Origin of the sequence: Desulfobacter hydrogenophilus, from assembly GCF_004319545.1 — a bacterium.
Taxonomy (GTDB): domain Bacteria; phylum Desulfobacterota; class Desulfobacteria; order Desulfobacterales; family Desulfobacteraceae; genus Desulfobacter; species Desulfobacter hydrogenophilus.
On the sequence record NZ_CP036313.1, the window covers coordinates 507501 to 738186 of the forward strand.

Annotated in this window: 202 protein-coding genes, 1 rRNA gene and 3 pseudogenes (2 of these 206 only partly in view); 95 read left to right on the top strand and 111 right to left on the bottom strand. The window is 47.8% G+C overall.

What is annotated here, in order from left to right:
- A 16S ribosomal RNA gene (locus EYB58_RS02205) occupies positions 1-321 on the bottom strand (it extends 1239 nt beyond the left edge of the window).
- A gap of 415 nt (positions 322-736) precedes the next feature.
- Between EYB58_RS02205 and EYB58_RS02210 the strand changes: the two genes are divergently transcribed.
- Together EYB58_RS02210 and EYB58_RS24360 are read left to right on the top strand one after the other, a co-directional pair.
- Complete coding sequence (locus EYB58_RS02210) at positions 737-952, top strand: beta-eliminating lyase-related protein (protein ID WP_111960240.1); 216 nt, start codon at positions 737-739, stop codon at positions 950-952.
- Positions 927-1055, top strand: coding sequence for a hypothetical protein (locus EYB58_RS24360; protein ID WP_278186345.1), 129 nt, complete (start codon positions 927-929; stop codon positions 1053-1055). Before EYB58_RS02210 ends, EYB58_RS24360 begins: the two co-directional genes overlap by 26 nt.
- Here the strand turns inward: EYB58_RS24360 and EYB58_RS02215 are convergent.
- Genes EYB58_RS02215 through EYB58_RS02235 form a run of 5 tightly spaced genes read right to left on the bottom strand, consistent with a single transcriptional unit; the run spans position 1048 to position 5041 of the window.
- A complete protein-coding gene (locus EYB58_RS02215; RefSeq protein ID WP_111960242.1) occupies positions 1048-1896 on the bottom strand; it encodes a glycerophosphodiester phosphodiesterase in 849 nt (282 codons plus the stop codon). The genes EYB58_RS24360 and EYB58_RS02215 overlap by 8 nt on opposite strands.
- Positions 1897-1911: 15 nt before the next feature.
- A complete protein-coding gene (locus tag EYB58_RS02220) occupies positions 1912-2154 on the bottom strand; it encodes an FmdB family zinc ribbon protein (RefSeq protein ID WP_111960244.1) in 243 nt (80 codons plus the stop codon).
- A gap of 56 nt (positions 2155-2210) precedes the next feature.
- Positions 2211-3920, bottom strand: a complete 1710-nt coding sequence (gene recN, locus EYB58_RS02225) for a DNA repair protein RecN (RefSeq protein WP_111960246.1) — start codon at positions 3918-3920, stop codon at positions 2211-2213.
- Positions 3880-4881: an iron transporter gene (locus EYB58_RS02230; RefSeq protein WP_111960248.1), complete on the bottom strand. Its 1002-nt coding sequence runs from the start codon at positions 4879-4881 to the stop codon at positions 3880-3882. The genes recN and EYB58_RS02230 overlap by 41 nt, the downstream gene beginning before the upstream one ends.
- Complete coding sequence (locus EYB58_RS02235; protein WP_111960268.1) at positions 4853-5041, bottom strand: conjugal transfer protein TraB; 189 nt, start codon at positions 5039-5041, stop codon at positions 4853-4855. Before EYB58_RS02235 ends, EYB58_RS02230 begins: the two co-directional genes overlap by 29 nt.
- Before the next feature lie 208 nt (positions 5042-5249).
- Between EYB58_RS02235 and EYB58_RS02240 the strand changes: the two genes are divergently transcribed.
- Together EYB58_RS02240 and EYB58_RS02245 are read left to right on the top strand one after the other, a co-directional pair.
- Positions 5250-6431 carry a TraB/GumN family protein gene (locus tag EYB58_RS02240; protein ID WP_111960250.1) on the top strand — a complete coding sequence of 394 codons (1182 nt, stop codon included), beginning with the start codon at positions 5250-5252 and terminating at the stop codon, positions 6429-6431.
- Positions 6432-6678: 247 nt separating this feature from the next.
- On the top strand, positions 6679-7899 hold the full coding sequence (locus tag EYB58_RS02245) for an EAL and HDOD domain-containing protein (protein ID WP_111960252.1): 1221 nt from the start codon (positions 6679-6681) through the stop codon (positions 7897-7899).
- Positions 7900-7915: 16 nt separating this feature from the next.
- Here the strand turns inward: EYB58_RS02245 and purN are convergent, their stop codons facing one another.
- Together purN and EYB58_RS02255 are read right to left on the bottom strand one after the other, a co-directional pair.
- Entirely contained in the window at positions 7916-8638 is a 723-nt protein-coding gene (gene purN / locus EYB58_RS02250; RefSeq protein WP_111960254.1) for a phosphoribosylglycinamide formyltransferase, read from the bottom strand.
- A gap of 22 nt (positions 8639-8660) precedes the next feature.
- Positions 8661-8891, bottom strand: coding sequence for a hypothetical protein (locus EYB58_RS02255; protein WP_111960256.1), 231 nt, complete (start codon positions 8889-8891; stop codon positions 8661-8663).
- Between the two features lie 83 nt (positions 8892-8974).
- On the opposite strand from EYB58_RS02255, the gene polA reads away from it, so the two are divergent.
- From polA to EYB58_RS02280, 5 genes are all read left to right on the top strand, one after another.
- Complete coding sequence (gene polA / locus EYB58_RS02260; protein ID WP_111960258.1) at positions 8975-11659, top strand: DNA polymerase I; 2685 nt, start codon at positions 8975-8977, stop codon at positions 11657-11659.
- Between the two features lie 26 nt (positions 11660-11685).
- Positions 11686-12516, top strand: a complete 831-nt coding sequence (locus EYB58_RS02265; RefSeq protein WP_111960260.1) for an NAD(+)/NADH kinase — start codon at positions 11686-11688, stop codon at positions 12514-12516.
- Positions 12517-12690: 174 nt separating this feature from the next.
- On the top strand, positions 12691-13617 hold the full coding sequence (locus EYB58_RS02270; protein ID WP_111960270.1) for a phosphate/phosphite/phosphonate ABC transporter substrate-binding protein: 927 nt from the start codon (positions 12691-12693) through the stop codon (positions 13615-13617).
- Positions 13614-15629, top strand: coding sequence for an ATP-binding protein (locus tag EYB58_RS02275; RefSeq protein ID WP_111960262.1), 2016 nt, complete (start codon positions 13614-13616; stop codon positions 15627-15629). Before EYB58_RS02270 ends, EYB58_RS02275 begins: the two co-directional genes overlap by 4 nt.
- Positions 15622-15981, top strand: a complete 360-nt coding sequence (locus tag EYB58_RS02280) for a response regulator (protein ID WP_111960264.1) — start codon at positions 15622-15624, stop codon at positions 15979-15981. The genes EYB58_RS02275 and EYB58_RS02280 overlap by 8 nt, the downstream gene beginning before the upstream one ends.
- A gap of 92 nt (positions 15982-16073) precedes the next feature.
- On the opposite strand, the gene EYB58_RS02285 is transcribed toward EYB58_RS02280, so the two are convergent.
- The 5 genes from EYB58_RS02285 to EYB58_RS02300 all read right to left on the bottom strand — a co-directional run bounded on the left by EYB58_RS02285 (position 16074) and on the right by EYB58_RS02300 (position 21074).
- Positions 16074-16313, bottom strand: a complete 240-nt coding sequence (locus EYB58_RS02285; protein WP_111960266.1) for a hypothetical protein — start codon at positions 16311-16313, stop codon at positions 16074-16076.
- A 90-nt stretch (positions 16314-16403) separates the two neighbouring features.
- Complete coding sequence (locus EYB58_RS23755; protein WP_242637634.1) at positions 16404-17009, bottom strand: IS630 family transposase; 606 nt, start codon at positions 17007-17009, stop codon at positions 16404-16406.
- The gene (locus EYB58_RS23760) at positions 16922-17416 is read right to left on the bottom strand and encodes a helix-turn-helix domain-containing protein (protein WP_242637426.1); all 495 of its coding nucleotides are present in this window, start codon (positions 17414-17416) and stop codon (positions 16922-16924) included. The genes EYB58_RS23755 and EYB58_RS23760 overlap by 88 nt, the downstream gene beginning before the upstream one ends.
- 82 nt (positions 17417-17498) lie before the next feature.
- The gene (locus EYB58_RS02295; RefSeq protein WP_111960454.1) at positions 17499-18488 is read right to left on the bottom strand and encodes a protein-tyrosine phosphatase family protein; all 990 of its coding nucleotides are present in this window, start codon (positions 18486-18488) and stop codon (positions 17499-17501) included.
- Positions 18489-21074, bottom strand: coding sequence for a PEP/pyruvate-binding domain-containing protein (locus tag EYB58_RS02300; protein WP_111960452.1), 2586 nt, complete (start codon positions 21072-21074; stop codon positions 18489-18491).
- Positions 21075-22382: 1308 nt separating this feature from the next.
- Here EYB58_RS02300 and EYB58_RS02305 point away from each other — a divergent pair.
- Together EYB58_RS02305 and EYB58_RS02310 are read left to right on the top strand one after the other, a co-directional pair.
- Entirely contained in the window at positions 22383-24083 is a 1701-nt protein-coding gene (locus tag EYB58_RS02305; protein ID WP_111960446.1) for a sulfite exporter TauE/SafE family protein, read from the top strand.
- Between the two features lie 102 nt (positions 24084-24185).
- Complete coding sequence (locus EYB58_RS02310) at positions 24186-24821, top strand: hypothetical protein (RefSeq protein WP_111960444.1); 636 nt, start codon at positions 24186-24188, stop codon at positions 24819-24821.
- 106 nt (positions 24822-24927) lie between these two features.
- Here EYB58_RS02310 and EYB58_RS02315 read toward each other — a convergent pair whose 3' ends face one another.
- The 5 genes from EYB58_RS02315 to EYB58_RS02335 all read right to left on the bottom strand — a co-directional run bounded on the left by EYB58_RS02315 (position 24928) and on the right by EYB58_RS02335 (position 28808).
- The gene (locus EYB58_RS02315) at positions 24928-25413 is read right to left on the bottom strand and encodes a DUF2059 domain-containing protein (protein ID WP_111960442.1); all 486 of its coding nucleotides are present in this window, start codon (positions 25411-25413) and stop codon (positions 24928-24930) included.
- Between the two features lie 202 nt (positions 25414-25615).
- Positions 25616-26143, bottom strand: coding sequence for a 3-isopropylmalate dehydratase small subunit (gene leuD, locus EYB58_RS02320; protein ID WP_111960440.1), 528 nt, complete (start codon positions 26141-26143; stop codon positions 25616-25618).
- 9 nt (positions 26144-26152) lie between these two features.
- Entirely contained in the window at positions 26153-27439 is a 1287-nt protein-coding gene (locus EYB58_RS02325) for a 3-isopropylmalate dehydratase large subunit (RefSeq protein WP_111960456.1), read from the bottom strand.
- 11 nt (positions 27440-27450) lie between these two features.
- The gene (locus EYB58_RS02330; protein WP_111960438.1) at positions 27451-28038 is read right to left on the bottom strand and encodes a helix-turn-helix domain-containing protein; all 588 of its coding nucleotides are present in this window, start codon (positions 28036-28038) and stop codon (positions 27451-27453) included.
- A gap of 131 nt (positions 28039-28169) precedes the next feature.
- Positions 28170-28808, bottom strand: a complete 639-nt coding sequence (locus EYB58_RS02335) for an IMPACT family protein (protein WP_242637519.1) — start codon at positions 28806-28808, stop codon at positions 28170-28172.
- A 565-nt stretch (positions 28809-29373) separates the two neighbouring features.
- Between EYB58_RS02335 and EYB58_RS02340 the strand changes: the two genes are divergently transcribed.
- Together EYB58_RS02340 and EYB58_RS02345 are read left to right on the top strand one after the other, a co-directional pair.
- Positions 29374-30255 (top strand): hypothetical protein, encoded by an 882-nt coding sequence (locus EYB58_RS02340; protein ID WP_111960434.1) that lies wholly within the window; start codon positions 29374-29376, stop codon positions 30253-30255.
- Positions 30228-30740, top strand: a complete 513-nt coding sequence (locus EYB58_RS02345; RefSeq protein ID WP_111960432.1) for a hypothetical protein — start codon at positions 30228-30230, stop codon at positions 30738-30740. Before EYB58_RS02340 ends, EYB58_RS02345 begins: the two co-directional genes overlap by 28 nt.
- A gap of 246 nt (positions 30741-30986) precedes the next feature.
- On the opposite strand, the gene EYB58_RS23040 is transcribed toward EYB58_RS02345, so the two are convergent.
- Positions 30987-31142 carry a hypothetical protein gene (locus tag EYB58_RS23040; RefSeq protein WP_163354647.1) on the bottom strand — a complete coding sequence of 52 codons (156 nt, stop codon included), beginning with the start codon at positions 31140-31142 and terminating at the stop codon, positions 30987-30989.
- 371 nt (positions 31143-31513) lie between these two features.
- Between EYB58_RS23040 and EYB58_RS02350 the strand changes: the two genes are divergently transcribed.
- On the top strand, positions 31514-32944 hold the full coding sequence (locus tag EYB58_RS02350; protein WP_170299865.1) for a transposase: 1431 nt from the start codon (positions 31514-31516) through the stop codon (positions 32942-32944).
- A 256-nt stretch (positions 32945-33200) separates the two neighbouring features.
- Here the strand turns inward: EYB58_RS02350 and EYB58_RS02355 are convergent, their stop codons facing one another.
- Positions 33201-34298, bottom strand: a complete 1098-nt coding sequence (locus tag EYB58_RS02355; RefSeq protein WP_111955330.1) for an MBL fold metallo-hydrolase — start codon at positions 34296-34298, stop codon at positions 33201-33203.
- A gap of 19 nt (positions 34299-34317) precedes the next feature.
- Entirely contained in the window at positions 34318-35859 is a 1542-nt protein-coding gene (locus tag EYB58_RS02360; RefSeq protein ID WP_111955332.1) for an SDR family oxidoreductase, read from the bottom strand.
- A gap of 232 nt (positions 35860-36091) precedes the next feature.
- Between EYB58_RS02360 and EYB58_RS02365 the strand changes: the two genes are divergently transcribed.
- A complete protein-coding gene (locus EYB58_RS02365; RefSeq protein ID WP_111955334.1) occupies positions 36092-37105 on the top strand; it encodes a YbgA family protein in 1014 nt (337 codons plus the stop codon).
- A 126-nt stretch (positions 37106-37231) separates the two neighbouring features.
- Here the strand turns inward: EYB58_RS02365 and EYB58_RS02370 are convergent, their stop codons facing one another.
- The 3 genes from EYB58_RS02370 to EYB58_RS02380 form a co-directional block, all read right to left on the bottom strand.
- Positions 37232-37771 (bottom strand): hydrolase, encoded by a 540-nt coding sequence (locus tag EYB58_RS02370; RefSeq protein WP_111955336.1) that lies wholly within the window; start codon positions 37769-37771, stop codon positions 37232-37234.
- A gap of 224 nt (positions 37772-37995) precedes the next feature.
- The gene (locus EYB58_RS02375) at positions 37996-39255 is read right to left on the bottom strand and encodes a type II toxin-antitoxin system HipA family toxin (RefSeq protein ID WP_111955338.1); all 1260 of its coding nucleotides are present in this window, start codon (positions 39253-39255) and stop codon (positions 37996-37998) included.
- Positions 39245-39643 carry a helix-turn-helix domain-containing protein gene (locus tag EYB58_RS02380; protein WP_242637520.1) on the bottom strand — a complete coding sequence of 133 codons (399 nt, stop codon included), beginning with the start codon at positions 39641-39643 and terminating at the stop codon, positions 39245-39247. Before EYB58_RS02380 ends, EYB58_RS02375 begins: the two co-directional genes overlap by 11 nt.
- Before the next feature lie 351 nt (positions 39644-39994).
- Between EYB58_RS02380 and EYB58_RS02385 the strand changes: the two genes are divergently transcribed.
- Entirely contained in the window at positions 39995-41875 is a 1881-nt protein-coding gene (locus EYB58_RS02385; RefSeq protein WP_111955340.1) for a DUF294 nucleotidyltransferase-like domain-containing protein, read from the top strand.
- A gap of 338 nt (positions 41876-42213) precedes the next feature.
- Here EYB58_RS02385 and EYB58_RS24655 read toward each other — a convergent pair whose 3' ends face one another.
- Positions 42214-42372 carry a methyltransferase domain-containing protein gene (locus EYB58_RS24655; RefSeq protein WP_368733850.1) on the bottom strand — a complete coding sequence of 53 codons (159 nt, stop codon included), beginning with the start codon at positions 42370-42372 and terminating at the stop codon, positions 42214-42216.
- Positions 42373-42563: 191 nt separating this feature from the next.
- Here EYB58_RS24655 and EYB58_RS02390 point away from each other — a divergent pair, with 191 nt between their 5' ends.
- Complete coding sequence (locus tag EYB58_RS02390) at positions 42564-43637, top strand: patatin-like phospholipase family protein (RefSeq protein WP_111955342.1); 1074 nt, start codon at positions 42564-42566, stop codon at positions 43635-43637.
- Positions 43638-43784: 147 nt separating this feature from the next.
- On the opposite strand, the gene EYB58_RS02395 is transcribed toward EYB58_RS02390, so the two are convergent.
- From EYB58_RS02395 to fbaA, 10 genes are all read right to left on the bottom strand, one after another.
- Complete coding sequence (locus EYB58_RS02395; RefSeq protein WP_111955344.1) at positions 43785-44684, bottom strand: exopolyphosphatase; 900 nt, start codon at positions 44682-44684, stop codon at positions 43785-43787.
- Positions 44685-44713: 29 nt separating this feature from the next.
- A complete protein-coding gene (locus EYB58_RS02400; protein ID WP_111955346.1) occupies positions 44714-45541 on the bottom strand; it encodes a purine-nucleoside phosphorylase in 828 nt (275 codons plus the stop codon).
- A gap of 110 nt (positions 45542-45651) precedes the next feature.
- Entirely contained in the window at positions 45652-46344 is a 693-nt protein-coding gene (locus tag EYB58_RS02405) for an SH3 domain-containing protein (protein ID WP_111955348.1), read from the bottom strand.
- Between the two features lie 259 nt (positions 46345-46603).
- Positions 46604-46735: a hypothetical protein gene (locus EYB58_RS24365; RefSeq protein ID WP_278186346.1), complete on the bottom strand. Its 132-nt coding sequence runs from the start codon at positions 46733-46735 to the stop codon at positions 46604-46606.
- The gene (locus EYB58_RS02415) at positions 46732-47508 is read right to left on the bottom strand and encodes an ABC transporter ATP-binding protein (protein WP_111955350.1); all 777 of its coding nucleotides are present in this window, start codon (positions 47506-47508) and stop codon (positions 46732-46734) included. Before EYB58_RS02415 ends, EYB58_RS24365 begins: the two co-directional genes overlap by 4 nt.
- Complete coding sequence (locus EYB58_RS02420; protein ID WP_111955352.1) at positions 47505-48383, bottom strand: ABC transporter ATP-binding protein; 879 nt, start codon at positions 48381-48383, stop codon at positions 47505-47507. The genes EYB58_RS02415 and EYB58_RS02420 overlap by 4 nt, the downstream gene beginning before the upstream one ends.
- Complete coding sequence (gene nikC, locus EYB58_RS02425) at positions 48383-49306, bottom strand: nickel transporter permease (RefSeq protein ID WP_111955354.1); 924 nt, start codon at positions 49304-49306, stop codon at positions 48383-48385. Before nikC ends, EYB58_RS02420 begins: the two co-directional genes overlap by 1 nt.
- A gap of 31 nt (positions 49307-49337) precedes the next feature.
- On the bottom strand, positions 49338-50378 hold the full coding sequence (locus EYB58_RS02430) for an ABC transporter permease (RefSeq protein ID WP_165477746.1): 1041 nt from the start codon (positions 50376-50378) through the stop codon (positions 49338-49340).
- 123 nt (positions 50379-50501) lie between these two features.
- Positions 50502-52082: an ABC transporter substrate-binding protein gene (locus EYB58_RS02435; RefSeq protein ID WP_111955491.1), complete on the bottom strand. Its 1581-nt coding sequence runs from the start codon at positions 52080-52082 to the stop codon at positions 50502-50504.
- A gap of 10 nt (positions 52083-52092) precedes the next feature.
- Complete coding sequence (fbaA, locus tag EYB58_RS02440; protein ID WP_111955356.1) at positions 52093-53124, bottom strand: class II fructose-bisphosphate aldolase; 1032 nt, start codon at positions 53122-53124, stop codon at positions 52093-52095.
- A 363-nt stretch (positions 53125-53487) separates the two neighbouring features.
- On the opposite strand from fbaA, the gene EYB58_RS02445 reads away from it, so the two are divergent.
- The 3 genes from EYB58_RS02445 (at position 53488) to nadE (ending at position 55356) form a co-directional block, all read left to right on the top strand.
- Entirely contained in the window at positions 53488-53919 is a 432-nt protein-coding gene (locus EYB58_RS02445; protein WP_111955358.1) for a hotdog fold thioesterase, read from the top strand.
- A gap of 67 nt (positions 53920-53986) precedes the next feature.
- The gene (locus tag EYB58_RS02450) at positions 53987-54580 is read left to right on the top strand and encodes a TrmH family RNA methyltransferase (RefSeq protein ID WP_111955360.1); all 594 of its coding nucleotides are present in this window, start codon (positions 53987-53989) and stop codon (positions 54578-54580) included.
- Entirely contained in the window at positions 54577-55356 is a 780-nt protein-coding gene (nadE, locus tag EYB58_RS02455; RefSeq protein ID WP_111955362.1) for an NAD(+) synthase, read from the top strand. Before EYB58_RS02450 ends, nadE begins: the two co-directional genes overlap by 4 nt.
- 227 nt (positions 55357-55583) lie before the next feature.
- Here nadE and EYB58_RS02460 read toward each other — a convergent pair whose 3' ends face one another.
- The gene (locus EYB58_RS02460; RefSeq protein WP_111955364.1) at positions 55584-56363 is read right to left on the bottom strand and encodes a PEP-CTERM sorting domain-containing protein; all 780 of its coding nucleotides are present in this window, start codon (positions 56361-56363) and stop codon (positions 55584-55586) included.
- 724 nt (positions 56364-57087) lie between these two features.
- Positions 57088-58011: an AEC family transporter gene (locus tag EYB58_RS02465; protein WP_111955366.1), complete on the bottom strand. Its 924-nt coding sequence runs from the start codon at positions 58009-58011 to the stop codon at positions 57088-57090.
- 110 nt (positions 58012-58121) lie between these two features.
- On the opposite strand from EYB58_RS02465, the gene EYB58_RS02470 reads away from it, so the two are divergent.
- The gene (locus tag EYB58_RS02470; RefSeq protein WP_111955375.1) at positions 58122-58883 is read left to right on the top strand and encodes a TSUP family transporter; all 762 of its coding nucleotides are present in this window, start codon (positions 58122-58124) and stop codon (positions 58881-58883) included.
- Positions 58884-58986: 103 nt separating this feature from the next.
- On the opposite strand, the gene hcp is transcribed toward EYB58_RS02470, so the two are convergent.
- From hcp to EYB58_RS02495, 5 genes are all read right to left on the bottom strand, one after another.
- Positions 58987-60630, bottom strand: coding sequence for a hydroxylamine reductase (gene hcp, locus EYB58_RS02475; protein ID WP_111955377.1), 1644 nt, complete (start codon positions 60628-60630; stop codon positions 58987-58989).
- Positions 60631-60889: 259 nt separating this feature from the next.
- Entirely contained in the window at positions 60890-62164 is a 1275-nt protein-coding gene (locus tag EYB58_RS02480; RefSeq protein WP_111955379.1) for a (Fe-S)-binding protein, read from the bottom strand.
- A 1-nt stretch (position 62165) separates the two neighbouring features.
- On the bottom strand, positions 62166-63539 hold the full coding sequence (locus EYB58_RS02485; protein ID WP_111955381.1) for an FAD-binding oxidoreductase: 1374 nt from the start codon (positions 63537-63539) through the stop codon (positions 62166-62168).
- 334 nt (positions 63540-63873) lie between these two features.
- The gene (locus tag EYB58_RS02490; protein ID WP_111955383.1) at positions 63874-64800 is read right to left on the bottom strand and encodes a hypothetical protein; all 927 of its coding nucleotides are present in this window, start codon (positions 64798-64800) and stop codon (positions 63874-63876) included.
- A gap of 35 nt (positions 64801-64835) precedes the next feature.
- Entirely contained in the window at positions 64836-66290 is a 1455-nt protein-coding gene (locus EYB58_RS02495; protein WP_111955385.1) for an MBOAT family O-acyltransferase, read from the bottom strand.
- Between the two features lie 371 nt (positions 66291-66661).
- Here EYB58_RS02495 and EYB58_RS02500 point away from each other — a divergent pair, with 371 nt between their 5' ends.
- The gene (locus EYB58_RS02500; protein WP_111955387.1) at positions 66662-68470 is read left to right on the top strand and encodes a right-handed parallel beta-helix repeat-containing protein; all 1809 of its coding nucleotides are present in this window, start codon (positions 66662-66664) and stop codon (positions 68468-68470) included.
- Between the two features lie 217 nt (positions 68471-68687).
- Here the strand turns inward: EYB58_RS02500 and EYB58_RS02505 are convergent, their stop codons facing one another.
- From EYB58_RS02505 to EYB58_RS24370, 3 genes are all read right to left on the bottom strand, one after another.
- Entirely contained in the window at positions 68688-69839 is a 1152-nt protein-coding gene (locus tag EYB58_RS02505; RefSeq protein ID WP_163354358.1) for a M20 family metallopeptidase, read from the bottom strand.
- A gap of 158 nt (positions 69840-69997) precedes the next feature.
- Complete coding sequence (locus tag EYB58_RS02510; RefSeq protein WP_111955391.1) at positions 69998-70657, bottom strand: DUF2959 family protein; 660 nt, start codon at positions 70655-70657, stop codon at positions 69998-70000.
- 154 nt (positions 70658-70811) lie between these two features.
- Positions 70812-70940, bottom strand: a complete 129-nt coding sequence (locus tag EYB58_RS24370) for a hypothetical protein (protein ID WP_278186348.1) — start codon at positions 70938-70940, stop codon at positions 70812-70814.
- Positions 70941-70981: 41 nt separating this feature from the next.
- On the opposite strand from EYB58_RS24370, the gene EYB58_RS02515 reads away from it, so the two are divergent.
- Complete coding sequence (locus EYB58_RS02515) at positions 70982-71668, top strand: RluA family pseudouridine synthase (protein WP_111955393.1); 687 nt, start codon at positions 70982-70984, stop codon at positions 71666-71668.
- Between the two features lie 45 nt (positions 71669-71713).
- Here the strand turns inward: EYB58_RS02515 and EYB58_RS02520 are convergent, their stop codons facing one another.
- Together EYB58_RS02520 and EYB58_RS02525 are read right to left on the bottom strand one after the other, a co-directional pair.
- Entirely contained in the window at positions 71714-72022 is a 309-nt protein-coding gene (locus EYB58_RS02520) for a HigA family addiction module antitoxin (RefSeq protein ID WP_111955395.1), read from the bottom strand.
- Positions 72023-72031: 9 nt separating this feature from the next.
- A complete protein-coding gene (locus EYB58_RS02525) occupies positions 72032-72313 on the bottom strand; it encodes a type II toxin-antitoxin system RelE/ParE family toxin (RefSeq protein WP_111955397.1) in 282 nt (93 codons plus the stop codon).
- 646 nt (positions 72314-72959) lie between these two features.
- On the opposite strand from EYB58_RS02525, the gene EYB58_RS02530 reads away from it, so the two are divergent.
- Genes EYB58_RS02530 through EYB58_RS23770 form a run of 4 tightly spaced genes read left to right on the top strand, consistent with a single transcriptional unit; the run spans position 72960 to position 75957 of the window.
- On the top strand, positions 72960-73751 hold the full coding sequence (locus EYB58_RS02530; protein WP_278186427.1) for a substrate-binding domain-containing protein: 792 nt from the start codon (positions 72960-72962) through the stop codon (positions 73749-73751).
- Positions 73752-73761: 10 nt separating this feature from the next.
- A complete protein-coding gene (locus EYB58_RS24375; protein ID WP_278186349.1) occupies positions 73762-75027 on the top strand; it encodes a diguanylate cyclase domain-containing protein in 1266 nt (421 codons plus the stop codon).
- A 34-nt stretch (positions 75028-75061) separates the two neighbouring features.
- Positions 75062-75400, top strand: coding sequence for a hypothetical protein (locus tag EYB58_RS24380; protein WP_278186350.1), 339 nt, complete (start codon positions 75062-75064; stop codon positions 75398-75400).
- Positions 75400-75957 carry an EAL domain-containing protein gene (locus tag EYB58_RS23770; protein WP_242637522.1) on the top strand — a complete coding sequence of 186 codons (558 nt, stop codon included), beginning with the start codon at positions 75400-75402 and terminating at the stop codon, positions 75955-75957. The genes EYB58_RS24380 and EYB58_RS23770 overlap by 1 nt, the downstream gene beginning before the upstream one ends.
- A 376-nt stretch (positions 75958-76333) precedes the next feature.
- Here EYB58_RS23770 and EYB58_RS02545 read toward each other — a convergent pair whose 3' ends face one another.
- Positions 76334-76774: a hypothetical protein gene (locus tag EYB58_RS02545; protein ID WP_131071987.1), complete on the bottom strand. Its 441-nt coding sequence runs from the start codon at positions 76772-76774 to the stop codon at positions 76334-76336.
- Positions 76775-77125: 351 nt separating this feature from the next.
- On the opposite strand from EYB58_RS02545, the gene EYB58_RS02550 reads away from it, so the two are divergent.
- From EYB58_RS02550 to EYB58_RS02590, 9 genes are all read left to right on the top strand, one after another.
- On the top strand, positions 77126-79006 hold the full coding sequence (locus tag EYB58_RS02550; RefSeq protein WP_242637523.1) for an SNF2-related protein: 1881 nt from the start codon (positions 77126-77128) through the stop codon (positions 79004-79006).
- 477 nt (positions 79007-79483) lie between these two features.
- Positions 79484-80482 carry an HlyD family secretion protein gene (locus EYB58_RS02555; RefSeq protein WP_111955403.1) on the top strand — a complete coding sequence of 333 codons (999 nt, stop codon included), beginning with the start codon at positions 79484-79486 and terminating at the stop codon, positions 80480-80482.
- On the top strand, positions 80479-83214 hold the full coding sequence (rbbA, locus tag EYB58_RS02560) for a ribosome-associated ATPase/putative transporter RbbA (RefSeq protein ID WP_111955405.1): 2736 nt from the start codon (positions 80479-80481) through the stop codon (positions 83212-83214). The genes EYB58_RS02555 and rbbA overlap by 4 nt, the downstream gene beginning before the upstream one ends.
- A gap of 2 nt (positions 83215-83216) precedes the next feature.
- On the top strand, positions 83217-84341 hold the full coding sequence (locus EYB58_RS02565) for an ABC transporter permease (RefSeq protein ID WP_111955407.1): 1125 nt from the start codon (positions 83217-83219) through the stop codon (positions 84339-84341).
- 72 nt (positions 84342-84413) lie between these two features.
- Entirely contained in the window at positions 84414-85913 is a 1500-nt protein-coding gene (locus EYB58_RS02570) for an efflux transporter outer membrane subunit (RefSeq protein WP_111955493.1), read from the top strand.
- A 207-nt stretch (positions 85914-86120) separates the two neighbouring features.
- A complete protein-coding gene (locus EYB58_RS02575; protein WP_111955409.1) occupies positions 86121-88820 on the top strand; it encodes a DEAD/DEAH box helicase in 2700 nt (899 codons plus the stop codon).
- 40 nt (positions 88821-88860) lie between these two features.
- Complete coding sequence (locus EYB58_RS02580; protein ID WP_111955411.1) at positions 88861-89955, top strand: SWIM zinc finger family protein; 1095 nt, start codon at positions 88861-88863, stop codon at positions 89953-89955.
- A gap of 236 nt (positions 89956-90191) precedes the next feature.
- The gene (locus EYB58_RS02585; protein ID WP_111955413.1) at positions 90192-91151 is read left to right on the top strand and encodes a YitT family protein; all 960 of its coding nucleotides are present in this window, start codon (positions 90192-90194) and stop codon (positions 91149-91151) included.
- Positions 91152-91327: 176 nt separating this feature from the next.
- Positions 91328-92662 carry an L-lactate MFS transporter gene (locus EYB58_RS02590; RefSeq protein ID WP_111955415.1) on the top strand — a complete coding sequence of 445 codons (1335 nt, stop codon included), beginning with the start codon at positions 91328-91330 and terminating at the stop codon, positions 92660-92662.
- A gap of 77 nt (positions 92663-92739) precedes the next feature.
- Here the strand turns inward: EYB58_RS02590 and EYB58_RS02595 are convergent, their stop codons facing one another.
- The 3 genes from EYB58_RS02595 to EYB58_RS02605 are packed head-to-tail and all read right to left on the bottom strand — an operon-like array spanning position 92740 to position 97399.
- Positions 92740-93867: an osmoprotectant NAGGN system M42 family peptidase gene (locus EYB58_RS02595; protein ID WP_111955417.1), complete on the bottom strand. Its 1128-nt coding sequence runs from the start codon at positions 93865-93867 to the stop codon at positions 92740-92742.
- A 4-nt stretch (positions 93868-93871) separates the two neighbouring features.
- Positions 93872-95608: an N-acetylglutaminylglutamine synthetase gene (ngg, locus tag EYB58_RS02600; protein ID WP_111955419.1), complete on the bottom strand. Its 1737-nt coding sequence runs from the start codon at positions 95606-95608 to the stop codon at positions 93872-93874.
- A gap of 18 nt (positions 95609-95626) precedes the next feature.
- Entirely contained in the window at positions 95627-97399 is a 1773-nt protein-coding gene (locus tag EYB58_RS02605) for an N-acetylglutaminylglutamine amidotransferase (RefSeq protein ID WP_111955421.1), read from the bottom strand.
- A gap of 437 nt (positions 97400-97836) precedes the next feature.
- On the opposite strand from EYB58_RS02605, the gene EYB58_RS02610 reads away from it, so the two are divergent.
- Positions 97837-98175 carry a hypothetical protein gene (locus EYB58_RS02610; protein ID WP_111955423.1) on the top strand — a complete coding sequence of 113 codons (339 nt, stop codon included), beginning with the start codon at positions 97837-97839 and terminating at the stop codon, positions 98173-98175.
- Positions 98176-98245: 70 nt separating this feature from the next.
- Here EYB58_RS02610 and EYB58_RS02615 read toward each other — a convergent pair whose 3' ends face one another.
- The 5 genes from EYB58_RS02615 to EYB58_RS02635 all read right to left on the bottom strand — a co-directional run bounded on the left by EYB58_RS02615 (position 98246) and on the right by EYB58_RS02635 (position 108890).
- Positions 98246-100840, bottom strand: coding sequence for a helix-turn-helix domain-containing protein (locus EYB58_RS02615; RefSeq protein WP_111955425.1), 2595 nt, complete (start codon positions 100838-100840; stop codon positions 98246-98248).
- 51 nt (positions 100841-100891) lie between these two features.
- Complete coding sequence (locus tag EYB58_RS02620; RefSeq protein ID WP_111955427.1) at positions 100892-102310, bottom strand: efflux transporter outer membrane subunit; 1419 nt, start codon at positions 102308-102310, stop codon at positions 100892-100894.
- Between the two features lie 5 nt (positions 102311-102315).
- A complete protein-coding gene (locus tag EYB58_RS02625; RefSeq protein ID WP_111955429.1) occupies positions 102316-105456 on the bottom strand; it encodes an efflux RND transporter permease subunit in 3141 nt (1046 codons plus the stop codon).
- Positions 105456-106625: an efflux RND transporter periplasmic adaptor subunit gene (locus EYB58_RS02630; RefSeq protein WP_111955431.1), complete on the bottom strand. Its 1170-nt coding sequence runs from the start codon at positions 106623-106625 to the stop codon at positions 105456-105458. Before EYB58_RS02630 ends, EYB58_RS02625 begins: the two co-directional genes overlap by 1 nt.
- Positions 106626-106796: 171 nt before the next feature.
- Positions 106797-108890, bottom strand: coding sequence for an ATP-binding protein (locus tag EYB58_RS02635; RefSeq protein WP_111955495.1), 2094 nt, complete (start codon positions 108888-108890; stop codon positions 106797-106799).
- A 400-nt stretch (positions 108891-109290) separates the two neighbouring features.
- Here EYB58_RS02635 and EYB58_RS02640 point away from each other — a divergent pair, with 400 nt between their 5' ends.
- The 5 genes from EYB58_RS02640 (at position 109291) to EYB58_RS02660 (ending at position 115367) form a co-directional block, all read left to right on the top strand.
- Complete coding sequence (locus tag EYB58_RS02640; protein WP_111955497.1) at positions 109291-109860, top strand: cupin domain-containing protein; 570 nt, start codon at positions 109291-109293, stop codon at positions 109858-109860.
- Positions 109861-110044: 184 nt separating this feature from the next.
- A complete protein-coding gene (locus EYB58_RS02645) occupies positions 110045-111697 on the top strand; it encodes an AMP-binding protein (RefSeq protein ID WP_111955433.1) in 1653 nt (550 codons plus the stop codon).
- A gap of 252 nt (positions 111698-111949) precedes the next feature.
- Positions 111950-112996, top strand: coding sequence for a thiamine ABC transporter substrate-binding protein (locus EYB58_RS02650; RefSeq protein WP_111955499.1), 1047 nt, complete (start codon positions 111950-111952; stop codon positions 112994-112996).
- Positions 112960-114654 carry an ABC transporter permease gene (locus EYB58_RS02655; protein WP_242637524.1) on the top strand — a complete coding sequence of 565 codons (1695 nt, stop codon included), beginning with the start codon at positions 112960-112962 and terminating at the stop codon, positions 114652-114654. Before EYB58_RS02650 ends, EYB58_RS02655 begins: the two co-directional genes overlap by 37 nt.
- Positions 114654-115367 carry an ABC transporter ATP-binding protein gene (locus tag EYB58_RS02660; protein ID WP_111955437.1) on the top strand — a complete coding sequence of 238 codons (714 nt, stop codon included), beginning with the start codon at positions 114654-114656 and terminating at the stop codon, positions 115365-115367. Before EYB58_RS02655 ends, EYB58_RS02660 begins: the two co-directional genes overlap by 1 nt.
- 36 nt (positions 115368-115403) lie before the next feature.
- Here the strand turns inward: EYB58_RS02660 and EYB58_RS02665 are convergent, their stop codons facing one another.
- From EYB58_RS02665 to EYB58_RS02695, 7 genes are all read right to left on the bottom strand, one after another.
- Complete coding sequence (locus EYB58_RS02665) at positions 115404-116327, bottom strand: hypothetical protein (RefSeq protein WP_242637525.1); 924 nt, start codon at positions 116325-116327, stop codon at positions 115404-115406.
- Positions 116328-116515: 188 nt separating this feature from the next.
- On the bottom strand, positions 116516-117799 hold the full coding sequence (locus EYB58_RS02670) for an Hsp70 family protein (RefSeq protein WP_111955441.1): 1284 nt from the start codon (positions 117797-117799) through the stop codon (positions 116516-116518).
- A 111-nt stretch (positions 117800-117910) separates the two neighbouring features.
- The gene (locus EYB58_RS02675) at positions 117911-118414 is read right to left on the bottom strand and encodes a hypothetical protein (RefSeq protein ID WP_111955443.1); all 504 of its coding nucleotides are present in this window, start codon (positions 118412-118414) and stop codon (positions 117911-117913) included.
- Positions 118411-120711 carry a penicillin-binding protein 1B gene (mrcB, locus tag EYB58_RS02680; protein ID WP_111955445.1) on the bottom strand — a complete coding sequence of 767 codons (2301 nt, stop codon included), beginning with the start codon at positions 120709-120711 and terminating at the stop codon, positions 118411-118413. The genes EYB58_RS02675 and mrcB overlap by 4 nt, the downstream gene beginning before the upstream one ends.
- A gap of 11 nt (positions 120712-120722) precedes the next feature.
- On the bottom strand, positions 120723-122018 hold the full coding sequence (hemA, locus tag EYB58_RS02685) for a glutamyl-tRNA reductase (RefSeq protein ID WP_111955447.1): 1296 nt from the start codon (positions 122016-122018) through the stop codon (positions 120723-120725).
- A gap of 24 nt (positions 122019-122042) precedes the next feature.
- Positions 122043-122870, bottom strand: a complete 828-nt coding sequence (locus tag EYB58_RS02690; protein WP_242637526.1) for a cytochrome C assembly family protein — start codon at positions 122868-122870, stop codon at positions 122043-122045.
- Between the two features lie 5 nt (positions 122871-122875).
- Entirely contained in the window at positions 122876-123619 is a 744-nt protein-coding gene (locus EYB58_RS02695; RefSeq protein ID WP_242637527.1) for a precorrin-2 dehydrogenase/sirohydrochlorin ferrochelatase family protein, read from the bottom strand.
- A 24-nt stretch (positions 123620-123643) separates the two neighbouring features.
- Here EYB58_RS02695 and EYB58_RS02700 point away from each other — a divergent pair, with 24 nt between their 5' ends.
- Positions 123644-124489, top strand: a complete 846-nt coding sequence (locus tag EYB58_RS02700; protein ID WP_111955453.1) for an amidohydrolase family protein — start codon at positions 123644-123646, stop codon at positions 124487-124489.
- On the opposite strand, the gene EYB58_RS02705 is transcribed toward EYB58_RS02700, so the two are convergent.
- From EYB58_RS02705 to EYB58_RS02735, 7 genes are all read right to left on the bottom strand, one after another.
- The gene (locus EYB58_RS02705; RefSeq protein WP_111955455.1) at positions 124484-126298 is read right to left on the bottom strand and encodes a sensor histidine kinase; all 1815 of its coding nucleotides are present in this window, start codon (positions 126296-126298) and stop codon (positions 124484-124486) included. The two genes, EYB58_RS02700 and EYB58_RS02705, sit on opposite strands and share 6 nt — an antisense overlap.
- A gap of 60 nt (positions 126299-126358) precedes the next feature.
- Positions 126359-127048, bottom strand: a complete 690-nt coding sequence (locus EYB58_RS02710; RefSeq protein ID WP_111955457.1) for a response regulator — start codon at positions 127046-127048, stop codon at positions 126359-126361.
- Positions 127049-127080: 32 nt separating this feature from the next.
- Positions 127081-127728 (bottom strand): phosphate signaling complex protein PhoU, encoded by a 648-nt coding sequence (gene phoU / locus EYB58_RS02715; protein ID WP_111955459.1) that lies wholly within the window; start codon positions 127726-127728, stop codon positions 127081-127083.
- A gap of 106 nt (positions 127729-127834) precedes the next feature.
- On the bottom strand, positions 127835-128278 hold the full coding sequence (locus EYB58_RS02720; RefSeq protein WP_111955461.1) for an ATP-binding protein: 444 nt from the start codon (positions 128276-128278) through the stop codon (positions 127835-127837).
- Positions 128278-129393, bottom strand: coding sequence for a PP2C family protein-serine/threonine phosphatase (locus EYB58_RS02725; RefSeq protein WP_111955463.1), 1116 nt, complete (start codon positions 129391-129393; stop codon positions 128278-128280). Before EYB58_RS02725 ends, EYB58_RS02720 begins: the two co-directional genes overlap by 1 nt.
- A 1-nt stretch (position 129394) precedes the next feature.
- Positions 129395-129715 carry an Hpt domain-containing protein gene (locus EYB58_RS02730; RefSeq protein WP_111955465.1) on the bottom strand — a complete coding sequence of 107 codons (321 nt, stop codon included), beginning with the start codon at positions 129713-129715 and terminating at the stop codon, positions 129395-129397.
- A 223-nt stretch (positions 129716-129938) separates the two neighbouring features.
- Positions 129939-131927 (bottom strand): methyl-accepting chemotaxis protein, encoded by a 1989-nt coding sequence (locus EYB58_RS02735; RefSeq protein ID WP_111955467.1) that lies wholly within the window; start codon positions 131925-131927, stop codon positions 129939-129941.
- Between the two features lie 411 nt (positions 131928-132338).
- On the opposite strand from EYB58_RS02735, the gene EYB58_RS02740 reads away from it, so the two are divergent.
- Positions 132339-132587: a cytoplasmic protein gene (locus EYB58_RS02740; protein WP_111955469.1), complete on the top strand. Its 249-nt coding sequence runs from the start codon at positions 132339-132341 to the stop codon at positions 132585-132587.
- On the opposite strand, the gene mltA is transcribed toward EYB58_RS02740, so the two are convergent.
- The 5 genes from mltA to mobA all read right to left on the bottom strand — a co-directional run bounded on the left by mltA (position 132584) and on the right by mobA (position 136692).
- On the bottom strand, positions 132584-133804 hold the full coding sequence (gene mltA / locus EYB58_RS02745; protein ID WP_242637528.1) for a murein transglycosylase A: 1221 nt from the start codon (positions 133802-133804) through the stop codon (positions 132584-132586). The two genes, EYB58_RS02740 and mltA, sit on opposite strands and share 4 nt — an antisense overlap.
- Positions 133797-135002 carry a DNA recombination protein RmuC gene (locus EYB58_RS02750; protein WP_242637529.1) on the bottom strand — a complete coding sequence of 402 codons (1206 nt, stop codon included), beginning with the start codon at positions 135000-135002 and terminating at the stop codon, positions 133797-133799. The genes mltA and EYB58_RS02750 overlap by 8 nt, the downstream gene beginning before the upstream one ends.
- Positions 134999-135487 (bottom strand): cyclic pyranopterin monophosphate synthase MoaC, encoded by a 489-nt coding sequence (gene moaC, locus EYB58_RS02755; protein WP_111955471.1) that lies wholly within the window; start codon positions 135485-135487, stop codon positions 134999-135001. The genes EYB58_RS02750 and moaC overlap by 4 nt, the downstream gene beginning before the upstream one ends.
- Positions 135488-135514: 27 nt before the next feature.
- Positions 135515-135874 (bottom strand): molybdenum cofactor biosynthesis protein MoaE, encoded by a 360-nt coding sequence (locus EYB58_RS02760; RefSeq protein ID WP_111955473.1) that lies wholly within the window; start codon positions 135872-135874, stop codon positions 135515-135517.
- A 176-nt stretch (positions 135875-136050) separates the two neighbouring features.
- Complete coding sequence (gene mobA, locus EYB58_RS02765) at positions 136051-136692, bottom strand: molybdenum cofactor guanylyltransferase (protein ID WP_111955475.1); 642 nt, start codon at positions 136690-136692, stop codon at positions 136051-136053.
- Positions 136693-136878: 186 nt separating this feature from the next.
- Here mobA and pyrR point away from each other — a divergent pair, with 186 nt between their 5' ends.
- The 3 genes from pyrR to EYB58_RS02780 are packed head-to-tail and all read left to right on the top strand — an operon-like array spanning position 136879 to position 138329.
- Positions 136879-137421: a bifunctional pyr operon transcriptional regulator/uracil phosphoribosyltransferase PyrR gene (gene pyrR, locus EYB58_RS02770; RefSeq protein ID WP_111955477.1), complete on the top strand. Its 543-nt coding sequence runs from the start codon at positions 136879-136881 to the stop codon at positions 137419-137421.
- A complete protein-coding gene (locus EYB58_RS02775; protein ID WP_111955479.1) occupies positions 137418-137921 on the top strand; it encodes a MogA/MoaB family molybdenum cofactor biosynthesis protein in 504 nt (167 codons plus the stop codon). Before pyrR ends, EYB58_RS02775 begins: the two co-directional genes overlap by 4 nt.
- A 3-nt stretch (positions 137922-137924) precedes the next feature.
- Positions 137925-138329, top strand: a complete 405-nt coding sequence (locus EYB58_RS02780) for a hypothetical protein (protein ID WP_111955481.1) — start codon at positions 137925-137927, stop codon at positions 138327-138329.
- Between the two features lie 56 nt (positions 138330-138385).
- Here the strand turns inward: EYB58_RS02780 and ychF are convergent, their stop codons facing one another.
- The 3 genes from ychF to EYB58_RS02795 are packed head-to-tail and all read right to left on the bottom strand — an operon-like array spanning position 138386 to position 140692.
- Positions 138386-139456 carry a redox-regulated ATPase YchF gene (ychF, locus tag EYB58_RS02785; protein ID WP_111955483.1) on the bottom strand — a complete coding sequence of 357 codons (1071 nt, stop codon included), beginning with the start codon at positions 139454-139456 and terminating at the stop codon, positions 138386-138388.
- Between the two features lie 25 nt (positions 139457-139481).
- Positions 139482-140357 carry an MBL fold metallo-hydrolase gene (locus tag EYB58_RS02790; protein ID WP_207309118.1) on the bottom strand — a complete coding sequence of 292 codons (876 nt, stop codon included), beginning with the start codon at positions 140355-140357 and terminating at the stop codon, positions 139482-139484.
- Positions 140358-140386: 29 nt separating this feature from the next.
- On the bottom strand, positions 140387-140692 hold the full coding sequence (locus EYB58_RS02795; protein WP_111955485.1) for a YhbY family RNA-binding protein: 306 nt from the start codon (positions 140690-140692) through the stop codon (positions 140387-140389).
- Positions 140693-141004: 312 nt separating this feature from the next.
- Between EYB58_RS02795 and EYB58_RS02800 the strand changes: the two genes are divergently transcribed.
- The 3 genes from EYB58_RS02800 to EYB58_RS02810 all read left to right on the top strand — a co-directional run bounded on the left by EYB58_RS02800 (position 141005) and on the right by EYB58_RS02810 (position 145464).
- Complete coding sequence (locus EYB58_RS02800; protein WP_111960815.1) at positions 141005-141646, top strand: hypothetical protein; 642 nt, start codon at positions 141005-141007, stop codon at positions 141644-141646.
- Positions 141647-141756: 110 nt separating this feature from the next.
- A complete protein-coding gene (locus EYB58_RS02805) occupies positions 141757-143421 on the top strand; it encodes a transposase (RefSeq protein WP_111960817.1) in 1665 nt (554 codons plus the stop codon).
- Positions 143422-143925: 504 nt separating this feature from the next.
- Positions 143926-145464, top strand: coding sequence for a methyl-accepting chemotaxis protein (locus EYB58_RS02810; protein ID WP_131071988.1), 1539 nt, complete (start codon positions 143926-143928; stop codon positions 145462-145464).
- 59 nt (positions 145465-145523) lie between these two features.
- On the opposite strand, the gene EYB58_RS24385 is transcribed toward EYB58_RS02810, so the two are convergent.
- Positions 145524-145658, bottom strand: coding sequence for a hypothetical protein (locus EYB58_RS24385; protein ID WP_278186352.1), 135 nt, complete (start codon positions 145656-145658; stop codon positions 145524-145526).
- A 719-nt stretch (positions 145659-146377) separates the two neighbouring features.
- Here EYB58_RS24385 and EYB58_RS23775 point away from each other — a divergent pair.
- The 13 genes from EYB58_RS23775 to EYB58_RS02875 all read left to right on the top strand — a co-directional run bounded on the left by EYB58_RS23775 (position 146378) and on the right by EYB58_RS02875 (position 156923).
- Positions 146378-146872, top strand: coding sequence for a helix-turn-helix domain-containing protein (locus tag EYB58_RS23775; protein WP_242637426.1), 495 nt, complete (start codon positions 146378-146380; stop codon positions 146870-146872).
- A complete protein-coding gene (locus EYB58_RS23780) occupies positions 146785-147390 on the top strand; it encodes an IS630 family transposase (RefSeq protein WP_242637634.1) in 606 nt (201 codons plus the stop codon). Before EYB58_RS23775 ends, EYB58_RS23780 begins: the two co-directional genes overlap by 88 nt.
- Positions 147391-147504: 114 nt before the next feature.
- The gene (locus EYB58_RS02825; RefSeq protein WP_163354379.1) at positions 147505-148023 is read left to right on the top strand and encodes an ATP-dependent zinc protease family protein; all 519 of its coding nucleotides are present in this window, start codon (positions 147505-147507) and stop codon (positions 148021-148023) included.
- Entirely contained in the window at positions 148020-149555 is a 1536-nt protein-coding gene (locus tag EYB58_RS02830; RefSeq protein ID WP_111955314.1) for an inactive transglutaminase family protein, read from the top strand. Before EYB58_RS02825 ends, EYB58_RS02830 begins: the two co-directional genes overlap by 4 nt.
- Positions 149548-150489: an alpha-L-glutamate ligase-like protein gene (locus tag EYB58_RS02835; protein ID WP_111955312.1), complete on the top strand. Its 942-nt coding sequence runs from the start codon at positions 149548-149550 to the stop codon at positions 150487-150489. The genes EYB58_RS02830 and EYB58_RS02835 overlap by 8 nt, the downstream gene beginning before the upstream one ends.
- 259 nt (positions 150490-150748) lie before the next feature.
- Positions 150749-151798 (top strand): 3-deoxy-7-phosphoheptulonate synthase, encoded by a 1050-nt coding sequence (locus EYB58_RS02840; protein ID WP_111955308.1) that lies wholly within the window; start codon positions 150749-150751, stop codon positions 151796-151798.
- Between the two features lie 489 nt (positions 151799-152287).
- Positions 152288-152671: a response regulator gene (locus EYB58_RS02845; RefSeq protein ID WP_111955306.1), complete on the top strand. Its 384-nt coding sequence runs from the start codon at positions 152288-152290 to the stop codon at positions 152669-152671.
- 34 nt (positions 152672-152705) lie between these two features.
- Positions 152706-153566 carry a P-loop NTPase gene (locus tag EYB58_RS02850; protein ID WP_111955304.1) on the top strand — a complete coding sequence of 287 codons (861 nt, stop codon included), beginning with the start codon at positions 152706-152708 and terminating at the stop codon, positions 153564-153566.
- Complete coding sequence (locus tag EYB58_RS02855; RefSeq protein WP_111955302.1) at positions 153566-154465, top strand: ATP-binding protein; 900 nt, start codon at positions 153566-153568, stop codon at positions 154463-154465. The genes EYB58_RS02850 and EYB58_RS02855 overlap by 1 nt, the downstream gene beginning before the upstream one ends.
- A gap of 67 nt (positions 154466-154532) precedes the next feature.
- On the top strand, positions 154533-154913 hold the full coding sequence (locus EYB58_RS02860) for a NifB/NifX family molybdenum-iron cluster-binding protein (RefSeq protein ID WP_111955300.1): 381 nt from the start codon (positions 154533-154535) through the stop codon (positions 154911-154913).
- A gap of 18 nt (positions 154914-154931) precedes the next feature.
- Entirely contained in the window at positions 154932-155291 is a 360-nt protein-coding gene (locus EYB58_RS02865) for a NifB/NifX family molybdenum-iron cluster-binding protein (RefSeq protein WP_111955298.1), read from the top strand.
- Positions 155292-155419: 128 nt separating this feature from the next.
- Positions 155420-155674 (top strand): FmdB family zinc ribbon protein, encoded by a 255-nt coding sequence (locus tag EYB58_RS02870; protein ID WP_111955296.1) that lies wholly within the window; start codon positions 155420-155422, stop codon positions 155672-155674.
- Between the two features lie 7 nt (positions 155675-155681).
- A complete protein-coding gene (locus tag EYB58_RS02875) occupies positions 155682-156923 on the top strand; it encodes a THUMP domain-containing class I SAM-dependent RNA methyltransferase (protein ID WP_242637530.1) in 1242 nt (413 codons plus the stop codon).
- A gap of 96 nt (positions 156924-157019) precedes the next feature.
- Here the strand turns inward: EYB58_RS02875 and EYB58_RS02880 are convergent, their stop codons facing one another.
- The gene (locus EYB58_RS02880) at positions 157020-157772 is read right to left on the bottom strand and encodes an alpha/beta hydrolase (RefSeq protein WP_111955294.1); all 753 of its coding nucleotides are present in this window, start codon (positions 157770-157772) and stop codon (positions 157020-157022) included.
- A gap of 355 nt (positions 157773-158127) precedes the next feature.
- Between EYB58_RS02880 and EYB58_RS02885 the strand changes: the two genes are divergently transcribed.
- From EYB58_RS02885 to EYB58_RS02905, 5 genes are all read left to right on the top strand, one after another.
- Positions 158128-158871 (top strand): metal-dependent hydrolase, encoded by a 744-nt coding sequence (locus EYB58_RS02885; protein WP_111955292.1) that lies wholly within the window; start codon positions 158128-158130, stop codon positions 158869-158871.
- Between the two features lie 182 nt (positions 158872-159053).
- Positions 159054-160892, top strand: a complete 1839-nt coding sequence (locus EYB58_RS02890; RefSeq protein ID WP_163354377.1) for an HDOD domain-containing protein — start codon at positions 159054-159056, stop codon at positions 160890-160892.
- 44 nt (positions 160893-160936) lie between these two features.
- Entirely contained in the window at positions 160937-162208 is a 1272-nt protein-coding gene (locus tag EYB58_RS02895; protein ID WP_111955288.1) for an adenylate/guanylate cyclase domain-containing protein, read from the top strand.
- Positions 162209-162233: 25 nt separating this feature from the next.
- Positions 162234-163349, top strand: coding sequence for an alanine dehydrogenase (ald, locus tag EYB58_RS02900; protein WP_111955286.1), 1116 nt, complete (start codon positions 162234-162236; stop codon positions 163347-163349).
- 70 nt (positions 163350-163419) lie between these two features.
- The gene (locus EYB58_RS02905; protein ID WP_111955284.1) at positions 163420-164400 is read left to right on the top strand and encodes a class I SAM-dependent methyltransferase; all 981 of its coding nucleotides are present in this window, start codon (positions 163420-163422) and stop codon (positions 164398-164400) included.
- 121 nt (positions 164401-164521) lie between these two features.
- On the opposite strand, the gene EYB58_RS02910 is transcribed toward EYB58_RS02905, so the two are convergent.
- The 3 genes from EYB58_RS02910 to EYB58_RS02920 all read right to left on the bottom strand — a co-directional run bounded on the left by EYB58_RS02910 (position 164522) and on the right by EYB58_RS02920 (position 170085).
- Positions 164522-166216, bottom strand: a complete 1695-nt coding sequence (locus EYB58_RS02910; RefSeq protein WP_111955282.1) for a bifunctional sulfate adenylyltransferase/adenylylsulfate kinase — start codon at positions 166214-166216, stop codon at positions 164522-164524.
- A gap of 240 nt (positions 166217-166456) precedes the next feature.
- Positions 166457-168421, bottom strand: a complete 1965-nt coding sequence (gene acs, locus EYB58_RS02915; protein ID WP_111955280.1) for an acetate--CoA ligase — start codon at positions 168419-168421, stop codon at positions 166457-166459.
- Positions 168422-168699: 278 nt separating this feature from the next.
- Positions 168700-170085, bottom strand: a complete 1386-nt coding sequence (locus EYB58_RS02920) for a sigma-54-dependent transcriptional regulator (RefSeq protein WP_111955326.1) — start codon at positions 170083-170085, stop codon at positions 168700-168702.
- Between the two features lie 463 nt (positions 170086-170548).
- Here EYB58_RS02920 and EYB58_RS02925 point away from each other — a divergent pair, with 463 nt between their 5' ends.
- Both EYB58_RS02925 and crcB read left to right on the top strand, forming a co-directional pair.
- Positions 170549-170749: a hypothetical protein gene (locus EYB58_RS02925; RefSeq protein ID WP_111955278.1), complete on the top strand. Its 201-nt coding sequence runs from the start codon at positions 170549-170551 to the stop codon at positions 170747-170749.
- A gap of 358 nt (positions 170750-171107) precedes the next feature.
- Positions 171108-171485: a fluoride efflux transporter CrcB gene (gene crcB, locus EYB58_RS02930; protein WP_111955276.1), complete on the top strand. Its 378-nt coding sequence runs from the start codon at positions 171108-171110 to the stop codon at positions 171483-171485.
- 25 nt (positions 171486-171510) lie between these two features.
- Here crcB and EYB58_RS02935 read toward each other — a convergent pair whose 3' ends face one another.
- The 3 genes from EYB58_RS02935 to EYB58_RS02945 all read right to left on the bottom strand — a co-directional run bounded on the left by EYB58_RS02935 (position 171511) and on the right by EYB58_RS02945 (position 174051).
- On the bottom strand, positions 171511-172716 hold the full coding sequence (locus tag EYB58_RS02935; protein WP_111955274.1) for an acetate/propionate family kinase: 1206 nt from the start codon (positions 172714-172716) through the stop codon (positions 171511-171513).
- 109 nt (positions 172717-172825) lie between these two features.
- A complete protein-coding gene (locus tag EYB58_RS02940) occupies positions 172826-173296 on the bottom strand; it encodes an HAD family hydrolase (RefSeq protein ID WP_111955272.1) in 471 nt (156 codons plus the stop codon).
- Between the two features lie 77 nt (positions 173297-173373).
- On the bottom strand, positions 173374-174051 hold the full coding sequence (locus EYB58_RS02945; protein WP_111955270.1) for a nitroreductase: 678 nt from the start codon (positions 174049-174051) through the stop codon (positions 173374-173376).
- A gap of 187 nt (positions 174052-174238) precedes the next feature.
- Between EYB58_RS02945 and EYB58_RS02950 the strand changes: the two genes are divergently transcribed.
- From EYB58_RS02950 to EYB58_RS02965, 4 genes are all read left to right on the top strand, one after another.
- Positions 174239-174673: a YbgC/FadM family acyl-CoA thioesterase gene (locus tag EYB58_RS02950; protein ID WP_111955268.1), complete on the top strand. Its 435-nt coding sequence runs from the start codon at positions 174239-174241 to the stop codon at positions 174671-174673.
- A gap of 167 nt (positions 174674-174840) precedes the next feature.
- Positions 174841-176202: a vWA domain-containing protein gene (locus EYB58_RS02955; RefSeq protein WP_111955266.1), complete on the top strand. Its 1362-nt coding sequence runs from the start codon at positions 174841-174843 to the stop codon at positions 176200-176202.
- Between the two features lie 6 nt (positions 176203-176208).
- The gene (locus EYB58_RS02960; protein ID WP_111955264.1) at positions 176209-177903 is read left to right on the top strand and encodes a sensor histidine kinase; all 1695 of its coding nucleotides are present in this window, start codon (positions 176209-176211) and stop codon (positions 177901-177903) included.
- Positions 177896-178606: a response regulator transcription factor gene (locus EYB58_RS02965; protein ID WP_111955262.1), complete on the top strand. Its 711-nt coding sequence runs from the start codon at positions 177896-177898 to the stop codon at positions 178604-178606. The genes EYB58_RS02960 and EYB58_RS02965 overlap by 8 nt, the downstream gene beginning before the upstream one ends.
- Here the strand turns inward: EYB58_RS02965 and EYB58_RS02970 are convergent, their stop codons facing one another.
- A complete protein-coding gene (locus EYB58_RS02970) occupies positions 178607-178957 on the bottom strand; it encodes a hypothetical protein (RefSeq protein ID WP_111955260.1) in 351 nt (116 codons plus the stop codon).
- A 322-nt stretch (positions 178958-179279) separates the two neighbouring features.
- On the opposite strand from EYB58_RS02970, the gene hysB reads away from it, so the two are divergent.
- The 5 genes from hysB to EYB58_RS02995 all read left to right on the top strand — a co-directional run bounded on the left by hysB (position 179280) and on the right by EYB58_RS02995 (position 185876).
- Complete coding sequence (gene hysB, locus EYB58_RS02975) at positions 179280-180236, top strand: NiFeSe hydrogenase small subunit (protein WP_111955258.1); 957 nt, start codon at positions 179280-179282, stop codon at positions 180234-180236.
- Between the two features lie 35 nt (positions 180237-180271).
- Complete coding sequence (gene hysA / locus EYB58_RS02980) at positions 180272-181714, top strand: NiFeSe hydrogenase large subunit HysA (protein ID WP_165477747.1); 1443 nt, start codon at positions 180272-180274, stop codon at positions 181712-181714.
- 163 nt (positions 181715-181877) lie between these two features.
- Entirely contained in the window at positions 181878-182360 is a 483-nt protein-coding gene (gene hysD, locus EYB58_RS02985) for a NiFeSe hydrogenase maturation protease (protein ID WP_111955254.1), read from the top strand.
- Positions 182361-182555: 195 nt separating this feature from the next.
- On the top strand, positions 182556-184544 hold the full coding sequence (locus EYB58_RS02990) for an HDOD domain-containing protein (protein ID WP_111955252.1): 1989 nt from the start codon (positions 182556-182558) through the stop codon (positions 184542-184544).
- A gap of 339 nt (positions 184545-184883) precedes the next feature.
- Positions 184884-185876, top strand: coding sequence for a HAMP domain-containing protein (locus tag EYB58_RS02995; RefSeq protein ID WP_111955250.1), 993 nt, complete (start codon positions 184884-184886; stop codon positions 185874-185876).
- A 106-nt stretch (positions 185877-185982) separates the two neighbouring features.
- On the opposite strand, the gene bioB is transcribed toward EYB58_RS02995, so the two are convergent.
- Positions 185983-186975, bottom strand: coding sequence for a biotin synthase BioB (gene bioB / locus EYB58_RS03000; RefSeq protein WP_111955248.1), 993 nt, complete (start codon positions 186973-186975; stop codon positions 185983-185985).
- Positions 186976-186983: 8 nt separating this feature from the next.
- Complete coding sequence (locus EYB58_RS03005) at positions 186984-187466, bottom strand: hypothetical protein (protein ID WP_131071989.1); 483 nt, start codon at positions 187464-187466, stop codon at positions 186984-186986.
- A gap of 538 nt (positions 187467-188004) precedes the next feature.
- Between EYB58_RS03005 and EYB58_RS03010 the strand changes: the two genes are divergently transcribed.
- Positions 188005-188787 carry a substrate-binding periplasmic protein gene (locus EYB58_RS03010; RefSeq protein WP_163354375.1) on the top strand — a complete coding sequence of 261 codons (783 nt, stop codon included), beginning with the start codon at positions 188005-188007 and terminating at the stop codon, positions 188785-188787.
- Between the two features lie 244 nt (positions 188788-189031).
- On the opposite strand, the gene hpf is transcribed toward EYB58_RS03010, so the two are convergent.
- Both hpf and EYB58_RS03020 read right to left on the bottom strand, forming a co-directional pair.
- Positions 189032-189382 (bottom strand): ribosome hibernation-promoting factor, HPF/YfiA family, encoded by a 351-nt coding sequence (gene hpf / locus EYB58_RS03015; protein WP_111955242.1) that lies wholly within the window; start codon positions 189380-189382, stop codon positions 189032-189034.
- Positions 189383-189500: 118 nt separating this feature from the next.
- Positions 189501-189797, bottom strand: a complete 297-nt coding sequence (locus EYB58_RS03020; RefSeq protein ID WP_111955240.1) for a hypothetical protein — start codon at positions 189795-189797, stop codon at positions 189501-189503.
- A gap of 168 nt (positions 189798-189965) precedes the next feature.
- Here EYB58_RS03020 and panP point away from each other — a divergent pair, with 168 nt between their 5' ends.
- Entirely contained in the window at positions 189966-191642 is a 1677-nt protein-coding gene (gene panP, locus EYB58_RS03025; protein ID WP_111955236.1) for a pyridoxal-dependent aspartate 1-decarboxylase PanP, read from the top strand.
- 364 nt (positions 191643-192006) lie between these two features.
- On the opposite strand, the gene EYB58_RS03030 is transcribed toward panP, so the two are convergent.
- From EYB58_RS03030 to EYB58_RS03055, 6 genes are all read right to left on the bottom strand, one after another.
- Positions 192007-192570 carry a hypothetical protein gene (locus tag EYB58_RS03030; protein ID WP_111955234.1) on the bottom strand — a complete coding sequence of 188 codons (564 nt, stop codon included), beginning with the start codon at positions 192568-192570 and terminating at the stop codon, positions 192007-192009.
- 475 nt (positions 192571-193045) lie between these two features.
- Positions 193046-195241, bottom strand: coding sequence for a polyphosphate kinase 1 (ppk1, locus tag EYB58_RS03035; RefSeq protein WP_111955232.1), 2196 nt, complete (start codon positions 195239-195241; stop codon positions 193046-193048).
- Positions 195242-195518: 277 nt separating this feature from the next.
- On the bottom strand, positions 195519-195980 hold the full coding sequence (locus EYB58_RS03040; protein ID WP_111955230.1) for a CYTH domain-containing protein: 462 nt from the start codon (positions 195978-195980) through the stop codon (positions 195519-195521).
- Complete coding sequence (locus tag EYB58_RS03045) at positions 195980-196729, bottom strand: ParA family protein (protein ID WP_111955228.1); 750 nt, start codon at positions 196727-196729, stop codon at positions 195980-195982. Before EYB58_RS03045 ends, EYB58_RS03040 begins: the two co-directional genes overlap by 1 nt.
- Positions 196730-196743: 14 nt before the next feature.
- Positions 196744-198288, bottom strand: a complete 1545-nt coding sequence (locus EYB58_RS03050) for a CHAD domain-containing protein (RefSeq protein WP_111955226.1) — start codon at positions 198286-198288, stop codon at positions 196744-196746.
- Positions 198285-198446 (bottom strand): ribbon-helix-helix domain-containing protein, encoded by a 162-nt coding sequence (locus EYB58_RS03055; protein WP_111955224.1) that lies wholly within the window; start codon positions 198444-198446, stop codon positions 198285-198287. The genes EYB58_RS03050 and EYB58_RS03055 overlap by 4 nt, the downstream gene beginning before the upstream one ends.
- 79 nt (positions 198447-198525) lie before the next feature.
- Here EYB58_RS03055 and EYB58_RS03060 point away from each other — a divergent pair, with 79 nt between their 5' ends.
- Positions 198526-199488, top strand: a complete 963-nt coding sequence (locus EYB58_RS03060) for a Ppx/GppA phosphatase family protein (protein ID WP_242637531.1) — start codon at positions 198526-198528, stop codon at positions 199486-199488.
- Positions 199489-199813: 325 nt separating this feature from the next.
- A pseudogene (locus EYB58_RS23785) lies at positions 199814-199999 on the top strand (hypothetical protein); the annotation flags it as partial.
- Here EYB58_RS23785 and EYB58_RS03075 read toward each other — a convergent pair.
- Positions 199999-200511, bottom strand: a complete 513-nt coding sequence (locus tag EYB58_RS03075; protein WP_111955220.1) for a tyrosine-type recombinase/integrase — start codon at positions 200509-200511, stop codon at positions 199999-200001. The pseudogene EYB58_RS23785 and the gene EYB58_RS03075 overlap by 1 nt on opposite strands.
- 320 nt (positions 200512-200831) lie before the next feature.
- Between EYB58_RS03075 and EYB58_RS03080 the strand changes: the two genes are divergently transcribed.
- The 6 genes and pseudogenes from EYB58_RS03080 to EYB58_RS03105 all read left to right on the top strand — a co-directional run bounded on the left by EYB58_RS03080 (position 200832) and on the right by EYB58_RS03105 (position 205329).
- Positions 200832-201104: a helix-turn-helix domain-containing protein gene (locus EYB58_RS03080; protein WP_111955218.1), complete on the top strand. Its 273-nt coding sequence runs from the start codon at positions 200832-200834 to the stop codon at positions 201102-201104.
- Positions 201104-202459, top strand: a complete 1356-nt coding sequence (locus EYB58_RS03085) for a type II toxin-antitoxin system HipA family toxin (RefSeq protein ID WP_111955216.1) — start codon at positions 201104-201106, stop codon at positions 202457-202459. The genes EYB58_RS03080 and EYB58_RS03085 overlap by 1 nt, the downstream gene beginning before the upstream one ends.
- Before the next feature lie 98 nt (positions 202460-202557).
- Positions 202558-202822 (top strand): annotated as a pseudogene (locus tag EYB58_RS03090) (Tn3 family transposase); the annotation flags it as partial.
- 25 nt (positions 202823-202847) lie between these two features.
- On the top strand, positions 202848-203669 hold the full coding sequence (locus tag EYB58_RS03095) for an RHS repeat protein (RefSeq protein ID WP_111955212.1): 822 nt from the start codon (positions 202848-202850) through the stop codon (positions 203667-203669).
- On the top strand, positions 203666-204724 hold the full coding sequence (locus tag EYB58_RS03100; RefSeq protein WP_131071990.1) for an RHS repeat protein: 1059 nt from the start codon (positions 203666-203668) through the stop codon (positions 204722-204724). Before EYB58_RS03095 ends, EYB58_RS03100 begins: the two co-directional genes overlap by 4 nt.
- Entirely contained in the window at positions 204661-205329 is a 669-nt protein-coding gene (locus EYB58_RS03105) for an RHS repeat-associated core domain-containing protein (RefSeq protein ID WP_131071991.1), read from the top strand. The genes EYB58_RS03100 and EYB58_RS03105 overlap by 64 nt, the downstream gene beginning before the upstream one ends.
- A gap of 468 nt (positions 205330-205797) precedes the next feature.
- On the opposite strand, the gene EYB58_RS03110 is transcribed toward EYB58_RS03105, so the two are convergent.
- The 4 genes from EYB58_RS03110 to EYB58_RS03120 are packed head-to-tail and all read right to left on the bottom strand — an operon-like array spanning position 205798 to position 208633.
- Positions 205798-206586 carry a tyrosine-type recombinase/integrase gene (locus EYB58_RS03110; protein ID WP_207309119.1) on the bottom strand — a complete coding sequence of 263 codons (789 nt, stop codon included), beginning with the start codon at positions 206584-206586 and terminating at the stop codon, positions 205798-205800.
- Between the two features lie 51 nt (positions 206587-206637).
- Positions 206638-206799: a site-specific integrase gene (locus EYB58_RS23430; protein ID WP_207309120.1), complete on the bottom strand. Its 162-nt coding sequence runs from the start codon at positions 206797-206799 to the stop codon at positions 206638-206640.
- Positions 206796-207740, bottom strand: coding sequence for a tyrosine-type recombinase/integrase (locus tag EYB58_RS03115; RefSeq protein WP_111955210.1), 945 nt, complete (start codon positions 207738-207740; stop codon positions 206796-206798). The genes EYB58_RS23430 and EYB58_RS03115 overlap by 4 nt, the downstream gene beginning before the upstream one ends.
- Positions 207737-208633 (bottom strand): tyrosine-type recombinase/integrase, encoded by an 897-nt coding sequence (locus EYB58_RS03120; protein WP_111955208.1) that lies wholly within the window; start codon positions 208631-208633, stop codon positions 207737-207739. Before EYB58_RS03120 ends, EYB58_RS03115 begins: the two co-directional genes overlap by 4 nt.
- A gap of 1260 nt (positions 208634-209893) precedes the next feature.
- On the opposite strand from EYB58_RS03120, the pseudogene EYB58_RS03130 reads away from it, so the two are divergent.
- Positions 209894-210196: pseudogene (locus EYB58_RS03130) on the top strand (transposase domain-containing protein); the annotation flags it as partial.
- Positions 210197-210218: 22 nt separating this feature from the next.
- On the opposite strand, the gene EYB58_RS03135 reads toward EYB58_RS03130, so the two are convergent.
- The 6 genes from EYB58_RS03135 to EYB58_RS03160 form a co-directional block, all read right to left on the bottom strand.
- The gene (locus tag EYB58_RS03135; RefSeq protein WP_111955206.1) at positions 210219-210704 is read right to left on the bottom strand and encodes a hypothetical protein; all 486 of its coding nucleotides are present in this window, start codon (positions 210702-210704) and stop codon (positions 210219-210221) included.
- On the bottom strand, positions 210704-213544 hold the full coding sequence (locus tag EYB58_RS03140) for a hypothetical protein (protein WP_131071993.1): 2841 nt from the start codon (positions 213542-213544) through the stop codon (positions 210704-210706). Before EYB58_RS03140 ends, EYB58_RS03135 begins: the two co-directional genes overlap by 1 nt.
- A gap of 1012 nt (positions 213545-214556) precedes the next feature.
- Positions 214557-215369: a hypothetical protein gene (locus tag EYB58_RS03145; RefSeq protein ID WP_242637533.1), complete on the bottom strand. Its 813-nt coding sequence runs from the start codon at positions 215367-215369 to the stop codon at positions 214557-214559.
- A gap of 539 nt (positions 215370-215908) precedes the next feature.
- A complete protein-coding gene (locus tag EYB58_RS03150) occupies positions 215909-218383 on the bottom strand; it encodes a glycogen/starch/alpha-glucan phosphorylase (RefSeq protein ID WP_170299773.1) in 2475 nt (824 codons plus the stop codon).
- A gap of 40 nt (positions 218384-218423) precedes the next feature.
- Entirely contained in the window at positions 218424-219293 is an 870-nt protein-coding gene (locus EYB58_RS03155; RefSeq protein ID WP_111955202.1) for a thioredoxin domain-containing protein, read from the bottom strand.
- A gap of 118 nt (positions 219294-219411) precedes the next feature.
- Positions 219412-221553, bottom strand: a complete 2142-nt coding sequence (locus EYB58_RS03160) for an LOG family protein (RefSeq protein ID WP_111955200.1) — start codon at positions 221551-221553, stop codon at positions 219412-219414.
- Positions 221554-221906: 353 nt separating this feature from the next.
- On the opposite strand from EYB58_RS03160, the gene EYB58_RS03165 reads away from it, so the two are divergent.
- On the top strand, positions 221907-222701 hold the full coding sequence (locus tag EYB58_RS03165; protein ID WP_111955198.1) for a 4Fe-4S binding protein: 795 nt from the start codon (positions 221907-221909) through the stop codon (positions 222699-222701).
- A gap of 49 nt (positions 222702-222750) precedes the next feature.
- Here the strand turns inward: EYB58_RS03165 and EYB58_RS03170 are convergent, their stop codons facing one another.
- Positions 222751-223071 (bottom strand): cupin domain-containing protein, encoded by a 321-nt coding sequence (locus tag EYB58_RS03170; RefSeq protein ID WP_111955196.1) that lies wholly within the window; start codon positions 223069-223071, stop codon positions 222751-222753.
- Positions 223072-223346: 275 nt separating this feature from the next.
- Here EYB58_RS03170 and EYB58_RS23790 point away from each other — a divergent pair, with 275 nt between their 5' ends.
- From EYB58_RS23790 to rnk, 4 genes are all read left to right on the top strand, one after another.
- On the top strand, positions 223347-223442 hold the full coding sequence (locus tag EYB58_RS23790; protein ID WP_242637534.1) for a sigma 54-interacting transcriptional regulator: 96 nt from the start codon (positions 223347-223349) through the stop codon (positions 223440-223442).
- Positions 223443-223475: 33 nt separating this feature from the next.
- Positions 223476-223625, top strand: coding sequence for an AAA-type ATPase lid domain-containing protein (locus tag EYB58_RS24990; RefSeq protein ID WP_479723403.1), 150 nt, complete (start codon positions 223476-223478; stop codon positions 223623-223625).
- 223 nt (positions 223626-223848) lie between these two features.
- Positions 223849-224298, top strand: a complete 450-nt coding sequence (locus EYB58_RS03180) for a HEAT repeat domain-containing protein (protein ID WP_111955194.1) — start codon at positions 223849-223851, stop codon at positions 224296-224298.
- Between the two features lie 770 nt (positions 224299-225068).
- Positions 225069-225482 (top strand): nucleoside diphosphate kinase regulator, encoded by a 414-nt coding sequence (gene rnk / locus EYB58_RS03190; protein ID WP_111955188.1) that lies wholly within the window; start codon positions 225069-225071, stop codon positions 225480-225482.
- Between the two features lie 142 nt (positions 225483-225624).
- Here rnk and EYB58_RS03195 read toward each other — a convergent pair whose 3' ends face one another.
- Both EYB58_RS03195 and EYB58_RS03200 read right to left on the bottom strand, forming a co-directional pair.
- On the bottom strand, positions 225625-229620 hold the full coding sequence (locus tag EYB58_RS03195; RefSeq protein ID WP_111955186.1) for an acyl-CoA dehydratase activase: 3996 nt from the start codon (positions 229618-229620) through the stop codon (positions 225625-225627).
- A 12-nt stretch (positions 229621-229632) separates the two neighbouring features.
- Positions 229633-230686, bottom strand: the 3' portion of a protein-coding gene (locus EYB58_RS03200; protein ID WP_111955184.1) for a TonB-dependent receptor plug domain-containing protein. The gene runs 1052 nt beyond the window's last position; only the last 1054 of its 2106 coding nucleotides appear in the window; its start codon lies off the right edge, out of view; it ends in the stop codon at positions 229633-229635.

The following is a 230686-nucleotide window of genomic DNA, read 5'->3' on the forward strand; positions in this document are numbered from 1 at the left end:
ATCATCCTCTCAGACCAGCTAACCATCGCTGCCTTGGTAGGCCTTTACCCCACCAACAAGCTAATGGTCCGCAGACTCATCCCCAAACAATTGCTTTCAAGAAGAGGCAATCTTTCATCAATCCACTTGTGTAAATCGACTTTATCCGGTATTAGCTACCCTTTCGAATAGTTATTCCAGGTTTGAAGGCAGATTATCTACGTGTTACTCACCCGTGCGCCACTCTACTCAGGATTGCAAGCAATCCTTTTCTCGTTCGACTTGCATGTGTTAAGCACGCCGCCAGCGTTCATTCTGAGCCAGGATCAAACTCTCCAGTTATAATCCTTTACTAAAACTTTTTAAGGTCTACACTCAAAGCTGTTAAGCTAAAGCGTATTGTCATTGACCCGCTCTTTTCTTCTTCACTGACCAATTTTCAAAGATCAAACTTACGCTTCAAAAAAAAACTCTGTCGGAAACCGTTGAGCCGTTCCCGTGAAGCCAGAGCAATATCCTTTATTTTCTAATCAATGTCAAACCTTTTTTTAATCAAATCTCAATTTTTCTTTGAACTACCCCAAAGCACAACTCGCAACTTTGGACACAACCCTTCGTAAAATCATAAGAATCTGTTAAATCACCCGCCTATTCAACACATACAAAAAAAGTTTAAGATATAACTGCAAGCAGGTTTTGATTAAAACTCCTGACAAAATACGCCGGTACAATTTAAATTTTAAAGAATATTATTGATATGAACTTGATTGATTTAAGAAGTGATACGGTAACCCGCCCCACAGATAAAATGCGACAGGCCATGATGGATGCCTCTGTGGGTGATGATGTATCCAAGGAGGACCCGACAGTTAATCTGCTTGAAGAAAAGCTTGCTACCATCGCAGACAAGGAAGCAGCAAAATGGCGGAAAATGCTTGGCGACCCACATGGAAATCCAGGCTATCCTCATTGACCGTGCCGAAAATCTGCGGATGGTCACGCATCTGGATATTACCAAAAATGATATTTACAAAACCGTGGAGGCCTTTCACTCATTTTACGACGCCATCAAATAAAACGCTGGGGGAAATCCGTAAACAGGCCATCAACACCGGCCTCGACAAAACGCATGTAATCGTGGAGCTCATTTACCGTGAACAGATTAATACGCTTGCCTGCACTTTTCAGCTGTCTGATGTCTGAAGGCGTAACCAGCAAAGCATTTATATTGAGCACTTCAAATTCAGCACTGATAAATAAAGGATCATTAAAATTTAAGGATTCGTCATCCCGAGCCCCCACCAGGGCCTGAAGCTCATATTCAGGGGCATGCTGCCGCAAAAATCTAAGCCAATCATAATTGAATGAGGAAAGGGTCACCTGATCAGGGGAGATACCGGACCGTGCCAGTTCAGTCAGTAACCGGGCCGGATGAAAGTTAAGTTCCGGTTCATTGCCATGGTCTTTAAGCTCAACATTGATACACCAGTTAAGATCTTTGGTTAACACAAGGCCGTCGTACAAAGAAGGAATGCATTCCCCTTTAAAACCTTCCAGGGTCTGTGCGTCAATGCCAAAAACAGTTGAATAAGCGTCATCCCGCTCAAACCAGCTGCCTGCATCTAATAATTTCAAGTCAACAAGAGTATGCCTGTCCAGCCGGTCTATGGTGCTCGGTCCGGGCCAGAATGTTTTTTCAGGTGCTTGGGGGTCATATCCAAACGCCTGGACAGCATTGGTGCACCGGGTCAGGGTTTCATCGTGAAAGAGCACCAATTCCCCGTCCCGGGTCAGGACGGCATCAGTTTCCCACCGATGAGCACCCAGTCTGTGTGCCAGACGGGCAGCCGCCAAGGTATTTTCCGGGGCCAGACTTCTGGCCCCGCGGTGAGCGATGATTTCAACAAACCTGGGCATGATTACGTCGAAGGATCACCCCCCAGGAACCGTATAAGTCTTACACGTTCCGCTTGAACAAGTCCGTTCCTGGGTATGGACGCCTTGGGCCGCAGCATTTCCTGACGAACCCATGGCATAGTTGGTAGCCGAAACCACCCGCTGGAACTCCTTGGAGTTACATTTGGGGCAGACCACCTCCTTGTCATCTTGTGCCCCCATAACAATCACTTCAAAAAATTCTTCGCATTTGCTGCATTTAAATTCATATATCGGCATGTTTACTCCTTATAATTAAATAGTAGTTCTTCAAATATAAGCAGTTATAGAGTTTGTCAAGACTCGCCTGCCGTATCAAGAAGTTCCCTGGCATGGGCAAGGGTAGCATCGGTGATCCGGCTGCCGCCAATCATTCGGGCCAGCTCCTTTACCCGGTCTTCCTGACAGGTCAAGGAGGTGATGCGGGTAGCTGTTCTGCCGCCGGACACCTGTTTGGTTATCCTGAACTGATGGTTGCCGTACCTGGCAATCTGGGCCAGATGGGTAATGCAGATCACCTGTTGAACCCTGCCCAGTTCTTTAAGTTTGAGCCCCACCTTATCAGATGTCGCACCGCCAATACCGGCATCCACTTCATCAAAGATCAGGGTCTCAAAGGACTGACCCCGACAGAGCACGGCTTTAAGCGCCAGGACAATACGGGACAGTTCCCCGCCCGAGGCTATTTTTGCCAAAGGCTTTGGGGCTTCTCCAGGATTTGGGGTTAGCAAAAACCGCACCCGATCCATGCCTGTGGCAAATATTTTTTCATTATCCGCAGTTACAAGCTCGTCAGGGTCAACGCCTGGATCCGTGGAAAAATCCACCTCAAAACTGGCTCGGCCCATGTCAAGGGCACCAAGCTCTGCTTTTGCCAGCCCGGCCAGGGCCAGGCCTTCGTTCTGCCGCCGCATGGACAGAGCCTTTGATTTTTGACGAATCCGGTCCACCAGCCCCTTTTGTTCCTGTTCCAGCTGTTCTATACGCCCCTCAAGACCCTGGATATCTGCCAAATGCTCTGACATGTTCCGATATTGCTCAAATATGGTATCAATACTGCCTCCATATTTCCGCTTAAGTTTTACGATCTGATCCAGACGCCGGTCCACCTGGTCCAGGGATTGGGGGTCCAGATCGATACCTGCGGCAAAGGATCTTAACTCTGACACCAGGTCCTGGAGTTCATAGGATATTTCATCCAGGCGCCGGGCCAGGGCACCCAGATTTTCATCGGTATCGCAGAACCGCCCAAACCGGGCAGACATGCCTGAAATCTGATCCAGCACCGAGCCTTCCCGGTCATATAAATTATGCACTGCACTGTTTACTGATTCAAAAATCTGCGCGGCATTCTGCAGCTGGCCACGTTTTTGAATCAGTTCGTCATCCTCTCCGGGCTGGATACTGGCTGTTTCAATCTCATCCACCTGAAATTGGAGCAATTCCAGTTCTTTTTCAGCCTTTTCCTTTCCGGCCTTTAGGTTGGCGATCTCTTTTTTCAAAGGAACAATCTGCCGATACAACCCTGCCACATCTCTTCTCAGGTCAAGGGTCTGGGCAAATTCGTCCAGGATATCCAGATGCTGATCTTCTTTAAGCAGCCCCTGATGGGCATGCTGACTGGATACACCGGCGATATTCTCCGTCACCTGTTTTAAAAAATCCAGGGTGGTCTGGCGGGCGTTGATATAAATTTTACTTTTTCCTTCAGCAGACACCACCCGCCTGATGATCAGGCCGTCGTCAATATCCATATCCTGGTCTGCCATGAGCCGGGCAGCATGGGAATCAGGGGCAATGTCAAACACTGCTTCCAGTTCGGCATGATCCTTTCCGGTGCGCACCAGATCCGCCGAAGCCCGAGATCCCAAAAGCAGGTTTACGGCCTGGATGATAATTGATTTTCCTGCCCCGGTTTCCCCTGTCAGTACGGAAAGGCCGGGACCGAATTCAATACGCAAATCCTCAATAATCGCAAAATTTTTTATGGCCAGGGCGTGCAGCATAAAATCTCCTTGCCGAAGAAAAACCCATGTGAAGCCAGGCCGCGGCCATGGCAGCCACAAGCCTGGGGATCCACAGCCAGAGAGCTGGCAGCCCCAAAGAAAGAAATAAGGCTGGATCCTCAATCATGGCATGATTGACTCCGATGGACAGGTGAAGCCGGGTTAGGGCTTTCGGGTCATGGGCATTATTTTTTGTCTCTTCAACGATGACGGCAGCTCCATAAGCCAGGCCAAAGACCGCTGCGGTCATCCAGAGCAATGCACAGGATTTGTCCAACCCCAGAAGTCTTAACACAGGGGCTGTCATCCGTGTCACAGCTTCAATAATATGAAAGGTTCTTGCCAGTTCCATGACCACCATCAACGGCATAATAATACACAAAATCTTTAAGCATAGCCAGGCCGTGCCTGCGGTCCAGTCAATCAGCATAACGGAGAGCGGACCTGGCGCCGCCTGCACAACCGACACACCAGTCGGCCCGGCATTGCCGGCGTCCACCCCCATAATCCACCCGCAGATCATGGTGACAATAAAGGACATGACCAGACGGAAAACAACTGCCGTTGAAAACCGCAACCCTGAGTTGGCCTGGACCAGACTTTCCTGAATCAGGTTGTGGGAAATCAAGGTAAACACGGCAATCAGGGTCATGTGCGCCATGGAAAAGGGTATCACAGACAGGGCAGCCACAGTGCCGTAAATCCCTGTAAAAATACCGAGAACCAGCACAACGGCCGCAGAGGCCGGCAGATGGATCATGGTCATCATGGGTTGTAAAAGAAAATCAAGGTGGTGCAAAAGCTGATAATGCACAATTAAAGCTGTCGCAAAGGAGACAGGCACAAGAATCTTAACCAGCCAGATCAGACCGGACCACCCTTTATTTAAACCGGTTTTAACTGAGGCCAGCACTTGCTCGAGCATGCGGGATTCAGAATTTCGGGGAACCGGATGAGGCATCTTGGGGCGAATCCAGATTCTTCCTCACGGTGTCATTGACGGTCTTGTAAACATCCTTAAAAGATTCATGGACGTTGGAAGGCGACAATCGACCCATCTCAATGAACTTGACTATAATTTCCTTGGTGGCTCTGAGTATGTGTTCGTCAACGGATTTCATAGATTGCTGAATACCAGAACCATTTGATAAGGTCAATATTTGACCTGAATTTGTGTTGCCATGTGTTTCTAAATGTTTATAATACAGTTTTCTTTTTAACAGCCATAGGCTGACCTGGTCTATCAACACTAGGCACAACCTACAACAAAACATGAAAGTAATTTAATAACTTAATTTAAACTTTTCAACGTAAAGGCAGCGTTGCATAATGAGTGAAAACCCCATTGACCATAACGACATCCATATTCTTGAGCGGGACGGCAAACAAATCATTCTCATCGGAACAGCCCATGTGTCCCGGCACAGTGCCCAGCTAGTTTCAGACACCATAGCATCCGAACAGCCTGATACCGTATGTGTGGAACTTTGCAGCAACCGTCTTTCGGCCATCCGGGATAAAGACAGATGGCAAAACATGGATATTGTAAAAATCATCAAGGAAAAAAAAGCCCTGATGCTGTTTATGAATCTTTTGCTGGCCGCTTTCCAAAAAAAAATAGCCGATAAATTTGGCATAAAACCGGGTCAGGAGATGATCAATGCCATTACTGCCGCAGAAAAAACAGGTGCCGCCATTATTCCTGCCGACAGAGAAATTCAGACCACCCTTTCCCGGATATGGCGGGGTATGGGATTCTGGGAAAAAACCAAACTGATATTCTCCATGGTGCTTTCATTTGGCCAGTCCAATGAGATTGAAGAGACAGACATTGAAAAAATGAAGCACCAGGACATCCTGCAGTCCCTGCTTTCGGAAATCAAAGAGGATCACCCTATTATTGGAGAAGTGCTGATCAACGAACGGGACCAGTTCCTGGCCCAAAGCATTCGAAGTGCGCCGGGAGACAAAATCGTGGCGGTGGTGGGTGCGGCCCATGTACCAGGAATTTTAGAATATATTGAACAAAACACTCCCATAGACATTGCCGCACTCAACACACTCCCCCCTCCCGGCAAAGTGGGAAAGGTATTAAAATGGCTTATCCCGGGCCTTATCGTCATGCTTTTCATCGCCGGATTTCTCATGGGGGGCAAAGGCGCCGGGACTGACATGATCTGGATCTGGGTACTGGCCAATGGCATTTTTGCCGGCATCGGCGCACTCATCGCCCTGGCCCATCCCTACACCATTTTTTCATCCGTGATAGCCGCACCGCTGACCTCTCTGAACCCCATGATTGCAGCAGGCTGGGTGGCAGGTCTTGTGGAGGCGTTTGCACGCAAACCCAAAGTGCGTGACCTTGAGGCGATCCCCGAGGATATCACGTCTGTAAAAGGATTCTGGCGGAATAATGTCACAAGGATTCTGTTGGTGGTGGTGTTCACCAATCTTGGTTCCTCCATCGGCACCATGACAGCCCTGCCGTTCATGATCAAGCTGCTATCCTGATACGGTTAAGATCACTGATGGCAAAGGCATAGGATGCACCCTTTGGACATAGGCCACTACTTACTTTTTCTTGATTTCATATTCAAAGCAAGATATGTTTGCGTATTAAAGATCATTAAATTATGATCGAACTCTAAAAACACCCACAGAGTTAATGCGGTGTTTCTCTATTAAGCGTAACGGCATATAAAAAATAATACAAAGGCACGGGTTCATTCACATAAGGCGAGATGGAGTTGGAGATCTAATGGATATTTTTGTAGCACGCCAGCCTGTATTCACTTCAGATAAAAAACTTTTTGGTTATGAACTTCTATTCAGACTCAGCCTGGACAATGTGTTCCCAGATATCGACGGATCTGTAGCCACATCCAGTGTACTGTCCAATACGTTTTTTTCCTTTGGACTCAATGACATCCTTTCCGGCAAACCCGGACTGATCAATTTTACCCAGGATCTTCTGCTCAAACAGACACCGCTTCTTTTCCCGAAAGACCATATTATCATTGAGGTTTTAGAAGATATTGAGCCTGAACCTGAAATCATTGACGCATTAAAGTCTTTTAAATCCCAAGGATTCAGGATCGCCCTGGATGATTTTGTTTATGATCAAAAATTTAGTGAAATGATTCAGCTGTGCGACATGATAAAATTTGACATCATGGCCACACCTCTGGACACCCTGGGCCCGATTTTTAACTCCATAGGAAATGAACTCAAGCATATTACACTGTTGTGTGAAAAGGTGGAAACCCACGAAGAGTTTGAACAGGCCAAAGCCATGGGGTTCCATCTGTTCCAGGGATATTTCTTTTCAAAACCCGAAGTCATATCCAATAAAGGCCTATCAGCCAACCAGGTCACCAACCTGAAACTGTTAAATGAGGTTTCAAAGCAGGAGCCGGCTGTAGACGTTATAGAGGCCATGATAAAAAATGATGTGGCCATCTCTTTCAAGCTTTTGACCTTTATCAATTCAGCCTATTTTAAGCGCCCCACGGCCGTAGATACGATCAAGGATGCTATCACATTTTTGGGCCTGCAGGAGTTAAAAAAATTTATCAATGTAGTGGTAGTCTCGGGTATAAACCCGGACAAACCCAACGAGCTTATCCGGTTTTCGGTGATCAAGGCCCGGATGTGCGAACAATGCGCTCATGTGATTAAAACCCGGTTTACGCCGGAAGAATTGTTCACTGTGGGCCTGTTTTCAACCATGGATGCCATTTTGGATATGCCCATGGCAGACATTCTTGAAAAAATTGCCCTATCTGAAAAAATCAAGGATGCGCTTTTAGGCAAAGACCGCATGTTCAGACAGCTCAATGACCTGATCACAAGCTTCGAACAGGGACAGTGGGACCATACCAGATTTCAGGCAGACAAAGATTCTAAACTGATTCAAAAACTGCCCGCCTTTTACATGGACGCCTTAAAAATGGCGGATTCTTTTCTTGACTCTGACTAATTTTGTCTTAGGGCCATCAGCGGGATTGGGCAAATTTCTGGATGCAGGCCGGGTACAGTTCCCACTCCTTCTTTAATCCTTTTACCTTGACATCTTCCAGGGTATCACCATCGACTATTTCAAATGCCTTCTGGCCGATGATGGGTCCTGTGTCTTCCCCGTAATCAACATAGTGAACCGTGCATCCACCAATTTTGCACCCATACCGGAAGGTGTCCCCGTATCCGTCGGTTCCGGGGAACGCAGGCAGCAACGCTGGATGGATGTTCATAATCCGATGACCCGAGGCGTTGGTATTAATCCGGTCAATGAAATAAGGGGTAAACACACGCATGAACCCGGCCAGAACCAGCAAATCCATATCATAGGATTCAATATTATCTAATAGCTGCCGTTCGGCAATCACCCTGGATTTTATGAAAAACAGGGCTTTTTCATAATCCTTTTCAACATCCACCAACCGCTGCTTTTTTAAAATTTCTTCGGGGTCAAAATCTTTGGGAAGCAGGCTGTCAACATCCCGGACGTTGCGACAATCGGCAATGATCCGGGCATAATCCACCACAAACGTTTGAATACCTGCTTTTTTTGCCCGATCCAAACCTTTCACCCCACCAACGTCTGATCCGGTAAAAACAATCTCAGCATCAATGCGCCCCTGGTTGCAGGCATCAATAATGGCCTGCAAGTTAGTGCCACCGCCGGATATCAATGTGCCGACTTTTAATTTTTCAACCATCTTCCTGTTTCTGTTCCTTTCACTATTGGTTGCCATACCCATTTTGGGCCCCGCAGTCGGGGCATTCCCATGTAATTCCGTTGCAGGTCATCCCCCACTGGTTTTCATACATACAGGACTGACACATGGAAAATCCGCACCGACACTGCCAGCAGAACATGACTTGAGCACCGCAGCAATGACAGATTTTTGACCGGCTTTGCCGCCGCCGGGACTTCCCGGCTTTAGCCCGTGCCCGGGATTGTTGGGACATAAGACTTCTCCTTTCCTTTAAAAGATAGTATATATGCCGCTAATTAAATAATAATTCAACAGACAATTTTCAGGAAAGTTATAATGGCTGTACCAAGCACTATTTACCTGATCGACGGCAGCGCATTTGTATACCGGGCCTTTCATGCCATCCGCAGCCTGGCCACGTCAAAGGGGCATCCCACCAATGCTACATTCGGATTCACCCGAATCCTGCTGAAACTGCTTAAGGACAAACAACCCCGATACGCGGGCGTCTTCTTTGATGTCAAAGGCCCGACCTTTCGCCATAAAATATTTGATGAATATAAAGCCAACCGCCCGCCCATGCCCGAAGAACTAGCCATTCAAATCCCGGACATTAAAGCGGTTACCAAGGCGTTGAACATCCCTATTATCGAGAAAACCGGATATGAAGCGGATGATCTTGTGGGTACCTATGCCCGCATTGCCCAAAAGCAAGGATTCAAGGTGGTCATGGTCACAGGGGACAAGGACTTTATCCAGTTGATCACCGATGACTGTTCCCTGTGGGATCCCATGAAGGACACCGTCACTGACCGGTCCGGTGTAAAAGAGCAAATGGGTATCGAACCCGAGCAGTTCATTGACGTGTTAGGCCTTGCCGGAGACACTTCAGACAACATCCCCGGTGTAAAAGGCGTGGGCGTCAAAACCGCCGTTAAACTGATTGTCGAATACGGATCCATCAGCAGTATTTATAAGAATCTGGGCCAGCTGAAAAAAAAGAAAAAACTGCATGAAAACCTGACGGCTTCCAAAAAGATAGTCGATTTAAGCCGGGAACTTGCCACCATTGACCGGCATGTGGATGTCGGGCAGTCCTTGAACGATTTTCAACTGCAGGAATTTGACACCCGCAAAGCCTTTGAACTGTTCCAGTCATTTGAATTTAAAGCCCTTGCCTCAGAATTTTCTGAAAAAGCAGATAAATCCACAAAAACATATAAAATGGTCCACACCGTTGACGACATGGAACATCTGGTGGCAGCGCTTGAAAAAAAAGGGATTTTTGCCATTGACACAGAGACCACCGGCATTGAGCCCATGCGGGCGGATCTTGTGGGCCTGTCCTTTTCATATGAAGACAATACTGGGTTTTACATCCCGGTGGGACACACCAATACAGGCGGAATACAAATGCCGGAAAAAGAAGAGATCCTTCGTATTTTCAAGCCGTTGCTTGAAAATTCCGACATCGCCAAGGTGGGTCAGAACATCAAATATGACTTCATTATTCTGGCCCGATACGGCATTGAGATCAAAGGCATTGTGTTTGACACCATGATTGCCTCCCACCTGCTCAATCCCGGCACCCGGGGACATGGTCTGGACCGTATTGCCATGAATCTTTTCGGACACAAAATGATTTCCTACGAAGAAGTGACCGGCAAGGGAAAAGACCAGATCGGATTCCAGGAAGTCCCCCTTGACCTTGCCGCAGACTATGCGGCAGAGGACGCAGATCTGACCTTTATGGCATATGGGCTATTGAAAAAACAGATTGAGGACAAAGGGCTCACCCCTTTGATGGAAACCATTGAAGTGCCGTTAATCTGCGTTCTGGCAAAAATGGAGATGGCAGGAATTCGTGTGGATACGGATGTGCTTGGGCAAATGTCCCTGGAGTTTGCCGAAGAACTGAAAACCCTTGAACAAAAAATTTACGAACTTGCCGGAGAAGAGTTCAACATCAATTCACCCCAGCAACTCGGGGTGATTCTGTTTGAAAAGTTAGGACTTAAAACCGTTAAAAAAACCCGGAAAAAAACCGGGTATTCCACGGATGTCGACGTGCTCACCCAACTTGCCAACACCCATGAAATGCCTGAAAAACTGTTACGGTACAGGACCCTTGGCAAACTGAAATCCACCTATGTGGACGCCCTGTCTTCACTGGTTCACCCGGATACCGGACGCATCCATACCTCCTTTAACCAGACCATAACCGTTACCGGCCGCCTGTCATCGTCCAACCCAAATCTGCAGAACATTCCCATTCGCAAACCCGAAGGGAAAAAAATCAGGCAGGCCTTTATCCCTGCGGACGGCTGCACCCTGATTTCCGCCGATTATTCCCAAATTGAACTGCGGCTTTTAGCCCATTGCGCTAAGGACCCCATTCTCATTGAATCTTTCCAAAACGACGAGGATATTCATACCCGTACGGCGTTGGAAGTTTTCCAGGTGCTGCCCGGTCTTGTCACCGATGAAATGCGCAGCCAGGCCAAATCCATCAACTTCGGCATCATCTATGGCATGAGCGCATTCCGCCTGTCAAATGAGTTGGGCATCAGCCGAAAAATGGCAAGCATCTATATTGACAATTATTTCAAGCGTTATGCAGGGGTCAAAGCATTCATCGACAAGACCATCGAACAGACCCGGGAAACCTGTGAGGTATCCACTTTATTCGGCAGAAAACGCAGGCTGGATGATATCCGTTCATCCAACGCCAATTTGCGAAACTTTGCCCAGAGGGCTGCGGTGAACACGCCTATTCAGGGCAGTGCGGCGGATTTGATCAAGCTTGCCATGATCAAAATGCAGACCGCCCTTGCAACGGAAAAAATGGAATCAAAGATGCTTTTATCCGTACACGATGAAATTATCTTTGAATCCCCGGAACAGGAAAAAGATAAACTCATGGCCATGGCAAAGCAGGTTATGGAAAACGTTACGCCCCTGAAAGTACCCTTAAAAGTGAACTTTGGTGCCGGAGCGAACTGGGCCGAGGCTGAACATTAAAAAACAAAACAGACAAGAGGAAACACGTGAGTAATCAGCGCATCGGACTTGTGATAAAAAATGAAGACCACGCCCAGAACAAAGCCCGGGAATTGATCCGGCATATAGGGGACAGATGCCTGATCATTGACACCCAGGCCCCGACGCCGCCACCCATCCCCGACGATCTGATCTGCATTGTTGTGCTTGGCGGAGACGGCACCTTTTTAAGTGTGGCCCGATATATTGGTGACTCGAACATTCCCCTGATGGGTATCAAATTCGGTGAGGTTGGGTTTCTTGCCGAAACCACGGAGGATCTTCTTTGCAAGAGGGTTGATACGGTGTTTAAAGGGGATTATTTTATCCAGGAGCGTAGCCGCCTCAATATCCGTGTGGTTCGGGACGGTCAGTGCATCGTGGACGAAGATGTGCTAAATGATGCGGTCATCAATAAGGCGGCTCTGTCAAGGCTTGCCTCATGCGCCGTCTATCTGGATGAGACCTATTTGACCACATATCGCGCTGATGGGCTGATTGTGGCCACGCCCACGGGCTCCACAGCCTATTCCCTGGCCGCAGGCGGCCCCGTGGTTTATCCCGAAGTGCCCTCCATTATCCTTACCCCAATCTGTCCCTTTACCTTGACCAACCGACCGTTGCTCATCCCGGACCATACCCGGGTTGAAATCAGCCTGAAAGGCAGCCCCGAGGATATGATTCTAACTCTGGACGGTCAGGAGGGGTTTGATATGGCGACCTGTGACAAAATCTACATTCAAAAAAGCCGCCACAGCGTAAAAATGCTCTCCTTTGAACCCCACTCCTATTTCAAGGTACTGAAAACGCGGCTACACTGGAGCGGCGGCAGATCCTGACAGTCTATTTCCAATAGCGCAGGCGGATTGCATTTTTGATAAGAAGCGTCTTTTTATCCTAAAATAAGTAGCAGAAGAGCTGAACCACAGTCCCAGTCTTCTTGCCCCATCTGTCAGGAGATCCAAAACAAATAAGCCATTGAAAAATTGAATGTTTTCTGGTTTAACCTTTTTATGGGAACCTTTAGAATATTCTTTGCTGCCACCCTCCTTGTCCTGCTTGTCGGATGCGGCGATGATGAACCCGTGGTCAAGGTGGATTTAAGCCGGACCGAACAGGTGACTTTCACACAAGAGCCTGATCAGATCACCTACGCCTACCTGCCCCAGTATTCCCATACGGTCTCCTATACCCGTCACCACGGCCTGATCAATTACCTAAGAAAAACAACCGGGCTGAATATCAGACAGATCTTTCCAGACACCTTTGATCAGCATATGAAAATGGTGGGGAACAGACAGATCGACATCTCCTTTTCCAATCCCTTGATCTATGTCAAAATCGCCCAAAGATACGGAGCCAGGGCCTTTGCCCAGATCGTCGAAACCACGGGCAAGGACAGCTTCAGGGGGCAGATCATCACCCGCAAAAACAACTTGGCCATCCAGCGTCTTGAAGACTGCCGGGGCAAAAGGTGGATCGCCGTGGACCCGGCATCGGCAGGCGGCTACCTTTTTCCCCTGGGTCACTTTTTCAACCAGGGTATTTTCACCAGCGATTTTAAAGCCATTGATTTTGCCCCCGGCCCGGGGGGTAAGCAGGAGAAGGTCATCCTTGCCGTATTTGCCGGCCGGTACGATATCGGCACCATACGGGAGGGGGCCCTGGATGTGGTGGCCGGCAGAATTGATGTGTCAAAAATCCGAATATTGTCCCGGACCCGCACGTATCCAGGATGGGTATATGCAGCCAGGAAAGATCTGGATCCCAACAACCTGGATAAAATAAAAAAGGCCTTGACAGCGCTGGATTTTAACCGGCAGGACCACCGGGAGATACTGGAGGCGGCTAATTTTTTTAAGGTGATTCCGACCCAAGACGAAGATTTCCAACCGGTCAGAGCGCTGATGGACAAACTCGGCATGGAGCTGACCCCATGAAGCTGGGATTCAAAGGGAAATTGCTCATGGGCTTTTTTATCCTGCTCATGGTCCAGGGCCTGGTTATTTTTTTCTGGTTCAGCCAGGCCATGAAAGCCTCGGTGCTGGATGAGATCAAAAACCAGGGACTTTCCACCGCCACCAGCCTGGCCGTAGGGTTGGTCGAACCGTTGCTGGCCATGGATTACCTGCGCATGAAACTCCTGGTGGATGAAACCAAAAGATTGAGCAACGATATTTTTTACATCTTTGTTCTGGATCCCGAGGGCCGTATCCTGGCCCACACCTTTAAAGACGGATTTCCAGTGGAATTAAAAACCGTCAACCTGTTTTCCCGGACCAAAGGGTTTTCACTCAAGCTTCTGAACACCGGCGACGAAAAAATTTATGACTACGCCGTTCCCATTACCGTCAACCAGGATCTTCTGGGTGTCCTTCGATTAGGGCTTTCCCATACCCGGGCGGAAGAGGTGGTCGACCAGGTCCTGATCACCACCATTATTATCATGGTTTTGGCCATCTTTCTGGCGGGACTTGTGGGCACCCTGCTGGCCAACCCGGTCATCCGGAGCATCAAAAAACTCCATGACTCATCGGAACAGGCCTTGCGTGGAAATCTTAATATTCACACCGCCCCGGCCCTTGCAAGAAATTGCTGGGACATCATGAACTGTAGCCGGACCGAATGCCCAGCCTATAAAAATTATCATCACAGGTGCTGGTACCTGGCCGGCACCTTGTGTCCCACCTGTGTGGGAGGCGAATATGCCAAAAAAATCGAATCCTGCCGGAAATGCCGGGTATACCGGCAATGCTCAGGGGACGAAATCCAGAGTCTGGCCGAAAGTTTTGACGCCATGACCCTGTCCTTAAAGGGCAACCTGTCTGACCTGAAGAACGCGGAAAAAATTCTCAATGATCAGAAAGGCAGGCTTCAGACTATTTTGGATGCAGTTCCCGATTTTATCTCCCTGCAGGATGCCCAGGGACGGTATATATCGGTGAACAAAGCCTTCTGCGAGATGCTGGGCAGATCCCAGGACCAAATCGTAGGCCGGTTCAACAAGGACCTGTTTCCTCCCATCATTGCCGAACGTTACGATGAGGAGGACCGCTCCGTCCTCTCCTCCAGCACGCCCTTGGTCAAGGAAAATCGAATCAAAGATCACCGGGGTACAAGATGGCTCCACGTGGTTAAAATTCCTGTCCCGGGAAAAGACCTGGCGTCCATAGGCCTGGTCTGCAGTGGCAGGGACATCTCCATACTTAAGGAAGTCCAGGACCAGCTCACCCATGCCCAGAAGATGGATTCCGTGGGCCGCCTGGCCGCAGGCGTCGCCCATGAGATCAATACGCCTCTGGGCATTATTCTGGGATACGGCCAGCTGCTGTTGGAAGACGTGGAAAAAGAGGGCCAGATCTACCAGGATGTGTCAGCCATTGTCAAACAAACCAAAATCTGCGCCAAAATCGTCAAGGACCTGCTCAATTTTTCCAGGTCCAGTGAAAGCGTAACATCACACTTTGATATTCATACCGCCCTTGAAGAAGTCATCGACGTGGTGGAGCACACCTTTCGCCTGAACCATATCACCATACGCCGCAATTTTCACCCAAGCCCTTTGTATCTGAAAGGAGACAAAGAAAAAATCAGACAGGTCTTTGTTAACCTGCTCAACAACGCCTTTGATGCCATTGGCAGCAACGGGGAAATCTTTGTCGGCACCGGAGAAGCGGAACCGGGCAGCCAAATGAAAATCTCTGTGACAGATACAGGATGCGGTATTGATAAAAAAAATCTGCAAAAAATATTTGACCCCTTTTACACTACCAAGGGGCCGGGCAAGGGAACAGGGCTGGGCCTGTCAGTCACCTTTGGCATCATTAAAGAACACAAAGGAAAAATCGAGGCATACTCTCCCCCGTTAGACAAATCCCTGCTCCAGGGGACAGAATTTGTCGTACTCCTGCCCCTGGACAACGAACCTGCAAAAGGAGAACAAGATGGCTGAAATTCTGGTCCTGGACGATGTTCAGGATGCCGGTGCCCTGATCAAGAGAATATTGGAACGTAAAGGCCACAAGGTCACCCCCTTTACCGAAGAGGAAGAGGCCATTGCCCATGTGGCCAAAGGCGGTACAGATCTTGCCGTTCTGGATATCAAACTTAAGAAGATGAACGGCGTAGAGGTACTCGAAGAGATGAAAAAAAAAGATCCCGATATACGTGTGATCATGCTCACAGGCTACCCCACCATAGAAACGGCCAGGGAAAGCCTGTCCCTGGGGGCCGCAGCTTACTGCGTCAAGCCCATTGACAAGGACGAACTGGAATTAAAGGTGGAAGAGGTCCTCAAAACCTGACCTTAGTCAAAAATCTTTAAACATTCGTTGTGGGCTGAACCTGGGTGCTGACAGACTAGGTTGGCCCATGGCTGTTATACCAATCGATTGTGTCATTCAAACAACCAGCTGTATTCCAATCCCGGCCCAATACATTTCCAACCGTCATCAAGCAATGAGAGACCTGTCGAGCTGAAATTAATATCAGTTTGACGATTAACGATATTCACATTTCCATTCTGATCTGATTGAAAGGCGACCGCTTTTCCATTTTTATGCAATAGTACAAAATGATTGGCACCTTTTTGAAAGAGCCGTTGTAAGCCGGCTTTTGAATAATCATCCTCATTCATCGTTAACTTGTACTCCCATTCAAGCCAGGTATGGTGGACAAAAACAAGGTGTTACCCACCATTAAGTACATGGACAAAAATAAATCTATGTTAAGAAAACGAAATTGTAAATTCCTTACCGACACTTGCCAATATATTATCCAACTCAGCTTTCAAAAATTTAAATCCTTTATAAGCAGATGTTGATAACCAAAAGTATTTGATATGTTTCCATAAAATTTCAATCAGATTCAACTCCGGTGAATATTTGGGGATAAAGTATAGAAAAAGTCCTCTTTCTTCCCATGTCCCAACTTGAGCTTTAAAAATGGCGCTGTGATGTATTGGAGCATTGTCCAGAACAACGATGGTTCTTTTTGTTATGGAACGTGAAAAAACATCAAAGCAGGCCACGACAATATCTGAAGTAACCGAGCAATTAAAAACGCAAGGGAAAAAGTCATTTTGCTTATTCAAAAAACCCAACACATTGATTCTTGAGGTTTTTCCGCTCGGAAGTAAAAGCTGCTCATCCGCCTCTTGCCAGGCATATGGAATCTCAGGCACGCCGGTAAAGCCAGATTCATCAAAATAATACAAGTCAATGATATTTGCCTTATCTTCATCTTTCAAGATTTCAATTTCCTTTTGCGCGTCCCTGAACTCGTTCTCATTGCGTTTGCTTTTGAGAGATTTCCGTCCTCGACACCAACGCAGTTTTTTTTTATAATTCGTTTCAGGGTTTTTACGCTGATTTTTTTACCAAACGTTCCCTCTATTTCAGTAATGGCACTTTTAAGTTGTCTTGGATTTTTCTTTACAATATCAATGACTTCATCATGTTTATCACCAGGGATCAGTGGTGTCCTTCCAGGACGTGGTTTATCAATTAAAGAGTCAAATTGATATTTTCCCCATCCATCGATCCACTTCGAAACTGTTTCCTGAGTAGTCAAACATATTTGTGAAATCTGATTGATACTATACCCAGAGTTGCTCAATCGAATTGCTTGAGCCCTAAGTTTAGTACGGTTTGACTCTTCATCCGAAAATTCAATAAGTGACAGCCATTTTAATGCCAATGGCTCAATTGGAGAAACAAATTTTCTACCCGTACGTTTCATCTGATATCCTTGCTATGCAAATTAAAATAACAACAATGATTTATTGCAAAGCAATAATAAAACAAGAATTATTTTTGTCCACCTACTTACATGTCAATGCAGCCATGAAGTTAAAATAGGCTTGGACAAATTTGCCGGATACTGTTTCTGCCATGGAAAAGGAGAATTGCCCGTTTTCCAGGAACTTTCCGGATAGGGCCAGGAAAACCGTTCTGGACAACTCTTGAAGTTGATTTGAAATCTGGACATCGTCCTGGTGAAACCCATCAATCATGAAGGTCCGGCACCGGACCGGCCTGAAGTCAAAAATCTGGCACCCATTTCCCCAATTAAAGGGACAGGCCGCATCCTTTGCCTGCACTGCGGTCATGGCCCGCTGAACGGCAGCGGTCCTCTGGTCTGATTTCATCTGCCGGCCCATACGGGTGTGGATGTATATCACCTCAATAAAGGGCATGGTAAAGGATTGATCACAACAGAGATGGGCGCCGGTGCCGCAAAAAAGCTCATCTTCTGCCCGATGCCCGGCCGTCTCCTTATCGATTCTCTCCACCAGGACTTCATAGTCAGAAAAAAAATGGCTCAGATCCACCTTGTTTTTCATTTCCAGGGAGGGTTCTCGTATCTTGAGCATGCCCGATTTTTTGTTGTACTTTTTTACCAGTTTCCACTGGCTGTAAGTGGAAGGGTTGGCCTGGCACCGCTTGAGCTTTTTGGATGCCGCTTTGAGCCCTAAGCCTTTGCGGATCATATAGGCGGTAACAAAGGTACCCGTTCTTCCGATGCCGTGGCGGCAGTGGACCAGCACCTTCTTGCCCAGGTATATGGCCTCGTCCATCCAGGCCAGGGCATCTTCCATCCGGGCCATCTCGGGTACATCCTCATCCCAGATGGGCAGGTGGAAGACATCAAATCCGGCCTTTTCTTCAATTTCATGCAGATCGCTGAATTCAGCGCAGAGGTTGACAATAGCGTGGACGCCGTTCTCTCGGATTACATCCAGCTGGGCATAGGACATGGGGGCACGACCCACGGCCAGGCTCTGGGTGATCCATATCAGTTGGTAGCTCATCTATTCCCCTGTGAAAGGCCTGAAGTCATATTGGCCGTTCATGAAGGCACTTACGTATTCTTCCATATTTTCTCCGTCCTTAAGATACATATCCATGAGTTTGGTGGCCCCAAGCAGCCGTCCGGTCTGGTCCAGAATCTCTTGAATCCGGGCATCATCCACCCCCATGATCCGACCATCGATCAAATCAGAGGTGACTTGGGTGACAAATCCTATTTTTTCCAGCACCCCTGCGATAAAACGGGCCCTACGCCATCTGCCCCCGGAATTGCCGCCGCCCCCTGAAAACCGGAACAAAATATAATTGTCCTCCTTGGACGGGGCGCAAATGCAGTCCAGTATCACAAAATGATACCCAAATCTCAAGTTAAGATTCATATAGGTTCTCGACACCACGGCATAACTGCCAAACTGTGGAGAATCCGGGGAGATGATGCCACCGGCCATGACAATTTTGTCATAGGATTCCCAGTCAAAATGGTTGGCCTCGTCCCAGCAGATATCAGGATGGGATAACCCCTTAAATAGAGCCTTCAAGGGTACACAGGCCAAATCCGCCATACCCAGGACAGATCTTTTCCCAGGCAAAGAGAAAAGTCCTGCGTCCTTACCCGCCCCCACGTCCAAAATATAAAACAGCATGGGAAGACCGGACATCAGCTGCTTTGCTCCTTTTTTCCGGGTCCCTCTTCTCTGCCCTAGAAAAAACATCTCCCTGACGGCGGTTTCATGGACAAACCGAATGATATCATGCATGGAACGGCAGGCCTCCGGGCTGAAGTCCCAGGCATCCGGATCGGTGAGCTTCAAATCTGCACAAAAACGAATTATAAACCCAAGCTTGTCCATGAGCGTACTATTGGCGAATCCGTCCTGATCAGACCGGCCGGATGAAGGGGAAAGCAAAGACTTAATCTCTCCCGGATAAACCCTGCCGGCATCTGCATCCAGAGTTACCATACTGCCGGATTCAAGGGTATCGAACCCCTCGGGACAAATTATGGCCGGTAGGCCGAACTCCCGGGCAATGGAGGCAAAGTGCCCTGCCGCGCTCCCGGTCTCAAGGATGATGCCAGCCATCCTGTGAATTGCTGCCGTATACTGGGGCAGGCCAAAGGGGGCTGCCACAACGGCATGTTCAGGGATATCTTTGAGCTGTTCCAGGCGGTTAAGTTTAAACAAGGGGCCTGCCGCCTTGCCGGCACATATGATCTGCCCTCCCCGGCAAAACGGCGATAGGTCCGGGGCAGACACAGATTGGGTCTTTTCCACCGGATCCCGGGCTTTCAGAGAACGCGATTGAAGAAAAAACAACTCTCGTCCCGTGCTGAGACACCACTCCATATCCTGAGGGGTTTTAAAATATTGTTCAACCGTTCTTGCCCATTTATTCAGGGTAATGATCTCCCTTGTCCCGATGGACAAGGCCCGGCGCTTTCCCCTATTCGTATTTGCCATACAGGTGCCTTGTCCCCCATCGGGAACCAGGCGTCTATCCTTGGCGCCTGTCCTGGCACTGGTAATGCCACCATTTTGATCCACGCGGATCATGTCAGGGGTCACCCGGCCGTCCACTACAGAGCCACCAAGTCCCCAGGCAGAATAGATTGTCAGACTGCCCGGGTCCCGGCCATTGACATCTCGTGTATAGATAACCCCGGCGGCACGGGCCTCAATCATTTCAAGGACCAATACCGCCATGGGGGTATCATGGTCCGGGATTCCGGAACGGATTCGGTAAGACAGAGCTGCCGGGCTGTATTTGCTGGCAATGACCCGCTTGTATGCCAGGTCCACATCGGCCATATTCACATTCATCAGACTCAGATACTGACCTGCAAAACTGACATCGCCGTCCTCCCTGACAGCGCTGCTGCGCATGGCAAACCTGAAAGGCGAATTATCCTTTTTAAAACCTGCAGCCACAGCTTCTAACCGGACCAGACCCGCTTCAATCTCCTTTGCCAGCTCTTCAGGCAAAGACGCCGCGAGCACGGCTTTCTCAATGGTTAGGGCCGTAGCTGCCAGATTGGCTGGCTCATCAATATCCAGGGCGGCCAGCTGCTGACGGACAAAGGGATAGAGGTTGCCGGCCTCCATAAAAAGATGAAAGGCCCGGGTGGTGATGACAAATCCTTGGGGAACCGGCAAGCCAAGTGCCTGTTTCAGCCGGGACAGCACCGCAGCTTTCCCCCCGACGTTATCTTCGTTCAGACAGAGATCCTGCTCCAGTGTCAGGATAAAGGGGGGCGAGAAGTCAAACTTGGGCGGTGCCAGAATGAATCGGACATAGAAGTCAAATTTTTTGTGATAGTCTTTCAGGCTCCAATATCCATTGGGGCACATGGCCAGCAGTTCCTGGACCATGTCCGCCACTGCGCCTGAAAAGGCCTCATAGGTTCTGACCACAAATTCCAGGTCCACCTGCCGCTGATTGTAGTACAGGTCCTCAAGAACCGCCAGATGTTCATGGGCAGCCCTATCGTGCCCGAGAAGGCGTTTAAAGGCCTCATACTTTTCCCTGAGCACTGTGCCCGGGGCAAAGACCTGATAGGTCCAGTGTCTAAATAGATTTTTTATCAGCATGACCCCTTCCTTTATGAATGCAGGATCCGATTCTGCAACCCGGCCCCGGTGGCATCCGGTTCAACAGGGTCAGGCCATGGGGAAAGACGATAAGATACCAATATTTAAATATATATCCCCAGGTGTCTTTCCATGCAAGCACAAATCGGGCAAGGTTAGATTTATGAAATCCAACCGTTAGGCGCTAAACGACACTATGCGATTTAATTTCAAGCTGTTAAATAAAAAAATCGTAGGATTTAACGAAGGAATTGAATTTTTTAATTATTCATTTGATACCACCCGCACAGGTCGGAAAAATTCAGTTTGTTCGTTCTTCTGACGCCCGAATAGCTGCAATATATTTATTGCAGCGCAATAAATATATTGCAGCGACCAGGCCATATCCTTACTCAGGCTTTTTCCCACTCCTTTTCACTTAAATATTGCAAACCCCTTGCAGAATGGACTTCTGCTGCCAGATTCAGAACTGCGTGGAAACGGCTTGGGCGTCAAGGTAAGCCGCGCTTACCTTTCAAGTTTTAACAAATAATAATTTTAAAATTCAGACCCTTACATACAAAAAAATTAAACCACATCATTATTTTAATCATCCTGGTATGGTTATAGCTTAAACTCAGGTGCCAGGTAGCAGGTCAGCATTAAAAAGCGGCCATTCCGTATGTTTTACCGGGATGACCCGACTTAGATAGCCTGAAACGCCGACACTCAATGGGTGGGGTATTGTGTCCTGCACTGCCGGAGTTAATAAAATATAATAGTTTGCTTTTACTATCTATTTTACAATCGACAAAAGCATCATGCAAATGGGGAAACCTGGCCATTGACTGATGCTTTTCATGGGAGAATGAGCTGGAAGATTTTAAAAACAATGTCGACGACAAGGTATCCGGCACAGCCGTTAGATTTTTTGCCTATGTGGCTGCAAGCCGGCAAAGAGGCTATATCCTGCTGGGCACTGAAAAGAAGGTGGGATGCGGCAACGCGAAATATGTAATGAAAATGATTATGACCATGAATTCTTCCATCTGCAATGGTTGTGTTCAATGTTATGTCACGGACAAATTCAACGTCACCAGATGTGCGGCAGCAGCTACACGGACGGAAAGACGGAACAGGGCGAGGTCAACTGGATCAGTTTATTGTAAACCTGAAATTACCCGCAATGTTCAGCCTGATTTTCATAACAGAGGCAAGGCTTAGGTTGCGCCTTTGCAATAAAAATAGGAGTGCAATGTTTTTATTGCGCCATTCCAGGTGCGGCAAGCGTTGCAATTTAAATTACCAAGGCATTTTTAGGAGAAAAGAATGAAAAAAACCTGTTCGTATCTGGCTGTCATGATGCTGGGTCTGTTTTTGGCAGCCCAGATGTGTCTGGCCGCAAACAGTGCAAGTGTATCGTCCTCATCTTACAAGGCAGGTGATGTAGTCGAGATAAAGGGGCAGATTGAGCCCGGTGCTGATCTTTACCTGACCCTGTCCCAGGAAAATATGTTCGCCCCCCAGGACACGAACGGCGTCCATGAGACCAAAAAGTTCAAAAGCATCACGGCCAATGGTGATTTTGATATGGACACCACCATCCCACCCATCTACTACCTGGTGACCAACGTACCGGAAAAATTCGGCAAGGTGGAAAAAAAGAAATTCGGCGGCCCCTCTGTTCTCCTGGGCAAGGATAACGGCATTTACTCTACCACTATGTTCTATCTGAAAAAAAACTTTGACGATGTGGATCCGGCTGCCCGGGCCATGATGGGCCCCATCGCCTCGGCCAAGCAGTGGAACTTTCTGCGCTGGGCCAATGAAAACGATTTCGGCATCAACACCATTGTCAAAGAGGGCAACCGCAGGGGCAAGGTGGTGATCTTCTCCAAAACCGTGGTCACGGATGAATCCAGCGGAAACTACTGGGACAAGGGAACCAAAATCGACCTGGACAAGAGCACGGGGCAATTTACCGTCAGCTTTAAATCCTTCAGGCACACCCCTCCCGGAACCCAGTTTGACGTATATGTCAACGGCGATAAAACAACCGCCTACACCATTGAGAAAAACGGATACTGGCTGTCCAAGGGCTACCGATACATGAACCCTATCTGGATTATTCTCGGCGCCATCCTGGTGGGCACCTACTTTTCTATGATCGGTGCGGCCGGCGGCCTGCTCATGGCGGCCTTCCAGGCCTTGGTGGTCAACACCATGGGGCCTGTGGGCATCAACGCAGCCAACGTGCTCAAGCCATCCAACATGGCCTTGACCCTGTTCTCCCCCTTAGGCTCTTTCTGGCGATATGCCGTGGTTGAAAAACGGGTGGCCTGGCCCGTAGGCCTCTCCTTCAGCGTAGGTATTTTTATCGGCTCCATCTGGCTGGGCAAATACGTTTCAGCTGTTCTGCCCATGAAGGCCTATCAAGAGTGGCTGGCCGTTCTGGTGGTGCTCATGGGGATCAAGACCCTTATGGAGATGACGCCGAAGGCCATGAGAAAACGAAAAAATATCAAGGCCATGACCCAGAAGTTCAATGCGGAAATCGCCAAGGCCAAGGCTGAAGGGCGTGCCGCTGAAATGGGCTCCATCGAACCTGTTAAAACCGGGTTAACCGACTACCGTTTCAAGTTCTGGGGTGAAGAGTTCAGAATCAATCCTTTGCTCTTTGGTATTATCGGCGTGATCATCGGCATCGTCTCCCGTTCTTTTGGCGTGGGCGGCGGCTTTTTGTTGGTACCTGCCATGACATCCATCGGTGCACTACCCATGTATGTAGCCGTGCCCATATCCCTGATCGGCACCTGTTTTTCCAGTATCGGCTCTTTTATCGGGTACCTGATTACCGGGTATTTACCGGATATGACCCTGGCCATTTCCATTATTATCGGCGGATTTGCCGGCGGTATGCTCGGCTCCAGAGCCCAGAAAATGTTTTCTGAGATGACCCTGAAAGTGGTGCTGGCCTGTACCTTGTTCTTCCTGTTCTTCAGATTTTTCAAAATCGAAATCTGGATATAAATCTAAATTAAAGACAAATCGTCTTTAAACCCCTGTGTCCAGGACCTATAACCGGGTTCTGGACACAGGGGGTTAATTGTAAATTTTATCAAAAAGGCCGTTATGGATGAATTTTTAGACATGCTCTGGATGCAAGTCGAGTACGGGCTTGAAAGTATCGTTACTGCGCTGGACACGCTTCTTAATCCCGTTGAGGTCCTGGGTCCGGCCGGGGTGGTGCTCATTCTTGCCCTTGCCACCGCCGGTACCACAAAAATTTTATCCAAAGTCTACCGCACCCAGCGACACACGCACCTGAAAGAGGAATTTCTCCACTGGCAATCGGTGCGGCAGGCCGCCATGGCCGTTGAAGACAAGGAAAAGGGAAAGGCCATGGCCAAAAACATTGACCAGGCCAAACTGAACCAGGTCTATTACGATTATTTTTTTGAAGGCCTGATGAAAAACCTGGTCACCACGGTCCTGCCGGCCCTGCTTGTTGTGGCCTATCTGTCCAGAACCTACACCCGGGAAAGTCTGGAGGCCCGGTTTGGCAGCCAATGGATTTTCACCCTTGGGAGTGGTCCAGACGCATTTCATATCGGCACCCTGCTCTGGTTTCTCATCTGTCTGCCGGTAAGTTTTGCTCTCTTTGGCCTTGTGGCTTTCTTGATAAAAAAAGGGAGAAAAAATCAAGGCCCTGAGATAAATCAGCCAGGCAAAGGTCAACCTGATCATCAACACCTGCCATGCGGTTGAAGACAGTCCGACGACCGGATTCCGATTCCGGTTTCTCCTCCTTGGGATCTCCGATCATAGAGGGAGGGAGGAATAGTTTGCCACTATACGTCAAAGGCAATACAAATTATTCAGAAGTTTGTTGCAACTTTTGGATTCTTTTGGCTTCTTCTTGAATCATCATTTTTAACTCAGAGATATTTTCTTGAATTCTCTGCTGACCAATTCTCCCACCCTTAGTCATCATAGCAGGGGATTCTTTTAGGGATTTTTGTCCTGTTGGAGTGCTGTAAAACGCATTAAGTTCATTAATCTCTTTTTCCGTAAAAGTTTCAACATAAATATTAATAAAAGCTTCTCTTAAACTTTCTCCACTCATATATTTGTTGAAAAATTGCCTCATGGTATTTTTATATGGCTGTAAAGCAGAATTTTGCGATAACTCTAACTGCAACATACTTTCAATTGTGCCGGCCAAAAGAGTATCGAGATCCATTGTATAAAGCAATTGATCCGCAGCATTACGATGACTTTCCGAAGCTGCAAATACATTTAAATTAAACGATATAGTTATTGCCAGTACTAAAAAAACAACATAGGTTTTAGACTTCATAGTTACATCCTTTCATTAATAATACAGAATGATGGAATTCAAGAGCCGCCGACCGTAAGATTACCATAAAAACATAAAACCCCTCACAACTGCAAGGTTGTGAGGGGTTTTATGCTTTTATACGCCTTGCAGCCGGACAACGTTGTGAGCATACGCGCCCCTAACAAGCCGTGCCAACATGCGGTTTTCGTTCAGACGCTAATTAATAGTTTTTATCTGCGAACTCTACCCACCCCCCGGTTTTCACCAGGGCTTTATCAAACTCTGAAATAGAAAATTCAAGTGTCAGCGCTTTACCACTGCCATCTGTTACAATAAGAGTGTCGTTTTCCACATCTACGCAAAGCTGAGTCTTTTTGTCGGCGCCCAGTTCAAACAGGGTCTGAACTTTTTCGTCGGGCAGTTCAATGGCCATCATGCCACAATTGAACATATTCTGCCTGAAGATACGGGCAAAGCTTGGGGCAATCACGACGTTGATGCCGTTGACTTCCAGGGCCCATGGGGCATGCTCCCTGGAAGAGCCGCAACCAAAATTGCCACGGGATACAATCACACGGACATCTTTGAGATCAGTTTCAGGATTAAAGCCCTCCAGAACCAGATCTTCAAGCAGATGGGGTTTTAAAGCGGATTTTGAAATTTCGGTCAAATATTTGGCCGGTATAATTTCGTCGGTATTGATATCTGCCCGGTCCAGGCAGAGCATTTTTCCTTTAAAGTCTTTCATTGTCCCTCCCTAATTTTTAAACCGGTCAGAGTGCGTGAGCACGCCATGGAGTGCTGTGGCTGCGGCTGTTGCCGGGCTCACGAGGTGAACCATACCGCCTTTGCCCATTCGTCCGTTAAAATTCCTGTTGGTGGTGGACGCCGCGACCTCGCCTTCGGCCAGAACCCCGTTGCTCATCCCAAGACAGGCGCCGCAGGTGGGATTGGTGACGCAGAATCCTGCATCCATAAAAATTTTAATCAGCCCTTCATCCAGTGCCGCACTGAAAATATCCGGTGTGGCAGGAGATACAATGGCCCGGACGCCGGGGTTAATTTTTTTGCCTGCCACCTCGGCGGCTGCCTCACGAAGATCCTCTATACGCCCGTTGGTACAGGAGCCGATGTAAACCTGATCCACGTGCGTATCGGGCATCTGTGACACCGGCTTAACATTGTCCGGTTTGAATCCAAAGGTTGCCAGGGGTTCAAGGTTGCTGACATCAATAGTCTTTGTCTTTGCATAAACGGCATCCGGATCGGAACAGAACTGGGAGTATTGTGCCAGGGCATCCTCGGGGGTCTTGAACTCATCCTTAATAAAAGGCCACAGATAATCCACCGTTGTCATATCCGGCAGGCAGAGCCCTGAGGTTGCACCAGCCTCCACGGCCATATTGGCAAGGGTCATGCGCTGGTCCATGCCCATGGCATCCACCACAGGTCCTGTGAACTCAATGACCATGTTGGTCGCCCCGTTCACGGAAATCTGACGAATCACTTCAAGAATAATATCCTTGGCATATACGCCCGGCCTAAGGTTTCCGGTAATTTCAATTTTAAATGTTTCCGGCTGCTTAAAGGTACACACCCCCTTTAAAATCCCCACTTCCAGATCCGTGGTGCCCACGCCCGCGGCAAAGGCACCAAATGCCCCGTGGGTACAGGTGTGAGAGTCGCCCATAATGATGGTGAATCCGGGACGGACAAACCCTTTTTCAGGAAACAGGGCATGGCAAACCCCGTTCTCGCCGATATCAAAAAAATCTTTTATGTTGTGACGAATGGCCCAGTCCCTCATAATCTTTCCCTGCAGGGCGGTTTTGGAATCTTTGGCCGGTGAAACATGATCAATCACCGCCTTAATTTTATCCGGATCAAACACCCGGTCTTTTCCCCTTGCAACCAGGTCCTGGATCGCAGTCGGAGTGGTAATTTCATGACAGAACACCCGATCCAGGCGCAGCACGCTGACATCCCCGAAGGGTTTGTCCACCAGATGGGCGTCAAAAATTTTTTCAGCAATTGTTTTTCCCATGGCACTCTCCATTATTTATTATTTCCTTCACCAAAATAATCTTCACCGTCCGCCGGTGTGACAATCCAATAGGCCTGAAACAGATCGTCACCCGAATTTTTAATCACATGGGGTATCTGAGATGAAAAAGACAGGGCATCTCCGTCACTGATATCGTAGACATCCCCGCCGTAAATTAACTGGCCGGAACCGTTAACCACAATCCCAAGCTCCCGGCCAAGATGGCCGTCATCCTCATCCCCCCGCTGCTGTCCCGGTGCAATCTCAAGAAAAAAAGCCGTAAATGAGTGGTTCCCTTTGGATTGGCTGAGTCCGCACAGGGTTTCATATTTAAACCCCTTGCGCTGGTAAACCCGACGCTGGTCCTTTTTTATAATCTCCACCCGGTTCATGGTCTCATAATCTTTAAAAAACTTTTCCGGAGAGACCCCGTAGACTTCCAGCAATTCCAGCAAGGTATCCAAGGACGGGGATATGCGGTTGCGTTCAATCTGGGACAACAGACTTGAACTGACCCCGGCTTTTGTTGCCACATCTTTTATGGTCAGATGCCGTGCATTTCGAATGGCCCGCAGCAACGGGCCCAGCTTGATTTTCATTTATTCACCAAATTCAGTATTCCTTATTTTTATTAAAGAATACTGAAATTTTTCCTGGTGTCAATACTTTTTAACTGAATGAAAAACAGATACGGGGAAAATCATTTGGAGAAAAACAGACGCCTTAAATCTCAGGCGGGTATCTTAATATAATCTAAAAGCCCTTGGCGCTGATATTGAATGAGTATTGATTCCAGGGCCGAAAGGTCGGACAATTCCACAACCAGTTCATGAGTGACCTTTTCTTTATAATCCGTTCCTGGAATTGTAGTCTTCAAGGCACTGATGCGGTTTAAAAAAGAATCATTCAGGCTGTAATCCAGGCAGATTTGGAAAGACTGCGTCTTCACCAGCCGGACAAGAGGAGCCTGGGCAATGGCTTCGCCCACAGCCAGAGCGTAGGCATCAATCAAACCGCGAACCCCGAGTTTCACCCCGCCGAAATACCGGGTAACAACCGCCGAAACACAGGACATGTTATGGGATAAAAGTGCATTGAGCATGGGCTTGCCAGCCGTGCCCGGCGGTTCACCCGCATCTGAGCAATGACTGATCTGCCCGCAATCACCCACCACATAAGCCCAGCAGTTATGGGTGGCGGTTTTGTATTCTTTGGTAATCTTGGAAATAAATTGCTTTGCCCCGTCAATGGTATCAACGTAGCTCAGCCTGCAGACAAATACAGAACGCTTAATTTTTATTTCCGCCCGGCGCACGGGATCGGACTCAGACCGCCCCACGGAATAAAAAACCGGTTTTTCGCAATCCATCTTCATGGACCATGATATAGTACAAATCAAACTCAAATAAAAGGCCGAATCTATCCGTTTGTGCTGTCAATCGCAACTAATTTTTTAGTTTCTGCAGCGCCACTTAAAGCTCACAAACAGACAATTTGAAATGGACGGCGAGGACCTTGAGAAGAGGACCTGCCACCGCTGGATCTGCCCGTCCATTTTTCACTGCTCACACACTTTCTTCCTGCTTTTTGTCTTAACTTGAACTGCGGCCCTTTGATAAATTTGATGTATTAAGTTTTTATCAAAAAAGCGGCTGTGTTTTCAGCTCATATAACACTCAGGAGCAGCCTTGAATACTATTTGCACTCGGCTCACATCATAGTTTTTAATATTAAACATCAGTTGAGCATGCCATACCAATTTTTTTTATAGCGAACATGTCGTAAATCTGATCTGTCGGTCAGAAATATGCCTTTATTGTAAACAAAATAAAAAGGTGTTTATGAAAATTTTTGCAAAATGGTTATTGCTGTCCTTTATTTCGATCTTTTTATCTGCTTCTGGGTCGCAGGCCTAGCAGGGGCCGATCGTTCCCATGAAAACCATTGAGGCCCGGAGGATACTCCAGGTGCCGGTGAAAAGAAAGGACGTCACACTGATCACCCGGGTCCCGCTCCAGACCACGGAGAAAGCACAAATTAACAAGGCAACCAGGCAATTGATCAGCCAAAATTTTAATAATAAAGTGACGCAAAGCTCTAAGGTACGAACCAATGTGGAAGTGCTTCAAAAAGTAGGCAACCGGGTTTTGGCTGACGCGGTTGTCGTATTTCTTGATAAAAACACATACACGGCAACCGCCTTAAAAATGCAATACGAAATGGTAGGAGAACAGGTTACCCTGAAACGAAAAATTGAACGGTATGCCCCTCCTATGACCGCAATGACGCGGGTATCAAAAATTGATCCCGCCACTTTGCAGATCAAGGCGTCACTGCTTAAGGATCTAAAAATTGCGCTTCCCCAGGGAGTGGGCCCCAAAGCACTGGCAAACACGCCATGCGATGATATTTCCACCGCGGTTGCAGGAACCAATGATGTTTACAATATCTTTAGAAGTGCTTTTGCTTCCGCCTCCAAAAAAATCGGGGCCGCAAGCACTAAATCAGCCCTTTTAGATGTGTTAAAAACAAGCACAAGGTTGGTGGCCTGGAACAATATCGGTCATGGAAACACAAACCTTCTGGTGCAGTGGGATGGCACAATCTGGAATACGGACTTCAATTCCGCCGTTCCTTTCAAGGGGATTTATAATTCTGTAATCCTGCTGAATTCCTGCCTCGTCTGTGCCTCTCCCTACCAGATCAAAAATGCCATTGAGGCCCATCATCCACGAACCTATATCGGCGGTGCCGTAAGTTTACCCATCGGCCCCTCGGAAGGGTGGATGTGGGGTTCTGGGACCGGACCCTCCTGAAGAATAAAACCATGGGTCAGTCCCTGGCCGAGGCGGCCAGTTCCCAGGGACTGTCCGGCCAGTTCTGCCTTAGCGGTTACAATGGGAAATTTGCCACGGTGGAAGCCGACAAATTCACAGAAGACTGCATTTCCTTTAACCCCGGCAGCGTCCAGGCAAAACAGGTCGGCGGCAGATGGAAAGTGGTCCATGGTTCCATGCTGATGCTGGATTTTGGTTCCAATCGGTCCCATGCCCAACGGGCTGTTCAGATCATTCAACACTACAAGATGGACCGCCAGTGTTTCGTGGGCCGACCCAATGCGCCCATGAAATATTTCACAGTGAAAGGATCTGCGCCCCGTGGTGCCATTGCCGGGGAGGACTGTATCGGCTTTAACCCTGCAAAAATCCAGGCCAAACAAGTTAACGGACGATGGAAAGTGGTTGAAGGCTCACACTGGATTATGGACTTCGCCTATTGGGCCTTTGATACAACGAAGTAGATGGGCCAATAGGCAAACTATTTCGTTCAAGTTATTTAATCTGCGGTCCTAAGAACCAGAAACACAGCTGCGACGATATAATGTATTTTACCGTTCCGGACGGCTTTTGTAAATGACGGGGCCTGTCCCTTTTCATGGGCAGGCCCCTAGTTACTGATAAAGGAACACCGGTCTGCATTCAGTTAAAAAATAAGACCGTTATTCCCAAGCTAAAGACAAATAGACCACCACCTGTGCAGACCCGGTCTATCTGTGATTTCGCCGCCGGTCTGTGCCGCTGCGCCGTTTAAGTCCGGTTCTCAGCTCTGATCCGGGCGCAACAGCCGGAAAATAGCGGCGGTCTTTGAGTTTTCTACGTCCACCCCGATCTGCCTGCGTTTCAAAGATACTTTTTTCTTTCATAGCACCCTCCTTTGTAATTAGCTTTGTAATTAGCCATGTTCCCTTTAGATGTTAAGAATCAATTAAAGGTAGATGGTTAAATGAGTTTCTCTTTGAGAGATTTTAATGTCTATCAAAGCAGATTTAAAGCGTTACTACAGCGTGCTTGTCATTGACGGGCATCAGTTCGATTAATTAAACTCGATGATCCAGTTTTTTTGAGGGAAGAACAGGTAATCAGTATTGAAAAATGCAAAGGCTGGTCAAGTCGATGCTATAATACCAATTTTCCAAACTGATATCTCACTCATCGGTTGGCCAGCCTTCAATGAGCAGAGTAAAATAAATGTTATTTGAATACAATAGTTCAATTGCAGTATAACACCTCATTTATGAAAATAAGGAATGAGGCGGATGTGTTAATAAATAAGCTGTTGCCGTTTGTTGAAAAGTATACTGATTCACTGAATACTGAATTAACACAGTCATCCCCAGGAATGACCTTAAGCAAATCACAAAAATTCTGGCTGGGTTTCTGCATCACTGGAATCATCTTGACCAGCAGCATCAATTGGGCTGCTTTTTCACGTATCAGTGTGGGATTGTATAAAACTACAGCTCTTTCCTGGATGTTTCGCCATTCTAAAATTGCTTGGGAGCATCTGTTTCATCTCAGCCTTAAAATTATTTTCAAAGTATATGGCATTACCAAAGGTGTTGTCAGTATTGATGATTCCGATAAAAAGCGTAGTAAATGCACAACAAAAATTTTTGGAGTCCACAAAATAAAAGACAAATCAACGGGTGGTTTTTGCATGGGGCAAGGCTTAGTATTTTTGGTGTTGATAACACCAAAACTCAGCTTTCCAATTGGCTACGCCTTTCATATTCCTGATCCAAAAATCAGCGAATGGACCAAGGAGGATAAAAGATTAAAAAAGGCTGGCGTACCAAAATCAGAACGCCCAAAAAAACCGGTGCGCTCAGAAGAATATCCTACCATTCCAATGATTGCCAAGGCTCTTTTAAAAATATTTGTAGAGAAACACCCGGAAATAAAAATAGAAGCGATTGTTGCAGATGCCTTATATGGGAATGCTGAGTTCATGGATGAAGCGTCTAAAATTGCAGGAAACGCCCAAGTTATCAGCCAAATAAGGTACAATCAAAATATTTTACTCAAGAGCGATAAAAAATCAGTTGAAACATATTTTAAAAATATTCAACCAATTCAAAAGACCATACATGTACGTGGAGGTAAAGAGGTTGTTGTACTCATTAAAAGTGCCAGAATACATGTGTGTGCTCATAAGAAAAAAAGATTTGTCATTGCAATAAAATACATTGGAGAAAAGGACTATCGGTATCTTGCCGCTTCGGATCTGACCTGGCGATATCCTGATATCATAGACGCATTTACACTCAGATGGTTAGTAGAGGTTTTTATTCAAGACCATAAGACGAATGAAGGCTGGGGAAATTTGACCAAACAACCTGATGAAGACGGGTCTTACAGAAGTTTGACCCTGAGTCTGTTGGTTGATCATTGTCTCCTGCTTCATCCTGACCAGGTGGCCTCGATAAATAACAAACTGCACGCAAGAACTGTTGGCAGCCTATGTGACACCGTCAAAGTTGACTGCATCTTATCCTTTGTCGAACAAATCATTCATAGTGATGACCCAGAATCCCATTTCAAGCAGATCTCGGTATTTTTAAAAGAGCATTTTGTAAAGGCAAACGATTCTCAAAAGCACATGAATCTAAATTCTTGGGGGAATTATCAATCCGCCCCATCATTAAAATACAAAGCATTCTGTTAACATGGGGATAATAACTGCCAGCGAGGTCTCATGTCAATTTTTAAAAACTGGATCATCGAGTTAAAGGGAGCATAGCCTTATAATTTAATTCCATACTATCATGAAAGAATACCTAAGACAAGAACGACGACAACAAATCGTCATGGCCATAACACTAAATTTTACGGACCAAACTAATGCGCTTCTCCCTTAAACTGGACCGATAAAAGAGACATGCAAATCATGAAAAAATTGTGGTGGCGGAGAGCCGGGAGACCTATGGACTAATTTTTAAAATTCCACCGATATCCATAATTTTAAACCGGGATGGACCCAGATTACGGGCCTGGATAAAGCGTTTGAGTTCAAGGCCGGGAAAGCCGGCAGGTTCGCTGCCCAGGTGAAAGGTGCCCCACTGGGTGGGGATGAAATATTTTGCCCCCAATTCCTTAAAGCCTTTGACAGCTTCCGGGATATTCATGTGCTGGTAGTGCATGAACCATCTGGGATGGTAGGCTGTGGTGGCGATGAAGGCATAGTCGATGCCCGGATATTTTTTCCTGGTCTCTTTGAACCCTTTAAAATAGCCGGTATCCCCGCCAAAATAAAAGGTGGTGGCCGGCGTGATCAGCAGCCAGGCTGCCCACAGGCTTTTGTTCCGGCCCTGGTTGATGCGCATGGACCAGTGCTGGGTGGGAAGACAAACCAGCTTTATGCCGGGGCTTAAGTTTTTTTCTTCCCACCAGTCCATCTCCAGGGTATGGGGTTTGTTCATCTTTTTCACCATCACCGCCAGGCCTTTGGGCACAAAGACCCGGGAAGCCTTTGGCAGGCCTTTTATAGACCCACGATCCAGGTGGTCGTAGTGGTTGTGGGAGATAATAATATTGGGGGCTTTGACCAGGGTATTGAGTTCTTTCAGGGTCAAGGCGGGCGGTGTTTTACGTTTAGGAATCAGGGCACGTTTTGAAAAAATGGGATCTGTGAGCCAGTATTGTTCTCCTGTGCGAACAAGAAAGGTATTGTGCCCGATCCAGAGGATAAAATCTCCCCGGGTCTCTTGAATACGTGCCAGGGCGTGGGGCAAAATTTTGGGCAAAAACGCCCTCTCCTCTTTTGTATAATTTGTTTTTGAAAAAAACTTCCAACCCAGAACATCCAGAAAATTTTTATCCGGCATTTTCATCCAGGGGGCAAAATATCGGTCATCTTTTTTATGCGGGGCATAAAAATCTGTTTCCTGGGTCTGGGATACTGCTTTTTCCCACACATCTTCTGAAAAATTCCGCTTCTCCTGGGGGGAACAGCCCCCAAAAAACAGGAGAAGGAAAGACAGCAGCAGAATACAGGATCGGCAACAGACAGAAGATGTCATGGGTTCTCCTTGTGAAGTATCATGGAATTTTAGGGGTGAACCGCCAGGGTCCGGTTAAGCGTTTAACCCCTGCTGACTTCACAATGCCTTTGAGCATTGAGAAAAATACATATTGATGAAAGGGATAAAGCGCATACCAGTATACAATACCCAAAATCCCTGTGGGCAAAAATCTTGACAAAAGGGTGATTTCACATTCTTTTTCTGAAATTCGGGTAAGGGTGATCTCCAAAAGGGCCTGGCCCGGCATTTTCATTTCAGCAAGCAGCAGCAAGCGTCCCGGGGGATCGCAGTCCAGCACCCGCCAGAAATCCAGGGCATCGCCTATCCAGAGTTCTTTGGCAGACCGCCTGCCCCGGTTAAGGCCCACCCCTCCCGAAAGACTATCCATCACTCCCCGGATTCCCCAGAGCAGGTCTGCGGCATAATACCCGGTTTTTCCGCCAATGGCCTGGATATAAGGCCAGATATCCTGGGGCGCAGCCGCAGCTGTCGCCTTGTACCCGCATGTGAGCAGGGTGCCCCCGGAATAGTCTGAATCCCCACAATGCTCCCATTCCGGAAATTTCAATTCACCGGCATCGGCCCAGCAGGTATCCACCTGTTCCTGGCTGACCCGGTCCAGGGCCCGTTCAATGGCCTGCTCACAGGAAATAAGTTCCTGGGGAATGATTTTACGAATGCGGTCATCCTGACAGATGGTGGGAAGGCTCAACCCCTGGGTCAGGGGGAGCGCAATTGCGGAGGGTACCGGGGTGACCAAATGAATCCACAGTGCTGACAGCTTCGGGGTGAGCACCGGCACAGGTATCATCAGGGGGCTTGGAAGCCCGGCTGTTTTTGCAAATATTCTGAACAGATCCCTGTATGAAACAACATCAGGACCACCAATATCAAAGGTCTGATTTCTGACTTCCGGAGTGTTCAAACAGCCCTGAAGGTAGCCCAGGACATTGGAGATGGCAATGGGCTGGGTGGGCATATGCACCCAGCGAGGAGTGATCATAATCGGCAGGCGCTCGGCAAGGTAGCGAAGGATTTCAAAGCTGGCAGAGCCGGAGCCCAGAATCATGGCAGCCCGAAGCACGGTTGCAGGCACCGTTCCGTTCATCAGGATATTTCCCACCTCATTTCGGGAAACCAGATGGCGGCTGATATTGGGATGATCCATCTCGCCCAGGCCCCCCAGATAAATAAGATGGTCTGCGTTTCGAGCGGCCGCAGCCCGGACCATATTTTGGGCGCCGATGCGGTCGGCATCCCTGTATCCCTTTTTTTTGGAGATCATGGAGTGAACCAGATAATAGATGGTGCCGCAGCCATCAACAGCCCGTTCAAGGGAGGCCATGTCCTGGATATCGCCTCTGATCAGCTGGACTTTGGGATGCCTGGCCCAGGGCCTTGACCCCATTTTCTCAAGGGATCGTCCCATGGCCCTGACCCTGTGGCCGGATGCCAGCAAAAGCGGGATGAGCCGGCCTGCTACATAGCCTGTGGCGCCGGCGACCAGGACGGGTTTGTCAGATAATGGGGTCGGTTGTGATTCGGATGAATGTGACATACAACTCCTTTCTGGAACTTGTCGTTGACCGTGATGATTCCGTTCATGGGGGCAATGCCTCCTGAAAGTAAAATATGCGCTTTGATATTCGTCTTAAAATCTATATACTCAAAGAAATTCTGTCAATTAAATGAAATCTCATTTTAAACGGAATAGGCCTTAAGAGCAAACCAACCTGGAACCGGGATAAAAAGACTTCATTATATTTTGGAAACAGCCCAAGGGAGGTACCATGACCGGCAAAGCCCAAATTACGACAACGGAAACTGACAAAACCTCAATCGATATCCCTAAAATCAAGATAGGCGCATCCACCTGTCTTCTGGGTAAAAAGGTGGGCTATGACGGGAATCACAGCCATGACCGCTATTTGACCCAGACCCTCTCGCTGTTTGTTGATTATGTGCCCGTCTGTCCCGAAGTGGAGTGCGGTATGCCCATTCCCAGGGAGTCGGTGCGCCTGGTGGGGGACCCCGCTGCCCCGCGCCTGGAAACCCGGAATACCCATGAGGATAAAACCCGGATGATGACGGATTGGATTCCCGGAAAATTGGCCGCCCTTGAAAAGGAAAACCTGTGCGGATTTATATTTAAAAGTAAATCCCCGTCCTCGGGCCTTTACCGGATAAGGGTCTACGGTGATGACGGCAAGGTCCGGAAAATCGGAACAGGATTTTTTGCAAAAGCATTTTGCGAAAATTTCCCCAGAGTCCCTGTGGAAGAGGCCGGACGCCTCAATGATCCCCAGTTAAGAGAAAATTTCATTGAAAAAATCTTCAGCCTCAGACGATGGCGAAAGCTGGTTGAAGAGCAGAAAAATTTAGGGGGCCTTGTGGCCTTTCACACCCAAAACAAGCTGCTGATTCTCTCCCACAGCCAGCCCCATTACCGCCAGATGGGAAAGCTTGTGGCCAAGGGCAAAGAAATCATCGCAAAAGAGGGGGGCCAGGCGCTTTTTGAACAATATGAAATCCTGCTCTTAAAGGCCCTTGACCTGAAAACCACCATAAAAAAAAATATCAATGTCCTCATGCATATCCTGGGCTTTTTTAAAAAAAATCTGAGTGCAGATGAAAAGCAGGAGATGCTGTCTCTATTTGACCAATACAGACAAGGCTATGTTCCCCTGGTGGTGCCCTTGACCCTGATCAACCATTATGTGCGCAAATACGATCAGCCCTGGCTTAAGGATCAGACCTATCTCAATCCCCATCCGTTTGAACTGAAATTGCGCAATTATTTTTGATGGCATTTTCCGGATATAGAGCAACGGCATCTATGCGTTCAGCAATCCAAAAAAGGACGGCCGTTATTTTCATGCTTCAGGTAATAAGACAGGGCTCGCCAGACATCTGTGTGTTGGGCGACCCCATTACTTTATAATTCTGATAATCTGCCTAAATTGATCTCCTTCAGCCACTTTAAGCAGTTCAAACAGTGCGGTTTCAACACTTGTCAAACTGACACCAGACTCTCTCATTCTTTGCAAACCGATTTCTTTATTTTCCAAGTTTCTTGAAGATACGGCATCCGTCACAACTTGAACCTCATAGCCCATATCCACAAGATCTGCTGCGGTCTGATAGACACAGATATGTGCTTCAATCCCTGAAATCAATACTTGTTTACGATCCAGAGCGTTCAGCGCTTGCAGAAATGAATCATTCCGGCAACTACTAAAGCTCATTTTGCTGATAGGCTGAATATCGGACAACATATCTGCAATTTCTGGAATTGTCGGCCCCAATCCCTGGGGATTCTGCTCTACCCAAAGAATAGGAATGTCTAAAGCCCGACTCCCTTTAATAAGATTTTGCACGTTCTTGAACAAAATCTCTTTTTTGTCCATCAAGTGTGCTAATTTGCCCTGGATATCAACGATTAACAAAACGACGTTTTCAATTTCAAGCATGTTGCTGTCCTCCCATTATGTTTAAACAGGCGATTGCCCTGAAAACTTGATTCATGCCCGCTGAAATTAACATCAAATTTGGTTTCCTGAATACTTTTCAAGCACCCTGAGTGGTCTTAGTTCGGAGTAGATGCCCGTCTTCAATGATCTATGACAGGCGTGACATTAGCGTTTTTTTGTAGAAGATGTTAAGCAAGGTTCAAACATTAATTTGACCATTGCAACTATAGTGCAATCGAATAAGGGTTTAAAAACTGCCGTTTCCAAAGAAGCATTTTATCCACCTCATTTAGCTCGGCTTCTTCACAGACAATTTCCCAATGTTGCTCAATCGCGGTAATCTGGTTATGAAATATATTTCGGGCCTCTTCTTGGGTGATCAGAAAATTGTGCGCGGTCTCTAAGCATGACTTGAGACTGCTCATATTGTTCTCACCATATATGCGCATGGCCTGTGAAGCCTCATTGCCTGTACGGCCTTGTGGGCAAATATCATAAGCAGGTGTCAGTGTCAGCTCAGTTCCATTCCAGAAGGCTGCGTGGTTTCGTGCGTGATCGTCTGTGTTTCCGCATAGAATATTGAAGACAAGCCGGGAGAACATCTCTTTGAGTGTCGGCCTTGGATTGGTAAAACGGTGGCGGATAATCTCAGATAATGTTTCATAGCTGGCGTAACGCGCCATCATGTCATCCAAAGCAAAAAGTGTCAGAGCCGAAACCATAGCCTTGCGTGTCCACTTGTCTGCTTTGGGTTCGCGGTCAAATCGCTCTATCAGAAGAACATCTCTGTTCGCGGCTTTCTTCAATGCGACGGATGCGGCATCCAGTCCTGCCAGTTCAGCTAACCGCATGGCAATGTACTCCGCTTTCACGACGCTGTACAGATCTGTGCTGGATGAAAATTTGGCAACGTATTTTTTACCGTTTTCTTCAATCAAGGCTTTGGGGCGAGCCCCGCCTATGGAGCTGCCATGAAAAAGCGCCTGATCCAACTCGGGAGTAAGGGGAATTCCCTGCTCGACTCTTTGAGCAGATGCAATCAGCTCTTCCATGCTGACATTGCTTACATTACGCGGCACATACTCTGTTGGAGACTGTTGAAAATCCAGCGCACCAATTCGGTCGGACCCAGATTCCAGAAGGTATGTCAATTCATCTAAATCGGCTGTATCTGTGTCGGTTCCTTTCAGCCCTAATGTTTTGTTGATAATCACACGTCTTCCCCAGGCATCAGGTGCCGCATCCCTTATACAGCCAGGCATGCCCAACCCTTCAAGTAAAGGTAACATGCCAGTTTTCAGCGGCAATTCGGGTTCATAAATTGCAATTGCAGGGTTGTCGGCATGAACACGCTCCAGGTAGCTTTTACCATAGTTGAACATGATATTGCCGTTATCTGCTTCAAGACGCCCAGCCACAACCGGTTCCGTTTCACCGGGGAGCCAAATCCAGACAAAGGCTTCTTTTTCTGTCCTAAAAGTCATCGTTCACCTTTTTTGTCTTCTTTCGAACAGATTTTGGCATGAGGGCCAATTTTTCTTTTATATGACGAAGCTGTTTGCTCAAAGCGCTTCCATCTGCCTCAAACAACTTGATACCGACAATGGTTGCCACTTCGAAAACAGCCCCAATTTCACATTTAAGGTTGCCTTTTTCAATGCGTTGCAAAAGCCCTCTGGAAATACCAGCACGATCCGCCAATTCTTGAGCGGTAAGTTTGCGATCATTACGTGCTTCTCGGATCAACGCGCCGAGCAAGGCGGCTGCATCTGTGCTATACCGTGAGTAAGTGCGTGTAATAGACTTTGGCATTTTTATCTTTTGGGTTGTATATAGATCATAATAAAGCAATATGCTCTTTTTATAGAACACAAACCTATCATGCTTAAATCAACTAGTCAAACAGCTTCATGAGCCCTATATATGCCCAACGTACTCCTTTTCAAGTTTACCTGTGCAGCCGATTCGGCTTCGACAGGCTGTTACGGAATGCCAATTTATCAGGTCAGAGGGAGCCTATATCGGCCAGGTAATATTTCTTGAAAAGGAATTGCGGAAAAATCGTAGAGTCTGGTAAATATACTCAAGCATTTTGGGGCCTTTTTTGTTTGAATTTGGTCCTTCAAAACACCTTAAAAGGTCTAAAATGCGCCCTCTATTTTAAATGTCACGTCTTTTTTTGAAAAAACTTACGACTTTCGAGAAAGGAATTAAATAAGGCAAATGAATACTGAATTACAGGAAATACGCAGCTTTCTGGCAAACAAGCATCCATTTGACCTATTGTCGGAAAAAACGTTGTCCGACTTGCCGGAAAAGCTACAGATACGCTATTTTCACAAAGGTTCCGAGATACCTGATACCGGAACCCTGTTTGATCACCTTTACCTGATCCGTACCGGAGAGGTGGAACTTAAGACCGCAGACGGTGAGCTGCAGGCCCGCCTGGGTGAAGATGATATGTTTGGATATCGTTCATCCCACGTCGGTAGCCGGGACAAGCTCAAAGCATTTGCCATGGCGGACACCCTGGTATATCAGCTCCGCGCTGCTGATCTATACAGGATTTGCGATCAAAATGCCCAGCTCAACTGTTTCTTCGACACCTCCGATGAAGTGCAAAAAGGACGGCAGCGTGAAGCCACAAGCCTGTTCGTTCAAAGTGATCAGACCCAGCTCAACTTGATGCTTACGCAGGTCAAAGAACTGTTAAGCCGCACCCCGGTCAAAGTGCCCGTTACAGCCACCATACAGGAGACTGCCCAGGTAATGAGCCAAAAGCGTGTCTCTTCAATCCTTATATACCACGAACCAGAACGCCGCGAACAAAAACTGATGGGGATTGTTACCGACCGTGACCTGCGCAACCGGGTTATTGCCAAGGGGCTGGCCCCTAACGACAGGGTAAGTGAAATCATGACCGAGAACCCGGCGACTATTAACAGCAGCGATTTTGCTTTTAAGGCCCAACTTCAAATGGCCCGCTACAAGGTCCATCATATGCCGGTGATGAACAACAACCGCCTGGCGGGCATGATTACCACCACTGATCTCACCAGACAGCACACCTGCTCTACGGTCTATATTATTGGTGATATCTACAAACACACTGATATTGACAGGATAAAGCAAGTAACGACAAAGATTCCCGAGCTGCTGGTCAATCTGGTCGCTACCGGGGCAACAGCCATGAGCGTAGGGCACCTGATTACGTCTATCACAGATGCCGTCACTATCCGCCTGCTTCAGTTGGCCGAAAAAAGACTGGGGCCTGCTCCCGTGGCCTACGCCTGGGTCGCCGCAGGCTCCCAGGCGCGAGAAGAACAGATTGCCAAATCAGATCAGGATAACATCCTGATCCTGGCGGATGATTACATTCCAGAAGAGCATAGCAAATACTTCAGTCTGCTGGCCAGACATGTCTGTGATGGACTCAACGCCTGTGGTTACATCTACTGCCCCGGCGACATGATGGCGACCAACTATGATTGGCGCCAACCCCTGAAAGTCTGGAAAAAAAATTTCAACCAGTGGATTGACCAGCCTGAGCCCGAAGCCCTGATGCTGACCAGTGTTTTTTTTGATTTACGTTGCATATACGGCAACCGCAGCCTGTTTCAAGACCTGCGTGATCATGTGATGGGCAAGACCCGCGGCAATCGTATCTTCCTGGGCCATATGACAAAGAACGCGCTTTCCCGCAAACCACCGCTGGGGTTTTTCCGTAATTTTGTATTAATCAAAGGAGGAGAACACGACCATACATTTGATATCAAGCTCAACGGCATTGTCCCCATTGTGGACCTTGCCCGTATCTACGCCCTTGCCCAGTGCAGTAGCGCAATCAATACCCTCGATCGCCTTGATTTGATGGAAAGCAGCAAAGCTATCTCTATCGACAGTGCCAAGGAGCTACGCAATGCTCTTGAGTTTATAAACCATCTGCGCAATCAGCACCAGGCAAGACAGGTCAAAGCCGGCAAGGAAATGGACAACTTTGTGTCACCGGACAACCTTTCGCACATTGATCGCAACCGCCTTAAAGAAGCATTCCTGGTGATTCGTAACATGCAGTCAGTGATGAAGTCTCGATACCACTGGTAGACCGGGAATCATGACCGTTGACATTTAGGAATGGGAGCGCGGGCGTCTCGCCCGCATTGTTACTGCAGGCGGGACGCCTGCGCTCCCGGATATAACAAAATGGGTAAGTTATTTAAAACCCATTCCTTAGGACCGCAGATTAAATAAGTTGGGCAGAAATAACGCCGAATTTTGGTTCATCTACAAGGTGCATTAAAGGTTGAATAGCAGGCCTATTGGACCTTTAACTCGATGATCAAGTTTAATGCAACGAAGTAGAGGGGCCAAAAGGCAAGCTATTTCGTTCAAGTTATTTAATCTGTGGTCCTTAACATGAGACTTGGTTTCCTGGATAATATTCAAGCATTCGGCTTGTTTGATTTTCTGAATCGTCTGGTTCGGGGTTGATGTCCATCTTCAATAATTATTGTGCCCTCTTTTTTAACCAATCGGCTCAACTCATTTAAAAATACATCCGGTTTCTCCACCATGTGAAACATGTCCCGCGCGTAAACGATACATTATTCAACAGGGAAACCGATGACAATCCCTTTGAGCAGGTATTTAATTTTCATATGAAGATCCTTATGCTATTGTCCCTGTACTATTGCAGTCATTGATAAATGAGAGGATACCGGGAAAATCATGGCATTTATCAATGACCACCCGTTCCCAACATTATAAGAAAAGAAAAGTAAGGTAATCCCCCATGTCAGACAATCTCACCATCCTTGCCGGCGCAACAGCATACCGCCATATCAAAGAAAACGGTCTTTCACCTGACGATATTGATGCCATGCTCGGGGCATCGGGTGCAGCAAAATGGCTCTGTATTCACGGGCTTGATTCCGCAATTTTTACCCAGTGGTTTTCAGGCCGGACCCGGCCCCTGCACCTGTTTGGCACCTCCATCGGAGCATGGAAATTTGCAGCAGCAGCCCAGACCAACTGTCGGGAGGCCTTTGACCGCCTCAAACACGCTTATATCCATCAGTATTATAAAGGCAGGGGTACGACAGTTCAGATAGCCAAGGAAACCCGCCGGATCATGAATGAATTTCTCACACACCAGGCCATTGATGAAATTTTAGACCATCCATGGATTCGCATTGGTTTTTCAGCCGCCCGGTGCAAAGGACTCATTGGATCAAAACACAGTGCTGTCCAGGCCATTGGCGTAGGTCAGGCCTTTGCCCTGAATGCAATATCCAGAAAACTTCAGCAGTTTTGCTTTGAACGCGTCCTCTTCCATCACCCCCAATATGACACCAGGATACTGAAGGAAAACAATTTTCCCACAACACCCATCCCCCTTGACCGAAAAAATTTTTCCAAAGCAATTCTGGCATCAGGGTCCATCCCCATGGTCATGGCGGGCGTGACGCATATTGCGGGCGCACCTGGGGGCACTTACCGGGACGGAGGCCTTCTGGATTACCACCCGGCATTTTCCCTAAATCCTGAACAGACCGGTTTTATTTTGTATCCCCACTTTTATACTGAACTGACACCTGGATGGTTTGATAAAAAATTTTCCAAACGAAGGCTTAAAGGAAAGGCCGTGGACCGGATGATTCTTCTGGCCCCGTCTCCCGGATTTGTTTCCACCCTACCCTTTGGCCGCATCCCGGACCGTCAGGATTTTATCCGGCTCATGGGACGGGATAATGAAAGAATTTCGGCCTGGAACAAAGCTGCGGATATGTGCCGGGTGTTAGGGGATGAATTCATGGAAGCTACGGAAAACGGCTCCATCAGGGACAAAGTCAGAAAATTTGAATAACAGCCATGGGCTGACTTGGTCTATCAATACCGAGGCTCAACCCACAACAGAGCATGAAAATAATTCAGTAACTTATTGGAACTTTCATATAAACGGTCATAGCCGACCTGGTCTTTCACCGAGGTCAGGCCACAACAAATCATGAAATTATTCGCACTCCTGATTAGCCTTTAAAAAAACCAGAATTTCGTCAATTTTTTCCTGGGCATCATGGGCATCCAACGTGCATCCGCCGGCTCCGAAATGCCCGCCACCACCGTAGCGGGCAAGCATGGCCCCCACATTCACCCGGCATTCACGATTGAAAATGCTTTGCCCAACGCTGATGAGAACCTCTTTTTTGTCCTGCCCGGCATACCGAATCTTTACACTGGCAATGGAGTCGGCAAACAGGGAATAGGTCAAAAAACGATTGCCCGAAGGTACTTTCTCAAGGCTTCTAAAATCGGTTACGGAAATACGATCAACCATGGTGGTATAGGTTTCCAGATAATATTTAAATGCCTTATTTTCCTCGATCACTTCCCGGCACCGGCTGTCCACCTCGGTGTCATTTAATATCGCGTCAATATCCATTTTACCAAGCATCTCCACCAGGCGCTCCCAATAAGGGATATCCTGGAAACCGTCATTTTTAATGGTCATTGACAAAAGCAGATAAGGATAGTCCTCGGGCGCCTTGACCTGTTCCCGCGTCAGATCGGCAGAATCAATCATGTCAGTCTGATCCACCAGTTCATCAAAGCGGCTGTCCAGAAGATTTTGGGCTTTATAATGCTTATAAATAACACCGGCGGCCGACGGTGCAATGTCAAAGGCCCCGGCCACGTCTTTCGCGGGTTTGTTGGAGATATGGTGATCAAACCACAAATGTGCATGGGGATGCCAGGGCAGATTGGCAAGGATGTCACCATCCTGGATATCAGCGGAACCCGACTGAATGTCATTGGGCTCTATCCAGTGTATCGGTAAAGACGATTCCAGGGCTTGGCGCAGCAGGACTGCGCAGACAATGCCGTCAAAGTCAGGCCGGGTGACGATTCTCATGGTATTTCCTCATATTTAATGGACTCTTATTAAGCCAGTTGCCCCACAAAACCGGTAATCATCCGGTTCAATTTGTCAGATGCTTTTGCTGCAGTCCCCACCACAGCCTCCAGGGTGGTCTGTTCAGGCGCGTCAGGATCATTGATATTGGTAATCAGGGAAACCCCCAAAATTTTCATACCCGCCTGAACCCCGGCAATGGCCTCCATTACCGTGGAAAACCCCACGGCGTCAGCGCCGCTATTTTTCAGAAACCGGGTTTCCGCAGGCGTTTCAAGGCTTGGCCCCAAAAGACCTGCATACACCCCGGCGTGTAATTGGATTTTCTCCTGGGCAGCAATGTCAACGAGACACCGTCCCAAATCCGGATCATACACCCGGGTCATATCTGGAAACCGAAGGCCAAAGGACTCCTCGTGGGGGCCTGCAAGGGGATTTTGCCCGGTGAGGTTGATATGGTCCCGGATGAGCATAATGTCTCCGGCACTAAAATCCAGATTGATGCCGCCGGCGGCATTGGTAAGGATAAGCATTGGCACCCCAAGGGCCTGAAGCAGCCTTACCGGAAATGTGACAAGCTGTGGGGAATATCCCTCATACATATGTATCCGCCCCTGAAAAACAAGGAGATCCCTGCCGTTAAGGGTTCCCTGCACAAGGCTCCCTTTGTGGCTGTCCACCGTGGCCTGGGGAAAATGGGGCAGCCCCGCATAGGGGAACACCTGGTGGACCACAAGGTCAGTCAGGGTATCGGAAAGGCCTGTTCCCGTTATCATGCCGGCAACAGGCCGCACCTGCATGCGTTCCTGTATAAATCGTGCACATTCCTGAACTTTATTAACAAATGATAGAGACATAACCTGTTCCTCTATTATTTTATATGAAAGAACTGAACTAACCGGTTAGGTTCTTTCATGATTTGTTGTGGCCTAACCTCGGTGAAAGACCAGGTCGGCCATGGCCGTTATTACCCCTGGGCCCCGTTGCCGGTAATGGTCACAAACGCTTTCATGACCCAGCCATAGGTGTTATCAGGAAGTCGGACATAATACCAGTCAGACGCACTGCCCTGTATGATCAGAACATTACCCATATAAGTCTGGGTCAAAACGCCATGGTTGCTTCCCGGACCGGACCGGACATTCAAAATTTTGGCCGTTACCACAGCCTGGGTTCCGGAATCTGCCGGGTCCATGGGTACAGCAGGGGGGGTATGTACAATGGTTGTCGTTTGGGTGGGCACTTGTACCACCTGATATCCGGCAGGCACCCTTCTATAATACACACTATCATACACATAATAGGTTAATCCCCCGATCAACACCGTGATGGCAGCAGCCGGAAGACTGTAGGAAATGATACCTATCGGCGGACGAACCCAGAAATACCCTTTAGGTCCATGCCTGTAAAAGCGGCCTCTGTGGGAATAATAGTTATCTCCCCTGTGCCTGACCTTTTGGCTGCCGGGCGGAACATGCTTGAAAACCGTATCATGCCCTCTTCCAGGTTTGTGGTTTTTCCCGGGACCGTGACCATCCCTGCCCCTGCGATAATTAGGGTTCTCCCCCGGCCCCGCCAAGGCTGCGGCAGGCATGATGGTGGTTAAACAAAAAAACACAAGAATGATTAGGGTTGAAAACTTCAAATATCTATTTTTCATTTTATCCTCCTGATTAACCCTTCAGGTTAAACATTTATCTCTGGATTCCGGTAACGCTTCCATGAATTAAGCTTATCAGTCCTTTGGCAGGATAATTCGCAAAAATTATACCACCTGCAAAACTCACAGCATCAAACACCTGGGCTTATGATATCATAAATTCTTGTACAATGCAGTCTCCAAAATATCCGGAACCCATTCTTTTAAACGGACCATCAAAACCGCTTAAACTCCTGATATTTCTGAATACCGATCCCGGTTAAAATAAGCAACAGCCCGGTCCAGACAGCACCTGGAACACATCCAGATATCGAAGGGTCAGTTCAAACGCCGTGGCGGAAGTGAACCAGAACAGCACCGTTATAAGGCCTAAAAGAGGCTCTTTTTTCATCTGAAATCCTGGAACTGGTCAATGGCGGCTCGGTCATATCCCTTGCCGGCAACCAGCAGCTGCTTTGTGTACTTTTCACTGATCGCACCGCTTTTAAGTTGATCGCGGGTTATGGTTTCAACGGTTTTTCCACGATTCATCACCAGAAGGGTATTGCACATATGGGAGACCACGGCAAGGTCGTGACTGACAAGGATATAGGTCAATTTTTTTCCCCTTCGGATATCCTGGAGCAGATTGAGCACCTCGGCCTGGATGGAGACATCAAGGGCAGAGGTGGGTTCATCAAGCAGAATAATTTCAGGATCAAGGATAAGTGCCCGGGCCACAGCCACCCGCTGACGCTGCCCGCCGGAAAGCTGGTGGGGAAACCGAAACCTGAATTTTGCGCCCAACCCTACTTCGTCAAGGACACGCGCCACCCGACGGTTGGCATCCCCAAGCCGGTGTATTTTCACAGGTTCCTTGAGTGTCCGGTCAATGGTATGCCTGGGATGAAGAGAGCCGTAGGGGTCCTGGAAAACCATCTGAACTTTGCGGTAAAACGCCATGTTCCTTGTTTGCTTCAACCTGATGCCGTCAATTTCCATACGCCCTGTCCACTGGGTCAAAAGTCCTGAAATACAGTTAAGCACGGTTGATTTACCTGATCCGGACTCTCCCACTATACCGAAACTGTCACCCGTTTCCACGGTAAAACCAACATCCTTTACTGCATGGTTGCGGGTCTGTCCATGACCGAAAAAAACGTTGAGATGCTCAACGGCAATCATGACGAAGCCTCTCCATGGACACATATAGGCGCCGATTTAAGCCAGGCTTCATCCCGGACAAGCGTGGGCAAATGATCCTGGGTGCCGTCTATTTTAGGCAGACAGGAAAGCAATCCTTTTGTGTACGGATGATTTGATTTATGAAGATTGCCCGCATCCACCACTTCCATGATTTGTCCGCCGTACATAATGATCACCCTGTCGCAGAACGAGGAGACAAGCGCCAGGTCATGGGAAATAAAAATAAGCCCCATGCCCCGTTCACTGACCAGATCATCAAGGATGGCAAGGACCTGGAGCTGCACCGTAACGTCAAGGGCGGAGGTGGGCTCATCGGCAATGAGCAGACTGGGCTGAGGGATAAGCATCATGGCAATCATGATTCTCTGACCCATGCCCCCGGATACTTCATGGGGGTAAAGGCCGTAGACCTGCTCCGGATTCCTGATCCTGACGGCGTTAAGCATATCTAAAGTCTTTTGCCGGGCCTGCTTTTTTCCGGCTTTATGATGGATGGTATAGGCCTCGCGGATCTGCTCTCCCACGGTTCTGACCGGATTCAGGGAGTACTTTGGATCCTGCATGACCATGGAGATCTCCATGCCCCTGATTTTTCGCATCTGTTTTTCGGAATAGGTCAGAAGATTTCTGCTCTTGAAGGTAATATCCGATGCCCTGACCCTGGCATAGGGCGGCAGCAGACGCAGAATAGCCCGACCGGTCACGGATTTTCCGGAACCGGACTCCCCCACAATCCCTATTTTTTCTCTGCCCATGGCAAAGCTGACACGGTTAACCGCACAGACATCTCCCTTGGGAGAAGGAAAGACCACGGACAAATCATTTACCGTGAGCAGTGGTGTATTCCCGGTCATCAGTTATCACTCCTCGGGTCAAGGACTTCACGAAGCCCGTCCCCCAGAAGGTTGAATGCCAGGCTGACAATAAAGATAGCGGTCCCGGGCATGGTGATCAGCCACCAGTGGTCAATGATATACGTTCTTCCGCCGGCGGTCATGGCCCCCCATTCCGGAGAGGGCGGCTGGGCACCCAGACCCAGAAACCCCAATCCCGCGGCGGTGAGGATGATCCCTGCCATATCCAGGGTAACCCGGATAATCAACGACGGCAGGCAAAGGGGCATGATATGGCCGATAATAATCCTTAAGGCACTTGCGCCCTGCAGCCTGATGGCCTTAATGAAATCGCAATGTCTGATGGTGATGGTCTCTGCCCGGGCGATCCTGGCGTAGGGTGGCCAGGAGGTAATGGAGATGGCAATAATGGCATTTTCAATGCCCGGGCCCAGGGCGGAAACAAAGGCCAAAGCCAAAATAAGTTTGGGAAACGCCAGAAAAATATCTGTGACGCGCATGAGCATCGTGTCAATGATTCCGCCGAAATATCCTGCAACCGTGCCCACAAGAATGCCCACAGGTGCAGCAATGATGGCCACAAGGCCGATGACGGAAAGGGTCAGGCGAGACCCCCAAATAACCCGGGAAAAAATATCACGGCCCATCTCGTCGGTACCGAAATAGTGGGTAAAGGACAATGGCTGAAGACGGTGGCCGATGTTCGTTTCCACCGGATCATAGGGCGCAATGACAGGTGCAAGTACCGCAATGACAATCAGGGCCACAATAATCAGCAGCCCCAGAACCGCCAGCCGATTTTTCATGAATGCCAGCAGGCCCAGATAGGCTCTGCCACCCCAGGCCTGGAAAGCTGACTTTGGCGTATCTGCCAGCAGCCAGTCCTTCATGCCGCCTGTTTTTAATGCGTTAGTTGTCATCATTTAAATATCATTCGATAGACTGTCTAAGAAATTAACGGGCTCTTGGGTCCACCACTTTATATAAAAAATCAGAGAACAGGTTAACCCCAAGAAAAATAGCGCCCACAACAATGGTACTGCCTAAAACCGCATTCATGTCGGCGTTGAGCAGGGAATTGGTCAGATACAGGCCCAGGCCCGGCCAGGCAAAAACGGTTTCCGTCAACACCGAGCCTTCAAGCAGGGTCCCAAAACTAAGGGCAATAACGGTAATCAATGGAATGGCACAGTTGCCTAACGCATGTCCCCAGATCACGTTCCACTCTTTGACGCCTTTAACCCGGGCAGTCAGAATATACTCCTGGCGAAGCTGTTCGATCATGAAGGACCGGGTCATTCTCAGCAGATAGGCCATGGAATAATACCCGAGAAGGGATGCCGGAAGAATCAGATGATACACGGCGTTTCTGAATATTTCCCACTCCCCGGCAAGAATACTGTCTATCATCAAAAAGCCGGTGACAGGCGTCACAATGCCCTCATAAAAGATATCCACCCTGCCCGGTCCCGGCAGCAGGTCAAGCCGGACATAGAAAAACATCAACCCCATCAACCCGAGCCAAAAAATGGGCAGGGAATGGCCAAACAGGCCGATGACACGCATGACATGGTCCCAAAAACTACCCTGTTTTACCGCCGAAAATATGCCAAGGGGAATGCCCAGTACAATGCCGATGACCGTAGCCGTGACGGCCAGTTCAAATGTGGCCGGAAAAACCCTTAAAATATCGTCAATCACAGGATTGGCCGTGAGTACGGATGTGCCGAAATCCCCTGTGACCACATTGCCGATATAGATCAAAAACTGTTTCCACAGCGGCAGGTCCAGCCCCATGGCAATGCGGGCGTTTTCGTAAACCTGGGGGGAGGCCTTGTCTCCGACCACGGCCAGAACCGGATCAATGGGAACCACCCGGCCGATGAGAAAGGTAATCAGCAAAAGACCTAAAAAAGTGGTTGCCAACATCACCAGTATCCGAACCGTCTGTTTCAGCGTTCTGACCAATGTTGTCCTTGTTAGCAGTTCAGACATGAATATAAATCGTAGGGATTATTCGTGCGCCGGGTATAGATATAGATAAAACTTGATCATCAAGCAAAAGGACACCATTGGCAATGGGATGCCTAGGATGCCCTCTTTCAAAGCGCACGTGTGCTATTTGGTTGTGTACTGGTAAAAATTACTGTCAAAACTTGGACCCAAAATAAAATTTTTAACATTGGCCCTTTCAGCCACGACTTCAATATCCTGGAACATAACGACAAAAGGAGATACCCGCTGGTGTTCCCGCTGGAGATCCAGGTACATCTGAGCACGTTTGGCCGTATCTCTTTCCAGCACTGCCGCATCAGTTTTTCGGGTCATTTCCGGGATATCCCAGGCATTTCTCCAGGCCAGGGGTTTGAATTTTGCGTCATTCGAATTGTCCGGATTCCGGGCAAAGGTGTCTGCATTGGTGTGCGGATCCATATAGTCCGGTCCCCAGTCTCCGATATAGATGTCGTGCCGGCGGGCGCGGTATTTGGTCAGGGTCTGCTTACCGTCTCCGGGAATAATTTCAACTTTTATGCCGGCTTTGGCAAAGGTGGATTGGATGGAAAGGGCCATGGAGGTGACAGGTTCGGCACTCCTTGTGTCCATATTGACGGTGAAGCCGTTTTCAAAACCGGCTTTTTTTAAAAGTGCTTTTGCTTTTTCAATATCAAGGGAAAAAGGCGTTTCTTCCAGTGCGCCCAGAAAGCCTTCTGGTAAAAAGGCCTGATGGAGGGTGGCCTTGCCCCTGAGGATGCTCTGTTCCATACCTTTATAATCAATCAGATACTTGAGTGCCTGGCGCACCTCGGGTATCTTGAGATACTTGTTTTTCTGGTTCAGCCCCAGGTAATAGATCCTGCCTTTGGCCCTTTTCTGGATTTTTATATCTTTATTGCTTTCCAGACTTTTCAAATCATCCGCAGTCAGGTTTCTTGCCATATCAACGTCGCCTTTTTCAAGCAGCATACGCTGGCTGGCAGATCCGACAATATGACGGATAATGACGCGTTTCAATTGGGGTGCATCCCCCCAGTAATTTTTGTTGGCATCCAATATTATGATTTCCGACGCCTTCCAGGTTCTTAATGTATAGGGCCCGGAACCGGCATATCCGGTCTTAAGCCAGCCATGGCCAAGATCACCGTCCTTTTCATGGGCCATCACCTCTTTTTTATCCACAACAGACCCGGCTGTTGAGGTCAGACAGTAGAGAAAAAAGGAGGGGGCGTAGGCCTGATCCACAATGATTTTCACCGTGTAATCATCCACCTTGGTAATGGTCTTTTTCACGTTTTCAGGCGTGAATCCAAACTGGGTCAGAATGAAGGCCGGCGACTTGTCAAGCAGGACAACACGGCGAAGGGAAAAGACAACATCGTCTGCCGACAGCTTGTTGCCCGAGGCAAAGGAGACACCGTTCCTGATTTTAAATGTGTATGTCAAACCATCATCGGAAATTTCCCAGCTTTCAGCAATGCCCGGATATATCGCACTGACATTATCAACATTATAGTTAATAAGGCGATCGTATGCGTTGGCGGCATATTCAGCACTGGCAAATTCAAAAATTCCAGCCGGATCCAATGAGATAATCTCATCAATATTAAACGCCATGACAAGGATATCTTTCGGGGTTGACGCCTGGGCTGTCTGTATCACTAATAAAGACAGGGCAAAAACAAACAGGAACAGCGTTCTCACTTTTTTTCCTTCAAATATTTTTCCCAAGGGAAGTGCCTTCGGATCGTAAGTCCCGGCAGGCCTGCATGATCCGGTCAGCCATGCCCCGTTCAGCTTTTTTGCCCCAGGAACGGGGGTCGTACACTTTTTTGTTGCCCACTTCCCCTTCAATTTTGAGCACACCATCATAATTTTTCATCATATGGTCCGCCACGGGCCGGGTATAGGCGTACTGGGTGTCTGTGTCCACATTCATTTTAACCACCCCGTAATCAAGAGCCTCGTGGATATCCTTTAATTCAGAACCGGATCCGCCATGGAACACCAGGTCCAGCCGGGTGTCGGCACCAAGTGCTTTGGCCACAGCCTCCTGACCGTCTTTTAAAATTGTGGGTTTGAGCACCACATTACCCGGCTTGTACACCCCATGCACATTCCCAAAGGTGGCGGCCAAAAGAAACCGTCCCATGGAACCCAGTTCCTTTGCAGCCAGTACCATATCTTCGGGTGTTGTATACAGTTTTTCTTTTTTCACACCTGACGTATCATGGCCGTCTTCCTCGCCGCCCACCACGCCGGTTTCAATTTCCAGGATCAGGTCATTGGCCACACAGTCCGCCATAATTTTTTTGGAGGCGGCAATATTTTCAGCCATGGGCAAAGCAGATCCGTCGTACATGTGGGAGCTGAACAGATTGGGCAGTCCCTTGGCGCGGCGCTTTGCGGTTTCTTGGATCAGGGGCATTAAAAAAGGATCCACATATTCAGGGTGACAATGATCCGTATGGAGGGCAATATTAACATCATAATAGGCGGCCATGACATGGGCAAATTCAGCCAGGGCAATGGCGCCTTTATAAGATTCTCCTACCCCCAGACCCGAGGCAAAACTGCCGCCGCCAGTGGAGACCTGGATAATGCCGTCGCTATTGGCTTCCTTGAATGCCAGAAGGGCGGCATTAATGGTTTCGCTTGAGGTAGTATTAATGGCCGGGTATGCAAACTTGTTTTGTTTGGCGTTGTCCAGCATGTGGCAATATTGCTGATAATTAACGATTGGCATGGTGCGTCTCCTTAGTTTGATTTTTTGTTAAACACCTTTGATAATTATTTTTGTCATAGGATTGTCAGAATTGCATCAGGAAAAGGCATAAAACCACAAGACTGATGTCTTTTCCTTTTAAAGACCGAACGATGCAAAGAGAAATGTAATTTCCCAAATACAATTCGAATATCAAACAATACCTTATTCAAAAGGATTTGAAAATACACAACAGCCGTTATTGCAAAGTTCCTTCAAATCAAATATGTAATGACGCAACGACGCGATCCGCACAACACCAGAAAAAAAATGGCACGAACAAAGCAAATTGTTGAACCCGAAACCGTTGAGCCCAAATCAGTATAAAGAAATTAAGGACAAAACATGATCTGGAAAAAAGAGTTCACTGTTGATGATATGAACCGGTTCAAAGAGAATACAATGATAGGTCTCCTGGATATTACGTTTGAAGAAAAAGGTGAAAACTTTTTGACCGCATCCATGCCTGTGGACGCCCGCACCCATCAACCCATGGGTATCCTCCACGGCGGAGCCTCGGTGGTCCTGGCCGAAACCCTTGGCAGTTGCGCCGCCCAGATGGTCCTTGAGAAAGGATTTTACAGCGTGGGCCTTGAAATCAAAGCCAATCACATTAAAAGCGTATCCCAGGGCCGGGTCACGGGCCGAACCACACCGTTACACATAGGCAGGACCACCCAGGTATGGGACATTGACATTAAAAACGATAAAGGCGAACTGATCTGTGCGTCCCGCCTGACCATGGCTGTTTTAGAAACTCGAAAAAAACACAGTTAAACAATTTTGCAATTTTCAGAGCAAGGGTGTATACAAAACACTGAAATGTTAACTGGGAAAAAGGCTCATGGGCTCCTACAAAGCAAGAATGATGATCAAGGAAGCAAAGGAAGAGGCAAGGCGCCGATTCCGCCGCCACCGGAATAAAAACCGCCTGGCTACGCCGGGCATTCATAAATGCATCATTGTTCTGGACGGCCTGAAACCCACCTTTAACATCGGCAAAATATTCAGAAGTTCAGAAGCCTTTGGCTGCCATGAGGTTCATCTCATCGGTACGAATTTTTTTGATCCGGCACCTGCCAGGGGCGCATTCAAACACGTACCGGCAAAATTCCACAGCCGGTTCCTCTCCTGTTACGCCGAACTGCTTGAAAGGGGATATACCCCCTTTATACTCGAGCCGGGCCAGGGAGATCCGGTGATGGATGTGAACCTGCCCGAAAAAAGCGCTTTTGTGTTTGGCCACGAGGAGTTTGGTATCAGCTTTGAACCGGATCTGTTCCAGGAAGTAAAGCGGCTGACCATTCCACAGTACGGCCGATCCCAAAGTCTGAACGTCAGTGTTGCCGCTTCCATTATCCTGTACGAATACGCCCGGCAGTTCACCTGCCGGGATTTGAACCCCCAAGCAACCCATTCATGCAAGGAAACAATATGAACGCAGAAAAAGTGGCTGCCCACATCATCAACTGGCTGAAAGACTATGTCGACGCATCCAGATTAAAGGGATTCACCATCGGTGTATCCGGCGGGATTGATTCCGCTGTCACATCAACGTTATGCGCCAGGACCGGTTACCCTGTAATCGCCTTGAACATGCCCATCCACCAGGCATCGGACCAGGTCTGCCGAGCCGGAGAACACATTGCCTGGCTGTCCAAAACCTATGACAATGTCACAGGCCATGATGTCAACTTAACGCCGGTGTTTGAACAGGTAAAAACGACCCTGCCGTCTGAGATTCAAGATGGCCTGACCATGGCCAATACCCGGGCCAGACTTCGCATGATCACTCTGTATTCATTCGCTTCCCATCACCGTATGCTCGTGGTCGGTACCGGCAATAAGGTGGAGGATTTCGGCGTGGGATTTTACACCAAATACGGAGACGGCGGTGTGGACATATCCCCCATTGCAGACTTGATGAAAACCCAAGTATATGCACTGGGCCGCTATCTTGGTGTAAGCCCGGATATACTGTCAGCCCGGCCAACCGACGGACTCTGGGAAGACAACCGTACGGACGAAAGCCAGATCGGTGCGTCCTATGAGCAACTGGAGTGGGCCATGGGGTATGAAGCCGGTGACAAAAATCGGGAAATAACAGATCACCAGAAAGATGTTCTGGAAGTATACCGGAAATTCAACCGGGCCAACCGACATAAAATGGAACCCATCCCGGTATGTCTCATACCCGGAGAACTGAAATTATAAATTTTCGACACAGCATATTGGTAAGCTTTTCCCATACAGGGGTCATCGGTAAGCGGTGGTAAATTCTACTCGGGTTACCTTATTTTCGAGCGAAAAATATTACGCGTATGAAATCAAATGGGTATAATTTTAGCAGTTTTATTAATATGTTAAAGGATAACGAAGAAGTTGGAGGGAGATCTGCGTTTCCCTCTATCCAAAATTTATTCTGGATGTCCCTGAATTCCTTATGCGTTATTTTTTCTACTAATCCAGGAAAGCCCGATTAAACCAATACCCAAAGATATCATAGTGGCAGGTTCTGGTACCGCATCTGAAACGCCAGGTAAGACAAAAGTAGCATATCCTATACCCCAAGAATTTCGCAAATCCTGAAATGATCGCCAACTAATAGCCTCCTCTTCTGACCAAGTAGTGTAACATGCATATTTCATAGCCACATCATCATAGCCAAAAACTGGAACAAAATGATCTGTTCCACCATCAGCATCTGTATCAATTAAGAACATCATAGGGCGATCATTGTCGATTTCCTTTGTGAAATCATCCCATGTAAAAGTTCCAAAACGTTCATTCCAGGCATTCCAATCATCATAACCACGGTAACTTGCATAGTCTATAAATGCATCATCGGCATAGCTAAGATAGCTCCATCCATAAGGTTGGTTTTCAGAGGTATGAAAAAAATCGGCAATACTGGTGTCCGGAGGAGCAGGACCAGATGCATCCGGCTGAGGATCGTACTTTGAATTATGTGCAGGGCTTGATATTTCATCCTGTACATTGGATGTTTCTCGGACGTCATCCCATCCGCTTGCGTCAAATAAAGAATCGTATCCATTGAGGTCATAGTACCCAAAAATTGAAGCCGCGGCAGTCGGACCACAACCATGATACCACTTGTATGCCGGCATATCTGAAAGAACTACAGATGTTGCATTCGCATTACTCGTCAATAAAAATATCACCGTAAAACTCGAAAATAGGAGGATTAATTTTTGCTTCATTCATAACTCCTGTCTAAATGATTAGTAATATTTAACTAATGTTTCCTGTAAATTTACTGAGTTCCTTGCTATGCGACCATGCGTAGCAAGACCTTGACGAAAATTTTTTGTGTGATTTAATCCGACACAGGCTAAGCTCTATAAAAATCAGGGCTTGATCATAACATCGGCCACGAAGTGTCCACCCTGAAAGTTTTAAAAAAAAACAAATGTAGATGAATTTGGCCTGGTCGGTGAATAGACATTATGACCAAAGAATAATCATTCACAAAAAAAGAATATAAACACCGAGTATTGTATCTTTATACGCGAAATTTTCTCAAAAGACAAACACCGAAACAAAGTGGTCCAAAGGCAAAGACACTTAGGACCGCAGATTAAATAAGTTGGGCAGAAATAACGTCGAATTTTGGTTCATCTACAAGGCGCATTAAAGGTTGAATAGCAGGCCTATTGGACCTTTGATGTAACGAAGTAGATGGGCCAAAAGGCAAATTATTTCGTTCAAGTTATTTAATCTACGGTCCTTATAGTCTGTCAATCGTCTGGTCAGGCACCGTAACGCAGTAGACGGAGACTTCTTACGACACCATCAATTTTAAGTCTCCATTTTAAAGGTACTAAGGTCGGGCTGGTATTCATAACATTTACAATTTGAGTCTTGATCATAAGAAGGACCATCTATGTGGAAACTGATATATATTCTAATGGGTCAGGGTTCTGGCTATCCCACGCTCAGCCAGATGCCGTAAGTAAGCCCGGACACAAGTGTAGAGATAGAGATGGCAGCTACGCCAAGATCCGGGTCCCCGCCGATCTGTTCTGCCATGATAAAGACCAGGGTAGCCGTGGGCGCTGCAAGAATAATCAACCCTGGAATAAAATCCGATGCAGATATCCCAAACAGCGTAAACAGAACAAACCCCATGGCGGGCATCACCAGAAGCTTTAACACCGAAGCCATGGCCACGGACGAAAAGACCAGCCGGATTTTTTCAAAGGAGAGCGAGGCCCCGATCACCAATAATGCCATAGGCAGCGCCATCCCCTTAAGAATGGTAAGCGACCGGTCCAGGATCACCGGCAGAGGCATCCCCAGAAGGGAATAAACAATGCCTGCCAGGGCAGACAGGATCACCGGATTGGTCATGGCAGAACCCAAAGTTGAGGTCAGGTTTGTACTGCTACTGCTCCCGGCAGCCCGGCTGTAAAACTGGAGCACTGCCACAGCCATGACATTTTGCAGGATCATGACAAAACCTGCAATAATGGCTGCCTTGACAAAGCCCGCGTGCCCCAGGTAATAAAAGGCCACGGCAAGGCCGATATACCCCAGGTTGCCATGAAAGGCACTATGGATAAAAGAGCCCTTTGATGACGGTGCAATGTTCACCAAACGTGCTGTCAACCAGGCAACCGGCACAATAAGGCACACGGTTGTAAGCGTGATCAGGATCACCCCTGGATGAAACTGGGTTTTCAAAGAGGATTTAGCAATGGCGCTGAAAATCATGGCAGGGATGGCGATGTAGTAAACAAGGCGATTGGCCTGGTGTAAAAAATCCTGGGATAAAAAACCTTTATGCCGGGCAAATATACCCAGAAAAATAATAATGAATATTGGTATGATGGTTGAAATTATGTCCATTAAGCACCAGGTCGCTAAGTTAACTGCATTTGTGGTTTTTATACGCCTTTTTTCCGGGATTGCAAACAGAGCTGCCCCGTACTTTTAATTGATAGGAACAGACACGAACAATGGAACTGACCTTTCCGTCCTATGTACTTTTATTTATTTCAGGCCTTTTGGCAGGATTTGTGGACGCCATTGCCGGCGGCGGCGGGCTGATCGCCCTGCCCGCACTTCTGTCTGTGGGACTGCCGCCCCAGCTGGCCCTGGGCACCAACAAATTCCAGGGAAGTTTCGGGACATTGTCAGCAGCCGCCACCTTCATCCGCAAGGGTAAGGTAAAACTGTCCGACAATCTGGCAGGCATAGCCTTTACCTTTATCGGGGCGGCCACAGGCGCCTGGGCCATACAACAGATCCATGCTGACTTTATCGGACACCTGGTGCCCTTTATGCTGCTGTTTGTCTTTTTCTATACCCTTATGGCAAAGGATCTGGGCGTGGCCCAGGCAAAGGTCCGGATGCAGAAAAATCTCTTTTTCCTGCTCTTCGGCTTTGGATTAGGCTTTTATGACGGATTTTTCGGCCCCGGTACCGGCGCCTTCTGGACCGGGGCTTTGCTCATTTTCATGGGCATGGACATGACAAAAGCCACCGGCACCACCCGGATCATGAATTTTGTGTCAAATATCACGGCTTTGGTCCTCTTTATCGCGGGGGGCAATGTACTTTACACCGCAGGGCTGATTATGGCGGCCGGCCAGATCATCGGGGCCAATATCGGTTCGGGAATGGCCATCAAACGCGGGACACCCTTTATCCGGCCCATTTTCCTGACCATGGTATGTTTAACCATTGTCAGACTGATCTATGTGAATTACATCTCGTAAATAAAAAAGCAGCCGTCAAAATTCGTTTTAACGGCTGCTTTTTTTTACTTGAACTTGTTTTATACTACTTTTTTAGATGCGTCGTTATCTATCCCGTTATTTTCTAATTACCGGCCATCATGGCTTGAATATCTGCGTCAACGTCACCAATGGGCTTGATATCAAACTTTTCAACCAGTACATTCAACACGGTGGGTGAAACAAAAGCAGGCAGCGTGGGACCTAAACGAATACCCTTAACACCCAGATGCAGCAATGCCAACAGAACAGCCACCGCCTTTTGTTCATACCAAGCGATATCAAAGGAAATCGGCAGGTCATTAATGTGATCCAGCCCAAATGCATCCCGCAGTTTCATGGCGATCACAGCCAGTGAGTAAGAATCGTTACATTGTCCTGCGTCCAGCACTCTTGGAATTCCGCCGATGTCGCCCAGATCCAGTTTATTGTACCTGTATTTTGCACACCCGGCAGTGAGGATCACGGTATCTTTAGGTAAGTTTTCAGCCACTTCTGTGAAATAATGTCTGTCTTTCTGGCGGCCATCGCAGCCGGCCATGACGATGAAGCGTTTGATAGCACCTGATTTAATTGCTTCGACTACCTTATCAGCCAATGCCAGAACCTGATTATGTGCAAATCCGCCAACGATTTTACCTGTTTCTATTTCAGTGGGCGGCGGGCAAGTTTTTGCAAGTTCAATCATCTCTGAAAAATCTTTGGCGCCGCCATCGGTTCTATTCGGAATATGCGTTATGCCTGGATAAGAAACAACACCAGTCGTGAAAACCTTGTCCTGATATGTATTTTTCTTTTTAATGGGGATAATGCAGTTGGTAGTCATCAGGACGGGACCGTTAAAGGTTTGAAAATCTTCATTCTGGTGCCACCAGGAGCCGCCGTAATTACCTTTCAGGTGATCGTATTTTTTAAATGCAGGATAATAATTGGCAGGCAGCATTTCCCCATGGGTATACACATCAACGCCTGTGTCTTTTGTCTGGACCAGCAATTCTTCCATGTCTTTCAAGTCATGACCGGAAATCAGAATGCCGGGGTTTGTACCCACACCAAGATTGACTTCTGTTATCTCCGGGTTGCCGTAGGCCTGGGTATTGGCCTGGTCCAAAGCCGCCATTGTGGTCACAGCCATTTCACCGGCTTTCATGACCATAGCAACCATTTCATCAACACTTAGGTCCTGGGTCGTCGAGGTTAATGCCTCATACAGAAAATTCCAAATTTCATCTTTAGTGACGCCAAGAACAGCGGCATGATCAGCGTATGCACAAATACCTTTTAAGCCGATGACCAGAAGCTCCCTGAGAGATCTGACATCTTCATTCTCTGTTGAAAGAACACCAACGGTTTCTGCTTTGGCTTCAAATTCTGAAGTATCATCCGAAAACCAGGTCGCACAATCATGAAGATCTGATCCGACCTTATCTTTAACGCTCTCCAACAATTCCTTTTTAAGTGCCTGGGCACGGACAATCCAGGTTTTAAGGTCTTCATCATTAAAATTGGTATTTGTAATCGTCGTAAACAACCCTTCGGCGATAAATTGCGCATTGGCCGTTGGGACTTCCAGACCTGCGTCTTTTGCTTTTTGAGCAAGAACGGCGATCCCTTTTAAATTATAGATCAATAGGTCCTGAAGATTTGCCGTGTTTCCCTTTTTCCCACAAATACCATTGATGGTACATCCCTGATTTTTCGCGGTTTCCTGACATTGAAAACAAAACATGTAAAGATCTCCTTTTTATTAATTAACTGCTAACTGATTCCTTACGTCGCAGGTACAATATATGATTAAAAAAGTGCAAAAACCTTGATCTGGATCAATTTACAAAGAAAAAGTATAAAAATAAAATGAACGACGGCAGAGAAAAAGTTGTAATGGTGTATTGACTACTACCTAACACATTACAATTTAAAAATAAAATCGTTTGGTGAAAAATTTCTTTAATATAGATCAATTAAAAAAATTATTAAAATTCTTTTCATCATCCTTTTCTGCCCTTCAGGTCCGGCAGGAATTGGGCGGCAAGACGCGCCGGATGCACCACGGTTAAGTCTGCGGAGTCATCAAGATATCCCCCCAGGTTTATCCGGCAGACCGGACAGTCGGTCACCCAGAGATTCGCCCCTGTGGCTTTGGCATTGGTCACTTTTTTATTTGCAATGCCCCTGGACACCTCAGGATATTCATAGAAAAAAGTACCGCCGCCACCGCAGCAGGAATCCATATCCAACGCCGGGATATATTCAACACCCTGTAGTGCATTCAAAAGCCCCTGGGCGCTTCCCGGGCTGGGCATATGATTTCTCAAATGGCAGGGCTGGTGATAGGTAACGCGTATCGTTTCATGGTTTTGGGGAAAATCTTGGGGCCGGGCATGGGCCATGATAAAAGTGCTGATATCCACCACTTTTTCCGCCACACGGTTCGCCGCATCCTGATCCAACCCAAATTCTTCTGCAAGCGCAGGATAGTCATTTTTCAACGCAGCACCGCAAGTGGGACAATCCACGATGACGGCATCAATCCCCTGGGCATCCAGGCAGGCCAGGTTGGTGTTGATATTGCTTTTTACATTTTCCCGGCCGCCGTGGAAAAGCATGGGAATGCCGCAGCAGGTCTGGGTTTCGGGGATGATCACCTCAACCCCCATGTGGCGCAGAATATCCAGAACGGCAAAGCCTGTGTCCTCAAAAAGATAGTTGGTGGCACAGCCTGTAAAATAGGCCACCCGGCCGTATTTCAGAGCCGGCACGCCTTTGGATTTTTTCCCGGGCTTACGCGCCATCGCTTTCCGGGCCGCTGTCCTGAACGGCACTTTATTAAAAACAGGAAATTGTTTTAACGCGATGCTGCCCAGCCGGTATTTTTCGGCAAATACGTGGGGGACAATTTTCTGGGCCATTCTGGCCGCACCTGCCGCCATCCGGATTCGGGACTCCTTTGCCAGAAGATAGACCAGGCTTTTGATCTCAGGTCTATCCCCGTGGTCCCGGATCATCTTTTCGCGCATGCGCACATAGCGTTCGGGATGGTTGATACCCGCAGGACAAATGTTGGCGCAACTGCCGCACATCAGGCATTTGGAAATAATATCCTTGAGTTTTTCGGATGAACCGATCTTATGATCTGAAAAAAAATCAATGAGCTGTATCCGGGCTCTCGGGGAGGCATCCTCGGTGCCCTGGGCCTGGTATGTCGGGCACACAGACAGACAGAACCCACACTTGTTGCAATTTTGTCCATATGAATCAGCCATATTACACAAACTTCCCCGGATTCAGAATACCGTCCGGATCCACTGCTTTTTTAATGACGCCCATGAACTCAATGGCATCTTCATCCATGACCAAAGGCAGATATTCGGTCTTGGCAAGGCCGATGCCGTGCTCGCCGGACAGGGTGCCGTTCAGGGAAGCGGCTGCGGCCATAATCTCGTCAAAGGCTTTTTTCACCCTGGCCCACTCTTCTTTATTGGATTTATCTGCCGGAATCATGGGATGCATGTTCCCGTCGCCGGCATGGGCCATCACGCCCACCAGCAATTTGTATTTATCTGCGATATCCACGATCATGCGGGTCATTTCCGGAATTTTACCGGCGGGCACCACAATATCTTCCGTGTACAGACTGGGTGAAAGCTTGGCAAAGACCCCGTAAACCGAACGTCTTGCATGCCAGAGTGTTTCACGCTCATCCTCTGTCTTGGCAACCTCGATATTCACAGCCCCGTTGGCCTCAAGCTTTTCGGTAATTTTTTTGATCTCTTTTTCACACGCCTCTTTCACCCCGTCCACTTCGATGAGCAACGTGCCTTCGGCATCCACCGGCAACCCGATATGGGCCTTTTCTTCAATGGTCCGGATGGTGGTCTTGTCCATCAGCTCCAATGCCACCGGCAAAATACCGGCACCAATGATATCGGCCACAGCCTTTGCCGTATTGTCCAGGTCATCAAAGGTGACAAGCAGCGTGGACACGCTTTCAGGCAGGGGCAGCACCTTGAGGATTATTGAAGTGACCATGCCCAAAGTTCCTTCGGACCCGCAAAACAGGCTGGAGAGCCGGTAGCCGGTAACATCCTTGACGTTGCGGCTACCGAAGCGCACCACCTTTCCCGACGCCAGCACCACCTCCATGCCCAGGACATAATCAACCGTTACCCCATATTTAAGGCACCGGGGGCCACCGGCATTCTGGGCCACATTGCCGCCAATGGTGGACATGGCCATGGAACCGGGGTCCGGTGGATAAAAGAACCCGAAAGGGGCCAGAGCCTTTTGAAGATCAGCATTGACCACGCCCGGTTCCACAATCGCGTACCGGTCTTTGGTATTAATCTCAACAATCCGGTTCATTTTTGAAAAACACAGCACCACACCGCCTTTGGCCGGGATACTGGCACCGCACAGCGAAGTTCCCGCGCCCCGGGCCGTTACCGGGATCTTATGGATAGAACATATTTTTAAAATGCCGGACACCTCATCCCGGGTACAGGGAAACAAAACCAGATCGGGCATGGCCTCTTCAAAATAGGCATCATAACAATAGCAGGCCAGCTGCTCGGCCGAATCAAAACACCTATCCTTACCCACAATTTTTTTGAGGTTGTCTATGGCATCCGGGTCGATCATCTTTGCATCATCCTAATAATTATATTCAAATAATTCAAAACTATAGGAATGATTCAGGCGTTGTCAATTTCTTTATCAGATGATCAGGAGACTTGGCGTATAACGTCCAACTCAACTGCGAATTTACGCATCATTAAAATTCGAATCAAACGCAAAAAAACCACCAATATCTTCCTCGTCCTTGCTTAGGACCGCAGATTAAATAAGTTGAGCAGAAATAACGCCGAATTTTGGTTCATCTACAAGGCGCATTAAAGGTTGAACAGCAGGCCTATTGGGCCTTTAATGCAACGAAGGAGATGGGCCAAAAGGCAAGCTATTTCGTTCAAGTTTTTTAATCTGCGGTCTTTAATATGGGAAGGATGTATGTCTTTAAGAAGTATTCAATGCCTGTTTTATTGAAGTGCATATGGTCGTAATAAAATTTTTTATCCTGCATGCACGATGCGCAATTGATGTAAAACACCCCCGCTTCACGATCAGCAGTCCCCCGCAAGAAAGCATCCACCTCAGGTAGACCGGGAAAATCAGGCATCAACAATGGGAGCATGACATAGGTGATGGTGGCGCCATGCGTTTTCACTATCCGATTAATGTCATCAACCACATGGCCGTAAGCGACAAAGCTGTTCTGGTTATACTTTTTCAAATAATGTTTTTCCGCCTTTTCCATCTTTTTTTCATCGATTTTTTTAAGCGTGCCGTCCGTTAATCCGGGGGCTGCGTAGCGGGAAATTTTTCGCCAGTCCGTTACCGGAATCATTTGAAGGTAGGAAAAAAGCCGATCCATGGGATAACAGTCCTTAATGAGTTTAAAAAAAATGAACAGCTCGAACGGCTCATCCCTGAGAAAAAAATCGTTGTTTTCATTGTTGATGGAAGAATAGAAAATAAACGGGTCCACCAGGTAAATAATATGATTTACCGTGTTTCCCTGGTTCAGAAAAAAAGAGAGATGAACATCCATAGGCATCAAACCACCGCCGCCCCCTTTGGACAGGTTGGCAACCCTCCTGCCCAGGATTCTCTCCACCATTTCATGGTTCCCATCCCGGGAAAGCACGCGGCCCCTTGATGTTCCCAGAAAGAGGGCTGGATAATGTTCGTTTTTTCCAATAACCAAGAGGTTTGACTCACTTTCGGCATATGAAAGGCGGATATCTCGGTGCCGCCCTGAAAAACAATAGAGAAGAACTGTGAGAATAAAAAGATTCAACATCCCAAAGATCACTAATTTTACAATAAAAAGCTTTCTGCCCATGCCTTGCTTTCGTCAGCCTGAATATTCGTTCCTTATCAAAACTGAAAATAAATGAATTCTTGTTTCACTCCGAACACACCCGAAATCAATACCGACCAGAATGCGGCAGTATAGATGGTCCAGCGAGCCGTGAGTGAGAGATTTCCCAGCTGTTCGTGGACCCATCCTCGCCCTTCCCACATTTCTACCAGAAAAAGCAACACAATCATAGAAAGCAGAAAAACAAATTGCGGGATGCCCACAACATCAATTCCGGACTGTTTCAAACCAAATCCGTCAATACCGATCAAGAACATTTTACGGATAATGGCAAATGCGTCTCCGATCGAATTGGCCCGGAAAAATACCCAGGCAAAGGAAACCATGCACATAGTAATCGCCACCTGAACCCCTTGATTCAGCCTGGATGCCTTGTCTGGAAACAACCTGTCTGCCAGTCGCGTCTGGAAATGCTGTGTGACGTTCTCCAAAATCAGCATAACACCATGCAAAGCGCCCCAGACCACAAAGGTCCAGTTCGCCCCGTGCCACAACCCGCTTACCATAAAGGTAATAAAAATATTGTACCGCCATCGCCATTTTGTCGCTCGGTTTCCGCCCAATGGTATATATACATAATCCCGAAACCAGGTGGACAGGGAGATATGCCAGCGTTGCCAGAATTCGTGGAGAGACGTTGAAAAATAAGGATACCTGAAATTCTCCATCAGGTCATATCCCAGAGCCTTAGCGCTTCCGCGGGCCATATCCGTATATCCTGAAAAATCGCAGTAGATCTGTACAGTATAAAACAGGGTGGCGATAATGAGCGGAATGCCCTGATAATCCCCCACATGGTTGTAAACATGGTTGACATACACAGCAAGATGGTCGGCAATGACCATTTTTTTGACAAGCCCCCAGAGTATGAGCCGCAAACCCTCCGTTACTTTCTGACAATCAAAGGGGTGGGGCTGTTTGAATTGAGGCATCAGGTGCCGGGCCCGGTTGATTGGACCTGAAAGCAACGGGGGAAAGAATGCTGTGAACAGTGCGAAAATGCTTAGTTTACGTTCCGCCGGAAACTTTCCGTTGTAAACATCCAGAATATAGCCCAGGCTCTGGAATGTATAGAAGGAAATGCCCACCGGAAGGAGCAACTGAAACATAGGAACATCTTGGTGGATATTCAGGGAGGCAAGCACACTCGTGGCTGATTTGCTGAAAAAATTGAAATATTTGAACAAAAACAGTGTTCCGATGTTTAAAAAAACACCTGCCCACATATAAGGTTTTCTTTTTTTTTTCGAGGTAACAGACATGAGAATGCCCAGGGTATAGTTGCATAAGGTCGATCCCATGAGAAGAAAAATGTATTCGGTTTTTGCAAAGGAATAAAAAAAATAGCTTGATGATAGAAGCAAAAGCCATCTGTACCGATGGGGGATTAAATAGTAGAGCCCGATTAAAATGGGAAAAAATATGGCAAATTGAAAAGAATTGAATAGCATGGTCGTCCGCAACGGATATTTATTTCAAATGGTCAATAAATAATTGCCGGGCCGGGCCGTATGTTGCCTTCGTTCCTTAACACTCAATGATCGAGTTAACAACCTTAAAACCCTCTGCTTCTTATTTACACTGGTGGACTATAAAGAGTCACATCGACTGAGTCAATTGTAAAATTGACAACCATATACCGATATGATTTTAATAATTCATATGATAACAAGGCAATACTAATGACCCGTATAACAGCCATCGGCTGAGCTGGTCTATCAACACCCAGGCTCAACCCACAACAAAGCATGAAAGTAATTCAGTAACTTATTGGAACTTTCATATAAAAACAGATTATCTACCTGGAAAGGCGATCCTCTTGATGCAAATCCTGAAAAATTTTAATCATGCATTGATTCTAAAAGGAATGATCATTTTTATTCTTCCTTATTTTTTATCGGTTGGATGCTATAATGCCGGAATAGAAAAACGAACACCTGCAGAAAAAGAAGGGTCTGCTTATTTAGATGAAATAGCAAAAAAATGGACGCCTTCTGTGTGGAAGGCGTTTGTCAAGAACGGTCCCACAGGTATCCACCTTCCGGATTTTTCAAGGGCTGGGTATCGTATGGGGGAAAAACCAATACCGGAAATAGAAAACCCAGTGTTCGATGTCACCAATGTAAGGTTTGGCGCTGTGCCTGATGACGACAAAGAAGACACTTTGGCGATCCAGGCGGCCATCGATGCTGCGGCTACAGTCGGCGGAGGTGTTGTATTTCTACCCAAAGGCAGATACGACATTCATCAAACAAAAGCGTCTCCCTACCTCCAAATCCGTTCTGACCGTATTGTTTTGCGGGGCCAAGGCTCCGGTAAAATCGGAACCACCCTTTTCATGGGTGCGCCGGGAAAAGAGGGGTTGGTCCGGCGTCTGGGAACCGTTTCAGCCGAGATCGAGGCCCGGCATCATACGGCGTTAGCAGTCATAGGCGCTGAGGAGCGTAACGAACTCGCCGCTTTTACACAAAACGTTATCCGGGGACAAACAGATATTCCGGTGACCGATACCGGAAAATTTTCTGAAGGACAGATCGTGACTATCGTATGCAGCGACCCCCTCATCGACCCCACACATCCGGCACCCAATAAAGCGGATATCCCTGTGCAACTGACCACACCGTTCACGTTCAGCCCTGTCCAGAAAGACACGTTTGGACCTGCGGTCCAAACGCTTTCCTGGATAGCAGGTATTGAAAAAATTATCGATGCCCATACCATCCGTTTAACCCGTCCGGCAAGATTCGATCAGCCCTTACGCTACACCCCTAAAATTTTCTCTTTCAACGGCATTTGCGAGATCGGCATTGAACATCTGCGAATCGAAAGTGCTTGGCCCGGCGGGTACCGGCACCACAAACCGTTTCAGGCAGCGGATGAAAAAATTATCCGTACCGCCAGGGAGCAGGACTATCTCTGGGGTGGAATTTGGATCAGCAGCGCAGTGAACGGATGGGTACAAGATGTGACCTTTGCCGACATGACTCAGGGAATCATCCTCAGCCAATCTGCGCAGTGGACGCTGAAAGATCTGACATTTATAGGGCAGGAAGGACATGCCGGCGTCACAATCGGCTGGGGAAACGACAACCTGATCAAAAACGTCGAGTTCCATGCCCGGCTGGTGCATCCGGTGACACTTACAATGACCGCATCAGGAAACGTTATCACAGATTGCACAGCACATTATGAAGGGAGAAATATGCATTCAGGCACGGACACGGCCATGGATTTTCATGGCATCTTCCCTTTTGAAAATCTATTTGAAAAAATGAAGGGTTTCTATGTCTGCCCTGGTGGTGATCTAAGCGTGCTTCCCCATGCAGGCGTAAGAAACGTTTTCTGGAATATCGAGGCACCCGCAAGGATCACCGGCTACGGCGAATATGCAAAAGATTCGTTTGTGCAAACCTATGATTTTGTGAGTACTTCATCAAAAAAGCCTGCGACCATGTATGAACACTATCCACAGGCCTTCTACATTGGTATCTATAGGAGGGGCAATCGCTCCATCACCCTGGCTGGATCAACGGAAGACCGTCACACCCGCTGGATGACAGTGGAAGGATTGAACCGTCCGGGTATCGCTGTTCCTTCCCTTTACGAGCTGCAAAAAAAAGAATTGCGGTGACAAATTCCGGGGACATCTTACATGAAAACGGTATCATATCCTCAAAAGTTCACTAAACCCACCGCAGGGGTGCTGTTTTGACACCCGCTGTCCCCTGTGTCAGGATATGTGCACCCAGACGTCCCCTGAATCACGAGAGATCCATCCGAATCATTTTGCAGCCTGTTTTCTCCTCTGATGTCCACTGAAAGGTGATGATAGCGTTTTAGGTATCAGGCTATTTGATGATGGCTCGACAGACACCCGCAACAATCCGGACCATGGGCACAACAGCATCCAACTCCACATATTCGTCGTGTCTGTGTGAATTGCTGCCCACCAGTCCCATGCCGTCAATGGTGGGCGTTCCTTCTGCAGACGTATAGTTCCCGTCTGAATAGCCTCCTGTGGCAATATAATCTGTTTCAATGCCGACATTTTCTGCTGTTTTTCTGATGATCTCCCACAACGCCATGGTATTGGAATCCGGCTCCATGGGGGGGTGATCAATGGAGCCCTCCACAGACACGGTAACCCCAGGTACGGTAATGTTGCCAGGCAGGTCTTTAAAAAACGTCTCTACCCGTTCTTTTTGAGCCCGTTTTTCGATACGGATATCCACAGAGGCAGATGCCAGGGCAGGAATAATATTAATCTTGTCCCCACCATTGATGACAGTGACTTGGGCTGTGGTTCCTGTGTCGGGATCATTGAGACCGGTGATGGCAATTACCTGGTGGGCAAGTTCCACCACCGCATTAGCTCCCTTGTGGGGATCAGCGCCTGCATGGGCGGCTGTGCCCGAGGCTGTCACATGGAACCAGCCCCCACCCTTGCGACAAAGGACAAATCGATAGCCGGGACGACAGGGTTCGAACACAAAAACGCGGCGGCTCTTTTGGGCCAGACTGCGTATCCAGGGTCTGGAAGTAGGGGAACCGATCTCTTCGTCCCCGTTAAACCCCACACAGACGTTAAGGGAATTGAGAAGGCCTGCCGCGTGAAGTGCCTCCAGCGCATGCAGCGCTACCAGAAGTCCGCCTTTCATGTCACAGACTCCAGGGCCGAAGGCCTTGTTGCCGCTGATGGAAAAAGGACGACCCGCCACTTCTCCAGGAGGAAAAACAGTATCCATGTGCCCGAGAAACATGACATCAAATGAATCGTCTCCGGGTTTATTGACAGCCTCAAGGCAGGGAACGCCTGCATCACCAAAATGTTGGATTCGGATCTCAAATCCCAGGGCAGCCAGCCGTTTTTGAAAAAATGCTGCGACAGCCTCAATGCCGGAAAGAAGGTCACTGCTGGAATCGATATTGACAATGGTCTCAAGATCGCGGACAAACTGTTCGTATTGGCCTTCTATGACTCTGAACAATGGGTCTGACATGATATTACGGAATCCTATCAATAAAATTAATCGGGCCAGTTTCGGGTTAAGTCCCTCTCTTGCTATTCTTGCCATACTGGCACTTAATTACAAATTATATTTGTACTGTCAAAATTTTTGTATCGTGTATCGTGTCCCCTTAATAAATTGTAATTCTTTTAAAAATTCTTGATGAATTGATCTGCTTCCTGAATGGATGCTCCCATGTCCCGGATCAGGCTTTCCACATCTCCTTCTATGGAGACCACCTCCTGGCCTAAAGCACCTACAGCCTTGGCATTCAGATTATGCTTAAGGTAAAGCACATAATCATTGAGTTTGGATAGGACCGGATCCATGGCTTTTCTGGACCTGTCCATGGCTGTTTTAAGCTTTTTATATCTGATTTTGGCATCTGCAAGGGATTTGCGGCTTGCTGATTTTAACTTTGTGTCCCCGATCTCATTGATTTCCACTTCCCATTCGGCAAACAGATCCGTGGCAAGGGTGTGTACTTGGCCCATGCGCTTCCTTATTGTTTCGGCCCTGTCCTCGCAGTCCTCATAAGAGCCTTTTAAACGGTCATAAAAGGCCTCAAGTTCCCCTCCGTCCAGGTTGTAAAGTTCCCTGATTCTTGTCAGGGCATCTTTAAACTCTTCCTGGGCTTTGGTCTGATCGGTTTTAACATCCTCGACCCGGTCCTTGAGCAGGTGGCGTTTTTCCTTGCCTACTTTTTCCATGGCCGCATAATAGGCTGGGGCACAGCCCGTCATGGGCATGATCAGGGCAAAAATGAAGAATAGGGCAAGCCCCATGCATACAGTGCTTTTTTTGATCATTATTGTATTCTCACTTACAGAATTAAATTTATCAATCTCAAAACAGGCCGGTTTTCCTTATACCAAAAACATGCCGTTTAATTAAATGTTATTTTGATCAGAAATCCCAGGGTCAGGTCTTGAATTGTTATTTTTTGTTCTAACAATTTACATTTTAAGACCTGACCCGCCCTACGGACAATTCCTCGACAAAATACCGATCACCCCGGTTCATGGCCGATGCGATCCAGTCCGGCACCGGGTCCGGCCCACCTGAAATTCTGCAGTTGCCCCTGCCCTTCATTGCCTTTTGACCCCCGGCACGGAATGGGATAGGATGGGGCCATGAAAGAAAAAATCAAAATCATAGAACAGGGACAAGGCTGGATCTGCGCGGAAAAGCCCGGGGGCATGAGTGTCCATAACGATCCGGGCAAGGATATGATATCCCGACTCCAAGAAAGACTGGGCCCCGGCAGCACGGAAATACTCCAGCCCGTACACCGCCTGGATAAGGAGACCTCGGGACTCCTCCTTATGGCCACGGACCGGGACACTTTGGCCGAACTCTCGGATCTTTTTGCAGGGGGCAAGGTGACAAAACGTTATAAAGCCCTGGTCCACGGCCATTTTGACCCTCCCGGCAAGGCCCGGGGTACCTGGGATTCCCCCCTGACCAAATCCGCCGGAGGCAGAACCGATCCCCGGGGCCCGGGAAAACAGATCGAGGCCCTGACCCGCTATAGGGTCCTGGACCAGTCCCTCCATTATACCCTTTTGGACATTGAATTATTCACCGGCCGCAAGCACCAGATCCGGCGCCACGCCAAACTGGCAGGGCATCCGGTCGTGGGCGATCCCCGGTACGGCTCCCCCAGAGCCCTTGAATTCTTAAAAACCCAAAAGCAGTTCGACGCCATGGGCCTGCACGCCTGTTTCCTCCAGTTCAGGGACAAGGACAGGGCCGTCACCCTGGAACTGCCGGATCTGCCCCCGGAAGTTGCACGACTGTTTGAAGAGGACAGAGCATGATGTTCCCGGTTACGTTCAGCGATTGGTTATAACCTAAAAGATGGTTTAAACTGCATTTGAGCTGAAAACTTGTACCTCTTTTTCAAGACGATCTGCCAGCAAATCCTCAGTTACTTCAAGATCAAATCGGGTTTGGAGATTTAACCAGAATTGCGGCGCTATTCCAAAAAATCGACCTAAACGCAATGCTGTATCAGCTGAAATCGAACGCTTTCCATGAACAATTTCGTTAATCCTTCTTGGCGGTACGCTTATATCTTTGGCAAGTCGATATTGACTGAGGCCCATTGGTTTAAGGAATTCCTCAATAAGGATTTCACCAGGATGAATGGGAGGAAGTTTTTTATTTTTCATTTTTGCCCCCTAATGGTAATCTGCAATTTCAACATCGTATGCATCACCGGCTTTCCATTTAAAACAAATTCGCCACTGATCGTTGATGCGAATGCTATGTTGTCCTTTCCGGTTACCTTTTAATGCTTCCAATCTGTTACCAGGCGGAACGCGTAGAGCATTTAATTCCGTAGCTGCATCCAGAATAACCAATTTTCTGCGTGCAAGATACTGAATATTTTGGGGTAATTTTCTGGAAAGAAGTCTATTGAAAATCTTTTCAGTTTCTTTATCCCGGAAAGTTTTGATCATAAAGATATGATTAACGCGGCTCGTTAATAGCGTCAAGTGTTACGCTTAAAATATAAAATTATTGGATAGATCAACATGGTGGCATTTAGATTCTTCTATGTTTTACGAGGTGGTTATAATCGCGGTGCTGATCGGCGCTATGCGCAAATGCGCAAATCAAACAAACGATAGTTTGATTGATCTGTGTGCAGTGACCGGTCCAGTAACCTGTTCAGGCGCCAGAGGCGACAGGACAAAGTACTGCGAATTCCGGGGAAAGCCGGCAGACCAAGGACAAACAATGGATAAAACGTGTCCCCTATTTATTTGCAACTCACTGAAAAAATTCCAAAAATTTAAATTGTTGATTTTTGATCTCAAAACTCATACAAAGTAATATCACATAAATCCAGATTTAATTAAGTTTCTGAAATTTAATGATCCAATTTTTAGTTTTTAGCGCTGGACTTTTTAATACGCACAAATAACAGCCACCTTACTAAACATCATGATTCAACAGATCAAATTTTGCAAAGGCCAAGCCCCTATAAGTGGCGATTTTAAAAAAGACAAATGGGGGGATCATTGAGTAAAAAAGAGGGAGGAAAAAATAATGCTTCATCCGAAACAAAAAGGCCGTTTTTTGTCCATACTTATTTTAACACTTATGGTTTTTTCTTTCGCTTTAACTACCTGTTCAGCAGCAATAATAATAATAATAATAATAATAGGCGGAACCGGTAATGCTCTTGGCACAATGAGATGGATTGCCGAGGCATACCAAAAAGCTAATCCCGAAGTTCAAATCACAGTACTGCCAAGTATCGGAAGCAGCGGTGCTATCAAAGCGGTTCCCACTGGCCGTATTCAGATCGGCCTCAGCGCCCGGCCTTTAAAAAAGACCGAGTCGAAAAAAGGAATAGTTGCCATTGAATACGCTCGTACACCAACAGTTTTTGCTGTATCAAACAAAACAAAAATTAATGCTGTAACACTTTCACAACTGGTTGATATTTATGATAGGACCTTAAAAAAATGGCCGGATGGATCGACTATTCGTCCAGTTATCCGCCAGGCCGGAGATGATAATACCAAACAAATAAAAGGACTTTCCCTTGAACTGAAAAAAGCTGTCGAGAGGGCCGAAAAACGGACCATATTTCTTTTTGCTTCAACGGATCAAGACACGGTGAACAAAATTGAAAATACGCCCGGCAGTTTTGGAGTGACCTCTCTGGCGTTGCTTCTTTCTGAAAAAAGAAAGATGCATCCATTAATGCTTGACGGTGTGGAACCCAGCATCCAGTCCTGCATTGACGGTGACTATCCCATGATCAAACGGTTTTACTTTATTCTGCCCACGAAGCGTTCTGCACAGGTCGACGCATTCCTTGGGTTTGTTTCCTCCCCAAAAGGTGCCGAAATTTTAAAACAGAACGGCAATTATCCAGTTCAATAATGAGAAACCTATGAGGCTTTCCACCCCAGACAGTCTTGATCGGCTGTTCCTCCACCTGACCCTGGCGATTTCCATAATTGTGGCCTTCAGCCTGCCGACGGTCTACGCCTTTGTTGCATACAATGATTTATCAGAAGAAGTCACTTTCAAGGCTCGAATCAAAGCCATTGCGCAAAGAGAAATGATCACAACACTTCCCCAAACATGGATGTTTGCAGAGAACCGGATGCAGGGAACTCTTGCCCGGGAACCCGTCTTATTGGAAAGCGAATTTGTTCAGATTTTCGATTATGAAGGAAACGAACTGACTTCAGCCGGGGAGGCCATAAAAAGGTACTTCATACAACGAAGCTATCCGCTTTATGACATGGATCAGGTCGTGGGAAAGGTTGTTGTAAGTGCAAGCCTTGCCCATGTCATTCGAAATACCCTGATCAGCAGCGTTATTGGATTGGCTATGGGTGGTGTTGTTTTGCTGGTGCTCTGGCGTCTTCCGGTAAAAAAACTGCGACGGCTCTCCAGAGAATTATCTGAAGAAAAACAACAGGCGGAGATAACACTTCAGGCTATTCATGACGGGGTCCTCCGTACGGACAAAAAGGGAGATCTTGTCTATTTTAATACTGCCGCAGAAAAATTGCTCGGCCGTTCATTATCAAAACAAATTGGGAAAGCTATATCTGAAGTTCTAAAATTAATTGACGGTCAGACTGAATTAGAGGTTGAGAGTGCGCTCTACAAGGCAATGCGTACGAAAGAACAAGCCTCTTGCAATGGACGTTGCTCACTTATATCACAAGCCAACCGAGTAATCGCTGTGGAAGAACAGGCCGCCCCCTTACTGGATGGCAACGGAGAATTGATTGGCGGCGTACTCTGCCTGAGCGATGTCACCATTTTCCGCAAACAATTGGAACAACAATCCTGGGAGGCATCCCATGATTCATTGACGGGACTGATTAATCGCCGTGAATTTGAGGACCGGGTTGCAAAAGCAATTGACAACGCTCAAGCCAAAGGGAAATCAAGCCTGCTCTGTTTTATGGATCTTGATGGATTTAAAATTGTAAATGACACATGTGGTCATAATGCCGGGGATGAACTGCTCATACAATTATCACAGATCATACAAACCCAGGTTCGGACCAGTGACTCCTTAGCACGTCTTGGAGGAGATGAATTCGGTCTTCTCCTTGATGGGTGCGATAAAGATCGCGGTCAAATAATCGCCACCAATATTCTTAGCGTAATTAAAAACCATCAATTTTTTTTATAATGACAAAAATCATACCGTAGGAATAAGCATTGGTATGACATCTGTCACCAGCAGTAGTATTAAAGCGAAGGATGTTATCAGCGAAGCAGATTCGGCCTGTTATTGGGCCAAAGAGTCCGGCCGCCAACGCCTTTGTATCTTTCAGGACAATAAGGAAGAGCTGACATCCAGGCAATTTGAAGTCAGTTGGGTGGAACGAATAAAAGCAGCTCTAAAGGAAGACCGCTTCGTTCTTTATCACCAGACATATCAGACACTAAGTGGGCATGTAGGTTCCAGATGCCACATGGAAATTCTTTTGCGAATGGTGTCTGAAAGTGGTGAAATTGTCTTGCCAAGTCGTTTTTTTCGGCTGCAGAGCGGTATAACTTAATGCCGGAGATTGATCAATGGGTTATTAATAAGGTTTTCTCAGAATTTCACAATATATCTACTGATAATGCCGGTTCAGAGCTGGTGGTGAATATCAACCTTTCCGGAGCTTCAATAAATTCTCTTAAATTATACGATTTCATAAAAGAAAAAGTTATTGAATACAGCATTGATACAACTTCTATATGCTTCGAGATTACGGAAACGGTTGCTGTGAGAAATCTTCGTGCGGCAACAAAGTTCATCAATAAATGCAACGAAATTGGTGTTCAATTTGCCCTTGATGACTTTGGCACTGGTGTAAGCTCTTTTAGTTCTCTGAAAAATATGCCGGTTGATTATTTGAAAATTGACGGCAGCTTCGTGAAGAATATTGAACAAGATGATATCGACCGGGCAATGACTGAAACAATTAATCGAATTGGACATCTTCTGGGGAAAAAAACCATTGCTGAGTTTGCGGAAAACAAAGCCATAATTGAAATATTAAATGATATTGGTGTTGATTTTGCGCAAGGGTATGGTGTGTGCTGGCCGACACCCCTTATAAAAAAATAAACTCTGTATAACTGACACCTTCGCCAAATTAGATTTTTTATGATTTTGATTCAAAATATCAATTTTTAAACGTTATGATCACGTCAGTTACCTGGTTTATAGCGCATCCAGGGCAATCGCATGAATAAATATAGATAGACTTCAATTCATACCGGAAAATCCCCTATCAGTTGATTACTTTTGGTCATTTGTCTCACCAATACTCTGATAAAGGATCTGCAGTGTAATTAAAACAGACTTTTTTCCCTGCCCATTATGGCGATAACCAGACCATCTAAAAAAACTGTGGTCTGTCCCCCGATTTTTCGGATCGCCCCCCCCCAGATTAACTGGTTAGTGTGGGAGGGCTACTCAGTGATAGGAAGTCCTATCCCGATTAAATATCAAATGATCTGTTCTTTTTTACGTAATCTGTAAATTCTTTTGACCATGGAAAATCAATGGTCATTTCTTGAGGATCATTGAGTCGTAGTGCGCAGTACTCAAAATCCAAGGTTTGTGTATATAATTGGGATGCTAAAGGCGTGTTTCGCATCCCATCAATTGAAGGCGGTGTATCTGAGATAGTCATTTCCAACACCTTAGCCCAGGGTATTAATACTGAAGAAGTGAACCAGCTTAGTGGTATTGTGTCTGAAAAAACAACCCCTTGTAAGGAAGGGGATACTTTTTGTGTTCGAATTTGATAGGCATTGTTGGTTGAAAAGCAACATTTACCTATTAAATACTCAGGGAAGCTAAGCTGAAAGTTCATTTGAACTTTTGTAGAAAGTCTATATCTATTTTTAATACTTCTCCAAATATGTTTAACATTCATAATAGACTCTCAATCAGAGTGAAGGGGTTGATGGAAAATTTTTAACTTACCATGATATTTAACAAAATTGATCAGTGGTTTCTGTTTATCCTTCATTCTCACATATCTAACGGGATAACATTTCAAAAGTAAAAATATCCAACCCGTTATAATTTTATAGAATATCAATGGAAAAACTATTACCACTATTGGAGATGATTCGCAAAAGGTTTCCATCTAAAGGATTTCAATATAATCAAAATATTGACCTGTGTGATGGCGATTGCCCTGTCCACGGTATCCCTTGTTGTTGATTCAAGGATTTGATATATCTGCGCCGGAGAATGACGATGGCGGAGGCAGGATTAATTTATGGACAGAACTAAAGAACAACCGGTTGTTTCGGTCATGCCGGACCAGGCGTTAGTGCTTGAATGGGAAACGGTAAAAGCCACGGTTTCCCCGGACCGGGTACAGTGCCTGCAGGAAATTGCCCAAACCGCTGAAAACCGAAAAGACGACTGGCTGTATGACCTGGGGTTTAAGCAATTTCCTTGGGATTTCTCAGCCTCCCTGGACTATTTCCTGCGATTTTCCCGCTGTTTTGTCCAGGCGCTGTTAAAAACGCCCGAACTTGAAATCCTGAGACAGGACGCTGTCATCGGCGTACCGCCGGGGCTTATCATCGATTTTATTTCAGCCTGTCCCATGATGGCCGGGGCCGAGTATGTAACTGCTGGCATGCTGGAGAGGCTGTGGCATGGGTTTAATGGGGCGTTTTTCCGTGATATCAAGGCGTTCAAAGGCCGGGTCAGCGACTATTTCCGGAAAAAAAACCCGGATCTTCACCCGGCAGGCCGGGTGTTTTTCCATCTGGTGGAAAATAAAAATTCGAGCCTTCCCTTTGCCTTTATGGCCACCTATTCCGCAGGCATGGGGGCCAATGGAAAACCCAAGCACCTGCCCCTGAAACATGCCATCGAAACCCATGACGATGATGAGCTTCTAACCCTTTTATCCACGGTGTACAAGGCGGCAGAACAAAGCCGGATCGTGGCGGATCTCATTGAATCCGGCGAGTTGTTCCACCCCCTGGCCTGGGATGGGGATGAGGCGTTTTGCTTTCTCAAGGAGATCCCGGATTATGAGGCCTGCGGTGTGCTCTGCCGGATTCCGGACTGGTGGAAACAAACCGCTTCCACCCCCCGGGTGACCATCTCCCTGGGGGACAAAAAACCGTCCATGGCCGGGCTGGATGCCATGCTGGATTTCAACGTCAAAGTGGGATTGGGCAATCTGGAATTATCCAGGCAGGAGGTTGAAGCCATCCTGGAGCAGACCCAGGGCCTGGCGTTTATTAAAAACAAATGGGTGGCAGTGGACCCGGAAAAGCTGAAACAGGCCCTGAAAGCCTGTAACCGGATTGAGGATCTGGCCGCCTCGGGCATGACCCTGGGAACAGCCATGCGGACCCGGCTGGCCCCGGAAAAAATGCTTGGCCTGGACAATGCCGGCCAGGTGGATATCAATGTATCCAGCGGCACATGGTTGACATCCGTACTGGAGAAGATGACCCACCCGGAACAGGTGGATCCGGTGGTGCCGGGCAAAGACTTCAAGGCAAAATTGCGGCCCTACCAGTCAAAGGGGGTAGACTGGCTGAACTTTTTGGCATCTTACGGATTTGGGGCCTGCCTGGCCGATGATATGGGGTTGGGAAAAACCGTCCAGATCCTGGCATGGCTGAGCACATTTCCGTCAAACCGCAAACGCCCCGCAAGTCTTCTGGTGGTGCCGGCCTCTTTGATTTCAAACTGGCAGTCGGAAATCAACCGATTTCTGCCCGGCCTTAAAACCTGTGTGGCCCATCCCGGTTTTACCCCTTCGAATTCACAGCCCGACAAGACAGAGAAGAACAAGGCATTCAAATTGACCAAAGCCCAGCTGAACCGCCTGGACCTGGTCATCACCAGCTACACTCTGGTGAAAAAATACGCCTGGCTTGCCAAGTATTCCTGGCACTGCCTGATCCTGGACGAGGCCCAGGCCATTAAAAATCCCGCCACCCAGCAAACCCGGGCCGTCAAAGCCCTGCCTGCGGCCCACCGGATCGTCATGACGGGCACGCCTGTGGAAAACCGGCTGTCAGACCTGTGGTCCTTGTTTGATTTTTTAAATCCTGGGCTTTTGGGCAAAAAACTCTGGGGACATGATACCGTTTTACATAAAAAAATAGTATTCCCGAAATTTTAGTGCATTTTTGTTGTCGAAATCAAGTAAGGTGTCCCCCGAATTATCCTAAGTAAGGTGTCCCCCGAATTATCCTGCTTACCGCAGGCTGGGTTTGCCCGCCATTCCGGACAAACAAAAAACCGACAAACAGATGCCGGTTCAAAAAATTGATTTTTTTACTTTTCATTTTTTGCCGTCAGATATAATGACCGTTTGATTTGTAGGATATAGATAGGTACTTTTAACCTGGATTAAACCATAGTTAAATAGCGCAATGTAGAGTGGATTTAGACCTATCAAGTTTTACAAATTGTTTTTCCTTGATCACATCAACCCTGTTTTACACTTTAGTAATTATCCTGACACCCTTCCAGTGTTCGCCTGCCCGGCAGTATCCATGGTTGCAGCGGTTTTTCCCTGTTAGGCCAGATGGCATGTTTTTTGCTTCTTGAAGCTAAGTGTGACCCATAAACAAAGACTCAAGTCAGGAGGACCGGCGTGACTGGCAACAAACAAACATTCAAGAAAGGGTTAATTCTCGTTATTGTCTTGATCACCGTTGCTGGAGCCCTGCTGTGGTCCAGAAACAGGGGGCTGAAAAAATCGGATTCCATTGCCTCGGGCAATGGTCGCATTCAAGCGACCGAAGTTGACATCGCAACAAAGTACCCGGGCCGTATTGCCGAAATTCTTTGCCGTGAAGGTGATTTTGTTGAGGCGGACCAGATCGTGGCCCGGATGGATACAAGGTCATTGGCGGCCCAGCTCAGGCAGGCAAAGGCATCCGTCGAACAGGTGCGTCATAGAAAAAGTTTTACCCAGGCCCTTGTCCGGCAGAGAAGCAGTGAACTGGCTGTCGCAAAAAAGGACTATGAACGTTCACAGGCAACCTATGCGTCAAACAAATATGCCATTTCAGCCAGGCAGATTGATCATGACCGTGCAGCAATGGAAACTGCGGCAGCCCTGCTGGCTGAAGCCCGGGCCCAGGTGCTTGAGTCGGAATCAATGATCCATATTTCGGTTGCAAAAGCCGAAGAGATCGAGGCCAACCTTACGGACAGTATCCTCAAAACCCCCATTCGTGGAAGGGTGCTCTATCGGCTGGCTGAACCCGGTGAAATCCTGGGGGCCGGCGGCAAAGTACTGACCGTGCTCGACCTGACCGATGTGTATATGACTATTTTTCTACCCACGGCCGAGGCCGGCAGGGTGGCCATGGGGGCTGAGGCCCGGCTTGTGTTTGATGCCCTGCCGGACATCGCGGTGCCGGCTCGGGTGTCGTTTGTTGCCCCCAACGCCCAATTCACCCCCAAGGCTGTTGAAACCAGAACCGAGCGGGAAAAGCTGATGTTCCGCATCAAGGTTAAAATTGACCCTGAATTACTCATGGGGCATCTGGAAAAAGTGAAAACAGGGGTACCGGGTGTGGCCTATGTACGGCTTGCCCCCCAGGCCCAATGGCCCGAGGATGTTCGGCGCAGGTCTTTGCCATGAACGTGACAAAAGACAGCATCGCCCGTGTTGCCAATGTCGGCCATTGTTATGGAAAAACCGTGGCCCTGGATGCCATTGATCTGAACATTCCTGCAGGTTGCATGGCCGGACTGATCGGTCCCGACGGCGTGGGTAAGTCGAGCCTGCTGGCTCTGATTTCAGGGGTGCGGAAAATTCAGCAGGGCACGGTCACGGTGCTGGGAGGTGACATGGGTGACCGGCATCACCGTGCCCGGGTGTGCCCGAGTATTGCCTACATGCCCCAGGGCCTCGGGCGAAACCTGTATATGACCTTGTCCGTGGTTGAGAATATGGCATTTTTCGGCCAACTGTTCGGCCAAAATCGAGTCGAGAGGAAAAAACGCACGGACGAGCTCCTTGCCGCCACGGGATTGCTGCCCTTCAGGGACCGTCCTGCCGGTAAGCTTTCCGGGGGGATGAAACAAAAACTCGGCCTGTGCTGTGCCCTTATCCATGACCCAGACCTGTTGATCCTGGATGAGCCGACTACGGGTGTGGACCCCCTTTCCCGTCGGCAGTTCTGGCAGTTGATCGGAACCATCCGTTCTCGCGGCAGGGGCATGGGTGTGATTGTGGCCACCGCCTATATGGAAGAGGCCGAGGGGTTTGACTGGCTCGCGGCCATGGACGGGGGTAAAGTGCTTGCCACGGGTAGCCCCGCCCGGCTGATGGAACAGACCGGCACCCAAAATCTGGACGCGGCATTTATTGGTCTGCTGCCCGAAAAAAAACGTAAAGATCATAAACAGCTGGTGGTGCCGCCGCGCACCAGCCTTGATGACGGTCCGTCGGCCATCAGGGCCGAGGGACTGACCCGGATTTTTGGTGATTTTACCGCCGTGGATCATGTGAATTTCGAAATCGCCCAGGGCGAGATCTTTGGTTTTCTCGGATCCAACGGCTGCGGCAAGACCACCACCATGAAGATGCTGACCGGTCTGCTGCCCCCATCAGAAGGCAGGGCTATGCTGTTCGGCCGGACGGTGGATGCCAATGACCTTTCCATTCGTAAACGGGTGGGGTTCATGTCCCAGGGGTTTTCCCTCTACACTGAACTCACGGTTTACCAGAACCTGGAACTCCATGCCCGGTTGTTCCACCTGCCGCTGGAAACCATTCCAGGACGGATCCAGGAAATGATCCAGCGGTTTAACCTGACTGAGTATGAATACGTCCTGTCCAGCAGCCTGCCCCTGGGGATCCGCCAGCGTCTGTCCCTGGCCGTGGCGGTCATCCATGGCCCGGAAATGCTGATTCTGGACGAACCCACTTCCGGGGTGGATCCCGTGGCCCGGGATCAGTTCTGGGAACTGTTGATCGAACTTTCCCGCAGGGACAAGGTCACCATATTTGTCTCCACCCATTTCATGAATGAGGCGGAACGCTGTGACCGGATTTCACTGATGCATGCCGGAAAAGTGCTTGCCTCGGACACGCCCGAGGCGTTGATCCGGGCACGCGCCAAAGACACTCTGCAGGAAGCCTTCATTGACTATCTGGAGGCTGCCGACGAAAATATCACCACGGTGCAGGCCCCCAAGCAGGAGGGTACATTACCTGATTCCAGGCACCGCCCCACCAGCGCCTTCAGCCCATTGCGGCTGTTCGGCTATGCCCATCGGGAGACCCTGGAAATCAGAAGAGACCCCATCCGCCTCACCTTTGCCCTCCTGGGCATGGTCATTTTGATGTTCATCATGGGCTACGGCATCACCATGGATGTAGAAAATATTTCGTTTGCTGTGCTGGACTTTGACCAGACACCAGAGAGCGTTGATTATATCCAGAACATTTCCGGTTCCAGGTATTTTGTTGAACGGCCATCCATTGCCAGTGGGACTGAACTTGAACAGCGCATGGGCAGCAGAGAATTAAGCCTGGCCCTCGAAATCCCGGCAGGCTTCGGTAAAGACCTTAAAAGGGGCCGGATTCCGGAGGTGGGCGCATGGATTGACGGTGCCATGCCCTTTCGGGCAGAAACCATAGCCGGCTATCTCCAGGGCATGCACTATGCCTATTTATCAGAACTTGCCATTCGCAGCATGGGCAGGGTACCCCGGATGACCATGGCCGATATTGAAATCCGCTATCGATACAACCAGGATTTCAAGAGTATTTACGCCATGGTGCCGGCCGTAATTCCGCTGTTGCTGATTTTCATCCCGGCAATTCTCATGGCCCTTGGCGTGGTGCGGGAAAAAGAGATAGGCTCCATAACGAACCTCTATGCAACGCCGGTGACCCGGCTGGAGTTTCTCATCGGCAAGCAACTGCCCTATATCGGCGTCAGCATGATCAGCTTTTTCGGGCTGTTGCTGCTGGCAATCTTTGTGTTTGGGGTGCCTCTTAAAGGCAGCTTCATTGCACTGACCCTGGGCGCCGTTCTTTATGTGACGGTTACCACGGGCCTGGGTCTGCTAATGTCGGCCTTGACCCATACCCAGATTGCCGCCCTTGCCGTCACAGCCATTGTCACGCTGCTGGCTGCGGTTAATTTTTCAGGCATGACCCATCCCGTGTCGTCCATGCAGGGTGTGGGAGCGGTGATGGGAAAATTTTTCCCGACCACTTATTTCCTGATTATCAGCCGGGGCGTCTTCACCAAGGCGCTGGGGTTCAGTGAGCTTTTTCGGAATTATTTCGCCCTTGCCGCGTTTATTCCGGTACTGACCCTTCTAAGCCTGATCTTTTTGAAAAAGCAGGAAAAATAACCATGAACAAATGTGCCAACATCTACCACCTGGGCGTCAAGGAGCTCCGCATTCTTTTTCGGGATCCCGTGTTGATTGTCCTGATCTTCTGGACATTTTCCGGTGGAATTTACAGTATCGCAAACACCACGTCCATGGAGTTGCACAACGCACCCATTGCCGTGGTTGATGAAGATCAGTCCCAGCTGTCACAGCGCATTATCAATGCCTTTTACGGGCCTTACTTCAAGACTCCGGAACGGATTGACCCTGATGGAATTGATACGGGTATGGATGGGGGAAAATACACCTTTGTCGTGGATATCCCACCCGATTTTGAGCGGGACCTGCTGGCGGATCGACAGCCGGCCATCCAGGTCAACGTGGATGCAACCATGGTAAGCCAAGCCTTTATTGGTTCCGGTTACATTGAAAGCATTGCCATGGGCGAAATCAACGAATTTGTGAAGGGTTCCCGGGGAGAATCCCCTTTGCCCATAGACCTTGCCGTCCGCACCAAGTTCAATCCCAACCGAAACAGTGCCTGGTTCGGTAGCGTCATGGAGTTCATCAACAACATCACCCTGCTGTCCATTATCCTCACCGGTGCTGCGGTCATCCGGGAGAGGGAGCACGGTACCCTGGAGCATCTTCTGGCGATGCCGCTTACGCCGTTTGAGATCATGATGTCCAAGATCTGGGCCATGGGGCTGGTTGTTCTTACGGCTGCGGCATTGTCCCTGCACTTTATGGTGCAGGGGGTGTTGGCGGTGCCCGTGGCCGGTTCCATCATCCTGTTTCTGTCCGGTGCCATGCTGCATCTGTTCTCCACAGCCGCCATGGGTATTTTCATGGGCACGGTCTCCCGTTCCATGCCCCAGCTTGGCCTGCTCATGATTCTGGTCATTCTGCCTCTGCAGATGCTTTCCGGTGGTATTACCCCCCATGACAGTATGCCGAAGGGGGTCCAGGCCGTCATGGCGTTGGCGCCGACCACCCATTTTGTCAGTTTTGCCCAGGCGATCCTCTACCGTGGTGCGGGGTTTGACCTGGTCTGGCCAAGCTTTATGGCAATCATCGCCATTGGCATTGTGTTTTTTATGGCGGCCCTGGTCTTGTTTCGCAGGAGCATCAACGTAACGGCATAGGGCGCCGGAACATCACCGGGCCTGGCTATTTTTCATAATTTTCCATGATGGAAAACAAGAGGGATGATTAAAATGACAAGAACAAGACAATGTCTTCCCCGGTCCGGCACGGGCCATATAAATCTGTTCCCCCCGTGTTTGAACATCTTTGGGCTCCTGCTCGGGTTCCTGCTTGCCGGGTGTGCGGTTGTTGGACCGAATTATGTGGCTCCTGATCCCGGGGTGCCCAAAGGGTGGAACACGGCGCTGCCCAACGGACTGACAGCGACACCTCCCGATGCGCGGACCCTGGCCGGCTGGTGGTCAACCTTTAAGGATCCCGAATTAACGAAATTGATTGAACGCGCCGTTGCCGGCAACCTTGACCTGGGCCTTGGGCGTGCAAGGGTTCGTGAGGCACGGGCCCGGCGGGGGATTGCCAGGGCCGATGGTTTTCCGACCATTAACGTTTCAGGTGCTGCCACCCGGGTCGGCACCAGCAGTGAAACAGACCTGGGCACGGAAAACGACCTGTACGATGCAGGGTTTGATGCCGGGTGGGAGATTGATCTGTTTGGCAGGGTCAGGCGCTCCGTTGAGGCCGCAGGGGCCTCGCTTGAGGCCAGCCAGGAGGGCCTGCACGATGTCATGGTGAGCCTGCTGGCCGAAGTTGCCTTGAACTACGTGGAAGTACGATCGTTCCAGACCCGGCTGTCCCTGGCCGAGGCCAATCAAAGGACCCAGGAGCAGACCTATGGCATGGTCGTTACGCGCAGCCAGACTGGGCTGACCAGTAACCTTGACCTGGAACAGGCCCGGTACAATCTTGAAGAAACCCGGTCACAGATACCGCTGTTGCAGGTAGGACTTGAACAGGCCAAAAACCGACTGGCTGTACTGGTGGGCCAGAATCCCGGTTCATTGAAAGATGAACTGGCTGAACGAAAAACCATTCCCATGCCATTCCCGAAGATCGCTGTGGGGGTGCCGGCGGACGTCTTGCGCAGAAGGCCGGACATCCGCAAAGCAGAGCGGGAACTTGCCGCCCAGACCGCCCGGATCGGTGCTGCCACAGCCCTGCTTTACCCCCGATTTACTCTGTCCGGCTCCATTGGTCTGGAAGCGCTGTCCGTGGCCGCCATGCTTGAAAAGGAGAGCGGCACTTTCGATCTGGGCCCGTCATTTCAATGGAACCTCTTTGATGCCGGACGGATACGCCAGAACATTGAGGTGCAGAACGCCATCCAGGAGCAGGCATTGATTCGTTATGAGGCCTCAGTGCTCAAAGCCCTGGCCGAGGTGGAAGATACGCTGACCGGTTACGCCGAGGAGCAGGTCCGACAGCGCTCTTTGAAGGCGGCTTCGGGGGCGGCCCAGCGTGCCGTGGGTCTTGCTGAAGATCAATACCAATCCGGTCTAACTGATTTTCAAAATGTGCTCAATGGGCAGCGAGCCCTGCTGTCCCTCCAGGATCAGCTGGCACAGAGCCAGGGCGCTGTGACCTCCCATCTCATCAGCCTGTACAAGGCCCTTGGCGGCGGATGGACTTGTCTTGGGCCGGTCGCCCCGGGTAAAAATTTGCCCAAACAGTAAAGGGTCGGCACCCCGGGTTTAAAGATTTCTACCTGAGCAACTCAATAAAAGAGTATAGGATACGGATGAATTGGTGAATGTCTGAGGTTTGACTGTTGATGGATTGTTTTTTACATCGCGATTGCCCGATCCAGGGCATCCCTTGTTGTTGATCCAGGGATTTGATATATCTGCGCCGGAGAATAACAATGGCGGAGAGAAAATTCATTGACGGACAGAACTAAAGAACAACCGATTATTTCGGTCATGCCGGACCAGGCGTTGGTGCTTGAATGGGAAACGGTAAAACACACAGTTTCTCAGGACCGGGCACAGTGCCTGCTGGAAATTGCCCAAACCGCTGAAAACCGAAAAAGCGACTGGCTGTACGACCTGGGGTTTAAGCAATTCCCTTTAAATTTTTCAGCCTCCCTGGACTATTTCCTGCGGTTTTCCCGCTGTTTTGTCCGGGAACTGTTAAAAACGGCTGAACTTGAAACCTTAAGACAAGACGCTGTCATCAGCCTGCCGCAGGGGCTTATCAACGATTTTATTTCAGCCTGTCCCATGATGGCCGGGGCTGAATATGTAACCCCCGGCATGCTCGAAGGGCTGTGGCAGGGGTTTAATGGGGCGTTTTTCCGTGATATCAAGGCGTTCAAAGGCCGGGTCAGCGACTATTTCCGGAAAAAAAACCCGGATCTTCACCCGGCAGGCCGGGTGTTTTTCCATCTGGTGGAAAATAAAAATTCGAGCCTTCCCTTTGCCTTTATGGCCACCTATTCCGCAGGCATGGGGGCCAATGGAAAACCCAAGCACCTGCCCCTGAAACATGCCATCGAAACCCATGACGATGATGAGCTTCTAACCCTTTTATCCACGGTGTACAAGGCGGCAGAACAAAGCCGGATCGTGGCGGATCTCATTGAATCCGGCGAGTTGTTCCACCCCCTGGCCTGGGATGGGGATGAGGCGTTTTGCTTTCTCAAGGAGATCCCGGATTATGAGGCCTGCGGTGTGCTCTGCCGGATTCCGGACTGGTGGAAACAAACCGCTTCCACCCCCCGGGTGACCATCTCCCTGGGGGACAAAAAACCGTCCATGGCCGGGCTGGATGCCATGCTGGATTTCAACGTCAAAGTGGGATTGGGCAATCTGGAATTATCCAGGCAGGAGGTTGAAGCCATCCTGGAGCAGACCCAGGGCCTGGCGTTTATTAAAAACAAATGGGTGGCAGTGGACCCGGAAAAGCTGAAACAGGCCCTGAAAGCCTGTAACCGGATTGAGGATCTGGCCGCCTCGGGCATGACCCTGGGAACAGCCATGCGGACCCGGCTGGCCCCGGAAAAAATGCTTGGCCTGGACAATGCCGGCCAGGTGGATATCAATGTATCCAGCGGCACATGGTTGACATCCGTACTGGAGAAGATGACCCACCCGGAACAGGTGGATCCGGTGGTGCCGGGCAAAGACTTCAAGGCAAAATTGCGGCCCTACCAGTCAAAGGGGGTAGACTGGCTGAACTTTTTGGCATCTTACGGATTTGGGGCCTGCCTGGCCGATGATATGGGGTTGGGAAAAACCGTCCAGATCCTGGCATGGCTGAGCACATTTCCGTCAAACCGCAAACGCCCCGCAAGTCTTCTGGTGGTGCCGGCCTCTTTGATTTCAAACTGGCAGTCGGAAATCAACCGGTTTCTTCCCGGTCTTAAAACCTGCGTGGCCCACCCCGGTTTTACCTCATCGGCCCCACAGCCCGACAAAACTAAGAAAAACAAAGAGTTCAAGCTGACCAAAACCCAACTGGACCGCCTGGACCTGGTCATCACCAGCTACACCCTGGTGAAAAAGTACGCCTGGCTTGCCAAGTATTCCTGGCATTGCCTGATCCTGGACGAAGCCCAGGCCATTAAAAATCCCGCTACCCATCAGACCCGGGCCGTCAAAGCCCTGCCTGGAACCCACCGGATCGTCATGACCGGCACGCCTGTGGAAAACCGGCTGTCGGATCTGTGGTCCTTGTTTGATTTTTTAAATCCCGGTCTTTTGGGCAATAAAACGGAATTCGCAAATTTTGCCAAAACCCTGAAAGACAATCCAGGCGGATATGCCAGGTTGCGGCAGATGATCTTTCCCTATATCCTGCGCCGCCTGAAAACTGATAAAACCGTGATCACAGACCTGCCGGACAAGGTGGAGATGAAGGTCTTTGCCGATTTAAGCCCCAAACAGGTGGTGTTGTACAAAAAATCGGTCAAGGATTTGAAGCAGGCCATTGAAACATTCACGGGTATCCAAAGAAAAGGGCTGGTGCTATCCTTTCTTCTCCGGTTCAAACAATTGTGCAACCACCCGGACCAGCTCACAGGGTCCGGGGATTTCAAGGCGACCCACAGCGGAAAATTCATACGCCTTTGCAGCATCTGTGAAACCGTTTATGAAAAACGGGAGCGGGTTCTCGTGTTTACCCAGTTCAAGGAGATGACAGAACCTTTGCGGGCCTTCCTTGAAACCATCTTCCATCACCCGGGACTCGTGCTCCACGGATCTGTGCCTGTTGCAAAACGCAAAAAACTGATACAAACCTTCCAGGACGATACGTATTGCCCCTTTATGGTGCTCTCCTTAAAGGCCGGGGGTGTAGGGCTGAACCTGACCCGGGCCAACCATGTCGTCCATTTTGACAGATGGTGGAACCCGGCCGTGGAAAACCAGGCCACGGACAGGGCCTTTCGCATCGGGCAGACCCAAAAAGTCCTGGTGCATAAATTTGTCACCCGGGGTACCATTGAGGAAAAAATTGATTCGATGATCAGCGAAAAACAGGCCCTGGCCGACCAGGTGGTCACACCGTCCGCCCAAGGACTGATCACGGAAATGGATGATAAAAACCTGCTCGACCTATTCCGGCTCACCTTGCCGGAATAGGTCGAGCAGATAAAGATTTAGCGGTAGAAGGAATCCAATAATGTATTACGGTTATCCCAAATACGTGAGCGTGGCGGAAAAACAGGCAAAAGCTGAAAAAAAACTTGCGGCCTTAAAAAAGAAAAACCCCGGTATTCAGCCCGTGGTCATCGAGGGCCGGACCCTTGCAAAAACCTGGTGGGGCAAAGCCTGGAACAAAAATCTGGAACGGTACGCCGATTATGCCAACCGGATCGGCCGGGGCCGCAGCTATGTCCGGCACGGGACAGTTCTGGATCTTCAGATCCAGCCCGGTAAGGTCTCAGGCCTGGTCATGGGAGGTGCGGCCTCCCCCTACCGGATCACCATAACCATCAAGCCCATTCCCCAAAAACAATGGCAGTACATCAAAGATCAATGCAAGGGGGAAATGGAGGGCATCAAACAACTGATGGCAGGCAAGTTTCCCAAGGCACTTGAAGATCTGTTTACCCAGAAAGAAAAAGGTCTTTTTCCCTCCCCCAAAGAGATTGAACTGGATTGCTCCTGCCCGGACCGGGCCGTTATGTGCAAACATGTGGCAGCCGTGCTGTACGGGATCGGTTCCCGTCTGGACCTGGACCCTGGCCTATTCTTCGTGTTAAGAAAGGCAAAGGTCAACGACCTGGTCTCCGAGACCGTCAAAGAGACAAAAAAGGATCTTTTGAACCGGTCTAAGAAAAAATCCCCAAGAATCATTGATGAAGAAAGCCGAAACCTGTCGGATATGTTCGGCATCGATCTTGATATGGACGAATCGGTATCTTTACCGATGGTAAAACCGAAAACACCCAGCAACCCAGCCCCCAAATCAAAGAAACCAAGGGCAGAAAAATCAAAACCCGGAAGGCCAAAGGCCACAAAGGTCGAAAAAAGCCCCACACGCGCGGCCGATACCGGCAGAAAAACCGCTACCGCTAAAATCAAAAATGCCGCGGGCATTGAAACCCTGTTCAGGCGACGAACAAAACGCCATACAACCGCAGCCGAAATCATTGAAAAATCAGACATGGCGCCGCAAAAGGTCAGAAATATCCTGTCCGGCCTTATAAAAAAAGGTAAACTGGAACGGGTATCAAGGGGCGTTTACAAATGGGTCAGACCGGAACCGCGTTAGGACCGTAGATTAAATAAGTTGGGCAGAAATAACGCCGAATTTTGGTTCATTTACAAGGCGTATTAAAGGTTAAATAACAAGTCTATTGGGCCTTTGATGCAACGAAGGAGATGGGCCAAAAGGCAAGCTATTTCGTTCAAGCTATTTAATCTGCGGTCCTTAGCCACGGGTTCGATTCAAAACCGGGGCCTATTCACTTAAAGCTGCCGGCCATTGGCAAAAAAAAGGAGTCCTGCTTGACACGAAAAAAACTAAAAGAAGCGGTTAAACAAAAACTTGAATCCCCGGCTTGGCATAAAATCCTGCGGATTTCAAACCAACAGCTGGCCATTACCCTGGGTGCGGCACTCAACGCCTTTGCCTTTGTATTATTTCAAATGCCGTACAACCTGGCGGCAGGCGGAGTATCCGGATTGGGCATTATTGTGAATCATCTGACCGGATTTTCCCCGGGTCTGTTTTATTTTACGGCAAACATTCCATTGTTCATCCTTGGCTTTTTCACCCTGGGTAGATGGCGGTTTGTGTTCAACTCCGCCCTGGCAGTGGTGGTGTTTTCCGGTGCAACAGAATATCTTATTGTCCACATGCCAACGGTGTTCTCTCAATTTCCCATCACTGAAAACAAACTGTTGGCAACCATTTACTGCGGACTGCTCGTTGGTATTGGTACGGGCATTATCTACCGTTTCGGCGGCACCATCGGCGGCACATCAATCATTGCCCGGATCATTTACAATAAAACCGGGTTTCCCATGTCCCAGTCCGGCCTGTACGTGGATGTTATCATTATTGCCGTTGCCGGATTTGTATTCAGCTGGGAAACGTCTTTGTTGGCCTTCCTGGCGCTTCTCATCGCAGGCATGAGCGCAGATTTTGCCATGGAAGGGGCCAGTCAGATGCGTACCTTGTTAATCATCACCAAAAACCCCGAGCCCCTGCGGTATGCCATTATCAACGAAGTGAAACGCAGCGTGACCATGTGGCAGGTCAAAGGCGGGTATTCCGGAGAAGAGCGGACCCTTTTATATCTCACCGTGCTGCGCTCCCGGGTGTATGATGTAAAATTCATCATTAACCGGATTGATCCCGATGCATTCATGGTAGTCGGGGTATCCCAGCAGGCCTGGGGCGGGTATACCATGAAAAAAAAGCAAGCTAAGCCAATCGCGTCAGACCATAATGCAGACCAATAGTCCTGCACGTTTTGCTATCCCCAAGAAAGCCCCTGGATCTGAAATGTCTTGATTAAACGGCGAAATTTACTTACAACCCATGAGATTCAGAAGCCTTGGCGTTTAATGCCCACAGACCCGCCCGGTTCTGACACACCCTTGGGCGGACCCAGACGGCAACAGATTGGAAATTTGAAATGAATGATGTCTCTAATTGCCCTAACCGCTGGAGAATCGCAATCTTTGGAACCCTGCTTCAGGTTTGCCTGGGCACGGTTTACGCCTGGAGCTTCTTCCAAAAACCCCTGGTCAGCACCTATGGCTGGAGCAACAGCCAGGTCGCCTGGACCTTCAGTACGGCCATCTGCTGTCTGGGCTTGGCTGCCGCCTGGGGCGGCATGAACCTCTCAAAATCAGGGCCTCGAAAACTGGCTATGGCCGGTGGCCTTATTTTCGGAGCCGGATATCTGGTCGCAGCCCTGGCGCTAAAGATCCACAGCCTGAGTCTGCTCTATATCGGCTACGGCGTCATCGGCGGTGCAGGTCTCGGATTGGGTTACGTCACCCCGGTAGCCACGGTAGCAAAATGGTTTCCCGACAAAAAGGGTTTTGTTACCGGCATGGTTGTCATGGGCTTTGGTTTTGGAGCCCTGGTCATGTCCAAGGTTATTGCCCCTGTTCTCATGACGGCCTTTGACAATAATCTCGTACAGGTCTTTTTCTGGATCGGAATTGTTATGCTTGTTCTGACCCTGCCCGCCGGCTACAACTTGACCAACCCTCCGGAAGACTTTGTTCCCGAGGGTTATACACCACCGGCCAATGAATCCCCGGGCCAGGGAATAAACGGCAAAACCCCAACAGGCCGCCAGTGTATATTATCGGGCAAATTTTTCATGATGTGGATGATTCTGACCTGTAATGTTTCCGCGGGAATCATGTTCATCGGATTTCAGTCGCCCATGATACAAAACCTGCTTCGCGATACCTATGCGGCCAAATATCCTGATCCGGCTGCTTTAACTGCGGCCCTGGCTGCAGCAGGAGCGACCCTCATCGCCATCAGTTCCATCTTCAATGGTGTCGGCCGTTTTTTCTGGGGCACTCTTTCCGACAGGGTCGGTCGCACCCAGGCCTTCCGCCTTCTGGTGGGCAGCCAGATTGCCATATTTATCGCGCTTATCTTTATCAAATCCCCCTGGATTTTCAGCGCTCTGGTCTGCTACGTACTCCTCTGCTACGGGGGGGGATTCGGCGCCATGCCGGCCTTTGTTCTGGACGTTTTCGGCCCAGTTCAGATGCCTGTGGTCTATGGCGTCATTCTCACCGGCTGGTCCGCCGGCGGCATCATCGGACCACAGCTTGCAGCCATCATCCGCGACCGTTTTCCCGCCAACCCAGGTGTCTATACCTACGCCGGCGGTGCCATCCTTTTAGCGGTGGGGTTCCTCTTTTCCCTGGCCCTGTCGGACAAGCCTTTTGCGTTCAAGGCCCAGGACAAAACCTCTGGCGAACGAATCTCTCTGCCCTGAAAATCCGGGTATATGGAGCGGGCCCTACATTTTCCAAACCGATCAGATAACAAAGATTTAGGGCCAGCACAACATAATCAGGTCTCAATATTAATGGGATCACGGGTGGGCTGGTGCGGAAATCCAGTGATTGAACCCATTTTATCTTTATCCCGGTTAAAGGTGGGCTTGCTCTGGATATAGGCAAGGATGAGGTTTTCCACCTGTTTCAGACTGCTGATATTCGTTCGTTCATACCCGTGGGAGGCATCCACGCCAAACCCCACCAACGCCGTTCTGATGTCGCTGCCGGCTTCAATGGCCGAGGCGGCATCCGAACGGTAAAATTCAAACAGGTCTTTATTAAATGATATGTCGTTTTCCCGGCATAGGTCGGCAAGTTTTCGGTTCAGATGGTAGTCAAAGGGACCGGATTGATCCATCATCACCAGGGTAGCATCATACTCGGTGGAATTCTGCCCGGGTGCGGTCATGGCCGAATCAATGACAATCATTTCCGTGATATCGTTGTAAAGGACTTCCGTGGCCCCTACCCCCACCTCCTCATTGATGGTGAACAATAGATGGCAGTCCACGGGCAGTTTGATGCCGGACCGACAAATGGTCCGGGCTGCGGATAACAACACGGCGGCCCCGGCCTTGTCGTCCAGGTGGCGGGCATTGATAAAGCCTTCCTGTTCATCAATTTCAGGAAAAGGGTCCACGGCGATAAAATCACCTGCGCAGAAACCTTTGGATTCAAGGTCAGCTTTGTTGTGGCACCGGGCATCCACCCGGACCTCAATCTGATCCCATGTGACGGGCTGGGTATCCACGGTATCCCCGTACACATGGCCGGAAGCCTTCAAAGGCAGCACCCGACCTCTGTATTTTCGGCCTTCGGTGAACACAGTCACCCGCGCGCCTTCGGCAAACCGGCTGGACCAGGTGCCAATGGGCCGGATGGCCAGTCGGCCATTGGATTTCAAACGACTGATCATGGCCCCCAGTGTGTCGAGGTGTGCACAGACGGCCCGATCCAGGGTACTGCCTTCGCCGGACAGTGTGGCCCGGATAGCGCCGCGACGGGTTACATTATACGGGATCTCCAGGGTATCAAGCTCATTGCACACATAGTGGACAATCTGGTCGGTATACCCCGATGGACTCGGGATCTGAAGCATGGATATCAACTGATTCAACAGGTAGGTATTACTGATTTTCATAGCATTATTCCGTTACGGTTTCTGGAAATAAAAAGTCGATAAATCGCTGGGCCGTGGGCTGGGGTTCATGGTTGGCAAGGCCCGGGCGTTCGTTGGCTTCAATAAACGCGTAATCGTCGCAGCTGATATCGGGCACCATGAAATCAAGACCTGTAACCGGGATATCCAGCGTCTGGCTTACGGTCACGGCGGCCTGTTTCAAGGCAGGCGAAATCTCATCGGTCACATCATGAATGGTTCCGCCGGTGTGAAGATTGGCTGTTTTGCGAACCACCACAGTACGGCCGTTTTCAAGGACTGTTTCATAATCCAGTCCTTCTTTATTCAGGCAACGCAGGGTTTCTGCATCATCAGGGATAAAACTTTCCCCGCCGGTGGCCGCCATCCGCCGCCGATTATGTTTTTCGATCAGTTCGCGGATGGTGTGGCTGACTGTGCCGGTAATGGCCGGCGGCTTTCTCACGGCAGCGGCAACAACTTCATGGTTGATCACAATGATTCTTAGATCCTCCCCTTTGACATAGGTCTCAAGGAGAATGTCCGAGCAGATCTCACCGGCACTTTCGATGGCCGTTTCAAGTTCCCCGGGCTCACTGATATCCACACTGATCCCCGCGCCCTGCTCTCCCCTGGCCGGTTTGACTACCACCCTGCCCTGCTGTTGCATAAACCTTATGGAGGTGTCCATATCTTCATGCCGGATCTGTTCCGGGGTACGAATGCCGGCCCGGGCGACAAGGTTGCGGGTCAGCCGCTTGTCATCGCACTTAGTCATGGCAACAGCCGATGTCATTTCAGACAAGGATTCCCGGCAGGTGATGGAACGGCTGCCCAGGCTCAAATTAAAAAGGCCGTATGCCTCATCAATGACATCCACGATAATACCACGTTGTTTTGCCTCATCGGCAATGAGCCTGGCATAGGGATTCATCTGCTGCACAGTGTCGTGCTCAGCCACATACAAGGTCTGGTTGATGGAATTTTTACGTTTGATACAGAACACCGGCACACGCTGGAATCCCAGCTTTTCATACAACGGAATGGCGATCTGGTTATCGTGCATGACGCTGGCATCAATAAAGGCCCGGCCCTTGGTGAAATAGTGGGCGGCCAGATGGCGCACCAGACATGTGCCCACCCCCGGGACCCCGGCCTGGGGATCCACAGCCAGGGACCACAGGCTGCATCCGTTTTCAGGATCATTAAACGCCGCGACATGGTCAACCCCTGTAATGGTCCCCACCACCTGGTCGCTGTCAGCCGGCTTGGCCACAAGGTAGGTACGAAGTTTTGTGGCACGCTGGTCCAGAAGAAAATCAGGATCCGCTCCTTTCATACGACATTTGGCATAAATCTGATTTACCTGGTCGGCCTCCTGCCGGGTGGACAAACGCTGAATGGTGAGTATCCGGCTGTCTTCGGTGTTTTTACAGCTGTGGTCATAGTGCCACAGACGAAAGGTGTGGGAGGGGTCCAAAAACAATTTATCCGGGGCCATGGCAATGAGCACATGGGGATCAATGACATACATGGCAATATCCCTTGTGTCCCGGCCATGGGAACACATGGCGTCTACGATGCGTTTGTTATTTTCAAAGGTATGGCCGAACACGAGACGCCCCCACCCCATCTCAGCAAAGGCATTGGGCTGCATCCTGCTGGTGGCTGGATTTTCCATCTTTTCCCAGTTCCGTAAAGACTGGCCATAACCTTTTTCTATCCTGTGGCTCTTTTTGCTCATATGTAATCCTCCGGGTTCCTAAATCCGATGTTCCTGCAACCAGAATTCTAAAAGCGCCACCTGCCAGAGCTTTGATCCCCGCAGCGGGGTGATGTGCGTATCAGGCGCTGCCAGCAAAGAGTCGATGTAAACGTCCTGGATGATTTCCCGGTTTTTGCAGGCCGGGCTTTTAACAATATTTTTTATAAAATCATAATATTTGCCCCGGATGTATTTCAGGGCCGGTACCGGGAAATATCCCTTGGGGCGGTCTATGACTTTGGACGGGATGATATCCCTGGCGGCTTCTTTGAGGATATGCTTGCCCCCGTGGCTGATTTTAAATTCGGGCGGAATCTTAGCGGCCAGCTCCACCAGTTCGTGGTCCAGAAAGGGTACCCGGGCCTCCAGACTTGCGGCCATGGTCATATTATCCACCCGCTTGACCGGGTCATCCACCAGCATGATGGTGGCATCCATGCGCAGGGCCTTATCCACAGCCGCATGGGCTCCGGGCAGGGCAAACTGCTGTTCAATAAACTCACGGCTGAAATCTTTATTCCGAAATCGTTTATGTACACTATCACAAAATTCCTGGTGGGAGCGGTCGCAGAATACGCTTGCGTAATCAGTCGCCGGATTTTGGCTGTCCATCATGGGTGGATACCAATGATAGCCCCCAAAGATCTCGTCTGCGCCCTGGCCGCTTTGAACCACTTTGACGTGTTTGGCCACCTCCTGGCTTAAAAGGTAAAAGCCGATACAGTCATGGGAGACCATGGGTTCGCTCATCGCCTGGACACAGTCGGGCAAATTGGGCAGTACCAGGCTGGCATCCGCCTGGATTTTGTGGTGGTCGGTGCCGAAATGCCGGGCAATAATATCGGAATACTCAAACTCATCGCCCTTTTCCTTGCCCACAGTTTCAAACCCAATGGAAAAGGTTTTAATATTTTCTTGTCCCGCATGGGCCAGCAATCCGACAATCAGGCTTGAATCAAGTCCGCCGGACAGCAGCACCCCAACAGGCACATCCGCCACCAGGCGGCGTTTGACAGCTTTCATCAAGGTATCCGACAACAGCTGTTTCCAATCTTCAAAGTCATAGCGTTCTTCTTGGCTGTCCCGGCTGAAATCAAGTGACCAGTAGGACTTTTCCACGGCAGCGCCGTTACGTTTCACTGTCATGGTGGCGCCGGGTCCAAGTTTGTTCACCCCTTGGATCAGGGTATAAGGGGCCGGCACCACGGCATGAAAGTGCATATAATAGTGTAATGCCCTTGACGAAATCTCTTTTTTGATTCCACCGGCTTCAAGTAAGGCCGGCAGAGAGGAGGCAAAAACAAGACGCCGGTCTGTTTTATGGTAATACAACGGTTTAATGCCCAGCCGGTCCCTGGCCATGAAAACCGTGTCGTTGCGCTGGTCATAGATAACAAATGCAAACATGCCGTTAAATTTTTCCACACAGGCTTCGCCCCAGCAGTGATAGGCTTTAAGGATCGTTTCCGTATCCCCCTTGGATGAAAACCTGTACCCGGCTTGTATCAGGCGTTCACGAAGCGCTTTGTAGTTGTAAATGGCCCCGTTGAACACCAGAACCAGACCTAATTTTTCATCCACAAAAGGCTGATTGGAGGCATCCGAAAGATCAATGATCTTCAAACGCCGGTGACCAAATCCCATCGACCCTTTTGTGTATATGGCCCCATGCTCCGGCCCTCGCCGGGTCATTTTATTATTTATTCTTGCAATTGTTTCCTTGTTTGCGGCCGCACCGTCAAACACAATTTCACCACAAATACCACACATAAAAAATCATCCGTTCATGATAGATTTAAAAATAGAAATGGGCTGACCGGGCCTATCCACACCCAGGCGCACCTCACAATAAAACATGAAAGTAATTGAACAATCCATTGGAGCTTTCATCTAAAATATCACTGGAATTATGTTGATATCCCCGTCCCGTATTGCCGGGCAGAAGGCAGGGCGCCCTTAGGGGAAACCAAGTTTGTAAAAAGAACACGGTCTATTTTATATCGTATTCTAACTATAAAGTCAATTTGATTTATTTTTATATATTTGAAAATATAAACAAATACAAATATAGCATATTTTATATGTATAAATTATACTATGTATTCTATATATATAAACCACGAACGCACCACTAAAATGACATAAACTGAAAAGTGTGATAAGTGACAGGATACTTTAAAAACGATTGAGCGGTGGAGCATAATAAGATGCAACTTTATTTTATCACGAAACATTTCAAGACCCGCAAAATGGTCTACGACGAACTACAAAATGTACTCTGGCTGGATCCCAACTTCAAAGAACGGTTTCTTAAAGGACAACAGGTAGGATTCAATCTGAACCTCTTAAGGGCCATTAAAGAGTACCCCACCCTCTCCAAAAAAGTGAAGGTCAACACGTCTCTTGTTTATTTCACCTTGCACTTAAAAGATTTTAAAATAGCCATCGGCGTTGATGAAGAAGGGTTGGTGTTCATAAACACATTAAAAGTCCCTGATCCCCCAAGCATTAACGGCAATCCAATGATTCAAAGGAACTTGACGTAGTGCAGACGTTCCAAAAAAATGTGATCTTCTTTTCTGTGAATTCATTATTTAATCTGCGGTCCTAAACAGCCTATCCGTTCCCGGATTCAAGATGCTGAAGGTGAGCCACGACGGCCCGAATTTCACCGTAGGAATAATCGTCACCCAGCTCGTCTTTCATCTGGGTCAAATTTTTGTCAGTAGACACGACTGCCGCGATGGCAGATTGTTTTTCTTTATCCTTCACCAGCTGGTCTACAGCCAGTTCACCTTTGGCAATGAACGAGCATAAGTGCCCCTGGATGGTGGTCGGAGCCAGGCCCCGTTCTTCGGCAATCTTGTCCACGGACAGACCGTCTTTAAACAGCATCAGGCTGATGTCCCGGGTGTTGGCTTGGGGTGTGGCCTTATCCGTGCCCGGGGCTTTGTCACGGCCGGTGCTTGCATCTTTCTTTGCGGCCTGTTCTGCAGGACGCGGCTCAGGGGCTTCATCGCCCGGGATCTTTTTTTCATTGCAGTACGTGTCCACCATGGCCAGCAGCTCCTTGCCATAGCTTTCCACTGTGGCAGGGCCCACCCCTTTCAAGGCTTTCAGGCTTTTTTCCGACCGGGGCAGGCAGACTGCGATCTGAACCAGAACTTTCTGGTGGGCCACCTGGAACGCCTTTACATTTTGGGCGGCTGCGGTCCGGGTCCGCCATGCCTTTAAGGTCTGGAACATGTCAGGGTGGGCGATATCCAGTTCGGTGTAATCCGTGGTGGATGAACTCGAACCCCTCTTAGACTGATTCCCCGGCGCATCTGCCATGGCTTGGGCTGACACGGCCCGAAGGTAAGCGGTTGTGGAAAATCCGTCTTTACAGGATAAAATGCCGGCCCGTTTAACACGAACCTCCCGCTTTAAATTATCCAGGGCATTTTGCACCTGTTTGGCCAGGGCCGCATTATCGGTGTCCACAGCCCCTTTTTCAAGCAGACGGCCAAACACCTGATCCAGGGTTTTGCCGAACCAGGCACTGGCCTTTTGCACCCGCGCCTGGATAACGGGACTTGTTTCCGGCAAAGGGTCCTGTGCCATTAATCCTTTCAGTTGAATCTGAAATTTATCACTCACCTGGAACACCTGGTCCCGGACCTGGGATTCCAACTCCGCCGGTTCACCAAGCCCCGGGATGCGCAGCACATTGCGGTTATCCCTTGCCAGGCGCAAAAAATAAAAAAATAATCGCCTGAAATTTGAGCAATCAAAACATTTAAGTAACAGGGTCTGCTGGCAGGCGGCCCGGGCAGATCTGAAAATTGCTGCAAGGTCCTGGTCCGGGGGGGCCATACGGTTCATGAACTCCACCACCACCGGATCGGTGCCCAGGGCGCAGGAAGGCACAGGGGCGGTGAGCACCAACCCGTCAAGGCCTGTACAGCGACTCAAGGCCACATATACCTGCCCGTGGGCAAAGGCGTCTTTGGCATCCACGATGGCTCGTTCAAAGGTTAAGCCCTGGCTTTTGTGAATGGTGACCGCCCAGGCAAGTTTTAACGGAAACTGCTTGAATGTCCCCACCACTTCCTGCCGGATGGTTTTCTCCTCCTCGTTCACCTTGTATGTGACATTTTCCCAGTCCACCGGCTTGACCTCCACAACGGGGCCATCCTTCAGATCTGACGTGCTTTCCCCGGCCGCCCGTCCGGCACTGCCCCGGCAGGCGACGGTCACGGTTTCGATTCCCACATGAGTGACCTGCCCGATGGTGCCGTTGAAATAGGCTTTATCAGGGGAGGCGTCATTGCGCAAAAACATCACCTGGGCACCGGGTTTAAGGGTGAGCTGTTCGCCCGTGGGAAAGGCATGGGACGGAAAATCTCCGGTCACTTTTGCAGCCAGGGTGTGTGCTGTTTCCCCAAGCCGGGCAAGTTTCAAATTATTAATGGATTCGGCTTTTCGATTGTGCGTGGTCAAGGTGATGTAGCCCTGGTCCGGGGGATCGGGCATTACCTGCCGGTTAAGGACATCGGTACAGTGACTGTCCATGCGGTTTTCACGTACGGCATTGAGCAGACGGATAAAATCCGGATCGCTTTGACGATAAACGGTCTCAAGCTCGATTGTCACCAGATCAGAACGGCTTAAGGCCTGGCTTGAAAAAAAATAGGGAGACGCATAATAATTGGACAAAAGGTTCCATTCATCGGGTTTGGTCACCGGCGGCAGTTGGAACAGGTCCCCGATGAGCAGCAGTTGAACCCCGCCAAAGGGCCGATCATCCCGGCGCAGCCGCCGCAATACCGCATCCAGGGCGTCCAGCAGATCCGCCCGGACCATGGATATCTCATCAATCACCAGCAGATCAAGGCCGTTGATGATTTGCTTTTTTACCTTTGAGAATCTGAAAAACCGCCGGTTGTCCTGGGGACGATCACTTTGTCCGGGCAAAAAAGGCCCCAACGGAATCTGAAAAAAGGAGTGCAGGGTCACGCCCCCGGCATTTACGGCGGCAACGCCCGTGGGCGCCGCGACAATAAACTGCTTGGGGCAGAACTCCTGTAAAGATTTCAGGAATGTGGTTTTACCGGTGCCGGCCCTGCCGGTCAGATAGATATTACACAGGGTTTCCCCGACAAAGGCACGGGCAGCCTGGATTTTTTTGTTTCCTTCAAAGGAAGGTAATGTGGATTTCGTATTGTCCATAGACCTGCCTTATAACAAAAAAATTCACATCCTGTCCACTGCCCCCAAAGGTTATCCAGCATCAGTCCTTTTGGAAAGCCAGCCCCCGCCAAGGGCTTTATAAAGTTTGACATAGGCGTTGAAATAAAGCTGCCGGTTTTGGGAATACTCAAGCTGGGCTGAAAACAGGGTGCGTTGGGAATCCAGTACTTCAAGATAGGAGCTAACCCCCTTGTCATACCTTTCAAAAGAAAGCTTATACGCATTTTCAGCCGCATCCACCTTGCGTTGGGACGCGTCACTTTCCCTTCTGTAGGTATCCACTTCCACTAAAGCATCCTCCACCTCCTTAAAGGCGGTAAGCACCACTTCCTGGTAGTTGAACAGTGCCTGACGGGTCTGTTCCTTGGCCACCTCTACCCTGAGTTTGCTTTTATTAAAATCAAACAAGGGGCCTAAAAGGCCGCCACTTACATTCCAGATCCCGCCATGATTGGTGATGTTGGACACTTCGGAAGAGGCAAGCCCCAAGGCACCGGTCAAACTGATGGCCGGAAACCGCTGGGCCACGGCCACACCGATTTTTTCGTTGGCGGCATGCACAAGGGCCAGGGCTCTTTTGATTTCAGGACGGCGCTGCAGAAGGGATGCCGGCATGCCCACAGGGATCATGGGGGGCAAGAGCTGTTTATCCAGGGAAATACCCGTTCGAATCCCCCCGGGTAGCCGGCCCATAAGCAGTTTCAACTGGTGCTCGGTTTTAGAGATAAGGCGTTCATAGGTAGGGATGGCGCCAGCGGCCACTTCCAGCTGAATCTGGGCCTGGTTCACATCAATTTTCGGGATGATCCCCTTATCAAACCGTTTGGTAATAATATCAAGGCCGTCCTGCCGGGAGGTAAGGGTTTCTTTGGACATCTCCAGGCGCTGGCGGTAGTCCAGAAGCTGGTAATAGGCAGACACCACATCGGCAATGAGCGTGGTGCGCACCGCCCATGCACCGTAGGCCGATGCCAAAATATCGGCCTGAGCCGCAGCCGTGGACCGCTTAAATTTTCCCCAAAAATCAAGTTCCCATGACAGGTTGGGGGCCACATAATAATTATTGTTGGTGAATATGGACCGGGTTCCCGAATAGTTACCCACATAACCGCCGGCCCCAAGATTGATGGCCGGGTACTGGTCGGCCCGGGTCATCCCGTAGGTGAATCTGGCCTCTTCAATCCGGCTTAATGCCGTTTTCAGATCCTGGTTGTTTTCAAGGGCTGTGGTCACAAGCTCATAAAGCACCGGATCTTTGAACAGCTCCCACCACTTTAAATCCTGATCACTGCCGGCATCGGCCGGGGCAAACCGGTACGCCGCCGGGACATCCACCACAGGGGATTCAAAATCAGGCCCCAGGGTAAGACATCCGGACAGGCCGAATCCCGACAAAAGGACCAGGAGGATAAACAATGCGGGAAGGGACGACAATCTGTTCGTAACCATAATTTTTAAGCTTTCTTATTAGCTAAATCTCGTTTTTTTTCATACCGGCACAGCTTGCCGATAAACACAAACAGCATAGGATAGAAAAATACCCCAAGCAGCGTGGCCAGGCACATGCCGCCCAAAAGTGCCACACCCATGACTTTACGGGATAAGGCGCCTGAGCCCGTGGCCACCACCAGCGGGAAAATACCCAGGATAAAGGAAAATGCCGTCATAAGAATCGGGCGGAATCGTATTTTTGCCGACTCAATGGCCGCATCAAACAGACTCATCCCCTCGTGGAATTTGATATTGGCAAACTCCACAATTAGAATGGCATTTTTGGCAGCCATACCAATGAGCAACACCAGGGAGATCTGGGCAAATACGTTATTTTCGTAAGTTAAATCAAAAAACCGTGCCAGGTACAAAAAGCCCATGGCACCGAACAGGGCAAAGGGCGTCCCCAAAAGGATGCTGAAGGGAAGGGACCAGCTTTCATACTGGGCAGCCAGAATCAGGAACACAAAAACCAGAGAAAAGATAAAAACCACAGACCCGGTGCCGGACGCGGCCTTTTCCTGGTAGGACATGTCGCTCCAGGCGTAAGTCATATCATCGGGGAGCACTTCGGCGGCCACCGCTTCCAAAGCCGCCATGGCCTGGCTCGATGTGTATCCCCGGGCAGGGCTTCCGGATATTTCTGCGGCCCGCATGAGGTTAAACCGGTTGGTATAATCGGGACCGTACACCTCTTTGACCTTGATAAACGCAGACATGGGTACGCTTTTTCCCGCTTTATTTTTCACAAAGAACTGGCCCAGTTTTTTGGCGTTAAGCCGATACTCGGGTTCCGCCTGGATATAGGCCCGGTAAAGACGTCCAAACCGGTTAAAATCGTTGACATAGGCACCGCCCAGGAATGTACCGATGGCGGTATAGATGTCATTGAGATTGATGCCGGCCTTTAATGCTTTGTCCCGGTCCACCTCGATAAGCTTCTGGGGCACGTTGGGGCTGAAGGTGGTCCGAATGGATCCGATTTCCGGCCGTTTTTTGGCTGCCGCTATGAACTGGGTGGCCTGGTGCCCTAAATAAGCCGGGGTATTGCCCACGCGATCCTGGAGCATAAAGGTGAACCCGGAGCCCGTTCCAAGTCCGGGGATGGCCGGCGGGGCAAAGGCAAACACCTGGGCCTGGTTAACCCCGAAATAAAACTGTTTGTTCAATTCGTTGACCAGATCATCAACGGTTTTCTCCCGCTCATCCCAATCCTTGAGCGAAACAAACAAAAACCCGTAATTGGGTCCCATGGAAGATGAGAGCATGGAAAAACCCGTGGCATTGGTCACATGTTCCACTTCCGGGTGTTTGGCAAGAATCTTTTCCACCTGCCGGGTCACAACATCCGAGCGCTGGAGGGATGCGGCATCGGGCAGCTGCACATTGACCATGAAATAGCCCATGTCCTCGGAGGGGATAAACCCGCCGGGCAGAAGTTTTCCCACGATACCGGTAGCGCAGCACACCGCAATAATCAGAAGAACACCGAACAATGCCTTGCGAACCACGATTCGGGTAATTTTGGTATATACATTCGTGGAGGCGTCAAAGGCGTTGTTAAACATTGAAAAAAACAGGCCCAAAGGTCCCCGGTAGGGTTTGGGGGATTTAAGCAAGAGCCCGCAAAGGGCCGGGCTTAAAGACAATGCATTGATGGAGGAAAAGAGCACCGATACCACAATGGTCAGGGCAAACTGCTGGTAAAGCCGTCCGGTAATTCCGCCCATGGCCGATACGGGCAAAAACACCGCCACAAGAACCAGGGTGGTAGCCACAATGGGTGCGGTAACCTCACCCATGGCTTCAACCGTGGCAGGCTTGGGTTCCATGCCCTTGGCAATATTGACCTGGACCGCCTCCACCACCACAATGGCATCATCCACCACAATGCCAATGGCCAGCACAAGCCCCAGCAAAGACAGGTTATTCACCGTGAACCCCAACAGCGGAAACGCAACAAAGGCTCCAAGCAAGGAGACTGGAATGGCAATGGTGGGGATCAGGGTGGCCCGCCAGTCCTGGATAAAAATAAAAACAACAAAAATAACCAGGGCCAGAGCAATCAATAGTGTCTCAATGATTTCGTCAATGCCCTTGGTGATGGGAAGCGTGGCATCCAAAGACACGTCATACCGCATGCCCTTGGGAAAGGATTTGGACACCTGGGCCATCACCGACCTGATCTCATCAGCCAGATTCACTGCATTGGACCCCGGCGCCTGGTACAGGGCAAGAATGGAACAGGGTTTACCGTCCATGCGAGAGAACACATTGTAGGACTCCACGCCCAGTTCCACCCGGGCCACGTCCCTGATTTTGACCTGGGCTCCGGTATCTGTGGTGCGGATTACGATATCGCCAAAGGCCTCCTTGGAAGCCAGCCGGTCGGGCAGCCGCACCGTATAGGTAAATTCGGTCCCGTCAGGTGCGGGTTCCGCCCCGAACTTCCCCCCCGGCACAATGATGTTCTGGGCTTTGATGGCATTGGTGATTTCAGGCACGGTCATGTCGAGTTGGGCCAGACGGTCAGGCTTGATCCAGATGCGCATGGAGTAGTCTGATCCGCCCAGAACATCCACCCGGCCGATCCCCTTCAACCGCGCCAGGGAATCTTTGATATTGATCAGGGCATAGTTGTTCAAAAAAGTCTGATCATATTTGTTGGACGGGTCGGTGAGAGCCACCAGCATCAGGATGTTGGGCAGGGATTTTTCCGTGGATACCCCTAAACGCTTGACCTCCTCGGGCAGTTTGGCCGTAGCGGCCGACACCCGGTTCTGCACAAATACGGTATTCATGTCCGGGTCGGTGCCGATTTCAAAGGAGACGTTAATAGTCATGGTGCCGTCATTGGCGTTCACCGACTTCATGTAGAGCATGTTGTCCACGCCGTTGATTTGCTGCTCAAGCGGAGTGGCCACAGAGGCTTCCACATTGGTTGCGTTGGCACCGGTGTAGCTGGCACGCACCTGCACAATGGGCGGAGTAATATTGGGATACTGCTCCATGGGCAGCTGCAACACAGACAAAACACCCAGGATTACCGTGACAATCGCAATAACCATGGCGACAATGGGTCGCCGGACAAAAAAAGCACCCATTAGCTTTCTTCCTGTGCTATACGGTCCACCGTCACCGCTTTGGCCGTCACCTTGGTCCCGTCGGCAACTTTTTGCAAGCCTTCGTACACAATGGACTCACCACCTGAAAGGCCTGTTTTAACCAGAACAAAATTATCAATATCCGGTCCAAGGGAAACATCCTGCTCCTTAACGATGCCTCCGTCACCCACCACGAACACCTTTTTAAGGCCCTGCAGGTCTGTGATGCAACGCTGGGGAACAAGAACTCCACCCTTAACGCTGTCTATCATGGCCTTGATCTTGGCGAATTGCCCGGGGCGCAACAGGCCATCCGGATTGGGAAAGGAAACCTGCATCAGAATCGCACCGGTGGTGGGATCAATCTGTCGGTCCAAAAAATTTGGCTTTCCTTTGTAAGGATAAACAGAACCGTCGGCCAGAATCAACTGAATATCAGCTTTGAAAGCGTTTTCCCTTTCCATGCCTTCCTGCTCTGAGGCCTTCATATGACGAGCCGCCCCCAGGTATTGGGATTCTGTTAAAAAAAATTCGGCTAAAACCGAATTGGTGTTGGAAACGGTATTTAAAATGACCGGGTTGGGATCACGGCCCACAAAATCCCCGACCTTGGCTTTTGTTTTTCCAATGATGCCGTTAATGGGAGAATATACCTTAGTATATCCCATCTGGATCTGAACTGCCCGGACATTGGCCTGGGCTGCGGTCACGCCTGCTTTTGCGGCATCATAGGCAGCCACGGCCCCGTCGAGATCACTTTGGGATACGGCATTCATCTTTGCCAGGGGGCGATATCGGTCCAAATCGCGCTTAGCCTTGACCATCTTTGTGTTGGCCTCTGCAAGAAGCCCCTTCATTGAAGCAACCTGGGCCTCAAAGGTCTGGCTTTCAATGGTGTAAAGCAGATCGTCGGACTTAACAGGCGAACCCTCCTTGAAATGAACCCCTTTTAAAAAACCTTCCACCCGGGCCCTTATGGCAATGTCCTTGGCACCGTAAATCTGACCCACGAAAGTGTGGTAAATGGGGACATCCTCGGCAAGTGTTTTATACACGCTCACACTGACAGGCGGAATGGCCTTGGCTGTTTTCTGTTCGGCTTCTTTACAGGCCGGTGTCCAAACCAGCAATACGAATACCAGCAGTACAACGCTAAATTTAGTTTTCATTTTTTCCCACACGAATCCATGCGTTAATGTTTAGCTATTATTACTATACTATTACCCCTGAATTTTAAACCATTTTTCGTCCTGGGACCTGCGAAAAGATTGATTTGATTTTTTTACCTGAACACCTGCGGTCCTTAAATTCTTATTGCCGCGCAGTACTATTCGCAATTATTATCGTATGAATTTATTTTCAGCGGCCTGGGGTAGGTAAATATCAAAGCAACTGCCTTCTCCTTCAGTACTGTCCACAAATATATAGCCCTTGAGCCGGGCCACAATCCCCTTGATAATGGGAAGCCCCATACCCGTGCCCCGCCCTTTTCTCTTTGTTGTAAAATAGGGCTCAAATATATTGTCCATGACGGCACGGCTCATCCCGTGTCCCGTATCCAGCACTTGCAAATGGATATAAGTGCCCGGCAGTATCCGGCGCGTCTCTTCCAGGGGACTTTCTTGAACTTGAATTTCATCCAGACGAACCGTAAGAAGCCCACCATTGTCCATCATGGCATGATGGGCATTGGTGCAAAGATTCATGACAATTTGATGAATCTGGGTGGGATCTGCCATAACAGGAGCAAGATCCGTTCTGATAAACGTTTCAATCTTTATGTTTTTGGGAACAGAAGCTCTCAGCAGCTTTAAGCTCTCCTTGATGATGGGACCGGGGTGGCAACGGATATACTCCTTTTCCCCCTGACGGCTAAATGCCAGAATCTGGGCCACCAGGTCCTGGGCCCTGATGGATGCGTTTTTCACCCGACGAAGATATTTGAGCATCTTCTCATCTTCGGGGCACATTGACAGACAAAGATCCGTATACCCAAGGATGGGGGACAAAATATTATTAAAATCATGGGCAATGCCGCCGGCCAGAACGCCAAGGGCCTCCATTTTTTGAAGCTGCACGATCTGACGTTTAAACTCACCCTGCTGCTTTTCACACTTCTGCCTTCTGTAGACACCGCTGATCTGCTGGGCCACACCCATGACCAAATGGATGTCATTGCTGTCCAGTTTTCTGAGGGTAACCGTATTGCCGGCAATCATGATGCCGATGGGCGCACCGTCCACTTCAATAGGGCTGATAATAAAAGAACGGGGTTTGATACGGTCCGTTAGTTCCCGACTCTGGGGATATTTGCGCTTAAGCCACGCGATATCGTTCACAAGCATGGGCTTGTTATACCTGAAGGACTCATAAAACACCCCTTCGGATGCCCCCTCAAGGGAGATGCTATAATTGGCGATATGCACCTTTTCAATCTCAGTAAAACCATATCCGCCGCGATAAGACAGAGACGTTTTCTCATCATCGGCGATCATGATCATCACACGGTCATACCGAAGGTTTTTCCCGACGATATTCGCAGCCCGTTCAAAGGAACAAGCATCAGGATCTTCAATCCCCAGGACCTGTCCAATTTCGACAATTACCTTTGAATTTTCGGCATTGACCCCAAACTGATTGAGTATCTCTTCTCTATCGTTATGTATACCGCGTAAAGACCTTGCAAGCGCCTTTGATTTCACCATCTGGGCGGCCCACCCCAGACCCAAAAACAAGAAGGCCGGGCACATCAGCCACAAGCTTTTGGGCACAACAGCAAAAGGCGTTATCCACAACGCAATGGATATGACGATTGCAGCAGCACCGGCAAGCCAGGAAAGCACAACAAGTAGGGGAAAAACCGAATCCCGCCAGACGAGCTCATACCGGCAGACCTTGCCCCCTTTGAACATACATTCCGGATGGTGCACGGTCAGATCATTATGGAGAAAAACATCTGCAAGTCCCTGGAAATATCCCTGGCGAATCTCGCACTGGAAGGGTTCTTCTTTGGTCCCTTCATTGGGTATGACCACAATCTCAATTTTATTTTTCCCTATATATCGGGTGGTATAACGCGAAAATGGGGTCAGGCCCCCGGCATAGTTTCCCATCATCACACAGGCCCGCCTGACCCGGACAAAAGGTAACAGCAGGCTGCGAATCCATCCCAGGCATTGGGGCTTTACTGCATATCGGCCGGCCTCCCGGGCGATTTCCATATTGTCGGTAAGTATGCACAAGCGCTGATGAAACCGGTTGAGGTGTGCCTGGCTGAGCCCTATGGCGTTATCACCGGTTTTACTGTAATTTTCGATCCCGGCCTCGTCCATGAGGTCTTCGATTTCAATTTCAGGATATTTTTCCTGAATCAGGGCCACATAGGCATCCAGAATCTTATCGCTATACAGTTCTTTTTCTTTTGCAGTTTCCATTTTCAATCTTTCCATGAGTCGAAACCTTGCATCCGGTTTTTATATATTTACAGATCAGCGCGTGAAATTCAATCGAATCGTTATAAACTAAAAAAACACTTCTTTCTCCAGAAAAATATGATTTAATAATAGACATTATACCGATTCATGCTAAGTATTTGATTTTATTATATTTTCAAAAACAGACTTCTCAGTAAAATCAGTATGTTATGAAAAATCGGTATAATGTCTAATATACACGGATGCAGCTCATGATAAAATTCGCCGGACATACGAAATTGACGACGGCACTTTATGATTTTTATCCAAGTATCCCGGATCAAGGAATGAATTTTTTGACAAAGAATTTATGATATATTATATCAATATATTTTTTATAAACTATAATCTGGGAGGATGGATGCAAACAGGAAAAGTTAACCAGCGGATTTTATCATTCATGGAGAAACGGGACATGGATATCCAGGCCTTGTCCGAGGCAGCCGGCCTTGACCCCCAATTTATCAAAACCATGCTTGAAGAAGACGCCTATCCCCCCCTGGGGCCTCTAATGAAAATTGCCCGGGCCCTGGGTGTGCGTTTAGGCACCTTTCTGGATGACCAGGACAGCAGTGACCCCTATATTGTCCGCAAGGCGGAACGAGAAGGCGGTTTTTCCGTTCTTGACAGTACCAACAAAGCCCCTACTTTAAATTTCTATGCCCTGGGCAAAGGAAAGTCAGACCGGCACATGGAGCCGTTTTTTGTTGAAATCTTGCCTGAATCCGCAAAGAAAAAGACATTGTCTTCCCATGAAGGCGAAGAGTTTATTGTTGTTGTTTCAGGTCTTGTGGAGGTGATTTACGGCAATAAAACCTATGAACTAAAACCCGGCGACTCCATCTACTACAACTCGGTGGTTCCCCATTATGTCTCCTGTATCGGAAAAGAAAAGGCTGAAATTCACGCCGTGGTTTATGTTCCGGAATAACAGCCATGGGCTGACTTGGTTTATCAAGACCGAGGCTCAACCCCCAACAAAGCATGAAAGTAATTCAGTAACTTATTGGGACTTTTAGACAAAAAACAGCCATGGCCGTGCCTATAGGTATCCTGGATAAGGATCCCGGGTCCGGCCCCCAGCAACCCCAAGCCAAAGAGGAATAGAGCATCATATGGACGAAACTTTGCCATTGCAATCCCTGACTTTAGGCCAAATCCTTGACAGAACAGTTGAAAAATATCCGGACAACCCGGCCGTTGTGTATGTGGACAGAAATTTTCGCCTAACATACAGCCAGTTTGCCACCTATGTAGATGAAACAGCCAAGGGTTTGATGGCCCTGGGCGTTAAGAAAGGGGAAAAGGTAGGAATCTGGGCCACAAATATACCGTACTGGGTTATCTTGCAGTTTGCCACGGCTAAAATCGGGGCTGTGCTGCTCACGGTGAATACAAACTATAAAACAGCTGAACTTGAATACCTGCTCACCCAATCTGAATGTGAAAACCTCTTTCTCATCGACGGATATCAGGACACGGATTACATATCCACTATATACGAGCTGGTGCCGGAGCTGAAAACCTGTCAGCGCGGCCACCTGAAATCCCCCAAATTCCCCCATCTTAAACGGGTGGCCTTCCTTGGCCCTGAAAAACACAGGGGCATGTATACCATCCCTGAAATCCGGGCCTTGTCCGTAATGATTTCCGACGATGAGTATCAGGCTCGCCAGGACAGTCTGGGTCCCCATGATGTGGTGAACATGCAATATACGTCGGGGACCACAGGCTTCCCCAAAGGCGTTATGCTCACCCATTACAATATCGGCAACAACGGGTACTGGATCGGTGCCAATCAGAACTTTGGCCCGGATGACCGGGTCTGCCTTCCCGTGCCCTTGTTCCATTGCTTTGGATGCGTGCTTGGGGTACTTGCAGCCGTAAACCACGGCACCTGCATGGTGATCCTGGAAGGATTTGACCCCCTTTTAATCATGGCCTCGGTGGAGCAGGAAAAGTGCACCGCCCTTTACGGGGTGCCCACCATGTTCATTGCCGTGCTGGAACATGCCCTTTTCAACAAATTTGATTTTTCATCCCTTCGCACCGGTATCATGGCAGGCTCCAACTGCCCCATTCATGTCATGGAGCAGGTTATTGACAAAATGAACATGACCGAAATCACCATCTGCTACGGTCTGACCGAGGGTTCTCCGGTCTTGACCCAAACCCGGATCCACGACGACATCCGGGTGCGGGTAAAGACCGTGGGGGGAGCTCTGCCTCACCTTGAAGTCAAAGTCATTGACCTTGGCACAGGAAAAGAACTGCCCCCGGGCAAACAAGGTGAAGTGTGCTGCAGGGGGTATAACGTCATGAAAGGATACTACAACAACCCCGAAGCCACAGCCCAGACCATTGACAAGGACGGCTGGCTGCATTCGGGCGATCTCGGGGTCATGGACGAAGCAGGCAACCTGTCCATCACAGGCCGGCACAAGGACATGATCATCCGGGGCGGGGAAAATATCTATCCCAGGGAGATCGAGGAGTTTTTATACCGCATGGATGAAATCCGGGATGTCCAGGTAGCTGCGGTACCCAGCGAGAAATACGGTGAAGAGGTTGGTGCCTTTGTGATTCTGAAAGAAGGAACAAATATTGAGCCCAGCGATATCAGCGACTTCTGCCGGGGAAAAATAAGCCGATACAAAATCCCCAGGTATGTCCATTTTATTGATCAATATCCCATGACGGCCTCGGGCAAGATTCAGAAATACAAATTAACGGAGATGTCGGAAGATATTTGGCCGGAAAGACGTTAGGCACCTGACATAAATGGTATTTTTTACCAGCTTCGGCATTGGATCAGAATTTTAACCCGCGGGATATTTAGGACCACGGAGTAAATAACTTACCCATTTTGTTATATCCGGGAGCGCGGGCGTCCCGCCCGCATGTCCGCAAGTATTGTCAAGATGCAGGCAAAAGGCCCGCGCTCCCAGGTTAAGTTTATTTCGGACTCATTCCTTAAACCAAAAACCTCATTTAGTGACAGCACTAAAAATGGAATAAAAATGAAACCATATACTGCTCTCGCCACTGTCATGGTCTGCTTGATTTTAACACTGCCCATGCTCACAACCCGGGCCCTGTGCCGGGAGTTAACCATCATGACCCATGACAGTTTCAGTATGTCTAAATCCGTACTCGAAGATTTTAAAACCGCCGTGGGAGCCGATATCACGATCTTACGCTCCGGAGATGCCGGCCAGGCATTAAATAAGGCGATTCTGTCCAAAAACAATCCCATGGCTGACCTGTTTTTCGGTGTGGACAACACCTTTATAGGCAGGGCCCTGGACCATGATATTTTCATTGCTTACACCCCCACTGGATTTGAAAATATTAACACCTCCCTGGTATTAGATGCCACAAATCGTCTGATACCTGTGGATTTTGGTGATGTATGCCTCAATTATGACATCCAATGGTTCAAGGCAAAACACCTTGCTCCCCCAAGCGGCCTTGAAGATCTGCTGCGTCCGGCATACAAAGACCTCACCGTTGTCCAGAACCCGGCCACATCATCCCCGGGACTTGCCTTTCTTCTGGCCACCATCAGTCGTTTCGGTGAAAAGGAGTACATATCTTTCTGGCAGAAACTTAAAGCCAACGGGGTCATGGTGGTAAACGGCTGGCAGGAAGCCTACTGGGGGCAGTTCACGGCCGCCTCAAAAGGAGACCGCCCCATTGTGGTCTCTTACGCCTCAAGTCCTGCGGCAGAAGTGTTTTATGCTGAACAAAAATCCACCACAGCTCCCACCGGCGTTGTCATTGAGAACCAATCGGCTTTTCGCCAGATTGAATTTGCAGGCATTTTAAAAAACAGTGCCAACACAGATCTTGCAAAAAAGGCCATGGACTTTCTTTTAAGTCAAAAATTCCAGGAAGACATTCCTTTGCAAATGTTTGTGTTCCCGGCCAACACAAAGGCAAAGTTGCCTGACGTGTTTTTAAAGCATGCAAAAATTACTGATGCGCCTGCGTCTTTGCCCCCAGAGGAGATCGACCGGAATAGGGATAAATGGCTCCGGGAATGGACGGAAAATCTGTTGCGGTGAAAGCAAGGAGTTATACGCACCCCTATGTGCTGGCGGGGCTGGTCCCCCTTGTATTTTTTCTCATTTTCTATTTTTACCCCCTGGCCGGGATATTTCTTCGAAGTTTTGTGCCGGACTTTCCCTCACACCTTCATATCGACCTGTCCTTTTTAAACCAGATTGCCGGATCACAGCGCCTTCGCCATATCATCTGGTTCACCTTTTGGCAGGCAGCCGTGTCCACGGGCCTGACCCTGGCGTTTGCCTTCCCGTGCGCTTTTGTCATGTCCCATTACCGATTTAAAGGTAAAACGTTTTTAACCCTGTGCGCCTCCATCCCTTTTGTTCTGCCTGCCGTGGTGGTGGCTGCGGCCCTTGATGCAAGTTTCGGCAAAAACGGATGGCTGGGCATGTTAAATATCCGCCACCCCCTCGTTCTGATTTTCATGGCCCATGTGTTTTACAATTTTTCGGTCATGCTCAGAATTCTGACCAGTTTCTGGACAGGGTTGCGGGCCAAATTCCAAGAAGCGGCAGCCATGCTCGGAGCCGGACCGTTTCAGACCTTTATCCATATTACCCTGCCCCTTCTCATGCCTGCGGTATGGGCCGCTTGCTTTCTGGTGTTCATCTTCTGTTTTTCAAGCTTTGGCATCATTCTGATTCTTGGGGGACCTGCCTATTCCACGATAGAAGCAGAGATCTACCGCCAGGCCGCCTATATGTTCAATCTGCCGGTGGCATCTTTTCTCTCGTTGCTCCAAATCGGTTTTACCCTGGTGCTCATGGGCTGTTACACCGCCTTTTCCCGAAAGGCTGTCCGCTTTGCGCCAAAGGCCGGTCACACCACTTTTAAACGGCCGAAAAGATTTTGGGAAAAGGCAGCAGTGGCAGGCAGTGCCGGTTTTATTCTTCTGTTATGCCTTTTCCCCCTGGCAGCGCTTGCAGGAAAGTCCCTGGTCCATGAAGGGCAATTGTCCCTGATTTACTACTGGGCCATTTTTGACAACCCTGCCAACTCCATTTTTCATGTCCCGCCGTTTACGGCAATTAAATTCTCTTTTATTTTTGCGGGCACAGCCCTTCTTATCTCCCTTGTGACAGGCTTATGCGCAGCCCTTTGCCTGAACCATATGGACCGGGTAAAAGCAAAAGGCTTTGCCGCATTTTTTGACCCGTTGTTTATGCTGCCCCTGTCCACGTCGGCAGTAACGTTAGGATTCGGCATCATCATTACCCTGGACCGCCCACCGCTGAACTTACGGTCTTCAATTCTGCTTGTCCCTTTCGTCCATGCACTGGTGGGATTTCCCTTTGTGCTTCGGGCGGTGCTGCCTGCCTTAAAAAGTGTTCCCAATGACATCCGGGAAGCCGCCGCCATGTTAGGCGCCGGCCCTGGGAAAATATTCAGATGCATTGATCTGCCATTGATATCCGGTGCACTGACAGCAGGCGCCGTGTTTGCCTTTACCATCAGTATGGGAGAATTCGGCGCCACTATTTTCACGGCAAGTCCACGCACGCCCACCATCCCCCTGGCCATTTACCGATTTTTAGGCCAGCCAGGCGCCATGAATTACGGCCAGGCCATGGCCATTTCAACCCTTCTCATGGCGGTCACGGCAGCCGGGTTTATTCTCATTGAAAAAATCAGTTTAAAAGGAATACAGCAATTTTAATGGAAAATGAACTCATCATACACAACGTAAGCAAAACCAGTGCAACAGGCAGCTATATTTTAAACAACATTAACCTTGCTCTGCCCCGGGGCAGCCGGCTGTCTGTGCTCGGCCCATCGGGCAGCGGGAAAACCACACTGTTACGCATGATTGCAGGGCTTGATACGCCGGACTCAGGCGATATCCGGTTCAATGGCGTCTCCATCCTGGATCTGCCCCCGCACAAGCGCAACTTTGGGATGATGTTCCAGGACTATGCCCTTTTTCCCCACCTGGATGTGTTTGCCAACATTGCATTTGGCCTGAAAATGAAGGGCATGTCCAAACGTGATCAGGCACCAATTGTGGAACAGATGCTTTCGCTGACCAATCTTAAAGGGTTTGAAAACAGAAAAGTCGATGAACTGTCCGGAGGCGAACGCCAACGGGTGGCCCTGGCAAGAACCCTTGCCCCGGGCCCCAGGCTGCTCATGCTGGACGAGCCCTTAAGTGCACTGGACCGGGTCTTGCGAAAACACCTGCTGGACCAGCTCACCCAAATTTTATCCCGACTGCACATCACCACCATCTTTGTCACCCATGATCACGAAGAAGCCTTTGCCGCAGGCGCTCAAATTATCCTGATGAACCAGGGCAAAATTGTCCAGCAGGGCAGTCCCGACCAGCTGATTCATCATCCGGTCAACGACTGGATCAAATCGTTCATGGCCTGAACGTTTGTTGTCCCCCGCCCTAATCGGGAATAGAGCCTAATAAAAAAAGAGAATCCAGGCCAGGACCAATATTCTGGATAAAAGCGCAAACATCATGGTTATAACACAAATAGCACTGCCGTTACGCCCTCCGTAAATAGCGATATACCGGGGCAAAGTCCGGCGCAGGCGGGTAACCGGTATCATAATAAGACCGCCGGCGATCAGAGCTGTGATCGCCTCATAGCCGCTGATGCTGTTCTGGGTCAAAAGGGTTGACATGTAGCTGATCCCCGCAACCGGACTGAATATATAGGTGGTGAGCGGGCCAATTACGGCCGGGGACAAACTAAGGGCGGAAGTCAAAGGGGCGATCCCCGACTCTACCCAGGAGAGCATTCCCGACTCGGTCAGCACTTGAACCAGCAGGGTCACAACAGCCAGCACCCCCATCATTTTGAAAAACATCTTTTTCCGGGCATGCCAGGCGTCTTTCAAAAGCCGGGTAAAACTGCGGTTAAGGCAATTGGCATCGTCCGGTGCGCATTCATAAGCCGAAAACGGATCCGCCTCGATTTCCAACGGTTGTCTGCCATTGCCCCGGGCCCTTCCACGGACAAGTACATAGCAAAGTTTCAGCACGCCGGTAAGCCAGAAGGCGGTAATATAAATCATGGCCAGACGGGCACCGAGCAGAGGCAAAACAATGGGCAGCTGAAAGGTCAGGGTCTCCTTGAGATGAAAGGGCACCGTATTGAGGATGCCAGTCAGCCTTAGCTCACGGTCATCCAGGCGTCCGTCCGCATGGAATTGGGCTGCCATGGTGTGGGCCGCGATCATGGAACCGACTGCTGCCAAAAAACAAACCGCCGTCTCGGCCGGTAAACGGGCGGCCCTTGCCACAGGCTTTCCAACAGGTTTCAGGTAGCGCATCAGCCCCATCTGCATGAACAGCTCCACCCCGAAAAGGCTAATAAACATTATCGAACCCATCCGAAATACCAGAGCCGCCGTAAACTCAATTGAAGATAATAAAATTTCCATGTATAGCTAGTCGCTAACTCATTCAGGTGCTACAATGACAAACTCGCATCTTTTGTCCCTCGAACGCCCTGCATAAATATGCAACGGCAATCAAAGAGAAACCAAGCCCTGGCCTGTATTGTAGATTATTTTATCAGGCTTGCTTCAAGACCAAGCCCGTAAGCCACACTGGTGAAAGCGTCGGCGGTTTTAATCTTATCTGCACCCAACCGGGACTCAAATATGGCTCTGATCAGCGGGATATATGAAGATCCGCCGGTCAGAAACACCGCGTTGACCTGTTCAGGCCCGATTCCGGCATTGGCAAGGGTATCTGCCACGCAGGTGTCTATCTTTACAACCAGATCCTGGATCATATCTTCAAATGCAGGTCTTGTTACAAGCTCTTCAATGACGATGCCGTAATCCTTGAAAATTACGCTTGCGTCATCATGCTCGGACAGGCGGCATTTTGCGGACTCAATGGCCCTAAATAACAGATATCCATAGTTATCGCTGATCAAACGTTCCAGGTTTTCCAGCAGGCGTTTGTCCCGAAGTCCTGCGCACACCTTGAGTTCTTTTATACTCCCAAGGGTTTGGGGACGCCGAAGCCATGGGATACGGTGCCACTGCATCAAATGGCTCAAAACCAACGGGGACAGTCCCGTAAAATTATCACTGAACATGGATTTGACTTTAACATCCGTGCCATAGTATTTTGCCACTTTATGGCGCATGATCAGGGAATCAAAATTATCCCCGCCGATATAAAGCCCGCCAACGGAAAGTATGTCCTTTTCCCTGTCCCCGGCGTGGGGCGAATTACCCACTTTAAGCACAGTGAAATCAGAACTGCCTGCACCAAAGTCGCCCACCAACACAATCTGTTCCCGGTTTGGGGGCAGGCTATCCTCATAGGCCCGGGCAGCGGCAACCGGCTCCATCTGCAGGAGAACCTCCTTGAACCCGGCAATTTGCGCTGCCTTTATCAGCCGCTGGGTCGCGGTGCGTTCCCGTTCCCCATCCATTGAAAAAACAACCGGACGACCAAGTACAACCTGGTCTACATCCCGGCCGACAATAGCCTCCCCCCGCTCCTTCATCGTCTTAAGCAGATAACCAATCAGCTCTTCTATGGTGTAATTTTTACCGTAGACATTTGTTTTTTGAAAGGAAATGTCCGATAAAAAAGATTTAATCGACTGCATGTACCGGCCTTCGGCACCGTTCTCGATATATTGTTTAACCCCTTCATAGCCCACAAAGGACAAATTCTGTCCCTCTTCCTTTATAAAATAAAGAATGGATTTCAAAGAATTTGAAAGGGGATTACCCGGATCGATATCCAAAAGCTGTACCTGACCGTCAACACTTGCAGCCAAGGCAGAGTTGGAGGTGCCGAAATCAATGCCAAATGTAGGGGACATACGCGTTCCTGAGAGTGTCCCGGCAATACCGAGACCATTAACGGTTAAAAAAACAAACCGATATATTTACAGGATTATGGCATAAATTAAAAGTCCCAATCGTCATTATTTTTAGTTGTAGCGACCCTGGGCTTTACGAAGAAGTGCTGCGTTTTTTTCCCTTACGTCCGGATACGCAGCCGATAGGCTGTTGGACTTTTGGGCCAGGGAAACCGCCTGGACAATGTTTCCCTGGTCAAACTGGGCCCTTGCCATCAGGTGCCAGACCAGTGGGTCCTGACCATCAATGTACAATGCCTGCTCCAAAGTAGAAAAGGCAAGCTGGGGCTGCCTTTTTTTAAGTTGACTTTCAGCATTCTTGATCATCCGGGTCAGTGCCTTGGGCCTGGGACGTTGAACCGGGCGAACAGCAGACAAAAGTGGATTCTGGTCGTCCCCGCTATCCGCAACGGCCGAACCATCGGGCACAGTACTTTGAGCCGGTACAGACCCGCCGATTTCAGGCACGGACTCAGGGGGCAGATGGGACTGGGGCATGGAAACAGGTCTTTTTTGCGCACAGGCGGATAAAACGAAAAGGGCCATGACAAGAAGATAAAAACAAAAATTTTTCATTTAAATACATCCTTGAGCCAGTCAATAAGATATCGTGGCTTTTTTTTCTGCACAGGTTGTTTGTCAGGCCCGAAATCTGCCGGAGTCGGGGGAGCGACGTCAGGAACGGGATCAGAAACAACAGGGGCAGACCCGCGGATAAAAGGCACGGCAAGGGCGCCGGGCGCATTGTTATTGGCACGAAGTCCGGTTTGGGGATTGATAACCGCCCACTCAATATTTTCCGGTGGGGTCAGGACCAGTGGCGTATTAGGGATCTGTGCCATCATCCGGCCAAAAACCTGCATGGCACCGGAAGCCCCGGTGAGCCCTGTGGACTTGTTGTCATCCCTGCCTACCCAGACCACGGCCAGGCGATTTCCGGAAAACCCGGCAAACCAGGTATCCCGCAGATCATTGGTGGTTCCGGTCTTTCCGGCAATGCCCAAATCCGGAGAGAGCCATCTGGACAAAGATCTGCCGGTACCTTCCCGGACCACAGCCTGAAGTGTTTTGTCCACCAGGAATACGGCGCCGGGATCCAAATGCTGTTCAATGCGCAACGGATAGCGCTGGAGCGTTTCCCCATCAGGGGTATACACGGCATTTATGACCCGGGCCGGGGTGTAAAATCCCCCCGAGGCCAGGGTATGGTAAACTTGGGCAACCTGAACCGGGGTCATCTCAAAACTGCCTAGAAGCATTGCAGGCACAAACGGTGCAGACGGCTTAAATCCCAACTGTCCCATGGTTGCAAAAACAGTTTCCAACCCAAGGGCCATGCCAAGTTTGACCGTGGACGTATTGTAGGAGTGGACCAGGGCCTGGTACAAGGGCAATTCCCCATGAAATGTTTTATCATAATTCATGGGTCTCCAAAGACGGCCGCCACTTTTCAATGACACAGGCCCGTCATGGATCCGGGTCACCAGGGTATAATTTTCAGGTTGTTCCAATGCCGAAAGGTATACCGCAGGCTTCACCAGGGAGCCAATGGGACGCTTTGCATCCAGGGCACGGTTAAACCCTTCATATTTAGGTTGCTTGCCCCCCACCAGGGCCTGAATCTCATTGGTGGCACAGGCCGTTACCACCACACCGGCCTGAAGCTTTGAATTTCTGCCCGCCATGAAATCGGCCACCCCCTTTTCCGCAGCTAACTGTACCAAAGGATCCAAGGGGGTGAAAATACGCAGCCCCATGGTTTTTAAATCTTTTTCACGGTATTCCTTGAGCAACCTGCGCTTAACCAAATCCAGGTAAAAGGGAAACCGCCATTGCCGGGGTACCGGAATCACGTTCAGGGGCCGGCCAAGTGACTTAGTCAGATTGGGGGATGGAATCAATCCCTGGTCTGCCATGAGACCAAGTACGGTGTTTCGCCGGGCCGTGGCCCGGTCCGGATGAACCCTTGGATTGTAGACGGACGGTCCTTTAAGCATGCCCACCAAAAGAGCCGTTTCTTCGGGAGAAAGTAGCCCCAGAGACTTGCCAAAGTAAAACTGAGCCCCTAATCCAAACCCGTGTATGGCCCTGGCACCGTCCTGTCCTAGATAAACTTCGTTAATATAGGCTTCAAGAATTTCCTCCTTGGTAAATTGGCGCTCAATGGCTGCCGCGACAAACGCTTCGCTGATTTTTCGCTTAAATGTTTTTTCAGGAGAAAGAAAAAAATTTTTTGCCAATTGCTGGGTCAGGGTACTGGCACCCTGGGTAAACTGCCCCTCGCGGATATTGACCACAATGGCCCGGAAAATGGACTTAAAATCAATACCATAATGGGAATAAAAATTTTTATCCTCCACGGCAACAATGGTCTTTTTAAGTAGAGCCGGGATATCTTCAGTCGTAACAAGGACACGGTCTTCCATGGAAGACGGGTAAAACTGCCCGATCAGAACCGGGTCCAACTGTTCCATGTCAGCGGTGCTGCCTAATGATTTAAGCCGGGTGACGCGGCTGCGGGAGATGGTGAGTTCTATGCGCCGCATGGGACGACGCTGGTCACCAAAATTAAAGGGTCGGCAATTGAGAATAAATCGGCCCTGGTACCGGGTGTAAGTGCCCGGTACCGTCAGCTGTGCCTGGGTTGAAACTTTTCGGTATCCCAGCAGGTCCAATTCCTGCCCAAGGGACTTGGCGGACAGCTGTAACCCTATGTAGAGGGTCATGGGGCGGGCATATACTTTGGCCGGCACATCCCACAACCGGTCCTTGAAGCGCTCAGCCACCTGATGGTTGATCAGATATGCATAGCCCCCAAAGGCCATGCAGGCACATAAGAATAAAAAAATGACCAACCATCGCAACAATTTCATTTAGAACACCTTCAATAATTGTGATCCGGGATGTCCAGATTAAACAGCTGCCGGGCTATATTCAAATACAAAGAATCGTCCCGGTGATCACCGGTGTTACGCAAAAACAAAATGGGATCATGGATGGCACGGGACGCAATGGCCTTGGTCATCCTGCGAATGGACTCGACATCATCCTTTGACAAATGGCGCAGACCGGCCAGGGTTTTCTCACATTCGAGATTCACAATGTCAGTCATTTTGCGGTTGATGGCCTTGATGGTAGGCACCACGGCCAATTCATCCAGCCATCGGCGGAAAGCCAGCAAAGCCTCCTCCACAAACCGTTGCGCCATTATGGTCTCCTGTGCACGCTGACTGATATTTGTTTCAACAATATTTCTCAAATCGTCAATATCATAAACATAAACATTGGAGATTTTATTGATCCGGGGGTCAATATCCCTGGGCACGGCAATATCAATGAAAAACAGGGTCTTGTGCTGCCGTTTTTTCATGATGCCCTTGACCTGGTCACGGGTTAATACATAATCCGTGGCCCCGGTGGAACTGATAATGATATCCACGTCGGCCAGTACGGATTCCCGTTCCTCATACTGAACAGCCTGGCCGTTGAACTTACGGGCCAGTTCCAAGGCATTTTTAAATGTGCGGTTGGCCACCACAATCTTTTCCACCTGGTGGGTCATAAGGTGTTCAACAGCCAATTCCGCCATCTCACCAGCCCCGATGAGCATAACGCTTTTGGTGGCAAGATCGGCAAAAATTTTATGGGCGAGTTCAATGGCGGCATAGGAAATAGAAACGGCATTATCACCAATACCGGTCTGTTTTCTCACCCGCTTTGCCACGGAAAAGGATTTATGCATCAGGCGATTGAGCAAGACCCCTGTAGTACCGACACGTAAGGCAGTTTTATAGGCCTTTTTCACCTGTCCCAGAATTTGGGGTTCCCCCACCACCATGGAATCAAGACTTGCCGCCACGCAAAACAGATGCCGGATAGCATCGTCATCGGTATGGATGTATAGGGATGGCTTGAATTCTGAAACAGGTAACTGCTTGAGTTCAGAAATAAATGCCAGTACAGCATCAACTCTGTCTATGTTGTTCACATCGCTGTTTTTTGGAATATATAAAAATTCCAGACGATTGCAGGTGGAAAAAACCAGGCCTTCCTTGATACCCGAGTCCTGTTTTATAAATTCCAGGGCGGTTTCAATCTGTTCCTGGGAAAAAGACAATTTTTCCCGAAGTTCCACAGGCGCGGTCTTATGGCTAGCACCAATCAGAATTATCTTTGGCATAATGGGTTAATCTGCGTCCTGTTCTTATTGGGTAAACCCCTGGTGATGCCCGCCAAGGAAGAAATTCACCCCCAGGAAGGTAAAAATTAATATGATAAAGCCAATCACGGACATGATTGCGGAGTTACGCCCCCGCCAGCCCGAATAGAGCCGCAGGTGCAAAAGGGCCGCATACACCAGCCAGGCACCCAGGGAAAACACTTCTTTTACATCCCATTGCCAGAAATTGCCCCACGCGGACCTGGCATAAATCAAACCGGTGACAAGCCCAAAGGTAAGCAACGCAAACCCTGTAGTAATACAGGTATAGGACACGGCATCCAAAAAATCCAAAGACGGCAGCCGTTTGAAAAAGAACCCCGGACTTTTGCCTTTGATGCCCTGCTCTTGAAGCAGATAAAGAATACCGGCACCACAGGCCAGGGCCAGCATGGCCTCCCCACTGAAGATGAGTATAATATGCCCGAAAAAGAAAATGCCCTTGTATATCTTATCCGGGGCCTTGGCGACCTCGGGCAGAAAAAGGGACGCAAGCATCAGGACACTGATCATGGCCGTGGCATACACACCAAGAATTTTTAAACGGAACCGGTACTGCGTATAAATGAACATGGCAGCAAGGGACAGGCCTGCCATGGACAGGCTCTGGGCAAGGGTATAGATAGGCAGCCCGCCAAGTGCCGCACTTTGCAGAACAATGGCAAACAGATGAACCACGGCCCCGATGCCCAGCGCGCCTAAGGCGGTCTGCTGGATCCGATTTTTCTGGTGAAACAGATAACAAAAATACCCGGCTGTACTGATCAGGTAAAAAAACGTTGCACACTGCAAAAGGATAAAAGGAATATTCATGAACATCACAACTCCCTGGTACCGAAATCGGGCATAAGCCGATCCAGACTGAAGCCGTCACCTATGACCTTGGCAAGCACGGCATCAATCTGCCGGGTTTGCCCTGCGGCAATCTTTTCAGGCAAATTAGCATCAAGCAAGGCACAAAAAATTTTGCGGTGCCCCTTGGGGTCATGTCCCCGTTCCAGCAAAATGGCTCTGATACTGCCTAAAAGGGCTGTAAGTATACCATATTCAGGACCGAAACGTGCTTCAAGCGCCATGCGCAGGCGTCTTGAAAGTGCCGGACTTGCCCCGCAGGTAGATACGGCAAATAACAGATCGCCTCTGTCCACTACCGCCGGCAAAATAAAATCCCCTTTGTCCCGGCCGTCAGCAATATTGCACAATATATTTTTCTTTTGGGCAGCCTGTCGTATCCTGGCATTTAACTGCATATTATCTGTGGCGGCAAAAGCCAGGCTCATGCCGTCCAGATCCGAATCCTCAAATTTTTTTTCTTTTAAAGTGACGGCGGAAAACGGCGTATTTGACAATTCTTCTGAAAAACCAAAGCTGACCACGATCACCCGGGCTCCCGCCCGGACAAGACCAAACGCCTTTCTTGTTCCCACAGCCCCACCGCCGACCACAAGGCACTCTCTGTCTTTAACATCTAAAAAAATCGGATAATAATCCATCACTTCATCCCTTATCTGCCCTTGTTTGAGCAGGGCGTTTAATATATATTGCCTGTTAGTTTTTTTCAATCTTTATCATTATAAGGTTATGCTGTGATTATCGATTCTCATACCCACCTTTTTTCCCGGGAAGTTGCAGATGACAGGACCCCGTTCTTTGACAACGAACCTGAATTTACGCTTTTATATAATTCCCCAAAGTCAAAAATTGCAACGGTGTCTCAACTGATAGACACCATGGATCAACATGAGGTGGATATCTCCATTCTTTCAGGATTTCCATGGCGCAATCCCGACTACACAAAAAAGAATAATGATGCGATAATTGAGGCGGTCACCGCCCACCCGAAGCGGTTGCGGGGTCTGGCCTGTTTTGATCTGTCCTGGGACGGTGCGGCAAAAGAAGCTGAACGCTGTATTGATGCAGGGCTTTCCGGGGTGGGGGAACTGGCCTTTTATCTGTCCGGCATTGATGATAGTGCCCTCCGGCTTATGCAACCTGTGATGGACGTTCTCAAAGGCAAGGGTAATTTACCGTGTATGATCCATACCAATGAACCTTTGGGCCACCACTATCCGGGAAAAACCCCTGTGACTCTTGAGCAGATTGATAATCTGGCCCGAACCTTTTCAGACAACAAAATCATTCTGGCTCACTGGGGCGGCGGTATCTTTTTTTATCACATCATGAAAAAACAGATGAAAGAACGGCTTAAAAATATCTGGTATGATACGGCTGCGTCCGTATTTCTTTATGACCCACAAATCTACGATATGGCGCTCAAGGCCGGGGTCCTGGAAAAAATTCTGTTTGGCACGGATTATCCCCTGCTTACCCCTGACAGGTATTATAGGGATATTGACCAGTCACAACTGACGTTGGAACAAAAAAGGATGGTGCTTGGAGAAAATGCCCGGGCCCTGTACCCGGACTTATGATTCTGTGGCCCCGGGAAGGGTGATGGTGAAACAAGTCCCCTTGCCGCGCCGACTTTCCACCTCAATGCGGCCGTTGTGGTACTGGACAATATGTTTGACAATGGCCAAGCCAAGCCCTGTGCCTCCCTGGTCCCGGCTTCGGCCCTTATCCACCCGGTAAAACCGGTTGAATACTTTTGGCAGGTGGGCCGCATCAATGCCCTGGCCCGAATCTTTAACCTGAATTTCTATATTGCCGTCTTTGAATTCTGCATTAATGGTAATGCATGTCCCCTCACCGCTGTACTTTATGGCATTGTCCACCAAATTAAACACCGCCTGCTCCATGAGCATGGGATCCACCATACCGGCAATGGCATCCGGGCAGTGGACGTCCATGGTTATCCCCCGGGACTGAGCTCTGTCCGCGCAGAACCTAACGACCTTTTGGATCAAACCGGCCAGGGGGTGGGTCTCAAGCTGAATATCGGTTCCCTTAAGACGCTCCAATCTTGAAAGGGCCAGAAGGTCATCAATCAGGCGGACCATGCGGTTAACGTTTTTTTCAATGATCCCCAAAAACCGGCTGTACTGGGCTACCGACGCCTGGTCCGGCGCACCGGCACTGTCCGCGGTCATCTGCAACAAAGTTTCAATAAACCCTTTGATTGTGGTTAAAGGGGTTTTTAATTCGTGGGAAACATTTGCCGCAAAATCCTTGTGCATGGTTTCAAGAAGTCGTATCCGGGTGATGTCACGAAAAATGATCAGGGTGCCCATACGTTTGTCATGGGTGTCATACAAGGCTGTGGAATGGATATTAAGCACCATGCGCTCATCTGCATCAATGACAATATCATCTTCCACAGGTTCTCCGGTGGCAAGGGCTTTTTTAATGAATACCTGCAAATCATAATTTCTGGCGACCTCAAGCACATGCTTTGTTTTCAGCGTTTCCGGCGAGAAATCAAATATTTTAGCAGCAGCCTTATTAATGGTAATGATCTGCTCCTGGCCGTCAATGGCGATGACCCCCTCCTCCATACTTGTGTGGACCGCTTCAAGCTCCCGGCTTCGGTTTCTGACATCCATGATCTTTTTATTAAGTTCCGAGGCCATAAAATTCATAGCTCCGGCCAATTGGGACAGCTCTTCGGTATCCGGATAGGACAGTCGGCTGGTCAGGTTGCCCTTGGAAAACGCCTGGGCCCCTTGACGCATCTGCTCCACGGGCTTTGTAATACGCCTTGAAACATATAAGCTTGCCAGAGCCGCAGCCATGGTGGTCAAAATCAGAACCAGGGCAATTGAATTGCGCATACTCTCAACCTTGGTGTCGATATCCGAAATGGAGACAGCCGTCCGGATCACAGCAGAGTCAGACCGGCTGTAAATAACCGGAAGGGCAATATACATCATATTTTTATCAAGGGTGGGACTGTAGCGTACGGCCATACTCTTTTCACCGGAAAATGCTGTCTTAATTTCAGGCCGGTCCCTGTGATTTTCCATGGTCTCCACCCTGGCAAAGGAGTCACCGATTACATCGCCTGAATGCAGAATAACCGTAATGCGGGTCTCAATTTTTTTCCCCAGATTTTTGCACAGGGCATCAATGTGCTGTGGCGACAAGCCATCCACATAGAGGGCACGGGCAAACCGATCCTGCATCAGCGACGCCCTGACCATGAGTTCACGCCGGCTGGTTTCAAGAAAAAAGCTTTTGAAATAGCTGGTGGAATACCAGGCTTCCACGGTCAGAGACAAAAGGATAATAACCAGAAATGATGAAAAAATCCGCCAAATCAGCTTCGTTTTTTTACGATACATGGAGATGTATTGCCCAATTCTTTTTGTTTATGTGGTCAAAGGGCAGAAAATGGGTTCGCCCTATTCCTTAAAACGATATCCCACGCCCCGGACGGTTTCAATACAGGATGAATAGGCACCCAACTTTTTACGCAAGCCGACAATAATGACATCAATGCTGCGCTCGGTCACCGCATAATTTTCACCGTGAATGGCATCCACGATCTGCCCCCGGGTAAACACCCAGCCCTTTTTCTCTGCCAGAAAAGAGAGCAGTTCAAATTCAGACAAGGTCAGTTCAATAATTTTATCTTCAATGGTGACCCGGTGTTTGGCCCGGTCAATGACCATATCCCCTTCCCGACGAACACGAACCGGCGACTCAGGGGCGCTTTTCCGGCGGCGACGCAGAATGGCGCGAATCCTTGCAGTAAGCTCCCTTGGGCTGAAAGGCTTGGATATGTAATCATTGGCCCCAAGTTCCAGACCGGTGATAATGTCGGATTCCTCACCCTTAGCCGTGAGCATCACAATGGGAATATCCGTGGTGGCATCGTTATTTTTCAAATACCTGGTGACTTCAAGCCCGTCAATTCCGGGCAGCATAAGATCCAGCACCATGAGATCAGGGCCGGACTTTTTGGCAATTTTAATGGCCTCCTCCCCGGTCATGGCCTGCAGTATATTGTAGCCCTCGCCCTTGAGATTAAATTTTATCAGTTCAAGAATATCTTCCTCATCATCAACAATCAATATGGTCTCTTTGGACATTTTTTATTTCCGTGTTACGTTAGTGTTAAAATTTAAGAATGACGGATAATCTCGCCTTCTATCAGGTAGATGACTTCCTCTGCAATATTTTTAGTGTGATCGCCCACCCGTTCAATATGCCTTGAAATAAGATACATATTGATAATTTCCTCAACCTTTTCCGGATTCTTGCGTATGGCATCTTTCATGACATTATAGGCCTCATTGCGCATGGTATTGACCTCCTCATCCATTTCCCGGACTTTATATGCAAGATTGCCATCCAGGCTGACAAGGGCATCCAAACTGAGTTTGAGCATTTTTGCCGCCTGTTCGGCCATGGCGGTATAGTCATATTGAAAAGAATTTGAATTCCGGCCGCTTATCTTAAACCGCCGGGCAATGTTCGCGGCATAGTCGGCAATCCGTTCAAGGTCATTGTTAATCTTGATCACAGCGGTAATCAATCTCAGGTCAGTTGCCACAGGATGATACAGGGCAAGGGTTTTCAGGCATTCCTCTTCGACCTCAACCTCCTGGGCATCCACCAGGTAATCGGTTTCAATAATCTGGATGGCCTGCGCAAGATCGTTTGTCTTGACGGCATATATGGTTTTTTTGAACCGGTCTTCCACCATGGCACCAAGGGATAAAATCTCCTTTTTGATCTTGTGCATGGCCCGGGTAAGCGGGTTTGTCATAAATGTCCTTCATCGTTTTATAAAATTTCAAGGATAATCAATGTTAGTTTTTTACCCTGAAATCGTTAGGAATGAGTTAGAATTGTATTAACTAGGAATTAATTTATTACAAGATCTGTTTTTCAAGATAGAGGATATTACCTTTTTCATTATAACTTAAACGATCAAAATAGGTTCGCATGATACTTATGCCCCTGCCATGATCAGCTTCATCAGGCACCACCTGATCCTGAACTTGCCTCCATTCAAAACCCGGCCCCTGGTCGGAAATCTTTATACGAAGCCACGGATACCGGCTTATATCCATTTCCATGGAAACAAACTTGCCCAAATCGTATTTATTCCCATGGCGCACGGCATTTGCCATGGCCTCGCGCATGCCTAAATTCACGGCAAACAAATGGGGGAAAAACTTGGGTCCCTTGGATCGAAGGAAAAGAAGCACTGCGGCACAGGCCGTATCAATATGTCCCATGGTGGAAGAAAATCGTATGAGGACACGATCTTTTTCCTCTTTGATCTCATAAACATCCAGAATTTCGGGCATCATCACACCTCAATGCATAAAAAAACGATATCATCCTCGGGTATGGGCTCGCCGTTAAAAAGGCGGGAAATAAGTTTACTCGGCACATCGGAAAGTTTCATTTTACCCACTTCCCCAAGAATGTATAAAAGCCCTTTCACCCCTGCCACCCATGATATTTTCTTTTTTGTGGATTCCACCAGGCCATCAGAGTAGATAAAAAATCGATCCCCTTCATTCACTGCAATTTTTTTTATGCCAAAGGTAGCATCGGCAAACATGCCCAGAATGTCTCCCTGGCCTTTGATAAGAAAAGGTTTTTTACCCTTGGGCATGTAAATCACAGGGGGGTGACCTGCATTCACCAGGGTCATGATCCTGGTGCCGCGATTCAGGTGCATGTAGCATGCGGTGAGATATTTTTCCCTGGACAGAATTTCCACAAGCACGTCATTGATCATTCTCATGCTTTCTATCGGCGAATACACCAAGTTACAGTTCTGGGCCAGAAGGGCCTTAACAGATGCAGTTATGTACGAGGTGCCAATGTCATGCCCCGAGGAATCCGCCAGAAAATATCCAGTGATCTGATTTGAAATGTTTAAAATATCATAAAAATCCCCGCCGGCCTCTTCCAGGGGCCGATAAAAAACACTGAATCCGGCATCGGGAAAATCTTCGGGCCTGGGCAGCATGGCGTTCTGGGCCTGGGTTACCTGACGCAGCTTTCTGGCCTGATTTTGCACCAGGGAGTTGGTGGCAATGGAAAGTTTAAGATGAATACGTACCCGGGCCAGAACCTCCTGGGGATGAAAGGGCTTGACTATATAATCCACGGCCCCGAGTTCAAACCCCTTCAGCTTGACATCCACATCGGAGACACCCGTTAAAAAGAGCACGGGGATGATGACGGTGGCCGCATCATTTTTAAGCTTCTTAATCACTTCAAACCCGTCTTCACCGGGCATCTCAATATCCAGCAGAATAAGATCCGGATGTTCTTGAGCGGCTATACGCCTGGCATCAGGGCCGTTGGACGCCAAAAGGGCAACATACCCCTCCTTGCTCAACACTTTTTCAATGAGCTTAAGATTCACCTGGTTGTCATCAACCACAAGTATGGAATATGCGTCCGCCATATTACTTTCCTGATAGACTGCCTTCAAGTTGTTCTAAAAGGCACTGCATTTCCAAAATCAAATTCTCCAAACCGTCAAGCCGACCGCCCCGGGTACGGATTTCCATAGCCGCAGCCAACTGAGAAAGTCGTTCAAATCCCAGATTCCCGGATGCGCCCTTTATGGAATGCGCCACAAAGCTAATGGATTGGGCATCACTATCCCGGAGACCACAGCGGATTTTTTCCAGATCAGATGCCAGGGTATCGGCCAAAAGACGACCTAGTTCTTCGGCTTCATTTGTATCAACGCCTATAAACGACTCAATATTACGAAAATCCATGAGATTACCTGCAATTATGCTGTTAGGTGAAGCACTATAAACTGCAAAATTATAGGAGATAGAAACATTCTTGTAAAGAATGTGGCCAATTATTATTCATAGACGGTTTCTCCATATTTTTCTCCTGCGATTGCCGGGTCGACACCTGTGAGGCGGTCTACAATAAGGCCTGCCGACCAAAAGCCGGCAGACCCGCGACAAATGTTTACACGCGATGATTAATTTACAGCTTAAACCTGCCGACCATCTCGTTAAGATCTTCCGACAGTTTAGATAATTCCAAAGCACTCTCATTGATATGTACGCTTCCGGCCATAATCTCTTCTGCAGACCGGCTGACATGATGGACATCCTCAGTCACCTCTCCGGCTACGGCTGACGTCTGGTTCACATTTTCATTGACTTCCTGAACACCGGTGGCTGCCTGGCTGACATTATTGGAAATTTCCTGGGTTGTGGCAGACTGCTCTTCAATGGCTGCGGCAACCGATGAAACAATGGAATTGACATCGTCAATAATTTTAACGATTTCCTTTATCGCGTTGACAGATTCCGTGGTTGTTGACTGTACTTCACCAATTTTTGACCCGATTTCCTCAGTCGCTTGGGCTGTCTGCTTTGCAAGTTCTTTAATTTCACCAGCCACGACAGCAAACCCCTTGCCGGCCTCGCCGGCTCTTGCGGCCTCTATGGTTGCATTCAGTGCCAAAAGGTTTGTCTGTTCGGAAATATCGGCTATGACTTCGGTCACTTTACTTATCTCAGCAGCAGCCCGGCCTAGATCACCCACTTTCTTGGAAATATGTTCGGCTTTTTCAACAGCCTGGCTGGTTGTCTGGCTTCCCTTTGCGGTATTTGATGAAATCTCGTTGATCGTTGCAGACATCTCTTCTGCAGCAGCGACAATCATCTGAAGATTGGCGCTAGTCTGTTCTGTGGCAGCGGCCACACTGTTCATCGCCGTTGCCATCTCTTCTGCAGCCGAAGAAACATTATTCGCCTTTTGGGACGATTGCTCGGCGCCTGACGTCATCTGCTGGGACACAGCGGACAGCTCCGTGGAAGAAGAAGTCAAGGTATGAATACCCTGGGAAATGTCCTTAAACATATTTTTCAAATTGTCCGTCATATGCTGCATACTGCCATACACCCCGGTGAGCGGTTTGCCGGTAGTTGGGAATTCATAGGTCAAGTCTCCTGCAGCAATCCGGTTGGCCACCGTGGCAATTTCAGACGGATCATGGCCCAGCTGCGCCATGATGCCTTTAACAAACCACAATACAGCCAGGACGGTCAGAACCAGGAAGATGACACCGACGACAAGAACCATGTTCCGGATAGAAACCACAGGGGCTAAAAACTCCGATTCATCCTGGGTGACCACAAGGCTCCAGCCTGTGGCGGGTACGGGTGCGAAACCGGCAATCTTATCAATGCCCTTGAAACGATATTTTTCAACACCTGCTTCCTGAGCCAATGATCTTCTTGAAATTTCCTCCATCCCCTTAAGCGTGGAAATATTGAGTTTGAAAATATAATCCTTTACAGGATGAGCGAGAAAAAGGCCGTCTTTACCCACTACAAAAGGATAGCCGCTCTCCCCCATTTTTACCTGTGTGATTTTATCAGATAAAGCTGTCAGTTTTACTATTATGCCCAGAATCCCGGCAAAAGAACCGGATCCGGCTTTTAAAGGAACAGCAACAACAACGATGGGCAGCCCGCTGGCCTTTGAAACAACAGGGTCCCCTATGATACTTGTGCCCGATTTAGCGGCCTGGAAATATTTTCTGCTTGACAGATTCAAATTTTGTTGACTGTATTTGCCGGAATCACTGTCAGCTATAATCCGACCTGATGAATCCGTTACAAAAAAGAACTCATAATTTTCTCCGATCTTTTTATAAGCTGTGGCCAAATACGCGTCGGCAGCGGCCAACTCGGGCGAGGCCTCCTGGACGTCTCCATTTCCCGATCTTTTGGCTATTGCCTGAATAGAGGGAGCCGAGGCCATGGCTTCGGCTTTCTCAACTTCCTGTTTCATGGAAAGGTCTACCATAGTTGCAAGATTTTGTGCTGTGAGCGTTGCCTGTCCCTTGGCAATGCTGACCAGTGCGCCGGAAGATTTGATTATCGAAAATAACCCCACGACAACCAATGGCAGAATTGCCGCCACCACGCCGCCAACGATTAATTTTGTTTTTAATGTCATTTTTCTAATTCTCCCCCTTTTTTAGAGATTCATCTTGTTTTTTACGATTTTAGATGCATGCGGTATTCACATAACGCGAAAGGTCTGCCACGAACATAAACGATATAATTTGATCTCATTTAGCGAATTATTATATACTATAGCTTCGCAGACAACAAACGAAAACGACAATATCGTCAATCTGATAGAAGACGACAGCCACTTCCTCCTAACAAAACGGCACGTACCGGCCAGGCATACCGATTTTTGATTCGCAACAGACGGCGGTTCGCAAGTGTTCTATCTTTTGACATAAAAAAAATATAATAATAAAAAACAGGTTGACCTTTACCTTTAAAAACGGTGTTATTCGGACTGAATACCTTTTACTCGATGATCCAGTTTTATTAAACCCAACACAATTGAAAACCTATGAAAAAAGATACTCACCAGTTTATCCAAAAATATAAAGGCATTGCAGCCTTTGGCATGGACCGGGCAAACGATGAAGAGACCATCATGTTCTATCTGCAAAAATTCAGTGAAGACGCCTTTATGAAAACCCTTCTACCAAGACTGTCCGACCAGGAACTTGAAGAGATCTATAATTGGGTCAACACATACTTAAAAAAACACATTTCCGAAGACGAGTATCACGGCCTGTTTTTAAAAGACCGTTAATTTTTTGGGGTGAGCACCAAAAAATAGAGTTGCCCCCTGGCCACCATGTGACCGGCAGTGTAATTCGCCCAGTCACCAGGTCCGCAAAACAAATCCACCCGGCCCGGTCCCTTGATGGCCCCCCCGGTATCCTGGTTGAGCACAAACAAAGACGCCCTGGGCCATTCCTCTTTGGGCTGACCCACGGAAGCCGGTAGCGCCGTCTGGATAAAGGCCAGTCCGCCTTTGGGAAAAAGTTTGGTGTCCGTGGCAATGGAGCGCACAGGCGTTACGGCGACATTGATGCAACCAAAAGGGCCGCCCTTGCCTTCCTTGAAAAACACAAAGCTGTCATTGGTAAACAGCACCTCATCCATACGGTCCGGATGGGCAGTAAGCCATTTCCGAATCGCCTGCATGGACATCTTCTCCCTTGGCACTTCATTTTTATCAATGAGATATTTTCCCACAGCACTGTATCTGCGACCATTCACCCCGGCATAGTGCAGGCGCAAAATCTCTCCATGGGGAAGAGCCACCCTGCCCGATCCTTGAATCTCCAGAAAAAACCGGTCAATACGATTGGTCAGCCAAACCACGGGCCGGGCTTTTTGTGAAAAATCCGACTGATTGTTGATCTGCTCCCGGGTGTAGTAGGGTTTAACCCTGCGGGACTTTGGATCAACACGGGCCATGAGCCGTTTGTGCCCTTTATATGCATCGGAGAACGCCGACAGATCAATCTGGAACAAATCATCGGGCATGGGGTAAACCGGCCATGGATATTCCGGCCCCGGGATGCGACTGCCCGGATAGGTGGGTTCAAAATAACCGGTGAAAAGCACATCTTTACTTGGGCCGCCCACACTTTTATACACCGTATAATTTTCCCGGATAAACCGGTTCAAATCTTTGGCCGACGGTTGGGTGCCAAAAAACGCTTTAAACGTTTCAAGGGATAAGATCATATGGGCGGCCGTGTAAACGTCCGGGCCATAATCATAAGTCCGGGTTGCCGGCACCCGTTTAAAATAGACAAGGCTCTGGTCAATGGAGACCCCAAGATCTTGCAGGAACAAGGTGTCCATAAATTCGGGCAGATCTGACTCAGCCACCTTCACCAACGGATTTTCCCGGGGCTGTTCCATTTTCTTTTGACTCCGGCACCCAAAGGTCCCGGCAAGAATCAGTATCAGCAACAGAAAAAACGGAACAAATCTTTGTTCAAAGCTATTCATTAATCACATCTTCCGAACGCGTTTCCGTCATCCGCTTAAGGGTTGCAGTCGCTTCAGGCACAGGTTCACAACCCGGCAGGCTATCGCTGGAAACGCCCAAATTCTCAAATTTCCGGGCCGAAACCAGCACCCTTTTTTCCATGGCACCCACGGTGCGGTTAAAAGTGGTGGCGGTGCGCTCAATATCCTTTCCCAGACGGTTCATGTGTCCAGCCATGGTGGACAGCCGCTCAAAAAGTTCCAGGCCAAGTTCCCGGATGGCCCGGGCGTTTTCATAACCTGCCTGCTGCAGCCACACATAGGCCACGGTTTTAAGCAGAGCAATCAGCGTAGTGGGCGTGGCCAGAATTACGCCGTGGGCCATGCCTTTTTCAATAAGATCGGGCCGGGCTGCAAGGGCAGCCGAAAAAAAATTTTCTCCAGGGATAAACAGAACCACAAACTCGGGGCTTGGGCTAAAGGCGGCCGCATAATTTTTTGATCCCAACTGGACAATGTGAGCCATCACCTGGCGGGCATGACCATCAAGTCGTTCTTTCTGCGCCTGCTCATCTGTTGTTTCCAGGGCATCCAGATAGGCCATGAGCGGCACCTTGGCATCCACCACCACCTGACGGTTACCGGGCAGTTTCACCACCATATCCGGACGGAGCGAGCCCTTGCCGGCTCCCTGCACCGCCTGCTCTATAAAATCACAATGGTCGACCATACCAGCCAGTTCCACGGCCCGTTTCAGGGTCACTTCCCCCCATCGGCCCCGGACATGGGGCACCCGCAACGCTTTAACCAGATTATCGGTTTCTTTGGCAAGCTGGTGCTGGGTTTTTGCCATATCCGACAAATACTGGCTGATGGCGCCAAAGGCCTGGCTTCTATCTTTTTCCATGGTTCCAAGCCGCTGTTCATACCGGTCCAGCATGCGGTGCACCGGGTCAACAGCCCGGGTAAAGGCCTCCTCTTTGCCCTTGAAATCCTGATGGGCTTGCTGGACATAACCATTGAAATGAGACTGGGCCATGTCCATGAACTGCCGGGAATTTTCATAAAGCGCCTTATCGGATAACGCCTTGAACCGACCTGAAAAAAAATGCATAACCAGTTTAGCAAGGACCAGGGCCGTTAACAGGCCAAACACAAACCCGGCCCCTAAAAATGCCAGATTATCCGTGCGCATGGCCATGTGAACAAAATCAATCATAAGAATGTTTCAGGTGCTGTATACGTCCCGCTTTTTCCACCGGATTTAAAGGCCAGATGAATATTGGAAATTTCCATGCCTTTGTCATAGGCCTTGCACATATCATAAATGGTCAGGGCCGCAATACTGACCGCAGTCATGGCTTCCATCTCCACCCCTGTCTTTTCGGTCAGAGACACTTGTGCCTCAATGTGAATACAACTGTTTTCCTTATCACTAAAAAAATCCACCCGGGCATGGGTAATGTTCAGCGGATGACACATGGGAATCAAGGACCAGGTCTGCTTGGCCGCCATGATTCCTGCAATGCGTGCTGTTTCCAGCACATTCCCCTTTTTTACCTTTTCATCGACAATGGCTGTCAGGGTTTGCGTGGACATGAAAACCGTCCCCTTTGCCACAGCAACACGTTTTGTGGGAGATTTTTGCCCCACATCCACCATTCTCACACGGCCCTGGCCGTCAACATGGGTAAATTCGTTCACATCAACTCCTTTAAAGGCCCAACCCAATCAGACAAACACCTGGGTTTTGGCTGTGGCTTCTGTTTTTATCCGGTTCAAGGCATAGGTTAAGGCCTCAATCACATGTTCCCGAATATCGCCTGCCACGGCCAGAAACATCACATCATCGCCCACCATCAGCGGCGCATCCGAATTGATATGCACCAGCACTTCCACAATACCGGGCATGGCCCTGGTCTGGTTTATAATCCGATCCAATTTTTCCTGGTCTACGGTTAAAGTCAGGCCCGATACAGGCCGGCCGTCCCGGGAACTGTCCCGGACCACCCCGTTATGGTAAAGCACCATTCCGGCTTTGGAAAAATCCGGGTGATTTTTCATCTGGTTTATCATTGCAGGCAAATCCATGGGTCCTCCTTATCTATCTTAAATTTTTATACTCGATCATCGAGTTTTTAGGAAATTTATTCAAATTCAAGGCGGAAACAATTTTTAACCGGAGGTTAAGATACAACATATTTTGAGAATTAAAAATTGTTTCCAACGCCGAAGTTGGGCAAATTAACAAAAACTTAATCATCGAATTATATGTCTTCTCTTTGTCCCCACCCATGCCCCGGGTCTGGAACCTGGGCCATCTCCCTGGCGGTTTCAAGATCGGCAGGCGTGTTCACATTAAACTTAAAACGCAAATCCGGGTCCAGGGCTTCAAGCGTTTGGGGTGGGATCTGTTTGACCCGCTCAGGCTTGAAAAATTTTTTCACCATAAAGACCTTTTTTTTAAGATTGGTCTCAATTCTTGGCAGGCAGGATTTATGATACAGGGCAGACAAGGGTTCTAACCCCTCCCAGGTCCTGGGTATGATAATCTGCTTGCCGGGACTCCGTTGCGCAAGAAGGTAGCGGATAATCTTCTCATTAACAAAGGGAACGTCACAGGCCGTTACACAGCTCCAGTCAAAACAAGCATGGAACAGACCGGCATGAAGCCCTGCCAACGCGCATTGGGATGGATCAATATCCGTTACAACCAAGGCGTCGATATCCAAGAAAAGTGCCGGATCATTAACCACCAGAATCACTTCCTTAAACATCATGGAAAACAGGGCATGGGTCCGGGCCAGCATGGTATTTGCCCCAACCTTTTGAAATGCTTTGTTTATGCCGGGTAATCTGCTGTTGCAGCCGCCGGCCAGGATCACCCCCGTGCAGTCTATTTTTTCCATGCCTTTAATGCCTTCTGCTTTAATATTTTCTAATTGGTATATTTCTTACCTGAGATTTAAAAGATGATATCCTTTATACATTTGTTGATTATATGAACCCGGATAAGAAATCAAGGTGTTGCCGTGCGAAAAAAAAGATGGTAGAAAAAACTTTTAGGGCATACCCGAACAGTAAAAAGGCATACCATGACAAAAAAAAAGAGCATTCTCAATGATCAGGATTACAAACGCATCATCACCCGCATTGCCTACGAAATCATTGAAAAACATAAAGGGATAAAAAACCTGGCCCTAGTGGGGATTCAAACCCGGGGGGATTTTCTTGCAAAACGCCTGGCAGAGCAGATAGCAGCCATTGAAGGCACAACACCGCCTGTGGGGTCCATGGATATCAACATGTACCGGGACGACTGGACAAAAATCAGCCACCAGCCCACGGTAAGACCGTCGAACATCCCCTTCTCCGTGGATGACAAAGAGATTATTTTGGTGGATGACGTGCTGTTCACCGGAAGGACCATCCGGGCTGCCATGGAGGCGTTGATGGATTTTGGCAGACCTGCCCGCATTGAGCTTGCCATCCTGGTGGACAGAGGTCACAGGGAGCTGCCCATCCAGGCAGATTACCAGGGTATTTTTGCGGACACGGAACCAGACGACATGATCCATGTCCATGTCCTTGAACAGGACAAAGAGGACTGCGTTTACAGGGAGCTAAGATTTTCATGAGCGCCCACTCCCATCGGACATCTTTGCCTAAGCACCTCAAAATTGCCGTATTATCCATGTCCTCCACCCGGACTTTTGAAAATGACAAAAGCGGTTTATGGATAAAAAAACAGGCAAAAAAAGAGGGGCATGAAGTGGTAATTCACCAGGTGATACCGGATGATGCAAATGCAATCACCGATGCGCTTGGGCATATTATCGAGCGCATCGCCCCCCATGCCGTCATCATGACCGGCGGTACGGGCGTCAGTCCCAAAGATGTCACCATAGAGGCGGTCCGGCCCCTGTTTGACAAGGAGCTGACAGCCTTTGGGCCGGTATTTGCCCAGCTCAGTTTTGAACAGATTGACTCTGCCGCCATTTTGTCCCGGGCCACGGCAGGCTTTATAAAAGGCACAGCCGTATTCTGCATGCCCGGCAGCCTTAACGCCTGCAAACTGGCCTGCAGCAATCTGATTTTCCCGGAACTTGGACATTTGATTAAACATGCAAAGGAATAAATTATGAAAGAACTTGACGCGTTATTAAATGACTGGAAAGATAATGACAACCAGACCCGCAAGGCATTTACCGAGCTTGTGGAGCACATAAATTCCCTGTCCGACATCTCCCTTGAATTTGTCAGCCGGCCCGGGGTAAGCTACTCCTTTCGTCCCAAACATACGGCCCAGACCAAACGCCCGCTGTTTGCCATGGTGGATGTCATTGATGATGACCCTGATGACCGTTGGCTGTCTGTCTGTTTTTACGCAGACTTAGTCACCGATCCCCAGGAGGAAGGAGACCACGTACCCGAAGGGCTTCTGGGCGAAGACGCATGCTGCTTTGACTTGTATGAATATGATGAGCAGGAAATGGCGAATTTGAAAGAGAAAATTACCGAGGCACACAGCAACGCCCCGGAATAGAAACGTATCCGGGGACAAGATTGTTTTTGAAAAAAAGAATCTTGTCCCCGGATAATTTACACCGAAAAGCGGATATTTAAAATATCCCCGTCCTGGACCACGTAATCCTTGCCCTCAACATAGAACTTGCCGTTCTTTTTCAGCTCTGCTTCAGAGCCAAGTTCCATCAGTTCGTCATACTTGAACACCTCGGCCCGGATAAACCCGCGCTCAAGGTCGGAATGGATGACACCTGCAGCTGTGGGGGCCTTGGCTTCTTTTCTCACCAGCCACTGCCGGACCTCATCTTCGCCAACGGTGAAAAACGAAATAAGGTTCAAGGATTTCAGGCAAAGGGCGGTCAACGTTTCCAGGGCTGTGGACGTAATCCCCAAATCCTCAAGGAACTCCTGTTTTTCCTCAGCACTGTCCAGCATGGCGATTTCCGCCTCCACCTTGGCCGATACCAGCATCGCTTCTATGGCCAGGGCATCGCAGCTGTCTTTAAACGCATCCAGAATATCTGTATTGCCAAGATCATCTTCGCCCACGTTAACCGCGACCACCAGTTTTTTCAACGTGATAAAGGGGTAGGACCGGATCAGTTTTTCCTCATCCTCGGATAACTCAAGCAGACGAAGCGGCAGTTCCTGTTCCAGGTGAGCCAGCATCTTCTCCATAAGGACCAGTTCTTTTTTCTGATCTTCATCCTTGATTTTCTTGACCATGGCAGAGAGGCGCTCAATGCGCTTTTCCACAAAAATCTGATCGTGCATCACAAGCTCGGAGTTAACCATGTCAAAATCCCGCAGGGCATCCACACTGCCTTCGGCATGGTATACCGCCTCATCTTCAAAAGCCCGGACCACATGGCAAATCGCATCCATGTCGGAGATCTCTTTAAATATATCTCCCTTGGAAATGGTTTCAGCCTCCATTTTGGGCAAAAGCACCAGATCAAGACGCGCCTTGGTCTCTTTTTTGGGGGCATACATCTCCACTAACCGGTCAAACCGGGAATCCAGAATGTCGGCGGTGCCCGGCACAGGGTTAAATGCCTTGGCCGGATCCGTAATCTCGTTTCCGGTCAAAATCTGAAACAATGTTTTCTTCCCTGTCTGGGGAAGCCCGATAATGCCTACCTTCATCTTTTATGTTTGTCCTTTTTTAAATCTAAAGCGTTATATTTAAAGTTTCAAAGACCTTTGACGGCATCACCCTTTTTTTCACGGGATCGCACTCAACGCGGGCAGCTACATGGGTCGGGTCATGGGGGAAAACCAACAGGGCATTTTCGTCAACGGCCCGCTCCAGCATCTGTTTTTTCTCGTCCACCAGCCCTTCGGCAAACCGGTCATATCCCATGGTGATGGGCAGGTTTACCCAGGGCAATCCCGGGATAAGATCGGCGGTATAAATAACGGAACCGGTTTGGGCCTGAATCCAGGGGACCAGCATCCCCGGGGTGTGTCCCTGGCTTTGGAAAAATTCAATGGTCAGCCCCCCCACAACCAGACGGTCTCCCCCCCGCTTGAGCACAAGACGCCCTGTGGCCTGCAGCTTTTCAGGAAGGCCCGGAATAAATGAAGCCCGGTCACGGTGATGGGGGGATTGGGATCGCTTAAAATTTTCCTCTCCCACCACAAAAAGGGCATTGGGGAAAAGCAGGTCCGGTTCCCGGTCCGGTTCCCAGGCGCTTAAAAGCCCGCCGGCATGGTCAAAATGAAGATGAGACAGAACGACATGACTGATGTCTGCATCACTTAATCCCTGTTCTGCCAGGGATTGCATTAATATATGCGTTTCTTCTTTAACGGCAAAGCGCGCTTTCATGTCAGGGGAGAGATATGCGCCGCACCCAGTCTCAAATAAGAGATTGTGATTCCCGCTTTTTACCAGCAGACAGTTTGAAGCAATATCAATCATGCCCCTTTCATCTGCCGGGATCCATTTCTGCCACAGAGCCTTAGGGGCGTTGCCGAACATGGTGCCGCCGTCCAGGCGCATACTGTTGCCCCGGATAACAATAAATGAAGTTTCCTGCATCATGAGAACTCCCTTTGGGTCGTTGATTTGATTCAAGCCAAAGTGATTTTTCGCTTTTCCGGGTCCGGGTGGCAGCGATAAAGAACAGCCACGTGGCCGATGGTTCCGGCAACATGGCATTTAAGCCGTGCTGTAATCTCATCAAGCAAAGCGGCTTTTACATCCTTCTCCTTGTGATCAATAAATTTTATCTTAATCAGTTCAGATGCGCTCAGGGCGTTGTCCACCTCTTGGATCAGAGCTGTTGTCACACCCTTTGCCCCCACAAAGGCAGAAGGGTTTAAGTTATGGGCAAGGCCCCTTAGGTATTTGCGCTGGGCGCCGGTAAGTTGTGTCACGTTAAATCCTTAAATTAAAGTTCATCTTTCAGGTCCGGCATATTATCATAAACCGGGGATTGTGGATACACCCCTATTTAGCTATGGCAGCAAATGACGGTTGGAATCTTGAAAAGCCCCATCAATAATGACGTCCTACCTCGAACTTGAAACTGATAAAGTATGTGTTTTCCTTAAAGTTCACTCCAATATGTTCATTTTTAGCCTATCGACCTAAAATTTCAGGGAAAAATAGTTTGAAACCCCTTCCATATCCATGATAAAGTATGCGTAATTCGTTCACAATTACACATACTTTATCACGGAGGGGGAATGGATGAATATGACGTTCGGAAAAAGTTTAGGCAAGACAAAATTATGGCAATTGAAAAGCTGGCGCAATTACTCCAATGCTCTGCGATAACAGTGAGAAGAAGATTAAAAAAGTGGAAAACATTCACAAGCATAAATCAAAACGGTCGCTACTACACATTGCCCGAAATTCCTGAATTTGACGATAATGGATTATGGAAATATCAATTTGCTCTATTTTCCAAGCACGGCAATTTAAAACAAACAATTATTGAATTGGTAAAAAGATCTGAAGCTGGGCTCAGTGCCGCTGATATTTCGAGCATTATTGAGATCCCTTCAAGTAGTTCCTATTTTTCACAAATCAAGCAATCCGACGAAATCAAACGAGAAAAACATCAGGGCCGGTTTGTTTATTTTTCAGCGGCACCCAACAAATATCAACTACAAAAAAGGGGTGCAGAACGACACAAGACCGATGGTTGGCCCACTGATACCCAGGCAGTTAAAATTTTAGTACACATAATAAAAAACCCAGGTATTGAAGTTGACCGGCTTGCCATTGAATCTGCTCTTCCGGGTGAGCGCTTTGACCCAGTTGTTGTTAAACAATTTTTGCAATTCCATGACCTTTTAAAAAAAACTTCGGATACAGAGCCATAAAATGTCTCACAGGGTATATCGACAAAATCACTGAAGGGATTTGTCCGCAGAATCTATTTCCGGAGGAGCCAACTATTTCCTTTTATCCGCAGGAGGTAGGCCAACGGGATTTGAAAGTGCTCAAAACCAGGAAGAAAAACGTTGTGACTTTGGATATCGGGGCATTTTGTGCAAAGGAAACAGTTTTGGTCAATCCAATTGATAACACGGTCCATCAAAGTCAACAGCTTCGTTCTTTGACCCCATATCGGTGCACGTATGGGTATGATGTGTTGGTTTTTGTCGGATATGGACTTTTTGTTCACTGTCTATCAGAACAGCAAATCATTGCACTGCTGTCAGATAGAAATATAACCATTTCTCAACGAGAGATTGGTTTCCTTGGTAAGAAATTTATTGCTTATCTGGCCATAGCCCATCAGCAGGCACAGCAACGATTAAATCAACTGATGTCACACAAAGGCGGCTATATTCTGCATATAGATGGCACTTGCGAAGGCGGCAGTCCTCATCTTTTTACCGGTATGGACGGCATTGCTCAAATAGTATTGGATAATATCAAATTGCCCTCGGAAAAAGCAGAATCCATCATCCCCTTTTTAGAAAGAATAAAAAAGCAATACGGCAACCCGGTTGCTCTGGTCCATGATATGGGTAAAGGCATTTTATCGGCAGTAGAGGTTGTGTTCAAAGGTATTCCGGATTTCATCTGCCATTTCCATTTTTTAAGAGATATTGGAAAAGATTTATATGAAGCAGAATACGCTAAGATTAGAATCCGTTTAACAAAGCATAAAATCAGAACAGTGCTTCGGGCAAAAGCAAAGGCGCTGGACTCTCTCATGGGAAACGATACTCAACTTGGGACAGGGCTATTAGAGTGTATTGCTGAAAATCAGCCGAACACAATACCCGCAGAAAAACTGGCGATTGTGTCGTCATATGTCATGATCCATTGGGCTCTTGACACAACTGGCCAACTTGAGGGTTATGGTTTCCCATTTGATTGCCCGCACTTTATTTTTTACCAGCGGCTAAAAGTCCTGTATAAAATGGTGGACACCTCTGGCTACAATCAATTCGATAAACATTTCTTCAATCTTTGGAAGCCTCTCAATAAAATCATCAATGACCAACAGTTGAGAAGCGCCGCTAAGCAAATTGAAAAAAAGATGGAAACCTTCAAACAACTCCGAACCGCCTTATCCATAACCGTTTCTGAAAATAAGAAAGGACTTAATGATGACGGCGATAATAATACCAATATAAAACGTATTGCTCAGAAAGTGAAAAGATTCAGGGCGCAAATAATGGCAGACCCGAAATTATCTCAAACAGACTCATATAAAAAAATGATCAAACAGATCGACACTTACTGGGAGAAACTTTTTGCCGATCCAATTACAATCGAAACATCCAATGGTCAGCAGGTTCACATCCAACCTCAACGCACAAACAATATTTTGGAACGATTTTTCCGGGAACTTAAACGTAGAAACCGGAAAAGAAGTGGAACAATATCATTAAATAAAAGGCTCAAAACCATGCTCACAGACACGCCGTTAATCAAGAATCTTGATAAAGCAGAATATATGGAAGCCATCCTTGATGGGAATGCTACTTTGGAGGAACGATTCGAAAAAATTGACTACAACATGGTTCTTGAAAAATTAAACGACGAACAAAAAACGTATGGAAAAATTAGCCCTGAAATGAAAAAAATAATTCAGCGGCCTGATTTGCCGAAAAAATTGGCATCCTTATTCGCTACTTAAGAGCAAGATCAATACCAACCGTCATTTGCTATCATAGCTATTTAGGCTCATTCGGACTTTTTACGAGTACATCAAGGTCAATCTCCAATAAAATGGACTTAATCCTACTCAAGTCTGCCGTAACATATTGAAATCTGACTTGCCTAAATCATCTTTTCATGGCTTTGCAACCCCAATTTTGCCAACTTAAAAGCATTGCTTAACAAAGCTTTAACTTGACACTTAAATTCGTACATGTTAGCGATATAAATCTTTCTTTAAGAAAAATTTATAATGATAAATTTGTGAATGCGAATAAAGAGTACCAAACCCTAAAAGGTACTCATATTTATGTTTTACGCGTTACCGAAGGGATTAAAATGAAAAAAATTAAACGATCTGTCTATCAGACTGAAACTTTATCTGGGCTTTGGGGTTGTCTGTATTTTTTTTGTTATTGTTGGCCTTATAATCAACAGTTTTAACAATAAAACTATTGAGGAACTGAACGCCGCTCAATCTGAAGTGCTGCCGCATACCCTGAATTTCATTGAAACCAAACGGGACATTGAACAGATTCAACAATGGCTCACCGACATCTCTGCCACAAGGGCGGCAGAAGGATATGATGACGGATACGCAGAAGCTGAAAATTATTACGAAAATGCCGTTAAAAGAATCGACTTCGCCATTGTCGAGCATGATAAATATGGTGAGACTGAGATGGTTGAACTGCTTAAGGATATGAAAAAAAGCCTGGGTGATTACTATACTATAGGTAAAAAAACGGCCCAAGCCTATATTGACGGTGGTCCGGAAAAAGGCAACCCTATGATGGAGGAATTTGACCCGTTTGCGGAGAAACTGGCCGGGATCATCGATAAAATTGTTGACGAGCACAAAGAAGAGTTGATGAACTCTTTTGCGGCAATTGAAGACCATGGTATTATAACTACAAAAATAATTACCATAGGGATTATTGCGGTTCTGATCTTTTCTGTTCTCACAGCGTATGGCATCAGCCACTCCAAATCCATAGCCGGATCCCTTCGCAAGACTGTGGACTTTGCCGCTTATGTGGCAAACGGTAATTTTGACCAAACCCTTGATATCAAGCAAAAAGATGATGTCGGGGGGCTTGCCGATTCTCTTAACAAGATGTCCTCAAGTTTAAAAAAACTCATAATGGATATGAACGACAGCACAAAAACCGTTAACGCATCTTCCTCAACAATTAAGGCCCTTTCTGATAAGATCACTGCAAGCTCAAGGGGCACCGTTGAAAAATCAAATACGGTTTCTGCCGCAGCAGAAGAGATGAGCAGCAATATGAACTCTGTTGCCTCTGCCACTGAGCAGGCGGCTGCCAGCATCCAGACGGTTGTTGCTGCTGCCGAAGAGATGACTGCCACCATAGGCGAAATCGCAACTAATATTTCCAGAGGAAGCCAGACCACAGGTCATGCAGTTAAAAAAGCCGGTGAGGTGTCTGTCAAGGTTGACGAACTGGGAAGTGCGGCGTCTCAAATCTCCAAAGTGAGCGAGACCATCAAGGATATCTCTGAGCAGACCAACTTACTTGCACTGAATGCTACCATTGAAGCAGCACGGGCTGGAGAAGCAGGGAAAGGGTTTGCTGTAGTTGCAGGAGAAATCAAGGCCCTTGCCCAGCAGACAGCAGATGCAACCAGTGAGATCAATGAACGAATTAAAAATGTTCAGTCCAGCACCGGAGAATCTGTATCAGCCATCCAGGAAATCGTCAGCGTCATCAATGAAATTAACGAAATTGTAGGCACTGTTGCAGCTGCCATTGAAGAGCAGTCAGCGACGACCCAGGAAATTTCAAATAATATCTCCCAGGCAGGCCTGGGGGTCCAAGAAGTTAATGAGAATGTCAGCCAGATTTCTGCTGTGACCGGAGAAATTGCCCAGGATATTACCCACGTGAACCAGGCTGCCCAAGAAGTTGATCAGGACAGTAATAAGATACGGCAAGGTGTGGCAGACCTTGTCAAGGTTAATGAAAAACTTAATGACGCTGTAAATCGGTTTAAAATTTAGCTCGGTAGGGTGGGCAAAAGCGCAGCTTTGCCCACCATTGTATGTATAACATTTTGCGCCTAAACGATAAAATCAGATGAGCTCAATGTATAAATGAACCGCTTGAGCAGTTCATTATCAAAACAATGGGACATGCCTTGGTCCCGCAATTTCACCCTGCCTTGCGCCCGTTTCGCCGCCTCTTTTTCAACCATTTGCCGGAATCCATTTCTGCCACAGGGCCTTAGGGGCGCAAATTAAATAACTTGAACGAAATAGCTTGCCTTTGGGCCCATCCACTTCATTACATCAAAAAATTCTTTTCCAAAAAAAACTGGTTCAAGGTTCAAAGATACTGAATAGAGAAAAAACATATCCGAACGGAGCTGAACTCAGAACTGCATCCAAATGGTTGTCAAAATGGACCCTCTCTTGATAATCATTTTTCATACCCGTCACGAAAAAACAATCGAAAATATGGCTGAACAGGCAAATCCAACTGCTCTTAAAAACGGTCGGAAATTGAACCCGGAAAAAAATGACGGCAAAGTCTCCATTCAAAGTGCAACATTAAACGACATGAAGGGCTTTTTAATCACACATACCCCCATACGTTCATCATGAATAATAAAAATGTCTGCAGGCAGGTTGTTGTTTTTTTAAAAAAAACTGGAAAACTCAACACATCTTCAACGAACTTTTTTTGCAATCTAAAAAAATAGGCTGTATAACACCACAGTCACAATTTCGAAATCGTTCCTGTTTATGGAGCATTTTATAGCTCTAAAACAGATAAAATATGGTGATTTTTTATCCCTTTTTGTGTAAAAGAAGACAAGTGTTGCTAAGTAGGTGGACAAAAATAATTCTTGTTTTATTATTGCTTTGCAATAAATCATTGTTGTTATTTTAATTTGCATAGCAAGGATATCAGATGAAACGTACGGGTAGAAAATTTGTTTCTCCAATTGAGCCATTGGCATTAAAATGGCTGTCACTTATTGAATTTTCGGATGAAGAGTCAAACCGTACTAAACTTAGGGCTCAAGCAATTCGATTGAGCAACTCTGGGTATAGTATCAATCAGATTTCACAAATATGTTTGACTACTCAGGAAACAGTTTCGAAGTGGATCGATGGATGGGGAAAATATCAATTTGACTCTTTAATTGATAAACCACGTCCTGGAAGGACACCACTGATCCCTGGTGATAAACATGATGAAGTCATTGATATTGTAAAGAAAAATCCAAGACAACTTAAAAGTGCCATTACTGAAATAGAGGGAACGTTTGGTAAAAAAATCAGCGTAAAAACCCTGAAACGAATTATAAAAAAAAACTGCGTTGGTGTCGAGGACGGAAATCTCTCAAAAGCAAACGCAATGAGAACGAGTTCAGGGACGCGCAAAAGGAAATTGAAATCTTGAAAGATGAAGATAAGGCAAATATCATTGACTTGTATTATTTTGATGAATCTGGCTTTACCGGCGTGCCTGAGATTCCATATGCCTGGCAAGAGGCGGATGAGCAGCTTTTACTTCCGAGCGGAAAAACCTCAAGAATCAATGTGTTGGGTTTTTTGAATAAGCAAAATGACTTTTTCCCTTGCGTTTTTAATTGCTCGGTTACTTCAGATATTGTCGTGGCCTGCTTTGATGTTTTTTCACGTTCCATAACAAAAAGAACCATCGTTGTTCTGGACAATGCTCCAATACATCACAGCGCCATTTTTAAAGCTCAAGTTGGGACATGGGAAGAAAGAGGACTTTTTCTATACTTTATCCCCAAATATTCACCGGAGTTGAATCTGATTGAAATTTTATGGAAACATATCAAATACTTTTGGTTATCAACATCTGCTTATAAAGGATTTAAATTTTTGAAAGCTGAGTTGGATAATATATTGGCAAGTGTCGGTAAGGAATTTACAATTTCGTTTTCTTAACATAGATTTATTTTTGTCCATGTACTTATGGTGAGAAAGGATTTAAATCTGAATAGATAAGTTCAGGCCGGATTTATAATGAATAAAGATGGCGTACAAAAAGGAAAAATATTGATGAAAAAATATATATTGATACTGATCTGTTCCACCCTCTTTTTGTCTATGTTTTCCATGCCGGTTGAAAGCAAGGAAATCATCGGATGGCTTGAAATGATCCGTGTGTACCCTGGAAATCTAAAACTGCGTGCAAAAATGGATACCGGCGCAAAGGGGTCTGCAATTAATGCATATAACCTGAAAAAGTTTGACCGGGGGAAAGCAGCATGGGTAAGTTTTGAGCTGAGGGACAATTCAAAAAAAACAAACATCAAACAAATTTTTCTTGAAAAAAAAGTGATTAACACCATCAGAATCAAGCGCAAAGGCGGAGGCCTTGAAGAACGTCCGGTTGTCAATATGGAGATCTGCTTAGGCGGCGTTCATAAAAAAATTAAAATGAGTCTGATGGACAGAAGCAATTTCAACTATCAGATCTTGATCGGAAGGAGAGACTTAGAGAATGATTTTATCATTGATCCTTCTGCCATCTTTACCCATAAACCGATGTGCAAGGTGCCGCGGGATAAACAATGAAAAAAATTCAACTACTTATTTTATCGGGTATGCTTATCCTTCTTGGGTCCGGAATTTTCATTTTTAAATACCATTTTCTGAACTTTCCCCTTACACCTGACAAAACATCTAACCTCTGGGATATTGAAATCAGGCTGTCGGTGGATGCTGATAACACATCCTTAAAAGCCAGCCTGTTTTTACCCGGTGAATCTGAAAATTTTACCATTATTTCAGAACAGTTCCTGTCGGGAAAATACGGTCTGATCACAACAAAAAAGAACAACAATCGAAAGGCCGTCTGGTCCATCCGAAAAATAAAAGGAAAACAGGACCTATATTACCGGGTTCTTGTCCAGAAAACAGCCAATAAAAAGCCCGGACAATTAAAACCCGGAGAAATATCAGCCCCTTCGTTTGACGAGCCTTACTTAAGTGCAGCAAACAGATTATGGAATAATATTTATGAACATTCCGCAGACTTGAATACCGTTATTGGGAATTTATTCAAGCACCTGAATTCCCCCGGGATTGATGAAAATGTTGCCTTACTGTTAGGAAAAAAACCCGCTTCAACAACACAAAAGATTGAAACCGCCGTCAAATTGCTGGCATTGGCAGGCATTCCCGCCCAACTGGTTCACGGTTTTGATTTAAAAAAAGAAACCCTTCAGGTGGAAATGGTAAGCTGGCTGGAAGTATATTATCAGAAAAAATGGAAAAGCTATAATCCTGACAATTCAGGCGGTGATATCCCGGAAAGTTATATCGCTTGGTGGAGAGGCTCTGAGCCCCTGTATAAAATCTGGGGAGGAAAAAATCGCCATACCCAGATAACTGCCCAGAAAAATGAGACTGAAGCAATTCAAAACGCCATTGTGCAAAACAAACTCACATCTCCCCATTTTTTCAAATTTTCATTACTGAACCTGCCTATCCAGAACCAGATCATATACCGTGTGATACTGCTGATTCCTTTAGGTGCGTTACTGGTGGTGATTTTTAGAAATATTATCGGAATTAAAACATTCGGAACCTTCATGCCGGTTCTGATTGCACTCTCTTTCAGGGAAACCCAACTGCTGTGGGGAATCATCCTGTTTTCACTTATTATTGCTATCGGCCTTGCCATTCGGTTTTACCTGGAAAACTTGAAACTGCTTGTTGTCCCCAGATTATCAGCAATATTAATTGCTGTTATCATCATCATAGCAGGCTTAAATATCTTCACCTATAATATGGGTCTGCCTCTTGGATTATCTGTATCCCTTTTCCCTATTGTTATTCTGGCCATGGCGATAGAAAGAATGTCCATAGTCTGGGATGAAAGAGGGCCCGGAGAAGCCCTGAGCCAAGGCCTTGGGACATTGTTTGTATCTGCTGTGATTTATTATGTGATCAAAAATCAAATTGTTGAACATATCATGTTTTTTTTCCCGGAACTGCTTTTCATCCTGTTTGGCATCACCCTTCTGCTGGGACGGTATTCAGGTTTCCGCCTGATTGAGCTATACCGTTTCAAGGAATTTATCAGGAAAACAAATAATGTTTAACTATTTTAAACTACTTTCACAAAAAGGTGTTCTGGGCATTAACAATAGAAATGCAAACTATACCCTGAAATATAACAGCCGAAACAAATATCCCCTTGTTGATAATAAATTAAAGACAAAGCAGCTTGCCATAGAAGCCGGCATTCCGGTTCCCGAGCTTTATGCCGTCATAGAAATCGAACGTCAGATCCAGGATATTGACGATATTATAAAGGATCAAGATGCCTTTGTCGTTAAACCTGCTTGCGGTAGCGGCGGCAACGGAATTGTGGTGATTGCTGACCGTGCAAGGGATATGTACCGGAAAGCAAGCGGAAACGTTCTGACTTCTAATGAACTCAGATATCATATTTCCAATATTTTAAGCGGCCTGTACAGTCTTGGCGGACAATCCGATAAAGCCATTATTGAGTACCGGGTACAGCCGGATCTGATATTTGAGCCCATTTCTTATATGGGGGTTCCAGATATCCGCATTATTGTTTTCTTCGGTATCCCGGTCATGTCAATGGTGCGTCTGCCCACCCGGATGTCAGACGGCAAAGCCAATCTCCATCAAGGCGCTATCGGTGCAGGAATCAATATTGCGACAGGTATCACGCTTTCTGCTGTCTGGAAAGATATCATTATCACCAGACATCCTGATACAGGCCAACCGGTAACCAATATTAAAATCCCTTTCTGGGAGAAATTGCTGGATATTGCCTCTCGGTGTTATGAAATAACCGGTCTTGCATACCAGGGAGTTGATATTGTTCTGGATAAAAATCAGGGCCCAATGATTCTGGAGCTTAACGCACGCCCGGGACTAAACATTCAAATTGCTAATCAATCCGGTCTATTAAAAAGATTAAAATGGATTGAACAGCACCGCCATGAATTAAATTCAATGGATGATAAAGTTCAGTTTGCCGTGCGTCATTTCAAACAATAACCCTGAATTAAGGACCGCAAATTAAATGCTTGACTCGCCCAAATAACAAGTCTATATATTTCTAGGATAATTATAAAAAGGAAAAATCCATGACCACCCGCAAAACTGGCAAATTTTATTTTTATTTTGGGTATTATTTTTATACCTGCCTGCCTGTATTGCGCTAAATAGATCATTTTTTTTAAAGCCGCAGGCAGACACCGCCTGCGGCTTTTTTATTTGAAGTTTCAGGCGACAAAAGCCCGCGAAAGGAATTGTCATGAAACTGATTAACGATGTAAATGTAGAGTCATTTTTTACCTTAACCTCCCCGGAAGTCATACGAACAAAACTGCCTGTACCCGAAAAAACGGCTGACAATGTACTTGCCGGCCGCCGGGAGATCCAGAACATCCTGACCGGAGAAGACAAGCGGCTGATGGTCATTGTAGGCCCCTGCTCCATCCATGACATGGATGCAGCCATGGAGTATGCCCAGAGGATGAAGGTCCTGCGCGAAGAGGTAAAAGATAAAATCAGCCTTATTATGCGGGTATATTTTGAAAAGCCCAGGACCACCGTGGGCTGGAAAGGACTGATCAATGATCCCCTCCTGGATTCATCCTATAATATGGAAGAAGGTCTTCGAAGGGCCAGATCCCTGTTGATCGACATCAATACATTAGGCCTACCCGCGGCCACGGAAATTTTAGATCCCATCACCCCCCAGTACATTGCCGACCTTTTAAGCTGGGTGGCCATTGGTGCACGCACCACAGAGTCCCAGACCCACCGGGAAATGGCCTCGGGATTGTCCATGCCCGTGGGATTCAAGAACGGTACCGACGGCAACCTGACGTCTGCTGTCAATGCCACCCAGGCCGCAAAAGCACCCCAACATTTTCTGGGTATTGATCCGGCCGGCAAAACAGCCGTTGTCACCACCCGGGGGAACCGCTTCGGCCACATTGTCCTGCGCGGCGGGGCCTCCCCCAACTACGATCCCGTGTCCGTGGGAAAAGCCCAAGCCCGGCTCAGGGAAAAGGACCTGTTAGATGCAGTGATCATTGACTGTTCCCATGACAACTCCGGCCAAAAATACACAGGCCAGTCCTTTGTATTTAAAAGCGCCGTGGATCAAAGACTTGATGACAATGACAGGCTTGTAGGCCTGATGCTGGAAAGCAACCTGTTTGAAGGCAATCAGAAGTGCAAGTGCAATGGGGATGCAGATAACCTTAAGTACGGGGTCTCCATCACAGATGAATGCATCTCATGGGAAACCACGGAAAAACTTATCCATTACGCATTTGACAAGCTATCTGCTTAGAACCGGTTTAAAACACACCTGCTTGATTTAAGGCCCATGATCGGAATAAAACATTCCAAAATATGGTTTAGACTTTTCGTTCGTATTCAAGGCGTGGCAATGGGAGCAAATTAAATATATGTACCCATTAACACAACGAAGAAGACGGATGAAAAGGCAAACCATATGGAAGGTTTTATTTTAAACTTGGGCCTAAGCTTGCAACCATAATCTTCAGGGCTGGATACCTCCCCCAACAGCCCCGAAGATTTCACCTTTGCGCCCACACTGTCGCATCTTCAGTACAGTGTCGCTTTTTTGCACCTATCCCTTGATCCTCTTTTTTTACAAGCCCCTTGCCAAAGAGAAAATCTGCCTTATTTTTCAGTCCATTGCATATAAGTTCAATATTAACCATACAATGGCACGCGCTTTGCTATGTTTTAACCCGAAGATTCCAGGACCAGGAATCTTAGCAATTTGGATTTAACGAGACTGGAGATATATAAAATGAAACAGGCGGTATTTGTAAGCAGGGACAAAGCTCAGTTTAAGGAACTTGAACAGATGTTGGAACAACACAGCATTGAAATCAAATGGTGCGCAACCGGCAAAGAACTTTTATCCCTGATGACCAATACCCCTAAAGGGCAGTGGATTGATCTGGTAATTATGGAAGAAAACCTGCCGGACATGAATGCCAAAGCCCTGGTGGAGGCCGTCACCACTCAGAGCCCCATGACCAATTGTGCGATTTCCGGGACCATGGATAAAAAGCAGTTCCATGATGTCTATGAAGGATACGGCGTGCTGATGCAGCTGTCTGTTCAACCGGAACAGGATGATGCCAGAAACCTGGAAGACCAATTAAAAAAGATCAGGTTGCTGGGGTAATGGGAAACACCCTGACGGCAAGGAGATAAATTATATGATTATCAGCATAGCAAGCGGTAAAGGCGGCACAGGCAAAACCACTGTAGCCACCAATCTTTGCGCAAGCCTTGATGCAGACCTCATGCTTCTAGACTGCGATGTGGAAGAACCCAATGCCCATCTTTTTCTGAATCCAAACTTCACTGGAAAAGAAAAGGTCAATGCCCCTGTACCTAAAGTGGACTTGAGCCTTTGCACCTATTGCAAAAAATGCATGGAGATCTGCCGGTACGGCGCAATTGCGGTGGCCGGGGAAACGGTAATTACCTTTCCGGAACTCTGCCACTCTTGTGGTGGCTGCACGGTTGTCTGTCCGGAAAAAGCCATCACTGAAATAGACCGGTTCATCGGCACGGTGGAAACAGGCAGCCTGAACCTTCCCAAAACCCCGTCATTCGGCCGGGGGCTTCTGGATATCGGCCAAGTTATGGCACCACCGGTCATCAGACAGGTTCGGAAACTTGAAAAAGAAAAAAATCTCACCATTATAGATGCCCCGCCGGGCACCTCCTGTCCCGTGATTGCCTCCATGAAAGGAACGGATTTTGTGGTTCTGGTCACCGAGCCCACGCCCTTTGGCCTGCATGATCTGACCCTGGCCGTGGAAGCGGTCAAATTGTTAGACATTCCCTGTGGTCTTGTGATCAACCGGGCAGGTATTGGCAATGATGATGTTAAAAAATATGCCCAGAATGAAAACATACCGGTTTTACTTGAAATTCCCTTTGACAAGCAAATTGCTTCTGCCTACTCAAAGGGCGAACTGCTTGTCCAGGCTTTGCCTGAATACAAAGATATTTTTAAACGTCTGTACACATCCATTGAAGCGATTGTGAACCGGAAAGGGGATGCCTGATGAAAGAACTTGTGATTTTAAGCGGCAAAGGCGGAACCGGAAAAACCAGTTTAACAGCAGCATTTGCAAGCCTTGCCGAAAATATGATGCTTTGTGACGCAGACGTGGATGCAGCAGACCTGCACCTTATTATGGACCCGGACATTCAAGAAACCCATGATTTTGCAGGCGGCTATGAGGCAAAAATTATCCCTGACGCCTGCACCGGCTGTGGCCTGTGTATGGAACTTTGCAGGTTTGACGCAGTTAAACCGGTTCAAGGCGCAGAAATCTTTTATATTGACGGCCTTGACTGTGAAGGTTGCGGGGTCTGCGCAGATCTATGTCCTGAATCTGCCATTACCTTTGAAGAAAAAATCTGTGGACAATGGTTTGCGTCGAAAACCCGGTTCGGGGACATGATCCATGCCCGCTTAGGCATTGCAGAAGACAACTCAGGCCGATTGGTGGCCCTGGTCAGAGATGAGGCCAGAAAACGCGTAATTGCGAACCGCATTGACCTCTTGCTCACAGACGGCCCTCCGGGTATTGGATGTCCGGTTATTGCCTCCATCGGGCATGCCAATGCCGTTCTCATCGTCACAGAACCCACGGTTTCAGGCATCCATGATATGGAACGTGTGGCCCAGTTGGCAGCCCATTTTAAAATGCCGGCCATGGTCTGCATCAACAAATACGATTTAAACCCGGATCAGGCCCAAGCCATTGAAGCCATTGCCGAAAAAAGAAATATGGTATTTGTGGGAAAACTCCCCTTTGACCCGGCATTCACAAAGGCCATGGTCCAGGGAAAATCCATCATGGAAACCCATGCTGACAGTCCTGCCGCAACACAAATCAAACAGATCTGGAACCGGGTCATGGCACACCCGGCCATGAAGATGGACAGACTGTGCTGACCATAACCCAATAAAAAATAATATGTTTAAGGTTTAATATACACAAGTAAAGGAGTAAGTAAAAATTATGGAAAACGGTAGAATTGCAATCCCCTCCAACGGTGAAGGAGGACTTTCCGGTACCCGTGCAGGCCATTTCGGACATTGCGACGTATTTACCTTTGTGGATGTCAAGGATGGAAAAATTGAAAAGGTATCCACCACTGCCAACCAGGAGCATGCCCAAGGCGGCTGCATGGTACCTGTAAACCTTCTGGCCGAGCACCGGGTGAATGCCCTGATCGTTGGCGGCATCGGCATGCGGCCGCTCATGGGCTTCCGCCAGGTGGGCATTGATGTGTATCATGATGACCAGCGCCCGGATATTGAGCCTGTGGTCATGGATCTGATTGCCGACAAACTGGAGCAAATCAGGAATGATCAGGTTTGTGGCGGTGGCGCACAATAACACGTTTAGGATAAAACAATGAAAATAGCTATCACATCAACAGGCAAAGACCTTGATGCCCAGGTGGACCCCAGATTCGGCAGAGCTGCCTACATCATTGTGGTGGACACAGACACCCTGGATTTTGAGGCCATTGACAACTCTGAAAATAAAAACGCCTTTAAAGGTGCCGGCATTACTGCGGCCTCATCGGTCTGTGACAAAGGCGCACAGGTATTGATCACAGGGTTCTGCGGACCCAATGCATTCAAGACCCTTAACAGCGCAGGCGTAAAAGTAGCAAATGACGCCTCAGGCACGATCAGGGATACGATTGAAGACTATAAAGCCGGTAAATTCACATTTGCCGACGACGCAAACGCCGAAGGACACTGGTAGAAATTAATATGAAGCACACCCTGTTTTGGTGGCATCTTTTTACCCCTATCTTACCCCCGTCTCATTTAAAAAGATGTCATCAGCACAGGGTGTGCTATATTTATATTTACAGTACCAAAGGAGATATTATGCCTTTATATGACTTTCATTGCCCGGAATGCAACCGGATCGTTGAACTGCTTATGACCAACCGGGATGACCAGGCGGTCTGTCCTGAATGTGGCTCTACCCGCCTTGAAAAACTCATGGTAGCCCACTCAAGCCTTTCGGGCAAATCCGGCAGTTCCATGCCCGGTCCCAATGACACAGCGTGCTGTGGCTCCAGGCCCGGTGAAAAAAGCGGATGTGCCGGTCCCGGTTCCTGCTGCGGCAGGACCTTTTAAGACGATTGTGCAAAATCCTTCAGCCTTTGAAAAACGGATAAAACGCCGTATTTCGGCAAGACCCCATGTTTTTTTCGCCGTATATCCGCCGGGCCTTGGCGGCGTTTGTGAAAAAGAGGTGTTACAGGTGTCCCAAAAGGCGAGGGAAATATTTTCAGATCACTATAAAATCAGTGATATCAAGGTCCTCCCCGGGGGGATTGAATTCAAAACCCGGCTGAAAACCGCCTGCCTGGCCAATATTTTGATGGGATCATCCACCCGGATTCTCATGCGTCTTGCATCATTCAAGGCAGACGGTTTCAGGCGGCTTGAAGCACAGGTTAAAGCCATTGACTGGGAATTGTACCTACCGCACCAGGCCCTGGCCGATATCAGGGTCACCACCCACAAGTCGCGCCTGTATCACTCCACAGCCATTGCCGACCGGATCAGGCCCATCGTTCATGACCGGCTATGTTTAAAGGATACGCTCCGGCATCATGACGTCACCGGATCAGCCGGAAGCATTCCCCAGACCTTGATGGTACGCGGGGAGAATGACAGATTTGAACTCTCTTTGGACATGTCCGGCACACCTTTATACAAACGGGGCATTAAAGAAAAAATTGTCAAAGCACCTTTGCGTGAGACCCTCGCTTTTGCCATTCTGACCCGGCTGGGCCTATCTGAACAAGACACGCTTGTCGACCCCATGTGCGGCTCCGGCACCTTCAGCCTAGAAGGTGCCATGATGCAGTGCGCAATGCCCCCAGGGGCATTCAGATCCTTTGCCTTTGAAGCCTGGCCTGGATTTGAGGAAAAAAGTATCACCCATGCCCGTAATAAACTGATGGCAGCTGCCTGGGCATGCATGGACGCCGGAGCGCTGCCCCCCATTCCGGCACAAGATCTGGACCGGACAGCCATTGATCACCTGAAACAGACCTGCACCCGAGACAAGGTGTTCCAGCGCATCTGTCCCGTCTGTGATGATTTTTTTAACCTGAAGCCCCCACCCATTACAGACAACCAGGGTGTGATCGTCTTGAATCCGCCCTATGGCATACGCCTGGATCAAAATGATGACATCACAACCTTTTATAAAAAGATCGGGCAAAAATTGACTGCTGATTTCAAAGGATGGCGGGCAGGAATTATATGCCCGGGCAAAAAAGAATTCCTGGCACTGAACCTGGGCCTGTCAACCATGCCTCTTTTCCATGGCGGACTTGATCTTTATACCGCCATCGGCGTGATCGGTCGATAAATCGACCGTGTAATTCCCTTAGTTGGACCTTTGATGCAACGAAGTAGATGGGCCAAAAGGCAAGCTATTTCGTTCAAGTTATTTAATTCGCGGTCCTTAGTCCAAACTACGAATAAAATTCTCCAAACAAGCAAAATATTCTTCGGCATTAAGCATCATAATGCTGTTGTGATCGCCTTGATCAAATAGCTTAATGGTTTTACGCTCCGGAGCCCAATCATAAAGCCGCTTACCGTGACTGACATCAACCAAACCATCATTAACCGAGTGCAGCACCAGCACATCGCCTTTAAATAAAGCGATTTTCTTTTGATGATTAAGCTGCTGATCTACGACGTTGCGTAAAGTAGACAAATCAATATTAAGCTCATCCGGGTGAACACGTAACAACAACCGCTCAAGAACATCGGCAATAGCACTTTCAAGAACCAACCCGGCAGCATTCGGAAAGCGAGCGGCGGCTTCAAGAGCAAAAATCGCACCAACACTACGTCCGAAAAAGATTAAATCCTGCTCTTTGCATTTTAATGCCTCGATAGTTGGCGCGACATCGCTAATCATTTTACCCAATTGTACTTGACCACTGGATTGCCCATAACCGCGCAGTTCTGCCAACAAACAATTACAGCCCATCTGATTAATCAAGGTAACAAAATCACCTCGCCAGTCATCAACAATCTCACCATTACCGTGAAAATGTACTAGGGTTTTCGCCCCGGGATTAATTTCATGATAGCTGCATGCTAGCCTGGCACCATCAACCTCCACCCAAAAAGGGTCAGCAAAAAATCCCTTACGAGGAAAAAAATAACGCTGCCCAATTAATGAATGATCAAGTATATTATTCATAGACACTCCTTTTGATTAGTGATTAAATTATCAAAGCGGGTATGTCAAGGCAATGAAGAATAGGCCCTAATCTGCTCAGAATTTATGATCTAATTTTGCAGACCGGTAAAGTTAGGATTCATTTTGTTATATTTTCTTTCATTGGCGTCTTTAATCACCGAAAGTTGAGTTACAAATTTGAATCCTATATGCTATAATAGCTCTGCTGGCTGCCCTGATCCTGCGCCCGGGCTCTCCACAATAAAGAGTGAAAGTAACACACGGGTTTAACGAACGTGTGCTTTCTTATGCAAAATATGACTTTTTTAGGTGGTATCAAAAAACGTATTTCAAGGAGAATAATCCGATTTAAACAGTGGCGGATTTTAAAACACATCTCACCGTGGCAAGCATCGGAAGCAGCATTGCGGCTACAATGCTGTTTGCAGCGGCTGTTGCATCTCCCCAGGAAGTACTGCTTTACTTTACTCTGGGAGTGGTGGGCGGCCTGTTGCCGGACATTGATTCAGACAGTTCTTTAACGGTCCGCTTGCTGTTTACATTTATTGCGACATTAATATCGTTTTTAGTCATGTTCAAGCAACGGGCGGATAACACAGTGATGGAGCTGTTTATCATCTGGGCGGCAAGTTTCATTTTTATAAAAATTTTTATTTTTTCTTTGTTTACAAAACTGACAGTACACCGAGGCATTATCCATTCCATACCGGCGGCAGTGGCCTTTGGATGCATAGCGGCAATCGGTCTGAATCGCGTGTTTCATTTCAATGATTTTGTCTCCTGGATGGCCGGGGGGTTTGTTTTTGGCGGTTCGATCTTGCATCTCCTACTTGATGAACTATGCGGCCTCAATTTTTTAAGCCTGAAAACAAAAAAATCTTCAGGCACGGCCTTTAAATTTGGAAGCCTTAAATACATTAAGGAAACCATCGCTATTTATATGCTCATTGCCGTCTTGTTTGTGGCCATGCCCAGTCACACTTATTTTTTTTCGGTAATTTTTACCCCTCAAACCTATGAACACCTAGAATTTTTTCCCAATGGGAAATGGTTCAGCCGGCTGTATGCCGAGATCGAAAAAACAGATATCATAAAATAGGCCTTGAATTCTGGCATTCCAGTTGCTTCGATATCTTCGCTGTGTTATTGGAAATTTATACAATCAGGCAATTTTACTATGAACAATCATTTTAATACACGATTCTGGAACTACTAACGATGATACAAACGTCTCACAGGGTGATTCTAAAAAAGTGCAATACCGGAGGACATCACGTTAAGTTGCCCCGTTTTTTGAAAAAAGAGTTCAAACTTTCCCCTGAGAAAGTGGCATATATTCTTCAACATCCCCCTGCAGTCCTAGGGGATGTTAACAGAGAAGAAAATATGGAGGTTGCCCGTAAATATCTTTTCAATCTTGATGTGGAGTGCGAAGTAACGACGGTGATCAAGGACGAAAGGCTTCCCTTTGCCATTGATCCCAGGCAGTTGAAGTGGATCTCCAAAGAATTCAGCAAAACTTTGCGTGCCTGTGTGGAAACATCCCTCTTTTATGTGACGGTAGAACCAGGTGAAAAAGATTTCTTCTTGCCTTCCCTCCTGGGGAAACAAGAAAAAATTGAGAATATGTTCAGGTATAGTGATTCTGTTTTTGTGATTGATGACACCACCTTTATCCTGCTGGGTTTTGCTACGGATCGGGATTCTTGCAATGTTGTGTTTCAAAAAATCATATATTGCATGGAAAAATATATCCAGCAAGACATTTCGGTCCGTATCGGATTTGCAGTGATACCTGACGATGGAAAATCCTTTTATGACCTGATCGCGGTAGCCCAAAAAAATATGGTCTCCCATAAGGAAAGCATTAATGACGGTCAGAAGAAAAGAGAAACGATTTCACCCCAGAACAATTTCCCTCAGAAAAACAATGATTCCCTTTCGGACTCCCAGGAATTAACCATTTGTTTTAATAAAGCAAGAGGAGACTTTTACAATGAGCTTACAGCCTTGCCCCCTGATGTGTTATGGGGAGCGTTGAGTAAAATCCCCATATCTGATCAGAAAAATTTTTTTCTTCAACTTCCCCACGATTCCCATCTAACATCCTATCTGGCGAAAAAAATAAAGAGCCAATCCTCCCCGCGCGATGTCGTTACCGCAAAAAAAATCGTTCGCAGAATTATCAACCAGATGCAGCTTGCTAAAAATCTCAAAGGCCGGCAGGTGAACATGGAAAAAGTCATGTTCCGCCTGAACCAGGTGGACTCCATTTTTACCATGCCATCCATAGCGATGCAGGTGTACAGTTTGGCGTCCGATCCCAAATCAAATCTGGATGATATTGCCGAAAAAATACTGCTGGAGCCTTCATTAACTATAAAAATATTAAAAATTGTCAATTCACCCTTTTACGGGTTAAGCAATAAAATCAGCTCTATCAAAGATGCGGTTGTTCTACTGGGAACCGAGGAAGTGATAAACATGGCCTTTGGCCTCTCATTATCAAAATCGTTCCTGGATGCAGATCTCAAAGGCTTGATCAATCCGAAAGCCCTGTGGCGTCACTCCATGGAAACGGCCTTGATCGCAAGGTATCTTTGCCGGGATCTGCCCCAATTCAAAGATATGGGAATTTTTACTGCCGGACTCCTCCATGATCTTGGCAAGGTCTATCTGATCGAAAATTTCTCGGAGTTATATACAACAGTTCTGACGCGTTCGGAGGAAAGTGTTGTTTCCATCAGTGCCGTCGAACAGGAGATTCTGGGCATGGACCATGGCAAAATCGGAAAAAGCATTGGAGAAAACTGGAATCTACCTGATTCCCTTATTCATGCCGTGGCCTTTCACCATCAACCGTCGGCTGCCGGGGAGTATTCACTATTTGCCGCCATAATCGGCTTCTCGGATTATATTTCCAATATACTTGCCCTAAAAAAGAACACGGATACGAATGAAACGGCAACGCAGAAGGTGAAACAACAGTTTAAGGTGGATCACATGATCGCCATGAAAAAGTTATTTTCTAACTTTAATACCCAATTCATCGAGCGGTCTTTGGAAGATGTGCTCGAAATTCTCAAGGACAGTGCCCATTTGTTGGATATCGCCGGTTGAAACAACCAGCAAGGATAAGATCAAACGTGACATAGGAAAAAGCCATGAATAAAGATAAGAGAGCCCAAGAGCAGTTTGAGGAATTCAAAAAAAACTTCCTCTCCATTCAAAAAAAGTATGATGAAAAAATTAATGAGCTCTCCATTATCAAAGAGATGAACAACACCATGCAGCAGATTGATTTTATCGATCAGGATTTGATATGGATACGGCACTTGGAGTGTTTAAAAAAATATAAGGGCCTTGCCGCCGCTGCATTGTATTTCGCCCCGGACAATGAAATTAAAAAGGACCATTTCTTCCATACGAAGATAGGGGAGACGTTTAATCTGACGGCCATAAAACATCTCCCTTTTTTTAAATCACTTCTTGGGGAAAAAACAAACGTTCTCATCGCCAGCCTCAAAGATGTGGAAAAAGAATTATCCAAGCAGGATACAGCCTATACCCATCTGTTTTCCGATGAGGATTACGCCTTTTATGGTCAATCCATACGTTCCAAAGGCAAAGTCATTGCCATTCTCATGCTTTTCGGAAGAGATAACAGTATGTTTGAATCCTCCCACTTCCTTTTTTATAATGTGGTATGTGATCATCTGCACAACAGCATGGTTTTTTTACGGCTTTACTATGGTAAGTTGAACGAAGAGAAACAAATGATTCAGTTAAGCCGTTTTTTTTCGAAAAACGTTATTGGAGAAATATTCAAAAAGGGGAAATTAAGGCTTGGCGGAGAAAAAAAACTGGCTGCTGTTATTTTTGTTGATTTAAATGGATTTACAAGTTTTTCTGAAAATATGGAACCCGAAGAGGTGGTAATTCTGCTAAACCACTTCTTCTCCCGGATGATACCGCTAATTTTCAAGAACAAGGGAACCCTGGACAAACTGCTGGGAGACGGCATTCTGGCTGTGTTCGGAACCCCCCTGGAGGATCCGGACAGCTGTCTGAATGCCGTACGGACTGCCCTTGAAATGTTTTCAGTACTTCATGACCTGAACCGCGAGATCAAAAAGACCTTTAGACAACTGCAAATGAGCGTGGGTATCAATTACGGGGAACTTGTTGCAGGATTCATGGGATCTGAAGCGCATTTAAATTATACGGTGGTGGGGGATACCGTAAATATGGCCCAAAGAATTGAATCCCTTGCCGGATCCAATCAGATACTCGTCTCCAGTGCGGTGTGGAAACAAATTAAGCCCCATGTGGACTCCCTGGAGAACTTAAAGGGGGTGACCCGACTGGACCATGTGAAGTTGAAGGGAAAGGAGAAGAGGGTTTGTCTGTTCCAACTGGAGCCCCAATATTCGTAACCGCATGCATAAAGAAGGAGCCAACATGATTGTAGGAATACCCAAAGAGATAAAATCTGAGGAGAACCGTGTATGCATGACCCCGGCGGGGGTGGAGGTGATGGTTAAGAGCGGGCACGAAGTGCTGGTGGAAAAAAGCGCCGGAATAGGCAGCGACTTTAGCGACGACGCCTACGCCCGAGCCGGGGCGAAAATAGTCCATACGCCCAAACAAATATACGCTGACGCTGACATGGTCATGCACGTTAAAGAGCCTTTGCCGCCGGAGTACGACTTAATCCGGGAAGGACAGATTATTTTTACCTACCTGCACCTGGCGGCCGATGAGCCCCAGACACGGGCATTGATTAAAAGCAAGGCCGTATGCATCGCGTATGAAACCATCCAGAAGGCCGACGGCAGCCTGCCGCTATTGACCCCCATGAGCGAAGTCGCCGGACGCATGGCCATCCAGGAAGGCGCCAAATTTTTGGAGATGCCCCAGGGTGGCCACGGCATTCTTCTGGGCGGGGTGCCCGGGGTGGAACCGGCCACGGTGATGGTGATCGGCGGCGGCGTGGTCGGGACCAACGCGGCCAAAATGGCCTGCGGCCTGGGAGCCAAGGTCTACCTTTTGGATATGAACCTGAACCGATTGCGCTACTTAAGCGACGTGATGCCGGCCAACTGCTTCACCCTGATGTCTAACCCGGCAACGATTCGCAAGCTGATCAAAAAGGCCGATGTGGTAATCGGGGCTGTGCTGATTCCCGGAGCCAAGGCACCCAAGCTGGTGACCCGTGACATGCTCAAAACCATGAAGAACGGCTCGGTGCTGGTGGACGTGGCCATCGACCAAGGAGGCTGCTTTGAAACCTCCAAGGCCACCACCCACGGCAATCCCACCTTTATCATCGACGGCGTGGTGCACTACTGTGTGGCCAACATGCCTGGAGCTGTGGCCAAAACATCGACGCTGGCGTTGACCAATGCCACATTACCGTATGCGCTGCAAATCGCGAACCAGGGGTGGAAAAAGGCGATGCAGGACAACAAAGAGATCAAACTTGGTGCCAACATCATCGAAGGCAAGGTGACCTACAAGGCCGTGGCCGTAGCCTTCGGGCTGATCTATACACCCGTCGACAAATTGCTGAATTAAAAAAAAGCCGAGGCCCGAACACCTTTGCCTTTCTTGCCATTCACATTTGAATGGTGTATGACCTTTTGCCATGGAGACCAATAAAAAAGACCAGGCCCAGTCCCAGATGCTGGCCAACCGGGTAAAAAAAAGATTCAAGCACCTGTATAAGCGTTTTACAAAACAGAACCTGCAGGTTTTCCGGCTCTATGACTGGGATATCCCAGAGATCAGGGCTGTGGTGGACTGGTATGCAGGACATCTTGTGGTGGGAGAATATGCCAGAAAACAGTCCAAGCCGGAGTGGCTGCCCCTGATGGGCCAGGCTGTAGCCCTGGCCCTTGATGTTCCCCAGGAAAACCTGCATCTTAAAATCCGCAAAGCAGGCATAAAGGACGGGGCCCGGTACCAAAGGATTAATACAAAAAACAAAAAAATCCCCATGTGGGAGCGAGATCTTCAGTTTTTGGTCAACCCCAGCGACTATGTGGACACAGGTCTATTTTCCGACCACAGGAACACCCGGATGATGGTCAGGCAAATGGTCCAGGGTAAGGATTTTTTAAATCTGTATTGCTACACAGGCGCATTCACCTGCTATGCAGCAAAGGGCGGGGCAGTCTCCACCCTGTCCGTGGACCGGTCCGAAACCGCCATTGCCTGGGTCAAAGAAAATATGGCCCTAAATAAGTTGTCGGCGCCCTGCCACACCCAGGTCCGGATGGATACTTTTGATTTTTTGAAAAAAGCGGTTCGACTTAAACACAGATACGATCTGGCGGTGGTGGATCCACCCTCCTATTCCACCACGCGCATGGATAACAAGCACTTTGATATTGCCGGCGACTATCCATTTTTGCTCAACCAGGTATTCAAGCTCATGCGCCCGGGGAGCACGGTATTTTTTTCCACCAATCACCAAAATTTCTCCCTAGCTGAAAACAAGCTTGACGCCGATGATATTCAGGAAATCACCCGGGAGACGATCCCGGAGGATTATGTCTCCCCCCAAAAAAAGATCCACCGGTGCTGGCGAATCCATATAGACGGTGAAACTCCTGTTCGGACTTGATTTTATGATATAGACGCTAATGTTCCCCAATGGATCTTAATTCATGACCCGGACTTAAAAGGCCAGTCATATGGACGGTTTTATTTTGATTGTGAGCCTTCGTTCAGACACTCGCGAAACGTTACACAAACCCCTTTTCACTGATCAGCAGTAAAATCTGCTGAACCGCCTCATCCGGGGTCAGGTTGGAGGTGTCAATGGACAGCTCCGGGTTTGACGGTTCCTCATATGGGTCATCCACCCCGGTGAAGCCTTTGAGCAGCCCTGCCTTGGCTTTAGCATACATGCCTTTGCGGTCCCTTTTTTCGCACACGCTGATGGGGGTGGCCACATGGATTTCAAAAAATCCGCCATGGGCTTCGATGGATGTTCGTATTTTTGACCTTGTTCGCTCGTAAGGGGCAATGGGGGCGCAGATGGCGACACCTCTGTTCTTGGTGATCTCAGAGGCCACAAACCCAATTCGCCGGACATTGATATCACGATGCTCTTTGGAAAAATTAAGTTCCGAAGACAGATTGCGCCGAACGATATCACCGTCCAAAAGGGTTACGGGCCGGGTGCCCATTTCCATAAATTTTGAATACAGCACATTGGCAATGGTTGATTTCCCGGCTCCAGAAAGCCCTGTGAGGAAAACAGTCAATCCCTGGGTGGCAGGGGACGGATAGGAACGGCGCAATTCTTTGATCACCTCCGGAAAACTGGCCCATTCGGGTATATGCTTACCCCTTCGGACCCGTTCACGGATATGGTCATTGGTAAAAGACAGCGTTTCCTGGCCGTCCTTCACCTCGCTGACCAGCTTAAATTCATCTTCAAAGGGCAGATAGACCATCTCTTCAAAAAAAACCGGTTCAATACCGATCTCTTTGCCAGCCTCCTGGGCCAATTCCCTGACCTGGGGAGTATCGTAGAACGGATTTCCGAAGCTGTCCCGTCCCGGGGTTGCATGATTATGCCCGATGACAAAATGGGTGCACCCAAAATTTTTCCCGATGATCATGTGAAGCACCGCATCCCTGGGACCTGCCAGCCGAGCGGATAAAGGCAGCAGATTGAGCATAAAGGTGTCTGGAGGATAATGGGTTGCCACCTTTTGATAACATCGCATCCGGGTATAATGATCAAAATCTCCGGGTCTGGGGATGCCTGCGATAGGCAGCATCAACAAATTTGCCTTTGCCTTTTTCATGGCCTGGATGGTGAGCTCGAACTGGGGACGGTGAATGGGTTGCCGGGTTTGAAACCCCACAACCCGCTTCCATCCCAGCTTACAAAACTGTTGCCGCACCTCTGAAGGCGAGTTGCGGATCTGCTTAAAATCAGAATGAATCGGCAGATTCAATGCTTCAATACTGCCGCCGACATAGTATCTGTCGCGTCCGCCCTGAAGCCGAGCCACCTCATCATGGGTCATGTCTGTGGTGCCGTAAACAGCCATGGCCTCTTTTTCCCGGTCCGCCTGCCAGATATCCTCAATGGCCATGATACCTAAAGGAAATCCTTCAGGGTCACGAAGAACAGCCGACTGGCCGGCCTCAAATCGGTCTGAAAGATCCCGGGAAACATCAAGGCAGATGGGCACGGGCCAAATGTCACCCGAGGGTAAGCGCATGCGGTCCAGAACACTTTCATACGCCTCCTGGGTCATGAATCCTTTCAGCGGACTGAAGACACCTGTGGTTAACAGTTCAAAATCACAGATCTGACGCAGGTTCAGTGTAATATCCGGTAAAGAAGACAATAGTTGTTTGAGTGCGATATGACGATCCTGGTCCACCAGGAGATTGACAAGAGATGTGTCTTGGGACATGTAACTATCCTTTAAATAATAACCCGCTTTATTTTCTGTGAAAATACCGAATCACCCATCAGAATCTTTTATGATTGATTGCCGATCCTTAGCAAACTCATGTAGCTATAGAGCAAAATCAGTCAAACTGTCAAGATTAAGGTATTTGAACAAAAAGGTACCCATCTGGATCACAACAGGAAAGGCCGGGAAACCTGTCTGGTTTACCGGCCTTTATAAACATTAAGTCAATGGTTATTTCTATTTCATCAACACCTTATGGCTGTTGATCAGAGTGCCCACAACGTCAGGATCCGACAAGGTGGATAAATCACCAAGCTGATCATACTCATCCGTTGCAATCTTTCTTAAAATACGCCTCATGATCTTGCCGGACCGGGTTTTGGGCAAATCCGAGGCAAAATTGATGATATCCGGTGTGGCAATGGGCCCGATTTCAGTTCTCACATGTTTTTTCAGGTCAGCCATCAGTTCATCGGACGGAGATACACCCATATTCAGGGTAACAAACGCATAAATCCCCTGCCCTTTGATGTCATGGGGAAATCCGATGACTGCGGCCTCGGCCACATTAACATGACTGCCCAGGGCAGATTCCACTTCTGCTGTGCTCATGCGGTGTCCGGATACGTTGATAACGTCATCCACACGGCCTGTGATCCAAATATAACCATCCTCATCTCTGCGGCAGCCGTCTCCTGCAAAATAATATCCGTCAAACATCTGGAAATAGGTCATTTCAAACCGGTCATGGCTGTTATAAACCGTGCGCATCTGACCGGGCCAGGGTTCCTTGATTGCAAGGATTCCCTCGCAGGCCCCTGTCAACTCTTTTCCTTCTTCACTAAGCACCACAGGCTGCACAGAGAAAAACGGCAGGGTGGCGGAACCGGGCTTCTGGTCAATGGCATAGGGCAAAGCAGAAATCATGATGCCGCCGGTCTCTGTCTGCCACCAGGTATCTACAATGGGGCACTGCTCCTTTCCCACATATTTATGGTACCACTGCCACGCCTCGGGATTGATGGGCTCGCCCACGGATCCCAAAACCCTCAGAGATGAAAGGTCATATTGTTCCACCCATTTCTCGCCCTGGGCCATAAGCGACCGAATGGCAGTGGGGGCGGTATAAAACTGATTGACCTTCCATTTGTCAACAGTGGCCCAGAACCTGCCGGGGTCCGGATAGGAGGGTATGCCTTCAAATATAATGGATGTGGCACCCTGGGAAAGCGGGCCGTAAACAATATAGGAATGGCCCGTAACCCAGCCGATATCTGCCGTGCACCAGTAAACATCGCCTTCGTGGTAATCAAATACGTATTTAAAGGTGGTTCCGGTATACACCATATATCCGCCGACATTATGCTGAACCCCCTTGGGCGTACCTGTGGAGCCGGATGTATAAAGGATGAACAGCGGATCCTCGGCATCCATCCATTCCACGGGGCACTCAGCACTCTGGGCCTGGGCGGCCTCGTGCCACCAGACATCCCGATTCTCCACCATATTAACGTCAGAACCGGTTCGATTGACTACAAAACAGGTTCCGACACTGTGCCCTAAGTCTGCGCACATCTTAAGGGCTTTGTCAGCATTGCCCTTGAGGGGAATGGACTTGGCCCCACGCATTACACCATCCGATGTCACCAGAACCTTGCAAAGGGAATCCATGATTCTGTTAGCCAGGGCCTCGGAAGAAAAGCCCCCGAATACAATGGAATGGACGGCCCCGATTCTGGCACAAGCCATCATGGCTATGGCCAGTTCAGGGATCATCGGCAGGTATATGGCCACACGGTCACCCTTGCCCACACCGCTTTTTTTCAGGGCATTGGCAAATCGACACACTTTTTCATGGAGATCCCGGTAGGTGATCACCATATCCTCATCCGGACTGTTTCCTTCCCAGATCAAAGCGGCCTGGTCACCCCGGGTATCCAGATGACGATCCAGACAATTATATGTAATATTGGTCTTGGCATTTTTAAACCATTCAAGGAACACCGGCCCCTTGGACATACTGTAGTTAAAATCCCGGACCTTGTCCCATTTTTTTTCCCAGTAAAACGTTTCTGCAATTTCACCCCAGAACCCTTCAGGGTCTTCCACGGATTTTTTGTACATGGCCTTGTACTCGTCCATGGATTTAACCCAGGCATTTTCACGAAATTTATCCGGTGCATGAAAAATATTCTCGCTCATATTGAGGATCTCCTTTTCTTATAAATGTACCTTTAATTTATTTTTAACCATTTTATCATCAAATAAAGAGCAAACTTTGTACCGGAGACGAATTTTAAACATAACAACCTAATATTAAAAAGAATATTAAGATCAATAAACTCCATACAAGCAAAACCAATCTACAATAAAAGTTGTTGGCTTCTTCCAGATAAAACACGAATAAACTTTAAAAACAAGTAAGATAAACCATATCACAACTAATGTTGTAGATACAATTAAATTGTAGACGGGCTAACTTATTCCTCTCCGCGAAGTTTTTGAAGACGCTTACTGAGCGCCTGCTGGGAAATACCCAAAATCTTGGCTGCCGCAGACTGATTTCCCCCTGTATGGGCCATGGCTTTTTCCACCAGTTCATTAGCAGCTTGCTTCAAGGTCGGAAGTCCGGCATTTAAGGACATAGAGGCCCCTACCCCAGGATCGGCATGGGTAGAAACATTGAACAGATCAGAAGAAATGGCGCCGCCCTGGTATCTGGACATGGCATCGTAAACCATGGATTTCAACTCCCTGATATTTCCCTTAAACGGATATTCTTCCATGGTCTCAATAAGACTTTTCGGAATATCAGGCACAGGCTTGTCCAGTTCATCGGCAGTCTGGCAAATAAAACGGTCCAGAAGCAAAGGGATGTCTAAAAGGCGTTCCCGCAACGGCGGTATGGTCAGCGTATGTGTGGAAAGGCGGTAAATCAGATCCTTTCTGAATTTGCCCTGCTTTTCAAGTGCCCACAGATCCTGGTTGGTGGACGCAATAATCCGGGTATCCGAATGCCGGGTAATATCCGACCCTAATGCCAAATAATCTCCTTCCTGGAGCAGCCTGAGCAGCTTGACCTGGGAGGATAATGCCAGATCACCGATCTCATCGAGCATTAAAGTCCCCCCGGAAGCCTTCAAGATCAACCCCGGCCGGGCGTTCCTGGCGCTGGTAAACGCACCGGGCACATGGCCGAACAAAGTATCTGAAAATACATTATCATCCAGTCCCGCCACATTGACCTTAACTAATTTTCCCTTGCGGCCGCTTAAGTTGTGTATGCACTGGCCAATCAATTCCTTACCCACCCCTGTTTCCCCAAAAATCAGCACCGGCTGGGGAGACGGCGCTACAGCTTCCACATAATGGAAAATGGCATGCATTTGACTGTCCTGGGTAATGATAGCGCTGAAGGCTGCCGGTTTTTTTATCTGGGCAAATAATGCCTGGTGCATAGGCTTTGAAAGCTGCCCCGGAGCCTGCCCGCCATCAAGGGCCAACTTTACCGACTTGACCAGGCGATCCGCATCAACGGGTTTAAGGATATAATCCATGGCCCCGATCTTCATGCACTTAACAGCCGTATCCACCTCAACATTACCGGTAAGCACAATAACGGGTATTCTTGGCCAGGTTTTTCGGATACTTTTCAATAGGTGGTCGCCGCTGATATGAGGCATATTCAAATCCAGGAGGACCAGTCCGGGAATTCTACGTTCCATGGTCCTGATCACATCCCTTGAATCCTGTATGGCGGCAATGTTGTCAAAACCAACCATTCGCAGCTCCGTTTCTACCGCAGCAAGAATTTTTGGATCGTCGTCCACTAGGAATATGGGATTATCCGGATTTGGGGAATTCAAAACGCTTAATACCTCCTTCTTGCCATCCATTAAAAAATTTTCAAGTATGGGAAGAATGAATATAAAAATGGTTGTGACAAACAAGACAATGATCAGAACTCCGGAATAATAATTATTACCGGCACAACTTTATATCCCGGTGGTTTAAAACCAAAGTCAATCTTCCTGAATTTAAAGGGTTCGGCCACCCCATCTTTATCCTGAAAAAATAATCCAATGTCAACTGCTGTTCAAAAAACCCGACAAAAGTAGAACAAAAATGTCAATTTTTTCCCAATTTTTCCGATAATAACACTAAGGGGTTTCTAACAATAAATACAAACGCATCTCAAACACCCCGACAACTTTGAGTTTCAGCACTTTTTTAACGACTTCAAAACATAATGGTACGCAACTTGCTTTTTATAATTTTATGATTTGACACACAAATCAAGGATTTATTTAAAAAAAAGGATTTATTAAAATGGATAGCAACAAAAAAATATTTGAAGTAAAAAAGACATTCGGACTCAGCGTACTGCTCAAACTGACTCGTAAAACCATAGACGGGATAGAGATCAACGAAATGAATGGGATATACCGCTCTAATCTTGACTTAGACGAGATGAACCGTGCTGTTACCCGCACCATGGCTTCCCACAATATCCAGTTAAAAATCGGATAGTCTTTTACTGAACACCCCTTTGCCGGGGATGGCGTGTCTTCCCGGCAAAATGTGGGATTTATTTTTTCCGAGTCCCTTATGTGAAGAACACCGGCAAGGCCTGATGCTTTCCCGGTGTTTTTTTATCCCAAAAACACCATTATAACAGAATAGATACATTAATGTAGCAATGAACCATATTTGTAATTATTCTTCCCTGCTGATCTTATAATAAAAAGGTGGTATTCACCTTTATTTTACTTTATGACAGTCCATATTGATTTGGCCAAAGTGCATTCCTGGGCAGGTCTTTTAATAACAACAAAGGATCTTTATTGAACGTCAGATTCGTTCACACAACAAATTGGTTATATAAAAAATGATCAACATAGCAATGGTAGGATTAGGCGGTGCCATGGGCGCCATGTGCCGCTTTCTGGTGTATGAAGGGTATATCAATTTTGCAAAAAACACATCGCTTCCTTTAGGGACCATCACCGTCAATGTTTTAGGATGCTTTATCATAGGACTTTTAGGCGGCATTGCCGACACACGGCAAATCTTTCTCCCGGAGGTCCGACTGCTTATTTTTACCGGATTTTTAGGCGGATTCACTACGTTTTCCACCTTTGGATTTGAATCGTTTTTATATATGCGTAACGGACAGATCGGCCTGGCCGTTCTAAATGGACTTATCCAGTTAATCGCCGGACTGATTTTTGTCTGGGCCGGATTCGGGCTATCAAAAGCCTTCTAAAAGAGAATAATACTTTTTTGTAATTTTACAATACAAGGTCTTTGCAGATGGTTGCAATCTCAAATTCTTCATCCGTGGGAACAACCCAGACTTCAACGGTACTGTCATCAGTGGAGATACGGGCGGCTTTACCCCTTAAGCCGGCGTTAACCTCTTGATCCACTATAATGCCCAGATGCCCAAGCCCTTCCAGACATTTACCCCGAACTGCCGAGTCATTTTCCCCGATGCCGGCGGTAAAGGCAATGGCATCCAGACGACCAAGTACGGCATGGTAAGCCCCGATATATTTTTTAATACCGTGACACAGCATCTCAAAGGCAAGTCTTGCATTGTCGTCACCCGAGGCGATGGCTTTGTGAATATCCCGCATATCATTCATACCGCAAATACCGACAAGACCGCTTTCACGGTCAAGAATGGTCTGAATCTGTGCAGCACTTTTCCCGGTACAGAAGGTAAGATAAGCAGGCAGGGAAGGATCAATGTCACCGCAGCGGGTCCCCATGATCAGCCCGGAAGTGGGTGTCATACCCATGGAAGTTTCCCGACACACGCCGCCTTTGACAGCGGTGATGGAAGAACCATTCCCCAGGTGGCAAACAATATTGTTCAGCGCATTTAAAGGTTTTCCCATGAGACCGGCAAGCGTTTTGGTGACATAGGCGTGGGAGGCGCCATGGAATCCGTACCGCCTGACTTTATATTTAGTGTAATAAGCGGTAGGCAAGGCATACCGGTACACATAATCAGGGAGATTGCTTGCAAACAGCGTGTCAAACACGGCAACCGAAGGTACGCCGGGGAAATGCACCATGGCCGCTTCAATACCGGCCAGATTAGCCGGGTTATGCAAGGGCGCCAGCACAATGTTGTTCCGGATACCCTCAATGGCCTTGGCATCCACGATGCAATTTTCCTTGAAAATCTCACCGCCCTGGGCCACCCGATGCCCAATGGCTGCCAACTCTTCTGCGGATTTAACAAGCGGATCATCACCGGCCAGAAGTAAAGCGGCCACCTTTTCGATGGCCTTGGTGTGATTTTCAAAGCGTTCAGACATCTCGGTTTTTTCACCGGGTCCGGGGTCCGAATACAGGGTATGGACCAGGCTGCTCTGTGGACTGCCGATGCGCTCCACCAAACCCGCGCATATGACCTTAGGACCGGCCAAATCAAACAATTTATACTTCAGGGAGGAACTTCCTGAATTAATTACAAGTACTTTCATTTTTCCAACCTTGCTTAATGGAAGCGTTTAATGCGGACCAGAGCCTTAGAGCCTGCTGATTTTTGCTGACATTTTTGTAACTGCTAAACAGAGAAGCCAGCAAACAACATCAATTCCTCAGGGTGGCAATCAACCGCTTAGGATTTTCAAAAAAGGCAAATACATCCAAAACATGCCGGATCATCACATCGCTGGACATCAGTGCCGGCAAGGACATCCCCTCCTCCCCAAGCACGGCCACGCCCAACACGGCGTGTTTGAGCATCAAGGCATCATTAACCCCGTTGCCCACAGCCATGGTGGTGTCCGCGCCGATGTGATTGAGCACATCCAATTTTTTCTGATCCTGATCCTGGTTTGAAATCAGTACAATTTCTGCGTTCACGCCCTCAAGTTGTGCCTGAACCGAGCCAAAGGTGTCGGCTGTCACTACATGGAAATCAAGCCGGTGGGTGAGCCGGTTCATGGCTGCCCCTACTCCGTCAATAAGACAGCCATCCGCTGCGATGGTACCGTTGTAGTCAAACATCACATTCTGAATATTAACCGGGCCGGTGCCGGGAATATCAACGCGGATCATGCCGCCTCCTGACGAAATTTCATATTAACGCCCTGCAGGCGAGCTGTTAGTTGACAGATCATAACTTTTCCAGGCCCTTATAATCCGCACCAGGTAATAACATTTTCTAAGTCCTCCCGGGGACTGATTACCTTGTTTGCAGGAAAATCATCGTCAGGGTATCCAAGTGCAATGGCAACCAGTAAACGCTTATCATCTGGAATTTGGAGAATGTCTCTAATTGCGTCGGCATAGGTGATGCCCTGGTTCTGGATACAGGTACCAAGCCCTAAATCAACTGCAGCCAGACAGATAGTTTGAATAACCAGCCCGGCATCCAGATAGGCGCCTTCAATGGGACGTGATTTATCGCCGACAAGGATGATCGCTGCAGGCGCATCAAAATACCGGAATCCGCGTTCAATCCATTCAATTCGCTTGGCTTTATCTTCCCTTCCGATATCCATGATTTTAAACAGCCGTTTTCCGATATCTACCTGCCGGTCACGGTAAACAGTGCCTTTTTCCGGCTCAATCAGGGTATGTGCCATTTCTTCAGGGGGGTCTTCAGAACTGCGGAATCTTTCCACATTGGCACGTTTAAGCTGTTCCAACGTCTCACCGGTAACCACATAAAAATGCCACGGTTGTGCATTTTTTGTAGACGGGGCTCTGACGGAGATCGCCAGAATTTGATTTAAAACATCCTTGGGAACCGGTTTTTCTAAAAATCCGCGAATGCTTTTTCTTTCTTTAATGGTATCCTGTAATTCCATTACTTCTTCCTTGGCTAACGATTAGGTTTCCTGTATTAAACCTTATTGATAATGCCTGGCAGTTTAATGTTAACCGCAATAAATATTCAATACTTTTTATGCAAATTTTAATTTACGGCAAATTCTTGTTTACCCACAAAACAACTCTTTATCAAAAAGACTACCCAATGTATAAACTTTTATTATTATGATGAACACAAAACAGATCACCAATATACATGCAGCGGATCAGGACCCGGCCATTCATCACCTTAAGACCAGGGTATATTATGAAGACACAGATCACTCCGGCGTGGTTTACCATGCCAATTATCTGAAATTTTTTGAACGGGCCAGGGAAGACATATTCGGTGTTGAAACCCTGGTCCGAATGTGGAACGACAAAGGCATCGGCTTTGCCGTATACAAAGCGGACATCGGATACCATGACGGCGCACAATTCGGGGATCTTCTGGATATTCGGACCACCTGGGAAAAACAGGGGCCATACCGGGTGGTGTTTTTTCACAGCGCCTGGCGCCCGGGCCTGAGTAAGCCGGCAGTCACCTGCACCCTGGAACTGGTGTGTCTGGGGCCGGGCAAAAAACTTTTGCCCATTCCGGAATTTGATTTTCTGGATTAGATCGCCTGAATCAACCGAATTTTACAACTTTTTTACAACCATTTTACCCCGGTTTGACACATGACTTTTTTCAATGGGTTATCCTTGGACCGCAAGTAAAAACAACCGCTGATACTTGCGCTATAGGAATACATAAAAAACCAATACCTTACTAAAAGGAGAAAGCCATGACACCCAGGTTAACCAGAACAACAACAGTTGCCGCGATTTTGATTCTTTCCATTTTTATGGTCACCCAGTTGCCGGGGATATCCCTGGCCACGGGAGCCCTGGACCGTGTCACCTGCCGGGTGGAGACGGACAGGTCCGTACTGCCGGCGGATGATCCCCAGAACGTCATTTTAAAAATAACCCTGGATGCCCCCAAAGTTCCTGAAAATACGGCCCGCCCCCGGGTAAATATTGCCCTGGTGATGGACCGATCCGGCTCCATGGGCGGCACAAAAATTAAAATGGCCAAGGCTGCGGCCATGGAAGCCCTGTCCCGGCTCGGCACAGATGACGTATTTTCCCTTGTCACCTACGCCACGGATGTCACCACCCTGGTACCAGCCCGGAAAGTAAGAGAAACCGGCGCTATTATCAACGCCATCAAAGGGATTGAAGCCGGCGGCAACACCGCCCTTTTCGGCGGAGTGAGCCAGGGCGCCGCCCAAATCAGAAAACATGTTGAAGACGATTATATTCACCGGGTGGTGCTGCTGTCAGACGGTTTGGCCAATGTCGGGCCGAGAAACCCTGTAGACTTAGGACGTCTTGGGGCAGGACTGTTCAAGGAAAACATCTCGGTGACCACCGTAGGCGTGGGCATGGACTACAATGAAGATCTCATGGCCCAGCTGGCCCAGAAAAGCGACGGCAATACCTATTTTGCCGAGTCCGGAACGGACCTTCCCCGGATCTTTGCCGCGGAACTGGGAAATGTGCTCAATGTGGTTGCCAAACAGGTGGTTGTAACCATCACCTTACCGTCCGGTATTGAACCCGTGGGAATCATCGGCCGGGAAGGCCGGATACGGAATAATCGCATTGAACTATCCATGAACCAGCTGTATGGCGGACAGAAAAAATTCGCCCTGGTGGAAGTACGCATGAAAGGACAAAAAGAGGGTAGTTCTGTTGAAATTGCAAAGGCCGATGTCTCCTATCAGGATCCTTTTTCCATGGAAAGCCTGAACACCCAGGCAAAGGCCACAGCCCGCTTCAGCCGAAACAAAGCCAAGGTCGCTGCATCCACCAACGCCCAGGTGGTCAAGGATTACCAGCTAAACCTCAATGCCCTGGCCCAGGAAAAAGCCATCGAACTGTCTGATCAGGGAAAAACCAAAGAAGCGGCCCGGGAATTGAGACAGTCTGCAGCAGCATTGAAAGGCTATGCCGGCAAATACAATGACACACAAGCCCTTGAAGAAGCCCGGGAAGCTGAAGCCCAGGCCGATGTGCTGGAAACCCAAGGCATGAGTAAAAAAAGCAGAAAAGCGCTTCGAACCAAATCTTACCAAATGAAAAACCAGCAGATTCAAAAATAAGCCATTATGACCAGCCGACGCGCGATCATTATATTCTGGACCCTGCTTTTAGTACCTGCCCTGGTGCTGGCAGGGTCAGCCTTTCGCCAGCTCTCCTTTGAACAGGAACGGATACGCAGGGCCGGGATTACGGCCCTTGGGGACCAGGCACGGCTGGTGGCCCACAATCTTGACCAGGCCATGGCCACCCTCCAGACCAACTTGACCCGCTCCCTGCTGGATATAAATGTAAAGGACCTAAGCCCCCCGGCCCTTGGGGAACGCCTTTTAGCCTGGGAAAAAACCAATCCCCTGATACGCAATGTGTTCATTTTTCACCCCCGAGAAGGCCTGTTGTATCCCCGGTATTCCCGGGCAGCCACAGGCGAAGAAAGGCAGTTTATCAAGCGGTTTAACCCGCTGATGACCGGTGACATCTCCTTTGAGTTTAACCGCCCGGCTGACAGAGAGGATAACCCGGATTTCGCCAAAACGGCCCGGCCCGGAAGCCTCTATGCCCTGTCCAGACAATCTGTTCCTGCAATATCAGAAAAAAAAAATACAGCCCCAGGTACCGCCCCAAAAACCACTGGGACCCTGGGAAAATCCGGTTGGATTCCCTGGTTTAGCGATAACCAACTTTATGTACTGGGGTGGGTGCAGCCTGAACCGGAAGATATGATCTACGGTATTGAACTGGAGATGATGGTCCTTTTATCCCGACTGATGACGGATATCCCCGATAACAGTCATCCCGGCACGGCAATTGTGGTCATGGACGGCAACGGCGCCACCATTCACCACACAGGCCCCCTGGAGTTTGACCATGATCCCCGAACAAAAGATGCAGTTGCCAAAATGGATATATCCGGGCGTCTGCCCCACTGGTCTGTGTGCGTGTTCACGGATGACTCAGCCCTGTCGGAATCAGGCACCTTTTTGGTCATTGCCCTGATCCTTGTGGGCATCTTGGTCACAGCCATTGTCTCCGCAGGCGTTTTGATTACCCGGATGACCCTGGCACAAAGCAGGGATGCCCGGCAGAAAACCTCCTTTGTGGCAGCCGTATCCCATGAACTAAAGACCCCTTTGACCAGCATCCGGATGTATGCTGAACTGCTGTTGTCAAGGCGGGTATCAAATCCTGCAAAACAGCAGGCTTATCTTGAAGTGATGGTGGCAGAAAGCGAAAGACTTACCCGGCTGATCAACAATGTCCTGGATTTTGGAAAACTTGAGCAGGGCCAAAAAAAATACCGGATCAGTGAATTTGATATGGGAGACTTTCTGGTAGAATGCATTCGCACCAACCGAATCCGGTTGAAAAAGGCGGGATTTGAACTCATCACACAAATGCCGGATCAAGCGCTTCTGGTAAAAACGGATCGGGACGCCATGGCCCAGGCATTTCTTAACCTTATGGACAATGCCATCAAATATGCAGGATCAGGCAGATTCCTGAAAATTATTTTAGACAGGACATCCCATTATGTGCAGATAAAAATCCAGGATGACGGCCCAGGCATTGACCCAGGCCTTAGGGAAAAAATTTTTAATAAATTTTTCAGGGCAGACAATTCATTAACCACATCCAAGCCGGGATCAGGTCTGGGACTGAGCATCACCCGGCGCATGCTTCGCGATTTAGGCGGCGATATCGTCATGGACACCACACTTGCCCGGGGCGCAGGCTTTATAATAAGGATACCCATCCATGAATAAGACGACCATACTTGTGGCAGAGGACGACATCCACATCCGGATCGGTTTAATAGACACCCTGGAAAGCGAGGGTTATCAGGTCATTGGGGCGGACGACGGCAATGAAGCCCTGGACGCCTTTGACCGGGAAACCCCGGATCTTGTGCTTTTGGATGTAATGATGCCGGGTAAAAGCGGTTATGATGTGTGCCGGGCCATCCGGACAAAGGATGCCCTGGTGCCGGTGATTATGCTCACGGCCAAAGGCGAAGAGATCGACAAGGTGGTGGGCCTGAAACTGGGGGCGGACGACTACATCACCAAACCATTTGGGATTCATGAACTTCTGGCAAGAATTGATGCGGTGCTGCGCCGGGCCAAAAAATTCAAAAACCCCGCAGCAGAAGATAAAACCAAAGCCTCTTTTGCCTTTGCCGAATTCACGGTTGACCCCAAACGATTTAAGATTACAGGCCCCAACAAAAGTTTTGATTTATCAAAAAGGGAAATTGAACTGCTCAAACTTTTTGCCGCATATCCCGATGAAGTGCTGGATCGGGACACTATTTTAAGCCGTATCTGGGGCGTGGATTATGGGGGAACGACCCGGACCATTGATCAGCATATTGCAATTTTAAGAAAAAAAATTGAAAAAAATCCTGCAAGGCCCATAATCATTACAACCGTTCACGGTGCTGGATACAGGTTTGAATCCAATGAATAGCTACACGGTCTCTTTTTCCAGAATGTGCAGCCCAACGACTTTGTGCCCGGGATGCCGTCCTTGTTCAGGGTCTGAGATATGGCGAATTTCCACCCTGTACGTCTCCAAAGAAAGGTTGTTTCCCCCCCGGCGTAGGGTAATTGAAAATATTTGACCCTCGCGGATATAATCCAATACCTTAGAATCCTGTTTTGTAAGAATACCTAAGCCTGTGTAACTCCAGTCCCTTAAGGGAAACTGGTAGACAAGCACGGAATCCGGAAACGTAAATTCGACACTGGCACCGTCGGCAGCGGCTGTTCTCATCTGTGTACGAAGGTCTTCATTTTCTGAATAATTTGCTTTTTCCATAATAGGCCTGACTGTTTATATTAAATAAAAAGGAGCCTATATATTAAGCTATTTTACCTAATCAAATCAAGGAATTGTTACTCTGCACGGCAATTGTATGATTAACATATTTAATTTCTTATTAATTCTTGTAAAATATTGTAAAATATTCATTTTTTTTATAGATTTTTGCTTATATATCCAATTTTCCTATGGAAATATTGACATAAATATATTTCAATCTATATACTGAAAAAACAAAAAAATCCGTCAAGGAATACGTCAAATCCTGCGGAATTGATTTATGTACCAGTAGTATTTTAACAGCATCAAGGAGGTGTCCGTGAAAGACGAGCATATGTTACCTGAAACGCAACAAAAAGAATCAGGAGTTACCAGGCGGTGCTTTCTGAAAACCGTTGCCGGTGCCGCAGCCGGCATTGGTGTATCCCAAGTGGTGAACCCTGCACTGGTTAAAGCCCTTGAAAAAGGACTGAAACGGCATCCGGTTGTCTGGATTCAGGGACAGGGATGCACAGGCTGCTCGGTCAGCCTGCTAAACAGTGTTGATCCCAGCATTGCAGATGTGCTTTCAAAAGTCATCAGTCTGCAATACCATCCCACAGTGATGGCCAGTGAAGGTGAAACTGCCCTGGAGAACCTGTTTGGTATTGCCAAGGAATATGAGGGAAAATTTTCTCTTGTTGTGGAGGGCGCCATTCCTACGGCAGCAGAAGGCAAGTACTGTGTTGTTGGCGAGTATGAGCATAAAGAGTTCACCATGGTTGACCTGGTCAAAAAAGTGGCTCCCATGGCCGGTTCCTGTCTTGCTGTGGGCACCTGTGCCGCGTACGGCGGTATTCCGGCAGCACAGGGCAATGTCACCGGTGCCACCGGCTGCAGAGACTTTTTTGCAGATAACGGCATTCAAACCCCGATTGTCAATATCCCGGGCTGCCCGCCCCATCCGGACTGGATTGTCCTTTCAGTCGTACATCTGCTGGAAAAAGGCATTCCTGAATTGGATGACGAAGGACGCCCCATGCTCTTCTTTGGAGAAAATATCCATGAAAACTGCCCGAGGCTGGAGATGTATGAAGAGGACGAACTGTCCAAAACCTTGTCAGATCCCAAAGGCTGCCGTATGGACCTGGGCTGCAAGGGTCCTTCCACTTACGCGGACTGCTACAAGAGAAAATGGAACAGCGGCTTGAACTGGTGTGTGGATAACGCCGTCTGTATCGGTTGTGTTGAACCCGGTTTCCCGGATGAATCATCACCCTTTTATGAACCGGCATAATTCACCGGAACAGATTCACACAAGGAGAAATATTTATGTCAGGCATCAGACCAGCGACCGCACCAGCCGGAAGCACTAAAAAACTTAAAATCAGCATTGATCCGGTCACAAGGATCGAAGGCCACCTGAAAGCTGAGGTGGAGGTCAAAAACGGCGTTGTTGTGGACGCCCGCATGTCAGGCGGTATGTACCGCGGATTTGAACAGATTCTTGTGGGCCGCGACCCCAGGGATGCCGTACAGATCACCCAGAGAATCTGCGGGGTATGTCCCACAGCCCATGCCACAGCAGCATCCCTTGCCCTGGATGATGCATTTGGCGTAACGCTTACGGACAACGGACGCATCGCAAGAAATTTGATCCTGGGTGCCAACTTCATCCAGTCCCATATCCTGCATTTCTACCACCTGGCTGCCCTGGACTATGTAAATGGCCCGGACACGGCGCCTTTTATTCCCAGATATAAAAACAATGATATCCGGGTACCCAAGGATATCAATGACGCAGGCGTTGCCCAATACCTTGAAGCCCTTGAAATACGCAAAATCTGCCATGAAATGGTGGCGCTTCTGGGCGGCAAAATGCCCCATGTCCAGGGAATTGTCGTAGGCGGAACAACTCAAATTCCCACCAGGGAAGCCCTGAATGCCTATGCGGAACGGTTCAAAAAAGTCAAAAAATTTATCCTGGAAAAATATATTCCGCTGATCTACACCCTGGCAGAGCCCTACGGCGATCTACTCAAAACCGGTGTGGGCCATAAAAATCTGGTCTCCTGGGGCGTATTCCCCATAGACAGCAAAGGCAACACCTTGTTGAAACCCGGCGTTTACACAGACGGGAACGACTATAAAGTGGACCCGACCCAGATCAAAGAATATGTTAAATACTCCTGGTTTAAAGACGACACCACAGGCCTGAATCCCACCAAGGGCCAGACCCGGCCGGAACCGGGAAAAGCCGGTGCCTACTCCTTTATCAAGGCCCCCAGATACAACGACAAACCCCATGAAGGGGGCCCTTTGGCCAGAATGTGGACCACCAACCCGGAACTGTCCAAAACCGGTCAAAACGCCCTGGGCGTTAAAAAACTTCGTGATATCGGTGATGCCTGCTTCTCAATTTTGGGTCGCCATGTGGCAAGGGCTGAAGAGACCGCACTGGTTGCCGAGGCGGTTGAACAATGGCTTGCCCAAGCGACCCCGGGCAAAGAAACCTTTGTTCCGGCGGATATCCCCGAAAACGCTGAAGGTCTCGGCATGACAGAAGCCCCCAGGGGCGCGCTGCTCCACTATGTGGACATCAAAAACTCCGTGATATCCAATTACCAGATCACCTCTGCCACCATCTGGAACGCCAACCCCATGGATGACATGGGCCAAAGAGGCCCCATTGAAGAGGCCTTGATCGGCGTACCCGTACCGGATGTGGATAATCCGGTGAATGTCGGGCGACTGATACGCGCCTACGACCCCTGACTGGGCTGCGCCGTCCACGTGCTGGACGCAGATACCGGCAAGGAAATCAAAGTGGAAGTTCTCCTGTAATGGGAAACGCCCCTTTCTGATCAAACGACAAAAGCAATAGGGATGCGGATTACAGCCTCCCTATTATTTTATATTTATAATCGGAAATCCAACAATGAAAAAATTACTGGTGCTGGGTGTGGGAAATATCTTAATGCAGGACGAAGGCATCGGCGTCCACGCCATCAATGAATTCTGGAAGGAAAAAGAGGACTGGAAAAACGCAGATGTGGATTTCATCGACGGCGGCACCTTTACCCAGGACATCTTTTACCTGTTTGAAGCGTATGAGAATATTCTGGTACTGGATATTGTCCGGGCCAACCAGGCACCCGGCACCATTTTTTGTCTTGAAGAGGACCAGCTGAGAAAAGATAAAAAGCAGATGCTCTCTTTGCACGACATTGATCTTTTAGACTCCTTAGGCATGGCTGAAATGCGCGGCCACAGGCCCTATCTTAGGGTAGTGGGCATTGAACCAGCCACCATTGACTGGGGAACGGAACTCACCCCGCCTTTGGCAGCCGCCCTTCCCGATTATTTGAAAATTGTTCGAAAACACATAAATGAGATCCTCGGGTCATCCGCCACGGCCTGATATCGAAGCCCTTGTAAGCAATCAATCATTGATGGCGTCGTAAAAAGTCTCTGCCTATCGCGTTACGATGCCTGACCGTCAATCAAGATGAAATAATAAAGTTGATCTGTACAGTTACCATGGAAAATGATAGTAAAGAGGAAAAATCGGCAGTAAGCCGAATCCAAATTTCTTGATTTTCTAGGGTATTTTATAATGGACAAGATACTGAGTCTCCCCAGTGATTCTGATATTGAAAAGGTCCTGAAAAAAGAGGGCAAGGAACTGCCGGGGTTTGCCCAAGTCATGGCTAAAATGCTCACCGTATGCAATGACCCGAAGGCCTCCATTGAGGATGTCGCCAAACTGGTTGCAACAGACCCGGGTATTACCGCAAAGGTGCTGGGCATCGTAAACTCTTCTTTTTTCAGTCTAAGATCCAGGGTCTCGGCCATTTCAGAAGCTGTGCTGTTCCTGGGAATTGATGAGATTAAAAAAATTTGCCTTGGTGTAACTTTTTTTGAAAAAATGGTTAAATCCGGCCAAAAAAAACAATTTGACCGGACGTTTTTCTGGCGTCACTGTCTGTGTGTGGCAAGTCTCAGTCAGGCCATCGCAAAGGAGATAGGGTATCCCAGCCCTGAGGATGCTTATACCGCAGGCCTGCTCCATGATTTTGGGAAAATTGTTTTGGACCGGTCCGGCCGGGTGAATTATGCTGATTTTTGCAAAAATGCCATCAACTGCACCGGCCCTTTGGTTGAAGCAGAAAGGGATATCCTAGGGATCGGGCACGATGACCTGGGGGCTTATTACGGAAATCGTTGGGGATTTTCCCAAAAGCTTTGCCTAACCATACAATACCATCACCGCCGTTTTAGCCATCTGGATCTTTGCAAGGAAGATATGCAGTTCATTTGTATTGTCTGCCTGGCTGATTTTCTGGCCTGGACCCAAGGCATGGGCTCTGTGGATGTAATTTGTCCCTTAGCACTTCAGCCCGAGATCGAAAAAAGGATTCAGCTGGACCGCATAAACTTTGAAGCCGTGATCCAAAAAATGGATGAAGAGATTGAAAATACGGCCGAGTTTTATGAATTCGAATTTCCTTCTTCAAATCAGTACCGGGCGAGCCTGCTCAAAGCAAATTTAAAATTAAGCACCATCAACTCGGGCTCTTTCTCTTCCAAAGAAAAAGAAATCCATGAAAAAAAACGATCTGTAACGGCAAGCATCACCGCGCCCCACAGCAGCCTGGAGCCCCAAATAATATTATCCGCGACCTTAAAAGCCATTTGTCAGGATTTTGGTTTTGACCGGGTTTACATATTAAGGGCATCCCCTCCCCTGCGTCGCCTTCAAGTTGTCAAGTGCCTTAAACAGGACCGGTTTTCAGACCAATTGGCATCTCATTATATTTCCATGGATAACGTGGATAACGGTTTCCTCCAATGCCTGAGAAATAAAGCGCCGGTTGTTATAAACGGCGCCCTGCCGGGCGAAAACGAGGTGCTGGAAAGATTTTCAATCTCCCAGATGCTTGTTGTTCCTTTTTGCAGCCATGATAAAGTAATCGGACTTCTGGGAATGGATCATGTCGAATCCGGTAAAAAAATTGAACCTGGCCTGTTTTCATCCATTGCAATCGTGGCCAATGAGCTTGGGCTTGCGTTGGAAAATGCCTCGGCCTATAAAAAGGCGAAGTCTGCATCTATGCATGACGGGATGACCGGGCTGCTGAACAGGATGGCTGTTGATGAGCTATTAAAAAAAGCCTTTTTAAAAGCGGTCAAAGAAAATATTGCCCTTTGTGTTGCGATGATCGATGTGGATCATTTTAAAAAATTTAATGACATGTTCGGGCACCAGGAAGGAGACAACGTCCTCAAACTGATCGCAAAAACCTTAAAGAAAATGTCGCGTCCCACGGATCATGTCGGCCGGTACGGTGGGGAGGAGTTTATCGTTGTCCTGAATGATACAGGCCCTGCCAAAGCTGTTGTGTATGCCGAACGAATTCGAAAGGAAATCGAACATCTGGGCCATTTGCTTTCTGATCGTTTCCAAGGACTTGGCCTGACCGTGAGTATCGGCATCAGCAAGTTTGAAAATGATATAAAAAGCCATGACACCCTGGTGTCAAAGGCGGATAAGGCCCTTTACAAAGCAAAGGAAACTGGGCGAAACCGGGTGGTTTCAGGATGAGGCCGGAGAATTGCGGCCAGAACAGCCTGCCAGAGGGGGCCGGAATGCCTTTTTCCTCAAAAGCCTTTAAGGCCCCAGATGGGCAAAGCCCCTGGCATCACGGCCCATGCGGTAAATCTTTTATTTAAATAATTGAATATTTCGCCGTTTCGTTTAAAGTAAAATTTCGCAAAAAATCAAGAATAGCAAACTCACTATCAATTATTTCAAAAGTATGGGGGAATAAATGTCTGCTATCTTTTTTAAAAATATGAAAATCAGTTATAAATTATGGGGATTAACCGGAATTTCCCTTTTATCCCTTCTGATAGCAGCAACCATTGAAGAAAAAAAATAAAATTGTATAATCAAATCATCCCAAGTGCTTACAATGAATTAGAAAACTATTTTAGTGAAATTATCAGTCTTGAAATAGCGTTAGAACATAAACAGCATCAAGCAAAAGAAATCTATCAGAATGAAACCCATCCTGCTTTGACATCTATCATGTCATTGCTTTCTCAAGTCAAAGACCATATTTCCAAGCATGAACACATGCTGGAAGAAAAGATGACTCATGAGGCGTCCATAGCCATCTCGGCGATTGTTTACATTTCTTTGATCGCAATTGTGTTCGGTATTGCGATATCATTTATACTGATTCGCTTGATAACACGCCCATTAATTAAAACAGAGAATTTTACCAATAAATTGGCCAAAGGCGATTTTTCCCAAACATTGGACATCGACCAGACAGATGAAATCGGAAATATGGTAAAATCCATCAATGAAATGGCTGTCTCCTTAAAAAGCGCACTGAAAGAAATTTCTGACGGCGCGAACTCATTGGATGAGTCTGCAACTTCGCTGTCTGATATATCAACCCAAATGACATCAAATTCAAAAGAGACTGAAGATCGTTCTCACAATGTAGCATCTGCTGCAGAAGAAATGGCAAAAACCATGAATAGTGTAGCTGCCGCTTCCGAACAGGCAACAGTGAATATACAAAACATTGCTTCGGCGATAGAAGAAATGTCTGCGACAATTAATGAAATTTCAACCAATACGTCAAAGGGAAATCAAACCACGGCCGAAGCCGTTGAAAAATCAAAATTCGTTTCTGATAAAATGAACGTCTTAAATCAAGCGGCATTAGGTATTCAAGAGGTAAATGACAATGTGAACCAGATTTCAGGCGTTGCCGGTGAAGTAACACAGGATATCCAGCAAGTAAACCAATCGGCAGCGGAGGTGAGTTCAGGAAGCCTACAGGTACACAATAGTGCCGTAGAGTTGTCTAATTTATCAACGCAATTGAATGAATTAACCGACGAGTTTAAATTTGATTAATTTGATTCAAAAATACTTTTATATGAAAGTCTGTGTAACCTCCACAGCGCTTTCAACGTTTGTTGGGGGCTGAACCACGGTGAAAAACCTGGTCAGCCCATGGCTGTTATAACGTCCGGCCTCTTGGTTCAAACCCCAGATGATTGATCATTTCAAGGTCTTCTTGAAGTTGATTGCCTTTTGTGGTCAAATAATTGCCTGTCATTATACCGTTTGCACCGGCATGAAAGACAAAGGGATGAAGCATTTTTAAATTTGGTATTCTTCCGCCGCAAATAATGATGTCCGTCTCCGGCAGCACATATCTCATGATGGATATTATTTTCAGACATTTTAACGGTGTCAGATTATTTTTCCCTTCAAAAAAAGTTCCCGGTATGGAGCTTAAAAAATTGATTGGAACAGCATCCACCTGAAGTTCCCTTAATTCAAAAGCCAGTTCAAGGACCTGCGCCATACTTTCACCCACACCAAAAATACCGCCCGAACAAACAGATAAACCGGCATTTTTTGCTTTTTTAATCGTATTAACCCGGTCATCGTAGGTATGGGACGTGCAAACAGCATCAAAATGGCTTCGACATGTTTCAAGATTATGATGATAGCGACCTATGCCGCAGCCTTTCAAATAAGCCATATTTGCATCATCCAAAATTCCCAAAGAAACGCAATAGGACATTTTTTTTGACGGTAAGCCGCCCAGCGCATCCGCCACCTGTCGAACCTCATTTTCAGCAAGCCCTTTGCCGGTGGTCACAATGGAATAACGATGGACATTTGTATCCATAAGTTTGTATGCCCCTTTCTGAAGTTCAACTTTGGACATCAAGGGATAAATTTCAATATCTGATGTATGAAATTTTGATTGCGAGCAGAATTTACAGTCTTCACTGCACATTCCTGATTTTCCGTTACAGATTGCGCATAGGTGAATTTCGCGTTTAAAAAAAGAGTCCCGGATCAGATCCGCACCTGCCATCAACGCGAACACGTCCTTATCCTCGGTCAACGCCAAGTGACGAAGAATGCTATTTTCAGGGCGTTGACCCTCAATAATATTTTTTGCGATATCGATATATGACTCAATGGTATATTGCATCTTTTTCCTTAAGATATTGAAAATTCTTTTTGGGGAACATAGAGTCCGGCAATGGAAAACGTTGTGGAGACAGCCATTCCGCCAACGGCAAGCATGTCCATTCCCATAAGGTTGGCACCAAGCCCCAAAATGCCACCGACGATGATGGCCGAACAACACCAATGGCGATGAATGGTTCGCTTTTTCCTCATAATCAGGGCAACAGCCACCGGCGGCACGATATCAAACATAGCGCCTTCCATCCGGGATGCCAGATGAGGGGAACAGGGGGCGACAAATGACAAGGGCACCATATCCCTTATTTCGTCCTCATCCCGGATAAAGGATGAGGCGCTGCAATAGACTTCAAAATCCGAAGAAACCGGATACCCGTCTTCGGTATAGCCGCCCCCGGTCTGAATCACTTTCATTGGCACTGCATCTATTCCCTGTATTCGCATTTGACGCATCAAAGACACAGTAAGCCCCAAGTTCAAAATAAAACTTTCCATATGGTTTGCGTTTTCATCCGTCTTCTTCGTTGTGTCAATGGGTACATATATTTAATTTGCTCCCGTTGCCACGCCTTGAATACGAACGAAAAGTCTAAACCATATTTTGGAATGTTTTATTCCGATCATGGGCCTAACAAGTGTTTTACCCGCGTTTGTATCTGTTCCCGCAACAAAAAATCCGTTCATCTGTCCGCCTCCGTAATCTCACGCCCAATCTGGTTAACCGAGAACTTTACTAATAGTTAACCACATGGTTCGTCAAGGAAAATTTCGACAGGGGGGACAAAAAGACATTCCAATTGCTACGCGCCACCTAATGTCAAAAAGGTAAGATAATTTTAGATTAAAACCACGAAGAACACGAGGTTTAGTAGTTTAGGAATGAGTCCGGAATAGCTTAACCCGGGAGCGCGGGCGTCTCGCCCGCATCTTTAGGACCCGTTCCTAAACCATGAATTACCGTGTTCACTCTTATCTGGACATTTCCCAAATTAAGATGCTAAACTGCTGCCATAAATCAAAAATGAGATCCCAGATGACAAAATATATTAGATATTTAATATGTGTTGCTGCTATTTTTATCTCTTCGGCAAAATTGAGCCAAGCACAACCATTAGAAATAGAAAGCATCCATCCTAAAAAACCGCCGTTATTCATCGTCACAGAAGCCTTTGAACCCCTTATCTTTTCTTCGGATACCCAATTGCGGGGCATGGATTATGAAATAACCGAAGCAGTCTTCCGCATCTTGAATATCCCCATTATCATCGAATTCTATCCCTTCAAACGGTGCCTGATGATGGTAAAAAACAAGCAGGCCGATGCCGTCATTGATCTGCTGGCCAATGAAAAACGACTAAAGTATATCTTCTTCCCTGATGAGCCTTTATCAGAAAGCCATGAAGCAATTTTTCATCTAAAAGACCATCCACCTCAAATCAATACACTCGGTGATCTGAAATTTTATAAAGTCGGAACTCAGCTTGGATATGAATACCCCAATGGGCTTTCAAAATTCCTTGTTAATCCCGAAGAAGTTTCCACCCTGGAACAAAATTTAAAAAAATTATTGTTAAATCGTATTGATATCATTCTTGAAAATCGTATTGTCGGCCTCCATACCGCCAAACGGATGGGGATTTCCCATCGGATAAGCACTACCAATTTACCGGGGGAATTTTTAAACCGTTATTATTTGGGATTTGCCAAAAAACAGGAGTACAATCTTTTAGCAGACCAATTCAGCCAGGTATTGTCCAAATTCAAGCAAACGAAAGCCTATCATGAAATTTTAAACAGATACGTGCAGACTCAATGATTCAGCCGGCTATATTTTTTAAAGGGGGCATTCCGTTCTAACTATGGATGAGTACTGTTCACTTCTGATTGCTTCCTCCAGACCCTGCCGTTACCAGCAACGCCCTTGCAATTCGGATTGTCTTCCCCCTGGTCGAGGTGACGCCTGCTTACCGCAGACTGGGTTTACCCGCCATGCCGGGCAAACAAAAATCCCGGTCCTTTGCGGGACCGGGATTGGGTTAAATTATATGTCAGACAAATGTCTATTCGCTATCAACAGCATCCATCAATTCATCTTTGATACTTTGTTTGTCACCAGCCAGGTGCCGTTTTTGCTTTTCTTTGAATTTGGTAATCTGAATTTTAATTTTTTCGGCCACACTGTCAATAGCTAAATACATGTTGTTGTCTTCAGCCTCGCCTCTGGCATGAATTTTAAGCTTACCGCAGGTCAGATTTATTTCAGCAATGCTGTGTAATTTTTCCTCTGACAAGACAACCTGAGCCTCGGCCGGGGATTCCAGCATCCTATCTAATTTATTTAATCTCTTTTCGATATGGGATTTTACAGCGTCAGATGAAGGGACGTTCTTGAAAGTGATTGAAATGTTCATGGGCTCTCCTTTTTATTGGTGAGATGATGGTTCAAAAATAACACAATCCCTGCTATGACTCAATGATAGATCGTTATATAATTAAAGTAAATCAGCAAACGACAAGCGACTTATTTTTTTAAGATTCTTTGTCAGGTTCCGGGGTCTTATTTTTCGAAACAACCTTGGGAAAAAGGTCTTCCAGGTTCAATCCCTTGATTTTTTTCAAACAGTCTGAAAGCGCGTCGCTCTCGGTGCTGCCAACACCCTGATGCCCGGATTCTGCAATGATGTTCACAAGGTTGGGCACGGCAATATAATCGCCTGCCAGATTGCCCTGAATCTTTTTATGAACATCAATATAGATCATTCTGCCATTGCGGATCAGATTGTACCGGGTTACCCGTGTTAAAATATCTTTAACATTAAGTTCCATTTGATTTTCTCCTTATTTTAAGGTAGACCTGCCATATTTTAAGATTGTTTGCAAGTTTAATTAAAAAGATGGCAGCCGCAGAAGGCGGCAGGCCCAATGCAAAACAACATAAGCCGGACAGCACAAGCCGGACAACCGATTTTAAATTGAAGGAAAGACCTTCACAATATGTCATCCTCTTTTTCATTTTTTTCATTGCCTGGAAACAGCACCTGGACTCAAGGCCATAAAAACTTACGAAAAACAACCGGGCAATTGATCGCAGACCGCAAGTCCCTGGACCGGGTATTCATCCGTCCCGAAGATGAGAACAGCAAAAAGACCCTGGTTAAATATATGGAGCAGATCCTGTTCGGACTGCACGATTTCCTTAACCGAAATGTGGGCGTCACCGACGAAATCAGTCTTACTGAACTGGCTAAAAATTACATGGATGTCGAGATCAGCGATCATCCCCAGAAAAATCTGGGCCAGGTTATTGAAGATATCATCAAAGACATTGCCCCTAAAGCGGTGAATGTGGCATCGCCTTACTTCATTGGTCACATGACCTCTGCCCTGCCCTTTTTCATGGTGCATCTTAAAGCCATTACCGCAGCCTTGAACCAGAATGTCATTAAAATGGAAACCTCCAAGGTGCTCGCTGTCATTGAAAGGCAGGTGCTGGCCAAAATTCACCGCCTGATTTTCAAACAAAGCCATGACTTCTACCAGGCGCATGTCCAAAATACCCGTACGGCTCTGGGCGCATTTACATCTGGTGGCACCACGGCCAACATGACAGCCATGTGGGTGGCCAGAAATCGCCTGTTCCCGCCTAAAGATGATTTTTCAAGCATTGAAGAAGACGGCCTGTTCAAGGCCATGCGTGTCCATAACACGGACCGGGTGGTGATCCTTGTCTCCCGGCGGGGGCACTACTCTTTGAGAAAAGCAAGCGGTATTCTGGGCTTGGGCAATAAAAACATCATTATCATAGATGTTAAACCGGATCACACCATTGATACAGACAAACTTAAACAGATTATTCAGGACCTGAAGCAGGAGGGGCGTACAAAAATTGCTGCAATCGTGGGTATTGCCGGGGCCACGGAGACAGGGACCATTGATCCATTGCAAGAGATGGCCGATATCTGTGAACAGGAGCAGATTCATTTTCACGTGGATGCCGCATGGGGTGGGCCCATATTGTTATCCCAAACCTATGCCCACCTGCTTTCAGGCATTGAACGGGCAGATTCGGTCACCATTGACGGCCACAAACAATTTTACATGCCCATGGGAACAGGCATGGTTTATTTTAAAAACGCCCTTGCCCTTGACGCCATTGCCTACCATGCCCGGTACGTCAACCGAAAAGGCTCTGTGGATTTAGGCATAAAAACCCTTGAAGGCTCCAGGGAGGCCGCCTGCCTGATATTGGATGCATCCTTAAAAATCATGGGCGCCAAAGGGTATGCCCTGATGATTGATCACGGTATTGAAACGGCCAAGGCATTCGCCGAAAAAATAGACGCTCGGCCGGAATTTGAACTTGTGACTCCCCCTGTACTCAATATCCTGACCTACCGACTGGTCCCCATGGTCTTCCGGCAAAAACTGAAAACGGCCCGGGGGCAGACGCGTAAACACTTAAACCAGGAGCTTGACGAGATTAATATTCGCATCCAGCGCATCCAGCGAGAAGCTGGCAAAAGTTTTGTCTCCAGAACCCGACTCAAACTTGTGCCGGAAGATGATTTCATGGTAGTGGTACTTCGAAGCGTTATCATGAACCCCTATACCACCGAAGCCATTCTGGATGACATCCTGGATGAACAGGAACAAATTTATCATCAACTTTAATCAGGGCCGGCCAGGCAGCACCTGGGCCCATGGAATAAATTTACAAACGGGTATAAATATGTTTGTCAGCCTGATTACTTCAATATCCGAATTACCATCGGTCATAAAGCGTTTTTAAACCCATGGCCATGTAGTTGAGTTTGCCTTCATAGTGGGTTCCGAGAATGGACTGGGGGCAGCCTGAAACCGTGTGTGCTGATGTTTATTTTTTTCATTTGTTCCTCCTTTTTTATATTTATCATGGAAATCAATAATTGCCACTTCATTGACGATCTTAAAGTCATCCCCAAGAAAGACATTTGATGAGATTACCTATATGGTCGGCTATGGGGACAGCAGCACACGAAAAAAGGCAGGACGAGCTTTACGTCCGGTAGGTGCCCTGTTCAAGCATTCGGGCGACAGAAATAGACTCTGCCAGGATCTTTTCCGTCCAGTTGTCGTCCAGCGGGTCGACGATCAAAACCCGGAAATGAAAACGTTTCCCCTCAATAAATACCCCTTCGGAGTTGTCGATATGCAGCATGGCGTTCACCCGGTTGGGAAGCTTAGAGGGTTTTCTCTTCACCAGGAGATTTTTTATGATTTTCTCATGCCGATCCTGGTTAATCACCAAATCCAGCTTGAGGCCGTGGAGGTTGAACAGTCTTTTAATGTATTTGGGCTTGCGGTGGGAAGTGGTGTAAATTCCTATCTGCCAACCATAATTTCTCAACTGCTTGAAAAGATGAACGGTCCCGTAGCGCAGGGGTTCAATGTTGAGCCACTTATGGTGCCAGGGTAGAGTCAGATACTCGGTAGGGATTTCCGGTTGCCAGCAAATGAGGGTATCGTCAAGGTCGAAAGTTATCAGGGGCTTGGTTATTGCTTGGCCCAGAAGGGCTGTAAATTTTGATTGCTCAATTCCAACCTGTTGATATTTTAGCAAATTTAATCTCTCGATTTTATTAAATGGTTAATGGTGTGGGTGTGTGCACTTAAAACCAAGCCCATTATCAGAATTAACATTATATGTCTTGTGTTAGAAAAATATTAGAAGGGTAATAATTTATCCGCAAGTGATAAATAATTAAACGGCTACATTTTACTGACTGAAGTTTCCTGATTTTTATCAGCCTATTGATTGTCTATGATGTGGGATTGTAGCAGGGTCGAGTTTAATTTTGATAGGTTTTGCCATGTAAATAGCAAAACCCCATTTTATTCTCCCTGTTCATACAAATCCCGCTGATAGAAAAATATCATATAATTTCAATACTATATACAATTTAGTCCAAAATAACAGTAAAATAAAAATCAGGAAACTTCAGTTACTGATCATCTTTGGCAAAAACTCGATTTTTTTTTCGAATTAGCTATCCAAATTGTCCTCTTGGAAAATTTAATTGTTTTGTAACGCCATCTTACTTTTTCTTCTTACTTTTCTTCACCACCATCCTGTGTGTCATTTTCAGCCTCTTTTCCGCATTTTTGATCAGGTGTTCAAAAGAACTGTGCGCATCTTCATCCTGTTGTGCCTGCAGTTGGACATAACTACCGTCACTTTGCATTTCCCAGCAATTGTGCCTGTCATTCAGCTGGATATCAATCATTTCCCGCAATAAGGCCTGCAGGCGTGGAGATTCGACAGGCGTGCAGATCTCAACCCGACTCTCAAGGTTTCGTTTCATCAGGTCTGCCGAGGATATAAAGTATTCTTCCTTACCACCATTGCGAAAATAAAAAATTCTTGAATGCTCCAGAAACCGACCGACAATGGAAATAACTCGAACATTTTCAGACAGTCCTGGAATGCCTGGCCGCAGCCGACAGGTATCACGGACAATGAGATCAACGTGAACACCGGCCTGTGAGGCTTTGTACAATGCCCTTGTAATATCTTTATCTTCAAGGGCATTTGTTTTTAATTGGATTAGTCCTTCCTGCCCTTCAGCCTGCAACCTGCACTCCCGGGCAATCTTCTCCAGTAATTTTTTTTTCAAAATATTTGGGCAGGGTAGAAGCTTCTTGTATTTACGGGTGCCCGTATATCCGGTCGTCAGATAATTAAATAGCTCTGTGAGGTCGGAACCGATGACTGAATCACAGGTAAAAAGACCAAGGTCGCTGTATCCCCGGGCAGTACCCGCATGATAGTTGCCGGTTCCTATATGTGCGTAGCGATGCAAGCCGTCAAAATCCTTGCGTACCACAAAAATAACTTTTGAGTGGGTCTTCAAATCCACAACCCCGTAGGTCACATGAATCCCCACCTCTTCCAACGATCTGGCCCAGCGGATGTTGGCAGACTCATCAAAACGCGCTTTCAGCTCTACAACCACGGCGACCTGCTTACCATTCTGGGCTGCATCAATCAGGTACTGCATGACTCTGGATCGCTTGGCTGTCCGGTAAAGCGTCATTTTAATGCCCATAACTTTGGGGTCCAGACTGGCCTCCTTTATAAACCGTTCCACGGAGGTATCAAACGATTCGTATGGATGCTGCAGGAGAATGGAACCTTTTTCCTTTATGACATGGAAGATATTAGGATCCTCTCCAAGCAATTGCGGATTATCAACGGGTTGATGAAGCGGAAAGTGCAAGTCCTGACGGTCAAGTTCGGCAATCTGCATCAGGTGCCTGTTAGCCATGATTCCCTCAACTTCAAAAAGGTCCTCTTCTGCATCAATGTTGAGTTGTGCAGCCAACATACCTCGTAGAGACAGGCTCATATTCGTGTTCACCTCAAGCCGAACGATCTCAGCAAATTTTCTGTCGCGGAGGGCGGATTCGATCATAGATAAGAGATCATTCGCCTGCTCCTGATCTCGTTCAGTAATGGCATTCCTGATCACTCGGAAAAAATCGCATGATTCAATCACTATACCTGGGAAAAGCAAGTCAAGGTTGTTGGCGATAACATCCTCTATTGGTACATATAAATCTTCTTGGCCAATCTTTATAAATCGCGGAGTAAGCCCGGAGTCCACCGGAACCTTAATTCTGTTGAGATACGCGTGTTCCGTATCAGGATAGCTTACCTTGACCAGAAGGTTCAAGGATAGGTTGGAAATAAAAGGAAACGGATGTGCCGGATCCATTCCCTGGGGCGTTAAGAGTGGATATACATTATCGAAAAAAAAATTGTTGGCAAATGTCTTCTGCTCTTTTGTCAATTGGTCGTAGCCGATAAGAACAATGCCCACGTCAGCAAGCAGTTTCTTCAACTCCACTTCCAACATTTGGTTCTGTTTTAAAATGTCCTGAACAGGAATATGACAATCGTCGATCTGCTCTTGGGGTGTCCGCCCGTCCACACTTAATTTTTTGACCCCGGCCCCTACCAGGTGTTTGAGCCCACCGATACGTTTCATGAAAAACTCATCAAGATTCGAGCCAACGACTGATAGAAAGAAGACCCGTTCCAGAAGGGGGTTACGTGAATCCTGCCCTTCATGGAGGACCCGACGGTTGAATTCAAGCCAGGTCAACTCCCTGTTTAGAAACCATTCCGAAGATTTCAGGTCAAACTCCGGGGAAATTTGTTGTTCCACCTGGGTCGGCTCACTTTCTATGACATTTTTTTGCTCATCATTTTTCTGCTCATCAAGGGACATGATGCACTCCAACGTTACTGGGATAAAGTAATTTTTTAATCATACCACGCAGCTACTGAACGTGATCAAATAACCTGAGGCAAATATAAACTAAGAATATAAGAATAGTGTTAGCGGCTTACCCCAATATATGAGCGTTCATCCCTCACAATTGTGGAAAGCCTTTAGAGACAGGAGGTCTAAAATTTTAAAAATAACGGATTGAGTACACAGGGCCACAGTCGGTGCGTTTCCCAGATCTTTTTGAATAGGTCAATCTTTTGATCTGTATCGTTTTTTAAGGAATACCGTTTTCGGCAAGACTTTTATTTTTATACCGGCCATCTTCAGTCACATCCAGCCCAAACCATGGGGGCGGAACAAAGGTTTCGGCCTGGGCTTGGTCACCGAATTCCACCTCGCATAAGAAAAGACCTGCAAGGCCACCTGAAAATTCATCAATTTCAGCGACAAGGCCGTTTTCAAGGGGGGCTTGGGACCGTTGTTTTTCCACCTGCCGCCCCTGGGTCAAAGGCCACAGATAATGAAAATTGGTTTCATCAATCCTGATTTCCGCTTCATTCCGTACAAGTCCCTGGCCCCGTTTAAAGGTCATGAAAAATGCATCGCCTTTCTGGCGAAGTCTGATCTCAACAGAATCCAGGGATTTGGAAATATAGCCCTGGCGGATACTGGTGGTGGACTGCAAAGCAATTTCCGGCATCTTTGTGAGCAGGAACTTTCGTTCTATTTCTTTCATTAAACCCTATCCCCTTGATTCTGAACTTCCTGCCACAATTGTGAGTAGGCCGCCACAGGCCCTTCTTTTCCGGCATAATACAGGGCCGGAGCCCTATGAACGCCCATGCGCTCAATATGTGTGGAAAAAGGTATCCAGGTGTTCATCACCTGTTCATTGCCGGCCCGGATCTCTTCCATGGTGTCAAGGTGCAGGGATTTACTCTGCTGGACCATGGAAAAAAACGGGAAAATCTTGGATGACTTGTAACCCTGTTTTTTAAAAAAATCATACAGTTGTTCAAGGGTTCTTTGGGACAATGTGGTGGGGATCACCGGTACCACAATACGGTCAGCCACCTTGAAGACATTTTCCGAAAGCAGGGAGATATTTGGGGGACAGTCCAAAAGAACAATGTCATATTCACCATCAACCGGTTTCAACGCCTTGTTCAGCCGAGAGCGGCTCTTTTTCATCCGGGACAAAAAAATATCAAAATCCCTGAAACTCATGTTAGCCGGCAAAAGGTCCAGACCTTGAAAATCAGTTTCTCTGATGGCATTTGCAAATTTTTTTGTACCTTCAAAAAAGGTATTATTTTTTAGTTTTTCGGACGGCTTCACACGAAAATAAAATCCTGAGGCACCCTGGGGATCAAGGTCGCACAAAAGAGTCCGGTTGCCGCTTAGCGCACTGGCATATGCCAAATTAACCGAAGCTGCGGTTTTTCCCACACCGCCTTTGTTGGAATAACAAGCTATAAGTTTCACGAAATAATATCTCCTTATGAATCAGCCTGGGTGTTGGTTTTTTTAAAGCCTGTGTTCTTCAATTCAAACAGGGCGTTAAACGCATCCTGTGTATCGGGGCTGTAAAATTGGGACAGGTTATCAATAATCATCCTGCGTTCTGCCAGCTGTTTGCGATAAAGCATGGCTGTCAACGCCCCGATGCTTTCGGCCAGAGCTTTGGCATTGGGGCCGGTGCCCGGGTAACGCTCCAGGCACTGGGCCAGGGTGGCCTGCTGGACAGACTGGTCATTGAAACTTCCCAGATGCTCCTGCAACCCTTTAAGGGTTTTAAGCAGGCGTTTTACTTGTTTGACGTCAAATAAAGGCTGGGCAGATTCCATCAGGTACCGCAATTTTTTGCACTGGATACGTAGTTCATGAATGGTATCATCCGGGGTCTTATCCGTTATACTCTCGGCAAGTTTGCACACCTTTTTATATCGTTTCAAAACCAGATCTGCGGCAAAAACCTTGGACGGAGCATCGGCCTTGGGGCCTTTGGGCAGGCCTTTGGGATTTTCAAATAATTTCTGAATGAATTTTATCTGTTTTTTGTAAGCCTTGGATTTAAGCATGGCTTCAACCTTTCCAAAGGCCTCATCCCGATCCTGTTGCAACAAATCAAAAAGGACCCCAAGGCCAGGATGGGCCTGGGGGGGAACCAAGGCAAAATAATCGTCCTTGGATAATAGGTAAACATCCCGGTCCCGCATCAGGTTGGTATCCTGCATAATATCCCTGAAATCCTGCTTCAACTGATTAAGGGTTTCAGAGGCCACCACGCCTTTAAACAGGGTAAGCACGGATCGCACTTTGCGCAGACTGACCCGCCACTGATGGAGAAACTCGGTGTCCAGATCATCAATAAGCCCGGGTTCGTTGTGGCGTGTGACCTGTAAAAATGTCTGGACAATGCGACAAAGGCTTGTCCTGGCAGGGGCCTTTTCAGACAAACGAATAACCGGCTTGGATGTATAATCCGAAATTTTCAGTTTAAGTACATCTGCAGGAAGGCCCGGGGGCTCCATTTTTTTCAAAATGTCACAAATCAGCGCATGGCTGCCCATATAACCTCGCATGGGAAGGGTCCGCAGCCAGGACCAGGTATTTTCCCCGCGGCTCAAAAAAACCGATGCAACGCGGCAGCAGGTTTTTTGTTCGTCATCCAGAAGGGATAATGTATCCCGGATGATGCTCACCTGACCTGCCGGTGTAAACGCCCGCAAAGGCGATTGATCCAAAAGCAGATCCCTGACAGGGCCCTGGGGAAGCTCCCGGGGAAATTGCCATTCGAATACCGGCGCAGTCTGTGTCATTAAATCACCAGACCAGCCGATCCTGACCAGATCGGATTGAGTCTGAATTAAAAGGGCATCCGACTTGTAAACCGCAGCATCAAAGGTATCCAGAACAGTCCCCTCTTCGGGCTCACATGCATTGCCCATAAGGGTCATATTTGAACTCTTGAGTGCGGCATTTATCTTTTTGACATTAATGCCGGCCGACAGCGTAAATGTTTGCGAAGGAGGCAAATTCATTTTTCTGATTTTCCCTTGTTCTTTTTAATATATTCATGGATCAGATTTTCAATAATGGCCTGAACGCTGGTCTCTTTTTCAATGGCCAGGATTTTAAGCGCCTTGAGCACTTTTTTCTCCAACCTTAGGGAAGTATTCACCTTTTTAATTTTTACCATATTAGATCCTTGTTAATCTTTGTTTCATGCCTTGATATAATGACGTCATTAAATTATGATGTCAACTATTATGGATTTAATGACAAAATACGCAGCCATCGACATTGGTTCAAATGCCGTTCGCCTGCTTTTAGCCATGGTGTCGGAAGAAAAGTTTGAACTTCGAGTAAAAAAAATTTCCTGGATGCGCATGCCCATCCGACTGGGTGAAGATGCCTTTTTACAGGGCACGATCTCGGATGAACGGGCCTCCAAACTGACAAAAACCATGGCTGGCTTTGCAAAACTTATTGATGCGTACCAGCCTGTGGCGATCAAAGCGTGTGCCACTTCGGCCATGAGGACTGCCCAGAACGGCCGGCAGGTATGCCACAGAATCAGGGAACAGACTGGTATCGACATTGAAATCATCAACGGTGGGCAGGAAGCCCGGTATCTTTTCCAAAACCGCCACAAAATAATGACGTCATCGGAAAAATCAGCTTTGTTTGTGGATGTGGGTGGCGGGAGCACTGAAATTACGTTGTTTTGTAACGGCAGGGTCCAGGCCAGTCGTTCCTTTAACCTAGGCACCATCCGCCCGCTCAACAACCGGGCCCGGCAGCAGGACTGGGATTGTATGAAATCTTGGTTGAAAAAAAATACCCAGGGACATGAGCCTGTGGAGGCCATTGGCAGCGGTGGAAACATTAACAAGCTGTTTAAGCTGGCCAAGGGCCGTCCCGGGACATGGGTGAGCCGGAAAAAAATAAAAAAAATCCGGAATGAACTAGCTGATTATGCGTTGGAAGAACGGATGCGCCGCTTTAATTTAAAACCTGACCGGGCAGACGTTATTATCCCGGGAGCACGAATCTATATTAAAGCCATGGCCTGGGGCCGGTGTGAAAAAATCCATGTCCCCATGCAGGGACTTGCCGACGGCATAATACGGGTCCTACACGCCCAGAGGATGCAGGCGCAGTCCGAGGATATCCCGAAGAGAACGGACCGTTCCGATGATACTATGCCCCTTGCTGAGCATGACACATTCGACTTTTAGGACCGCAGATTAAATAAGTTGGACAGAAACAACTCCGATTCTTCTATAGTCCTGCCGTTGGCAACACAACAAATGATATCTTAATTATATTTCAATAGGTTATTATTCATAACATGGGTTTAAGCATTTAGACGATACAAAAATTGACTTCAACCATTTAAAAAAGGAGAATTGAACGTATGAAAACCCATAACCTGAGGTTCCCGCATCGGCGACAACAGGGAACTCAAACACGCACTGGAATCTTACTGGCGGGGCGCAGGAAACAAACGGATCACCACAGGATCGGTATTTCCGTACAGCCCGGGGGCAGTCCACAGACGATGGAAAAGACAACCAGATTTCAGCCGGAGAAATGACCAAGTGGTTTGACACCAATTACCACTACATTGTCCCGGAATTTGATCCATCCACCGGTTTTTGCCTGGATGCACAATCTCTGCTGGACCAGTTACAGGAGGCTCAAAAGGTAGGCGTAAGGCCCAAACAGGTTATTATAGGCCCCGTAACCTATCTTTTTTGGGGCAAGGCAGAAAATGTTGACAAAATAAACCTGCTGAATAAAATGGTTTTGTCTCTGATGCCTTTCAGCGTTTCTGCATCGGGTGTGTCTAATATTTTTCTGACTTCATGGGGTGTCATCACTTTGGCTTCCACCCGGTCGGAATTGACCGGCATGCGACGAACGCCCTGGGCCACATTGATTTTGACGATCTGTTTATCTATCAAATGATTGAACAGCGAAGATATCGCGCTTAACCGATTGTTAATCGTCCTGGGACTGTGACCCAAATTTTGAAGATATTTTTTAAAGGCAATCACATGACCATGTTCAACATCCCGCAATTGCTCCGGGGCGCTTACGCCAATAAAAGACAAAAAGGAATGAATGGCTTTGTCGTATGTCTCAATGGAATTGTCAGAATTAAAATTGGCTTTCCATAAAAGTTCTTCCGGAATTTCTTTGATCGCCTTGAGGAGAGAAATTTTATTTTTCGGACTGGGTATCAGATCGTGATTCATTTTTTCACCCTAACGGTTTATGGTTTTTTATACCTGATATATAGGGCTGAAATAAATCATGAAAATAGTTAGACATAATGCCTTTTATGTCTAACTATGATCCATCAAGAACCCGGCCAACTTTTTTTTATGAAATATTATTATATAGGGACGATTTTGAAATGGGAGAGGTGTGAGAACCTATCCCTAAAGTATTGAGTGAAAAGGCAGTCATGTTTTTATGAGGCACATATGGCGAAAGCGGCATAAAATAAAAATATGGCGTTTTAAACATAATTTGATATTATGCCGTTATAGACATATTTTATTTGGAGGAAGGGATGCAGCAGATAATGGTCTCCCCCAGGGATCTTGGGGTAACGCTTAAAGAATTGAGGAAACAAAAGGGGATGACCCAGACAGCCTTGGGTAAACGGGTGGGGCTTGACCAGAAACGGGTCTCCCTGATGGAGAGCGGCAATCCCAATATCCGAGTGGCCAGCCTGTTCAGACTGCTTTCCGCTCTGGACGTGGGCATGGCCCTTGAGCCCAAGGCCATTGACGGTACGACTCCAGTCCAAGGGAACCAGGAAGAGAATAAGGATGAATGGTGATGGGAAAGGCAAAAAATCTCAGCGTCCTGATGAACGGTGCGCCTGTGGGGTGGCTGGCCCGCAGTGCCAAAGGGATTGTCTCTTTTGGTTACGACGAGAATTGGCTTTCAGACCGCAACAGAAGACCCTTGTCCCTGTCCCTGTCCCTGCCTCTTACAGCCCAGGTTTATTCTGGTGATCGGGTTGAAAATTATTTTGATAACCTGCTGCCGGATAACATGACATTGCGTAACAGGCTGCAGGCCAAGGTCGGGGCTTCGTCCACCCGGGCCTTTGACCTGCTTTTCCACATCGGCAGGGATTGTGTAGGGGCCGTGCAGCTTGTGCCCGAAGGGGAAACGCCAAATGTCAAAATGGTAACCGCAGATCGGGTAGATGAAGCGCAGATAGAGACAATTCTCAAGTCCTATGCCGCCATGCCCCTGGGGGTGGACATTGATGCCGATTTCAGGCTTTCCGTTGCCGGGGCCCAGGAAAAAACCGCATTCCTCAGGATGCAGAACGGCTGGTACCGCCCTTCCGGGGCCACGCCTACCAGCCATATTTTCAAGCTGCCCATGGGGCGACTGGGTCAAACCGGCTTAGATTTGTCAGGCAGTGTGGAAAACGAATGGCTCTGCCAGAAGCTTTTGGGGGCCTTTGGCATGTCTGCGGCTGACACCCGGATGGCAAACTTCGGTAGCCAGAAGGTGCTGGTGGTGAAGCGGTTTGACCGGCGCTGGTCCTCTGGCAGCACCTGGCTGATCCGGCTGCCCCAGGAAGATATCTGCCAAGCCACGGGAACCCCTTCGGCCCTGAAATATGAGGCGGACGGGGGACCAGACATGACCGCGGTTATGGATCTGCTTCTGGGCTCCGACAAGGCTCATGAGGACCGAACCACCTTTATGACATCTCAATTGCTTTTTTGGATGTTGGGGGCCATTGATGGGCACGCCAAAAATTTCAGCATCTTTCTTCGGCCCGGCAGCCGGTTTCACCTGACCCCCCTTTACGATGTCATCTCAATCTATCCTTTGGCCAGGGCTGGCCAGATTTCCATGCACAAGGTGAAGATGGCTATGGCCGTGTCAGGGAAAAACCGCCATTACAGATGGAACAGCATAACCAGAAGACATTGGTTGGATACGGCAAAAAAATGCAGGTACCCGGAAGATGAGATGAAGCAGATTATTGAAAAATGCTGTGATATGGCACAAGGATGCATAGATCAGGTCAGTGACGCCATGCCCCCGGGGTTTTCTGAGCAGATTTCAGCAGCAATTTTTTCTGGAATACACCAGGCAAGGGAACGGTTGATTAACAATAAAAAGGGTTCGCGACTTCCCGGTAATGAATGTAACCATCGATTGTAAAGATGGAAAAGTTGCTAAATCCGTATTAGAAATTCAATTTGACGCTCGTATGGTGGGAAAAATCAAAGAAATGTTGGGTGCAATTAAACATTTAGAGGGAAATCCACAAGCGATACAGAGAGGGGGCAGGAGGATCAACTCAGTGCTCTTGGCCTCGTGCTTAATGCTTCAGTGCTTTGGCAGACATTATATATGGATCAGGTAGTGGAAGCGTTACGGAGTCAAGGAAGGAAGATTAATCCCGAGGATTTAGCTCGGACTTCACCATTGGTGCACTCGAATTTAAACGTGCTTGGCAGCTATTCATTTGATTTATCTCCAGAGGTGGAAAATGGCGAAATTCGGCCACTGAGAAAGATTTAGGTCTTGCAAAAAAATCTGAGTTTTATTGCTTAACCCGGTTTTCTGTTCCATTACTGCCCAAACCCCGTATGGTTCAGACAATCCCCAAACCACACAATTCCATTATGATGCCCTGGGCCGCCCGGTTCAGGCAATCCGTCCGTTAGGGGATTATACCGAAACCGAGTATGACGCCGTGGGCAACCGGCGTTTTGCCCGAAGATACGATCGCAACGGCACACTGCTGGAAGAAAGCGAATATGAATATGATGCCCGCGGTCTATTAACCCGAACCACAGATCATATGGGATCTGTCACGCAAATCACATATGATGACGCCGGCAGAAAAATTGAACAGACAAATCCTGAAGGCCAGTCGGTTCAGTATGATTATGATGAAGTGGGCAATGTTGTCCAGACCATTGATGCCATGGGAGGTCTCTACCGATTTTATTATGATTTGAACAACCGGAAAGTACGTTCCGTCAATCCTCTGGGAGAGACCACAGCCTTTGTTTACGATCCCAACGGAAACCAGACGACTGTCATCTTGCCTGATCAAAGCACGGCCCATTATTTCTACGATGCCGTAAACCGGAAAATCGGGGAAGAAGACAGGCTGGGTTTCCTTCAACTTTTTGAATATGATGCATCCGGCAATATGACCACCCATACGGATGCCAAAGGCTACGCGTCCACATATGAATACGACGCAGCCAACCGGCCGGTCAAAATCATTGATGCCGCCGGCCATGAAATCACCGTCACCTATGACGAAGCCGGCCGAAAACTCCAGCTTACCGACGCCCGGGGTGCTGTCACAGACTTTCTATATGATGTCCAAGGGAACCTGATCCGCAAAGCATGACCCAAATTTCCTATCCGTCAGGCAGAACCGTTGATAAATACTATGACGAAACCAACTTCCTTGCCACGGTAGACTACCTGGGTAACCAGGCCGCTGCATTCACACCGGATGAAAACGGCCGGATCATTTTTGCCGGTTATGGCAATGATACCGATCTGACCCTGACCTACGACACCATAGGCAGGGAAGAGAGCAGAACGTTTGCCACACCGGGCTCTGATCCGCTTTTCACTGTGTCGGACATGACATATGACGGCCGGGGCAGTCTTACTGCGCAGACCGAGACTTTTGATGCGGTAACAGCAGTTGACGCATTCACCTATGATAACCAGGACCGCCTGACCGCCCGCACCCGGAACCTCACCCCGGCCGGGGAATGGGACTATGACCTTGTGGGCAACTGGGAATATACCAACCAGAACGGCACGGCTGAAACCAGGACAGTCACGGGTGACAACGAATACACCAATGTCGGCGGTTTACTCCCGGTCCATGACGGCCGGGGCAACATGACTTTTGACGGAGACCTGGATTATGAATACGACTGGGCCAACCGGCTGATCAGGGTGGCTTCCGGTGCCACCGTGCTGGGTGAATACACCTATGATGCCCTGAACCGGCGGGTGACCAAAGCCGTGAACACCGTCAGCACCACCTTCGTTTATGATGACGATGCCGTGGTTGAGGCGTATGAAAATACCGTTCTGCGCCGGACCTATGTCTACGGGAATGCTGTGGACGATCCGATTCTGGTTGAAACCGGCAGCCAGGTTTACTATTATATCGCCGATATCCGCGGCAGCATCCGAGCTGTCACAGACAGTTCCGGTGCCCTGAAGGAATACTATGAGTACGGCCCCTTCGGGCTGATGGCGATCTTTGACAATCAGGGGCAGGATATTACGACCACCGGCTCCACTATCGGCAATCCCTACGGTATACCGGCAGGCGGTGAGATAGCGAGTCCGGGCTCTGGCATTACCGGAACCGGATGTACTCTGCTGAATTGGGGCGGTTCCTGCAGCGTGATCCTGCCGGGTATGTGGATGGGGTGAATCTGTATGCCTATGTCTTAAATAACCCACTGAGGTACACTGATCCTGACGGGTTGATGGCACGGGAGGCTTATGATTGGACTATGGATACAGCCTTGCCGGTTGTTTCTGATGTCTCTGCTGGTTTTGGCGATACAATCACATTTGGTGCTACAAAAACAGTAAGGGACATGTGGAATGAAACCTTCTGGGATGGCCAGGATAGTGTGAATTACGATTCAGGAGCATATAAACTTGGTACCGGAAAAACAACCTTAGACGCTGTAACAAATTTAGGAGCTCCTGATGTTCGTTTTGGACTTGATTCGCCGATAGGTGGCATGACAACCACATTGCCTTTTGGTAGTGGAGGGAATCCAACGACTTCTCGTACTACACCATCTATCAATACACCGCTTGCTCCAGGCGTAAACATGAAAATTGATGGAAAGACAAATGTCGATACTAAAAACATTGGTCTCAGAACTAGTATATCAACTCCTTTGGGAGGCGGTAAATTAAACACGGATATCTCATCTATGCAGATGAATTTTAATTTAAGAGGTCCTCAAATGAATTTTCCTTTAGGTTATGGAGCAAATGCGTATATAGGTATCCAGTGGTAAATGAGGGGGATGAATGTTAAAAATAATTCTAATATATGGCCTTATATATTTGTGTTGTGTCTTTTTTATGTTTGTAAGTGAGATTACATATAAAAAAAAATCATTGAGTGCAGTTTTGAAAGATTACAAAAGTATTATAATTAAATGTACTTTAATATTCGGTGTCTTTGTCATAGCCTCGGCTGTTTATCATGTTATGGGTATTTCGTAATTCTGAGGTATCGGGAACTATGATATTGAGTGTGTGAGGTCAAGTCTTTAATTCCGGGTAGAGTAGAGCACTGGTTCAGCAAGTTTCTCCGGTCTTTCGGTATCCTTTCTTCCCCAGTGCTCCCTCATCAAACCGTGCATACGGTTCTCCCGTACATTATGTGAAGGCCGCGCTTATGTTGCCTTGGCTATGCAATAGCCTGTTTTGTAAACAATTTTAGGTTTGCGGCCATCACATAAGTAAAGTGTTTTTTGCGGTTACAGTGATTTTAGGAATGCCATAAATTCCGGATTATTGGACCAATTATCGATAGTATCCGAAGCTGATGCCGGAACCTCGCATTGAGCGAGTGCTTTAGCCTTCATTTCAAGATCTATCTCTGCATAGATGTGAGTTGTATCGAGGGACACATGTCCGAGCCAGGCGCGGATCGTATTAATGTCGACACCAGAACGTAGTAGATGCACTGCAGTTGTGTGGCGGATGGTGTGAGTGCTGATCCGCTTAGTAGACAAAATAGGCAACTTTTGACTCGCAGTTTGGGCAGATCGTTTGACAACAGCACAGATTCCGAATCGTGTGATTGGCTGTTTTTGACGGTTTAAAAAAACTGGTTCATCCGCCCGGCGTCCGACAACGAGAGCAGCTAATTTACCGGCCGTGTGTGGCCATAAAGGACATCGTCGTACCTTGCCTCCTTTTCCCAGGAGTATGACCGATGAAGGAGAACCGAGGTCCAGATCCGCGATAGTAAGGTTTGCCGCTTCGCTTGCCCGGGCTCCTGAGTTATACAAAAAAAGCAACAAGGCATGATCCCGCAGACCTTGTGGGGTGTTGCGATTGGGAGCATTAAGCAATGCGTCCATCTCGCGCTTGTCGAGATAAGTCATGGATGGTTTTGAAATTTTTTTGAAGGGTATTGAACGGACCAGGGTAAGCCAGGTGATGTGCTCTGGGCTACGTTCGCCAATAAAACGTGCCAAGGCATGAATCGCAGCAAGACGCTGATTTCGGGTAGAGACGGAACATCCGCGTTGTTTTTCCAATCGAAGCAGGAATTGGCGGACAATATCTGCAGAGATATCCTCGATCGACAGCTAATCTACCGACTTGTTCAGGTTTTTGGCCGTGAATGGAAGAAATAAAACCAATGTATCACGATAGCTTACTTGAGTGTTATGCGCGAGGTTGCGTTCACCGACCAGATATTCCAGAAGGAAACGACGGATCCATGGCCCCAAAACTTTATTTTTATTCATGATTCACCTCCTTCCGTTGCGTATCGTTGAAAGCGCACACTTGCTTCATGCAGAAGTTCTGGGGTCATCGCAAGGTAGCGTTGGGTAGCCGCCACATTTATGTGGCCCAGGTAGGTAGCCAAAAAAGGTAGAAGCCGTTGCACGTCCGCACCCTCGCGGTACCAGGATATCAATCGGTTTAAGGCAAAGGTGTGGCGAATGTCATGAAGACGCGGTTGGAACCGTCCTCCGTCCTTTCGACGAATATCAGCGCTTTCACAAAGTAGACGGAAAATCCGTTCTGTACTGCCTCGTGTCAGCCCCTCTCCCTGTCGGGTAGCGAAGAAGGCAGAGCGATTCCGTGCTAGGCGTGGGAGCTGTCGTCTTGTCTTTACGTAAGTGACTAGTACAGCGGTTAATTGAGGGCCTATTGGTACCCATCTACTCTTGAAGAATTTGGTATTGCGAATGGTGAGCAGGCTTGCCGGTAGATCGACGTCGGCCAGAGAAAGTGACAATGCTTCGCCGATTCGAAGCCCTGTGCCATAAAGGAGAAGCAGGAGTGTGCGAAATGTGGCAGGTTGAACCTTAAATCTTCGACTGCAGCCCAGGATATCGGTCATCTCAACTAATCGGCGGAATTGGTCATGCGTGTAGATATAGGGCTGGAACAGCGCTGGACGTTTGGGTATTGTCGTTGGTAACGGAAATAATGAAACGTGACCTCGGCTAAGTGCAAACCGGTAGAATCCGCTAAGTGCGTCGAACTTTCGATGCCAAAACGTAGTAATCGGCCCCGTTCCGGTGAGATAATCCTTTACGGCGTTGGGAGTGACCTGAGTAATGTCAATATCCCCCATTGCCCGGCAAAAGGCTTTCAGTATAACGGATTCCGCCCGAAAGCGCATGCCCATGGATTGTTTAAAAATTATATATTCGGTAGCAAGCTGGGAAAGGTTCATGACAGCCCTCCCAAATCGACATCTGCTACCAGCCGCAGCTCTGGGAGGTTCACCTTGGCATAGATTCGTGTGGCAGAGGTGCTGCGATGCCCCAGATGGTCGCCGATTTCCTTGAGTGACAAACCCTCTGTTACCAAATGCATTGCGCAGGCGTGGCGCAATGCGTGCGGGCCTCGATGTATAGGATGAAGTCCGACGTTTGCCATGCATCGACTTACAACATTGTAAAGACCGCCTACCGAGAGCGGTTTAATGGGTGCTTTAAGCGTAAGGAATATCTCGTGACGGCAATTTTGCGGTCGAACGCTTCTTAAGTAACGGATGATTGCGTTGCCGACGATGGGTGTCAATGGATAGGTCTGGGTTCTGCGCTGTTTGGGACGGAACACGGATATCCGGTTGTTTTCCCAGTCGATATCCTCAAGGCTAAGGCTTGCGACCTCGCTCGACCGCAAAGCATAGATCACGAATAGTAAAATAATGGCACGGTCACGGATATTCTGAGGTCGATCGGTAGCCACATTGTCAATCAGGCGATTCACATCCTTCCACGTTGGACCAGAAGGCAAAATTTCCTGGGAAAATAAACGGGGACCCTGAATTGCAGGAGCTATTGCAGGAAGACACCAGCCCCGTTGTGCTGCGTAGCGGAAGAATGTTTTGAGCGCTTTGGCGGTGGTGGCGACAGAGACTCGGGACCATCCCTTGTCGCCGCATGAGGCAAGAAACGTGTCAACATCCAAGATCTCAACTGTGGAAACAGATCGGTTATGATCTTCACACCAATGCAGGAACTTTTTGACATACCAACAATAGTTGCGGATTGTTCTCAAAGACAGACCTCGTTCGGATTCCATCCACTTGGTGAAATCTTCGATCAAGCCCGCAAACAATGGGGGCTCTATGACAACCTCCTCCAGACGCCCAAGGAATCAGAGCCACTCGGTTGCCACCTGAATAAACAACTTACGGGACCACTTCAAAGTGTGGACACGTCCACGGCGACATTGCTGCCTTGCCCATCGGTCGGCTGCTGCTCTGATATGTTCAGGCGTTACGTTCGATGTGGAAGGAATATTGAGTATTTGAACGACTTGGAGAAGCTCCCGGGCAATACGTAACAGAGTTTCATGAGCGCACCCATCGTCTGCACGATATGCAAGATAGCTATCACGCTCATCAAATAACGGTGCCTTTCTGTGACGGGCAAGAACGGCTGGGTAGTTAAATAGTTTTTCTAAAATGGTTGGACCTCCTATATTTGAATTAATGGATGTTCAACCACTTAACCAAGTTTACTTATGTGGTGTCCACTGAAAATAAAGACCTAAAATACAGCACACTACGCGTTGCACATAACATAAGTGCGGACTTCACATAACGTACACGGCTTTCCGATGTTCTTCATCGTAAGGCTTGCGCTATTTTCCCTGCTTGGCCTTACAATAGAGCTTCCCCTGTAGTGTCCTGATTCTAATTGGAGTTAATAGCATAATGCAATCTCCGAATCCTCCGCTCGTTGGTTGCTTGAACAAAGTAGGGTCCCTTTCTTCGGCCTGGGTTATGTTGTCCCTTGGCCTCAAACGGTACTATGAACCCCTCCGACTCCCAATACGACCCGATGGAATTTCGGATACCCTTATATCCATCGGTTGATGGTCCTACACCACCGCCGTATTGGGTCTTCCGCACTGTACTGTACTTCTTCCGATACATGCCATCCCTGCTACCCCGGAAGATCACCTGGAATGCTTCCGTTTTCCCATTCCAGATGCAACTGCCTTCCCTTAATGTCCAGAAAGTCGGCATCTTCAATTAGTTGACGAGGCTACATATCGGTTCACTCTCGTTACGGCCTGCATCTTTGCCCATGGGAAACTTACAACCCCTGGTTACCCAGACGCTGCTTCCCGGTGCTAAGGAGGCGTACGGACAACGCCCCCTACAGGACTTTAACCTGTTAGAACAACAGCCGATTACGGCATACGAACATTATATTTTTATCTGATATTTTAGTAGGATACAACTATTTTCAAAAAATGGGGACAAAATAGCCCAAACGTTTCGGAAGGAGAAACTAAGGGCTAAGCGTGGCACATTTCATTGGCTGTAAATGCTTATCTGGCGCGGCTTTAAATCACCCTATTGCACGATATTGCAGGAATTGGTTCCGCGCCTCGGATAATAATGTGGTTGAAAATGCCATAAGACCCTTTGTCGTCGGTAGAAAAAACTGGTTGTTTTCGTGTACGCCCGCGGGTGCCAGGGCCAGTGCCTGTATTTACAGCCTCATCGAAACCGCCAAGGCCAATGGTTTTGAACCTTACTGGTACCTCAAATATCTCTTTGAAAATTTACCGGAAGCCATGACGGAAGATGAATTTAAAGCCTTGATGCCACAAAACGTGGATAAAAATTTGCTGGAATCCAACTATACAACACCCCGCCAGGCTTAAAAAGGTGTGGTTCATACACCGCTTACGATTTATTGTTATTGTCCTGAAATTCATTATATTCATTCTCATTTAGAGAAGAATTCAATTCCAACCAGTTATCCGTGTCCTGACTGACAATCCAGTTTGAAAATTCCTGAATTAAATTTTTAAAGCGAAACCACTCTTCACCGGACAAAAGTTCCCAGCGCTCCAGCAATAATTCATCAAGTCGAAATATTTTTGTCCCAGCCAGAGAGCTGATAAGCTTGGACTCAAATTCCAGTACCTTTTTTTGTTCAGCAGTATCCGTTAGAAATACCGAGTATTTTGCGGAAAGCCACAAAACAGTCACGAAACCTGAAAGCTCAACTGAAAATTCGACACTGCTGTCAGATAATTTTCCATCCCATAGACTATCGGTTTCCAAAAGTTCTGCCAGCTCACCAGGTAATGCACGAAATAAAGGGTCCATCAAACGATTAAAATAATGACCTGGCTGGTATATAATATATGTTATTGAATGGCTCATTAGAAATACACCACTTTAAATTTTCCATCCCCAAAAATAAAGAGAATCTTGCCGGATACGATGGGTGCACCCCTTTCAATCCGCCTAGGGAGTGACACACGCTTAAATGTCATAAATCCGGCGTTAAATGTTTTTTCACTCATTCCTACTCCTGATCCATCAATTACCACAACATCGCTTTGTTTGGTACCTTTCATTATGGCGGTCTGCGCTGCACGTTCTGTGTTTGCTGTAAGTCTCTTGCTTTCTGCCTTTACATTTTCACCAAATCCCTTGAATGAGATCTCCAACTCCCCGATTTCCACACCTTCGCCATGGACCTTTACTCTAAATCCTCTCATTTTAAGAGCCTCGCCGGTCTCAATGAGCTGATTCAGCTTTGCCTGTTCGGCACTGCTCTTCATCGCAAAAGTTTGGGCTTTTTGCGAAACAGATAGTGAACCTCCTTTGGGTGATGTTAATAATTTAGAGGGTGCGGCTGGTCCGGATTGAAGAACCCCCTTGGTTACTGGTATTTTACGGAGTATGGCCCGATACACAGGGGTGGTGTCGGACAGGTTCGGAATACCAAATCCGGAATGGGGTGCAGCAGCCCCGCGGGTAGTGCGGGTTAGATTGACCAGTTCAAATTTAAATGCACCTTGCCCTGGCTGTATATGCACCTGCTTAAGTATGCTTTTTACCTCAGATTGTATGGATTTTTCCCAGAAGACTACCTCCAGTGTACCCCCTGGTTTCAATCGTTGAAGTGCATAGGGTGCAAAATTAGGCAATGTTTCAGCACTTGCTGTAACTTGCTTCATTGCCTGATCCATCAGTAAATTACTGCTCACTCCGGAATTGGCCTTTTGGAGATCATTAAAAACAGACATTACTTGAGGACCTGCACCACGAATAGCTTTGGAATGGGGAAGCGGGAATCTGACGTAAGCTTTGTCCAGGGTGGAAGGAAAAATGCCTGCGGGTTGATTCTCCGGGAAAAATGAACCGCCGGCTCGATGTAATCGAGTAATATTCGCTGGAGAAGGGGGCATCAGACCTTCTGCGGCTATGACCCTGCTTCCGGGATATAATGACATGAGATGAAATGGACTTTTCACCGAAGGTCCGATATAGGGCTCCATAATTAGCGGATGGGATCTGCGGGGAAAGTATCCACCGCCTCCTGAACCACGAGCAAGCGCGCCCGTACCCGAGCTTCCACCACTTGCCGGAGAAGCTGCCTTAACCCATGAGTTCTGACCCACAACCTTCATTCCGTTTCCTGCGGGAAGCATGGCTCGCCAGCCATTTCTATCAAGAATCATCATGCCGGGATGCCCCCGGTGGGTAAGGCGTATTATACCTTCACCAACCTTTTCAACAATCACTTCCTGACCCAGATTAGGCGGCTTAAAATGTGGTGCCTCAGAGGCAAGTACCAGACTACGGTTTACTTTTCCCAGCTCCACTGCCCGACCAGCGGCCCCGAAGAATGCCCCCAGACCAAATCCCATTGCAGTGCCAATGGCTATTTGTTTTCCGCTCCATTGCCGCTGCTGCCAGAGAGCCTGTGCCATGGGGTCATTATATTTAAAAAACCCTGAATAATAAGATTCAAAACCCATTGATCCAAAAGATGTTAAAGCTCCGGCTGTACCCCATACAAGTCCGGAACGAACGATACCTCCTCCAGCGGCCAGAGGTGCTCCCAATCCAAATGTTGCAATGGTAAGAACCAGGGTAACTCCTCCTGTTACCCAGGCCCGGGTTTCTGAGTCGTCTATAATTTTTTCCATTGCATTATTTGATACCATCCCCCTTCGATATGCCCGTACGGCATCCCCTTTCGTATCCTGATGCCCCATTGTAAAAAGGTTGCCAAGCCCCTGCCACAAAGCCGTGGAAAAACCTTCAGCATACCAAAAGCTACCTGTAAAATATCCGGTACCGCCTCTATTCCAGTCTCTCCTGGCTCTTGTGACAACCCGGGTACCATAGTCTTCGTACAATTCAGAATTTGTTATTTCCGGTTGAGTCCGTCTGTGATAAGTTTTTGCTTTTGCCATCAGCGGCTGCATTTTAGTTCCATAAAATACAGACAATTTTTTTTCAACATCACTTAAAAGGTTTGCAATCTTTACCTCTTTTTTTGAATTAAGCCGAATTGTACTCAAAAGTTTGGCAACCGCTTTTCCTTGAGCCAGTACAGACTTTAGCGCATGGTCTCCCAGCCTGGAACCTACATCTGAAACATAGTTTTCGCCAATGCGAATTGCTTTGTTAGCCTGGCGGTTCAATGTACCCGCGGTTGCAAGGGTCTGAAATTCTTTTCCCACCTGCTTGATATGTTTTTGCAAAGTTCCGGAACCCGCTTTATCAAGTGCATCAATCCATAATGCCCCGTCAATGGTGTAAACGGGTTTATTGTTAACCTGAAACGTCAGCATTGCGGGTCCATCTGTTTTACCTTCAGGATCTATCAGACCAATCACAATGCCACTGGCTTGAAGGGACAGATTCTCAAGCAGCCAGCGGGTGGTAATTTCATTTCTGACAAATTTTGCAAGTATTGCACGGTCAGGTGAAGGAGCGATGAGGAATATCCAGACAGCATCAGCAAAGTTATTTATGGTTGAAAATATTTTTGGCCGCATTAAAAAATTAAGAGGAATCAATTCTTCACTAACAGGTCCCGCTTGATTGCGCAGCCTGTTCACTTGCGCCTGATCTGATTTCTGGCCTTTACGAACACGTTGGGCCAATGTCCGGGCACGTGCAAGATCAGAAAATCGTTTCCAGCTTGATTCTGAAAGCATGGTTTTAAGTACGGTATATTGTGCAAGGGGATCTGGGTTCATAACTGTAACTTGAATGCTGGAAAGCCCACGCTGGGGGTATAAAGATAAAGAATTTTTATTGTTAGTTCCAGATTTTGAGAACCTTTGAAGAAATAGAGGTACGCCTTGACCCGGGTTATCCTGTTGAGAATCATGATTTATTTTTTGGTGAGATGATGATTTAATATCAGATTTTTTTTCAGGTTCTTTTTTTTTCGGGATCCTGGTCTGCATTATTATTCCATTCTTTTTTTGATATGAAATTCCTACCAAGGTATTGCAATCAGGGGCGTTTCATTGTTCGTTGCGGCCGAAAGTCATACCCCGCTGCGGCCGTAACGCTTATAAGGGGTTTGAAGCCCAACGGAACGAAAACCTACGCTAAGCAAATATGTGCAATAACAAATAGCCGTAAAAATGGCCAATTCGAACGTTTTTTATATCCTTAGGCGAACAGCAATTCTCAGTGAACATTAGTAATTTCCTGAAGGTTCTCAGTTTCACAGATTTTGATCTCTGTTAGCGTGCCATTTCAAGTAAGGCCGTTTGTTTTTTTGGAAAATTTTATCACAATCGAAATATTTGTAAACGACCTGATTGCCAAAGGCAACAAGAATCCGAATACCGATTTTGACAAATCAGCATGCTGAATGTACCAAGATGAACACTAAAAGCTGGGTGGGGCACAAATATGGATCAGGGAGCCCTGATTTCAGAAGAATCTTTAGTAAGAAGATGCAATAAAGATTACCAGTTACGAAATATGATGACTCGAATAGTACAGCGTAATTGGTTCCAGAATTCTTTACGTGCACTGAATTTGGCCCTGGCTTTTTTGAAAAGTGGGTCAGTCAATTCGAGAATGTGGTGCATGAAAAATGCAATCAATATGAATATAAAAAAATTGAATGACAGGTTCTTTTGGCCATGACCCAAATTATGTTCAATGTTATACCCGTGATTTTTCAAGGTGTTAAAATTTTCGTTTTCAATTTTCCATTTGGCTCGGCCCGCCTTGACAAGCTCTTTGACATTAACGTGAGTTACATGAATATCGGTCACCCAGCTTGTTAGTATCGCTGACTGTGTCCTCATCCTTAAAAATGGTATATTCGAAAAAATTGACGGTCGGGGATGTCTCACTACCATTTAACCGCAGATGATTTATCCATTCATATTTATGAAGTCGTCCTTTTTTATCTTCCCATTCTATTATGTTGGCTTGCTCCATGTCCTCTTTATTAAAAACCTGTTGAAAAAGAATCTTGTGATCGGCCGGCTTTGCAATAAGAATAAACGACATTCGCTGCTGCCGAAGCGTCTCAATGAAGGGTCCCTTTGAATATAGGCCATCTGCGGTAATAATAATGTTTAGTTTTGGGTGATCGTTCCGAATCCGCTCAAGGATTCGTTTTCCGGCATTGATTTCACAGTCCTGCTTTTTAGAACCATCCGTGTTTTTAATTGGTTCCGGCGCCAATGGAAAGACATGACGTTTATCAGGACTAATAATAGCTGCGCACAGTGCTTGGTGGGAATAGCTGACCGTCCCATTGCGATGTTTTTTTGTTAGGCAGGAGAAACAGCTTATTGTTTCCGATTTAAAATACTGCGTTCCATCTATAGGGATCAGATACCATTCATCCAGAACACGATAAGACTGAAGGTGGTTGCCGCGTTGAAGCAAACGGAAAAAGTCTGTAAAAATTGGGTATAGTTTTTCAGAAGAAACATTATCGATAACATCCCGTATCTGGTTGTCTTTGGGAATATCCGAAACATTAAACATTGTTTGCAGATTATTTCGCTGCACCTCATCTTGAAGACGTCTTTGAAATTCAAGCATTGAGGGATCTTGGAAAAACATCATGCCCAAGGAGCTGAGACAGACATCATGCAGAGAATATTTTATTTTCCCACTCTGACGGGACTCAGAAATCTCAATGATTCTTTTTGAGACATTTTTTCTGAGATTTCCAAAACTGAGTTTTTTTCAGCGCCCAAGTCGATAGCCCCTATATGTTATACGCATCACAAGAAGGCTATCATAAAATATGTAAAAAATATAGGTTTTTATTTAGTGTAATTTCAATAGGTTAAAATATTTTCTTAGGGATTTTTATAGTAAAAAGGCCTCCCGCAGGTATTCACATTTTTTGTGAATACCTGCGCCATGAGGGATGCTCATGGTCAAAATATGAATGGTTTTGGTAGTAAAAGATTGCGATAATCAAATTTAAAAAAACGTTTTGCGCCCTTTAAAATCAAGGGGTATGAAATTCACTGAGAATTGCTGATATGATATCCACTCTCCCAACGTACCAACCGTAGATTTTATTGTGACCAACGAAGTAATCGGCAAAATTTACGATTTTCAGGCGGGCACTATTTAGCAATTTCAATGTTCCAGATGTTCCGGGCATACTCCTTGACAGCTCTATCACTGGAAAATTTTCCCATATTTGCCGTATTTAAAATCGAACATCTGGTCCATTGCTCCTGATCCTGATACAGGGCACTGACCTTTTCCTGGGCCTGGATGAAAGCGCGAAAATCCGCAAGGACAAAATATTTATCTCCAAGGGCCACCAGCGAATCCCAGATGGGCAGAAAAAGATTGGGCTCTCCGGGAATAAAATGATTAAGCCTGACCATATCCAGTGTGGTTCTCAGCTCTTCATCGCTGTTGTAATAATTCCAGGGATCGTATCCTTGGACTCTTTTCTTTTCCACCTCTTTGGCTGTCAGGCCGAAAATAAAAATATTGTCTTCACCCACCTCTTCCATCATCTCTATATTGGCCCCGTCAAGGGTACCGATGGTAAGTGCACCGTTTAAGGCAAATTTCATGTTTCCGGTACCTGACGCTTCAAGCCCGGCTGTTGAAATCTGTTCAGACAGATCGGTTGCGGGTATGATTTTTTCCGCCTGGGACACACAATAATTCGGCAAAAAAATAACCTCAAGCTTATGGTTCACGTCCGGATCATTATTCACAAGGTCTGCAACGGAATTAATCAGCTTGATGATCAGTTTTGCCTGGACATAGGAAGGTGCCGCCTTACCGCCAAAAATAACCGTCCTTGGCACAATATCTTTGGCCGGATCCTTTTTGATCCGGTTATACAGGGTGATGACATGAAAAATATTTAAAAGCTGACGTTTGTATTCGTGAATCCGCTTCACATGAACATCAAACAGCGTATCAGGGTTTACATCTATGTCCACTTTCCGCTTGATATATTTTACCAAACGCGCCTTGTTCCCCAATTTTACCTGGCGCCATTTTTCACGGAATTCAGGGCTGTCTGAATAGGAAATAAGCTTTTTGAGCTGGTCAAGATCGGTAATCCAGTCCGGTCCAATGGTATCGGTGATCAGGGATGATAAAGCCGGGTTTGCCTGGAGCACCCACCGTCGAGGTGTCACGCCGTTGGTGACATTGATAATTTTCCCGGGAAAAATAATGTCAAAATCATTAAATAATTTCTCTTTGATAATCCTGGAATGAAGGGCAGCCACGCCGTTAACCGTGTGGCTGCCCACGATGGCCAGGTGGGCCATGCGCACCCGTTGTTCCGGGCCGTCTTCAATAATGGAGACCCGGCGTAATAACTCGGGGCTGTCCGGATACTGTTCTTCCACCATGTTTAAAAACCGTCTGTTTATCTCGTAGATGATTTCCATATGACGGGGCAGCAACTTTGAAAGAAGGCGAACCGACCAAGTTTCCAGGGCTTCGGGAAGCACTGTGTGGTTGGTATAGGCAAAGGTTTTTACTGAAATTTCCCAAGCGCTATTCCATTCAAGGTCTTCCTCATCCAGCAACAAGCGCATGAGTTCGGGAATGGCAATGGCAGGATGGGTGTCGTTGAGCTGGACAGCAACCCGGTCAGGCAACAACTTGAAATCGGCGTTGTGCTTTTTAAACCTGCGCACAATGTCCTGGAAAGTGGCGGCCACAAAAAAATACTGCTGTTTGAGGCGAAGTTCCTTGCCCCCCTCTTTCTCATCACTGGGATAAAGCACCTTGGAGATATTTTCCGTGAGCACCTTGCTTTCCATGGCACCGATATAATCGCCCTGATTAAACTCGTGCAAAGAAAACTCCTGGCTGGACATGGCTGCCCACAGCCGCATGTTGTTCACATTCTGGGTACCGTACCCCGGGATCAGAATATCACAGGCCATGGCATTAATGTCTAACGTATCCACCCACCGGTAACAAAGTTTGCCCTTACTGTTTTTATAGCGTTCAGACCTGCCGTAAAATTGAACATTGTATAAAAATCCCCGGCGCTTGAATTCCCAAGGATTGCCCCAGCGTACCCAGTTATCGCATTGTTCAACCTGGTACCCGTTGACAATGGTTTGATAAAATATACCGTAATCATACATGATACCATAGCCATATCCCGGAATATTTAAAGAAGCCATGGAGTCCATGTAACATGACGCAAGCCTGCCCAATCCACCGTTGCCAAGGCCTGCATCCCACTCCTGCTCCTCAATTTCTTCCATGGTAAACCCGGTTCCTTCCAGGGTTTTTTCGCACGCTTTGTTCAATTGCATATTGGTGACATAATTCATTAAAAACCGACCGGGCAAAAACTCAAGGGAAAGATAATAGACACGTTTCGCACTTCTATCGTAGAAAGAACGCTGGGAGTTAAGCCACCTTGTCACCAACCGGTCACGGACACTGTAGGCCAGTCCCTTGTAATAAGTGTCTTTCCTGGGGGGATAAAAATCGTTCCCCATGGTTGTCATGATGTGATGTTTAATATCTTCGTTGAGATCTGTAGCGGGCTGGTCATTGTTTTCCGGAGCCTTGCCCGGATAACTTCTTTGGTTTTCCATGATACACTTCCCCACTTATAATACGGTTATCCCATAAAAATTAATCTTCCTCGGCCTTTTTACAGCCGCCGCCTTTTTCGCCGGTACCCGGATCCAATCCCAGGTGCTCACGTACGCTGCAGATATCATTGCCCTCCACCACCCAGGAACCGTCCTGGGCAACCACCAGAGGCACAAAAGAGATCTCAGCCTTTTTGAGCAGTTCAAAAATTTTGTTTATGCGTTGGTCCGCCTTTTCACAACCTTGTACTGTGCCATCCTCCTTCAAAGTTTTATATGCACCATATCCCAGGTGCCTGCAGATGACATGAGCCGCCATGGTTTTACTTTTTTCTCCCAGAATCGGATATATGACCAGTTTCAGAGCAAGGCCCGTTTCCGCAGCAACTTCTTCCAGACTATCAAGCAGGGTCTTGCAGTGGCCGCAGGCCGGGTCTGAAATAACATATATAAATTTATCGGACGCCCCGCTCGGCGCAAAGCTCAAAGAGACCAAATCTGCCAGGTCTGCGGCATGGGTTTTAAAAAACGCTTTACGCATCTCAACAGCCTCTGCCTCTCTTTCCTTGGCTTTTTTTCGTTCGGCATCAGCAACGTCAGACAGGCTGGACATGGTCATCCGGGTGATGGATACACCATTTTTATACAGACTGCCGGCCACAATGAAATCCTTGCCCGCGTATACCGGCGCAAGACCGCCTTCAAGGGAGAGTACGGCTTCACAAATATCACCCTGCTCTTTTTTAAATACCAATTTTGCATCTTTAGGCACAGGCACCTGGGATTGTACCCACGATAGAGTCACATGGTCGCATACCGATTCTGCACGGCCCGAAGAGACACCGGCTAAAAGTACGAAGAGTCCCAGCATAAAAACAGCAAGGAGCCTAAAACACATCTTGAATGTCATGATCTTAATTCTTCACTCCTTTTTTTACTACGAAAGTCTCAATACGTTGCTAAATTACTTTTCATGTTTTGTTGTTGCTTGAGTCTGGGTATTGATAGACCGGGTCAGCCCATGGTTGTTATGAGTACTCCGGCACCATTGAAAGACGTGGACTGGGGTTAGAAAAAACCTCCATATTGTCAATGTACAAAAAGGAATGCCGAATCCTTGCGGATTTGATCCGTGCCTTTTCCACGCTTTGGGCCGGTATGTTGTTCTTCTGATACCACAAATTCGGATCTGATAAAAATTCAATCAGATGGGTTTCAGCCTGTTCCGCATTCTTACAGGATTTTACAAGGTGAGGAGTAAACGCCGGCCCGTATTGTTTATCTGCGATTTTCTGGGTCTGCTTTCTGGCATCTTCCCATAAATTATCCGGGTCCAAAAGAATAATGGGGGCCAGAGGATTTTCATGGATTTTCATGGATGTAATGGTGATGCTCAACTCCTCGGCACTACCGTACCCACCCGTGTTGATGACAGGCAGGTTGCTCAGTTTCTGCAGATGATCCTGACGGGATAAACGCTGGCCTTCATTATATTTAATCAATCCGTCACAGGTGGTTAAAGAGGCCTGGTTTTCCCCTTCCAACTCAATGGCGATGCCCACGCTCATGATATTATGCCGGCGGGCCAGATCATTGGCTTCCTTCATCAGGCCGGGGCCGCCACCATGAACAATGCCCATTTCATCACCTAAACTCAGGGCCAGACGATTGATCAAGTCAATGGTCAGGCGGTTGTCCACAGCCTTTGTATGTGACCCGTAAAAGGCAAACCAGAACCTTACCCGGTCAAAACGCTCCCAGTCGTCAGGCTCCATGAAGCACCCATGATAAAATGAATACAGCTTGCCGATCACAGGATCGTACCGCATGAACTCACACCTGGCCTGCCCGGCATGGGTCAAAGAGATCATGTGCCGTATATCGTCGTCGGCGAAACACGGATTTTCCGCATTTATAAGAAATGTGCATAACCCGGTTCTTCGCAATGCATCCACCACTTCCCGTTCAGGAAACTGCCGGCCGATGAACACCCGGGAATTCACCCCGCCCAGAACGGACAGCTTACCAAGGGTCTCCTTGAACCTGTCGCCTATCGTATGCGGGATAGTGGGTTCATGGCGGCGCTGGGCACTTTTTGCCAAACAGTTTTTAATAATCTCCAGCTGGGCCTCTCCTTTGGTATCCTGGGCCCGGGGCACCTGGATGAAATTACCCTTGTTCAGGATCAGGCCCATGGCATTTTCATCCAGAATATCAAACAGATTGGAGACCTCGGCATGGGTGAGCAGATCGCACAGCCGGTACCCTTCCTGTACCCTGGCTTTTTCCAGGGGGACGGTCAAGGGATTGTTACTTCTGAAAAACCGGATGCGGATACGAATATCACTCAAGGGAACAGGCGTTTCCCCGAGATGATAAAGTTCCACCTGCCGATTTCTGAAGGTGCGGAAAGGATCCAGCACCCTGGCAGGCAGATGGATAATATCATCTTTTTCCGGGGCGACCACGGCATCAATGATCCCGTAAATGTCACCCAAAGAGATCTTGATGGCCCCCACAAAAAGCGCCCCAGGATTGAGGAGGGTATGCGCCGGATCCATGGGCACCCTGGACCGGATGGCATTCAGGGCGCTCCGACCCTTTTTAATCACCGCGCCAATACTGGATCGGATTATGGCTGCCGGTTCAAAACAATACTGGAAAGACGAGAGCGCCACCTCAATATAATCGCAAGTTTTTCCGGTTAACGCATCGGTTTCCTGGCAGATATCAAACCCTTCATAATAGCCCTTGCCCACCCGGTTACCCACAAAAAGCCGTTTATGAAGGTAATGGCGGACATCCCGGATGCGTAATTCCGGGTCCATGACCACCAGCCGCCCGATCTCATCCCCGGTCTCAAAAGAATCCAGGGCATTGGTCAAAAGAGGATTCAAATTTCGAATCATACCGGAAAGCAGAATCTTTGATCCGTCAATTTCCGGCGCTGGCGGGGATTCACCGGGCATGTGGGTGTCCGTAAGCAGGCCCATTTGAGCATTACCGCTTCTACCGGAAAAAAACCAGGGTTTGCCTTCCTTTAAGGATGACACAATATAATCCGACACTTTGGGAAACAAAAACCGAACATCCATCTGTTCTTCTCCGGACGTACGAGGGGCAATGGTATCAATATAACCGTCCGGACTGACTATCTGGGGTATGTCCATAAGAAACCTTATTCTCAAATGAGCCGATGCAAAAAAAACTGAACAATTAAGGGACAAGCATAAATCCGGGCCACTTGCACGTCAAGAAAAAATACTTTTAGCAATGAGTCCGAAAGAACTGAACCTGGGAACGTGGGCGTCTCGATCGTATTATTGCAATGCTTGCAGAATATCCAAAACGTTTTCTCATAGGAATTAATTGTGCTTTTCTTGACTTGAATCAAGGATTATACGTTTTTTTTCAGGCATATTTATTTTTAAAGATTTGAATGAAAGATCATATATTTGTTGCGTTGCAAAAAAAATTATCATCGAAAGCTGCTGTGTAAGGGTTTTTCCCTGAAAGGAGAATTATGAAATGGGCTTGGGATGCTGAAAAAGAAGTATCAAAGAGTCCCTTTTTTGTAAGAAAAAAGGTTCGCAAACGGATAGAAAAAGAGGCTGCGGAACGCGGACACTCCATGGTTTCATTGGATGATGTTCATGCCACACGAAAACGCTTTTTATCCAACATGGAATCGGAAATTAAAGGGTATCAGATCGAGGCCTGTTTCGGCCAGGAGGGATGCCCCAACAGTTGCGTTGAAAAAGATACTTTGACGGCGCGGCTTGAAGCTCTGCTTCTATCAGAAGACCTTTTGGGATTTCTGCAGGAAAGCGTTCCGGGAAAGCTCAGATTCCACCATGAATTTCGAATCAGTGTTTCCCACTGCCCCAATGCCTGTTCCCAGCCACAGATCAAGGATATTGGTATCATCGCCGCCATCTATCCCAGGGCGAAAGAGACGTTGTGCAACGGATGCATGTCCTGTGTCAATGTTTGCAAGGAGAATGCCGTTGCCTTGTCTAATACCCCATTTCCTCTTATTGATACCCAGGCTTGCCTTGGCTGCGGTGCCTGCATTCACGCCTGTCCCACGGGGTGTATCCTGTCAGAAAAAAAAGGATACCGTGTTCTGCTCGGCGGTCGGTTAGGACGGCATCCCAGGCTTGCCCGGGAGTTGCCCCACCTGTTTACCGAAGCCCAGGTCCTTGAAGTCGTCAAAGCCTGCCTGACGTATTACAAAAAAAACAGCCGGGCAGGCCAGAAATTTTCCGCCCTGCTGGGTGACAGCGAAATTCCCCGGGACATTCTTCAAGTTATTTAATCTACGGTCCTTCGTCCCGGCAATTTGGTTTTCCCGCCGAGCGGTTTCATCAAATCGGCGGGGCAATGGTGACGATGATCCGCATTCTGGTGTCTGCCATAACCCCGTGGGGTTCCCTGATTTCCGAAACCAAAATATCCCCCTCATTGGCCGGAATTTTTGTATCATTCTCTCCCAGAAACCACCCCTTTCCCTCAAGAACCTGGATGGACAATTCTCCGTCCAGATCGTGGGAGTGCACTGGAAACGTTACGCCGGCATCAAGATTAAAATTGATGATTTTGAAAAATTCTGACGTTTGAACTAAAAAAAATCGCTTCATAGCTCCAGGGTTAAATTCGTTTGTTTCTGTGAGTTTTAAAACTTTCATGGTTTTTCCTTTCACATTTATTGCCTTTGATTTAGGCTTGGGATCAGATTAAAATCGTCCAAATAAGACTTAGGGTTTTAAGTCGTATTAAAGGCGCGTGCCGTAATTATATTGTTCCTGATGTCCAGTGGCGCAACGCGGAAGACGGCTTAAAAAGGCAAGTCTTATGTGCAGTTTTATTTTCATTGCGAGCCTTAAGTTGTCATCCTGATTTTTTTTATCAAAAATACCAGATTGTTTCATTGATATATATCAAATTCTCAAAAAAAAATTTGATGAACAGTGAATTGTTCGGACACATTAAAGGCGCATATACGGGAACCGTATTGGATAAGCAGGGCTTTTTTGAGGCTGCCCAGCACAATAAGTAGATAGATCAAATATCCTGCGATGCTTTAAAATTGATGGAAAAATACAATTGGCCCGGAAATGTGAGAGAGATAGAGAACATTATTGAAAGAGCCACTTTATTTGAAGAAAGCCCTGTTAACCGTAGTAAGCCTTCCCAGTATTTTCAGACATGCTGTATCAAAAAAAACACTCATTTAAAATAAACCCCGCACCTTTGGGTGCAATCTGCACCGATGTTGCATTCTGCGACACTTTAACAACAGTTTCGAATATTTATCCCAATAAAAAATATCGTTTTTTCAGTCTATTAGGCAGGCTTTAGGCCTTGGTACACTCCTTGCTTCTATCATAACCAAACCAACCGGCGTCGTTGGTACGAAAAATCGAAGCGGCTGATAAGCAGTCTGTTTTTAAACTGGAGGAAGGATGAAAGATCACATTTTTGGAAATTTAATGGACTGGTGTAATGCGCTAAACACATTGACACGTCTGAGAGATTCAGCAACTTTGGACGATCATCAGGACGCGCTGATCCATCTACTTTGCTATGACGAAAATTGGCTGCTGCGTGAAGCTGCTGTTGAGGCTGCCCTGACATTAAGAAAACCTTCTATTGAGACAGTGAAGCAAATCGTTCAACTAGTTAAAAGAGATGATCTTTACTACAACATTCGTATTATGGCGACAGAAGTTTTGTCAACACTGATTCCGATGGTTATGGAGAACAAAAAACTCAACAAAGACCTTGTCCGCGTGTTCATCAATGAGGCAAACCAAAACGTATCGGCACTATTGTCTTCGCCGGCACCGCCGATTTTCCATGATGCGTTGGACGTTACATATAAACAAATCCAGAAGGTTGTTGAAACGGCTTGATTTACCAACGCCTGATTTTCAGGGCAAAGGACCGCATTCGGCGGATAATTATTATTAATATGGAGACCATGTACAAGATGTTTCTAAATGATATGGAACCAGCCGAGAATCTGTCAACCTGGTATTTTTGCCCGCATTGTCAAAAAAGACTGTTCAAGGGGAATATTAAAACGTTGAGAATGACCTGTCCAAATTGCAACCGGCTTATCGAGTCAGATGGTAAATCTTCTCTGAGTTTAAAAAAAAGAGGATCTAAATTAGTTCCTGGAGAGCAGCAGATCTAATGATCTGTTTAAATCATAATTAAGGAGGCAATATGACTTTAAAAACTGAGGTTATTCGATGGCTGCGGCAAACTTGGGCAAGAAAAGCAGTCTCCTTGTTTTGATAAAAATAAATGAACATTGGAGATAAGTACCGCATCAGGTCATAAAATATTCATGACCAGTGTCTCGAAACGGCAAAGGTATTCAACAGGAAAGGCGACTATATGTTCGGTGTAAATGTTGCCCGATTCCGCCGAGTGGCTGATGCCATAATTGATCAGGGGAGCGTATAAATGAGTTCATTTTTTCTGACTGGAAGCATAGGCACAAGTGTCCCTCTTAAGCGGGTGTGCCCAAAGTGTTTAATTGCTCAAATTGTAGCCTTCAGCAAAAGACATCAATTCGTTAAATGTAAATTTTGCGGCACGAATATTCCGCCCAGGAAAGGCCGAAACTAATAAAGTCGAAAAATTTGAAGTGACTGAATCATTCAAGGAAATTGAAATGGAAAAGGAACTATTGATAACAAAATTTGATTTAGACCGTCTGGAGAGCCTTTTGGATCTGTACTGGGGCCATAATGGCTTTGATGAAAAGAACTTAGAATCCCTGGAAAAAAAGATCTCTAATTGTATTGTTGTGCCACCTGAATTTATTCCAAATAATATTATTACAATGAATTCGACCTTCACGGTTGAAAATGAGGTCACGAATGAAAAAAAGACCTATACGTTAGTTTTTCCGGAAGATGCAGATATCAAGGGGAACAAAATTTCGATTCTGGCTCCCATAGGTATTGCAATCCTTGGGCATAAAGTGGGGCAGTCCATAGAATGGGTTGCCCCCTCCGGATTAAAAAAATTAAAATTCATAAAAATTCATTATCAACCCGAAACCTGTGGACAGTTCAATTTGTAATCAAAAGTGTTCACCTATAGGCCGCAGCAAATGAGTAACGGTATGAAAACCGTTGCCAGAAATCAGAAACCGTTATGTTTGTGAGTTGAAGCAGGTCTTTTAAAAATGATCCAAGGGAGGAATCTCTTCTGAAATCGACATTTCAAACGAGGCCGGGTTTCGCATTCAGATAGTATAAAAAATTGCGCAGCAGTTCCTTGTTTCCATTATGATCGCTACCGTCGAAGACCAAATTGAGCACCGGAATCGGGTTGGATTTTGAATCTCCAAGCTGTCTTGTAATAATGCCCGTATTTTCGTAGGCCGATCCGATTTCAAGGATGCCGTGGGGGGCGGTCTGAGTGAATCGTTTGGCCAGGCGATAGCGACCGTTGCTGCCGGAAAAAAGCGGTAAAATATTATCGGCAACAGTTCCCAGGGTTTCAGGATCGGGTTCAAAGGCTCCTGCAGTCCCCAATACGCGGGCGACCCTGATCATCAGTTGCCGGCACAAGTCGAGATGTTTTTGAATGCCAGGGTCCTTTTGGCGGTTGTTCCAGTCTTCCCAGAGCAGATAAAGCACCTCGGAAAGGGGTTGCCAACAGATCCGGGCCGGAACAGTATCTAGAAAAAACTGGTGATTGAAGGAATTGAAGACCACCGCAGGCTCGCCTGTCACCAGAAGCTTTAGATTATCCGGATCAACAGCGGCGGCTGTACGGGTGGCAAGATCAAGCACAGCATCGGTATTTAGATCGTTTATGGACGCAATCACCTGTTCCAGAGCCTTTTTGCGGCCATGGACCGGTCCGGCCAAAATAATGTCGCCCGCTACCAGGGGAAGGAAAAAGCGGGGAAAAAAATCCGGGGCCAGAATCGCATCTTCCAGAAAAGGCGCATAAATGCGGGTGTCGGGAAAATTATCTCCAAGCAGCGAGGCAATAACCTGGGCGTAGAGGCCCTCCACTTCCGCCCCTTCGGTCTGGGGGATGAGCAGGGCTCCGGGCATACCGGTCATGGCATCTTTTTTGGCATCGCCCATGAGGCTGACAAAGGAGAGATATTCCTTGGAGGCGCTCAGCCGCTTTCCCAGTTCAAGGCTGTCTGAGTCCGTGGGACTGAGGGTTCGGGCCCGGATTCCTTTGGTCTTCAGAATGGCACAGGCCAGCTCCGAAAAGGGAAACAAGGGGGGGATGGCCAGTGGAAGGTCTTTATTCAATGATGACAACAATCGGCCCGACGTATCCGGGAGCGATTTGGGGACAGCCTTTTTGTCAAAACTCAAGGCAAAAGCCTCCAGACGGGTGATGATCCCTACCTTTGAACTGTGTTCGTCCACCTCCAGGTGGAGAAAGGGTTTCCCGGCCATCTCCCTGCGGAAAAGATGAAGCAGGGCCGTGTCCGGACCGCAGCCGTGATTGGTCAGGTAGACGGCAAAAAGGTGAGGGGTTTGCCGGATCTTTCTGGCACCGGCAAGAATGTGCTGGGCAAATGGCCAGTAAAGGTTGGGATAATCCTTGTCCATCCCTTCTTCTTCAGCTTCCAGAACGAAAAAGGGCATGACCCGGTATCCCATGGCCGAAAGATGCTCCGGCACAGACATATTCAGCACCGGATCATTCATGCCGTAGGGTCTTGTGATGACAACAAATACAGGGGTGCCTGACGGTATGGATGATAAAAAAGATTTGCCCAGCCGGACCAGACTGCGATTGTACCTTATAAAAGTCAAAGCGGCCTTCTGCATGGCCCGGATGGTGGATAGTCTGGACTTGCCCAGGGTCTTTCCCAGGTCCAGGATGGTTTTAGCAATGTACCTGGTGCCGAATTTAAATGAAATCTGGGGGCTGAGCAGGGTGACGCCTCTGTCCTCAAGATTCAGGGCATGTTCGGTCAGTTTGGCTGCAGTTTGAAAATACAGACAGCCATAGTCCTTTCTTGCCCAGGAACCTGAATGCTTCATGGTGAAGATCCGGGGCAGAAAAATATAATCCACCCCTTTTTGGAGCAGGTCCTCCACATGGCCGTTGACCAATTTCACGGGGTAACAGGTTTCCTCTAAAGCGGTTTCCCTGCTTTGGTTGACCATATCCCGGTTTGTGGGATCGGAAAGAAGAACGTTGAAGCCAAGTTCTGTAAAAAAACGGTTGAACAACACAAAGAGCTTGTGGAGAAACAAGACCCTGGGAATGCCGATGGTCGGGCGACCAGGAAAACGGTTGGGTTCATAGCCTTCCAGAAACAGGTCCCGGGAACGGGCCCAGATATCGGGCACGGTTTCCAAAAATTCCGGCCGGTTTTGTGACGCATCCCGGGCAGCCTTGGTAGTACCGGCTCCGGGATTTCCGGAAAATGCCCCGATGGTGCCGGATTCAAATCTGGATTGGGACAGAAGTGCCATCCCCAGAGCGCCGGTAACGCTGAAATAAGGGGGGACGGTGACCGGCCGGCAAAGAAGGGAGCGGAAGGCATTGACCACACCCTGGTTATGGGCGATACCGCCCTGAAGAAAAATATGATCTCCCAGGGAACGGTCACCAACCACCCGGGTCAGGTAGTTTCTAACGATGCTGTAGGCCAGGCCCGCCACGATGTCGGCCTTGGCCTCTCCCCGTCCCAGGGCCTTGGATAGCGCCCCCTCAATAAACACGGTGCAGCGTTCTCCAAGGTCCAATGGGGCTGCAGACTTGAGTGACAGGGGGCCGAAGTCCCGGATATCCACCCCTATTTTTTGGGCCTGCTCTTCCAGAAAGGAACCCGTACCAGCTGCGCAAACGCGGTTCATTTCAAAATCTGTGATCACCTGATTTTCAAGGCGGATAAATTTGGCATCCTGGCCACCGATTTCCAGGATAGTGTCTGCCTCCGGGTTCTGGAACAGTGTACCTTCGGCCTGGGCCGTAATCTCGTTGACTACTATATCCGCCCCGATGGATTTGCCGACCAGATAGCGTCCGGACCCGGTAACCCCGATGGACAAAAGGGAAAAGTCTTTTCCCATTTGCTGTTTAAGCAGCATCATGCCCGAATGTACCGTTTCCACAGGGGTACCCCGGGTGCGCAGGTACTGCCAGTGCAGTACCTGCCTGTCCGGGCTGATGAGTACCAGATTAGTTGATGTGGAGCCCACATCAACACCCAGATGTCCTGCCGAGGAAGGACAGGATGTTTTAATTGGATGCAGCCCTTCCTGATCGTCGTCTCCAAAATCGGATAGGGGCCGGGCTGTGCCTGGGGATTTTGATCCGGGCACTCCTGTGTCTGAAAAACGGCAGATCCGGGACAATTCCAAAGCCTGTACCGCCGATGGCACCGCCAGCGCTGCGCCCATGGCGTTGGCGTAGGTATGTTCCGGTTCCAAAAAAAAATCATCGGCAGACAGGTTAAAGGTTTTGGCCAGGGCTTGGCGTACCCCGTGGATTTCCATGACCCGACCGGTCAGGAACACCGGCGGGGAAACCGGATTGCGCTTAACCACGTTGGTCTTATAATTTCTGACCATGGCATGGATCAGACCCAGGAGAATGTCCGGAATTTTGGCTCCGTCCTGCTGGAAGTGGATCATGTCGGTTTTGGAAAACACTGAGCAGCGCCCGGCAATGGGCAGCACCTTTGTTGCCAGGCGTGTTTGCCCGGACAGCCCGGAAATCGGTATGGCAAGCCGCTGGGCCTGTTCCTCAAGAAAGGAACCGGTGCCCGCCGAACAGCTTGAGTTGAAAAAAAACTTCACTCGTGTGGCATCTTTTTTTGAAAAATTAGTAATAAAGCTTGCACGCGCCGCACCGATCTCCATGATGCACCTGGCGTCAGGAACCATGGCAAGACATCCTTCGACCACCGCCGGTACCATATCCAGCAGAAAAACGCCAGGATCCGGGTTGATGCTGTCAGTTTGTGCCTGCAAATCCGAATGCCCGGCGAATTGTTCGGCCGACACTTTTTTTATCTTTTCGGCAACAGGTTCGGCCAGGCTGCCGGTCATTCCCAACCGAGCCTTGGGAAATCTTGAGGCGGTTTCGGACAACAGTGTTTTCAAACAGGCGGCAGGAGAGCCTGAATGCTTCTGGAAGCGGGAGTACACCCTGTTTTTATTCGCATCCAGGACCACCAGTTTGATTGCGCTGGTGCCCATATCAACCCCCATGACAGGAAAATTCATCTTTTACTCTCCTTAAAAATGGACCCGCATACCGGCAAATATATAGGGTCCCACATTTGACCCAAGGGATTCGTCCACAGCTTCGTCCAGAATGTTGTTCACGCCGCCATAAAACGCATACTGTTTTTTGTTGCCAAAGTGTTTGAGAAAACTAATATCCACCAGCTCGTAGGAGCTTACCTTTTCCGTCTCGCTTTTGTACTGACTGCCGATATGCCGTGCCGTAAGTGAGAGGGAAAGCGTCTGGGTGGCCTGATAATTCACGCCCAGAGAAAGGGTCCGTTCCGGGTTGTAAAGCAAATCTTTTCCGGTTTGACCGTCTTCGGTGGAAAGCTCCGTCCAATTGAAGTCGGTGGTGACCCCGTGCCCGAAATCATATCCCAGGTTCACCTCTAGGCCTTTGATATCAACATCCGGCTTATTAACATAGGTCTGGTAATCGTCACTGCCGTCACCGTCGGCGTCCACCCGTTGGATTTCAATCTTATCATTGACATCATTGTAGAAGAGTACGACTTCGTAACTGAATCCTTGATACTCTCCGCCGATTCCAAGCTCATAGCTTCGCAAAAATTCAGGAGCCAGTTCGTGCACTGTTGTTTTGGTGCCGTATACGGCTTCGGCGCCAATCTTTGGGATGTCGCCCGGTGTCGGGGCGACCACATAGAGCTCTGCCGTATCCGGTGCCCGGTAGCCTTCGGCGTAGTTCACGCGAACTTTGAACAGGGGGGAAAACTGCTTGGCCAGTCCGGCTTTAAAGGTGGCTTTGTTGTCCGCATCGGACATATCATCGTACCGGGCACCAAAAATGGCATTAAGGCCTGAAGTAATCTGCCACTCATCCTGGAGATAAACCGCCTTGAACAACTGGGTGTCGTTTACAAACGCGTAACTTGTAGGGTCTGGGTTGATGGCGGCGGAATTTCTCGATATTTCCCGGTACTCGGCACCGCCCACCAGAAGATGATCAGACGTGGCTGCCCAGGTAGATTCCGCCTCGTATCCGGTGATATCCACATCTGCGCTGAATTTGGTATTCGTGGCTGCCGTAAAATTTTTTGCCCGG

Bases quoted from the DNA above. Each gene is read 5' to 3' on its own strand.
- EYB58_RS23430 (WP_207309120.1), bottom strand. From the start codon at position 206,799: ATGAATAAAAATAAAGTTTTGGGGCCATGGATCCGTCGTTTCCTTCTG.
- EYB58_RS02655 (WP_242637524.1), top strand. From the start codon at position 112,960: ATGGCTCCGGGAATGGACGGAAAATCTGTTGCGGTGAAAGCAAGGAGT.
- EYB58_RS24360 (WP_278186345.1), top strand. From the start codon at position 927: ATGGAAATCCAGGCTATCCTCATTGACCGTGCCGAAAATCTGCGGATG.
- EYB58_RS02230 (WP_111960248.1), bottom strand. From the start codon at position 4,881: ATGCCTCATCCGGTTCCCCGAAATTCTGAATCCCGCATGCTCGAGCAA.
- EYB58_RS02835 (WP_111955312.1), top strand. From the start codon at position 149,548: ATGTTTAACTATTTTAAACTACTTTCACAAAAAGGTGTTCTGGGCATT.
- fbaA (WP_111955356.1), bottom strand. From the start codon at position 53,124: ATGCCAATCGTTAATTATCAGCAATATTGCCACATGCTGGACAACGCC.
- EYB58_RS02740 (WP_111955469.1), top strand. From the start codon at position 132,339: ATGAAAAAAGATACTCACCAGTTTATCCAAAAATATAAAGGCATTGCA.
- EYB58_RS23775 (WP_242637426.1), top strand. From the start codon at position 146,378: ATGAAACGTACGGGTAGAAAATTTGTTTCTCCAATTGAGCCATTGGCA.
- EYB58_RS02520 (WP_111955395.1), bottom strand. From the start codon at position 72,022: ATGAAAAATAAAAAACTTCCTCCCATTCATCCTGGTGAAATCCTTATT.
- EYB58_RS02645 (WP_111955433.1), top strand. From the start codon at position 110,045: ATGGACGAAACTTTGCCATTGCAATCCCTGACTTTAGGCCAAATCCTT.
- EYB58_RS02285 (WP_111960266.1), bottom strand. From the start codon at position 16,313: ATGAATGAGGATGATTATTCAAAAGCCGGCTTACAACGGCTCTTTCAA.
- crcB (WP_111955276.1), top strand. From the start codon at position 171,108: ATGATCAACATAGCAATGGTAGGATTAGGCGGTGCCATGGGCGCCATG.
- hemA (WP_111955447.1), bottom strand. From the start codon at position 122,018: ATGCCAAAGATAATTCTGATTGGTGCTAGCCATAAGACCGCGCCTGTG.
- EYB58_RS02760 (WP_111955473.1), bottom strand. From the start codon at position 135,874: ATGGATTTGCCTGCAATGATAAACCAGATGAAAAATCACCCGGATTTT.
- ychF (WP_111955483.1), bottom strand. From the start codon at position 139,456: ATGAAGGTAGGCATTATCGGGCTTCCCCAGACAGGGAAGAAAACATTG.
- EYB58_RS02660 (WP_111955437.1), top strand. From the start codon at position 114,654: ATGGAAAATGAACTCATCATACACAACGTAAGCAAAACCAGTGCAACA.
- EYB58_RS23790 (WP_242637534.1), top strand. From the start codon at position 223,347: ATGAACAGTGAATTGTTCGGACACATTAAAGGCGCATATACGGGAACC.
- EYB58_RS02485 (WP_111955381.1), bottom strand. From the start codon at position 63,539: ATGATCGACCCGGATGCCATAGACAACCTCAAAAAAATTGTGGGTAAG.
- EYB58_RS24385 (WP_278186352.1), bottom strand. From the start codon at position 145,658: ATGGTTGAAAAAGAGGCGGCGAAACGGGCGCAAGGCAGGGTGAAATTG.
- EYB58_RS02375 (WP_111955338.1), bottom strand. From the start codon at position 39,255: ATGACTTTTAGGACAGAAAAAGAAGCCTTTGTCTGGATTTGGCTCCCC.
- EYB58_RS02215 (WP_111960242.1), bottom strand. From the start codon at position 1,896: ATGCCCAGGTTTGTTGAAATCATCGCTCACCGCGGGGCCAGAAGTCTG.
- EYB58_RS02495 (WP_111955385.1), bottom strand. From the start codon at position 66,290: ATGCTATTCAATTCTTTTCAATTTGCCATATTTTTTCCCATTTTAATC.
- recN (WP_111960246.1), bottom strand. From the start codon at position 3,920: ATGCTGCACGCCCTGGCCATAAAAAATTTTGCGATTATTGAGGATTTG.
- EYB58_RS23760 (WP_242637426.1), bottom strand. From the start codon at position 17,416: ATGAAACGTACGGGTAGAAAATTTGTTTCTCCAATTGAGCCATTGGCA.
- EYB58_RS02970 (WP_111955260.1), bottom strand. From the start codon at position 178,957: ATGGAAAAAGCAAATTATTCAGAAAATGAAGACCTTCGTACACAGATG.
- EYB58_RS24365 (WP_278186346.1), bottom strand. From the start codon at position 46,735: ATGAAAAAAGAGCCTCTTTTAGGCCTTATAACGGTGCTGTTCTGGTTC.
- EYB58_RS02470 (WP_111955375.1), top strand. From the start codon at position 58,122: ATGGAACTGACCTTTCCGTCCTATGTACTTTTATTTATTTCAGGCCTT.
- hysA (WP_165477747.1), top strand. From the start codon at position 180,272: ATGTCAGGCATCAGACCAGCGACCGCACCAGCCGGAAGCACTAAAAAA.
- EYB58_RS03100 (WP_131071990.1), top strand. From the start codon at position 203,666: ATGACCCAAATTTCCTATCCGTCAGGCAGAACCGTTGATAAATACTAT.
- EYB58_RS02615 (WP_111955425.1), bottom strand. From the start codon at position 100,840: ATGGACAATACGAAATCCACATTACCTTCCTTTGAAGGAAACAAAAAA.
- EYB58_RS03160 (WP_111955200.1), bottom strand. From the start codon at position 221,553: ATGGACATACCCCAGATAGTCAGTCCGGACGGTTATATTGATACCATT.
- EYB58_RS02590 (WP_111955415.1), top strand. From the start codon at position 91,328: ATGAATGATGTCTCTAATTGCCCTAACCGCTGGAGAATCGCAATCTTT.
- polA (WP_111960258.1), top strand. From the start codon at position 8,975: ATGGCTGTACCAAGCACTATTTACCTGATCGACGGCAGCGCATTTGTA.
- EYB58_RS02610 (WP_111955423.1), top strand. From the start codon at position 97,837: ATGCAACTTTATTTTATCACGAAACATTTCAAGACCCGCAAAATGGTC.
- EYB58_RS02905 (WP_111955284.1), top strand. From the start codon at position 163,420: ATGGAGACCAATAAAAAAGACCAGGCCCAGTCCCAGATGCTGGCCAAC.
- EYB58_RS02570 (WP_111955493.1), top strand. From the start codon at position 84,414: ATGACAAGAACAAGACAATGTCTTCCCCGGTCCGGCACGGGCCATATA.
- EYB58_RS02565 (WP_111955407.1), top strand. From the start codon at position 83,217: ATGAACAAATGTGCCAACATCTACCACCTGGGCGTCAAGGAGCTCCGC.
- EYB58_RS02960 (WP_111955264.1), top strand. From the start codon at position 176,209: ATGACCAGCCGACGCGCGATCATTATATTCTGGACCCTGCTTTTAGTA.
- EYB58_RS02545 (WP_131071987.1), bottom strand. From the start codon at position 76,774: ATGAATGTTAAACATATTTGGAGAAGTATTAAAAATAGATATAGACTT.
- EYB58_RS03105 (WP_131071991.1), top strand. From the start codon at position 204,661: ATGTACTCTGCTGAATTGGGGCGGTTCCTGCAGCGTGATCCTGCCGGG.
- EYB58_RS02620 (WP_111955427.1), bottom strand. From the start codon at position 102,310: ATGGTTACGAACAGATTGTCGTCCCTTCCCGCATTGTTTATCCTCCTG.
- EYB58_RS24990 (WP_479723403.1), top strand. From the start codon at position 223,476: ATGGAAAAATACAATTGGCCCGGAAATGTGAGAGAGATAGAGAACATT.
- EYB58_RS02830 (WP_111955314.1), top strand. From the start codon at position 148,020: ATGAAAAAAATTCAACTACTTATTTTATCGGGTATGCTTATCCTTCTT.
- EYB58_RS02670 (WP_111955441.1), bottom strand. From the start codon at position 117,799: ATGTCCCCTACATTTGGCATTGATTTCGGCACCTCCAACTCTGCCTTG.
- hysD (WP_111955254.1), top strand. From the start codon at position 181,878: ATGAAAAAATTACTGGTGCTGGGTGTGGGAAATATCTTAATGCAGGAC.
- pyrR (WP_111955477.1), top strand. From the start codon at position 136,879: ATGACAAAAAAAAAGAGCATTCTCAATGATCAGGATTACAAACGCATC.
- EYB58_RS02705 (WP_111955455.1), bottom strand. From the start codon at position 126,298: ATGTATCGTAAAAAAACGAAGCTGATTTGGCGGATTTTTTCATCATTT.
- EYB58_RS02420 (WP_111955352.1), bottom strand. From the start codon at position 48,383: ATGACCGGGAATACACCACTGCTCACGGTAAATGATTTGTCCGTGGTC.
- EYB58_RS02445 (WP_111955358.1), top strand. From the start codon at position 53,488: ATGATCTGGAAAAAAGAGTTCACTGTTGATGATATGAACCGGTTCAAA.
- EYB58_RS02735 (WP_111955467.1), bottom strand. From the start codon at position 131,927: ATGACATTAAAAACAAAATTAATCGTTGGCGGCGTGGTGGCGGCAATT.
- EYB58_RS02490 (WP_111955383.1), bottom strand. From the start codon at position 64,800: ATGGGCAGAAAGCTTTTTATTGTAAAATTAGTGATCTTTGGGATGTTG.
- EYB58_RS02325 (WP_111960456.1), bottom strand. From the start codon at position 27,439: ATGGGAAAAACAATTGCTGAAAAAATTTTTGACGCCCATCTGGTGGAC.
- EYB58_RS03180 (WP_111955194.1), top strand. From the start codon at position 223,849: ATGAAAGATCACATTTTTGGAAATTTAATGGACTGGTGTAATGCGCTA.
- EYB58_RS02800 (WP_111960815.1), top strand. From the start codon at position 141,005: ATGGATGAATATGACGTTCGGAAAAAGTTTAGGCAAGACAAAATTATG.
- EYB58_RS02365 (WP_111955334.1), top strand. From the start codon at position 36,092: ATGACCGGCAAAGCCCAAATTACGACAACGGAAACTGACAAAACCTCA.
- EYB58_RS02465 (WP_111955366.1), bottom strand. From the start codon at position 58,011: ATGGACATAATTTCAACCATCATACCAATATTCATTATTATTTTTCTG.
- EYB58_RS02965 (WP_111955262.1), top strand. From the start codon at position 177,896: ATGAATAAGACGACCATACTTGTGGCAGAGGACGACATCCACATCCGG.
- EYB58_RS02945 (WP_111955270.1), bottom strand. From the start codon at position 174,051: ATGGAATTACAGGATACCATTAAAGAAAGAAAAAGCATTCGCGGATTT.
- EYB58_RS02675 (WP_111955443.1), bottom strand. From the start codon at position 118,414: ATGAAAAATTTTTGTTTTTATCTTCTTGTCATGGCCCTTTTCGTTTTA.
- EYB58_RS02460 (WP_111955364.1), bottom strand. From the start codon at position 56,363: ATGAAGCAAAAATTAATCCTCCTATTTTCGAGTTTTACGGTGATATTT.
- EYB58_RS02940 (WP_111955272.1), bottom strand. From the start codon at position 173,296: ATGATCCGCGTTGATATTCCCGGCACCGGCCCGGTTAATATTCAGAAT.
- EYB58_RS02415 (WP_111955350.1), bottom strand. From the start codon at position 47,508: ATGATTGCCGTTGAGCATCTCAACGTTTTTTTCGGTCATGGACAGACC.
- purN (WP_111960254.1), bottom strand. From the start codon at position 8,638: ATGGTTGAAAAATTAAAAGTCGGCACATTGATATCCGGCGGTGGCACT.
- acs (WP_111955280.1), bottom strand. From the start codon at position 168,421: ATGAGCGAGAATATTTTTCATGCACCGGATAAATTTCGTGAAAATGCC.
- hpf (WP_111955242.1), bottom strand. From the start codon at position 189,382: ATGAACATTTCAATCACTTTCAAGAACGTCCCTTCATCTGACGCTGTA.
- EYB58_RS02580 (WP_111955411.1), top strand. From the start codon at position 88,861: ATGTATTACGGTTATCCCAAATACGTGAGCGTGGCGGAAAAACAGGCA.
- EYB58_RS02395 (WP_111955344.1), bottom strand. From the start codon at position 44,684: ATGAGAATCGTCACCCGGCCTGACTTTGACGGCATTGTCTGCGCAGTC.
- EYB58_RS02665 (WP_242637525.1), bottom strand. From the start codon at position 116,327: ATGTTTATTAGCCTTTTCGGGGTGGAGCTGTTCATGCAGATGGGGCTG.
- EYB58_RS02855 (WP_111955302.1), top strand. From the start codon at position 153,566: ATGAAAGAACTTGTGATTTTAAGCGGCAAAGGCGGAACCGGAAAAACC.
- EYB58_RS02315 (WP_111960442.1), bottom strand. From the start codon at position 25,413: ATGAAGTCTAAAACCTATGTTGTTTTTTTAGTACTGGCAATAACTATA.
- EYB58_RS03115 (WP_111955210.1), bottom strand. From the start codon at position 207,740: ATGAACCTTTCCCAGCTTGCTACCGAATATATAATTTTTAAACAATCC.
- EYB58_RS24375 (WP_278186349.1), top strand. From the start codon at position 73,762: ATGAGGCTTTCCACCCCAGACAGTCTTGATCGGCTGTTCCTCCACCTG.
- nikC (WP_111955354.1), bottom strand. From the start codon at position 49,306: ATGATGACAACTAACGCATTAAAAACAGGCGGCATGAAGGACTGGCTG.
- EYB58_RS02390 (WP_111955342.1), top strand. From the start codon at position 42,564: ATGTCAGACAATCTCACCATCCTTGCCGGCGCAACAGCATACCGCCAT.
- EYB58_RS02845 (WP_111955306.1), top strand. From the start codon at position 152,288: ATGAAACAGGCGGTATTTGTAAGCAGGGACAAAGCTCAGTTTAAGGAA.
- ngg (WP_111955419.1), bottom strand. From the start codon at position 95,608: ATGAGCAAAAAGAGCCACAGGATAGAAAAAGGTTATGGCCAGTCTTTA.
- leuD (WP_111960440.1), bottom strand. From the start codon at position 26,143: ATGAAAGACTTTAAAGGAAAAATGCTCTGCCTGGACCGGGCAGATATC.
- EYB58_RS02480 (WP_111955379.1), bottom strand. From the start codon at position 62,164: ATGGCTGATTCATATGGACAAAATTGCAACAAGTGTGGGTTCTGTCTG.
- EYB58_RS03075 (WP_111955220.1), bottom strand. From the start codon at position 200,511: ATGAATCACGATCTGATACCCAGTCCGAAAAATAAAATTTCTCTCCTC.
- EYB58_RS02335 (WP_242637519.1), bottom strand. From the start codon at position 28,808: ATGGATTGCGAAAAACCGGTTTTTTATTCCGTGGGGCGGTCTGAGTCC.
- EYB58_RS02725 (WP_111955463.1), bottom strand. From the start codon at position 129,393: ATGGCGGACGCATATTCCATACTTGTGGTTGATGACAACCAGGTGAAT.
- EYB58_RS03150 (WP_170299773.1), bottom strand. From the start codon at position 218,383: ATGGAAAACCAAAGAAGTTATCCGGGCAAGGCTCCGGAAAACAATGAC.
- EYB58_RS02255 (WP_111960256.1), bottom strand. From the start codon at position 8,891: ATGTCCCAACAATCCCGGGCACGGGCTAAAGCCGGGAAGTCCCGGCGG.
- EYB58_RS02850 (WP_111955304.1), top strand. From the start codon at position 152,706: ATGATTATCAGCATAGCAAGCGGTAAAGGCGGCACAGGCAAAACCACT.
- EYB58_RS03140 (WP_131071993.1), bottom strand. From the start codon at position 213,544: ATGAACCCAGATCCCCTTGCACAATATACCGTACTTAAAACCATGCTT.
- bioB (WP_111955248.1), bottom strand. From the start codon at position 186,975: ATGCAATATACCATTGAGTCATATATCGATATCGCAAAAAATATTATT.
- EYB58_RS02275 (WP_111960262.1), top strand. From the start codon at position 13,614: ATGAAGCTGGGATTCAAAGGGAAATTGCTCATGGGCTTTTTTATCCTG.
- EYB58_RS03040 (WP_111955230.1), bottom strand. From the start codon at position 195,980: ATGAAAGAAATAGAACGAAAGTTCCTGCTCACAAAGATGCCGGAAATT.
- EYB58_RS02720 (WP_111955461.1), bottom strand. From the start codon at position 128,278: ATGATGCCCGAAATTCTGGATGTTTATGAGATCAAAGAGGAAAAAGAT.
- EYB58_RS02295 (WP_111960454.1), bottom strand. From the start codon at position 18,488: ATGAGCTACCAACTGATATGGATCACCCAGAGCCTGGCCGTGGGTCGT.
- EYB58_RS02870 (WP_111955296.1), top strand. From the start codon at position 155,420: ATGCCTTTATATGACTTTCATTGCCCGGAATGCAACCGGATCGTTGAA.
- EYB58_RS02525 (WP_111955397.1), bottom strand. From the start codon at position 72,313: ATGATCAAAACTTTCCGGGATAAAGAAACTGAAAAGATTTTCAATAGA.
- EYB58_RS02370 (WP_111955336.1), bottom strand. From the start codon at position 37,771: ATGCTTGAAATTGAAAACGTCGTTTTGTTAATCGTTGATATCCAGGGC.
- EYB58_RS02790 (WP_207309118.1), bottom strand. From the start codon at position 140,357: ATGATGCAGGAAACTTCATTTATTGTTATCCGGGGCAACAGTATGCGC.
- EYB58_RS03135 (WP_111955206.1), bottom strand. From the start codon at position 210,704: ATGAGCCATTCAATAACATATATTATATACCAGCCAGGTCATTATTTT.
- EYB58_RS02865 (WP_111955298.1), top strand. From the start codon at position 154,932: ATGAAAATAGCTATCACATCAACAGGCAAAGACCTTGATGCCCAGGTG.
- EYB58_RS02640 (WP_111955497.1), top strand. From the start codon at position 109,291: ATGCAAACAGGAAAAGTTAACCAGCGGATTTTATCATTCATGGAGAAA.
- EYB58_RS02775 (WP_111955479.1), top strand. From the start codon at position 137,418: ATGAGCGCCCACTCCCATCGGACATCTTTGCCTAAGCACCTCAAAATT.
- EYB58_RS02355 (WP_111955330.1), bottom strand. From the start codon at position 34,298: ATGACATCTTCTGTCTGTTGCCGATCCTGTATTCTGCTGCTGTCTTTC.
- EYB58_RS02405 (WP_111955348.1), bottom strand. From the start codon at position 46,344: ATGAAAAATAGATATTTGAAGTTTTCAACCCTAATCATTCTTGTGTTT.
- EYB58_RS02330 (WP_111960438.1), bottom strand. From the start codon at position 28,038: ATGAAAATCAAGCTGGGCCCGTTGCTGCGGGCCATTCGAAATGCACGG.
- EYB58_RS03005 (WP_131071989.1), bottom strand. From the start codon at position 187,466: ATGGAAAGTTTTATTTTGAACTTGGGGCTTACTGTGTCTTTGATGCGT.
- EYB58_RS03155 (WP_111955202.1), bottom strand. From the start codon at position 219,293: ATGACATTCAAGATGTGTTTTAGGCTCCTTGCTGTTTTTATGCTGGGA.
- ald (WP_111955286.1), top strand. From the start codon at position 162,234: ATGATTGTAGGAATACCCAAAGAGATAAAATCTGAGGAGAACCGTGTA.
- EYB58_RS02605 (WP_111955421.1), bottom strand. From the start codon at position 97,399: ATGTGTGGTATTTGTGGTGAAATTGTGTTTGACGGTGCGGCCGCAAAC.
- EYB58_RS02925 (WP_111955278.1), top strand. From the start codon at position 170,549: ATGGATAGCAACAAAAAAATATTTGAAGTAAAAAAGACATTCGGACTC.
- mrcB (WP_111955445.1), bottom strand. From the start codon at position 120,711: ATGAAATTGTTGCGATGGTTGGTCATTTTTTTATTCTTATGTGCCTGC.
- EYB58_RS02780 (WP_111955481.1), top strand. From the start codon at position 137,925: ATGAAAGAACTTGACGCGTTATTAAATGACTGGAAAGATAATGACAAC.
- EYB58_RS02235 (WP_111960268.1), bottom strand. From the start codon at position 5,041: ATGAAATCCGTTGACGAACACATACTCAGAGCCACCAAGGAAATTATA.
- EYB58_RS02625 (WP_111955429.1), bottom strand. From the start codon at position 105,456: ATGGGTGCTTTTTTTGTCCGGCGACCCATTGTCGCCATGGTTATTGCG.
- EYB58_RS03165 (WP_111955198.1), top strand. From the start codon at position 221,907: ATGAAATGGGCTTGGGATGCTGAAAAAGAAGTATCAAAGAGTCCCTTT.
- EYB58_RS02550 (WP_242637523.1), top strand. From the start codon at position 77,126: ATGGACAGAACTAAAGAACAACCGGTTGTTTCGGTCATGCCGGACCAG.
- EYB58_RS24380 (WP_278186350.1), top strand. From the start codon at position 75,062: ATGACATCTGTCACCAGCAGTAGTATTAAAGCGAAGGATGTTATCAGC.
- EYB58_RS02450 (WP_111955360.1), top strand. From the start codon at position 53,987: ATGGGCTCCTACAAAGCAAGAATGATGATCAAGGAAGCAAAGGAAGAG.
- EYB58_RS23040 (WP_163354647.1), bottom strand. From the start codon at position 31,142: ATGAAAGAAAAAAGTATCTTTGAAACGCAGGCAGATCGGGGTGGACGT.
- EYB58_RS02950 (WP_111955268.1), top strand. From the start codon at position 174,239: ATGATGAACACAAAACAGATCACCAATATACATGCAGCGGATCAGGAC.
- EYB58_RS02840 (WP_111955308.1), top strand. From the start codon at position 150,749: ATGAAACTGATTAACGATGTAAATGTAGAGTCATTTTTTACCTTAACC.
- EYB58_RS02270 (WP_111960270.1), top strand. From the start codon at position 12,691: ATGGGAACCTTTAGAATATTCTTTGCTGCCACCCTCCTTGTCCTGCTT.
- EYB58_RS02710 (WP_111955457.1), bottom strand. From the start codon at position 127,048: ATGTCCAAAGAGACCATATTGATTGTTGATGATGAGGAAGATATTCTT.
- EYB58_RS02385 (WP_111955340.1), top strand. From the start codon at position 39,995: ATGAATACTGAATTACAGGAAATACGCAGCTTTCTGGCAAACAAGCAT.
- EYB58_RS02500 (WP_111955387.1), top strand. From the start codon at position 66,662: ATGCAAATCCTGAAAAATTTTAATCATGCATTGATTCTAAAAGGAATG.
- EYB58_RS03145 (WP_242637533.1), bottom strand. From the start codon at position 215,369: ATGCTTGAATTTCAAAGACGTCTTCAAGATGAGGTGCAGCGAAATAAT.
- EYB58_RS02910 (WP_111955282.1), bottom strand. From the start codon at position 166,216: ATGTCCCAAGACACATCTCTTGTCAATCTCCTGGTGGACCAGGATCGT.
- EYB58_RS02730 (WP_111955465.1), bottom strand. From the start codon at position 129,715: ATGGATTTTCGTAATATTGAGTCGTTTATAGGCGTTGATACAAATGAA.
- EYB58_RS02635 (WP_111955495.1), bottom strand. From the start codon at position 108,890: ATGGAAACTGCAAAAGAAAAAGAACTGTATAGCGATAAGATTCTGGAT.
- EYB58_RS03050 (WP_111955226.1), bottom strand. From the start codon at position 198,288: ATGAATTTGCCTCCTTCGCAAACATTTACGCTGTCGGCCGGCATTAAT.
- EYB58_RS24370 (WP_278186348.1), bottom strand. From the start codon at position 70,940: ATGAAGGGCAGGGGCAACTGCAGAATTTCAGGTGGGCCGGACCCGGTG.
- rnk (WP_111955188.1), top strand. From the start codon at position 225,069: ATGGAAAAGGAACTATTGATAACAAAATTTGATTTAGACCGTCTGGAG.
- EYB58_RS02515 (WP_111955393.1), top strand. From the start codon at position 70,982: ATGAAAGAAAAAATCAAAATCATAGAACAGGGACAAGGCTGGATCTGC.
- EYB58_RS02210 (WP_111960240.1), top strand. From the start codon at position 737: ATGAACTTGATTGATTTAAGAAGTGATACGGTAACCCGCCCCACAGAT.
- EYB58_RS02350 (WP_170299865.1), top strand. From the start codon at position 31,514: ATGAAAATAAGGAATGAGGCGGATGTGTTAATAAATAAGCTGTTGCCG.
- nadE (WP_111955362.1), top strand. From the start codon at position 54,577: ATGAACGCAGAAAAAGTGGCTGCCCACATCATCAACTGGCTGAAAGAC.
- EYB58_RS03055 (WP_111955224.1), bottom strand. From the start codon at position 198,446: ATGGTAAAAATTAAAAAGGTGAATACTTCCCTAAGGTTGGAGAAAAAA.
- EYB58_RS03195 (WP_111955186.1), bottom strand. From the start codon at position 229,620: ATGAATTTTCCTGTCATGGGGGTTGATATGGGCACCAGCGCAATCAAA.
- EYB58_RS02280 (WP_111960264.1), top strand. From the start codon at position 15,622: ATGGCTGAAATTCTGGTCCTGGACGATGTTCAGGATGCCGGTGCCCTG.
- EYB58_RS02300 (WP_111960452.1), bottom strand. From the start codon at position 21,074: ATGCTGATAAAAAATCTATTTAGACACTGGACCTATCAGGTCTTTGCC.
- EYB58_RS02895 (WP_111955288.1), top strand. From the start codon at position 160,937: ATGAATAAAGATAAGAGAGCCCAAGAGCAGTTTGAGGAATTCAAAAAA.
- EYB58_RS02400 (WP_111955346.1), bottom strand. From the start codon at position 45,541: ATGTCTCTATCATTTGTTAATAAAGTTCAGGAATGTGCACGATTTATA.
- EYB58_RS02245 (WP_111960252.1), top strand. From the start codon at position 6,679: ATGGATATTTTTGTAGCACGCCAGCCTGTATTCACTTCAGATAAAAAA.
- hcp (WP_111955377.1), bottom strand. From the start codon at position 60,630: ATGTTTTGTTTTCAATGTCAGGAAACCGCGAAAAATCAGGGATGTACC.
- EYB58_RS02880 (WP_111955294.1), bottom strand. From the start codon at position 157,772: ATGAATAATATACTTGATCATTCATTAATTGGGCAGCGTTATTTTTTT.
- ppk1 (WP_111955232.1), bottom strand. From the start codon at position 195,241: ATGTCCCTTGATGAGCAGAAAAATGATGAGCAAAAAAATGTCATAGAA.
- EYB58_RS02750 (WP_242637529.1), bottom strand. From the start codon at position 135,002: ATGATTGATTTTGTTCACATGGCCATGCGCACGGATAATCTGGCATTT.
- EYB58_RS02505 (WP_163354358.1), bottom strand. From the start codon at position 69,839: ATGTCAGACCCATTGTTCAGAGTCATAGAAGGCCAATACGAACAGTTT.
- rbbA (WP_111955405.1), top strand. From the start codon at position 80,479: ATGAACGTGACAAAAGACAGCATCGCCCGTGTTGCCAATGTCGGCCAT.
- EYB58_RS02430 (WP_165477746.1), bottom strand. From the start codon at position 50,378: ATGTCTGAACTGCTAACAAGGACAACATTGGTCAGAACGCTGAAACAG.
- EYB58_RS23770 (WP_242637522.1), top strand. From the start codon at position 75,400: ATGCCGGAGATTGATCAATGGGTTATTAATAAGGTTTTCTCAGAATTT.
- EYB58_RS02510 (WP_111955391.1), bottom strand. From the start codon at position 70,657: ATGATCAAAAAAAGCACTGTATGCATGGGGCTTGCCCTATTCTTCATT.
- EYB58_RS02990 (WP_111955252.1), top strand. From the start codon at position 182,556: ATGGACAAGATACTGAGTCTCCCCAGTGATTCTGATATTGAAAAGGTC.
- EYB58_RS02220 (WP_111960244.1), bottom strand. From the start codon at position 2,154: ATGCCGATATATGAATTTAAATGCAGCAAATGCGAAGAATTTTTTGAA.
- EYB58_RS03060 (WP_242637531.1), top strand. From the start codon at position 198,526: ATGACAAAATACGCAGCCATCGACATTGGTTCAAATGCCGTTCGCCTG.
- EYB58_RS02860 (WP_111955300.1), top strand. From the start codon at position 154,533: ATGGAAAACGGTAGAATTGCAATCCCCTCCAACGGTGAAGGAGGACTT.
- panP (WP_111955236.1), top strand. From the start codon at position 189,966: ATGTCATCCTCTTTTTCATTTTTTTCATTGCCTGGAAACAGCACCTGG.
- mobA (WP_111955475.1), bottom strand. From the start codon at position 136,692: ATGGAAAAAATAGACTGCACGGGGGTGATCCTGGCCGGCGGCTGCAAC.
- EYB58_RS02690 (WP_242637526.1), bottom strand. From the start codon at position 122,870: ATGAATATTCCTTTTATCCTTTTGCAGTGTGCAACGTTTTTTTACCTG.
- phoU (WP_111955459.1), bottom strand. From the start codon at position 127,728: ATGACAAACCCGCTTACCCGGGCCATGCACAAGATCAAAAAGGAGATT.
- EYB58_RS02825 (WP_163354379.1), top strand. From the start codon at position 147,505: ATGAAAAAATATATATTGATACTGATCTGTTCCACCCTCTTTTTGTCT.
- EYB58_RS03085 (WP_111955216.1), top strand. From the start codon at position 201,104: ATGGGAAAGGCAAAAAATCTCAGCGTCCTGATGAACGGTGCGCCTGTG.
- EYB58_RS03010 (WP_163354375.1), top strand. From the start codon at position 188,005: ATGACAAAATATATTAGATATTTAATATGTGTTGCTGCTATTTTTATC.
- EYB58_RS03170 (WP_111955196.1), bottom strand. From the start codon at position 223,071: ATGAAAGTTTTAAAACTCACAGAAACAAACGAATTTAACCCTGGAGCT.
- EYB58_RS02650 (WP_111955499.1), top strand. From the start codon at position 111,950: ATGAAACCATATACTGCTCTCGCCACTGTCATGGTCTGCTTGATTTTA.
- EYB58_RS02955 (WP_111955266.1), top strand. From the start codon at position 174,841: ATGACACCCAGGTTAACCAGAACAACAACAGTTGCCGCGATTTTGATT.
- EYB58_RS02240 (WP_111960250.1), top strand. From the start codon at position 5,250: ATGAGTGAAAACCCCATTGACCATAACGACATCCATATTCTTGAGCGG.
- EYB58_RS02630 (WP_111955431.1), bottom strand. From the start codon at position 106,625: ATGAAAACTAAATTTAGCGTTGTACTGCTGGTATTCGTATTGCTGGTT.
- EYB58_RS02310 (WP_111960444.1), top strand. From the start codon at position 24,186: ATGGATGAATTTTTAGACATGCTCTGGATGCAAGTCGAGTACGGGCTT.
- EYB58_RS03080 (WP_111955218.1), top strand. From the start codon at position 200,832: ATGCAGCAGATAATGGTCTCCCCCAGGGATCTTGGGGTAACGCTTAAA.
- EYB58_RS03020 (WP_111955240.1), bottom strand. From the start codon at position 189,797: ATGGAACTTAATGTTAAAGATATTTTAACACGGGTAACCCGGTACAAT.
- EYB58_RS02935 (WP_111955274.1), bottom strand. From the start codon at position 172,716: ATGAAAGTACTTGTAATTAATTCAGGAAGTTCCTCCCTGAAGTATAAA.
- EYB58_RS02595 (WP_111955417.1), bottom strand. From the start codon at position 93,867: ATGAAAATCAGTAATACCTACCTGTTGAATCAGTTGATATCCATGCTT.
- mltA (WP_242637528.1), bottom strand. From the start codon at position 133,804: ATGAATAGCTTTGAACAAAGATTTGTTCCGTTTTTTCTGTTGCTGATA.
- EYB58_RS02340 (WP_111960434.1), top strand. From the start codon at position 29,374: ATGAAAACCATTGAGGCCCGGAGGATACTCCAGGTGCCGGTGAAAAGA.
- EYB58_RS02305 (WP_111960446.1), top strand. From the start codon at position 22,383: ATGAAAAAAACCTGTTCGTATCTGGCTGTCATGATGCTGGGTCTGTTT.
- EYB58_RS02360 (WP_111955332.1), bottom strand. From the start codon at position 35,859: ATGTCACATTCATCCGAATCACAACCGACCCCATTATCTGACAAACCC.
- EYB58_RS02530 (WP_278186427.1), top strand. From the start codon at position 72,960: ATGGTTTTTTCTTTCGCTTTAACTACCTGTTCAGCAGCAATAATAATA.